This is a genomic window from Undibacterium sp. WLHG33 (assembly GCF_049544815.1).
Lineage (GTDB): Bacteria > Pseudomonadota > Gammaproteobacteria > Burkholderiales > Burkholderiaceae_D > Undibacterium.
Map to the genome: position 1 here is coordinate 3,340,442 of NZ_CP186697.1, position 230,686 is coordinate 3,571,127.

A 230,686-nucleotide genomic window follows, 5' to 3' on the forward strand; every position below is an offset into this window, starting at 1 on the left:
GGTTGCTGGAAATGATGCCTATCATGCTCGATGATATCCGCATGTATCGTCTGGCAAACAATGGCAGCATCAGCGTGCAGCGCGCCGGTGACCATATCCCGTTCTCACAACAGGAAATGCGGCATCACTACCCGGTTTTTAAGATCAATCTTCCCGATACAGCTGTCACGACGATATATCTGCGGGTGCAAAGTACCAGTTCAGTTTTCTTCCGCGCGATATTGTGGACACCGGATAAATTCACTGAAACCTCGGATTTCTTAGCCAGTCTGATGGGGATTTATTACGGCGTCATGCTGGCAATGATTATCTACAATGCCTTACTGATGATCAGCTACCGCGACGTGTCGATGTTGTATTACCTGCTGCTGTCGTTCGGTACCTTAACGATAGGAATGTGCGTGAACGGCCACATCGGTATGTTTATCGCGCCCGATTCACCCTGGGTGGTGGACATCATTCCGGCACTGATGCCGCAAGTGATTATTCTTGTTTCGGCTTTGTTTATCAGCAGCTTTCTGCGGCTCAAAGAGACTATGCCTTTCTTCGCCCGTGTTTTCAGAGCAGTGCAAATCATGGTGCTGGTTTTCATCGCTCTGATTCTCGCCGGATACAACACGCAGATCGCTGAATTTGTGCAGATGATCAATCTGCTGCAGGTCATTTTCTTTTTGCCTATCTGTTTGTTAGCCGGTCTGCGTGGTTATCCGCCTGGTTATATCGTCTGTATCGCGTCACTCTCATGGATCGTCAGCGTATTGCTGATCCCTTTGCGCAATCTCGGCATACTTGAATCAAGCTGGATCACGGATTACGGCTTCCAGATAGGCTCGGCAATGGAAGCCATCTTGCTGGCTTTAGCACAGGCCTACAGAATCAGCCTGATCAAAAAAGAGAGTGCCGATATACAGAGACAGTTGCTGAAAATATCGCAGCAGGCTGAATATGAACTGGAAGCCAAAGTACAGTTGCGGACCGCGGAACTCGACAACGCGATTCAGCGTATGAAACTGCTGGATAAAGAAAAAGACGATATTCTCGGAATTGCGGCGCATGATCTCAAAAATCCCTTAACCAGCATCATCGGTATGAGTGATCTGCTGCGTAAAACGCGTCACCAGATTTCTGAAGAACAGCAGCATCAGTATCTTGAACGCATCAGTAACAGCGGCCAGCGGATGATGCATATCGTCACCAATCTGCTGGATGTGAATGCACTGGAATCCGGACATTTTCACCTGTCGGCAGAAACCGTCAGTGTCAGTCAGTTATCACGCGATATCCTCCAACAATATGAATCGGCACTCAAGGCAAAAAATCTGCATACGGTTGTTGATATTGATGGCAGTGTTTTTGTCACCGCCGATCTGAATGCCTGCATCCGTATTGTTGATAATCTGTTGTCAAACGCGATCAAATTCTCACCGGCAGGAAAAACCATATGGCTGACCATCAGTCAGCACCACGGCATGGGCCGACTCGAAGTACGTGACGAAGGACCGGGTCTGTCCGGCGAGGATCAACAACACCTGTTCACCAAGTTTTCCAAACTGTCACCGACCCCGACAGCAGGAGAACATTCGAGCGGGCTGGGTCTGTCCATCGTCAAAAAACTCAGTGAAGCGCAGGGCGGCACTGTGCGTTGTATCAGTGCTCTGGGTGCCGGCACCAGTTTCATCGTTGAATTGCCGCTGGCGGAGGTCTCGCTGGAACACATGCCGGCGATGACCGGAACCTGAGCAAACAGATACCACACTAATCGTGTGATTGCATCTGCACAGGCAATTCACCTTACAATCATGGCTGCTCGCTATCTTCCAAATTACTTTCGATTGTTATCATCATGTTTACAGGCATAGTACAAGGCATCGCCCGCATCGCAAAAGTCAGCGACAAACCGGGCTTGCGCACATTTCAGATTGAATTTCCCGAAGGCTTTGCAAAACAGCTGGAAATCGGCGCCAGCGTTGCCGTGGACGGCGTTTGTCTGACCGTGACTCAATTGCATGGCGAACGGGCAGCCGATTTCGATGTGATGCAGCAAAGTCTGGCGATCACCACGCTCGGTAGTTATTCTGAAAACAGCCGTGTCAACGTTGAACGTGCTGCCAGAGACGGTGCGGAAATCGGCGGACATCCTTTATCCGGACACGTTGATTTCACAGCACACGTCGCTCAGATTCGCGAACTGGAAAATAACTACGTGATCCGTATCGCGGTTCCACCGGAATGGTTACGCTATATCTTTGCGAAAGGCTATATCGCCATTAACGGTGCCAGCCTGACGATCGCAGAAGTCAACCGCGAAGAATCCTGGTTTGAAGTATGGCTGATTCCGGAAACCCTGCGCATGACAGTGTTTGCAGAAAAAAAAGCAGGTGCGGCACTGAATATAGAAATTGAACGCAGCACACAAGTCATCGTCGATACTGTGCGCAATATATTGAGTGAAACACTGGGTCCGCTGTTACCTGCACTTGAATCTGTCCTGCAACAACAAGGCGTCAGCAGCGCGCATCTGTTGAACAGCATCAAAGCTGAGAAGTGATCACAGGAACTCATTTCATCTTTCACAGCGAAATGGGTTCTGTCGTGTGAGACCGGACAGACAGCGATTGATACTATGTCTTGGCCGTTGCCGGCTTACTCAGCCATTGCACCGCAAGTATGCTGAACAGCACCATCAACAATCCGGCAAACGATAACCCGCGTATCGTTTGCCCGAGTAACACCCAGCCCAGTAGAACTGCAGTCAGCGGACTAAACAAACCTAATGACGATATCGCAACTGCCGGTAATCGTGCCACACCTCTGAACCACAGAACATACGCCAATAAGGCTCCTATCAAGCTCAAATATGCGTATCCACCAATATTCACAGGAGTCAGCAGTGGCAATGGCGGATCAAACAAACAGGCAAGTGGCAGTAATATCAATCCCCCCAGAAGCAATTGCCATCCGGTGAATGCCAGCACTGGTAAAACAATATTCCAGCGCCGCGCCAAGTACGTACCTACCGCCATGCAGGCCGTACCGGTCAGCGCAGCAGTAATACCGAGCGGATCCCAGACGGAACCAGGTCCCAGTAAAAGAGCTGCCATACCTGCGACACCGGTAATCGCAGCGGCAATCACCGATATCCCCGGCTTGTGGTGATCAAATAGCCAGACCAGCACCATCATCAGTAAAGGTTGTAAAGCACCGACCACTGCTGCTAAACCTCCGGGCAACCGGTAGGCTGCAACAAATAACAAGGCCTGAAAAAATCCTATATTCAATGCTGCAAGTATCAGTAATCGTGGCCAGGCTGCGAACTGCGGAAGGCGGCGGGTCATCAGCAATAACAACATTCCGGCGGGTAGAACCCGTATCAGCGCTGCGGTAAATGGCCGATCCGGTGGTAATAACTGCGTTGTGACGATATACGTACTGCCCCAGATAACAGGGGCAAGTGCTGTGAGTAAGATATCTTTCAATGCGACCGTACCGTCAGAACTATTTTTCATTATTTATCTTCAATTCAAGATAAATAATCTTAACACAGAATAAAAATAAATTAGCGATATAATCTTGATATCAAGATAAATGGAGAAATCAGAATGACACAGATTCAGCCCGATGCCGTCGATGTCGTACTGGAACAATGGCGCAATGAAAGGCCCGATCTGGATGTCAGCCCTATGGCTATTATCGGGCGGCTTGGACGTTGTACAGCACTGCTACGACCGCAGTTGGACGCTACATTTGCCGAGTTTAATCTCAGCGCCTGGGAGTTTGATGTGCTGGCGACACTGCGGCGTTCAGGTAAGCCATTCCGCCTGACGCCAACGGCTTTATTTTCCAGCATGATGATTACCTCCGGGACAATGACGCACCGTCTGAAAAGTCTGGAAAACCGCGCACTGATCAAGCGTCTGCCGAACCCGGCAGATGCCCGCAGTATGCTGGTGCAATTATCCGCCAGTGGCCTGAAACTGATTGATCGCGCTGTCGCCGCGCATGTGGAAAATGAAAGACGGATACTGGCACCGCTGAAAGCAAGCAGTCAGGCAGTGCTGAAAGCGCGTCTGACGGAATTGCTTGCAGTGCTTGAGGAACTTAACCAGTAATAACAACACAGCATGAAAATTGGCCACCTGCATCAGGTGGCCAATTTTTTTACAGCGTTTATATTTAGCGGGTCATCTACTCTCGTTGTGACCTCATCACCGGCGTGATACCGGCAACAGTAAGCCACTTATTTGATTGGCAGACAGCTGGTATTTTTAACTTCTTCCATCACTGCATAGGTATGCGTTTCACGTACACCATTTAATTGCAGCAATGATTTACCGAGGAAGTCGCGGTAGGCGTTCATGTCTTTCACACGCGCTTTGACCAGGTAATCAAAACCACCGGCAACCATGTGACATTCCAGTACTTCGGGAATCGCCTGCACGCCACGGCGGAACGCATCAAAAACATCGGGTGTGGTTCTGTCGAGCACAACTTCGATGAACACCAGCAAAGCCACATCCAGAAGATGCGGGTTGAGTTGTGCTGTGTAACCAAGAATGTAGCCGGACTCCTGCAATTTACGCACGCGTTCGAGGCAGGCAGCCGGGGATAGGTTAACCCGCGTCGCCAGTTCTACATTACTGATACGGCCATCGTTTTGTAATTCGGCCAGAATTCTTTTACTGATTTTGTCTAGCATAAGAAGTCAAAAATTGATCAGAGTGATGATTAATAATATTCGGGATAATTTTCTCATAAAAAAGAAAATTTCGATATGAGTTCTATTTTCCAGAATTAATCATTGAGCAGCGTCGATACAATGAAATCATATTTGTTTTAATTATTTCTATATGACTGCGACCTCTGTGACTACTTCTACATCCCCGTTTGCGGCACTGCGTGCCGAGCTGTTAGTGAATATCAGCCCACTCAGAAACGCCATTACCAGCGCTTACCGTCGCAATGAAACCGAGGCTGTGCAGTATCTGCTGTCACAAGTTAATTCTTACCCCTCGTTACAAAATAATGTTGCAGAACTTGCGAAAAAATTAGTCAGCAACGTACGTCAGCAACGCACACGTGCTTCCGGCGTCGATGCGCTGATGCATGAATTTTCTTTGTCTTCCGAAGAAGGTGTCGCTCTGATGTGTCTAGCCGAAGCGCTGCTGCGTATTCCTGACCATCAGACCGCAGATCGCCTGATTGCGGACAAAATCAGTAAAGGCGACTGGGCAAAACATCTGGGCGAGTCACCATCAATGTTCGTCAATGCTGCGACCTGGGGTTTGCTGGTGACAGGAAAACTGGTCGCAACCAATAGCGAACAAGGCCTGGGTGCGGCATTGACGCGGCTGATTGCCAAAGGCGGCGAACCCTTGATCCGTAAAGGTGTGGATCTCGCTATGCGTATGCTCGGCAATCAGTTCGTCACTGGTCAAACCATAGAAGAAGCGCTGAAAAACAGTCAGGAAAATGAAAAGCGCGGTTACCGCTATTCGTATGACATGCTGGGTGAAGCAGCACTGACCGCCAAAGATGCGGCCTTTTATTATCAGTCATACGAAACTGCGATCCACGCGATCGGTAAAGCCTCAAATGGTCGCGGCATTAAAGATGGTCCAGGTATTTCTGTGAAATTATCGGCCTTGCATCCGCGTTACTCACGTGCACAACGCGAGCGCACGATGACGGAATTATTGCCGCTGCTGAAAAATTTATTGATGCTGGCTAAGCACTACAACATCGGTCTGAACATCGACGCCGAAGAAACTGACAGGCTGGAATTATCGCTCGATCTGATAGAAGCACTGGCGTTCGATCCCGACCTGAAAGGCTTTGAAGGCATAGGCTACGTGGTGCAGGGCTATCAGAAACGCTGTCCGTACGTGATTGATTACCTGATTGATCTGGCGCGGCGCAGCGGCAGTAAATTTATGGTGCGTCTGGTAAAAGGCGCGTACTGGGATGCCGAAATCAAACGTGCGCAAGTCGATGGCATGAGTGGTTTTCCGGTCTATACCCGTAAAGTGTATACCGACTTATCGTATCTGACCTGCGCGCAACGCTTGCTGGCAGCGACCGACGTGATTTATCCACAGTTCGCCACGCACAACGCTCTGACGCTGGCGACAATTTATACCTGGGCAAAAGAAGCAGGCGTGACGGATTATGAATTCCAGTGTCTGCACGGCATGGGCGAAACTTTATACGATCAGGTTGTCGGTAAAGATAAGCTGAATAAGCCTTGCCGTATCTATGCACCGGTGGGTTCGCATCAGACTTTGCTTGCTTACCTGGTGCGTCGCCTGCTGGAAAACGGCGCCAACTCGTCGTTTGTGAATCAGATCGTTGATGAAAGCGTGTCTATCGACACGCTGATCGCGGATCCGATTGCGATTGCGCGTGAACTCGGTGGCACGCCGCATGCCGGCATCGCTTTGCCCCGCGAATTGTTCGGTCGTGAACGTCAGAATTCTGCCGGTCTGGATTTTTCGAATGAAAACACACTGCAGGAATTAGCAGTACAGTTCACTACAGCGGCTAGTGAGTTCATCGTTGCGACACCATTATTAGCGAATGACAGCAGCGCCAGCGAACGACGTGATGTACGCAACCCGGCCTGTCTGTCGGATACCGTGGGCGCAGTGATTGAAGCCAACACGCAAGACGTGCAACATGCCTTGCATGCAGCCGAACACTACGCACTGGAATGGCAAACGACTGCCCCATCGATCCGTGCGGCCAGTCTGAAAAAAGCGGCTGATTTACTGGAAGCAAATACTTCTGAATTCATGGCACTGGCCATACGCGAAGCAGGAAAATCGCTGCCGAATGCGATTGCAGAAGTGCGTGAGGCGGTCGATTTTTTACGTTATTACGCAGCGCAGGTGGAGTCACACAGCAATACCAAAGCCCTCGGTCCGGTAGTTTGTATCAGCCCGTGGAATTTCCCGTTGGCGATTTTTATCGGCGAAGTCAGCGCAGCGCTGGCGGCAGGTAACGTGGTGTTGGCGAAGCCAGCTGAGCAAACGCCTTTGATCGCGTATCGGGCAATACAGCTGTTGCACGAAGCAGGCATCCCGCGTGCTGCTTTACAGTTTTTGCCAGGAACCGGCGAAGTCGTCGGTGCGCAGCTGGTGGCAGATGCGCGCGTTAAAGGTGTCATTTTTACCGGCTCGACTGAAGTCGCGCAAATCATTAACCGCACCCTCAGCAAACGTGCGGTTGCAGAGGGTATCGATATACCGCTGATCGCTGAAACCGGCGGGCAAAATGCGATGATCGTTGATAGCAGCGCCTTACCTGAACAAGTCGTCAACGATGTCCTGACCTCTGCCTTTGACAGCGCAGGTCAGCGTTGTTCCGCACTGCGTATTTTGTGTCTGCAGGAAGATATCGCTGACAAAACGATAGAAATGCTGCACGGTGCGATGCAGGAATTGTGTATCGGTCAGACCGATAGGCTGGCAACGGATATCGGCCCGGTCATCGATGCTGAAGCGCAAAACAATTTACAACGGCACATCAACGCAATGCGTGATCTGGGTAAATCGGTATTCAGTCTGACACTGCCGGAAAGCTGCCAGCAAGGCACCTTTATTGCGCCGACTGTCATTGAAATCAGCAATCTGGCTGAACTGAAAAATGAGGTATTCGGCCCGGTACTGCATATTTTGCGCTTCCGCCGCGATCAATTGCCTGAACTGATTGATCAGATCAATGGCACTGGCTTTGGCCTGACGCTGGGCATCCATTCCCGTATCGATGAAACGATCAATTTCATCACCAGCCGTGCACACGTCGGCAATATTTATGTGAACCGTAACATCGTCGGTGCGGTCGTCGGCGTGCAGCCTTTCGGTGGTGAAGGAAAATCCGGCACGGGCCCGAAAGCCGGCGGACCGCTGTATCTGAAACGTCTGCAAAAAACACCGGATACCAGCCTCGGTGGTCACACCGTTTATGAACGGCAAGAGCCTGCGGCACTCAGTACCTTGCTGGTCTGGATCAAGACGCAGCAGATGCAGGAACTGGCGACTACAGGCGAACAATACAGCCATCAGACGCCATATAAGATCACGCAAGTGCTACCCGGCCCGACAGGTGAGCGTAATACCTTATCGTTTGTGCCGCGTGGCCGTATCTATTGCGTCGCCAGCGGGCTGCCTTGCCTGCTGAATCAACTGGCAGCGACACTGGCAACCGGTAACACACCTGTCTTGCCAAAACAGGCGCTGACGCTGTTGCCGGACAGTTTTCCGACAGAACTGCGACAGCAGATCATCAGCGCTGAAGTGCAGGATTGCGGTGCGCAGATTGTACTGGTGGAAAGCGGCTTGCTGAATATCTATAAGCCTGTTTTTGCGGCTCTCGAGGGGGCCATCGCCTCTGTGATTGAAACCTCAGACAACACAGAGATTCCGCTGTGGCGCCTGGTGGCAGAACGCGCTCTGTGCATCAACACAACTGCTGCCGGCGGTAATGCCAGCCTGATGGCAATGGCAAGTTAATCACCGCTTTCGCAGCTATCAACATCCAGCAAAAAGCCCGCAAATGCGGGCTTTTTTTTCTATATTGATCAGATCTCGCACTTCGCAGTCGCTGAGGTCATTTACAACCGTCGCTGCCTGAGCCGTTTTTACGACATTAGCAGCATCATTGTAAACGACAGCGTCCGCGTACCAGAAATTGCTTAAAACCCTGGCTGTGCCAGAAAGCGGATGCCTGCACGTCTTCACTGAGCCAGTTAACCTCAATACTGCCGAGTTTCTGTTCTATTGCATACGATCTCGCGGCAGCAACCAGTTGTGCACCCAGACCGCGCCGCCGCTGTTGCGGGTGTACGTCGAGGTCCTGCAGATACAGACACGGCGTTTGCGCGAATTCCGGTTCAGGCAGATAAATTTTTGCCGTCAGATAAGCAAACAGATTTGTTGTTGCAGTGTCAAAAATTCCCCAGCCTAAACAAGTCTGCGCAGCCAGCTCATCAGCAATGATCTGGGCGTATGCTTGCTGCGACACTTGCGGCAGATAAGCAGCTTCGGTTTTTGCGCTTTCTGCTGCGCCTGTCAGCCAGAGTCCGGCTATCTGTGGCGCATCGGCAGTTTCAAGAGGTCGTAAATACATGATTGATCAGAAAAATCTGCAACTGAAGGCGCTCAGAACTGGCCTGGTGAGAAATAAATACTGGGGGGAGTATATTTTAAAACCCAGCGTTTACGAGGACATAAAGGCTAAAACTACGGATACTCCCCTAAAAAATCTTAAAACCCTGAAAATTTGCTTATATATTTTTCCGACGAAAAATATGTTTCGATGTCAAAAAATCAGAAACAAAAAAAAGAGCCTGTAAGAATTTCTGTGTAAATGCCACGGAACAAGTCAGTGATCGTATTTTTGAATGCGATCACCAAACTCAATCATAAAACGATTTAAGGCCATACGCCAATTGTTGCGTCCGAATGCGGTGGTGCCGTACAAATCGGTGGCGGCGGTGATGGCTTCGGCACAGCGTCTTGGTGTGACCAAGATCGGTATGGTCGGCAATGAGCAGTTCTTGAAGTGATTCACATAAATCAAGCTCTGGACACTTCAATGGCCAATTCTTGATGTATTATAAAAAACGGCAGGGGCATCCCTGCCTTTTTTCATATTTGCCAGAAAGCGTAACTCCGAGTCACGTATATGTACCTTTCTGAGTTTATTTAATTTATTGATTGAGAGATCAACATATGAAGCAACTTCGCTTTTCTCGTATCGCTGTCATGCTGGCAGCAATCGGCTTTGCTGCCGTACCAGAATTAACCAATATCGCTGCAAATACTGCTTACGCTCAGGAAGCAATGCGTCCTGAAATCGGTCGTATCGTACAGGCGGCAGGTGACTTGTTTAAGGCGAAGAAATATAAAGATGCTTTGTCTAAGATTCATGAGGCTGATAGTGTCAGCGGTAAAACCGTGAACGAAAATTTCACGATAGAGCGTATGCGTTTGTCGATTGCATCTGCTGCCGGTGATAACGATACGGTAATCCGCGCTGCCGAAACGATTATTGCCGCCGGAAAATTGCCTTCAAAAGATCAGTTGCAGATGATACAGGTACTGGCGAATGCTTACTATAAGTCGGGTAATTACTCCAAAGCAGCCCAATGGTATAACCGCTATTATGCCGATGGCGGTACAGATCAGTCCTTGCGTCCTTACCTGATCCAGGCGATGAATCAGGGTGGTGACAGTGCCAAGGCGCTGAAAGAGGTGACGGCAGATCTGGCTGCAGATGAAAAAGCCGGACGTACGCCTAGTCTGGCTAATCTGGAGTTTTATGCTGATGCAGCGCGTAAACAAAAAGATATGGCTGGTTACTCCAGTGCGCTCGAAAAAATGGTCGCATACCACGGTAAGAAAGAATACTGGGTCAACTTGCTGAACAACGTGGAGCGTAAGCCAGGTTATTCCGCACGCCTGAAACTCGATTTATTACGTCTGAAACTGGCTCTGGGCCAGATCACCAAAGCAAATGACTTTATGGATTTGTCTTTGATGGCAATTCAGGCGGGTTATCCTGCCGAAGCAACGAAAATTATCGAGGCAGGTTACAAGGCGGGTGCTTTAGGTACAGGTAATGATGCCGAGCGCCATAAGCGCTTGCGCGATATGGCTGCCAAAGCGCTTGATGAATCAAACAAAGGTGCGGCAGCAGCTGAGACCGAAGCAAAACAAAGTAAAGACGGTAATGGTCTTGTTAATGTCGGTTTTGCGAATGTCACTGCCGGTAAATTTGATCAGGGTCTGGCGATGATGGAAGAGGGCATCAAAAAAGGTTCTCTGAAAAATCCGGAAGACGCTAAATTGCATCTGGGTATTGCCCAATTCCAGGCTGGTAAAAAAGCTAATGCAATCAAAACCTGGAAAACCGTGCAAGGCAATGACGGTACTTCAGATCTGGCGCGTTACTGGGTCATTTACGCGAATCAGAAATAACGCATTTTTACAAGTAAAAAAGGGTACTGATCACAGCACCCTTTTTTTATTGACTCAGCTTTACAGGTTCATCATGCGGTAATGAAAACCACAATTAACCATGAGGCTTCCTGCTGCTTTTTGCATTTGCGACTAATGTTTTTCCGCTTGATGCCACAAGCTTATTGCGATGTGCTGGCTTAGAGTGAGAGGCAACTGTGATGTGGCGGGATTTTGCGATAACAGGGACCTGGATCTGCAAATTTTGTCCTGCACTGACATTATCGCGTTTCAGATTATTCCAGTTCTTTAAGTCGGCAACGCTGACCTTGTAGCGTTGAGCGATACTATTCAGATTGTCTTTTTTACCAACGCGATAGTGTAGTTGGCGCGTGGTTATTCCTTTTTCTATCACCAGTTGGGCTTTGTCTGCGATCTCGGGAGAAATATCCTGATCCGGCGCTTTTTCTGATTTTGGAACCAGAATAGTCGAGCCCGCTTTGACCAGCATACTCGCCGGAATCATATTCACTTCACGGATAAATTCAGGTTTATGTCCGAGTCGGTGCGCAAGTGATTCGATTTTTTCAGTTTTGGCGACGGTGTAAGTGGACCAGCTTGACAGTGGACCTTGCCATTTGCTGAGGTTTTCCTTAAACAAAGCAGCATTATCTGTCGGTAATAAAATCTTGGTATCGCTGTTGCCGGTAATGACAGGGCGATTGAATTGCGGGTTCAGCGCAGTGAACTCGTCCATCGACAGTTCTGCCAGCTGAGCAGCCACGCGGACATCGATGTCACGGGTTTTTTCAACGGTGACGAAGTAAGGCTGATTATCGAGCTTGGGCAGTGCAATATTAAATTGCTCAGGATGCGCAATGATGTTTTTGACTGCCTGTAACTTTGGCAGATAATTTCGCGTTTCCAGCGGCATCAGCGGTGACATGCTGTCAAAGTCGATCGGCAATCCCAGTGCCTGCTGTTTTTTTATTGCGCGCTGAACCGAGCCTTCGCCCCAGTTATAGGCAGCAAGTGCAAGCTGCCAGTCTCCGAACATCCCGTACAGGCGTTCAAGATAATTCAAGGCTGCGTCTGTTGAGTCCAGAACACCGCGTCTGTCATCCTTAAACATGTTTTGTTTAAGATTGAAATCTTTCCCGGTGGCAGCCATAAATTGCCACATACCACTGGCTTTAGCGGTTGAAATCGCTTGCGGATTAAAGGCTGACTCGATGAATGGTAGTAACGCCAGTTCAGACGGCATGCCGCGCTTTTCCAACTCTTCAACAACATGGTAGAGATAGCGTGATCCGCGCTGAACCGTGCGCAAAATATAGTCGGTTCGTGTGCTGTACCAGGTCAGCTGATTATCCACCAGCTTGTTGCTCAGATCCGGTATCGCATAACCAGCGCGTATACGCTCCCATAGATCGGCTTCCTGATTCGTGTAAACGAAAGGTGTGATTTCGGCAGGAGAACTAACTACAGAGGGGGAAGTGTTGCGACTAATGCTGGCTTCTGGTGCGTTACTCAGAACAGCGAGTGAAGATGAATCTGCGTGGCTGATATTGGGAAGTGCCCAGAATAGTAAGGCAGAGGCCGTAAAAGCAATCAGAGGGTGGGTTTGGTGTCGTAATCGTTTCATAGGCGGGATGATGTGCTCATCGACCATGGTCGACTTTGATAGAAGAATCGTAAGAGTGTACGCAAGGGCAGGCGGGTGCGTCAAGGGAAATGTCGTCGTGCTGACATTTTAACCGGCCTCATAAAGGAGATGCGTGGAGTTAGCGTCTCAATGGCACTACGTTAGATGTGACTTGAATAAAGATGCGGCTTTTGTAATTGTTTGTGACTGTTTTAGTCCTTCTTTTTTAGCTCTTTCTATGACGTGCGGATAGCTTGAGTGCGGATACAGAATCCTCGATGTCTATTCCGCTATTTATCCTACAATGAATGCCTGTAATTTTCCGACTGGCTCTTTATGATTTTAATTAAAACAGGTTTGTCTTTGATCGTCTTGACGGCGTTGACCTCGATATCAGCGTACGCCACGGCGGATACGATGATTGAAAATGCAAATGGCTATACATTAAACCGTCAGCAAAAGTTGATCCGCTTTGATGCGCTTGTTTTTGATGATAGTGGAAAAATCACCGCGGTCGGGCATAGTAAAAAACTGCTCCGGCAATTTCCTCTGGCGCAGCGTATTAATCTTCACGGCAAAACCTTGTTGCCGGGGCTGATTGACGCACATGGACACGTACTGGCGTTGGGGCACCATCAGGCGCAGTTAAGTTTGCGCGAAACGAGGACGTTGGCTGAGGCGCAGGGGCGCATCAGCGATTATGCACAACGCTTTCCGTCACAGCTATGGATACTTGGCGGTGAATGGAATCAGGTTAACTGGGATTCGGGCCGCTTTCCAACCGCAAGCGATATTGACACCGTTGTCAGCGACCGTCCGGTCTGGCTGAGCCGGGTGGATGGTCATGCAGCGTGGGCAAACAGTCGTGCGATGCAACTGGCCGGTATTGGCCGTGACACGCCTGATCCCGTTGGCGGCAAAATAGAGAGAGATGCGCAGGGCAATCCGACCGGTATATTGATCGACAATGCGATGGATCTGATTCAAGCGGTTATCCCTCCCGCCAGTGATGCCGGTAACCGTCTGGCTTTGGATGCAGCTTTACTCACACTTGCGCAGTCCGGTCTGACCAGCGTGCATGACGCCGGTGTGTCTGCCGAAGCTGATCGTTTGTTCCGTGAATATGCTGCAAATAGCAAGCTCAGTGTTCGTATTTACGGCATGATCAGTGGTACCGATGATTTTTTTGAGCGCATTTCCAGAGAGGGGCCTTTACTCAGCGATGGACAGGATCGCTATGCTTTACGTGCTGTTAAATTGTTTGCGGACGGTGCGCTCGGTAGTCGTGGTGCAGCGCTGGCGGCGCCGTATTCCGATGCACCCGACACTTCGGGCTTATTGTTTCAAACGAAGTCGGCTATGGTTGCGATGATAAAAAAAGCGGCTGACAAAGGCTATCAGGTCAATGTGCATGCGATAGGCGACGCGGCCAATCGCCAGATACTGGATGGTTTTGCGGCTTTACCTGCAGCAGCACGAAAGTTGGCGCGGCACAGGATAGAGCATGCGCAAGTCCTTGCTGTTGAGGATATTCCTCGTTTTAAGTCGCTCAATATTATTCCCTCCATGCAGCCTGTACATGCGACTTCGGATATGACGATGGCGGAACAAAGGGTGGGACATGAGCGCATCAAGGGGGCTTACGCATGGCGACGCTATCTGAAGCAAGGTTCGCGCATTGCCTGTGGTTCAGATTTTCCGGTCGAGTCAGCCAATCCGTTCTGGGGGATACACGCGGCAGTAACGCGCCGCAGTCGCGATGGTGAACCTTTGCATGGCTGGTATGCCGATCAGGCAATGACTCTGACCGAAGCTTTCCGCTGCTTCACGCTGGATGCCGCGTATGCCGCCCATCAGGAAAATATCATCGGCAGTCTGGAGAAGGGAAAATGGGCTGACTTTATCGTTGTTGATCGTGATATGTTCACGATTCCGGCTCAGCAGATCCATCAGATTCAGGTAGTGCAGACCTGGCTTGCGGGGAAAGTGGTTTATCAGAATGAAGCGCCTTCTCTGAAATAAACGCTTCGTCAGGTCTGTTGCTATGTGAATCGTATGTTGAATAAGTGTGCCTGCATTCTGGCGAGGTGATGCAGCAGGAATGCAGGCGTCCTTGATCAGGCACTCATGCAGAATACGTTCAGTTTATTGCCATCGAGGTCACGGAAATATCCGGCGTAAAATCCGCTGTCTCCGCGCGGCCCCGCCGCGCCTTCGTCTTTGCCGCCGAGTTCAATCGCTTTGTTGTACACCGCGTCCACTTTTTCTTTTGAATCGACGATCAGTGCGACCATCACGCCGTTGCCGACCGTTGCTGCTTGTCCGTCGTAAGGTTTGATAATGCTCAGTCTGGCCTGATTCGGGTTATTGCCCCAGGCGATAAATTCCGGTGATTCCATCGCGCGTTTAGCGCCGATGACCGCCAGTAAGTTGTCATAGAATTGTGCTGCACGTTCAAAGTTGTTTGTTCCTAATGTGACGTAGCCGATCATCTTCTTTCCTTTAGTTTTTAGTATCGTGTCAGGCGCTGAGGCGCATATTTTTATTGCATCAGTATTGTGCCAGCAAAAAGACAGCCTTGCCGGCTCAGGCGTTTTCCGATGTCAGGTTGAACTGCAATGCAGCCAGTTTGGCATAGACGCCGCCTTGCGCAACCAGACTGGCATGGGTGCCGGTTTCAACGATGCGACCATGTTCCATCACGATGATTTTATCGGCCCGCTGCACTGTCGCCAGGCGGTGCGCAATAATCAGCGTGGTGCGGTCTTGCATCGCGACTTCCAGTGCACCTTGCACCAGACGTTCTGATTCGGCATCCAGCGCACTGGTGGCTTCATCCAGTAACAGTAATGGCGGATTTTTCAGCAAGGCACGCGCGATCGCAATCCGCTGCCGTTGGCCGCCCGACAGGCGCACGCCGCGTTCACCGAGAAATGACTGATAGCCTTCCGGCAGCTTTTCTATGAATTCGTGGGCTGCCGCCATTTTTGCGGCGGCGATCACTTCAGCATCGCTGGCGTCAGCGCGGCCATAGCGAATGTTGTCCATCGCATTCGCCGAAAAGATGATGGTCTCTTGCGGTACGACGCCAATCGCATTGCGTAAGGTGTGCAGATCGAGGTCGCGGATATTCACCCCATCGAGCTGGATTTCTCCGCTTTGCGGATCATAAAAGCGCAGCAGTAATTGGAATAAAGTCGTTTTTCCTGCGCCGGAAGAACCGACGACAGCAATCGTCTGTCCGGCGGGAATATCCAGCGTGACGCCTGCAATCGAGGCGGTATCCGGGCGCGATGGATAATGAAAGCGGATATCGCGTATCAATAAACTTGCGCCGCCCGTTTGCTTTACTGCACGTGGTGGTAAAGCACGCGGATGTGCCGGATTTTGTATCGGTGACTGCACTTCCATTAATTCCAGCAGGCGTTCAGTCGCACCGGCAGCACGTTGGGCGTCGCCCATGACTTCCGATAATGCGCCCAGCGCACCGGCGACGATGGAGGCATACAGAATGAATTGTCCGAGTTCGCCGCCGCTCATCGTGCCGTCCATGACCGCACGGGCCCCCAGCCACAGCACGAAGACGATGGCGCCGAACACCAGCAAGATCGCCATCATGGTCAGCAGCGAACGTGCGCGTATGCGGCGCATAGCGGTGCCAAATGCGTTTTCGACCGAATCTGCAAAGCGTCGTGCTTCGATGTGTTCATGTGTAAATGCCTGTACCGTCGGCATTGCATTCAGAATTTCACCGGCAATCGCAGACGCATCAGCGATTTTGTCTTGGGAGTCACGCGACAGCTTGCGGACCCTGCGTCCGAACAAAATAATCGGCAACACCACCAGTGCCAGCATCACGATGATGATGGACGAGAGTTTGATGCTGGTGATAAAGAGCATCACCAGACCACCGATAAACAGCAGGACATTGCGCAGCGCCATCGAAATGCTGGTGCCAACCACCGTTTGTATCAGTGTGGTGTCGGTGGTCAGGCGCGACAACACTTCGCCGGTTTGCGTGGTTTCGAAAAACTGCGGACTCTGCGTGACCACATGCGAATACACGGCATTGCGGATGTCGGCGGTGACACGTTCACCCAGCCATGACACCATGTAAAAGCGGGCGGCCGTCGCGATGCCCAGAACGCAGGCAACGCCAAACAGCGCGAGGAAGGTCAGATCCACATGCTCGATGTTACCTTGCTCGTTGTGAGCAAAGCCCAGATCAATCATCTGCCGGAAGGCTGCCGGAATCGCCAGCGTCGCACCGGCGGCAACCAGCAAAGCGATACCGGCAAGAATGAACTGGCGGCGATAGGGGAGCAGGAAAGGGAGCAATCCTTTGAGTGTGCTCAGGCTGCTGCGTTCCTTGGGAATGTCTGTGCTCATAATGGATATCGTTGGTTGGATGGTGATTGGAGTGTATGCGAGATAGCGAAACAGCTACATGAAGACCTTCAGCAGGAAATCAAGCGCGGGCAATGAGCAAGCTGGTATGGAAATGTAACAGGCTGCTGCGGTTTCTGCCGGCGAATATGGGATGAGCTTGTGGCTGGTGAGGTTCGCGCGTTTGTTTTGTCTCGCTGTCAACAATATTGCCGTGGCAGCCGTTGTAGCAGCTCTTCCTGACTTCTCTCTTTTTTATCATGCGCCTTTCTGACTATGGAGTACGTACATTACTGAGTTGCTGCGCCATGACAGTTGTGCTGTTGTTGAGCGCATGTCAGAGCACCATCAATCGCATGAATGACTGTCGCAGTGGTGACTGGCAACTCATAGGTAACAAAGACGGCAAGGATGGTCTGGACAGAAATTTCGAAGAACGCCGTCGTTTTTGCGTCTCGGTGGATGCCGATAAAATCCGCGCCGAATCTGCGGGGTTATATGAAACTGGCTGGGTGACCGGTAACCAGCAATTCTGGTATCAACTCGGACGGGACGATGGGCGCAAAGCTTTTCCGGTAACGCAATATCTGGTGCAAAGCACTTCTGCACGTATCCGCGATCTGCACACGCCCCTGAATCAGCCTTCTTACGAACAGGGATGGCAGCAGGGCATTCATGAATACTGGTTTAATACCGGCATGAACGATGGTAAGGCCGGGCGCAATGCCAGCGAAGAAAAAGTGCATGCGACGAATCCTGGCAGCGCGGGTTTTCGTGCCGATGCTTATCGTCAGGGCTGGAGCGAAGGTAATTACAGCTATTGGGAAAACCTCGGATATCAGGATGCCCACGTCGGCATACCCGATACGACGTTGACAAGCCATGCTGCTGCGGCGAAAAGTCGTGAGCTGCTTGTGCGTGAGGATGCGTATCACAACGGCTGGAACCGTGAGATCGTGGAATACTGGAAGCAATTGGGCTGGAATGATGCCGTCAGCGGGCGCGATATTCAGCTGCGCCGCGACGATGCCAGACGCCGTGGTCTGAAAATCATGGAAGCAGAATATCAGCAGCAGTGGCAGCGCCGGCTGATGCAATACTGGGAAGAGGCGGGAACCGCAGATGGTTACGGTCAGCCTTTCCAGCTTGAACAGCGGATGAACAATACGCGCAACGATCAGGTGTTCGTCATACCGCAGACGCGTGACATCTACACGCAAGCGTGGAACCGCCAGAATGCCGCTTACTGTACGGTCGATAATGCGTTTAACTGGGCGCGCCAGAATCAGCGTATGGCAATTGAAGTCTGCCCTGTGTCTTTGCAGTTCCGTCTGCAACAGGCGCAGATGAGCGGGCGCGATTATGAAGATATCAGCCACCGTTCACGGTCTTTGCATCGCGAGATCGGTGAGCAACAGGATAAATATCGCGATACCGAGCAAAGGCTGAATCGTCTTGAGGCAGAAATACGTCGTAATCAGGATGATAAAAATCGTCCGAATAATCAGGATAACGCGAATGCTGACCGGAAAAATGAACGTGACCGCAACGAGCTGCGCGACCAGTTGCAATCGTTGCGCCGCCGTATCGACGATATACGCAGCCGTGAATTTCGTTATGAACAGCAATTACAGCAAATAAAACGCGATCTGCGGTTGTGAGCGGGCTGACACCGTATTGTGCAACTGCCGGATTGCTATGTAATGGCTACTTCGCGCTAATTTCGGGTGAATTTTCATATACTCCCCCCGATATTTCATATATCTGCCCTGATGTCCTTATAAACAAAGGGCCTCAGAATATACTGGAGGGGAGTATATTTTTGCCCCAAAAAGGCCTTTGCAAGCATTTCCTGCATCACCTGTCTGAGATAAGACGTTTGTCGCATTTCGCTGAAATAATTGGCTTCTGCTGGCGGCAAAGCTATCCAAGCCGAACTAAGCCTTATATAATCGTGCGACTTGATCGGGAGAGCGCCGTGACATTGATCTGATTGATCGCATGCACAGCCGCCGAAGGGGCTACAACCCAAAAACTCTCAGGCAAAAGGACCGGTCAGCGGGGCATGCAGATGCCTCACACTCTGGAGAGCGGTAGCGGCAGATATGTTTATTTTTATAAATATTCGCCGTACTACCCACCGAAGGTGCGCACGGGACTGCAAATGATTTTGCACTCGTAATCTCTCAGGTATCAGGACAGAGGGGTATGCGATTTTTCGCATGCGGCGAGCTATGTTCGTCAGCGTGCGTTTGTTCGTCCCTTCTAATCTGGTAACGAGGCATTCATGACGCAAGCAGCGACATCACTCAAAGTAACACCTCTCAATGCAGCCCATCGTGCGGCTGGCGCAAAAATGGTTGATTTCGGCGGCTGGGATATGCCCGTCAACTATGGTTCCCAAATCGAAGAACATCATGCGGTACGTACTGATTGCGGTATGTTCGATGTGTCGCACATGTGCGTGGTCGATCTGCGCGGCGACAACGTCCGTGCTTTCCTGCGCGGTCTGGTCGCCAACAACGTCGATAAATTACAAGTGCCGGGCAAAGCGCTGTATTCCTGCATGCTGAAACCAGAAGGCACTGTGATCGACGATCTGATTGTTTACTTCTTCAATGAAAACTGGTTCCGCCTCGTCGTCAACGCTGGCACAGCAGAAAAAGATGTCGCCTGGATGAATGCCCGCAACGCTGCAACGAACAGCGGCATCACGATCACTCAGCGTCGCGACGGCGCGAATGCGTTTGCACTGGTCGCAGTACAAGGACCGAATGCGCGCGCCAAAGCATGGGAAGTGCTGCCGGAAACGAAAGCCACCAGCGCCGACATCAAACCATTCAATGCAGTCATCGTTGAAGGCACTGCATACGGTGAAGTGATGGTGGCGCGCACTGGTTATACCGGCGAAGACGGTTTCGAAATTGCAGTGGCGGCAGACCGTGTCAATGATTTGTGGAATGCACTGGCTGCAGTCGGCGTCAAACCTGCCGGTCTGGGCGCGCGCGATACTTTGCGTCTGGAAGCCGGGATGAATCTCTACGGTCAGGATATGGATGAGTCCGTCAATCCGCTTGATGCCGGTCTGGCATGGACGATCGATCTGGTCACTGAACGTGATTTCACCGGTAAGCAAGCCTTGCTGGAACAAGGTCAGAAAGCGCAGTTCCTCGGTCTGATTCTGCGCGAAAAAGGCGGCATCCTGCGTGCACATCAACAAGTTGTGACAGCGCAAGGCAACGGTGAAATCACCAGCGGTACTTTCAGCCCGACGATGCAACAAGCGATTGCGCTGGCGCGTCTGCCTATGGGTGTTGCCATCGGCGACACTGTGCATGTGGTGATCCGCGATAAGCAACTCGCGGCAACGGTGGTGAAATTACCGTTTGTACGCAACGGTAAAATTCTCGCTGTCTGATTTTTATTACGCAGCAAGCGGCTGCCGGCAATCTGGCAGCCGAAAAATGTCGCCGCAAAATTTAAGCATTATTTTTAGCATTTTCCTTTTTGAAGAATTAACACTCCGGAGTCCACCATGAATGTACCAGCAGATTTGAAATACACATCCTCCCACGAATGGGTACGCGTTGAAGCCGATGGCACGCTGACAGTCGGCATCACCGACTTCGCACAAGATGCACTGGGCGATATCGTGTACGTGGAATTGCCAAAAGTTGGCTCAACGCAGACCGCTGGAAAAGAATGTGCGGTGGTTGAATCCGTCAAAGCAGCTGGCGATATTTATTCACCAGTCAGCGGTGAAGTGGTTGGTGTGAATGAAGCATTGGCTGATGCGCCAGAATCAGTGAATACCGATGCGTTCGGTGCATGGCTGTTCAAGCTGAAACCAGCGAATGCAGCGGACGTTGACGCTTTGCTGAGCGCTGAAGCTTACGCTAAGAATATCGGCTGATCCTGACGCAACTATTTTTCCGACCGGCGCAGGCAACGATGTCAGCGCCGGCGGATTTCCCCCAGAACACTTCCTGCCGTTCATCTACCATGACCCGTCCTTCTTTGTCTCAACTGGAAGCCACTGACGCTTTCATTTCCCGCCATATTGCTCCGTCTGACGCTGAACAAGCGAAGATGCTGGCAGTGCTTGGCTATGCTGACCGTACCGCGCTGATTGATGCGATTGTGCCTGCGAACATTCGTCGTCACGATGTCTTGCCGCTGGCTGACTTCACTGAACCGAAAACGGAGCAGGCTGCGCTGGCGCAATTGAAAGCGCTTGCAGGTAAAAATAAAGTGCTCAAGTCTTTCATTGGACAAGGCTATTACAACACGCATACGCCGGGCGTAATTCTGCGGAACATCTTTGAAAATCCAGCCTGGTATACGGCCTATACGCCATATCAGCCTGAAATTTCTCAGGGGCGTTTGGAAGCGATGCTGAATTTCCAGACCATGATCACCGATCTGACTGGCATGGATATCGCCAATGCTTCCATGCTCGATGAAGGCACTGCTGCGGCAGAAGCGATGACGCTGATTCAACGTGTCGGCAAATCCAATTCCAATGTGTTTTATGTAGCCGCCGACGTGTTGCCGCAAACCCTGGAAATTATTCACACACGGGCAAAGCCCTTGGGCATTGAAGTGCGTATTTGCAATGGCACAGATGCGCTGGAAAACGAGTGTTTCGGTGTTCTGCTGCAATACCCTGGTGTGAATGGCGATGTGCGTGATTATCGTGAATACGCCGCCGCGATTCATGCAAAAGGCGGCATGGTGATTGCTGCCGCTGATCTGCTGGCGCTGACCTTGATCACGCCACCGGGCGAGTGGGGTGCTGATGTGGTTGTCGGTAACAGCCAGCGTTTTGGTGTGCCGCTGGGTTTTGGTGGCCCGCACGCAGGTTATATGTCGACACGCGATGCGTTCAAACGCAGCATGCCGGGTCGTCTGGTTGGTGTGACTGTCGATGCGCAAGGTCAGCAAGCGTATCGTCTGGCATTGCAAACCCGCGAACAGCATATCCGCCGCGAAAAAGCGACATCGAATATCTGTACAGCGCAGGTCTTGCTGGCGGTGATGGCGTCGATGTATGCCGTCTATCACGGCCCGGACGGTCTGCGCCGTATCGCCCAGCGCGTACAGCGTTACACGGCAATGCTGGCGGCAGGCGTGCAGCAACTTGGTTTGAGTCTGGCGAACAGCACCTATTTCGATACGCTGACCATCAATGTGAGTGATGCCGCTGCAGTGCATGCAGCAGCAACGGCGGCTGGTATGAATTTGCGTCAGATCAGCAAAAACCAAGTCGGCGTCTCGCTTGACGAAACCGTGGTGCGTGAAGATGTCGTCAGCTTACTGACGGTATTTGCGCAGGGTAAAAATGTGCCTGATTTCGCTGCGCTTGAAGCCGCAGCGACAGAAGCCGTACCATCAACACTGGTACGCAGCAGTGCGTTCCTCACGCATCCTACTTTCAGTCGCTATCATGCAGAGCATGAAATGCTGCGTTATCTGCGTAGTCTGGCTGATAAAGATCTGGCGCTGGATCGCAGCATGATTCCGCTGGGCTCCTGCACGATGAAACTCAACGCGACATCTGAAATGATCCCGGTGACCTGGCCTGAGTTTTCCAATATCCATCCGTTTGCACCGGATGATCAGACCGTCGGTTATCGCGAAATGATTAACCAGCTCGAGGCGATGTTGTGTGCAGCAACGGGTTACGCGGCTGTCTCCTTGCAACCGAATGCTGGTTCGCAAGGGGAGTACGCAGGTTTGCTGGTCATTAAGAAATATCACGAGTCACGTGGCGATCATCACCGCAATATCTGCCTGATTCCTTCGTCGGCACATGGCACAAATCCGGCGTCCGCTGCAATGGCGGGGATGGGAGTCGTGGTCGTGGCCTGTGATGACCGCGGTAATGTCGATCTGGCAGATTTGCAGGCGAAAGCTGAAAAACACAGTGCCAATCTGGCTGCGGTGATGGTGACGTATCCATCCACTCACGGTGTCTTTGAAGAGGGTATCCAGCAATTATGCGAGATCGTTCATCAGCATGGCGGTCAGGTATATGTTGACGGTGCGAACATGAATGCGCTGGTTGGCGTGGCGGCACCGGGTAAATTCGGTGGTGACGTCAGCCATTTGAATCTGCATAAAACATTCTGTATTCCGCATGGTGGTGGTGGACCTGGTGTTGGTCCGGTTGCAGTCGGTGCGCATCTGGCGCAATTCCTTCCGAATCAGACATCGACCGGCTATGTTCGTGGCGAACAGGGTATATCTGCTGTTAGTGCCGCTGCGTTTGGCTCTGCATCGATTTTGCCGATCTCATGGATGTATATCGCCATGATGGGTGCCGAGGGTCTGAAGGCGGCTACGGAAACAGCAATCCTAGCAGCAAATTACATCGCCAAGCGCCTGGCACCGCATTACCCTGTGCTGTATGCAGGTCATGATGGTCTGGTAGCACATGAATGTATTCTTGATCTGCGCCCACTGACTGATGCAACAGGCATTTCGAATGAAGACGTGGCAAAGCGTCTGATCGACTTTGGTTTCCATGCACCGACCATGAGCTTCCCGGTTCCTGGCACGCTGATGATAGAACCGACAGAAAGTGAATCACTGGCGGAACTGGATCGCTTCATCGACGCCATGATCACTATCCGTGAAGAAATCGCCAAAGTGGCCAGTGGCGAGTTTGATGCGAAAGATAATCCGCTGAAACACGCGCCGCATACCATCCAGACCTTGTTGTCTGCGGAATGGAATCATGCGTACAGCCGTGAAGTGGCGGCTTATCCGGTGGCCAGCCTGCGTCATCAGAAATACTGGGCGCCGGTCGGTCGCGCTGATAATGTGTATGGCGACCGTAATCTGTTCTGCTCTTGCGTACCGCTGTCGGATTATCAGTAATCTCTATTGAGTTCGTAAGTAAAAAAAGGCTGGTGTTTGCACCAGCCTTTTTTACATTTATATTCTGCACCACCAAAAGCACATTCCTTGCATCACATCTCCGATAATCTGGCGGTGTATTTTGATCCCGCGCTGTTATGATGGTGTCTGTTCACCCATATTTATCCGACATTTCACATGAATGCTTTGATTCATGCCAGCTTTGGCATCTCTGATTTCTGGACTTTTCTGTTAGGGACGATTTTTATTGTTTTGCTGCCTGGACCCAATTCACTTTATGTGCTGAGCGTTGCAGCGCAGCGTGGCGTGGGCGCAGGTTATCGTGGTGCTTGCGGAATATTTGTCGGTGATCTGGTGCTGATGGTGCTGTCTGCCGGAGGGATGGCGGCGCTGCTGAAAAGTAATGCCGGTTTGTTTTATGCAGTGAAATATGCCGGTGCTGCGTATCTTGGCTGGATAGGTATTCAGATGTTGCTGCATTGCCTGAACATGCTGAAAGCGAGACAAGTGGTGGTTGCTGCGAAGGTGCTGCCGGTTCAGGCCGGCGATCCGTTTGCAAAAGCCTTAATCATAAGTCTGATGAATCCTAAGGCGATTCTGTTTTTTATCTCTTTCTTCATTCAGTTTGTAGACCCTGAATTCCACGCGCCGCTGCTGTCGTATTGCGTGCTGGGACTGATTTGTCAACTGACCAGTTTCACTTATCTGACACTGATTATTTTCGCCGGAGCCAGACTGGCAGAGTCTTTCCGCCAGCGCCGGCGGCTTGCTGCGGTCATGTCGGGCGGTGTCGGCGCAATGTTTATCGGTTTTGGTGTCAAACTGGCGAGTGCTACGTTGTAAATAAAGCACTTCAGCGCTTCGGTTGAGATAAAGCAAACATTGTTATCGTCATCGGTTCACAGCGTGCTGCAAAATGATGACTGTACTTTTTTTTGACTGGCACTGGTGTACCTGATATCACCAGCATTTTTACTTAGTCTGAGAACTTATGTCTGCGGTTGAACCCACGATCGATAATATGGCAAATCCTGCGTTGCGGTATCTGATGGCAACGCGGCCTGCATTTCTGAGTGTTACCCTGGTTGCGGCCTTAATCGGTCTTGCCAGTGCTTGTGCCGATGGCGTACGGTTGCATCCGTTGACGGCAGTGATCACCTTGCTGTTTGCGCTGGTCGCGCATGCCGGTATTAATGTGCTCAATGATTACTATGACGCGCTGAACGGTACCGACGATGTGAACCGCGAACGCATTTTTCCTTTTACGGGAGGCAGTCGCTTCATTCAGAACGGCGTTTTAACACTCCGTGAAACCGCCATCTTCGGCAGCATACTCATGTTGCTGGTGATGGTGGCTGGTGTATGGCTGACCATGATGTCGGATGCCAGCCTGCTATGGATAGGGGCTGCAGGCTTATTCATCGGCTGGGCATACTCTGCTCCGCCGTGTAAACTGAATAGCCGCGGATTGGGTGAATTCGCAGTCTGGTCAGGGTTTGCCCTGATCGCGCTGGGAGCGGATGTTGTCCAGCGCGGCGCTGTTTCAGCTACACCGCTGATTGCGGTAAGCAGTTACGCTTTACTGGTGACCAATCTGCTGTTCATCAATCAGTTTCCCGACCTGAAAGCGGATGGTGTGGCCGGTAAGCGTCACTGGGTCGTACGCCTGGGACACCATCGGGCACGCTGGTTATATGCGATTATCGCTGCGGCTGCATATGGCTGGCTCACAGCGGCGGTATGGAGTGGTGCTTTACCGTGGCTGGCGCTGTCAGCTTTAGCTCCGGCAGTTTTTTCGATTCAGGCAAGTACAACCCTGGTGCGGAGTTCCGGTACTCCATCCTTGCTAACGCCCGCTATACAACAGACGATTGCTGCGGCAGTGTTACACGGCTTACTATTATCCACCGCTATCATTGTTGCTTCCATATTCTGAAGAGCAACAATGACAGGCGGGAGCGCTGACATCATTTTTACTTTTCAGATGAGCGCGGACTGATCTGAAAGTCTTGCTGACGATAGCCCAGTGACTCCGCTTTTGCCCATATACGCTGCAGCGTTTCCTGATTCAGTACCGGTGTGCGGGAGAGTATCCAGCCGTATTTTCTCGATGGCTCGCCAACCAGTACCCATTGATAGTCGCGGTCCAGATCGAGTATCCAGTAGTCGCCATAAAACGGGCGGAAAAAGCTGACGCGTAATTTCGCATTGTTACTGCCTGCAACCGGTTCGGCGACGCCAATCGCTTCCTCCATGCGTTGGTCGGCTTTACGACAACGGTTAATCACCCGAATGCTGTCGCCTTGCGCAACATATTCCGCACTGGTGTCACTGACGCACATGGACTGAAAGCGATTTGGAATCAGAGCAATCTGATACCACTTACCCTCATAGCGTTGCAGATTGACTTCACTGACAACAGGCATGGGGGGATATGACGTACTGGTACATGCCATCAGCTCTATTGCCGATACGCTGATCAGCAGGAACTTCATCAAAGAACTTAAGGTTTTACACATGGAGTTAGTCTTGTGATCTGTGGAAGAAAATACCTTTCACCTGATTTGACTCTGGTTTGTGGCGACAGAATTTTACTATTGTTCCCGGATATGCGTGGCTACCGGTATGCACATGTATGTACAGTGAATGACGTACTCTGATCCTGAGTATTTTTATCTCGGTCTGCACTTTTTATGTGACAGGTAATTGGTCACGCGGCTTGCCGTATGTTGTTTAGAGACTTAACTCTAATTCGCGGGATATGTTTCCGCATCCATAGTGTTTTTATCAGCTTTACTGCTTTCCGCCGTCTTTTGTCCGCGATCAGAAGAGACTTTTTTGTTGCATTGCCAGTTGACATCATAGTCATTGATTTCGATACTGCGCTGCGATCTGGCTGTCTGTGTTCGCGGCTACCGACCGACGTATGCGCGTGCGTCGGATGGCTCGGTTGTTTTCGTTCCTGTTTTTCTGTATTCCATGGTTTTTCGTCCAGGCTGTACTCAACAAGGAGTTGAATGATGAAGTTAATGCGGATAATGATTACCCTGATGCTGTTATCGCTCGCCGCGATTTCCAGCATCGCCAGTGCGACTAATTACACCCTGTGGATTAATGGCCGCGGCGGCGGTGGTGTGGTCGGTGACTACAACAGCTTCACTTACTGGGGACCTTCGTCCACGGCAGCCGGCGTGAATAAAAAAGCGGTGAACTGGGATGGCTACAACAGCATTGCGTCTGAAAACGGCAAGATACGTGATGCGCTTGATTGTTTCTGCACCGGCAATAACTGGTGTTATGTCGCCACGCACAGCGCCGGTGACCTGATGCTGGGTTACACACTGGCCAATTACGGTGGCTCGACACGAACCAAGAAAAATGCGGTCGCCAATTCCTCTGGGCAGTGCGGTAACAGCGACGGTACGACGCAGGTAGGCTGGAATATCAAGTGGGTCAGAACGGCGTCGGGCGCAGGCGGTGGTTCGGAATTGTCTGATGTTGGCTCCTGGGCGTTGTCTGAACCGCTGGTGAAAGATCTGAAAACCACGACTGCCAGGGCCATGTACAACCACAATCAGACCCGTAATATCTGGTTCTATATGTACGCCGGTGCCAAAGGCACAGTGTATTCCGGGATATTGCCAGGTCAGGATGATGAAGCGGTGGCTTATCACAGCACTGGTGGCGTTGCCGGTTCCGCCGGGCAATCCTTATGCAATCCGAGTGACTGGCTCTGTAATGATCTGACGCTGGGGACTGCGGCGAACGAGGGCGGCTCGGTCAAATGGAGCTATCACTCCGTCAGCTTCAGGGATGATGCGGAAGCCTACAATCACTACGCCAACAGTAACTGGCAGGGCATTATTTCTGTCGTGCGTGCGGCGATGGTAAGTAATGCGACGTAAGCCTGCATCTTCACGCTCAAGGCACCAGCAGCAACCGCCATCAGTTGGTGGCGGTCAGGCTTCCGGTGCCGGTGGATTTCTGCGTTACAAGTTCATTGCCATCATCGTCCTGGTGTTGGCCGTGATCGTGGCAGCAGGCTGGAACTGGTTTCCCGAAACACCGGCCGCTCAGGTTGCTGCGACCGCTCCAAAGAGTGAGCGGTTTCTCGCTATGCCAGCGGTGGCCGGTGCGGCGCCAGTAACAGAAACCTTATCCAGAGAGGCGCAGCGCCAGTTGCTGGTGGCGCAGCTGGAGCAGGCGGATCAGACGCTGTGCAATTATGTTGAGTCAACCCGTTACCCGCATCATTCCCGCCCGATGAGTGAGCATCCGGATCAGGTTTATCCGAATCAGCCGGTGGCGGAATCGCATCCTATGCGGAAAAAAGGCGGCGGAACGGACAAAGAAATTCAGATCCAGACGACACAGTCACGTGTTTATCTGGCGGCCGGAGAAAGCGTCATATTCACCATCAGGGCGACTGACCCGTCCGGCAAGCCTCTCATACTCAGTGTCGATAAAGCCATTGCGCGCGGGTTGGTGTATGCGGGCGCGCGTGAAACGTCTCCCGTGCCGGTACCGTTGTCAGATACCGGCCGCGAAGGCGATGCGATCGCCGGCGATGGCGTATATAGCGGCATGCTGGCACCAGCTCAGACCGGCTTTGCCGGTTTCAACGGCACGATACGCACTGAATTAAATTATGTGGTGAATGGGCAGACCGGCGTCGTTTTTTTCGATGTGATTTACTCACCTGAAACACCCGCCATCTGGACCGGTCATATCCGTGAATCGACCGAGGGCGGGTCACTCAGATTTATCCTGAAAGCCAACGTCAACACGCCGGGGCGTTACATCGTCAATGGCCGTGTCGATGATGCGAAAGGGAAACCATTTGCGCTGGTGACTTTTAACGACCTGCTGCCGCAGGGCAGCAATGATATTCCGCTGACGGTGGCAGGCAATCTGCTGCGCGATCAGCAACCGGCCATGCCGCTGACCCTGCGTGATGTCGATGCCTATCTGCTCAAGGAAAATACCGATCCTGACCGTGCGCTGATGCCGCGTCTGCAAGGAAGCGCCTATATCAGCAAAACTTATCCGCTGAAGACTTTTTCGGATGCCGAATGGAACAGCGAGGAACGCAGCCGTTACATCACCGAATTCAGCAAGGATGTGGCGCAGGCCAAATCTGCTTTGTTGAAATTTGATCCGGAGATGGAGCGTCAGGCCTTGCCACAAAGCGAGTGCAGCAGAAATAAAAAAGCGAAAAGCTGAGCCGGATCCGGATATGAACGCCGCCGCGGTGCTTCAACATCAGCGGATAATTGACGCCCCGGTTCAGCTCAGGTTACCTGCTTTATTTTTGCGTTTTCTCATCACGTTAATGGCGAAATGGATGTAATCTGATTAAGCATGATCGTGCTCATCCGACATGAGCAGTATGAGTGTCCCGTGTTAACTTCAGGAGAACTATGATGCGTTTGAAAGATAAAAACATTGTCATCACCGGCGGTGCCAGCGGTATCGGGCTTGCAACTGCAGAACGTTGTCTGCAAGAAGGGGCGAATGTTGTAATTGCTGATTTAGCGACTGCAGCCAACGAAAAGACTGCCCGCGATCTGGATGCGCGCTTTGCCGGAAAGTGTCTTTTTATGGCGGCAGATGTGACCTCGACTGTACAGGCCGACGAGCTGATTGCGCGCACGGTGTCTGCATTGGGCAGCGTCGATGGTGTGTTCAATAACGCTGGCATAGGCGGCATGAGCCCGGCCGATACTTACACCGATGAAGAGTTTCTGCGCGTGATCGATATCAACCTGATGGGGGTGTTCCGGATCGCCCGCGCTGCCTTGCGTCAGATGTATCAGCAGGGGAGTGGCAGCATCGTTAACTGTGCATCGATACTCGGTGTGTTCGGCCAGAGCATGACGGCGGCGTATTCTGCGGCGAAAGGTGGCGTAGTCAATCTGACCCGCACGCTGGCGCTGGAATCGGCGGCAAAAGGTGTGCGGGTCAATGCTGTTGCGCCGGGCTATATCGACACACCTTTGCTGTCGCTGCTGGACGAGAATATGCGCAAAGCTTTAATCAGTCTGCATCCTGTCGGTCGCCTCGGGCGCCCTGAGGAAGTGGCGAATGCGGTCGTGTTTTTGCTGAGTGACGAAGCCAGTTTTGTGACCGGCGCTAATTTGCTGGTCGATGGTGGTTTTACTGCCGGTAAATCCTGATTTTCTATACCGCTGTGATCAAGGCCGCTTAGCGGCCTTTTTTTTATCCACCCAAACGGCTTAAATATACTGGGGGGAGTATTTTATAAGCCCCTTTATTGACGCTGAGATTATCGCGAAATGAATGGATGCTCCCCATTTTTGATGAAAATCAGATCTCGCTGCAAACAGGTTGTGTGGCTGCTAGCGCATCAGCCAGCGCCGTATCGCAAAACTGAGTGCATCCACCAGAGCGACCAGGATCAGCATGGCGATAATGACGGTCGCCGCTGTCGGCATCTGAAACAGTGATAAGTGGTATTTCAGCATTTGCCCGAGTCCGCCTGCACCGACAACACCGAGAATAGCGGCGGCGCGGATATTGTTTTCCCAGCGGTACAAAGTGTACGACAGCATCTGCGGTAAACCTTGTGGCAAGGTCGCATACAGGAAAGCGCTGCTGGCGCTGACACCGTTTGTACGCAGAGTCGTTTCCGCATGTGGTGGCAGGTTTTCCAGTGTTTCAGCAAACAGGCGACCCAGCACACCAGTGGTATGCGCTGCCAGCGCGACGGTGCCTGCAAATGGCCCCAGCCCGGCGGCGATCAGCATGATAGATGCCCATACCAGTTCGGGAATTGCCCGCAGGATATTCAGCAGCAGTCGCATACTGCGCATGGCAACGACGCCGAAACGACCGCTGGCGGGCAAAGCCATCGCTAATCCCAGTAAGGCGGCAATCAGGGTGCCGAGGGCGGACATTGCCAGTGTCTCCAGCGCTGCAAAAAATACTTTTTGCAACAATCCGCTGCCGGTATCCGGTGGCGTGAAACCGCGCAGGAACTCTGCCGAGGTCCGGATCGCGTCTTCGCTGAGCAGCGCGCGCCAGTCGATTTGCAGACTGTAAAAACTGGCGGCCACCATTAGCAATAGCGTCAGCAACACCAGTGCCGTATTGCGACTGATAAGGGCTGGTGCTGGCGGTAATGCAAGCGGATCTGTCTGGTTGATAGGCGACGGTTTCATCATTCCAGACCTTTGCGGAAAAACTGACTGAGTGCATCCGCTGCTGCCACCAGCAAGACGAACACGATCAGCATCGTCGATACTTCGGCGCCTGCCAGCATTTTCATGGACTCGTCCATACGTTGACCTAATCCGCCCGCGCCGACGAAGCCCATCACCACCGAACCACGTATCGCACACTCCCAGCGATACACCGTATATGACACCAGCTCCGACGCTGCATTCGGCAGCGTGCCATAGAAAAATGCGGCCAGCCGTGAGCTGCCATTGTCGAGTAATACCCGGGTAGCCTGCGGTTCGCTGGCTTCGATAATCTCAGCATACACTTTGCCCAGCATACCGCAGTAGGTGAGGGCGATTGCCAGTACGCCTGCGGTAGGGCCAAGCCCGACGATGCGCACGAAAAGTAAAGCCCAGACCAGTTCCGGCACGCTGCGCAATAACACCAGCAGCCAGCGCACACTTTGTCGCAGCACATACGCGACGAAATGCATGCGGCCAGTGCCGAGGCGCGAAATCGATAACTGCTCATTCACCACCAGCGTCATCGGGATCGCGGCGACGATGGCGAGTGTGACGCCAGCGGTTGCCATCGCGATGGTTTGCCAGGTCGCTTCGAGCACGATCAGCAAAAATTCTTTGTCATGCGCCGGCGGGAAAAAATTGGCAAGGAAGCGTCCGGTTGCGCTGAGGCTTTGTGCATCCATCAGTGCCCAGGGCCGGAACTCGGTCAGCTGCAAGGCTGGCCACAGTAAGATCAGCGCCAGTAGTGTCAGCGTGACACGGCTGCGCCATGCTGGATCGCTTGGCATTTCTGCGGTAATCGCCTGCGTGGTGGAAAGTGAATCAGAAACGGTGTGCATGAGCTCAGAACAATTCAGAAACAACGAGCCTGGCCGGTTGCTGTTGCGCTGGAAAAAGCCACATCCGGCGCGTCTGCATTCGTGTTTGCAGACGGCATGTCAGAATCGCTAAGCGATTGCGCGTTTTTGTATAAATCCGCGATCATCTGGTCACTGACATGTTTGCTGTCGAACAGGATTTTGCCGTCACGTAAGCCGATAATCCGGCTGAAATGACTGCGGGCGAGTTCGACCTGATGCAGGCTGCAGATCAGAGTGGCATTGCGGTCACGCGCCTCCTGCTGCAGCGTCCCCAGCGTTTGCTGTGCCAGTGTCGGGTCAAGTGCTGACAGCGGTTCATCGACCACAAACAGCTGCGCGTCTGACAGCAGCAAACGGGCAAGGCCGCAACGCTGACGTTCACCACCGGACAATTTATCGACGCGCGCATACAGCTTGTGTTGCAGATGAAAGCGCGACAGCGCCCCAAACGCTGCGCGCGGATCAACAGGTCTGATCAGGTTACGCAGGGCGGTCAGCAGAGACCAGCGCGGCAGACATCCCGCCAGTACAGAAGTGACGACACGCTGACGCGCAGGCAGGGGCGGTGTTTGCGGGGCCAGAAATAACTGGCGGCGCAGCTGGTGACGCGCCGTGTGCGACAGTTGCCAGACTGACTGTCCCTGAAACATTAATTCACCCTGCGCCGGCTGATAAGCGCAGGCCAGCGTATGCAGCAAGGTGGTTTTGCCAGCGCCGGACGGGCCGATGATGGCAATCTGCTCGCCTTGCATGATCTGCAGATCGATATCCTGCAGCGCAAATGAAGGTTTGCCGCCAGACGTAGCAGCGGTTTGCGGATGCCTGACAGACAAACTCCGCAAGAGCACTTGCGGTTGCGGAGAACTATCCATTACTTCAACAATCCGGCATTGTGTGCCGCAGCTTCAATCGCTTTGTAGTTTTCCGCTTTGGTTGGAATAAAGCGGCTGGCGCGTTGCAGCTCCAGAATTTCTTTATCTTCTGCTTTGTTTGTGTCCAGAGACAGGAAGGCATCCGTGATTTTCTTGCGCAGATCAGCTGGCATATCGGCGCGGACTGTCCAGTTGTAATCGAAGTAGCCGGGTGTTGTGTAAAACACGCGTACCTGTTTGGTATCGACTTTGTTCTGCGCTACCAGTTTGTCCCAGACCGAGATATTTAATGCACCAGCATCAACCTTGCCGCCGGAAACCGCAGCGACAGTCGCATCATGCGCACCCGAAAACGCAATGCGCTTCAGATCGGTATCCGGATTGATTTTTGCCGCCAGCAAATAAGAGCGCGGCATCAGGTGGCCGGACGTCGACGATTCGGAACCGAAAGTGAAGGTCTTTCCTTTCAGGTCTTCCAGCTTGTGTATGTCTTTGTTGGTGGTGATGAAAACGGATTTGAATTTTTCATCCTCTTCACGTTGCACCAGCGGGATCACCTGATCTTTACTGCGTACTTTGGCTTGCACGAAAGTGAAGCCGCCAAACCAGACCATATCCAGTTTTTTATTGATCAGGCCTTCAACTGACGCCGCGTAATCGGTCACTGGAATGAATTCGATTTTCATGCCGGTTTTCTTTTCCAGATATGCGCCCAGAGGTTTGAATTTACGTTGCAATTCGGTTGGTGCTTCATCCGGAATCGCCGACACACGTAATACTTGCTGAACTTGCGACTGCGCCATGCTTAACCCGCTGAAACCGAGCAGACCCAGTAAACCGGCTGCGAGCAAAGCTGTACTGCGACGGCGCGAAGGGCGGGAAATATGTAAGGAATGAGTTGGCAACATGATTCTCTCTGTGTCGGTTGATTCGAGGATGGTAAGGATGACAGCCGTGCTGTCATTGCGCTTGCCGCTGGTTGTTTATTTAGTGCTCGTTTAGCTTTTTGATGACTTGATGATGCTTACTGCCGGACTGAAGAATCTTATGCCGCACTGTTTTTGCTCTGCGCTTGTTTCGTATTGTCAGCCGTTTGGGGTAACTGCGGCAGTTTCAGAAAAATTGCTTTGTTCCGGCCATTGTTTTTAGCGGCATACAGAGCCGCATCGGCTGTCTTCAGTAACAGCGCGGGATCGCTGCCATCTGCATTGCAATAGCAGCTGTAACCGATACTGATACTGACGTGCTCGCTGATCGGCGATTTCTCATGCCGGATCGCCAGATTGGCCACGGCGGCTCTGATTTTTTCGGCAAACTGTATGGCGCCTTCTTTGCTCATATCCGGCATGATGACGATAAATTCTTCACCGCCAAAGCGCGCAATCGCATCACTGGCTCTGACCAACTGGCTTTTGAGTCCGGTTGCGACCTGTACCAAGGCTTTATCACCTGCGACATGACCATAGTGATCGTTGTAATCTTTAAAGAAATCAATATCGATCATGAAGACGGCCAGTGATGTTTGCTGGCGAGCGGCATTGGCCAGGGCGATTTTATAATGTTCATCAAAGAAGCGGCGGTTGTAGATGCCGGTCAGGCTGTCTGTCGTCGCTTCTTTTTTCAGCATTTCAGAATGGGAGCGCAGAATTTTTTCGCGCTTGATGGATGCGCTGGAATCTGAAATCTGTACCATGCACCAGCGTTCCCCGTCGACATTCAGCGGCGTCAGGGTAATCGACTGATGCAGACGTTTTTTCTCTCCAACATCGTCGGCCTGCTCAAATAAGGCGAGCGGAAAACGGTGCAGGGCGTTTGATAACACGACCGGTAAGCCGTAATTCAGCGTATTGCCGAGTGCAGTCAAAAATGCCCGCGCCGGTGCTTCTGCGAACGCAGAGTTGATGTGCTGACCTTGCGCCTCGCCGGCGCTGACGCCGCTGTATTTTTCAACCCAACCATTCCACAGTACGACGTGTTGCTGCGCATTGACAACAATCAGACCTAAATTGATGGTCTTTAAGATTTCCGCTGTTGCGGACGGCGCCAGCGGTAAGGAAGCTGACATCAGATTTCTCCCAGATAACGTTCTATCTGAAAAATCAGACTTTCAAGCGATGTCGAACTCAGCAGAAAAATCAGGTGTCCCTCGGAACGGCGTTTTTCTATGGCAAGATCTATATGCAGTAACAACACGTAAGGCTGCGTCTGATCGTCGGCAACGCGCCGGAAGATTTCTTCGGTGGTGGCAACGGTGTAGTCAGGTAGTGAACAGTCGAGCGGGATGTTGAGCATATCCGCCATCGCCGACAGGCAGGCATTGAGGATGATGTTGCCGAGTTCACACATTGCTTCCTGTTCAAATTCGGCAAGGTCCTCCAGGCTGATTTGTGAGCCCATCATGTCGCGCACGATTTCGAGCGCATGTTCTTCGGTGAATAACAGCAAGGCTTCAGCCTGAAATGAGCCGCGGAAGGTCTGATGCACAGTACCAAAACGGTTGCTGTCAAGCGAGATCGCAGTTAAATCCAGCTCAGAAGATTTGCGTATTTCCACCGAGGGAACGGAAAGCCGAACTTCGTCACCAACGATTTCAGACAGGCTGGCAGCTGCTCTGCCGGCACCGACATTGAAGACTTCGCTTAATGCATCGAGATGAAGTTCGCTTAAAGAGTTCATTATGCGCCCGTGAAGTGATGGATAACGATGGCAATCGATTTTTCTGTGACTGGTTTGGCGACAAAAACAGCGCCGAGTGCATGCGCGCGTGTTTGCATGGTGTCCTGCACATTCGCAGAGAAAATAGCAATGCGCATGTGCGGGTGAGCTTGCAGTATCTGTTCAGCTGCATCGGTCCCCAGCATGCCCGGCATGTTGATGTCCATGGTGCAAAAGTCTGGTGCGTGTTGCTCTACCATCCTGATCGCCTCCTCTCCGGAGGCCGCTTCAATGAATTCCCAGTCAGGTTGAACTGCTTTCACGTGGGCACGGATCACCATGCGCGAGACTTTACTATCATCAACAATCAGTAATTTTTTCATATTTCAACATTGCAATTCGGTAGTGGGACAGTCATCGGGATTCGGGGACTCATTTTACCTTACGGCCTGATGATTTTCACCTTTGACTTTCAGCATGAATGATTTCACGCTTTACTCTGATTTTTTAATTTACGCCATAAGGTGGTTCTGCTGATACCTAAATACGCGGCGACAGCATCGCGCTGATGGCCGAACCGTTGCATGATTTCTTCCAGCGATTCGTCGCTGGCAACGGGAATATCTGGTAACTGGTTTTTCCCCGGGAGAACGATGCTCATTGTTTTAGCTGTTTCGTTCGTCGCGATTCCAGATGCTAGTTCCGGTAAAATTTTGCCGACAAACGCCGGACTCAGCGCCTGTAATGGTTCTGCAGCAAGGAACAGACCGAGCCGCTCCATCATGTTGCGCATCTCCCTGACATTACCTGGCCAGGGATAGGTTTCAAATAAACTGGTGCAACTGCTGATTTCTGCATGCAGATTCGGGTGGGGGCGGGCGCCCATCGCCGCCAGAGCATGTTTCAGGGACCATTCTGCCAGCGGCATAATGTCTGCTTGCCGTTCGCGCAGCGGTGGCAGTTGCAGGCGCAACACCGCAAGCCGGTAAAACAGATCTGAGCGGAATTTCCCTTCTCTGACTCTGGCTTCAAGATCGCAGTGGGTTGCGCTGATGATGCGTACATCGACCGCGACCGGACGCACCCCGCCGACCCTGACAATTTCGCGTTCTTCCAGAACGCGTAGCAGACGGGTTTGCAGGTTCAGCGGCATTTCGCCGATTTCATCCAGAAATAAGGTGCCGCGATTGGCGGCCTCAAATAAGCCTGCATGACCACCGCGCCGCGCGCCGGTGAATGCACCTTCGTCGTAACCGAATAATTCTGATTCCAGCAGCGATTCCGCAATCGCACCGCAATTGACGGCAACAAAAGGCTGCCTTGCGCGCGGGCTTTCGCTATGTATGGCTTGCGCAGCCAGCTCTTTACCGGTGCCGGTTTCGCCCTGCAGCAACACTGTGGCGGGAGAGCGCGCAAATAAGCTGATCGCGCGGCGGGTGCTTTCCATGACGGCCGACTCACCGCGCAGATCGCTTAAGCCGTGTTTGGTACGTAATGCGTCAGCGGCCGGATGATGCCTTCCCCGCTGTGACTCCAGTCGGGTCAGGCGGGCGATTTCGAGTGCGTCGTCAAAAGCCTGACGAATCGACGTGGCGGAGTACATAAAAATACCGGTCAGACCCGCTTCGACCGCCAGATCGGTAATCAGGCCGGCGCCGACGATTGCCTGTATGCCACTGGCCTTGAGTTCGCTGATCTGCGCCCGCGCGTCTTCTTCGGTCACATAGGTACGCTGTTCTATCTTGAAGCCGAAGGTATTTTTGAAATCGACCAGTTCGGGCATGGTTTCCTGATAGGTAATCAGAGCGATTTCGCTCGATACCTTGCGCGCCCGTGCCAAAGCCTGCATGACGTCAAAACCGCTGGCCTTGGCGGTGACGACAGGAATCGGCAGACGATTTTTCAGGTACGCGGCATTGGAGCCGGCGGCGACGACGGCATCGCAACGTTCGGTTTGCAGACGTTCGCGGATATGCTGTACCGCTTCCTCAAAACCCATATTCAGTGGAACGATATCGGCATTCGCGTCGTATTCCACCATGATGTCGCGGAACATGTCGAACAAGCGGGAAATCGACACTGTCCAGATAACGGGTTTGTCCTGCGTTTCACGCAGCGGTAATGGCGGTTGTTTCATATTTGTTTCAATTCTGAAAAACGTGTTTCATTTTTCGTTTAATGAAACATCATTATGAAACATCTTATCTGAAATACGCAATTGATTATTCTTAAATTGTGCTGCTTAAGTCCTTGATTTTTAACATTCCCAGTCTAAGCTGTTGCGATGCTGGTTCGCGCTGGCATGTTGATTGCAATAGACGCTCGCAACTTCATTAACCTGAAAGACATCAACGATATGAGCAACTACTCCGCAGGTGCCGCCTTCCGTAAGGCGATGCAAGAAGAATCCCCGTTACAAGTGGTTGGCGCGATCAACGCGAACCATGCTTTGCTGGCCAAACGCGCTGGTTTCAAGGCTATTTATCTGTCCGGTGGCGGTGTCGCTGCCGGTTCTCTCGGTTTGCCTGATCTGGGTATTTCCAATCTGGATGACGTGCTGACCGATGTGCGCCGTATTACCGATGTGTGCGACCTGCCTTTGCTGGTCGATGTGGATACCGGTTTCGGTTCATCTGCGTTCAACGTGGCACGCACAGTCAAATCGATGATCAAATTCGGCGCTGCGGCGATGCATATCGAAGATCAGGTCGGCGCTAAGCGTTGCGGCCATCGTCCGAACAAAGAAATCGTCACCAAGCAGGAAATGGTTGATCGCATCAAAGCCGCAGTCGATGCGCGTACTGATGAAAATTTTGTGATCATGGCGCGTACCGATGCGCTCGCCGTCGAAGGTCTGGAAGCCGCGATTGATCGCGCGCAGGCTTGCGTGGAAGCGGGTGCCGACATGATTTTCCCGGAAGCGATTACCGAACTGGCGATGTACAAACAATTCGCTAACGCGGTCAAAGTACCTATCCTGGCCAACATTACCGAGTTCGGTGCGACACCGTTGTACACCGTCGAAGAATTAGCCGCAGTCGATGTCGGTCTCGTGTTGTATCCATTGTCCGCATTCCGCGCAATGAACAAAGCGGCTGAGAATGTGTACACCGCGATTCGCCGCGACGGTTCGCAAAAGAACGTGGTCGATACCATGCAAACCCGGATGGAATTGTACGAGCGCATCAATTATCACGATTTCGAGCAAAAACTGGATGCCTTGTTTGCGCAGCAAAAGAACAAATAATTCCTTATTTGCTACCGGATTCCATTCATTTTAAAACCGTATAAAAACACATACTCCCCCTGTTTTTTTAAATAATCGCCTTATTCTCAGCAGATTCATTGGGCGTTAAAAAATACTGGGGGGAGTATCTAATTATCTCAGGAGAGCACCATGACCGAAGCAGTTCCTTTCAAACCAAAGAAATCCGTTGCCTTGTCCGGCGTGACTGCGGGTAATACCGCTTTGTGTACCGTGGGTAAAACCGGTAATGACCTGCATTACCGTGGTTACGATATTCTCGACGTGGCCGATGCCTGCGAATTTGAAGAAATCGCCCATTTGCTGGTACATGGCAAGTTGCCGACCGTCGCCGAATTGCATGCCTACAAAGCAAAATTGAAAGCATTGCGCGGCTTGCCTGCGAATGTGAAAGCGGCGCTCGAATGGTTGCCTGCATCCTCGCATCCTATGGATGTGATGCGTACCGGTGTTTCTGCACTGGGTTGCGTTTTGCCGGAAAAAGATGACCACAACACACCGGGCGCGCGCGATATCGCTGATCGTCTGATGGCGTCGCTGGGTTCCATGCTGCTATACTGGTACCACTACAGCCATAACGGTAAACGCATAGAAACTGAAACTGACGACGAATCGATCGGTGGCCATTTCCTGCATCTGCTGCATGGTCAGAAGCCAAGCAAGCTTTGGGAAAAAGCGATGCATACTTCACTGATTCTGTATGCAGAGCATGAATTCAATGCATCAACATTTACCGGTCGTGTCATCGCCGGTACCGGTTCCGATATGTATTCTGCGATTACCGGTGCGATCGGCGCACTGCGCGGTCCTAAACACGGCGGCGCGAATGAAGTCGCGTTTGAAATTCAGAAACGTTACGACAATCCGGATGAAGCAGAAGCCGACATCAAAAAACGTGTTGAAAATAAAGAAGTTGTGATCGGTTTCGGTCACCCTGTCTATACGATCTCTGATCCACGCAACAAAGTGATCAAAGAAGTTGCGCGCAACCTGTCGAAAGATGCGGGCTCTATGAAGATGTACGACATCGCTGAACGTCTGGAAACAGTGATGTGGGACATCAAAAAAATGTTCCCGAATCTAGACTGGTTCTCTGCTGTGTCGTATCACATGATGGGTGTGCCAACAGCGATGTTCACACCATTGTTTGTGATCGCCCGCACATCCGGCTGGGCGGCACACATCATCGAACAGCGTATCGATAACAAGATCATTCGTCCTAGCGCAAATTATGTCGGTCCTGAGGACTTGAAATTTGTGCCGATCAAGAGCCGCAAATAATCTGTCATTTGTCTGAGTCGCTGACGCTGCTTACTCATGTGTAAGCAGCGTCAGCGCAGAAAAGAGGGCAAAGACGCAGCAAGAGATTGCCACGCGTTTCGCTCCCGGAACATCCATTATTCCTGAATAAGCCATGAACACTGCAAACCGCAAACCACTCCCCGGCACCCAACTGGATTTTTTCGACGCTCGTGCAGCGGTCGATGCAATTCAACCCGGCGCCTATGACAAGCTGCCATACACTTCACGCGTACTGGCTGAAAATCTGGTGCGTCGTTGCGACCCGGCGACGCTGACTGAATCGCTGAAGCAATTCATCGAACGCAAACGCGAACTCGATTTTCCATGGTTTCCGGCGCGTGTAGTCTGTCACGATATTCTGGGACAAACCGCGCTGGTCGATCTGGCCGGTTTGCGTGATGCGATTGCAGATCAGGGCGGTGATCCAGCGCAAGTCAATCCGGTCGTGCCGGTACAACTGATTGTCGATCACTCGCTGGCAGTGGAATGCGGTGGTTTTGATCCTGATGCGTTCGCCAAAAACCGTGCGATTGAAGACCGTCGCAATGAAGACCGCTTTGATTTCATCAACTGGACCAAAAAAGCCTTCAAAAATGTCGATGTGATCCCACCGGGTAACGGCATCATGCATCAGATCAATCTGGAACGGATGTCACCGGTGATTCATGCGAAAGATGGCGTGGCGTTTCCTGATACGCTGGTCGGTACCGACAGCCATACGCCGCATGTTGATGCGCTGGGTGTGATCGCGATTGGTGTTGGTGGTCTGGAAGCAGAAAACGTCATGCTGGGTCGCGCATCGTGGATGCGTCTGCCGGACATCATCGGCGTGGAACTCACAGGTCGTCCGCAACCAGGCATCACTGCGACTGACGTGGTGCTGGCATTGACTGAATTCCTGCGCAAACAAAAAGTGGTCGGCGCTTACCTTGAGTTCTACGGCGCTGGCGCTGCCGCGCTGACGCTCGGTGACCGTGCAACGATTTCGAATATGGCGCCGGAATATGGTGCAACAGCGGCGATGTTCGCAATTGATCAGCAAACCATTGATTATCTGAAACTGACAGGCCGCAGTGATGAACAGGTGAAACTGGTTGAGACTTATGCGAAAGCCGCCGGTCTGTGGGCGGACAGTCTGATCAATGCTGAGTATGAACGTGTATTGACATTCGATTTGTCCAGTGTCGTGCGTAATATGGCTGGTCCTTCGAATCCGCACGCACGTGTTGCGACAACGGATCTGGCTGCCAAAGGCATTGCTGCAAAATGGGAAAATGTTCCAGGACAAATGCCGGATGGCGCCGTGATTATCGCGGCGATTACCAGCTGCACCAACACCAGTAATCCGCGTAATGTGATTGCTGCAGCGCTGCTGGCACGCAATGCGAATAAGCTGGGACTGACACGTAAGCCATGGGTGAAATCTTCTTTAGCGCCAGGCTCGAAAGCTGTCACGCTGTATCTGGAAGAAGCCGGTCTGATGGATGATCTGGAAAAACTGGGCTTCGGCGTCGTAGCCTATGCCTGCACGTCTTGCAACGGTATGTCCGGTGCGCTTGATCCTGTGATCCAGCAAGAAATTATTGATCGTGATTTATACGCGACAGCGGTGTTGTCTGGTAACCGTAATTTTGACGGTCGTATTCACCCGTATGCAAAACAGGCTTTCCTCGCATCGCCACCGTTGGTGGTTGCGTATGCGATTGCCGGTACCATCCGTTTTGATATTGAAAAAGATGTGCTGGCTGTTGTGGATGGCAAAGAAATCCGTTTGAAAGACATCTGGCCTACCGATGAAGAAATTGATGCGATTGTGAAATCCAGCGTCAAACCGGAAATGTTCCGCCAGGTGTACGAGCCTATGTTTGCGATTCAGGCCGACAATGGGGAGAAGGTCAGCCCGTTGTATAACTGGCGTCCGCAAAGTACGTATATCCGCCGTCCACCGTACTGGGAGGGTGCACTCGCTGCGCCACGCACGATGACAGGCATGCGTCCTCTGGCAGTTTTAGGCGACAACATTACGACAGATCATTTGTCACCATCGAACGCGATTATGCTCGACAGCGCCGCTGGTGCTTACCTGGCAAAAATGGGTTTGCCGGAAGAGGACTTCAATTCCTACGCAACCCATCGCGGCGATCATCTGACAGCGCAGCGCGCGACCTTTGCGAACCCGACCTTGAAAAACGAAATGGTGCAGGTCGATGGCAAAGTGAAAGCCGGTTCGCTGGCACGTATCGAGCCGGAAGGCAAAGTGACCCGCATGTGGGAAGCGATTGAAACCTACATGGAACGCAAGCAACCATTAATCATCATCGCTGGTGCGGATTATGGTCAAGGTTCTTCGCGTGACTGGGCTGCCAAAGGTGTGCGTCTGGCGGGCGTGGAAGCGATTGTTGCCGAAGGCTTTGAGCGTATCCACCGCACGAATCTGGTCGGTATGGGTGTCTTGCCGCTGGAATTCAAACCCGGCGTGAACCGTCTGACACTGAATATCGACGGAAGTGAAACCTTTGATGTGGTTGGCGAACGTACACCACGTGCCACACTGACGCTGATTATCCATCGCAAGAATGGTGAACGTGTCGAGGTGCCGGTGACTTGCCGCCTGGATACCGCAGAAGAAGTCTCGATTTATGAGGCCGGTGGCGTGTTGCAGCGTTTTGCTCAAGACTTTTTGGAATCGACGAAGAAAGTGTAAGTGATGAAATAAGTCCCTCTCCCGAAAGCGGGAGAGGGAACCTGAAACCAAGTACAGAAGAGAATGATGGCTCATCCAGCTCAAATTAAAATTCCTGCGACGTATATCCGTGGCGGTACCAGCAAAGGCGTGTTTTTCCGTTTGCAGGATTTGCCGCCGGCGGCGCAAGTGCCCGGTGCGGCGCGTGACGCGATTCTGTTGCGCGTGATCGGCAGCCCAGATCCTTACGGTAAACAAATCGACGGTATGGGTGGTGCAACATCCAGTACCAGTAAGACCGTGATTCTGTCGAAAAGCAGCAAGGCGGATCATGATGTTGACTACCTGTTCGGTCAGGTCTCGATTGATAAAGCTTTCGTTGACTGGAGCGGCAATTGCGGCAATCTGTCGGCAGCGGTCGGTTCCTTCGCGATCAGCGCCGGTCTGGTGGATGCGAGTCGTGTTCCGCAAAACGGCGTTGCCGTAGTACGCATCTGGCAAGCGAATATCAGTAAAACTATCATCGCTCATGTGCCAATCACGAATGGCGAAGTGCAGGAAACCGGTGATTTTGAACTCGACGGCGTAACTTTTCCTGCCGCTGAAGTGCAGCTCGAATTCATGGATCCGGCTGCCGATGAAGAAGGCGCTGGCGGTTCCATGTTCCCGACTGGGAATCTGGTCGATGATCTGGACGTGCCCGGTATCGGTACGTTGAAAGCGACGATGATCAATGCCGGTATACCGACGATATTTGTGAACGCCGAAGCGATAGGTTATACCGGTACCGAATTGCAGGATGCAATTAACAGTGACCCTGCGGCACTCGCTAAGTTCGAGACTATCCGCGCTTACGGAGCGGTACGCATGGGCTTGATCAAGCATATTGATGAAGCGGCTCAACGCCAGCATACGCCGAAGGTGGCGTTTGTTGCAAAACCGCAATCGTATGTTTCTTCCAGTGGCAAGCAAGTCAATGCAACGGAAATCGATTTGTTAGTGCGCGCTTTGTCGATGGGCAAACTACACCACGCGATGATGGGTACGGCAGCAGTGGCGATCGGCACTGCGGCAGCGATTCCCGGCACACTCGTCAATCTGGCGGCAGGTGGTGGTGAGCGTACCGCGGTGCGCTTCGGACATCCTTCCGGCACTTTGCGGGTTGGCGCCGAAGCCAAACAGGAAAATGGCGAATGGACAGTGAAAAAAGCCATCATGAGCCGTAGTGCACGTGTATTGATGGAAGGCTGGGTACGTATTCCCGGCGACACCTTCTGATTTTATCTGTTATCTATGCAAGCTGACCGTATTCACCGCACTTATCGCCGTTTTGTCATGACGAATCTCCTTAGCAACGAGAGCCGTCATAGGTTGTTGCGGTCAGCTTTTTCCTGCGCCAGGTCTGATCAGCCGTGGTTGACGGGGATAATGCAAGGAACAGGCGAGTGTCCGCATTCGTATCGCCATTTATGTTCGGAAATAACGCAAAAATTTATCAGACGCGACCGCTTAAACGGTCGCGTTTTTTCTTGGTCGCTTACATAAAACTTACAGATTCATTCGCATTTCGCTGACCCGGAATGCAGCACAATAAAAAACAGGAGAGAGTATGTCTTACGCAGCGTTTTATCAGCAATCGATACAAAATCCAGAATCATTCTGGGATGATCAGGCCAAATTGATCGACTGGCACAAACCTTACCAGCAGGTACTTGATCACAGCCAGCCGCCATTTGCTAAATGGTTTGTCGGCGGTGAAACGAATCTTTGCTATAACGCGGTTGATCGCTGGGTTGCAACGCAACCGGATAAAGCGGCACTGATTGCGATTTCTACCGAAACCAATACGGAGAAAGTGTATAGCTTCGCTGAGTTGCATCAGGAAGTGCAACGTATGGCGGCGATTATGTTGTCGCTGGGCGTGCAGCGCGGCGACCGTGTTCTGATTTATATGCCGATGATTGCCGAGGCCGCGTTTGCGATGCTGGCCTGTGCCCGTATCGGTGCCGTGCATTCAGTGGTGTTCGGTGGCTTTGCTTCAAAAAGTCTGGCAACCCGTATTGACGATGCCAAGCCGGTACTGGTTGTTTCTGCCGACGCTGGTATGCGCGGTGGCAAGGCCGTTCCATATAAGCCGTTGTTGAATGATGCGATTGAGTTAGCCGAACATAAGCCAGCGCATGTGCTGATTGTGAATCGCGGTCTTGATGCAATGACGCTGGTGGCGGGACGCGATGTCGATTACGCGGCATTGCGTGCACAACATATGCAGACACCGGTGCCGGTAACTTGGCTGGAATCAAATGAGATGTCGTATGTGCTGTATACATCCGGTACGACCGGCAAACCAAAAGGCGTGCAGCGCGATGTCGGTGGTTATGCGGTGGCGCTGGCTGCGTCGATGAAGCATATCTATTGCGGCAATGCCGGTGAAACCTACTTTGCGACATCCGATATCGGCTGGGTAGTCGGACATTCTTACATCGTCTATGGCCCGCTGATCGCCGGTATGGCGACGATTATGTACGAGGGCACACCGATTCGTCCTGATGCGGGTATTTGGTGGAGCATCGTTGAAAAATACAAAGTCACGCGCATGTTTTCTGCACCGACGGCGATTCGTGTGCTGAAAAAACATCCGCCTGAGCTGATGAAGAAATACGATTTATCATCGTTAAAGGCACTCTATCTGGCGGGTGAACCACTGGATGAAACCACGTCAAGCTGGATCGCAACTGAGCTTGGTGTGCCGATCATCGATAATTACTGGCAGACTGAAACCGGCTGGCCGATTCTGTCGGTTGCCCGTGCCATTGAAAATACCCCGACCCGGCTGGGTAGCCCCGGTGTTGCGATGTACGGTTACAACGTTCAGATCATCAATGAAATGACGGGCGCTGAATGTGGCCCGAATGAAAAAGGTGTCGTGGCGATTCGCGGTCCTTTGCCGCCGGGTTGTATGCAAACGGTGTATGGCGACGATCAGCGTTTTGTCAGTACCTATTGGACAAATTTTGCGCATGAACAGCTGTATTCGACGTTTGACTGGGGCATCAAAGACGAGGATGGTTATTACTTCATTCTCGGACGTACCGACGATGTGATTAATGTCGCTGGTCATCGCCTTGGTACGCGTGAAATCGAGGAGAGCATTTCCAGTCATCCGCAGATTTCTGAAGTTGCCGTGGTCGGTGTTGAAGATAAACTCAAAGGGCAGGTGGCTGTCGCCTTTGCGACACTGAAGCATCCGGAAGCCGCAAGCACACCGGAGCAAAAACACGCACTGGAAGCGGAGGTGATGGCTGTTGTAGATAAACAACTTGGTGCGGTTGCCAGACCGTCCCGGGTATATTTCGTCGGTGTGTTGCCGAAAACCCGTTCCGGTAAATTACTGCGTCGTTCTATCCAGGCGATTTGCGAGGGCAGGGATGCGGGTGACCTCACAACGATAGAAGATCCTCATTCACTGGCGCAAATTAAGGATGTCGTCGCTCATCAGGGTTAATCGGATATTCTCTGCATAAAAAAAGAGGTGGATAGTTTTATCCACCTCTTTTTTACTTTGTGTCCTTATCTTTGTGTCAGTATTACACCAATAATGCCGATGTCAGACTGCTGACCTCTTCATCAGATTCTTCCAGTATGCTGTTGAGCGTGCCGTCACCGACCACAAAATCAATTTCGGAGGCGAACTGTCCGGCTTCAGCATAAGAATTGTAGTCAAAAGGAGACTTCGTTCTGGCCAGCTCATTCGCCAGTAAAATGGTGTCGCCCAGCGTTTCAGGCGGCATTGCCCGCAGACCAAACCACAATGCCTCCAGTGCCTCTACCACGGTTGGTGGCAGTTGCAGAGTGTGGATTACCGCGCGACCGATGATGGCTTCGTTGGAATCGCCTTCTTCTTCATCCAGAGGATCTTCGGAAACTGATTTTTCCGTTGTTTCTATGATCGGGTATTCGATTTCGAGTAAAGACGGGAATTCTTCAGCGCGGGATAACAGATAGAAATTACCGACTTCATGCACGATGCCAGCGAACATCGCGGTGTCCGGATCCACTTTCGTTATTTTGCGTGCAATGACGCGTGACAGTGCGGCAACCTGAGCAGAATGTTCCCACAGCGTACTGACCATGCTCTGTATGCGTTTATCTTTGCTGCTTCCTGCCAACTGACGTACTACAATCGATGCGACGATCGCATTCAGGGTGCTGAATCCCAACCGGTTGATCGCTGCTTTCACGTTATTGACGACGTTACCCCTGCTATATGCTGCTGAGTTCGCCGTTGCAACCACACGTGCTGCGAGCAAGGGCTCATTCAGCACCAGTCGGGCAGCGAGATCTGCTGAACATTCGGGGTCTCTGATCGCTTGTTGAATTTTAACGGACGCGGCGATATTTGTCGGGAATACCAGGTCGCCGGTGTTTGCTTGTTCAACAATGTATTTAAGCGCTGTTGATCTGTTCATCGCAGAGGTCATAATGGTTAAACTTCGCTGATGTTTCCGGTTTGCGTTTGCCTGCAACACCACCGGAGAAAGAAAGCCCGGCTTACTACTTCTGTCACCGTTGCTATGGCCAAGCCTCAGATACCATGCATTACATTGTAAATGTTAATTCTGATAAGGAAGTTCTGAGGCAATGAATATCATTGCCTCATTCTGCTCGACTTGACACTGAAGGTCAATCAAGCTTCTGTAAAAATACGTAAATGTTTCTTCGTTTATTTCATTTTTTATTTCACTTGCTTCTGATTATTAATCCACATCAATACCTTTGTTTCAAGTAAGGACAGCGGCAACGTACCATCGCTCAATACAACGTTATGGAAACCCCGCAAATTAAAACGATCGCCCAGTTCAGCCTGGGCTTTCTGGCGTAACTCCATGATTTTGAGTGAGCCTATCTTATATCCTAATGCCTGCCCCGGCCATGCCATGTAGCGCTCTATACACTGGCGCGAGACCGCCTCGCTGTAACCCAGCGTTTGCTGCAGGTATTGAATTCCCTGTTCCCGCGTCCAGCCTTTGGCATGCATGCCGGTATCGACTACCAGTCTGGTTGCACGCAGCATTTCATCGCTGAGGTGGCCGTAATATGCGGCCGGGTCATTGTCAAATAAACCCATTTCCCGTCCCAGGGTTTCTGCGTAGAGCGCCCATCCCTCTGTATAGGCATTATTTCCACCGACCTTGCGGAATTTCGGTACATCGAGTTCTTGTAAGGTCGCGAGATGAAAATGGTGACCCGGTTGTCCCTCGTGCAGGAATAAAGTTTTCATTCCGGTCGTTGCGTAATCTTCAGGCTTATTAATGACTGCCCAGAATACACCCGGGCGAGAGCCGTCAATCGCCGGTGCCGTATAGTGATCAGATGCGGTCGCACGGCTGATTTCAGGTTCGGGGCGAATTTCCAGCGATGCTTTGGGGGTCTTTTCAAAGAACTCCGGCAGTTTTTGTCTGACAACGGTATCAATCGCTCTATAAGCGTCCAGCACTTCTTTTTCTGTTTTGAACGGGCGATAGTTTGTCTGTGCTTCCATCCATTCAGGCAGAGATTCAGGTTTGCCCTGATAACCGAGTTTTGGTCCCAGTATTGCGTATTCCCGCTGGATACGGGCAACCTCCCGCAGACCGGTTGCGTGGATTTGTTCCGGTGTGAGGCGGGTCGTGGTCTGATCTTCGACCCATGCCTGATACCATTCAGCCCCGCCCGGTAACGCGCTCCAGCCTGTACTGTCACGGCTTGCCGGTAAATACTCGTCTTTCAGGAACTGATGAAAGCGGCGCAGCGCTGGCAGTACTTGTGCCTGTATCACGGTCTGATAGTCGTTGCTCAGGCGGACTTTGTCCGCTTCGGTAAATTCAGCCGGAAAATTTGTGACGGGCAGAAAATACGGATGCTCAGCTGCCTGCTCCGTTACCAGTTGTTCATACTGCGGCAGCATAGAAATCACCAGTGCTTTTGGCAGCACGATTTTGCGGCGCATACCTTCACGCATATTGATCTTTGCCTGTTTTAACCAATCGGGTAATTGCCGGAGGCGGTTCAGGTAATTATTGTATTGCGCAACGGACTTTAATAATTGCGCACTTTGTCCGCTGGCAAAATGCGCCAGCGTCAGTGGCACGCTATCCATCTGATTCACGGGCATCAGCCTGTCGTCAAATTTCGACATACGTATGGTTGCATCGATCTCAAATTGCAGACAGTCATAAGTGACCTGATCTTGTGTACTCAGCGTTTTGCGCGGGATCGCTGACAGAGCCTTCGATATCTGTCGCAACCGGGCTATTTGTTTCGCTTTGATTTCCGGATTCAATGTCTGCGGCAGTTTGTCATCGTAGCGGCTGTCGCCGTTATAGGTTGCGGTGATCGGTTCAAATTCGGCCTGGGTTTCATAATAAAGTTCCGCCAGTGCAGCCAGTTTTTTTGCTGCATTCACTGAAGATGCCGGATAAGACCTTGTTGTCGCGGAAGATGGCAGATGCTCCGCAAACGCCAGTGGTATGCCGCTGCCGAGGCAGCAGATGCTGAGAGCAAGCACAGATAAAGAGATGGAACGGGGTAGCAACATGTGACGATATCCTGAAATAGTATTGACCAGCGTGTTTTTTGAGCGGGGTATTCCGGCTGGCAGATCTGGCCGCTATTTTATGTCAGCAGTCGTTGTTGCTCCGAGCAATTTATTACCATTGACGTACTGAGCGATTTCTCTGAAATTTCTTCAGGTAAAATCAGGCTTAACCGAATTAACTCAGGAATGTTGATGAAGCTTGCTACTCTTAAAGATGGATCGCGCGACGGGCAATTAATGGTCGTGGCCAGGGATTTAAAAACGGCCTGTATTGCAGATGGTATTGCTCCGACTTTGCAACGCGCGCTGGATGACTGGAATTTCATTGCTCCACAGCTCGGTGAGTTGTATGACAGATTAAATGCAGGCAGGGCGGTGAATAGTTTTGACTTTGAACCGCAACGTTGTATGGCACCTTTGCCGCGTGCGTTTCAATGGGCTGACGGCTCATCCTACGTGAATCATGTTGAGCTGGTGCGTAAAGCCAGAAATGCCGAGATGCCCGACAGTTTCTGGCATGATCCCCTGATGTATCAGGGCGGCAGCGACGATTTTATCGGACCTTGCGATGACATCGTGGTCCGTTCTGCGGAATGGGGTATCGATTTTGAAAGTGAAATCGCCGTGATTACCGGCGATGTATCTATGGGCGTGAAAGTGCAGCATGCAGGTGAAGCGATACGCTTACTGATGCTGGTGAACGACGTCTCTCTGCGGAATCTGATTCCGGCTGAACTGGCAAAAGGATTCGGTTTTTTACAGTCTAAGCCTGCAACCAGTTTTTCTCCGGTAGCCGTAACGCCCGATGAATTAGGTGAGGCCTGGAAAGACGGGAAGGTGCATTTGCCGCTGAGATCCAGTTGGAATGGCAATCTGGTCGGCCAGCCGAACGCGGGTGTGGATATGGTGTTTTCTTTCCCTCAATTGATTACCCATTTGTGTAAAACACGAAATGTGAGAGCCGGTTCCATCGTTGGTTCGGGAACCGTATCGAATAAAGATGCTGCGAAGGGTTATAGCTGTATCGCGGAAAAGCGTGCACTGGAAATGATCGCAACCGGTGAGCCTGTAACGCCATTCATGCAGTATGGTGACAGCATTAAAATCGAGATGCTGGATAAGAATGGAAAATCAATTTTTGGTGCGATTGAGCAGAGTGTTGTTGAGGCGGACGGAGTCTGATATGCCGCGTGTTTAATGAGTAAGAACTGCCTGGCCAGTATACTTGCCCCATCTGTTTTAATACACTTTCTCGAATAAAAAAGCTGCGATGCCGTATAGCATCGCAGCTTTTCATTATTGCCTGCCCAACTGAAAGAAAATATTTCTTGCACCATTCTGCCCGAATGCGAAGCCGAGGTAGATAGGGCCGATGAAGCTGTTAAATCCGGCGAACAGACTCATGCTTTTGCGTAAAGAAGACGCGGATATTTCTTTGCTGGTATTCCAAGTGTTGCCGGCTTCTAACGAGGTACCGAGAAACAGGCTTTGCCCCGCCATTTCAAAATTCACGGCACGCAACAAATATGTGGCGCTGCCATACAGCATATAGTTGCCGCTGAACTGATCAGGCTGGTAGGCGGAGAGTTTTTGGAACCCGCCGAGTACAGAGCCGATTCCCCGTATTTGTGCATCGTTCTGGAATAAGCCGGCGCCGCTGAGTTTCAGATTCACACTGTGGTTGTCGATGCTCTTGGCCCACGTCGCATTCATGCTGAGTTCCTGATATGTTTTCTTCGGGCTATTCAGTCCGACGAACAGACTGCTGTCGAATTTATAGCCTTCCCTAGGAAAACTGGGGTCGCTGAGCTGGTCGATGACGACGCTGGTTTTGATGCCCACTTGTTGCAGATCGGCGCTGGGAAGGTTGCCATTAGACTGGCTGCCATCCTGATTGTTAATGATGATGCCGCCGAGCTTGGGACGTACGCTGTAACTGTTGAAGTTGACACCGACCCGCGCTTCGCCGAGTACGCTTTGTTCGCCGATACGGAAGGCCAGATCGACACCGGCTTTTTCCGAACGCAGAGTATATTCTGCCAGCCTTACATCGTCTTTAAAGTAATTCAGCGTATTTTCGTTATAGGCGAGATATGGCGAGACATACATCCCTTCTCGTTCAAACAGCGGCTGCCGTAATTCGGTGTGCAGTTTGAGAACATTGCCGAATTCGATGTCGTTTCGCCATTCAAGACCACCTGCAGTCAGCCAGGGGCGGCGATGACCGACTTGCAGCCTGTATCCGCCGGCACCTTCAAAGCCGCTGGAGAGACTCAGGCCAAAACGCAGGAAGTGTGGGCCCCAATTCCGTCCGGTGGCGTTAATGCGTATACCGTATTCATCGCCGCGCTGGACAAGCTCATGATTGATGCTGTCGAATTCTCGCGCATTGTTCAGGATCGCGAGTTTGCGATTAATTTCTTCGGCGTCGTACATTGAGCCGATTTTGATTGACAACTGGCGCCTGATGTCGCTCTCAGGGATCGCACCGTTAGTGACAATATCCACAAATCCTATGCGCAGCGGCGGCAACTGCGGATTCAATCGTAGTTGCTGGGTGGCGGTATGCAGATGTTCCGGCAACTGTAACGCGGCAAGTTTGCTGGCAATCTTCTGCGTTGCTCGCTCTCCGATCGCAGTGGCTTCTTTTGAGCGATCAAAATCCATGAAGCGAATATTACCCAGCTGAGGTTCAATCAGAATATCTTCCGGACGCAGCAGACCTTTTTGCACATTGACATTCTGTTCGGTCAGAATATTCACCATTTGCTGGCTGACATTGAACAGAGTCTGCAGTTGATCTCTGGGCATTAAAGGCGTACCGATATTGACTGCAATGATGATGTCTGCACCCATATCGTGCGCAATATCGACGGGCAGGTTACGTACCAGTCCACCATCAGATAATAGTTTTCCGTCAATTTCTATCGGGGCAAAAACGCCGGGTGCAGCCATGCTGGCACGCACAGCTTTGTGCAATGAGCCTTTGTTAAAGACGACCATTTTTCCGGTTTCGAGGTCAGTTGCGACCGCTCTGAAAGGAATCGGCAGATTATCGAAATTAATATCCGGCGGCAGATGTGCGGTCCAGTTTTGTAACAGCTCCTGAAACTGCGTCGCCTGTACGACTCCTGCTGGTAGCTTCACGCCATTCGCGCTCAGCCCGAGCGTGGCGCCGAGCGGGTATTGCTCGTCCTCTTCGCGCACTGACTGCGGCAGCAGGCGACGATCGACGCGGTCCAGTGCGATGTCATTCAGTTTCAGGCTTGACAGCCTTTTTTCGATTTCTGTCGCAGGCAAGCCTGCTGCATACAGTCCGCCGACCACCGCGCCCATGCTGGTTCCCGCGATACAGTCAATGGGGATATGCATTGCTTCGAGTTGTTTCAATACGCCGATGTGGGCAAAACCGCGGGCACCGCCTCCGGACAATACCAGGCAGATTTTAGGTGCCTTGGTTTGCAGGGATTGCACAGTCGTGCTTTCGGCATGTGCATGTGGTGTGCTTAAAACGAGGCTGAACCAGGAAAGTAAACTGATTAAAAGCAGTTTCCAACTAAATGAAAGTCGATTGAGCATGGAATTCTTGTCTTGGTCTCTATATACTGCAGGAAGTATATCACCTTAGCTTTTTTAAATTTAAAAGCATAAGCTAACTATTTAGTGCTCCCCATGAACTTACATCAATTACGTTTTGTACGAGAAGCTGTCAGGCAGAATTTTAACCTGACTGAGGCAGCGAAAGCTTTGTTTACTTCGCAACCAGGTGTTTCAAAGGCAATTATCGAATTGGAAGAAGAATTGGGGGTTGATATATTCACCCGTCATGGCAAGCGGATACGTGGTTTGACTGAGCCCGGTCGGGCGGTGCTGAAATCGGTAGAATTGATCATGCAAGAGATCGATGGTCTCAAGCGCATAGGCAAGGAATATGCGGCGCAGGACAGCGGCAGCTTTACCATCGCCACGACGCACACGCAGGCTCGTTATGCTTTGCCTAAGGTGGTGCAGGCGTTTATGCAAAAGTATCCAAAGGTTCGCTTATCTCTGCTGCAGGGGAATCCCAAGCAGATCGCCGAAATGGTCATGCGTGATCAGGCAGATCTGGTGATTGCAACGGAGTCTATCGCTGGCTTTGACGGCCTGATTTCTTTGCCTTGCTATCAATGGGAGCATGTGGTGATCGTCCCCCCCGAACATCCTTTGTTAAAACTGAAGAATGTGACACTGGAAGAAATCGCTCATTATCCGCTCGTCACTTACGATTCTGCATTCGCGGGACGCAGCAAAATTGACCACGCATTTCAGTTGCGGGATTTAAAGCCTGATGTGTTACTGGAAGCCATCGATGCTGACGTGATTAAGACTTATGTCGAACTTGGCATGGGCATCGGCATCATTGCCGGTATGGCTTTTGATGCTGAGCGTGACAAGCATTTACGGGCAATTCCTGTCGGCCATTTGTTCGGCATGAATGTATCGCGGGTCGCGATCAAGCAGGGGGCGTATTTGCGCAGCTATATTTACACCTTTATTGAATTACTGAACCCGACGCTGACGCGCAAGATGGTGGATAGTGTTTTGCAAGGTAATAAGGATAATTACGACTTGTGATCACCGTACAATTCTTTGCGATCAGGCGTTGCAAAGAAAATCCGGTGAAGTGGAGCGGGTCTTTGAATAAATTTTATTAGATTAGAAATAAGTATGATTGAAAAAACGATGCAGGACTATTATGCGCAGCGCGCAAACAGTCTCGAGCAGATTTACCAGCTTCCGGAACGTCAGCAGGACTTGCAGGATATGGAGCAACGCATTACGGACTTATTGCAGAGTCACAGAGTCATTGAGCTCGCTTGCGGAACCGGTTACTGGACAGAAAAATACGCTCCCGTTGCTGACTCAGTCTATGCTACTGATGTAAATCAGGTGATGCTCGATATTGCGCAGACTAAGAGCTATCCATCGGATAAAGTCCGTTTCGGTATTGCTGATGTTTTTGATTTGCCAGAAGCAAGTGCTGGTGAATACACGGCCTGTTTCGCTGGTTTTTTATGGTCGCATATTAAGCGCGAGCAGCAAAACGATCTGTTGACGAGAGTCAGACGGGGGGCAGGTAAGGGAAGTTTGCTGGTATTAATGGATAACAATTATGTAGAGGGCAGCAGTACGCCGGTTGCACGCACAGATACAGAGGGAAATACCTATCAACTGCGTGTGCAGGAAGATGGCAGCCGCGTTGAAATAGTCAAAAATTTCCCGACCGATAGCGCGTTGCGTAAAAAAATTGCGCCCGTAGCCAGAGATATCCGTATTTATCGGAACGAACACTATTGGTTGCTCAGTTGCATCCTTAAGTGAAAGGGGGATGATTCTAGTATTCATCCTCCATTGTTTCCCGATTCTTTCCTATGCTACATTGCGGGTCATTTCAATATAAAGGAGCAGACATGGATTTGCAGGCTTGCACAGAAACGATACGTTCTAAAGTTGGTGATAACAGTGGTTTGAACGCGACTTTGAAATTCGACTGCGGCGCTGATGGCGTGGTTTTCGTTGATGCGGTTGCGTCTCCGAATACAGTTTCCAATGAAAATAAAGAAGCATCCTGCACGATCACGATTGCACTGGCTGACTTAGCCGCATTGCTGACCGGACAGTTGAATCCTATGAACGGATTTATGATGGGCAAACTGAAAGTTGCCGGTGATATGGGCGTGGCTATGCGTTTGCAAACCGTCGTCTGACATCGTACAGACAGTTTTTTGTCAGAAAAAGCCGCAGATCATGATTGATGCTGCGGCTTTTTCATATCGTGTTCAGTGAGGTAAATATGGACGAAGTCAGAGACTGGCAGATCAGTGTGCAGCCCTCAGGTTGGCAATGTACTGTTGCCCCCGGCGACAGCTTGCTTGAGGCAGCATTATTGTCCGGCATACGCTTGCCTAACTCCTGCCGCAACGGAACCTGCCGGACCTGCATGTGCAAGCTGTTGCGAGGTTCCGTTTCCTATCGTATCGAGTGGCCGGGACTGAGTGCTGAAGAGAAAACCGAGGGATGGATACTCCCTTGTGTTGCCCTCGCTGAAAACGACGTCACTATCGATGTTCCGGAAGCCATTAAGGTTTGGTAGCAGACAGGAAGCCGGATTTTGCGTTACTGCAGAGTTTGCCACCGGCGTCTTCCTTATTCCAGCAAGGTGTGGCAGCGTCTGGTACCGGAGCCGGGATGCCATCCTGACTGATTTTTGCGAGCCGCGTATCCCATGCTGCGACACCGGATTTGTCGAGTTCCAGTCTCACAATCCAGCCGCGGGTTTGCGGCTCATTGTCTAATTCATCAATAACGAAATTACCCAGGCTGTAAATAATCGGCTTGCCTTTGTATTGTTCAGTTTCCTGAATAACGTGAGGATGTCCGCCGATGACAGCGTCAGCGCCTGCATCTATCATCAGGTGTGCCAGTTGTTGTTGGCGTGCAGTTGAATGTTTGTCGTTTTCCCAACCCCAGTGCATAAACGGGATAACGAGGTCCGCACCGTATTCGGTACGCGCTTTCCGGATGTCCGCTACGACCTGTTCATCTTCACTCCAGGCGACACCGGCTTCGCGTGCGGTCGCTTCAAAGCTGCGTGGCATAAACTCGTTATATCCGAGTAGCGCAATGCTGAGTCCATTTTTCCGGATTAGCAAAGGTGTGTGCGCCTCATGCAGATCACGTCCGCCACCAAAATACTTCACCTGATAATGATTCAGATGACTGAGCATCTCGGTGAACGCCTCGCGTCCAAAATCTCCGGAATGATTATTCGCGATTGAAACTGCGTCAAAATGACGACGCAAGGTAGTAAGAGTTTTCGGTGCTGCCCGGAATGTGAAATTTTTATCTGCTGCATGACCCGTGGTGGCAACGACGCACTCTAGGTTAGCGATGCGAATATCGGTCGTATTGATGATGTCGGAAAAATGAGCCAACGGGTCAGCTCCCGCAGCGATCAGTTTTCCCGGTGTGCCATCCAGAACAATATCACCCGCAAATAAAATGCTGACACGATTTTTCTGCTCATCTGCGTGCGCCTGTTGCAACAGTAAGCTCAGGGTCAGAGATGCCGCGAGGAGTTTTTTTATAGACGAGAGACTGAGCATCATGGTTATTTATCTTCCAGCGTGCATTGATATTGCAATTCGCGTTCGACATCTCCTGCGTACAGGGAATTTTTCGGGGTGAACGGCGTTTCTTGTTTGCGGAGTGGGAGTGGCGGGTAGTAGCTTGCCTGATGAATCGGAATATCAGCAGACCTTGTCTGAAAAAAAGCGTAGAGCTTAATGTAGTTGATGTCGCTGTCGCTGCCTGTCATCACTGCTTTAAATTTGAAGCGTCCTTGGATATCGACTGATTCAACCGCGTAAGGATCGTTGGTGATTCCGGTTTCTACGATTTGCGTACTACCGGCATAGCTGACCTGGCAGCGTAACCAGGGGGCTGAATGGGCATTAACAGACACCACACATAAGGATATTAAAAACGATGCTGTTGTAAATAATCGTCGGTAAAGTTGAAGAAGGCCGTTAGCTTGTATTGTTCTGTATTTCTTCGGTCTCATGTTGACGGCGCTTTTCATTGAAAAATGGAAAAGTATTATTGCAGTGATTGTTCGGCTTGCAAAGAGGACTGTCACTTGCGCTGTTGTTCGTGCCAGCACCGCAGCATATGACCAAGCAGGTGCTGATCAGATTTTAAGTACGAGTGACTATCTGCGCAGACTGACTTTTCGCGTTGGCATCGGTGCGACGATTTACCGGTGTTTTGAGCCCGTAAGTCGCGCGACGTCGTGGAGATCTGATCGTTCAGCAAGAAAAAAGATCAAAAATGAGGATAATTCGCATTATTCACATTTTTATTTTACTTTCTCTTAAAAATTGTGCGTATAATCAGCTAGTCGTTGAGATTCAAAGTGGTAGTGCAGTATCAGTCTGTCATTTCTTACTTGGTTGAAACGATTTACCGGGCAGACGCCCACATTAACTGAAATAGGAAATAGTAATGGCAACAGGTATTGTTAAATGGTTCAATGATTCTAAAGGTTTTGGTTTCATTACTCCAGACGAAGGTGGTGAAGATTTGTTCGCGCACTTCTCCGCAATCGTATCCTCCGGCTTCAAATCTCTGAAAGAAAACCAACGCGTTTCTTTTGAAGTAACGACAGGCCCTAAAGGCAAACAAGCTTCTAACATTCAGCCTCTGTAATTCAGACGTTAAATGGCGTAGTAAGCCTTGTTGTAAAAATCCCCGATTCGTCGGGGATTTTTTTTTACCTTTTTAAAAAAAAGTCAGTCGCTAAACTGTCATAAGAACTTTATACTGCGATTTCAGGTATAAGAATTATGTTGTCTTAAATCAACATGTTTCCTCTCAAATTTTGTATTCTTCTTTGAACCTATCCGGGCATAAAAAGGAAATTTAATAATGATCAACTTAACGATTCGATTGCGGCTCATCGGTACTATGGGAGTGATGGCGATTATGCTGACCATAGGCGGATTGATGGGTATCTATGGTGTTCATAACAGTAACACTGTCATCAATCAGTTGTTTACGAATCAATTGCCGTCGGTACAGGCATTAGCGGAAACAAGGGTTAATTTACTAAGATCGCGTACCGTGATTGATCGTGCTGTTTCTCACCCGGATAGTGCTACAGCTGCAGCCACGATCGCACGTGCCGAAGATTTTTTGAAAAAATCAGATGAGGCATGGAATAAATATCTGAGCTTGCCGCAAGATAGTGAAGAGAAAAAAGTTTCTGATGTTGTGGCCGCAGCGCGGGATGATTTCCTGAAGAAAGCGTATCTGCCTTTATTGGCAGCGCTGAAAGCAGGAAATGTGGAGGAGGCGGATAAGTTCAACGTCACCAGTGTGCCCGCACTTTACACTGTCTATTCTGAAAATGTGGTAAAGTTGGCGGAATGTCAGTTCGCATCATCATCTCAACTGTTAACGAAGAGTGAAAACGAATTCAAAATATTCGTCTGGGTCGATATTATAGGCGTAGCCGCTGGCCTCATTGCAGTATTTATCTCCGCTTATCTGTTGTTGCGTGCGATTTCTCATCCATTACGATTTGCGCTCAAGCAGTTTGATGCTATTGGTCACGGCGATTTATCGCAACAGATCAAACCCGATTCAAACGATGAAATGGGGCAGTTGTTAACTGGTCTGGAAAATATGCGTCAGAGCCTGATTCAGACCGTGACTATCGTACGTCAGGGAAGTAGTTCCATTGCTTTGTCTGCAGATGAAATTGCCACCGGTAATATGGACTTGTCTTCCCGTACTGAGCAGCAGGCAGCGAGTCTGGAAGAGACTGCATCTTCAATGGAAGAACTGACATCGACAGTGCAGCAGAATGCTGACAATGCGCGTCAGGCGAATACGCTTGCAGTTGCTGCATCGCAGGTGGCGGTGCGTGGCGGACAAGTGGTTGGTGACGTTGTGCATACGATGTCGTCGATCAAAGACAGTTCGAAAAAGATCGTCGATATTATCGGCGTCATCGATGGTATTGCCTTCCAGACCAATATTCTGGCGCTGAATGCAGCCGTTGAAGCTGCCCGTGCCGGTGAGCAGGGACGAGGTTTTGCGGTGGTGGCAACCGAAGTGCGTAATCTGGCGCAACGTTCAGCCGGTGCGGCAAAAGAAATTAAAACGCTGATTGCTGATTCGGTTGATAAGGTTGAAGCCGGAACCCGTCTGGTGGATGATGCTGGTAAAACGATGGATGAAATTGTCTCCTCGATCCAGAGCGTTGCCGATATCATGGCGGAAATCACTGCTGCCAGCGCAGAACAAAGCGATGGTATTCAGCAGGTCAATCAGGCTATTACAAAAATGGATGAGGCAACTCAGCAAAACGCGGCGCTGGTTGAGGAAGCAGCCGCTGCTGCCGGCAGTATGCGCGATCAGGCCAATAATTTGAATCAGGCAGTGGGTATTTTTAAATTGCAGGAAAATGTGACTGGCACATCACACAAGCCTGCAGCTCCGGCAGTGCCGCGCGCTGTCGTTAAGCCGGCACCAGCGTCGGTAACGCCCGCAAAAACACCTAAAGTAGCGGCGATACCAGCAGCATCTGCTTCTGACAAAGTCAGCAAGCAAGCGAAAGAAGATGACTGGGAAGAATTTTAAGCAAAATTGATTTTTGAAAAAAAGGGCGCATTGAGCGCCCTTTTTTTCTGATTGTTTTTCGTGCTCAGAATTTTTTCCAGTAGTCGGGCTTGTTGTATGCCTGTCTTAAAAAATCCACGAAAGCTCTGATCCGTAAGGGCAGGTGGCGACGTTGCGCGAATATCGCATAAATATCGTTTCCTGGCGCTGTGTACTCATCAAGCACCGTTATCAACTGACCTGATTCAATCTCGGCACCGACTTCCCACATCGAGCGCCACGCCAGTCCTTTGCCGGAAACGGCCCAGTCATGCAGGACTTCGCCGTCATTGCAAACCATATTACCTTCTACTTTGACCGTCATGTTTTTTCCATTCTGACGGAAGGTCCAGCCGCGCTGACTGCCGTCGGCACTGAATGCAAGGCAGTTGTGACTGCTTAATTCATCAATACTGCGCGGCGCGCCATGTCGTTTGATGTAATCAGGTGAGGCAACGACAACACGTTTGTTGTCTGCGAGTTTGACGCCAATCAGGTTAGAGTCTGTCAGTGAGGCAATGCGGATTGCAACATCCACGCCTTCGCCGATCAGATCGACGACCCTGTCATTCAGACTCAGCGTCAGTTTTAAATCCTGATGCTCGCTCAGAAAAGACGGAATCAGCGGTGCCACATGCTGGCGGCCGAAGCCAGCGGGCGCAGAGACGGTCAGCAGCCCGCTGGCGTGCGCATTGCGTTCTGACACAGATGATTCCGCCGCTTCGAGGTCGGTGAGTATACGTTGGCAATCTTCCAGAAACGAGGCGCCTTCGTTGGTTAACGCGATTTTTCTGGTTGTACGCTGCAATAACTTCACGCCCAGACGCTCCTCTAGTGCATCGAGTCTTCTGCTGATCATGGCCGGAGCAACGCCCTCGGCACGTGCGGCTGCCGAGAGACTGCCACGACTCGCAACTTCTGCAAAAGTTGATATTTGTTTGAATTGATCCATAGGCGCTCGCGGGGTGATAATCGGGACTTAATAAGCATACAAGGATTATTGTGTACCCATCTTTGACTTAAAGTAAAAGATAAAGTGATAAAACTGTATGTTTATGTTGGTTTTTATTGAATATACTCTTCACATCGGGAATGCAATCTGCATTTATTGTCTGTTTGAGGAGTGAAATGTCTATCAGCGCGATCGCCTTTGATGCTTACGGCACTTTGTTTGATGTGTACTCCATCAGCCAGCTGGGGGAAAAATTATTTCCCGGTAAGGGGGAAGCATTGGCCTTATTGTGGCGCAACAAGCAGATTGAATACACGCAATTGCGCACGATGTGCAGCATGTACAAACCATTCTGGGAGGTGACCCAGGACGCCCTGATTTTTGTATGCAAGAAATTACAGCTGGATCTGACGCTGGATGCCCAGAATGCACTAATGGGGCAGTATGCGAGGCTGGATGCATTTCCCGAAAATCTTGAGGTATTACAGCAGTTGCGCGCCAGCGGAATAAAGTTATCTATTTTATCTAACGGAACCACGCACATGCTGCAGTCTGCTGTGGATGCTGCCGGCATGCAAGGGATCTTCAGTCATTTATTGTCTGTTGATTCAGTGAAAAAATACAAAACAGCGCCGGAGGCCTATCAGCTGGGGCCGGATGTTTTCGGATTACCTGCAAAAAATATTTTATTTGTTTCGGGGAATGCCTGGGATGTTTGTTGTGCGACGTGGTTCGGGTACACAACATTCTGGGTTAACCGTCACGATGCGCCACTCGAAGAGCTAGGTGTGACGCCGCATGGCACCGGGCGTTCACTCAGGGATGTAGCTGGTTTTATTGAACAAATGCAGTAATTATTTTTGTTTTATTTTCTAGGAGAGCAGCATGACACAACTGAATTTACCTGCAGGTATGCAGATTACTGGTGAAATCAAGCCAGGTTTTGAACAGATTCTGACACCAGAAGCGCTGGCGCTGGTTGCCAAACTGAGCCGTGCGTTTGAGCCGCGCCGTCAGGAGTTACTCGCCGCACGTGTTGAGCGCGCAAAACGCCTGGATGCTGGCGAGACACCTGACTTTTTGCCAGAAACCAAACACATCCGCGAAGGCGACTGGAAAATCGCACCTATCCCACAGGCACTGGAATGCCGCCGCGTAGAGATCACGGGTCCTGTTGAGCGCAAAATGGTGATTAATGCCCTGAACTCCGGCGCAGATAGTTACATGACCGACTTTGAAGATTCCAATACGCCTAACTGGGATAACCAGATCACTGGCCAGATCAATATGCGCGACGCTGTTCGCCGCACGATCAGCCTGGAACAAAACGGTAAGTCTTACAAGCTCAACGACAAGATCGCAACGCTGGTTGTCCGTCCGCGTGGCTGGCATCTGGATGAAAAACATGTGCTGGTCGATGGTAAGCGTATTTCCGGCGGCATCTTTGATTTTGCGCTGTTCCTGTTCCATAACGCCAAAGAGCAACTGGCACGCGGTGCTGGCCCTTATTTCTACCTGCCAAAAATGGAATCGCATCTGGAAGCGCGTCTGTGGAATGATATTTTTGTCATGGCACAAAATGAAATCGGTATTCCACAAGGCACAATCAAAGCGACTGTCCTGATCGAAACCATCGTTGCTGCATTTGAGATGGATGAAATTCTGTATGAACTGCGTGAGCACAGCTCTGGTCTGAATGCTGGTCGCTGGGATTACATTTTCTCTTGCATCAAAAAATTCAAGAATAACAAAGATTTCTGTCTCGCGGACCGCGCGAAAGTCACGATGACGGCACCATTTATGCGTTCATACGCGTTGCTGTTGCTGAAAACCTGTCACAAGCGTAACGCACCGGCAATCGGCGGTATGGCTGCGCTGATCCCGATCAAAAATGATCCGGAAAAAAATGACATCGCGATGGGCGGTGTTCGTAACGACAAAGCACGCGATGCGACTGATGGTTACGATGGCGGCTGGGTTGCTCATCCTGGTCTGGTGGATCTGGCGATGGCGGAATTCAAAAAAGTGTTGGGCGATGCACCGAATCAGATTTCCAAGCAGCGTCCGGATGTTGAAGTAACGGCGAAAGACTTGCTGAATTTCCAGCCTGAAACACCGATTACTGAAGCAGGTCTGCGTTACAACATCAACGTCGGTATTCATTACCTCGGCGCATGGCTGGCAGGCAATGGTTGCGTACCGATTCATAATCTGATGGAAGATGCGGCAACGGCAGAGATCAGCCGTTCCCAGGTCTGGCAATGGATACGTTCAGCCAAGGGTAATCTGGAAGATGGCCGCAAAGTCACAGCCGACATGGTGCGCGCGATGATTCCTGAAGAATTGGCGAAGGTTAAAGAAGTGGCTGGTAACGGTGCAACGTATGACCGCGCAGCACAGATCTTCGAAGAAATGTCGACTTCTGCAGATTTTGCAGAATTCCTGACACTGCCTTTGTACGAAGAAATTTAATCTGCCTGTAATCGCTGATATGCCGCTGAATATACAGTCGGATATGCGGCAGATAATGCGACGAATCCTTGCCTGATGGCAGCGCATAGCCGCACATTGAGTAAGCGGCCCGGGACCTTTCCGGGCCGTTTTTTTGGGTGTTTCTTGTTGGCGCTCACATGCTGGCATCTTGCTGCGTGCTATCCTTGCGCTCTTTCAGACGATCAAAATTTCCTATGTCACAAGCAAACCCTCTTACCCACGACGACATCATTGCGCAAACCACCGAGTGGTTAGAAAAAGCGGTGATCGGTCTGAATTTATGCCCGTTTGCAAAATCCGTTCATGTTAAAAAACAGATCCGTTACGTCGTCAGTGAAGCGACGACACCGGAAGCTTTAGTCGAGGATCTGCAACGCGAGCTGGAGGTGCTGGCTGAAGCGAATCCGGAAAAAATCGACACCATTCTGTTAATTCACCCGTATGTACTGAAGGATTTTCTCGATTTCAACGATTTCCTTGATGTCGCCGACGGCTTGCTGGAAGAGCTTGATCTGGACGGTATTCTGCAGATTGCGAATTTCCATCCGGATTACCAGTTTGCCGACACCACTATCGATGACATCGAAAACTATACCAACCGTGCGCCATTTCCGACTTTGCATTTATTGCGCGAAGAAAGTATCGATCGTGCCGTGGAGTCGTTCCCGGAAGCGGAAATGATCTATGAAAAAAATATCGAGACCATGCAAAAACTTGGCATAGAAGGCTGGCATCAGCTGTTTTCCGGAAGCAAAGATTAACTGGGAAGGGCGTGCAGCTGTATTGTTTGTGCCGCGCTGCCGCAGTCGTCGCTGCGATATGACTATTTTCTACAATCAGCTGCCTTCCCCGACAGCTGGATACACCGTTGTGGTTCTCTTTCAGCCAGATGGCTTCGCAGCGCTGGCAAGTGCAATTTTCGGTAAAAATATACTCCCCGGAGTATATTTAAAGCCCTATATTTCATGCTGGGGTTAAGGCAATATCGGCGCATACTCCCCTGAAAATGTAAATTTCAGGATGCAAAAGTAAATTTTTTTAAGTCGTTGATGAAAACGCTGTGCATATGCATTATTCGGTTTTTAGTTGATTTTTTTTCTTGAAACGATAGAAAATTTGTCGGAAATAACGTGATTGCCACGTATTCTTCAGCATTCATGTCGCATCGCTCCTTGTTATTTTGCAGAGCAGCATGTACAGTAAGGGATTGATTTACCTCATTTTTTACTCCTTCAGTCTTATATATCTATGGCTTTAATCGTCCACAAATACGGCGGGACTTCGATGGGTTCAACTGAACGCATCAAGAACGTCGCCAAGCGCGTCGCCAAATGGCATGATGCCGGTCACCAGATAGTCGTGGTGCCCTCAGCAATGTCCGGCGAAACTAATCGCATCATCGGTCTCGCGAAAGAGATCATGGCGCAACCTGATCCTCGTGAGCTCGACATGATTGCGTCGACTGGTGAACAAGTGTCAGTCGGTTTGCTCTCCATGGCATTGCAGGCTATCGGCAAACAAGCCGTGTCTTACGCTGGCTGGCAAGTCCCGATCAAGACCGATTCCGCTTACACCAAAGCGCGTATCGAATCGATTGACGATGCCAAAGTCAAAGCCGATCTCGCTGCTGGCAAAATTGTCGTCATTACCGGTTTTCAGGGTGTGGATGAGCAGGGCAATATCACAACGCTGGGACGTGGTGGTTCGGATACGTCAGCTGTAGCGATTGCCGCAGCATTGAAGGCACAGGAATGCCTGATTTACACCGACGTTGACGGCGTTTATACGACGGATCCGCGTGTGGTTTCCGACGCGCGCCGCCTGAATACAGTGACATTTGAAGAAATGCTGGAAATGGCATCGCTTGGTTCTAAAGTTTTGCAGATACGCTCTGTTGAATTTGCCGGTAATTACCGCATGCCTACCCGCGTTTTATCGTCGCTGACAGACCCTTTAATGCCGCTGGAAGAAGAAGCGAATTCCGGCACCCTGATTTCGTTTGAGGAAGATACAAATATGGAACAAGCCACCATCACTGGCATCGCGTTCAGTCGTGATGAAGCAAAAATCACCGTGTTAGGCGTACCTGATAAGCCAGGCATCGCTTATCAGATCCTTGGCCCGGTCGCTGACGCGAATATTGAAGTGGATATGATTATCCAGAATCAGTCCGTTGAAGGTAAAACCGACTTTACTTTCACTGTACCGCGCGGTGAATACGCCAAAGCGATGGCGGTGCTCGAAGGCAGCGTGAAGGCACACATCGGTGCGGCAAGTATTGCCGGCGATACCAAAGTTTCTAAAGTATCTGTGGTCGGCGTCGGTATGCGCAGCCATGTTGGTATCGCATCGCAGATGTTCCGTACTTTGTCAGAAGAAGGTATCAATATTCTGATGATCTCGACATCTGAAATCAAAATCTCAGTGCTGATCGACGAGAAATATATGGAGCTGGCAGTGCGTTCGCTGCATAAGGCTTTCGGTCTGGAAAGTGCCTGATTATTTAGTTAGCGAAAAAACTGTTTTTGTTTATCTGAGTAGTTGACCAAAAGCAGTTCAGCAGCTATGATCTTGGTCTCGATTGCAGCCAAGTTGTATGACTTGGTTGTGAAAGTGTGGAGACGTGGCCGAGTGGCCGAAGGCACTTCCCTGCTAAGGAAGCATCTGGGGTAACCTGGGTCGTGAGTTCGAATCTCACCGTCTCCGCCAGTAATATAACAAAATCAATGACTTATAGCACGTTTTTGATTTTGTCCCACTTAAAAACCCACAATAGATTTTCTGTTGTGGGTTTTTTTCTATCCATGGTTTTGTGTGGTGATCGGTAGTTCGTCCAGTCTTTATTTTTGTGTGTGGTTTCCATTTGAAGCATCCTTAATACTATCTCTCCAAGAGAACTGATGTCACCTCGAAAGCCGAATTCTTTCTGCATACGTTTAACTTCTGGTTATTACGTCGTACACTTCGTTAAAAAATAAGTCCAAGAAAGATGTTTTGTAAATTTGTTATGTGATCAGATGTATTGGTGTTTTAGGCGTGCATTTACCTCAATGAAGATGCTCATTTCTTTGGCTGTCTGCAGGCATCTAATCCTATCGAAAAAATAAATCAACCATTCTTAATAGTTTTAACTATACGTTCTTAGACATCATTTGCTGTCTCCGGACTTGGTAGGACGACCCATCTGCCACTACTGATTATTTCAATCAAATTCCGGCTTGACCACTGGGGATGGAATTATTATGGAATCCACTGCAAAAAAATTCATACGCTTGCGTCGTGTGCTCGAGATCATGCCGGTCTCTCGCTCGACTTGGTACGCAGGTATTAACTCTGGCCGTTTCCCCAAACCTTTCAAGATAGGCCCTCGCGCCGTAGCTTGGCTGCAGAGCGACATTGACAAACTGGTCGAATCCCTGTGCCTTCAATCTGACAGAGGGCACTAATCTTCTGCCGCTTGCAGTGAGAGAAAGTGCCTATGAAAGATGGGAGCAAATTCATCTTCATGCGGCACTCTCTCAGAGACTGTAGCGCGTAGGAACAGGGTCTTCATTCTGGTGAAATGATCGATATAGCACTGGCGTCATCTCGTTATTTGTTTAAGTCAATTTGCTGCTGACCTGCGCCCAGAAAAAACTGTCTGCAAATTGATTTGCTGTCATATAACGTCTTTTTGACATATCAAACACTTATTTTCAGACTATTTTATAGATGAAATCTGGGCTTCTGATCAGGCAGATGCTTTATTCTTGCAAGACATTACTACAACCTATTTTGGAGATACTGAATGGCAATCGAACAAAAAATACGCTCTCTGCATTGCGGGCTACAAGCCGGATTAAATTTCGAAGATATTTTAGGAAAAGACGGCAATATTATGAAAGTTTTGAACTTTTCTCACATTCCATACGAGCTTCAATCTATCGTTGAACGATGGCTTTACGCGATACCTGACGATCTACGCGTCGAACTGATTTATGAAGAAAAATTGACAGAAATTGGATGGAGTGCATTCGTGTCGTGGATGATTTCTACGCTTGATGAAGTGCAGCGCAGCGAGTCTTTTGAGAACGAAACACAAACACAGTTGCTTGAATGGCTCAGTCATCTGTCTTAACCATAAATAATACTAGATGTGACTCGCGACCAAGAGCGCGTAGAACTGGAACTAACATTTGAACAGACGAACTGCTTCCTTTCATTTTAGATTGCTTTTGGCGAAGCGTGATTAGCTGCCTACTTGGTCACCTGCCTGGTAGACTCTTGAGCACCTGGCTTGGCGACTCGGGAGGTGCCTCATGGGTTCCTAAACGCGCCATTTGTCGATCCCTGTTGGGTGCCCGCGTCACTCTCTTAGGTAACCACTTCAGACGTCACTTAGGATTCGCCGCGCTTGCTACCTGTGTCAACAGAGTGGCTCCTTGAACAGCGCCTTGACCAGCGCCTTGACCAGCGCCTGTAATGATGTGAGCAGGGGAGACAACACTGGAACCATGAAGTCAGCACACTGATGCCTTTCTGTGACGACTCGTCAGGCACTTAGTCGTAACGAGACCCCAAACCTCCTATTGACCGACTTTTGTATTTTCCATTGCACAGTGTTTCTCCTACCAGACATGCCTTTGCTGTACTCCGCCTTCTGTTATTCAGATTGCTTGTGTCGTAGTTTGTGACGGGCAGCCATGAAGAGGTTTGTCGTAAAATGAATTCATAATTATTATTTAATTGATAATTATATAATCTCAGCTCGTTTCACTTTATTACCAACTTTTATGAAGTCGGACAGCGACCAGGGGTTACATGACTCTTCTCTAACGTCGGAGAGCCCACCCATCCTGCACAGAAATTTGAATTTTTAAAATTAACTTATTGATAATTTATCCGTCGCTGCTTGATAAAAGTGGAATAAGAGGGGATTCTGGCTCAATGACGTATGAGCATGGTCCTCTCCAGGGCTTCGCTAGTCCAACTCGTGGCGGCGTCGACCTTCTGGTCTGTATCTGCTTGCCACTGTGTAGGCATTCATTTTTCGCATTACTCACTTGTACAGTCTGTCCCCTAGGCAAAAAAATTCAACAGGCCTAACGCACTTCAAGCTGACAAATAACGAGCTTGCCTGAGACTATAAAACATCAACGTTTCGCACAAATGTGAACCAGGTTAATCCGAAACACAAGACGCAATTTGGCTAAAACACTTCAGTGGAACACGTGTTCAATGAAAAAGCTGGATCTCAGCGGCGTGACCTTTTTCATTAATTCGCTGAAGTGTTTTCGTAGGACACTTTGCTGATGAGGGCAAAAAACGAGAGTGTCAGCACCAGTGACTTCATTGGTCAATGGCGATGACACTCAATAACAAATGGTGTTGAGGGTGGCTGTCGCGGATCGAAAATACGAAGCTGATTCGCTCCATGTCGCACAAAGGATATTCGCCTGACAATGCTGCATGTGAAAGCTTCTTCGGGCGGTTGAAAACGGAGATGTTCTATCTTTGGGACTGGCGAACAGCAACAATTGAGTAGTTCATTCAGGTACTCGACTCCTACATTCGCAGGTACAACGAAAAACGGATTAAAATCTCCTTTAGCTCTCGCAGTCCACTAGAATACCGAGATAGTCTCGGATTAACGGCATCAAACAGTCCAAGTTTTGTCCGCATTCCCCAGCACCCCCAAAGACAGGTTTCACGCGTGAAAGTCAAATACAAGACCTTCCAATCACCTCTAAATCGAACTAAATTACAAGAAAAAGACAATTATCCCAAACGAGGGAAGCATGCCCCGAACTGGTCACATTGCCTGACTTTCGGTGATTATAAATTGGGTCTACTCAGCCACGTGCCTAATAGGTCTTAATTGCAAAGAAACAGGCATAGTTTGCAGCAAATAAAACAGTTACAGATATGATCCGCTTCCCGGTCGATCAATTTTCACGGGTGAAAGTTGATCAAGGTAATAAGCGGGCAGTAGAAAACTGCGACTTATAAATTTAAATCTTAGGCTACGTCACGGCAGACATCCTGCTAAGCGGAGCGTGTCATTACAAATTACAAATGCACGCAGATGAATACAGTATGATTGGCTTCGCGGTTGATCTACTTTCACGGGTGAAAGTTGATCAAGGTAATAATCGGGCAGTAGAAAACTGCGACTTACAAATTTAAATCTTTGACTACGTCACGGCAGACATCCTGCTAAGCGGAGCGTGTCATTACAAATTACAAATGCACGCAGATGAATACAGATATGATTGGCATCCCGGTTGATCAACTTTCACGGGTGAAAGTTGATCAAGGTAATAATCGGGCAATAGAAAACTGCGACTTACAAATTTAAATCTTTGACTACGTCACGGCAGACATCCTGCTGGGCGGAGCGTGTCATTACAAATTACAAATGCACGCAGATGAATACAGATATGATTGGCTTCCCTGTTGATCAACTTTCACGGGTGAAAGTTGATCAAGGTAATAATCGGGCAATAGAAAACTGCGACTTACAGATTTAAATCTTAGACTACCTCACCGCATACGTCCTGCTATGCAGACCTTATAATTACAATAATAAAGTATCTTTTACTTTTACTGTATCAATCAATGTTGGGAATCGAACTCCTTTCTAGTACGAAGCGTTGGACTTGAAGCTGGATCGAAAAACCTGACGCATCTCCGTTAGAACCATTTTATAGGCAAGAATAAGACTCACTCACCCAAGGATTAAGGAGGGCGCAGTTTCCTGGTGATCTTCCTGATGAGGTGGCAAAGCTCAGCCGAAATTTTCCTTTGGCTTATAAGTTTGTCTCATGAACTCTGTTTATCTGCGGCTCGATTTTAAGGGAGGGTTATGCCCGGAAACGCGAGACCTTTGTCGAGCAGTAATGACTGCTGCCGGTTATTCCACTCTTTGCACCATTGTTCAAACTTATCTTCCGGCATTGGCTTAGCGATTCCATAACCTTGAATTACACGGCATCCAAGATTGACCAATAAATTTGCCTGGTCGTACGTCTCTACACCCTCAGCAATCACTTCTCTGTTGAACGCACTGGCCAGCCCGAGAATGGCTTTTACAATCAGGAGGTCATTCTGACTTTCGTTCATGCCGGTGATGAAACTTCGATCTATTTTCAGAGTCTCGGCAGGGAGTTCCTTGAGGTACAGAAGTGAGGAATAACCAGTGCCAAAATCGTCAAGAGAGAACCTAGCTCCCATTTCAGAGCATGAATGCATGATGTTTGAGACACTGGAAAGATCGAAAAATTTCTGAGTTTCGATAATTTCTATTTCAAGCAAGCGTTTTTCGATTATAAATTTCTTGCGGGAATTTAAAATATCACGCAAGGTTTCAGGGAAATCTTTTTCCAGAAAATGTCTTGGAGCGATGTTGACGCTGATTGGAAATTCATATCCGACTGCTTGCAGCCTTTCGAGTAAATTAAGAGTTTTTTCGATAACCCAATATCCCACCGTATCAATGATAGGCAAGTCCTCAATTGGTCTGATAAATTCATTAGGATAAAGTGTTCCTCTTTCAGGATGTGCCCACCTTATCAATGCTTCAGCCCCAATGATATCTCCATTCGTGACATCAACTTTTGGCTGGAATTCTAAAAATAATTCATCATTTTCAATTGCCTTTGAGAGCCCGTTGATCAGCGAGTAGGTTTTTTGGACCCTTTGATCACGTTTAGTATCGAAGCACTTGATTTGATCCCTGCCGGCTTGTTTTGCTTCATACATAGCCTGGTCAGCGTGCCTTAATAACAGATCAGGACTTGCATCGTCGTTCGGATAGACGGTGACGCCTCCGCTTACAGAAAGAACGACTTCGACTCCATCCACAATGACGGCTTGCTTACATACCGTTAAAATTCGATGAAGCGCAGTTAAATACTCTTCTGAGCCATGCTCGAACTCGATGAGAAGAACGAATTCATCTCCTCCGATACGAGCTAATGTATCAGTTTCCCTTATTGTGGCGGACATGCGACGTCCGATAGCCTCCAGTACCTCATCACCAATAGAATGACCGAGCTTATCGTTGATCTCTTTGAAGCCATCCAGATCAAGGTACGCTACCGCAAGTTCGGCTTTATGCCGGTCGCACTTCTTGATGCTTTGCTCTAATCGTTCCGCGAGAAGAATCCGGTTCGGGAGATTGGTCAGCAGATCATAGTGCGCCATTCGTTCCAGCAATTCTTGTTGCTCGCGAATCGTTGTGATATCTGCGAACATGGCGATGTAGCGGCCTGGCGAACCATCTTGCTCGTCCACGCGGCTGACGCTGACAAGCGCTGCAAAAGCCTCTCCTGTCTTTCGTCGGCTCCATACTTCACCTTGACAATGTCCCTGAGATTTTAAATCTGCCAGCATCTGAACCGACACATCCGGTCCCTGCCGACTTGATTTAAAAAGTGTAGGGGTCTTACCAATGACATCTTCCAGGCCATAACCAGTTATCTCTGTGAAAGCTTTGTTCACGTGAATGAACTTGCCATCGTTGTCGGCAACAATGATCGCTTCATTTGCGTATTCAAAAACTTTCGCAGAGAGCCGCATCTGGTCTTCCAGTGCACGCCTCAAAGAGACATCTCTGACAATTTTAGAGGCGCCAATTATTTGATTATTTTTATCAACGATTGGAGAGATAGTGACGGATGCAGGAAATACGCTCCCGTCTCTTCTTTTGCGAATTGTCTCGTAGTGCTGTAATTGCTCTCCGAGCATAATGCGGGAGATGATTTTTCCTTCCTCGCCTATAAGATTATCAGGAAATAGTTTCAGAACGGATTGACCAAGAATTTCGCTGGATTTGTATCCGAACATTCTCTCGGCTGCCGGATTCCATCCTGTGATTTTGCCGTCAAGTGATTTCGAGATAATGGCGTCGTTGCTTCCGTTAACCAAGGACTGGAGGAATTCAAAAGATGCCTCCGGCGTAAATCCTGGCAACCTCTCATTTTTTTCTATTTCAAGGTGATCTGAGCAGTTTTTCATTTTTTCGATAAGCGAGCTGGTATCAAATTAATTAGTATTTTTGAGTCTCTTCGGCACCTCCTCACTGGTTGTGCCTTCTGCTTTTATTCAACGAGAAGTGGAGATGGGGAAATGATCGAATTGCTTTTGGCAATATACCGTGAGCTCTTGCTGTCAGATATTTTGAAACTCGACACTGCAACCACCAAATCTTGTGCTTCTGTGTTTAGGCTGGATGTCGCCGCGGCTAAGTGCTCTACCAAAGCGGCATTTTGTTGGGTAGCTTGATCTATCTCTGAGACCGCCTCTCCGACCTGATTCACTCCGAGACTCTGCTCTTGAGTGGATGACGAAATTTCTGCAACGATCGCGCTCACTCGCTTAATCGACTCGACGACGTCGTACATGGTTTTACCCGCCTCGTTGACGAGCCTGGAGCCATCGCTGACTCGCTGGGTGCTGGCAGAGATAAGCGCTTTGATTTCCTTCGCTGCGTCCGCACTTCTTCCGGCAAGGCTCCGCACCTCTCCGGCCACCACCGCAAAACCACGCCCTTGCTCTCCCGCTCTCGCTGCTTCAATAGCGGCATTCAAAGCAAGAATGTTGGTCTGGAATGCGATATCGTCAATAACCGAAATAATCTCGGTGATCTGCTCGCTCGCCGCCTGAATCTCGTTCATGGTCTGCACGACATCACCGACAACTTTTCCGCCTTGGCCGGCGACTAAGGAGGCTGCTTGTGCCAACTCATTGGCGTGATTGGCATTCTCAGCGTTTTGCCGCACCGCAGAACCCAATTCGTCCATAGACGCAGCGGTTTCTTCAAGAGAGCTCGCCTGACTCTCTGTATGGTCAAACAGTTCAAGGTTGTCCTTAGCAATTACAGAGCTTGCTTTGGCAACGGTGTCTGCCCCGTGTATAACTTTCTTTACTAAGGTGGAAAGACTATGTTGCATCATATCTAACGCGGAGAGCAGTTTTCCAAATTCATCCTGACGCTTTAAGCTTATTTCTGATACGAGGTCACCGTTCGCTACCCTAGTGGCAACCGTTACAGCATCTTTCAATCCGTCAGATATGGAGCGTGTTATAAAGAGGCCGGCAGCGACTGCAATGCCGATCGCGAGGAGGCAACCAGCAATTAACAAGTTCCTTCTCTGTTCATAATGTATTTTTGCCTCGGTCATCAAGTTTTGTGATCGTTGACTGGCGTATTGTGCATAATCCTGCTGGGCGAGTGACAGAGCTTCTAAGAGAGGGCGACAGTTCGTAACAATTTTTTCGGATGCTTCCTGCTTTTTGCCTTTCAGAACCAAGTCAGCAATCTCAGTGGCAACAACGGCATATTGCTTTTCTATTTCCCCGATGCGTTGAATTTTTTTCTTGGCTTCAAGAAGGACGTCATCGCGCTGGGCTAAGGTATTCAGCTTTGAGAGATTGTCATTTACTTCTTGAAATGCCCGGTCTAAAGCTTGCTTTTCTTTGGCTATTTCTTCCGGAGACGAAACGAGAACCAGGTTTCGCGCTGCAATGGCCCGCGCATCCGCCGCAGTTCTGACACTGGCAACAGCAAGTGCCCTAGCATTTACGCCTTCGACGTAAGCGACAAACTCGGAGCTTCCTTGGGACAATGAAAATATCGAAAAAATGGAAATAGCAAACACAACTGCACTTGTGATACCGAAACTCAAGAATAACTTCGTTTTAATTGTTATATTGAAGCCATTCCTATGATTCTTATAAGCCGAAATTTGTGATGGTGTTTTCATATTTATGATATGTAAGATCGTTTCGATAGAGTGTCTTGAACCCTAGTAATGCCGGAATTACTTTTCGTTACTATTTGTTACAATTGCGCCGCATTGTATCTTATTTGAATGATGTGCATTCAAGGCACGACGGACTGCGCCAGTGGATCCGCTTAACCTTCAATATCAACTAGGCTCGTGCGTGAAATCTCATTGCTAATAGGAATATTTTATAGTTCTCTTTTGCAGCGATGGCAGCCAATACAGATCGCGCAACGATAATTAACATTGTTCGACGATTTCGATCCCCTGTTTCATGGAAGAGAATATATGTGACGTCAGTCACCCCCACGCGAGTCAAGTCCAGTATTCGTTATGACACCCCTACTGCAAGAATGACTGGCATCTTCGATGAACTACAAAAGAGCCAACTCAACAAAATTCACAATTAAGTGAGTTTCGGCATTTAGCGTAATGTCGAAGTTCAGATAACTCTGAATTTTTATGGATTTCGTTCAGCTACCTCTGAGTTTTTCTAATAGGACAAACACAGGACTAAATTTCGGTAAAACATCTTTGGGTGTCATTTGTGTCGTAATTCAATGCAGCAAGCGCACGACTTAGTTCTAACTTCCGAACTCCTTTTACATGTTAGGTTTCATCAAGAACCATCGCTATTTGTGGATCATTTTGGCGGGATGGTTACAGTGAAGTTCATTCAATTTAAGAAAATCACACATCGCTTCAAGTGTAGTAGTCGCGATCTGATCTGATAGTCACCCAGTTTGAAGTACGGAATTGTCAGATCAAATCGAAACTAATACAGTTGAGTTCATAGGTATCCGAAGGTGCGTAATTTTCGATAGAGTGACCGTTCGCTAATACCGAGTTTCTCCGCTAACTGCGAACGAGTTCCACGATGAGCTTGTAATTGCATCCGGAATGCTTCTTCCTCAATTTGAAGTAATGATCGCCCTTGGCTGCGTTCCAAAAACGGAAGACTATTTGTGCCATCACTTTTTTTTGTACTTGCAAGAGTTCCAGTCCTCAGGATAGAGCCGAGTGCTTGCTCTATGTGTTCTTTCTCAATCACTGTTCCATCGCATAGTAGTGTTGAACGTTCCAGAACATTGCGTAGTTCTCGGACATTGCCTGGAAACGTATGATCTTGAAGTGCGTCCAGGGCTTCTTTCGATATGGTTAAATTTCGCTTAGGGGCAAGCTTGGAGAGAAGCGAGTGTGAGATTAATGGAATGTCATCTAAGCGCTCACGCAAAGAGGGTAGGTGAATCGGAAAAGTGCTCAGTCGGAAATAGAGATCCTCACGAAAACTCTTTTCTTTAACCATTGCCTGTAAATCTCGGTGAGTAGCCGAAATAATACGCACATCTGAACGCCTTAACTGGGTACTGCCAACACGTCGATATGTTCCGTTTTCAAGCAAGCGCAGCAGTTTGACTTGCATGGGCAAAGGTATATCGCCCACTTCATCCAGAAATAACGTGCCGCCACTCGCTGCTTCCACTAAGCCTGCTTTGCTGGAACTTGCTCCTGTAAAGGCGCCTCGTTCATGGCCAAAAAGTTCACTTTCGAACAGAGTATCCGTCAGGCTGGCACACTCCACCACAACCAGCGGCGAGTGCGCGCGCGAACTTGATTCGTGAACTGCGTACGCGACCAACTCTTTTCCTGTACCCGATTCTCCTAATAACAGCACATTTGCCTCCGATGGCCCGACACGGGCAACCAGTTCTAACATTCGCCTAAAAGCAGGCGCACGACCAATCAGTTTTTGTGCCTCTGGTTGCCCCTTGGCCATAGGCAATGGCTCCATCTTCTCAACAAAATAAGCTTGTTCCCCTTTTTCATTGAGCAGCGGTATCAGTTCGATATTGATGTATTCCTCACACTTAGGTGTATGGTGTAAATGCAAAATCCGTTCTCTTTGCCCAGATTTACTTGCCAGCGCTAATGGGCAACTCTCTCCCGACTGGTCACAAGGGGCATTAAAGTGATGTGATACTTCATAGCATGTCCTGCCGATAACGGAGCCTTGTGGACTGAATTGGCGTCGATATGCGGCGTTGGCGGCAAGAATCCGGTATTGGCGATCAAACAGGATGTGGGGCTCGGTCAGCCCTTCAAGATAAGAGCTTAACTCTGGCAATGGGCTGGACATGATATCTCTGTAAGTAAAGGTGATGAGTCACTGCCATTATGACATACGCTGCTATAATGGCAGTAATTGAGTGTCATTGTGGCAGTATTCATTTTGCGACTATTACTTAACATACTGATTTTAATAGTATTTATTCATATTCTTGATATGGCACAGAATCTGCAAAGTAAGGTAACCATGATATCTAGTGAACGACGCCTTCTTTTACATTTAGCGATCGCCATAGCGGTCAAGCTTGTATTGCTGATTGGCTTATGGTTTGTTTTTGTCCGAGATAATCGTGTTGTTGTAGATAGTGAAAAAATAGCCCAAAAATTAAGCGGGACAGCACCTTCACAAGGAGTACCAAAGTGATTTCAGAGCAATTAGTTGATTTATCCCGGTTGCAATTCGCTGCAACCGCTTTATACCATTTTCTATTCGTACCACTCACCATTGGCATGGTGTGGCTACTGCTGATAATGGAGAGCGTCTATGTCATGACGGGAAATATTATCTGGAAAGATATGACTCGATTTTGGGGCAAATTATTTGGGATTAACTTTGCTCTTGGCGTAACAACAGGCATTACCCTGGAATTTCAATTTGGTACCAATTGGGCTTATTACTCTCACTACGTAGGCGATATCTTTGGCGCACCGCTTGCCATCGAAGGCTTAATGGCATTTTTTCTGGAGTCGACCTTTATTGGTTTATTTTTCTTTGGATGGGATCGCTTGAGTAAACCTAAGCATTTGCTGGTGACTGCACTTATGGCAATTGGCACCAATCTCTCTGCTCTTTGGATATTGATTGCAAATGGATGGATGCAAAATCCTGTCGGTGCCGAATTCAACTATCAAACTATGCGAATGGAAATGGTCGATTTTTGGGCGATTGTTTTCAATCCCGATGCTCAGGCAAAATTTGTCCATACGGTCTCAGCTGGATATGTTACCGGAGCTATGTTTGTCCTGTCGATTTCCAGCTGGTATCTATTGAAAGGCCGGGATATTGAATTTGCCAAGCGAAGTTTTCGCGTTGCGGCAGCTTTCGGTTTAGCTTCAGTTCTCAGCGTCATTGTTTTGGGTGATGAGTCCGGCTATACCGTTGGTGAAGCGCAAAAAACGAAGATGGCGGCGATTGAAGCAATGTGGGAAACCAAACCAGCTCCCGCTGGGCTGACGCTGGTCGCCAAGATTAATGAAAAAGAAGCAAAGAATGATTGGGAAATTGAGATCCCGTGGGTAATGGGATTGATAGGCACCCGTTCAATCAGTAAAGAGATTCCGGGTATTCACGAAATTAAGGCCAAGAATCGCGAAAGAATTATTCAAGGTATCGTCGCAGTAAATGCCCTCGATGCGCTACGAAAAAACAGACAGGATGCAGTCGCGCTTCAGGTTTTCGATCAACATAAACTGGATCTGGGCTTTGGGTTGCTGCTAAAAAAATACGTCGTGGATGTGAACCAGGCGACACCGGAAATTATAGAAAAAGCGGTCAACGATACCGTACCTAAAGTGACTCCCATGTTCTGGGGATTCAGAATTATGGTCGGGTTAGGTTTCGCAATGCTTTTATTGTTTTTAATCGCATTCTGGAGCACATTAAAAACGAAAGCTCAACATAACCCTATATTGCTGAAGACGGCCTTATTCATGCTTCCAGCCCCCTGGATTGCATGTGAATTGGGTTGGTTTGTTGCAGAGTATGGTCGGCAACCTTGGACCATCTATGGCGTACTGCCAACGCACATGAGTGTTTCAACACTGAGTGTCAACAGCTTATACGGCTCTCTCGCTGGCTTCATCGGCTTTTACACAGTGCTGCTCATTATTGAAATGTATCTGATGGTGAAGTTTGCCCGGCAAGGCCCCGGCAGTCTTGGTGTTGGTCGCTACGATCACGAAGCACACCACACATCAGCGCACGCTTAAAAGGAGATTATTGTGTTGGATTATCCTACTCTTAAAATTATCTGGTGGTTGTTGGTTGGAGTGCTATTGATCGGTTTCGCGATCATGGATGGGCACGATATGGGCGTTGGTACTCTGTTGCCATTTGTCGGGAAAAATGACATTGAGCGAAGGGTTGTCATCAATACTGTCGGGCCGCACTGGGATGGAAATCAGGTGTGGTTTATTACAGGTGGCGGTGCAATTTTTGCCGCATGGCCATTAGTCTATGCAACCGCTTTCAGTGGTTTTTATTGGGCGATGCTGGTGGTGTTGTGGGCACTATTTTTCAGGCCTGTCGGTTTTGACTACCGCAGTAAAATTCACAACCTAACCTGGCGTAAGACGTGGGATTGGGGACTGTTTGTGGGTGGTGCAGTTCCACCAGTGATTTTTGGTGTTGCGTTCGGCAACTTATTGCAAGGCGTTCCATTTCAATTTAATAATTATTTAATTTCAACGTACACGGGTAGTTTTTGGCAACTACTCAACCCTTTCGCGTTATTAGCCGGGGTAGTGAGTAGCGCGATGATCACGATGCACGGTGGCACTTACCTTGCTCATAGAACAGAAGGCGTCATTCAAACACGAGCAATCAGGGGTGCAAGTATCGCTGCACTGATTTTGGTCATCACTTTCGTTGCAGCAGGATTTTGGTTGCAACATATTGACGGCTTCCATATTACTTCTGCTGTCAATCCTGCATCACTTCCTGATCCGCTTAATAAAACGGTCATTCGTGAAGCTGGAGCGTGGATGTTGAATTATCAACGTCAGCCACTTCTCTGGATACTCCCGGCATTGGGCATTGCTTGTCCTATGGTCGTAGTCGCATTAATGAAAATGCGTTACACCTTATCTGCTTTTGTTGTGTCATCGTTGTCACTGATCGGTGTCATTGGAACTGCTGGTGCCTCAATGTTTCCATTCATTATGCCTTCTTCAACAATGCCTTCGGCAAGTCTGACCATCTGGGATAGTGCCTCCAGCCATTTGTCTCTTGGGATTATGTTTTGGGCGACATTGATTTTTATGCCGTTAATTGTGCTGTACACGTCATGGGCCTATCGCGTCATGCGAGGCAAGGTGACCACGACACAAATTGAAGCAAATGAACATTCTGCGTATTAACAGGGATTAACGAGGTAAGACACTCGTCAGCGATGGTCAGACATTCATCGTGTTTAATGAAACTACGAAGGAAATCATATGTGGTATTTCGCTTGGGTATTAGGAGTTGGTTTTGCGGTATTGCTTGCAATCCTCAACGCAATGTGGGGTGAAAATGAAGAGGCGAGAAGTAATACTGCTGCAGATCGGATAAGTAAATGACTCCCGATTTGCGACCATCTGAACAGTCTTTTAGAACTCATTGGCTGAGTTTGTTCGTCGGACTATTCATCATGCTCACTGGCACGTTTTACCCCCCGTTACTCACAAACCGTAGCGGGGAAGTCGACCACACACTACTCATGCTGTTTTTTTGGTCAATGAGTGCGGGCTTCGTTAATGGGGTGGGGTTTATTCCTCGATTTCCCATTTTCAAAATGCTGTTTTCCGGATGGGCGTGTTTGGGGGCTCTGGCGGCAGGTGTTTTAATAAAATTTTCTAATTGAAAATCATGTATTTTCGCATGCTCTTCAATGAGACGGGGCGCACTACAAGTTACCTGCTTGCGGACATTCCATCCGGGGAGGCAGTCGTTATTGACCCGAGAAGTGCAGATATCCCTGTATTTAATGCGATTCTCAATGAGCACCGCTTGCGATTGAAATGGGTATTACGTACCCATGAACACGATCTTCTGATACCAGGAGAATCCGAGGCGTTAGATGCCTTGAACGCACCGCGCATACAACATCAGATACCTGAATATATGGGTGGGCGGATACTACTAGGAAATGAACATCTGCAGATCATAGCAACGCCGGGGCATACAGAAAATTGTCTGAGCTTTCTTTGGCAGGATCGTTTTTTTTGTGGAGATTTACTTAACGTGGATGCTTGCCCTTATCAGCCACGTCCCGCTTTGCCGGAAGCACTCTGGGATAGCGTGACACGTAAGGTATTCACTTTGCCAGTTGAAACACTTTTGTTCAGTAGTCACGCCTATCAGGCTAGGTCAGTCAGTAATGTTCTTGAGCAAAGACGTTGGCATCCTTGGTTTGCGGATGCAAGTCGTGACGATTTCCTATCTCGCCTGCTGCCTCCCAGTACATCTCTGTAATTCATTGATTCGTTAAACAAAGGCACGCTGGTGTGGCGGACACAAAACTATAACGTCGTTCTTCCATCGATGCGTATATTCCATTGGTTAAAGCGCGCGTTTGAACTCCTTTACCTGAGAAAATATAAATGAATACAGGCACAACCTTAACGCCATATGATTTATTAGGCGGCGAAGTCGCAATAAGAAAACTTGTCAAACGTTTCTACGAACTAATGGATGAGTTACCCGAAGCTTACAAAGTACGCAGCATCCATCCCGAAAGTCTGAAAGGCAGCGAGCAAAGTTTATTTGAATTTCTATCTGGCTGGTTCGGGGGGCCGCCTCTTTATATAGAGAAAAACGGTCACCCCCGCTTACGTATGCGACATGCTGCTTATTCGGTAGGACAAGTTGAACGTGACGAATGGATGTTGTGTATGGCACAAGCGTTAACAGAGCAAGTGGAAGATAAATCATTGCGGGATAGTTTGATCAACACGTTTGCACAAATGGCCGATCATTTGATTAATGCTTAATCTGTAACCCTCCCGTAAAATCAAGCCACGCATAAGCAGAGTTCTTGCGGCAAATTGAGATGCCGAAGGAGAATAGCAATGCGCAAGAGCAGATTGACAGAAATACAGATCATCGGAATATTGAAAGCCGTCGAATGCCTGCTTGCGGGTCTTCTGGTTCATTCCTGCCATCAGATCTGGTTGTGCATTGAGCTTTCCGTGATGGCAATGAGCGTAATTAATTGAATTGTACGTCTCCACAGAAAGAGGCAGCCATATCACTTGCCAGTATGTTTGATAGTCCTTATCCTTTGTCTCCTGGATAATAAATAAGGCAACACCAGCATGTCTCAAACACTCACCCCAAAACTCACTCTGCAACAACTAGAATCCTACTTATGGACCGCGGCCGACATCTTGCGCGGCAATATGGATGCCTCTGAGTACAAAGACTATATCTTCGGCATGATGTTCTTAAAGCGTCTGTCTGATAGCTTTGAAGAAGAACAAGAGCGCGTGATTGCGCATTACATTGGCATTGGCAAAACACAAGCGCAGGCGGAAGCCTTGGCGCAAGATGAAGACGAATACCACGATACTTTCTTCGTGCCAGAGAAAGCGCGTTGGAATGTCTTGAAAGATCTCAAGCACGATATCGGTGCCGAGCTGAATAAAGCCACCGAAGCCATTGAGGAACACAACACAAGTTTAGAAGGCGTGTTGGTGTCGATTGACTTCAACATCAAAAACAAGCTCTCCGACAAAAAGCTCGCCGACTTGCTTTCGCACTTTTCTAAACATCGTCTGCGCAACCAAGATTTTGAATCGAGTGATTTGCTCGGCACCGCTTACGAATACCTGATCAAAATGTTTGCCGACTCTGCCGGTAAAAAAGGTGGTGAGTTCTATACGCCGAGTGAAGTCGTGAAGTTGCTGGTGGCTTTGTTACAGCCCCATGCAGGTATGCGTATCTACGACCCCACCGTGGGTTCGGGCGGTATGTTGGTGCAAACGCGTAACTACCTCGTAGAGCATGGTGAGAACCCCGCCAACTTGTCCTTATTCGGGCAAGAGATGAATCTGAACACCTGGGCGATCTGTAAGATGAATATGTTCTTGCATGGCGTCTTCAATGCCGATATTCGCAAAGGCGACACCATACGCGAACCGCAACACGTGCAGAACGGCGAACTCATGCGCTTTGACCGCGTCATCGCCAATCCCCCATTCAGCCTTGCCGCTTGGGGTAAAGACAGTGCTGATAACGACGGCTATGGCCGTTTCCCTTACGGCACGCCACCGAAAGATTCAGGTGATCTGGCGTTTGTGCAGCACATGATTGCTTCGCTCAATAACGAAGGCATAGCCGGTGTGGTGATGCCGCACGGCGTCTTGTTCCGTGGGTCTAGCGAAAAAGAAATCCGTAAAGGCATACTCAAGGATGATTTGCTCGAAGCTGTAATCGGCTTACCCGCAGCCCTGTTTTACGGCACAGGCATTCCCGCCAGTATTCTCATCATTAACAAAAACAAGCCTGCACAACGCCAAGGCAAAGTGCTGTTCATCAACGCTGAACTCGACTACCAAGAAGGCAAGAACCAAAACAGCCTGCGTGAAGAAGACATCGCCAAAATCGTCGCGACTTTTAACAACTATGCCGATGTTAAACGCTATGCCAAAGTGGTTAGCCTAGAAGAGATCGCCGAAAACGATTACAACCTGAATATCCGCCGCTATGCCGACACTTCACCACCACCAGAAATCTACGATGTGCGCGCCTTACTGCACGGCGGTGTGCCCGTGCGTGAAGTGATGGACGATTACATTCAAGAAGAAATCTTACAAGGCTTTGATGTCAGCGCGGTGTTGGTACAAAGGGATGCAGATTATTTCGATTGGTCCCCAACGATAGAAAGCAAAGAAGCTCTGCGCCAGTTGCTGCCAGCCGACAAGCCAACGGTGATCGCGCAGTTTGAACGATGGTGGGATAAGTATCGTGTGTCTTTGCATGAACTCGATGCGCAAGTGGCACAAGCAGAAGCGGCGATGAAGGCTTACTTGGTGGAGTTGGGGTATGAGTAGAAGTTTGCCAGACGGCTGGTTGCAGGAAAGTCTTGAGTATTTCGCCGAAATTAACCCGCGACTCACTAACCGCAATCTTTTAGAGAATGAAACGGAAGTTTCTTTCTTCAAGATGGAAGATGTATCAAACCAAGCGAAAATCATAAATAGAAACATCAGGCGATACGGTGAAGTGTCCAAAGGTTTCACATGCTTTCAGAACGAAGATGTCTTAGTTGCGAAAATTACGCCATGTTTTGAAAATGGTAAAGGGGCTTATGTCGATCGACTTGTGAATGGCGTAGGTTTTGGTAGCACGGAATTCCATGTCCTACGTGCTAAGAAGAATGCACATCCTCGGTTTATCTATCATTTTACGAATTATCAAACATTCAGAATGCAAGGTGAATCGAATATGACCGGGTCTGCGGGACAGCGCAGAGTGCCAACAGATTTTTTTAGAACATACCACGGTATTTTTCCACCAGCCGAAGAACAACAAAAAATCGCCTCCATCCTCACGGCTGTTGACGAGGTGATAGCGTCCACAACAGCGCAAATCAACAAACTCAAAGACCTGAAAACCGGCATGATGCAGGAGCTATTAACCAAGGGCATCGGTCACACAGAATTCAAAGACAGCCCAGTGGGGCGGATTCCGAAGGCTTGGACGTTCAAGGCTGTTGGTGATATTTGTAAAGTTACGTCAGGTGGAACTCCAGATCGAACGAACTTAGAGTTTTGGAACGGCAATATTCCTTGGATTAAAACGGGTGAAATAAATTACACGACAATATATTCGGCTGAGGAATACATAACCGAACTCGGGCTTAAGAACTCCTCGACAAAATTAATTCCAGCGGGTTCTGTACTTATGGCTATGTATGGGCAAGGAATTACGAGAGGGAAGGTAGCATTGCTGGGGATTGATGCATGCCTGAACCAAGCATGTCTTGCGATGCTCCCGAATAACGAATTAGATAAATATTTTCTGTTTTATTTCTTTTCAAAGGAATACGAAAACCTTCGATTGTTAGTGCAAGAGGGTACGCAAAAAAATCTTAATGCCGGGATCGTAAAGGAAATTTTGCTTCCATTACCACCGATGGATGAGCAAGTGGAAATACGAAAAAGGCTGCAAGCTGTCGATATAAATATTGAGTCGAAACAAAGAAAATTAGAGATCGTGGTAGATCTGAAAAAGGCTCTTATGCAAGACCTGCTAACCGGAAATGTTCGAGTGCCGTAAGTGCAATTGGGCATCACCAGTCGCACAGTGTTTCGTCCGGTTGATGATCGTAACTTGTAATAAAATTCTTTTATTATTCAATGATTTAAATTACTATTTAGTCATAAGTGGTGATCGGGGTTTGTGATGATTGTTGAAGAGAAAATGCTGCGTTCGATAGCGCGTCGTAAAGACGACGTGTTTATCCGTAATGAATTTGCTGCGCTCGGCAGCGAGGCACAGGTAAGTCGTGCCTTGCGTAGTCTCGTGAGCCGTGGCGTTATTGTGAAGTTAGGTGTGGGGGTGTATGCCAAGGCAAAGAAAAGTGTGCTGTCCGGTGCGCCGATTCCTGTGCAGCCGGTGGCAGTATTGGCACCCATTGCTCTGCGCAAATTGGGCGTCAAAACTTTTTCTAGTCAATTAACCCAAGCCTATAACACGGGCAGCAGCACCCAGCTACCCGCCGGCAACGTGATTAACATTGGCAATCGTCGTATCAATCGAAAACTTGGATTTGGAAAACAGACTATTGCCTATGAGAGCAATCACAAACGAGCAAGTTGAACTGATTGACGCGGTACTCGCAGAAAAAGAAGTGGGTGGATTAACGCCTGCTATTCTCGAAAAAGACATCCATGTCACCGATGTGTTGAGGGTGTTAAGCGGCATTGGTCATGGTAATTTTAAATTGGTGTTTTGTGGCGGTACAAGTTTAGCTAAAGCACATGGCATGATTGCCAGAATGTCGGAAGATATTGACATTAAGCTGGTGCTTGCAGATGTACCTGGTTTGACGCGCAGCGCGATCAATAAGCAGCTAAAAGATTTAAAAAAACGACTGATCGCGGCGATGGCCAAGTTTGGTTTTGTGGCGGATGAGGCTGAGTTTAAAACTTTCAATGAGAACCGCTATTTTAGAACGGCATGGTTTTATCAGCGTCGCTACAGTGGCGATGTCAGTTTGCGTCCACATTTGATTCTGGAGTTCACGTTACGTCAGCCTTGCTTTCCTTTGCAAATTGATGAGATTGGTTACCTGGTTAATCAATTGGCTGAATTGGATGGGGAGACTATTTCCTTCCCTTGTATCTCCGTCGAAGAAACCCTGGCAGAAAAAATACTTTCGTTTTTACGTCGGTTTGCATTGCACCGTAGCGGCAACATGCTTGAACCCTGGGATGCTGCTTTAGTGCGGCATATTTACGATGTGTATTGCGTCATGCAAAAAGATCCTGCCGCTCTTGAACGAGCAACGACGCATTTCAAAGAGTTACTTAATTTTGATGTACAAGAATTCACTAAGCATGCTGCATTCATAGAAGACCCTGCAGCGTGTTTAACGCAGACATTGCACCAAGTCGAAACGGATAAGCAAACTCAAATTGAATATGAAACGAGATTGCTGCCGCTGATCTATGGCGAAATCAGGCCAAGTTTTGAAGAGGCATTTGTGGTTTTCAAACGTTGCGCACTTCACTTAATTGAAATTTTATAATCGCACAAAAGCGTATTCGAATTGTACGATGCTTCCAAACTAAGTGCGCCGCTTCTAAAAACTGAATATGACCAACGACGAATACGACAAAGTAGAACTCCCCGCGCTCAATCAACTGCAGGCTTTAGGTTGGAACTACCAACATGGCTTGCAACTCGCGCCGCAGAATTTCGCTGAAAACGGCGAACGTGAGTATTTCCGTGAGGTCGTCCTAGAAAAACGGTTACAAGCCGCATTGCGACGTATCAATCCATGGATCAGCGAAGAAAACCTGCGCAAGGTGATGCGCGAGATGACGCACCCGTCATTTCCTACCTTGATGGAAGCCAACCTCAACCTGTGGAAAATGCTGGTGCATTACCAATCGGTAGAGCAAGACCTTGGGCATGGTCGTCGTGGGCAGACGGTGAAGATCATAGATTTCGAAAATATCGAGAACAATGAGTTTTTGTGCGTGAATCAGTTCAAAATTGAAGGGCCGAATCAGTCGATTATTCCGGACATTATTTTGTTCGTGAATGGTTTGCCCTTGGCGGTGATCGAAGCAAAGTCACCTTATGTGACCGATCCGATGGCGAAAGGCATCGACCAGTTGCGCCGCTATGCCAATCGACGCGCTCCGCATGAAAACGAAGGTGCAGAGAAGCTGTTTTGGTATAACCAGATGATGGTGAGCATGCACCGTGATCAGGCGCGAGTGGGGACGATTAGTTCTAAGTACGAGCATTATTTGGAATGGAAGGATGCTTATCCGCTGGATGAGGTTGGAGTGGCAAAGTTAGTTGCTGCGCAAGGTGAGGGATGCGTAACGACGCTGGATTCCCACCTTCGCGGGAATGACGGCGGTGCTAATGGCTTGCTAGGTGTTAATGATTCTTCCGTTCCTTATGACGCGATTCTTAATACGCCAGTCGTCGCCAACTCTCAAGAAATCCTCTTGGCTGGTTTGTTTGACCGCGCTAATTTCTTGGACATTATCCGTAGCTTCACTTTGTTTGAAACCATTGATGGCCGCATGGTGAAGAAGATTGCGCGTTATCAGCAGTTCCGTGCGGTGCATAAGACGATTGCACGTTTAAAGAATGGCGCAAACAAGCGCGACAAAGGTGGCGTGATTTGGCATACGCAGGGTTCGGGCAAATCCCTGACCATGGTGATGCTGGCGATGAAGATGCGCCGTGACCCGCAATTGCGTGATTACAAGCTGGTGTTTATCACCGACCGCACCCAGCTTGATCAACAGCTCACCGCGCAATTTGAACGAGCGCAGGGTGAAACGGTGTATCACGCTAATTCGGTTGCGCATCTGAAGGAACTATTGGCACGTGATAGCTCCGACTTAGTCACAGCGATGGTGCAGAAATTTCAAGAGAATGAATACGCTAACTTCCCTGTGTTGAACACTTCGGAAAAGATTATTGTCTTAGCCGATGAAGCGCACCGCACGCAATATGGTTCTCTGGGTGTGGCGATCAATGCCGGCTTACCCAATGCGCCGAAGATTGCCTTTACGGGTACGCCACTCATTACCTCTGAAAAAACTACCCATGCCTTCGGTAGTTACATCGATACCTACACGATAGAGCAAGCGGTAGCCGATGGCGCGACGTGCCAGATTTTGTACGAAGGGCGAGAAGCGAAAACCAAAGTCACAGGTGATTCACTCGACAAACTGTTTGATGAATACTTCGCCGACCGCAGCGCCGAAGATAAAGCCGCGATCAAGAAAAAATTTGGCACTGAACAAGCCGTTCTGGAGGCACCACAGCGCATTCGCTGGATATGTATCGATATTCTCAAGCACTATCGCGAGAAAATTCAGCCAGATGGCTTTAAAGCGATGATCGTCACCTCTTCACGCAGAGCGGCGGTCATCTATAAGCAGACGCTGGATGAGCTAGAAGGACCAGAATCTGCTGTGATTATTTCAGGCAGCCATAACGACGAGGCCTTCTACACGCCGTACACCGACCCTGTGCAGCAGAAACTGCAGATTGATAACTTCAAGAAACCGATTAGTGAGAGCCCGCTTTCGATCATCGTGGTCAAAGACATGCTGTTGACGGGTTTTGATGCACCCATCTGCCAAGTGATGTACCTTGACCGCAAGTTGCGTGAACACACCTTGCTGCAAGCAATTGCGCGGGTGAACCGCACCGCCAATGGTAAAGACAAAGGCTATATCGTTGACTACTTCGGTTTGAGCGATTATTTGACTGAAGCCTTGGAGATGTTTTCGAAAGAAGACGTGGCAGGCGCTTTGCAAGACCTGCGCGAAGAAATTCCCAAGCTCAAGGCTGCGCATACGCGCGTGGTTCGTCACTTCAAGGGTAAAGAGTTGAGTGATATCGACGCGTGTGTATTGGTGCTAAAGAACGAAGAAGTACGCCAGCAGTTTGAAATTGATTTCAAGAAGTTTGCGAAGCAGCTCAACATCGTGATGCCAGACGTCGGTGCGAATCCCTTCTTGCACGACATGACGTTGTTGGGCAAGATTAACCAAGGCGCACGTAATCTGTACCGTGACCCACAACTTGACTTGACGGGCGTAGGCGCCAAGGTGCGTAGCCTGATCGAGGAACATATCCGCGCCACAGGCGTTGATCCCAAGATCCCTCCGATTGACCTGCTAGCGGTTGATTACAAGAAGAAACTGCAAGAACACAAGTCTGACGAATCCAAAGCGTCGGAGATAGAAAGCGCGATTAAGCATTACATCGACATTAATCTGGAGCAGGACGAAGAATACTTTAAATCTTTAAGCGCAAGACTTGATGAAATTTTGCGGAAGAAGTCTGAGCATTGGGACGAGCTAGTGCAACTGCTTTTGGACTTCCGCGACAACATTGAAAGCAATCGCCAGCAAGCCGCGACTGATTTGGGGTTGGATGAAACCGAGTTTGCCTTTCGCAATATCTTGGTGGCAGAGGTCGCTCGAATCCAAGGCGATGAAGCCTTGAGCGAAGCCAAGCACGATGAAATCATTGCGATCACCAAAGAGCTGGTGAAGATGTTAGATGAAGCAACGAACATCGTTGACTTTTTTAACAAGCAAGATGAAATCAAACGCGTACAGCGAGAAATTAAACGCACCTTAGTTGCCTCTAACTTTGATGATCCGGCAATCATTAACCAAGTCAAAGACCGCTTCATGGACTTGGCAAAAGTGAAGTTCCGCTAATGGCAAGTAGCGAATACATCTCAGGCAATGGCTACGTGGCAGAAGTCATTCGCACAGCCAGAATCAAATCTGCACGCCTGCAAGTAGAAGATGGCGTGGTATCTATCGCTGTGCCAAAAGCATTGGAAGCCGAGCGCATAGAGCAACTGCTCAAAGATAAGCATCGCTGGATTAAAGAAAAACTCTACTTGCACCAACAACAGCAACCCGCACCCAAGCGCGAAATGCTGAGTGGTGAAGCTTTCCCGTATTTAGGTCGAAATTACCGGCTCAAGATCACGACTGGCAAATTACAACCAGTCAAGCTGCTGCAGGGCAGGCTACAGGTTGTCGTTCCCAAGGCCATGCGCCACGACCATATCATCCGCGACATGCTAACGCACTGGTATCGCTTACAAGCAGAGACGCGCTTCAAAGAGAAGGTCAAACGCTATGCCAGCATTGTGGGTGTCGAGCCGACGGATGTCAGCGTAAAAACCTTCAAATCACGCTGGGGCAGCTGCAATATCAAAGGCGAGATCCAATTTCACTGGAAAGTCATCATGGCGCCGCACCGTATCATTGATTATGTAGTGGTGCATGAGCTATGTCACCTCAAACACCACGATCATTCTCCCGCGTTTTGGAAATCGGTTGAGAAGATAGTGCCGGACTATTTGGAATGCAAGGCTTGGTTGAAGGAGTTTGGGGTTGGGTTTGAGATATAACTGATCCGAACTCGGGTGGCTAATTGCATATTCAGGGCGCCTGCAGGTGCCTTTAATTCAGCGGCAATTTGTTAGTGTGTGCTGCAATTGCCGATTTTGATAGTCTGGATCGATAAATTCCGGGTAACTTGCCACGTTGTCGAATGTCACTTCAATATCAACGCGTAAATGAGGGCGAGACTGCAGCGACTCAACTCATTCATCGCCCTCCCTGGCTGCCCGCCGTTTTGATAGGTGTATTGTTCAAACATGTATTGCGTTCCTATGCGCATGTGAGGAGAAGAATCGGCAACCAGGAGAGATGACGAGAATGTCTCGTGATCTGGATCAGGTGCCTGAGCGTATGTAGTAAAGTCACCATTCAAACTAGCAAAAAAAAGCTCAACACATGCGGAATGGGCTTGACAGTCTATTATTCTATTATTCTATGCCTCTCCGGTGCTCCAAAAATCTCTCTTTAAATAAGGTCAGTTTTTTACTTTAAAGGCGTTAAATTTAATGTGTATGTCAAGTTTATTGCATTTGTAAGTCAAGCTAAATGAATTTGCATGTCAAGTAAAATCAATTTTAATGTCAAAACTTTTCGGAGTTCTTCGATCAGTCCTTGCTTGAATTTTATTTAATCATGTTGCCCGAAAGCACTATACTTTACATTACCATTCATTCGTAACGTTTGCACATGTCAGATTCTAGCTATTCATCTAAGCTTTCTAAATTAGATCATCTAAAAAATATTAAGGGATTGTAAACCTCCCCCAATCAGTGCCAGGTATTACTAGAGTTTTGAGGTTGATGAAATAATCGGTATTCAACAGGTGTCATCCCGTTGAGCGAATCATGTGGACATTGCTCGTTATCGGGCGCTGGCAACCCGGTTTGATAAATTGAAGCGAAATTATGAAAGTGTCGTCGCCATGGCCTGTGCTTTTTTATGGCTGCCTATGTGAAACGTCAACAGACCCTAGTCAAGGGATCAAAATTCGTCAAAAATTCCAGTTTTTCCCTAGTTTCGGCATTCTCTGTACGCGTACGCAAGCTGACTATGCAATAAGCAATGTCATTCACCATTTCTTCGAGAAGTCGCACTTCCGCCGTATCAAAAGCATCAGCCTCACAGGCATAGATATTTAAAGCACCGAGAATTTTTGCGTCACAAATGAGCGGCAATGACACGCTGGATTGATAGCCCCGCTCTAATGCAGCCTGACGCCAAGGAGCCATGCTGGCATTGGTCAGGATATTCTGAATGATGTGCGGTGTGCCGGTCCGGATGGCGGTACCGGTCGGGCCCTGTCCTTGCGGATTGTTGCCCCACGAAATATTAATCGTTTCAAGATAGCCGCTTTCATAGCCAGCTTGCGCAATCGGGCGTACTGTTTTTGCTTCATCCTGTTCGGCATAGCCGACCCAGGCCATCAGATAACCGCCGTTATCGACGCACAGACGGCAAATTTCAGATAGCAGATGATGCTCGTTCTCACTGCGTGACAGAGCGATATTACAGTCGCTGATGAGCCTGAGTGCGCGATTCAGTTTCTTTTGTTCTGCTTCGCTTTGCCGTAATTCGCTGGTCATATTTCTTGCGATTGCCAGCGCTCGGGAGCGTCCGGTGACCAGCAACCAGACCACCAGCGCGAGCAACACGCTGGCGATGCTGCCGGTAACGGCAATAATATTTGCCCGGTCACTTTTCAGTCTGGCATCGAATGCCGGCAATGAAGTGATGACGATGTTCCAGTGGTGTCCGAATAAAGCCAGTGGTTTGACGGTACGGAAAACTGCATCGTAGTTTTCCGTCATTTTTTTTGAGTCGTACATCAACTGGGGCGTTTCGGTTGAGAGGCCGTCATAAACACTCAGATGAAAAGGAGCGCTGCTTTCATCGAAACGATGACCGAGTATTCCTGTCATCAGGTCATTCATACGGAATGGTGCATAGACCCAGCCTTCGATATTCTGATGTCGCTCAGTGATGTTGTCATGCTGGCTATGCAGACGGTAAATCGGCATATACATAAGAAAACCAGCCTGCACATCCTGCTCGGTTTCCTGAACCAGTTTTACCTTACCGGAAATGATGGTCTTATCTTCTTCGATAGCTTTATTCAGTGCTGCGCGGCGAATGGCTTCAGAATACATATCGTAACCAATCGCACGCTGGTTCCGCCAGTTAGGTGGCTGCAGAAAGGTGATCGGAGCATAGATTTCACGTTCGCCTGCCGGACGGATATCGTATTCAATTGCGCCATTCGCCCGCATTTGGCTGATGAAGGCGCTTTTTTCTTTGGATGTAATAAAACGGGCAAAACCCACACCCTGAATCCCCGGAAATTTATCTTCAAATTTCAGTGTTTCAATATAGCGGTTGAATTCATCCTGACTGACGTTATGGGTGACGGTGAACAGGCCGGCGACACCTTCCAGGACTTGTTCATAGCTTTGCAGGCGCCGGATAATATTATCAACAGTCTCGTTCGATCTGTACTCGAACTCATCGTGCAGTGCCTGGCGATTGGCTTCGCGCGGCGTATCCTGAAGTGCATAGGTCAGTGCGAGACCGAGAATGAGAATGACCCATGGAATAAACTGGAAGCCGTAGTGGAGGTTTTCTTTTTTTAACATGGAAAATACAACGGTTAGTCGTTCCAGACACGATTACTAACTGAGTTCACTGAGAAATCTCAGCAGATTTGATTGATTTTGCATACCAATTAATCTAATGCAAACCATAGCTGACAGACTTTGGTATGGTCAACCGTTTTCCGGCGACATCGTCTTTTTTTGGTATTCCATGCGTGGACAGATCATGTCCGGATTTTTATCTTGCGCAATTCTTGCGCAATAAATAGAAACAGTTGCGATTAAGCGCGCTATTTCGACATTATTTAATTTCCCGAAATGATAAACTGCCAGACTATCGACATAGCGGCATATTCCCGCCTTCTGATCCAGATCAACGTTCAACGTTGCCTGTCATCGTAAAAAATATAAAACAATCAAACAATCGTTGTCACCAATTCTGAATACTTATGCCCTCGTCAAGCAGCACCTTTGTCAATACACCGGATAACGGAATTTTGTATGGTCAGTCTCAGCCCGATCTGATTCGCGAAGAAATCCTTGCAGACCTGCTGGAAGCGACAGCCTCCCGTTACCCGGATAAAACGGCGCTGATTTTTGAAAAACGCGCACTGACGTACAGTGAGTTAAACGCAGCTGCAGATCGCGTCGCATCATTTTTGATTTCAGCCGGGGTCGGCCCCGGGCAAATCGTCGGCTTATGGTTACCGCATGGTATTGATCTGCTGGTCATGCAGGCAGGCATTGCGAAAACCGGAGCAGCTTGGCTTCCTTTTGATGCGGATACGCCGGTCGAGCGTATCGCAGTTTGCCTGGCAGATGCCAGTGCGGCCGGCATCCTGTCCTGCGCCGGGTTTGAAAGTCAGCTGCATCAATTGCCTCTCCCGATCTGGATCGCGGAAATTGCGGCGGCACATCAGCCTGAAATATTGTTGCGACGTCGCGGTAGTCACTCCACAGATCCTGCCTATGTTATTTACACATCAGGCTCGACCGGAAAGCCGAAAGGCATACTTGTTAGTCAGACAAGTATCTGCCATTTTTTACGCAGTGAAAATCAGGTATTGCAGATTGCGCCGTCCGACTGGGTCTATCAGGGATTTTCAGTGGCCTTCGATATGTCATTCGAAGAAATCTGGATTAGTTATCTGGTGGGGGCAACCTTATGGATAGCACCTAAAGCGATTACGGCCGACCCTGATCTGCTGCCTGTCGCGCTCGCAGAAAATCACATTACCGTTTTACATGCCGTCCCTACCCTGCTCGCTTTATTTTCGCAAGATGTTGCCAGCCTGCGTCTGATTAATCTTGGCGGCGAAATGTGCCCGGAAGCGCTGGTTAATCGCTGGAGCAAACCGGGACGGCAGATGTTCAATACCTATGGCCCGACGGAGGCAACGGTATCGGCCAGTCTTGCATCGTTGCAGCCTCAGCAAGCGGTGACGATAGGCAAACCTCTGCCAAATTATTCGCTGATGGTGATTGCAACCGATATTGAACATGGTCTGCGCTTGTTGCCGTGGGGAGAGACGGGGGAACTTTGCATTTCCGGCCCTGGCGTCGCAACTGGTTATCTGGGACGCCCCGATTTAACAGCAGAAAAATTTCTGCCGAATCCGTGGGCAACACAAGCAAACGAAGCACGTTTATACAGAACCGGTGATCTGGCCTGCATACAGCCGGATGGCAGCGTTGTTTGTCTTGGGCGTGCCGATGATCAGGTGAAAATTCGCGGTTTCCGGGTTGAGTTAGGGGAAATTGAAACTGTCCTCGCACAGCAAACCGGTGTTGGTACTGTCGCCGTGGTCTTGCGTCAGGATCAGGGTATAGACCAGATCGTTGCGTTCATCGTCCGCGAAGACATTCATGCAGAAAATACGGTTGCATCGATGGCGACGCAATCCGACGCTGAATTCGGCGCAGGCTTGCGGGGCGTACTTAGCGCGCTTCTGCCACCATATATGGTGCCGTCGCGCTTCGAATTCATGACGGAAGTTCCGCGCCTGACCTCAGGAAAAATCGATCGCAACGAGTTAAAACGATGTGTCTTACAAGCCGTAGCCGCATCCGGCGAATCGGACGTTGCGGAGTCCGCAACTGAGGAAGTGTTGTTCAGTGCGCTGGCAAGCTTATTCCCCGGACAGACAATACGGCGCGACGCCGATTTTTTCAATGATCTTGGCGGCCATTCGCTGATGGCGGCAAAACTGGTGTCTGTATTACGAAAACATCCCCGTTTTGCGTATTTCAAGATTGCCGACATCTATCAGCGTCGCAGTGTGCAAGGTATTTCTGAGGTATTGGAGGCCGCCGGTTTGCTGCAGGATGCGGCCCTCGCAGATGCTCAGGAAACCTGGAACCCGGCACCAGTCTGGAAACGCTGGATCTGTGGCGCGGCGCAGGCTGCTACGGTGCCGTGGCTGGTGGCCATGCGTATGGTGCAATGGCTGACGCCGTTTTTTGCTTACCATTTCTTTACTGGTGACCCCGGTGACTCGATTACGCGCGCAGTGTTGTTGTCGGTTGGCGTGTTTTTATTATTGACGGTTGCAGAATTCGCGATTGCGATTATCGGCAAATGGCTGATTGCCGGACGATTGAAACCCGGTCGTTATCCGTTGTGGGGCGTGACGTATTTCCGCTGGTGGCTGGCAGATCGGCTGGTTGATGCCGCGCCAGTCTATATGCTGAGTGGTTCTGCATTGTATTCGTGGTGGCTACGTGCACTCGGCGCGAAGATAGGCCGCGATGTGATGATAGGTTCGATCACCTTGCGTGCGCCGGATCTGCTGTCCATCGGGGATGGTGCCAGCATAGGCAATGCAACGAATCTGGAAAATGTGCGGGTTCAGCATGGTGAACTTCTGATCGGCAGCATCAACATCGCCAAAGATGCTTATGTCGGTTCGTATTGCGTACTCGAAGGAAATGTCACGCTGGAAGAAGGCGCGCATCTGGAAGGGCAATCCGCATTGGCGGAAGGTCAGATTATTCCACGCGATCGTATCTGGAAAGGATCCCCGGCAAAAGATGTTGGCGCGTTTGATGCCAATGCTTATCCCGCAAGACCGGCTTACAGTAAGCTGCGCGCGATCGGCGAAAACACCTTTTTCATCGTGGGCTCGCTGTTTATCAGCGCGCTGTTTTTTATGCCGGTCTTCCCCAGTTTTGTGACGATAGACTGGTTCGATAATGCGGATAATTTCCCGTGGCTGCAAACCAATTCGGTTCCTTTGCAACTGGCGAAATATTTCATACTCGCGTTTCCGGCGACAGCTGTTCTGATCGTCTGCACTGCCCTGCTTTCTGCTGGTATACGCTGGAGCATTCTGCCCAAACTGAAACCGGGTAGTTACGCGGTACATGGCAACATCTATTGCGGAAAATGGCTGGTTAATCAGATTCAGGAATCGAGTCTGAATGTGCTGCATGGCGTGTATGCAACGGTATATGCACCGTTCTGGTACCGGATGCTGGGTGCCAAAGTCGGCAAAGGCGCTGAAATTTCAACGGCATTGGGCGTGGTGCCGGACATGCTGACACTGGGCGATGAAACCTTCATTGCCGACGCTGTGTTACTTGGTGATGAGCAGATAGATCGTGGCTGGATGACCATGCATCCAACGGTCGTTTCGCGCCGTAGTTTTGTCGGCAACGGCGCCTACATCCCGGATGGAACAGTACTGCCCGAGAATGTGCTGATAGGCGTGCACACCTGCGCGCCAGACAATGCGCAAATGAAAAATGGCGATACCTGGCTGGGGTCGCCGCCGATCAATTTGCCGGCACGCGAAGAGGTCAAAGGTTTCCCTGAAAGTTTAACGTTCAAGCCTTCAGTGATGCGACGCATAGGACGCACGCTGGTTGAAACTTTCCGGATTATTGCGCCACACGCGATGGTGATTGCCGTTGGTTACACCGTCGTTCTTGACCTGATGCCGCTCGCGGGGGAAGACCGTTGGGCTGAGGTGTTGTATTACCTGGTAGCCTCAGGCTTGCTGTATGGAGTCGGCAGTTTTGTCTTTGTACTGGTGTTGAAATGGCTGCTGATTTTCCGTTATAAGAAAGCCAGCGTCCCCATGTGGACGCCATTTGTCTGGTTATCGGAAGGCATTACGAATTTATACGAAGGGATTGCTGTACCGAATTTCATGCGCTATCTGCGTGGTACGCCCTGGTTACCGCTGGCATTCAATCTGCTTGGCTGCAAAATTGGTCGCGGTGTGTATATGGACACAACCGATATTACTGAGTTTGATTGTGTCAGCATTGGCGACCACAGCGAAATCAATGCCCTCTCCTGCCCGCAAACCCATTTATTTGAAGATCGCGTCATGAAAATTGATCATGTCAGCATCGGTGAACGTGTTTACATGGGGCCGCGCAGTGCCGTGTTGTACAGCGCAGTTGTCGGTAATGATGCAAGCCTGGGGGCGCTGACGCTGGTGATGAAAGGGGAGTTTATTCCTGCGAATTCGCATTGGCGCGGTTGCCCGGCCGCGATGACGGCAAATAACTAGCAATATGCCGGACCTGCGCGCTGTAAGCCTGCCAGATTTCCCTGTCTATGACTGGGAAACACAGCGCTGGTCTGCTCTCGATTATTTCAGGCAACAGTCCAATGTGGTGATCGGACTGTCTTTTCCACCAAATCTTCAGCGCGAAACCGCCAGACAACAACTGCATCTCGCCATCACTGAATTACTGATGCAGGCGTTTTCCAGTGCAGCGGAACAGATACGGCTGATCCGTGTCGCAGGTAGCAAACTGCAATGCGTCGTTGCCGCACAAGAAGTTTTTATTTCCGTCAGCCATGAATCTGGCTTATCGTTAGCCGCGATCAGTCAGAAACAGCAGCCGGGTATCGACCTGATGGCAGTAAAGGCTATGGATGACTGGCAGGATATTGCCGGTATCTATTTCAGTCCTCAGCAAATCGCAGCACTACAACAGGTGCAAGATGGTGAACGCGCAACGCTGTTTGCGCATTACTGGACAATGATGGAAGCGCGTTTTAAATGTGCTGGCATTGCCATGACAGAGTACGATGACCACGTTCAGCAACAGATGGCATCGGTTTTAAAAGATGCTCAAATCTATGCGCTGGCATTGCCTGCTGGCTATATCGGCACGCTGATATTGCGACCCTGATCATTTCCCCAGCCTTACCTGCAAGGCTACTGTTCAGGCTGTTGCGCTTGCTGATACTGCTGCACTACGGTATGCACAAGCAATAACAAAAATAGCAAAATCAGGCGTGCATATTGCGAAGCATAAGACGCGAATCCTCAGTGCTTACCAGTTTGCCTTGGACAAAATAATCAGCCATTTCTTGCAGAACAAAATTTCCAGATGTCCTGGCTGTACACCTGTGGAGCAATCCAGTACGGGATTGACGTAATAAGCACGCTGTCTGTAATCGCGGCAGACAAATATCTCGCGACGACCTAAGCGCAGTAAAAAAGAAGTTGGCGACAATTGCAGACTGAAACGCGTATCAAAAGACTGATTGAGGTATGCCATAAATGAATCTCCGGGTTGGTTATAAAGGCAGTTCATACTTTTTTCTGACCCTTGAAGCGCAGAGCATTTCCGGTCACTACAAAAAATAATGAACTACCTTGTTACAAAAAAGATCGCGAAGGACATCATCGACTGCATCGTTCAGTGAGGCTTTCATTCATCACTGACTCATCGTTTGTCCATGGAAAGCACTTTAACATAAAATACTGTATATGCAATCAGTATATTTAAAAGTGTCGCAAACTTTCCACTGCCGAGAAATCTGTATATCCCCGCAAAGCATTATCTGGCTTCACTTTTCAGCGATATTGCAGCTACGTCTGAAAAACTATTGCAGTTCAGATAGTCTGATTTATACTGTACGCATAATCAGTATAAATTTATTTTGGCATGAATAAGAATACGCAAATCCCTGTTTTGAATGGCCTACAAGACCTGCACCCCGCACTCTGGCGCGCATCGCAACTCGCGCACGGCGTGGCAAAAACAGTGGCAAGCGGCTACATAGCTCTGAACCGGGAGTTGCCGGATAGCGGCTGGCCATTAGGTCAGTTGACAGAGATACTGACCGAACAAGCAGGCACAGCAGAGTTACGACTGTTATTACCGGCAATAAAAAAAATGGGCGCGCGCCCGCTTGCTTTGCTGGCACCCCCCTACACACCGCAAGTCACGGCTTTATTGAGTCAGCAATTGTGCTCATCGCAATTACTGTGGGTAGCGTGCGATAAACATGCAGACAGTTTGTGGGCTGCGGAGCAAATATTACGGCATGGCAGTTGCGGTACCTTGCTATTCTGGCAGCCGCAGATACGCACCGAGGCATTGCGACGACTGCATCTGGCAGCACAAGCCTCTGAGACTTTGTTTTGTCTGATACGACCTTTACGTGCGGCAGCCTCTGCATCGCCTGCACCTCTGCGTGTCAGCGTGCGGCCGACAGCATTTGGTTTGCAAGTGCATTTACTTAAACGACGCGGGGCATTGCGCGAGGCACCTTTGCCTTTGTATTTACCTGATCACCCGTATCTCAATCCGCATCTCAATCCCTATATCAGCCCGCGTGCACCGGAAATCTCACCTTCTATACCTGTCGAGACCACATCTGTCCGGCACAAAGTTTCCGCTGTTTTTCACAATCATCTGCAAGCTAAGCATGCAACTGAGTGATGCAAAAAAGGCTGAAGTATGACGGCACCCTTCCTTCCGCGACATGAGCGAAAAATCAGTGTAGATGCAGATGCAAATACAGAAATGTCGTCAGTCAGATCGCACAAACTCGCAACAGCCAGTAAGTCAGCTGGACCACCGCAGCTCTGGATTGCGGTGCATTTCCCTTTGCTGGAGCTGGATGTGTTTTTACCGTACTGGCAGCGGCGCAGAGAAGATCACGGCAGCGTCGTCTTACAGCAAAACCGCGTGACAGCGATGTCTGAAACCGCGCAACAGGCTGGCGTACGCGCAGGCATGCGGCGTGGCGGCGTTCTCATGTTGCTACCAACGGCAAAGTTGTTTCAGCGGGATTTAGTCAGACAAAAAAATGCCTTAGAGGCTGCCGCCATCGCCTTATTGCGATATACGCCGCAGGTAGCCATCGCAGAAGAAGCCACCATCGTGCTCGATATCGGTGCCAGTTTGCGTCTGTTCGGTAGCTTGCGGGCATTGCGTCAGCATGTACGGCAAACCATGGAAATACTGGGTTTGCATACCACCATTGCCTGCGCCCCGTTTGCCAAAGCCGCCTGCATACTGGCGCGTGATGCGGCCCGCCAGCACAAATCCGGCGCGCAGTGTTTACATCCGCAGCGCTTGCCCACCCGGCTGAATGGGCTGCCAGTCAGTCTGCTGATACATGCCCGTCCCTGTCTGGAATTATTGCAAGGGCTGGCATGTCACACACTTTTTCATCTGCAACAACTGCCGCGCGCTGGTGTGCAACGTCGTTTTGGTAAAGCCTTGCTGGATGAGCTGGATCAGGTCTATGGCAGGCAGAGCACTTTATTCACCTGGGTCGTGGCAGCGCCGCGATTCCATGCCAGCCTGGAATTGCCCGACAGGCTGGAGCGCAGCGATATGATACTGACGTATTGCCATAGCCTGCTCAGGCAATTAAGCGGCTGGCTCAGTGTGCATCGTCTCGCTGTGAAGCAAATCCGCCTGCAGTTGCAGCATGAGCGCGGTCGTCAGGCGGTCGCGCCAAGCATACTGAACATCGTTATGGCTGAAGCTTGCTGGCAAGACGCGCATTTGCTGCCACTGCTCAAAGAAAAGTTAGCGCAACTCAGCCTGCCATCTGCGGTGATAGCGCTGGTGCTGGAGGCGCCAGAGACGGTTGCGCTTGATGTGCAAAGCGAATCTTTGTTTCCAGAGCCGGGAGGAAAGCCGGAAGACCATCAGCGTTTGCTGGCCTTGCTGGTGGCCCGGCTGGGCGAGGATCATGTCTTGCAAGCCGCGCCACTGGCCGATCACCGGCCTGAAATTGCGAATCAATGGATATCGGTCATGCAAAAACGCCCGGCAGGTGCAGAGATGCCTGCCGCTGCTTTGCTCCACAGACCCGCATGGTTATTGCCGCAGCCATTGCCGCTGACGTTGCGGCAACATCGCCCGTATTACCGCTCAATTCTGACGATAGTTTCACCCGCAGAACGTATAGAAGCGGGCTGGTGGACTACGCAAACCCAGGCCCGCGATTATTTTGTTGCCACCAGCGCAGATCATGTCCGTTACTGGATTTACCGCGAACGTTCCAGCGATCCTGAAAGCACGGCACCGCGCTGGTTTTTGCATGGGGTGTTTGGCTGATGCCCAACGATGAGCATGAACACAATGCTGCTGCGTCTGCTGGCCATCAATTGCCCGGATACGCAGAATTATTCTGCCTCTCAAATTTCAGTTTTCTGGAAGGCGCCTCGCATGCCGAAGAGTTAGTCAAACGCGCGGTGAATCTCGGCTATCAGGGAATCGCGATTACCGATGAATGCTCTCTCGCGGGCATCGTACGCGCGCATGAGGAAGCCAAAAAACATGCGTTGCCGCTGATAGTCGGCGCTTATTTCAGGCTGACTGAAACAGGAAATAGTATGCCGGGGCCGACGCTGATTATTCTGGCCTGCAACCGCGAAGGCTATGGCAATCTGTCTGAGCTTATCACACTGGCCCGCAGCCGCTGCATCAAAGGCAGCTATTTGCTCAATACTACCGACTTCAGTCATCCGCCAGCCGGTTACGAACATCTTGCTGGTATGCCGGATTGCTTACTGATACTGGTACCCGAATATCCTTTGCGCCCACCCGTTCTGGCACAGCAGGCGGCCTGGTGCGCGCAGGTCTTTCCACAACGCAGCTGGATGGGGCTGAATCTGCTGCTGCAATTAGCTGACGCTTATCAATTGCAGCATGTCAGCCATATCGCCGCTGAATATGCGTTACCGGTCGTCGCCATCGGCCATGTCACCATGCATGTGCGTTCGCGCAAGCCTTTGCAGGACACGATGACAGCTATACGTCTAGGCAAAGCCATTGCCGATTGCGGTTATGCACTGGCCCCCAATGCAGAACAGCATCTGCGCTCGCGATTGCGGCTGGCCAGTATTTATCCACCATCGACGCTGGCTGAAACGCTGCGCATTGCCAGCTTATGCCATTTCTCACTGGATGAATTGCGCTATGAATATCCGGATGAACTGGTGCCCGAAGGCATGACGCCCGCGCTCTATCTGCGGCAGGAAGTTATGGCAGGTGCGCATCTGCGTTATCCCAAAGGCATACCGGATCACGTCGCGGCAACGATAGAACATGAGCTGCATCTGATTAACGATCTGGCTTATGAGCCTTATTTTCTGACGGTGCACGATATCGTCAAATTTGCCCGCAGCCAGGACATTCTTTGCCAAGGGCGTGGTTCCGCCGCTAATTCCGTCGTTTGCTATTGCCTGCACATCACAGAGGTGAATCCCGAGGTGAACACACTGCTGTTTGAACGCTTCATTTCCAAAGAACGTGGCGAACCGCCAGACATCGATGTCGATTTTGAACATCAGCGGCGTGAAGAGGTAATGCAATATATCTACAACAAATATGGCCGCAATCGTGCTGCGCTGGCGGCTGCCGTACATACCTATCGCCCGCGCGGTGCGCTGCGCGAAGTCGGCAAGGCGCTAGGCGTTGATCTGGCAATTATTGATGCTGTCGCAAAATCTCACCGCTGGTTCGACAGCAAGCAGGATTTACTGCAGCGCTTTGAAGAATGTGGTCTCGATACGCAATCCATGCTGGCACAGCAATGGGCAACACTGGCAACACGTTTATTAGGATTTCCGCGCCATCTGTCGCAACACAGCGGCGGCTTCGTGATTGCACGCGGCAAGTTATCGCGCCTGGTGCCGATAGAAAACGCCGCCATGAAAGACCGCCGCGTGATTCAGTGGGATAAAGACGATCTTGAATCGCTGGGTTTGCTGAAAGTCGATGTGCTGGCGCTCGGCATGTTATCGGCATTAAAGCTGGCACTCGATATGATGGCGATGTTTCCCGGCAAACCAGCCACGATGCAGGACATTCCGCGCGAAGACGTCGCCACCTATGACATGATCTGCAAAGCCGATACCGTCGGCGTGTTCCAGATTGAATCGCGGGCGCAGATGAGCATGCTGCCGCGCTTACGCCCGCGCGAATTTTACGATCTGGTGGTGCAGGTTGCCATTGTGCGCCCCGGGCCGATACAAGGCGGCATGGTGCATCCATATCTGCGGCGGCGTCAGGCGCTGGAAGCGGTAGAAACCTATCATGATCCGGCGATGCAAAAAGCGCTGGGGCGCACGCTCGGCGTGCCTATTTTTCAGGAACAAGTGATGCAGATCGCCATGCTCGCCGCCGACTTTACGCCTGGCGAAGCCGATGGCTTGCGACGCGCGATGGCCGCCTGGAAACGCAAAGGCGGGCTGGAGTCTTACCACGACCGCATCGTCAATGCGATGGTCGGCAACGGTTACAGCGAAACCTTTGCCGAAGGCATATTCGAACAGATGAAAGGTTTTGGCGAATATGGTTTTCCTGAAAGCCATTCCGCCAGCTTCGCCATTCTGGCCTATGTCAGCAGCTGGATCAAACGACATGAGCCGGCGATTTTTTTATGCTCGCTGCTGAATTCGCAGCCAATGGGGTTTTATTCACCATCGCAGTTATTGCAAGACGCACGCCGCCATGATGTGCAGGTGCGCGCCGTCGATGTCATGCACAGCAACTGGGATAGCTCGCTCGAGCCGGACATGCATTTCAACCGCTACACCCAGACGCCACAACCTGTGGTGCGTCTGGGGCTGTCCTTGCTGAATGGCATGTCGGCAGCGGCAGCGCTGCGCATACAACAAGCGCGTCAGCAACAGGCGTTTACCGATGTCACCGATCTGGCGCGACGTGCAGATCTGAACCGTCATGATCTGCAGGTGCTGGCGGCAGGCAACGCCCTCACCTCGCTCGCTGGTCACCGGCGTCAGGCCTTGTGGCAGGCAGTCGGCTCCTTGCCGGATAAAGATTTACTGCGCCCGACCACGTTACAGGAATCTGCGCCAGAGTTGCGTGCGCCTTCGGAAGCACAAGAAATTTTCAGCGATTACCACAGCATGGGGCTGACTTTGCAACGGCATCCTGTTGCTTTGCTGCGCACGCAATTGCTGGCGAAACGGTTTCTGCCAGCCGAGACGCTCAACACCTTTCAGCAAGATCAGTTTGCCCGCGCCTGCGGCATCGTCACCGTCAGGCAACGCCCGGGAACTGCCAATGGCGTTTTGTTTTTGACGATAGAAGATGAAACCGGCCCGGTGAATGTGATTATCTGGCCATCGCTGCTGGAGCAGCAAAGGCGCGAGGTGCTGGGCGCGCGCTTATTGGGTGTGTATGGAATATGGCAGCGCCAGAATGAAGTCTGCCATCTGGTCGCCAAGCGGCTGGTGGATATGTCGCATCTGCTGGGCGAGCTTGCCGTCAGCAGCCGTGATTTTTGTTGATCTGGCATGTCCAGACCGGAATCTCTCAATCATCATGCGCCTTCGCAGCACATTTTGCCCGGCAAGCCTCATGCTGATTCAGTCTCGCTCTGGTCAGCTTGAAACACAGTTTATTTAAGACAGCCTTAATACTGTATCGACTGCAAATGCGTTTTGATAATCGTCGCGCTTTGCTTTAATGCCGCATGTTCTTCCGCATTCAGTGTCGGCAATATCGTCATTTCTATGCCGTTGCGCCCGATAATGTGCGGCAGCGACAAGGCCACATCCGGCACACCTTCGACTTCCGTCATCACCGAACTCGCCGTAAACACACTGCGCTCGTCAAACAAGATGCAACGGCTGAGTGCCGCAATTGCCGCACCGATGCCGTAATAGGTAGAGCCTTTGCCCGCGATGATTTTATAAGCGGCACGCCGCACATCCTGATCCACCTGCTGCATGATTTCTGCAGTCAGCGGCTGGCCGCTGGCGAGCGCAAATTGCTCGAGTGGCACGCCCGCCACACTCGCACCCGACCAGTTCAGCACCTCAGAATCACCATGTTCACCCAGCACATACGCATGCACAGAACTCGGCGCGACGTTATAGCGCTGGCCCAGCAGTGTGCGGAAACGCCCGGTATCGAGCATGGTGCCGGTGCCGAGCACACGGGACGCTGGCATCCCTTCCCGCACCGCAAGTTTGGTAGCGATCTGCGTCATGATATCGAGCGGATTGGTCGCAATCAGAATAATCGCATCTCGCGCCGCCCGCACTATGGGCGGAATAATGCCCGCGAAAATCTCTGCGTTTCGCTGCAACAGCGCAAGCCGCGTTTCGCCGGGCTGCTGATTCACCCCCGCCGCCACAATCACCAGCGCGCAGCCAGCCAGATCGGCAAACGTGCCGCCATGCACATTCACCGGATACGAAAACGGCGTCGCATGCAAAATATCCATCACATGCGCCTCTGCCAGCGCAGGGAAATGATCAACCAGCACCAGTTCGCTGCCTATGCCCTGCAACACCAGTGAATAAGCCGCCGTGCTGCCAACGTTGCCGGTACCGACAATGCCAATTTTCATAAATACTTTCGGGAAGAAATGCGTTGAGCCATGAGTGTATGAGGATGAGCTGAAGACGGTCTGACGTGCTTCAGCTTGAAGATGCCTCGCTACCGAACCAACTCTGCAATTTTTGTTTTGCCTGCGCCTTCACGTCTGCCGTGATATACAGCGACACCATCGCCACCGCAGCCGCCAGCGCACCAAGATCATCGCTGAAACCCGCCAGCGGAATCGCATCGGGAATCGCATCCAGCGGTGAAATGAAATAGGCCAGCGCACCATACATCACCGTCTTCGCCCACGCCGGTGTTTCCGGACGCTGCGCCGCATAGTACAGATACAGCGCCTTTTCTATCACCTCACGCCCCGCCTTCAGCGCAAAGCCTTTGAGCTTTTCCCAGAAACTGCTGTCCGAATAAGCGGTATTTTCCGGCGTCGTCATCGCGCATCCTTTCTCAAAAAAACATCCCAACACCCCTGATTTTACGCCACAGAACGACAAATAATACTGGGGGGAGTATATTTAATCGCCCAATGAATACGCTGAGAATAAGGCGAAAATGGCACATACTCCCCTGTTTTTATAAAAATGATCGTTTTTCAGCAGTAATTACAGTACAGTACAGTAGCATCCCATTCAAAGGTACTTTTAGCAATTAAGCAGAGTAGATCATGAGTAATCTTTTAGAAAAAATTCAGTCTGGAAAATATTCAAAGCAGGAGCTGGAAAATATAATCATCAACGCCACAGCCAAGGGACGAATAGAACTGCTTGATGCCGCAAAAATTGAGCTTTCCAAACAAGATAAATCTACAAAGCCAAAAATAATTAAAAAAATTGATGGTTATTTCATAACAGACGTTGCTTGCAATAGCAATGGCGACCTCATAACTCCGAAATTAATTGATATTGCTCGTGAACTGGTGGGGCACCCGTCCATTGAAGACATAGCTATATTAAAAACAGAAGTTCGATTTTATTTTAAAGGAAGGCACATGCTTTCCGGCATAGAAAGTTCAGATAAGTTTCGGGTTGGGATTTTAGATGAAACAAAAATTACAGATTCAACGATTACCCGCTGGGGCGAAATTGGAACCGTTGTAAAAGGACAGTATTTTGATGGCACATATGTCGATGTGCATTTTTATCCTCTCACGCAACTAACAAAAGCAATTGACATGGTAACTTTCAATTGATTCAAATTTAATTGAAATTAAAAGCATTTTATTTAAAAAATGAAGCCGGGTTAGATATTGTTTCACAGCTTAATTACAAAGATTTAATGCCTCTGTATCGCTATCCATCACTTTATCGCGTTAGACATTTATGACAATTGCAACTCAATCATCTTGGAAAATTCTACCAGCGCCCCAGTCAGGCATTCCTCTAGATTTAGAAGCAAACTTCACTGCTGAAGATTTTTTGAAAATAAAGGAAGGCTATATTCCCGAAGAGATGGAAGATAAGTGGTTTATATATTTCGCCAATGGCTGGCTTAATTTTCATCGCAGCTGGACTGGGTTTCTTATATATAAATTGCAAATATTGCCAAAAAAAATAGGATTTTCTGTTACTGATTCATGGGTAAATCGTGACTATGAACAATACCAGAACACCGACATCAACAAAGACAGAGAACTTGTGATGGATATAATAAATCACTTACTTCTTGTCCGAGATGAAAAATCCATAACAGAAATTAGTATGAATGCAGCCGAAAAAAAACCTAGGGTAGATGGACAGATAACAGGTTTGTCAGGAGAATTTTTTGTTGCAGCAGAACTGCTAAAAAGAAACCTTCAAACATCACTAACTTTTGGAAATGCGAAAGCGATCGATATTTTTGCCTACAACTCTTCGACAGATAAAACATTTAATGTTCAAGTGAAGTCACTAAGAAAGAAAAATTGGTTCTTAATATCACCAAACAAAATAAATATTAACCATGTTTATATTTTTGTAATATTAAATTCACCAGGAACGCCACCACAATATTACATTGTGCCTGGAAAAGTATTTCACGAAACTCCTGAAATGTTTCACCCTGGACTCAATGACCCGAAAATGCCGGGAGTAAGCCCAAAGCAGCTTGAGGCCTTTGAGAATTCATGGGAAATATTTTTCAATTAAAAAGGGAGCAAGCGTAGCATGCACAACATCGCAAGGTACGCCATGCGCACCACTTCTGCGACAGCATCCTACGCTGCTCATTGATTGCAACCCTACCCCGCTTTTTGCTCCGTATCTTCCGGTAAGGTCAGCCGCCCCGTGTGGTAGTCATATTCATAGACTTCGCCGTAACGCCCCCATTCGATGGCGACTTCCAGCACGCGTTTGGCTTCGTCGGCTTTGAGGAATTCTTCCAGCAATTCCAGCAGTGGCTGCTCGGGTAGACTGGCGCTGACTTCGGCTTCGAGGTTGCGGCGGATGTGGGCGGCCAGCGGCACGTGGGTCAGCAGTTGCTGGCCGAAGAGTTCCTGTTTGTGATTCTTTTCAGCCTCGTAATATTTTTGCCCCATCGGGGTCAGGATGATGTCGCCTTTGTCGAGCACAGCAAAGCCCAGCAAGCTCAGTGCTTCGTAAGTCGGGAACAATTCTTCGTCGGATAATTCGGATTCTTCCGCCAGTTGCGGCAAATCGGCGCGGCCATTGAAAGGCACGTCGGCCAGCATATCGAGCACGCCTTCGATGCGACTGACATTGGTGTCCGGCAAGCGATAGCCAAGATGGCGGGCACTGGATGTGTCCGCAGTGGCTTCGTGCGCATGACGCATGGTCATCAGGCCATAGACTTCATCAATCAGGGCGCGCACTTCGACGGCGTCCACATCACGCGGGCGCGGCAGATCGATCTTGACTTCGCAGCGGATAGTGCCGGGATCGCTGGAGAGGACGATAATGCGGTCGGCCATCATCACGGCTTCTTCGATGTTATGCGAGACGATGAGTATGCCTTTGGTCGAGATTTTTTTATCCTGCCAGAGTTTCAGCATGTCATTGCGCAAGGTTTCGCCAGTCAGCACATCGAGCGCAGAAAAGGCTTCGTCCATCAGCAGAATGTCGGGGTTCGTCACCAGTGCGCGGGCGATACCGACGCGTTGTTTCATGCCGCCGGAAAGTTCGCGTGGCAGCGCACCGCCGAAACCGGCCAGACCGATCAGCTCTAACACCGCATCGGCACGGCGTTCGCGCTCGGCCGCAGGCACGCCCTGCGCTTCTAAGCCGAGTTCAACGTTTTGCTGCACGGTCAGCCAAGGGAATAAGGCGAACGACTGAAACACCATCGCGATACCGGCAACCGGGCCGTAAATGTCTTTGTCACGATAGGCGACTTTGCCTTTGTCGGCGGGAATCAGACCCGCCATGATGCGCAGCAATGTTGATTTGCCTGAGCCGGATTTACCGAGCAAGGCGACGATTTCACCGTCTTTGAGTTGAAAATCAACTTTATCCAGAATCAGGCGTGATTTGCCATCGGTGGCTTTGAAAGATTTGGCGACTTGATTCAGGTCGATCAGTAAAGATTGAGTCATGTGTATTCTCCTGACAGCGGCGCTGGTTTATTGCCGCTGCGTTTCATGGTCGTTATGCGTAGGTGCAGGATGAGCAGTATGTGCAGATAGTGATGCACGCTAAGCAGATCAGCGTATATGGTCTTCGGCCAGCAAATACAATTTGCGCCAGAAAAACCGGTTCAGCAGCATCACAAAAATACACATCACGCCGATACCGAGGGCGATACGATGAAAGTCCCCTGCTTCGGTCATTTGTTTGATGTAACTGCCCAGCCCATCGGCAATCAGCGTGGTTTTACCCCAGGTGACATATTCCGCAACGATACTGGCATTCCACGAGCCGCCGCTGGCGGTGATCGCACCGGTGATGTAACTCGGGAAAATCGCAGGCAGATAAACGCGCTTCCATTTCAGCCAGCCTTTGAGGCCCAGATTATCTGCCGCCAGACGCAATTCATTCGGTATCGTCGCCGCACCGGCAACAACGTTAAACAAAATGTACCACTGGGTACCGAAGACCATCAAAGGGCTAAGCCAGATATTCGGCGTCAGATGCAGCGTTACCATCGCCAGCACCACCAGCGGAAACATCAGATTGACCGGGAACGCCGCCAGAAACTGCGCCACCGCCTGCACTTTTTGCGAATACTGCGGGCGCAAACCTATCCAGACCGCAATCGGCACCCACACCAGCGATGCCAGCGCAATCAACAACATAACGCGAATCAGCGTGATTATGCCCAACCCGGCGACGTGCACCACTTCGCTCCAGCCGACGTCACTGTGTATGAACGTCACCAGCCGGTAAATCGCCAGCATGGTGACGACAATCAGCACGCCATCAAAAACACGAGACCACAGCGGGCTGATCGTTTTCTTTGCAGCGCGGGTTGAGGTGCCGTCGTAACTGACGCTGAACCACGACAGCGCATGGCTCATCAAAGACCAGAATTGCTCGGTCCAGGTACGCACCCAGCGGCTGTTGCGCATCCAGTCCAGCAGCCAGGATTGTTGCGCGGTATCACCTTGCGATTCTTCAAAACGAAACTTGTCTGCCCACGCCAGCAAAGGGCGGAAAAACAATTGGTCGTACAGCAGTATGCCGCTCAGCATGGCTGCGATGGCCCAGGCAATTGCGTGGCCGTCTTTTGCTTCGATGGCGACTGCGATATAAGAGCCGATACCGGGTAATTTAATATCCTGCCCGGCGACAGAAATCGCTTCGGCTGCCACCAGAAAAAACCAGCCGCCTGACATCGACATCATCATATTCCACAGCAAGCCTGGCATCGCAAACGGCAACTCCAGCCGCCAGAAACGCTGCCAGCTCGACAACCGGAAAATGTGCGCAGCTTCTTGTAATTCTGCCGGTACATTACGCATAGACTGATACAGGCTGAACGCCATATTCCATGCCTGCGAAGTAAAGATCGCAAAAATCGCCGCACATTCAACCCCTAGTAAATTACCGGGGAACAGCGCAATAAACGGCGCAATGGCGATCGCCTGAAAACCCAGAATCGGTACCGACTGCAGAATATCGAGCGCGGGAATCATGGCTTTTTCAGCGGTGATGTATTTGACCGCAATCGCGGCAAAAATCAGGCTGAATAACAGCGAGAAAGCGAGTGCCGTAAACATGCGCAGTATCGTGCGCAGCAGGTAATACGGCAGGTATAAAGGATCAAGTGATACCTGCAAGGCTTCACCGACCGAGAACGGCCGGCTCATCTGCATTGCTGCAAACGCAAATATGCTTAACAGGGCAAGAATCAGCGGCAATAAAGCCCAATCCCAGCGATTCGGACCGCTGCTATTCAATGCGTCTTCGCGTGAACGGAGTCGGAATAATTCAAACATGCGTACCTCCGGAGATCAGGACATACGCAAGAAAAGAGGATGCCAACCAAGACTGACAAAATAAGGTGATGCGCAACAAACTACCTCCCCTGTTGCTGACTTTCAGGCCAGCACCATAGATGGATACATTCTACTCCGCAGCGGTGGTGAGCGAAACAACGCAACCACAACGAGAGTCAGAAAAAAAACGAATTGGGTAAGTAGAAGTGCAGCGAAATACTGAATAAAACCGCTGAAAGAACCACTACCCGCCAGATGGCAAGGTAGCAGCAGAGCATCTGTGCTTACATTGCCAGTTTAAAGTCGATTGGGGATCGACAACTATCACTGTCCACAGAATTAACTCCAGAATTGAGAAGTCCGAACTTTAACACAGGGCTTCGTTAATAAACAATATGCTGCAACGCAAACAGAACAATACGAAACAAAAATCAGCGACGTACTTTTACTTTTTCTGAGCAGCGAGGGATTGTTGTAAAAGCGCCGTCAGATCGCCATGCTGGTTTTCTTTCGCAAAATCGAGGGCGGTCATACCAAGATCATTTTTAAGCGTGAGATCAGCCCCCTCACCTATCAACAGCCTGACTGCATCGAGCTTACCGAAACGGGTTGCCATCATCAGTGGCGTCGTTTTATTCGGTGATTCCGTATCGATGTAGGCGTGATGTTCGAGTAATACGGCAATGGTTTCCACGCTGCCATTCGCCGCGGCATAATGCAGCGCAGTCCAGCCCGGCTGGTTGACCTCGGCGCCACGGGCAATGATTTTTCTGACGGCATCAGTATTCCCCAGAAAGCTGGCAACCATCAGCGCTGTATCACCATTTTTTGCGCGGGCATTGATGTTCAGATCCGGCGCTTGCAACAGCACATCGACGACGCGCATGGAGTTATTTCGCAGTGCGGTCATGAGCATCGATTCGCCGCGGTATTCTTCTACTGAATTGGTATCCATGCCGCGTCTTAAAAAATCCTGCACAGCAGGCGCATCATTAAATTTCACAGCAAAAACAAAATCCGCATACGCGTCAGCTTCAGCTGCGAGCGGCATCAGACAAGCAAGAGCAAGCAGTAAAGCGGCTGGCGTTAAGCGCATGACGAACCTCAATGAGCGAACTGAAACAGCTGGAAGAAATTTTTCGTGGTGGTTTCCTGTACTTCTGTGACGGAAACGCCTTTGATATCAGCCAGAAATTCACCTACATGCCGCACAAAACCTGGCTCGTTCATTTTGCCGCGATGTGGCACAGGCGCCAGATAAGGCGAATCGGTTTCTATGAGTATGCGCTCCAGTGGCAAGGCTTTGGCGACCGCTTGTAAATCCTTGGCACTTTTAAAAGTCAGAATACCGGAGAAAGAAATATAAAATCCCATTTCTATCGCCGCCAATGCGACTTCCAGCGATTCGGTGAAGCAATGCATCACGCCGGCGACGCCACCATCTGCAGTTCCTGCACCCTCTTCGCGCAGAATACGAATCGTGTCTTCTGCGGCGGCTCTGGTATGAATAATCAAAGGCTTGCGGCTCAGTCGCGACGCGCGGATGTGCTGACGAAAGCGTTCGCGCTGCCATTCGAGGTCACCTTTCAGACGGAAATAATCCAGCCCGGTTTCTCCGATGGCGATGATGCGTGGGTGTTGCGCCAGTTCGACCAACTGCTCTGCGCTCGGCTCCGGCGTATCTTCATAATCAGGATGCACGCCAACCGATGCGTAAATATGCGGATATTGCTCCGCTAAGGCCAGCACTTGCGGGAAATCGGGCAAATCCACAGACACACAGAGCGCATGGGTGACGCCGTTATCCGCCATTTTTTGCATGATTTCCGGCATACGCTCAGCGAGTTCAGGAAAATTGATATGGCAATGAGAATCGACGTACATAATTAACAGTTTAAGGTAAATGCCTGATCAGGCGATATCGACGACAGATATGCAGCTTTCAGCTACGTGCGATCACATCTAACACTGCTTGCGCCGAGATATTGGCGGTATCGCGCAATAAGCTGTGATGCATCGCGGTGAATCTGTCTTTCAGATTCTTTTGCATGTTGTCGTCATTGAGTTGCTGCCAGATCGCATCTGCCATCGCTTCCGGCGTGGCGGCAGATTGCAGAAACTCAGGAACCACAAATTCTTTTTCCAGTATATTCGGCAAACCAACCCAGGGCTGATAGCCCATGTGTTTCAGTATCTGCCAAGATGCTTCCATCATTTTATAGGCGATCACCATCGGCTTCTTGAACAGCGCAACTTCCAAAGACGCTGTGCCTGAGGCAACCAGTACCGCATCCGCAGCTGCAATTGCCGTATGCGAGCGACCGTCAATCAACAGAACCGGTACACCTTCCAGGCGCGCAGCGACCACCAGCTTGATGTAGTAACTACGCTGTTTATTACCCGCCATCGGCACTACGATCTGCAGATTCGGATCGCGTTGTATCAGTATTTTTGCCGCACCGATAAATGCTTCGGTGTTGTATTTAATTTCGGAAACACGGCTACCCGGCAGAATGGCGACGACCTTAAATCGCGGATCCAGACCAAGCTCTTCACGTGCAGCCGCAGTGTCGATTTCCATAGGAATGACCTGTGCCAGCGGGTGCCCGACATAAGTCACAGGAATACCGGCCTCGCGGTAAATCTGTTCTTCAAACGGGAAAATCACCAGCATGTGAGATACCGCTTCGGCAATTTTCTTAATGCGGCCACCACGCCATGCCCAGATCGACGGGCCGATGTAATGAACAGTCGGAATACCTGCTTGCTTTAACTGGATTTCCAGATCCAGATTAAAGTCGGGCGCATCCACACCGATGAACACATCCGGCTTTTCCGCCAGTAACTGTTGCTTCAGATTTTTACGGATACCGCTGATTTCACGGTAGTGCATCAGCACTTCAAACAAACCGCGTACCGCCAGCTTATCCATAGGCCAGTCGTTGACAAAACCCTGCTCTGCCATGCGCGGCCCACCGATTCCATGCATCAGTGAATCAGGCAAGCGCGGGCGTAAGCCAGATAATAAGCGGGCAGCAAGCATGTCGCCGGAGGTTTCCCCCGCGACCATAGAGATGATAGGACGTGATGATACTGAGAGTGACACGAGTGTTCCTTAACGCACGATGCCGCGTGTTGACGCATCGAGGAAATCTCGCATCAGTTTTACCTGTGCTGCTGCATCAGCAGCAAGAGCTGATATCTGTTCATCCAGCGCTGCTTTCGCCTCTTCCAGCGTCAGACCGGATTTATAAATCAGCTTGTATGACTGACGGATCGCATTGAGCTGATCGCGGCTGAAACCGCGTCGCTTCAGTCCTTCGAGATTGACGCCATGCGCCTGTGCCGGATTGCCGGATATTAAAACAAACGGCGGTACATCCTGCGTCAGACTGGTATTCATACCAACGAATGCGTGCGGCCCGATTTTGCAGAACTGATGAACAGCAGAGAATCCGCTCATGATGACCCAGTCACCAACTTCAACGTGACCTGCGAGCGCAGCGTTGTTCGAGAAAATGGTGTGATTACCGACTGTGCAATCGTGCGCGATATGCACGTAGGCCAGGAACCAGTTATCACTGCCCACACTGGTAATTCCCCTGTCCTGCACTGTTCCGCAATTGAATGTGCAGAATTCACGAATCAGATTACGGTCACCGATCTCAAGATAAGTGACTTCGCCTCCATATTTCTTGTCTTGCGGTGGGCCACCGATAGAGGAAAACGAGTGAAAGTGATTATCTTTGCCTATCGTCGTATGTCCATCAATCACAACGTGTGCAGCGATTTTTGTACCCGCACCTATACTGACATGCGGACCGATAATCGCGTACGGACCAACCTCAACCGTGCTGTCAAGGTTTGCCTTGGGATCAATCAGCGCCGTTGGATGGATAGACATTATTTCTCCGTTGCATCATCAGTCGTACGCATCGTGCACATCAGTTCGCCTTCGAGTGCGAGCTGACCATCAACCGTACCTTTGGCCTTATATTTCCAGATGCCGCGTGCTACTTTGAGGATTTCAACTTCCATCTTCAACTGATCACCTGGTTCAACAGGACGTTTAAAACGGGCGCCGTCAATACCAAGAAAATACACAATGGTTTTTTCATCCGGCTTCTGACCCATCGTCAGAAATGACAGTATCGCCGCCGTTTGCGCAAGGGCTTCTATCATCAGAACGCCAGGCATGACTGGCTTATTCGGGAAGTGACCGTTGAAAAATTCCTCATTCGCCGTCACATTTTTGATCGCAGTAATGCTCTTGCCCAGTTCCCAATCCAATACGCGATCGACCAATAACATTGGATAGCGATGCGGCAGATATTCTTTGATTTCGTTAATGTTCAGTGTGTTCATGATGATTTTTCAGTCAATGTTTTAATTGTTTTTTCAAGCTGGCGAATTTTTTCGCGCATACCGGAAAGATTGCGGACAATCGCCGCTGTTTTTTCCCAGTCTGCATTCTTTGCCAATGGGTAGAAACCAGTATATTGACCTGGCTCCAGTATTGAGCGTGATACCATGCTGCCGGAAGAAATATGGACGTTATCGACAATCGTTAAATGTCCCAGCACCATGGCTGCACCTCCAAAGGTGCAATGTTTGCCAATTTTTGCACTGCCGGCAACGCCGACGCAACCAGCCATTGCAGTATGTTCGCCGATATGGCAGTTGTGGCCGATTTGAATCTGATTATCGAGTTTGACGCCATTTTCTATGATGGTGTCAGCCAGTGCGCCACGATCAATACTGGTGTTGGCACCGATTTCGACGTCATCACCAATCAATACCCGACCGGTTTGTGGAATTTTGATCCAGGCACCACGCTCATTCGCAAAACCAAAACCATCTGCACCGATCACCGCACCGGAATGGATAATTGCGCGCTGACCTATCACGCAATAATCATAAATACTGACATTGGCATGAATTAAGGAACCATCACCGATCGTGACGCCACGACCTACACTGGTACCGGCTTCAATCACAACAGCGTCACCAATAATTGCCTCAGCTTCTATGCTGACATGCGGACCGATACTGGCGGTAGCTGAAATAACTGCATGTGGACTGACCCAGGCAGTAGGGTGAACCCCGACCGTAGGATGAACGGCAGTTAAAGAGGCAAAATACTGCGCAGTACGGGCAAAATAAACATACGGGTTCGCGGTGATAATACACGCACCCTTGTATTCTGCCGCAATCTGCGCATGATCTGCTTCAGTCACGATCAATGCTGCTGCCTGCGTAGCTGCAGCTTGCTGTCTTAATTTGGAATTAGAGAGAAACGTGATGTGGGTATGATTGGCATCACTCAGAGGGGCGATGCCAACCACAACGATATCAGGAGAACCAATTAATTGACCACCGAAGCGATCGACCAATTCCCCCAGCCGAGTGCTCGTAGTGGTCATAACTTATTTAGCGAGCGCTTTGAGAACCTTATCGGTTATGTCAACGCGGGGATTATAAAAAACAGCGTCTTGCAAAACGATGTCGTATTTTTCGGTTTCAGCAATTTGCTTAACGACTTTGTAGGCACGATCAACTAAAGAGGCAATTTCTTCATTCTTACGCTGATTCAGATCTTCGTTGAAAATACGTTGCTTACGTTTGAAGTCCTGATCCAGGTCGGTCAGCTCACGTTGACGTTTGATTCTTTCGGACTCTGATAACACTGCAGAGTCTTTATCCAGTCTGTCCGCCATTGCTTTAATTTTCGTCGCCAGATCCTGCAGATCCTTGCCGCGCTTGGAAAACTCTTGCTCTATCTTAGCTTCTGCGGCTTTAGCCGGTGCAGATTCACGTATCACTCGCTGCGAATCAAAAATAGCGACTCTGGAATCCTGTGCATGAGCTTGAGCAACGCCGACGACACAAGCCGCACAAATCATCAAGCGTTGGAACAATTTGGACGGGGTAATATGTTGACTCAAAATAATCTCCGTAACACGAACTTATGGCAAATCTAAATTAGAAACCTGTACCCATCTGGAACTGGAAGGCTTGTTTCTTATCATCCGGTTTCGCATTCAAAGCACGACCGAAACTCAGTTTCAAAGGCCCTACCGGAGAGATCCAGCTTATACCTATACCAGCGCCGAAGCGCAAATCACTCGTACGCATTTTTTGACCTTCGTCAAATACCTGACCGCCATCGAGGAATGTAAACCAGCGCAGGGATTTATCTGCACCAGGGAACGGAATCTGTAATTCTACATTACCCAGCACACGGCTGGCACCACCAGTCGAATTGCCATTGTAATCTTTAGTTCCTAAAGATGAAGGCTCATAGCCACGCACAGAACCAATACCACCGGCATAGAAGTTTTTAAAGACAGGGTATGGGTTACCGCCCAGACCGTGACCATAGTCAAATTCGCCATTCAATGCGAGCGTCACCGAGCGATAAATTGGTTTGAAATACTGGGCGTTATAAATAGCGCGGTAATATTTAAAATTACCGACAGCCGCAATCTCAAGGTTCGCACGCTGATAACGACCGATAGTCGGTGTCAGTACACTGTCACGGCTATCGCGTTGCCACGCAATCGTCAGCGGAAATGAGTTCGTCGTCGCAGTGCCTACACCGTAGTCCGGCGCTGTCTGGTCTTTAGTACCGTTACTGTAGCTGGCAACATATTTTTTGTACGGGAGCGGACTCGTCGCATCTGTTTCAACGTTCGTCCGCTCAAAGCCCATACCGAAAAAGACGGTATCAACTTCAGAGAACGGCACACCGAAGCGCAAATTGCCGCCCGTCGTCTGAATTTTGTAGTAATAAGTACTGCCAATCAGCGGATTTGTTGTTCTCAAATAGGCGTCCACGCTGCGGCTGATACCATCATCGGTAAAGTATGGATCCAGATGGGAGACAGCGACGGTACGATATTGGCGGCTGGTGTTGATTTCCAGACCTATCGTGTCACCACTACCAAAAACGTTAGCCTGCTGAATGGCACCTGATAAGGTCAGTTTTTCTGCACTGGAGTAGCCTGCACCGAATGTCAGATTACCGGTTGGTTTTTCAGTCACAGATAAATTGACGTCCACCTGATCGGCACTGGTCGCCACCTCAGGCGTTTCCAGTTTCACGTCGCCGAAATAACCGAGGCGTTCAACGCGGTCACGCGACGCTTTAATTTTTTCGCCATCGTACCAGGAGCTTTCAAACTGGCGGAATTCGCGACGGATAACTTCGTCACGTGTCCGGGTATTACCAGCGAGGTTAATACGGCGGACATAGACACGTTTACCACCATCAACAAAAACGGTGAAGGCAACTTCTTTCTTTTCCTTATCCAGAATTGGATTCGCAGTCACGTTTGCAAACGCATAACCAAAGTTACCCATACGCTCAGAAATACGTTTGGTACTTTCCGTCAGGCGAGCAGCGCTGTAAATATCCCCTTTTTTCAGCAACATCAGCGAAGCAAGTTCCTCCTCACGGCCGAACATATCGCCTTCGAGCTTGATGTTGGAAATCGTGTATTTATCACCTTCAGTAAGATTGATCGTGATGTAGATATCTTTTTTATCCGGAGTAATCGAGATCTGCGTAGAGAGTATCTGCATCTCCAGATAACCGCGGTTCTGATAGAAGGAACGCAGGGTTTCTATATCGCCGGATAATTTCTGTTTGGAATATTGGTCTGCTTTGGTGTACCAGGAGAACCATGTCGGCGTATTCAAAGCCATCAGATCTCTTAATTCGCTGTCTGAAAAAGCTTTATTGCCAATGATTTTAATTTGCGCAATCCTGGCAACTTCACCCTCTTCCACTGCAAACGTGATTTTGACGCGATTACGCTCTATCGGCGTAATCGTGGTCGTGATCTGCATACCGTATAAGCCTTTTGACAAATACTGACGCTTCAGTTCCTGTTCAGCACGGTCAACCGTTGCTTTATCGAAAATCCGTGTTTCTCCGATACCGATATCTTTCAGTGCTTTTACCAGCGCATCTTTTTCGAATTCTTTTGTGCCGGTAAATTCAACGCCAGCAATAGTCGGACGTTCATCAAGCAACACCACCAATACGCCGTCTTGCTCTTCAATCTGAATATCTTTAAAAAAACCTGTCGCATACAAAGATTTGATTGCAGTCGTACTTTTTGCGTCATCAAACACTTCACCGACTTTGACTGGCAGATAGCTGAATACCGTACCTGCTTCTGTTCTTTGCAAACCTTCAACGCGAATATCTTTTACTGTGAACGGTTGTATCGCAAATGCGCTGCCGGAACATACAGCGAGCGCGGCCAGAGCCATAGAATGAAGACGAAATTTTGGCAAAGTGAAATGCTCGATATGTAATTTCATTGGGTATAAAGTTCTTTCAATACTCTCAATATGGCGATCAGAATTGAGTTTTTTATCATCAAGCTGACTATTATGACATTAGTCGGGCTATATCATTAAAAAATGCGACTGCCATGATTGCCATCAGCAAAGCGACTCCGGCACGTTGCGCAATTTCAGTAATGCGTTCAGACACTGGCTTACCCGTCAAAACTTCCAGCGAATAATACAACAAATGGCCGCCATCCAACACAGGAATAGGCAGCAAATTCATGACGCCGAGGCTGATACTGATCAACGCCATAAAGCTGAGAAAACTGACTAGCCCGACCCTGGAAGTCTGGCCGGCATAATCGGCAATCGTCAGCGGCCCCGTAATATTTTTCAGTGAAACCTCACCGACCACCATTTTCCACAACATTTTGATACTGACGATACTGGTATCCCAGGTTTTTTGCACGCTCTTTCCTAAGGATGCAATCAGTCCGGTCTGCACAACCATCATCTCCGGCGCGAGCATCATCTGGATTTTTAAACGCCCGATTTTTGTTCCGTTAACTTCCTCTGCAACTGGCGTCGTGATCACTTCAAACTCATGGCCGTTACGCTGAACACGCAACGTCAGGCTCTGTCCTGCGGAGGCATTCACTTTCTCTGTGAACGCCAGACCATCAAGCACAGGTTCATGGTTGACACTCAGGACCTGATCACCTTTTTTAAGCCCGGCGAGACTTGCAGGACCACCCGGCAGAATATCTCCCAATATTGCCGGCGGACGAGCCAGGGAAAATCCGAGTTGTGACATAAAGTCACCCTCCAGATCCTTACTTTCGAGCGACTTCAGCGGCAACTCAATGACACGCTGTATTGGCTGATCCAATCGATCACTGGCGACCCGCACAACAGAAATTTCCGCGTTATTTTTTTCCAGTGCGCGTTGCATCAGTTCCCAGTGCACTTCACTCCAGCTTTGTATCGCTTTGCCATTAATAGCGGAGATCAGGTCGCCGTGACGTAAGCCAGCTTGATAAGCTACTGATGTGGAGGAAGGAACGCGGATTTTGGCGACCGGCTCAGGTATTCCATAGACATATAAGGCTGCATAAAGAGCGATGGCCAGCAAAAAATTCGCTACCGGGCCCGCAGCAACAATCACGATACGTTTCCAAACCGACTGACGGCAAAATTCCCTGGGCAAGTCTTCCGCAGGAATGTCCGATACGTCCTGCTCGCGGGAGTCCAGCATCTTCACATAACCGCCCAAAGGAAGCAGTGATATCGCCCACTCGGTCTGATCTTTGCCCAGCTTGCGTGAGAAAATCACGCGCCCCATGCCCACAGAAAAACGCAATACTTTTACACCGCACAAACGCGCGGCGATGTAGTGCCCGAGCTCATGTATCGTCACAAGAGTGCCAAGTGTGACGACGAATGCGAGAATAGTCTGAATCAATTTCATTGAGTTACAAGCACATTAGCAACAGCGCGGGCTTGTGCATCAACAGCAAGAATGCCCTCAAGGTCATGGACAGGAGTGACAGCAATTTTATCCATACACTCCGCAATAAGCTGATCTATCATACGAAAACCGATTTTTCTGTCTAAAAATGCCTGGACGGCAATTTCATTGCTTGCATTCAGTATTGTTGGTGCCGAGCCGCCCGTTTTGAGCGCCTGATACGCGAGTGATAAGCAAGGAAAACGGTCGAAATCCGGAGCTTCAAAATTGAGCATCGCGACTTTCACCAGATCTAATGGCGCAACGCCAGACGCGATGCGCTCGGGAAATGCCAGTCCATAGGCAATCGGCGTACGCATATCAGGATTTCCCATTTGCGCCAGCACCGAACCATCATTATAGGAAACCATAGAGTGAATAACACTCTGCGGATGAATCACGACTTCTATCGTTTCTGCCGGCGCAGAAAACAGCCAGTGGGCTTCGATGACTTCCAGTCCTTTATTCATCATGGTGGCTGAATCGATGGAGATTTTTCGCCCCATCACCCAGTTCGGATGCGCAATCGCCTGTTCCGGTGTGACATCTGCCAGCGTGGCAATATCACGATGCAGAAATGGACCGCCGGATGCCGTCAGCAGAATTTTACTGACGCCATGCTGTTCTGCCTGACCATCATAATGGCGCGGTAAACACTGAAATATCGCATTATGTTCACTATCAATCGGCAACAAAGCTGCTCCGCTTTTTTTGATCGCGTCCATAAACAGATTACCGGACATGACTAGTGCTTCTTTATTTGCCAGCAAAACTTTCTTGCCTGCACGTGCAGCCGCCAACGACGCCGGTAAGCCGGCAGCACCGACGATGGCAGCCATCACACTATCGCACTCGGGAGCGGAAGCGACTTCACACAAAGCTTCAGGACCGTATTGGATTTGTATGTGACCTAAATTTTTTTCGATCAGCAATTGTCGCAATACATCTGCGGCTTGAGCCGAACCGACAACAACCACTTGCGGTTGAAATTGAACACATTGGGCCGCGAGTTTCTCCACCTGTGTATGCGCCGTCAGGGCATATACCTGATAACGATCCGGATGCCGCGCAACCACATCCAGAGTAGAGACACCGATAGATCCGGTCGATCCTAAAATACAAATACGCTGTAAGTTCATACTATTAACGCCATAAATCCAGAAGTACCGCCAGAGGCAACACGGGGATCAGCGCATCAATTCTGTCAAGCACACCGCCATGGCCAGGTAAAAGATTGCTGCTGTCCTTCATGCCTACACGCCGCTTCAGCATCGATTCAAACAAATCCCCGACGATACTTGCAGCACACAGTAAACACATTACGCCGGCAAAAACCAACCAGCCTTTACGCAGAAAAATCTGCACCGCGAATGTCTCGTGCAGTGCAGGAACATAGACCGATCCAGCTGCCAGTAGCAGCACCGCTACACCGCCGCCGATAGCCCCTTCCCACGATTTCCCGGGCGAGACGGACGGTGCCAGCTTATGCTTACCAAATGCTTTCCCTGAAAAATAAGCACCAATGTCCGCAACCCAGACTATCGCCATCACCGAGAGCAGATACAAAGGCGACATTTTAAATAGCACGGCAATCGCGATGAAACATCCGAAAATGACGATGCCATATAAGGTACTCAGTATACCGTTGGAGAAGCCAAACTCCGGCGGCAGCCCCTTTGCCAGCAGCGGCACCAGACGCAACAACCAGAAGGCGACGCACAAAGCAAACAGTAACGGCGTAGAAAAACTTTCAAGATGAAACAACAGATACGCAAAGAAGGCCGACCATCCTGCAGCCATGACTAAAGGGAGCGGTTTTTTAAATAAACGCTGACATTCCCAGATCGCAGCAGCAAAAAAAGCAACGACGATTGCTGAAAAAGCGAGGAAATTTCCTGAATATAAAACCGGCAACAGAATGGCCAGCAAAATCAACGCGGTAATGACGCGGGTTTTTAACATCAATGACTCTCTGTCTGATTAGGTTGTACTGCACTGACTGACAAAAGACTGTGCAATAAATCACGTATTAGATCTGCGGAAGGAGTATAAACGGTTTCGCCGCACCTACCCGCAATGGCGCTTGCTATATCTCACTCAGAAAACTGAGTATGCCAACAATCGCATCCTCAGATACGCATAAAAAAAAACTACCGCTGACTCCTATCTTCATAAAGACAGGAGTCAGAAGTAGTTCTGCTTACCTTTTGTTCAAAATCTGAGCCAAAAAAAATAGAAAATAAGAGAATAAATTGACCGATTAAACCGTCAGTACTTCTTTTTCTTTTTCAGCCAGCAACTTATCCACTTCAGCGACAAATTTATCCGTCAGCTTTTGAATATCGTCTTGTGCGCGACGCTCATCATCTTCTGAGCACTCTTTTTCCTTGAGCATTTTTTTCAATGATTCATTGGCATCACGGCGGATATTACGAATCGCAATTTTCGCACCTTCACCTTCGGCTTTCACCAGTTTAACCATCTCTTTACGACGTTCTTCTGTCAAAGGCGGTGTTGGTACGCGAATCATGTCACCCTGACTTGAAGGATTCAGGCCGAGATCAGAATCACGAATCGCTTTCTCTATCGTGCTCAGCATTTTCTTTTCCCAGGGCTGCACACCGATTGTGCGCGCATCAATCAGTGTCACGTTCGCAACCTGCGTGATATTCGTCGGAGCACCATAGTAATCAACCATCACATGGTCCAGAATGCCTGTATGTGCACGGCCGGTACGGACTTTCGCCAAATCCGCCTTCAAAGTCTCGATCGACTTCTGCATTCTTTGCTCACTATTTTTTTTAACTTCTGCTACGCTCATACTGCCCTCCTGTGCATCAATTCTCAGTCTTTAAAAATAAAAGACTCTTATCAAAGTAAAACCAGTCAATCAAAAACGCTGCATTATACGTGGACAAGTGTGCCTTCGTCTTCACCCATAATGACATTCTTCAAAGCGCCCGGTTTAACGATGGAGAATACTTTGATCGGTAATTTTTGATCGCGGCAAAGTGCAAATGCCGTTGCATCCATCACTTGCAAATGGCGTGAGATTGCCTCATCAAATGAGATTGTGGAAAAACGTGTTGCAGTCGGATCTTTTTTCGGGTCTGCGGTATAGACACCATCAACCTTCGTCGCCTTTAAGACGATTTCTGCGCCGATTTCGGATCCGCGTAAGGCGGCAGCAGTATCGGTGGTAAAGAATGGATTACCAGTACCTGCTGCGAACACAATTACCTTACCTTCTTCCAGATATTGCAATGCTTTAGGGCGGACATAAGGCTCAACCACCTGATCAATCGCAATTGCTGACATGACGCGGGAGGTTACGCCTGCCTGGCGCATTGCATCTGCTAACGCCAAGGCATTCATCACGGTTGCGAGCATCCCCATGTAATCGGCGGTGGCACGATCCATGCCCTGCGCGCCTGGTGCCACACCACGGAATATATTGCCGCCACCAATGACAATAGCAAGCTCGACGCCTAAGCGGGATATTTCAGCGACATCCGCCACCATACGTTCAATTGTGACACGGTTAATGCCAAATGAATCATCGCCCATAAGGGCTTCGCCAGAGAGCTTCAAGAGCACGCGCTTGTAGGCAGGTTTAGTCATGATAGGACTCCTTCTGGAAAGTTGAGAAATTGAATTTGCATAAGCGATTATTTGGTTTGCTCACGGTTGATGTGACATCCAAGCCAAATAATGCTCGAGTTATTTTTCTGAGCTTAAAAAAACGGGCCTTTCGGCCCGTTTTTTTATTACGCCTGATTACGCTTGTTTTGCCGCAGCCACCTGAGCTGCCACTTCTGCCGCGAAATCATCGACTTTTTTCTCGATGCCTTCACCAACAACAAACATCGTGAACGCTTTTACATTCGCGCCAACTGATTTGAGCATTTGCTCCACAGTTTGTTTGTCGTTTTTAACGAAAGGCTGATTAAACAGAGAAACTTCTTTCAGGAACTTCTGTACAGAACCTTCTACCATTTTCTCAACGATATCCGCTGGCTTGCCGGATTCCGCTGCTTTCTGAGATGCAACTGAACGTTCTTTTTCGATCAATTCCGCAGGTACTTGTTCTGTCGACAAAGCAACTGGTTTCATCGCAGCGATATGCATTGCGACGTCTTTACCAACTTGCTCGTCTGCGCCTTCGAATTCAACAACAACACCGATACGTGTGCCGTGCAGGTAAGAAGTCAGTTTAGCTGGAGTGTCAAAACGTGCAAAACGACGGATGGACATGTTTTCACCGATTTTACCAACCAGTGCTGCCCGGACTTCTTCTACTGTCTTACCATCGAGTGGTAACGCGCCTAAAGCAGCCACGTCAGCTGGGTTGTGCTCAGCGATCAACTTAGCGCAAGCGTTCGCCAGTGCGATAAAGTCGTCATTTTTTGTCACGAAGTCTGTTTCGCAGTTGACTTCGATCAAGGCGCCGACATTACCGGAAATATAGGATGCTACCACGCCTTCTGCAGTCACACGGGAAGACGCTTTGGATGCTTTACTACCCAGTTTTACACGCAGAATCTCTTCTGCACGATCCATATCGCCATCAGCCTCTGTCAAAGCTTTTTTGCATTCCATCATTGGTGCATCTGTCTTTGCACGCAAAGCACCAACCATCGCTGCTGTAATCGCTGCCATGTATTTCTCCTAAATCATTAGTGCTAATCAGCACTGATCATCAAATTTTGTTTAAAAAAAGGGGCGAACGACTGTTGCCCCATTTTTCGCGTTCCAGGCATACATCAACCCGGAGCTCTCTATCCGAACAAAAATTACGCTTGTTCTACTTCCACAAACTCGTCAGAACCTGGTTTTACTGCTTCCAGAACTTCATTTACCGCGTTTGCACGGCCTTCCAAGATTGCATCAGCGACACCGCGTGCATACAAAGCAATTGCCTTGGAGGAGTCATCATTACCAGGAATGATGTAAGCAACACCTTCAGGAGAGTGGTTAGTATCGACCACACCGATAACAGGGATGCCCAGTTTAGCTGCTTCAGTGATCGCGCCTTTGTGGTAACCAACGTCAACCACGAAAATTGCATCAGGAATGCCAGCCATATCCTTGATACCGCCAATCGATTTTTGCAGTTTAACCATTTCACGCTCAAACATCAGCGCTTCTTTTTTAGACAGCTTCTCAACAGAACCATCTTCAATCGCTGCTTCCATTTCTTTCAGGCGCTTGATCGATGTTTTGACTGTTTTGAAGTTAGTCAGCATACCGCCCAACCAACGTTGATCAACGTAAGGCATACCTGCACGTTGCGCTTCTGCAGCGATGATTTCGCGAGACTGGCGTTTTGTACCAACCAGCAGAATTGTGCCGCGGTTTGCAGCCAATTGACGGATATGCTTCATCGCTTCCTGGTACAAAGCCAGTGTTTTTTCCAGATTAACGATATGAATCTTGTTGCGGTGACCGAAAATGTACGGTGCCATTTTTGGATTCCAAAAACGGGTTTGGTGACCAAAGTGCACGCCAGCTTCCAGCATTTCACGCATTGTTACGGACATAATAAACTCCAGGGTTAGGTCTTGAATCCAGCCAGTGATCTCGCCGCCGGAGCAGAAAGACACCCTTTTCGACCGGATTCGATTGATAAGAATATGAATTAACCTATAAGAAATTTGCATTCATTTACAAGCTAACCATCTATTCTACTATGAAATTGCGATTCTTCTCAAGTATGAAGTTGACTTCACTGCGACAGACAGGCTTTTCACGTCTATAATTGGCGACTACTCTGCTGATAGCACTTTTTTTATCGCACTTTCCCACGCAGCGACGCGTGACAGTCCCATCGGCGATCGCTGCCCTACTACAAACAATATGGAATCCATTTCAATTAAAACCGCGGAAGATATCGCCGGTATGCGCATTGCTGGCAGACTCGCGTCTGAAGTTCTTGACTACATCACGCCGTTTGTTCAGGTTGGAGTCACAACCGGCGAGCTTGACCGTCTTTGCCATGAGTATATGGTGAATGTGCAGGGCACGATTCCGGCTCCGCTGAACTACTGCCCCCCTGGTTACACCCCTTACCCGAAAGCCATCTGCACTTCGGTCAATGACGTGATCTGTCACGGTATTCCCGGTGATAAGGTGCTGAAAAACGGCGACTCCGTTAACCTGGATATCACGGTAATAAAAGACGGTTATCACGGAGATACCAGCCGCATGTTTTTACTCGGTGAACCATCCATTTTAAGCAAGCGCCTGAGTCAGATTACCTACGAATGCATGTGGCTGGGCATCTCAAAAATCAAGCCAGGCGCTTATCTGGGTGATATCGGACATGTGATTCAGCAACATGCTGAGAATGCTGGTTACAGTGTGGTCCGCGAGTTTTGCGGACATGGTATCGGCAAAGTTTTCCACGAAGCGCCTCAGGTGATGCATTACGGTAAGCCCGGCACCATGGAAAGACTGGAGGCAGGCATGATTTTCACGGTAGAACCCATGATTAATGCCGGTCGGCGCGAGATTCGCGCTATGGGCGACGGCTGGACCATACGCACCAAAGACCGCAGCTTATCTGCACAATGGGAACACACGGTACTCGTCACGGAAACCGGTTACGAAATTCTGACCCTGTCAGCTGGCTATCCACCTATCCCTGACTACATTCAACTCGTATAAACTTACAAAGCGAACCGGAACAATGCTTTCACCAGCACTTGCATTCAAAGAAGAGATCAGAGCAGCGCAAGCGTCAGCAATCCAGACGTTTAATGACAATCACAAAGCTGAACTGCTGCTGAAAGGATTATGCCGCAGCGTGGATCATGTGCTGGAAAAGATCTGGAAGCATTTCGGGGTTCCCAAAGAATGTTCGCTGGTCGCAGTCGGCGGCTATGGCCGCGGTGAACTTTTCCCCCATTCCGATGTTGATGTTCTGATCCTGCTCGACAAAGCACCGACACCGGAAACTCAAAGCAAACTTGAGTGTCTGGTGCAGCTGTTCTGGGATATTGGCCTTGATATTGGACACAGCATACGTACTATTGATGAATGCCTACAGGAATCTGCTGCAGATATTACCGTACAGACCAGCCTGCTTGAGGCGCGTCTGGTTTGTGGCAGCCGCAGCCTGTTCCGGAATCTGCAGCAGCGCTATGCAGAAGCGATGAATCCGCAGAAATTCTTTCAGGAGAAATTGCTGGAACTCCGGCAGCGGCATGTCAAATACGAAGATACGCCCTACAGTCTGGAGCCGAATTGTAAGGAAAGTCCGGGCGGTCTGCGCGACCTGCAGGTCATACTCTGGGTCGCCCGGGCAGCCAATCTTGGCAACTCCTGGCGCGAACTCGCTAACCGCGGTCTGATCACGAATACCGAGGCACATCAGCTCAAGCGCAATGAGCGCGCCTTCAAAGACATACGTGCTCGCCTGCACATCATTTCCGGACGGCGCGAAGACCGGCTCATCTTTGATATACAGACACCGATTGCAGAATCTTTCGGATTCAAAACGACAGACTCGCGACGTGCCAGCGAGTATCTGATGCAGCGCTATTACTGGGCTGCCAAAGCGGTTACTCAGCTGAATCTGATACTGCTGCAAAATATAGAGGCCGTTCTGTTTCCACAGCCATCGGTACCACGCCCGATTAATGAACGCTTTAATGAGGTCAATGGCTTCATCGATATCGCCTCCGATGACACGTTTCAGAGCAACCCTTCTGCCCTGCTGGAAATTTTCCTCGTCATGGCGCGTCATAGCGAGCTGAAAGGCATGACAGCAAGGACAACGCGGGCACTGTGGCATGCACGCTTACTGATTGATGCTGAATTCAGACACAATATTTTCAACCGCTCACTGTTTTTACAGATATTGCAAGCACCACAGGGTATCACCCATGCATTACGGCGCATGAATCAGATGAGCATACTCGGCCGTTATCTGCCTAATTTCCGGCGGATTATCGGGCAGATGCAACACGATCTGTTTCATGCCTACACCGTCGATCAGCATATTCTGATGGTCGTGCGCAATCTGCGCCGCTACACGATGCCTGAGCACGCCCATGAATATCCATTCTGTAGTCAGCTGATTGCCAATTTCGATGAACCCTGGGTGCTGTATATTGCGGCGCTGTTCCATGACATTGCCAAAGGTCGCGGCGGTGACCATTCCGTACTTGGAATGGCCGATGCGAAAAAGTTTTGCTATGATCACGGGCTCAATCGCGCGAATACGGAACTGGTGATTTTCTTGGTGCAGAACCATCTGACCATGTCACAGGTCGCGCAAAAACAGGATTTATCCGATCCGGACGTGGTACTGAATTTCGCCAATTTAGTCAAAGACGAACGTCATCTGACCGCCTTGTATTTGCTGACAGTATCCGATATCCGAGGCACCAGCCCGAAAGTATGGAATGCCTGGAAAGGCAAGCTGCTGGAAGATCTGTATCGCATGACTTTGCGCGTGCTTGGTGGCGAAGCACCGTCGAAAGACAGCGTATTAAAAAATCGCCAGAACGATGCACTGAAAGCGCTGCGCCTGGTCGGCATTCCGCCCGATGCGCATGAAAAGCTCTGGCAACAACTCGATGTCGGTTACTTTCTGCGTCACGATGCGTCTGACATTGCCTGGCAGACCCGGGTGTTATACGACAGAATTGACAGCAGCACGCCCGTCGTGAAATGCCGTTTATCGACGATAGGCGAAGGCCTTCAGATCACCGTCTATGTCAAAGATCAGCCGGATTTATTCGCACGGATTTGCAATTATTTCGACAGTAAAAATTTCGATATTCTCGACGCCAAAATCCACACCTGTAAAAATGGTTACGCCCTCGATACCTTTATGGTCAGCGAACCCAGCTTTGCACACCAGTACCGCGACATCATTAACCTGATCGAACACGAACTGAGCGAATCACTGGCACAGCAAACGCCATTATCGCCGCCGAATCGCGGCCGGCTGTCGCGCATGTCGCGTAATTTCCCTATTGTGCCAACGGTGGATTTACGGCCGGATGAAAAAGGCCAGTATTATTTATTGTCGATTTCTGCGAATGATAAAAACGGTCTACTGTATTCGATTGCAGAGGTACTGACGAAATATAAAATCAATCTGCACACCGCAAAAATCATGACTTTGGGTGAGCGGGTTGAAGACGTGTTTATCGTTGATGGCGCAGCATTGCAAGGTGCACGCACCCAGATTCAGTTTGAAACTGACCTGCTGGAAGCGTTAAGGGTGTAAACTCGCCTCCTTTTTTCCGGACTTGTATTATCCGGATTCACAGCCTGATATTTCACCATGACAGAATTAGTAAGACTCTCAAAACGCATGTCCGAACTCGGACTGTGCTCCCGCCGTGAAGCGGATGAATGGATCGCCCGCGGCTGGGTGCGCGTTGATGGTAAAGTTATCTCTGAACTCGGCAGCAAAGTATTACCCCATCAAAAAGTCACGGTTGAACGGCAAGCTGCGGCAGAACAATCCAAGCGCGTCACTGTGCTGATTAACAAACCGGTTGGTTATGTCAGCGGTCAGGCTGAAGATGGTTATACACCGGCGATTGCACTGATTAAGCCGGAAAACCGCTGGTCAGAATGTAAGGTCAATACGGCATTTCATCCTACCCAGTTACGCAGCCTGGTACCTGCCGGCCGCCTCGATATTGATTCCGTTGGCTTATTGGTGCTGACGCAGGATGGCAGGATTGCTAAACAACTGATTGGTGAAAATACAGTCGTCGAAAAAGAATATCTGGTACGGGTGGCTTATACAAAGCCGGGCAGATTACCTGACGCAGATTTGCGTCGTCTGAATCATGGTCTGACACTCGACGGTAAGAAATTGCTGCCTGCCAAAGTCAGTTGGCAAAATGAAGATCAGTTGCATTTCATTTTGCGTGAAGGGAAAAAACGCCAGATTCGCCGCATGTGCGATATGGTGGGCTTGCGCGTTCTTGGATTAAAACGGGTGCGGATCGGTAAAGTCAGACTGGGTAATTTACCTGAAGGACAATGGCGCTATCTGCGTGAAGACGAACAATTTTGATCGCTAAAAAGCACGATCTGATATCGCTGAATAAGATACTCCCCCCTGTTTTTGTCTTTTTACACCTCATGTCCTTAAATAATAAGGGCTGTAAATAATACTCCGGGGGAGTATATTTGAGCCCTGCCAAGCCTGATGCAGGATTAATCGTCGTCTGCCGGGTCCAGTTCTGGAAATAAGACTTCGGTAAAACCGAATTGCGTCATATCGCGGATCCGCATCGGATACAAAATGCCGTTCAGATGATCGCATTCATGCTGCACGACACGCGCATGAAAACCATCGACGTCACGACGGATAGGATGACCAAACTGATCGACACCTTCATATCGCAAAGACGACCAGCGCGGTACCAGCCCGCGCATTCCGGGTACCGATAAACACCCTTCCCAGGCCTCGTCGGTTTCGTCACTGAGTGGTGTCAGCACGGGATTGAGCAATACTGTTTCCGGTACAACGGGTGCATCGGGATAGCGCGGATTCGATTTAAAGCCAAAAATAACCAATTGCAGATTCACGCCGATTTGTGGTGCCGCCAGACCTGCGCCATTCGCTGCAACCATGGTCTCAAACATCTCACTGATCAACTTGTGCAGTTCGGGCGTATCAAATTGTGTGACTGGCTCTGCGACGCGCAACAAACGCGGATCGCCCATTTTCAAAATCGGATGGATCATGTTTTTTCCTTACTTCAGATTGATAGCTATCGCGACAGCCAAGATACATCAGTTTAAAAAAGACACAAAAAAAAGACCAGGTCGTAATGACCTGGTCACGCTGCAATTATGTGGCTGATTACTTGATCGATTTTAAGAATTCGCTAAATTCTGCGCTGGTTTCTTTGTGTTTCAAACCAAGTGCCACACTGGCTTTCAGATAACCGAGTTTAGAGCCGCAGTCATAACGGGTCGCTGCCGGACGGAATGCATAAACAGGAAAATCTTTGAGCATCGCTGCGATGCCATCAGTCAGTTGAATTTCACCGCCAGATCCCTTACCCAGATTTTCGAGGTAAGAGAAAATACGACCGGACAGAATATAACGTCCGACCACTGCCAGCGTGGAAGGTGCGACATCCGGCATCGGTTTTTCAACAATTCCCTGCATGCGTTCCAGTCTGTCTTTGTACGGAGTACCGCTGACGATACCGTACTGACGGGTGAACTCACGCGGCACATCCTGTACAGCAATGATACTGCCGCCCTCAGCCTCGTATTGTTTCGTCATCTGCGCCATGACCGATGGCTGGCCCTCATCAGCATCCATCAGATCGTCGGCCAGCAAAACGGCAAAAGGATCATCGCCGATCACCGGACGGGCGCACAGCACCGCGTGACCAAGTCCAAGTGCTGCAGGTTGACGGATATAAATACAATTGACGCTTTTCGGAATCACATTGCGTACGAGATCAAGCAGAGCCTCTTTGCCAGCGGCCTCCAGCTCGCTTTCGAGCTCGTAGGCTTTATCAAAATGGTCTTCAATCGCACGTTTGTTCCGTCCGGTGATAAACACCATTTCTGTAATCCCTGCTTCCACTGCTTCTTCGACCGCATACTGAATCAACGGCTTATCAACGATAGGCAGCATTTCCTTTGGTTGCGCCTTGGTCGCCGGCAAAAAACGGCTGCCCAAACCGGCAACAGGGAAAACGGCTTTTTTAATTTTTCTCATTTCAGCTCCTGGAACATAATTGAAGTAAATCTGCTTCTGTCAAAACTGCGATGCCTAATTCTCTTGCCTTTACTAATTTACTGCCGGCGTCCTCGCCAGCCACAACATAGCTGGTCTTTTTTGAAACGGATCCCGCTACCTTGCCGCCTGCCGCTTCAATCATGGCGCTCGCCTGATCGCGCGTTAAGGTCGGCAGCGTTCCGGTGAGAACAAATGTTTTTCCCTCAAAGATGCCTTCATCCTCTGCTGTCTGCGGCAACTGCTGTAGTAATTCCTGCGCGATTTTTTCCAGTTCCCGCAAACGCTGCCGGTTTGCAGGAACTGCCAGCCATTGCATCAGTGCCGCATGCACGTCAGCTGGCAAACCCAGATCGGTAAAGCCGCCCTCGCCCAATTCGACCAGACTCGCCATCGACATACCGCGATCCTGTAATTGCTTACAGCGGGTCGCCGTCAGCTTGGGAATATCCAGCGCTGTCAGCAGCACTGAAAATTCAAGGCGATCTCGCAACTTCGCGCTGGGCGCATGCTCATCTTTGGGGACAACATCTGCCTTGAGAAGCGCATCCAGCGCCTGCTGATTTTTGGGTTCGGCAAAAAAATCAGCAATCGCTTCAGCAACCGTCGCGCCAATATCCGGCAACGCCCGGAAGATGGCAGCAGGTGCATGGCGTATCAATGCAAGCTGGCCAAGCCAGTCGGCCAGGGTTTTCGCTGTCGATTCTCCGACATGCCGGATACCGAGAGCAAATAACAGACGATCCAACGCTGGCTGTTTGCTGGCGGTAATCGCTGTTAGCAGGTTTTCCGCCCATTTAGTCGCGATTTTCCCCTGCTGCACCGTTTCAGGCGTGATGCCATCGCGCTCGTCCGCCCGCTGCTTCATTTCCAGCAGGTTATCCAGCGTCAGCTTGTACAAATCGGCAATGCCATGCACGTAGCCAAGTTCAACCAGGTTCTCGATGTAACGTTCACCCAGACCTTCAATATCCATCATCCTGCGACCTGCAAAGTGGCGTATGGCCTCTTTTCTTTGCGCAGAACAAAATAAACCTCCTGAGCAACGCGCGATCGCTTCCCCTTCTTCTCTGACTACGTGAGAACCGCAGACAGGGCAGACTTTTGTCATATCAAAAGCAGCAGGTGCAGGTTCCGGGCGCCGCTCCAGCACCACGGCAACCACTTCAGGAATCACGTCTCCGGCACGGCGCACAATCACGGTATCACCACTGCGGACATCCTTACGCCTGACCTCATCTTCATTGTGCAACGTCGCGTTGGTGATGGTGACACCACCAACGAATACCGGCGCCAGTCTTGCTACTGGCGTCAGGGCACCGGTGCGGCCGACCTGAATATCAATTCCCTGCACCACGGTCATTGCCTCTTCGGCGGGAAATTTGTGTGCAAGCGCGAAGCGCGGTGCGCGTGATACAAAACCCAGTTCTGCCTGCTGCGCGAAGTCGTTCACTTTATAAACGACGCCATCAATCTCATAGGCCAGCGCGGGACGCTTCTGTTGTATCGTGCGATAAAAATCGAGCAAACCAGCCGCGCCACTGACCAGCGCATTTTCTTCACAGACCGGAATACCCAGTTCGCGGTACCACGCCAGCAGCGCGCGATGCGACGCCGGCAACGCAGCCCCCTCCAATGCACCGATGCCATAGGCAAAAAAGCGTAAATGGCGTTGTGCCGTGATTTTGGAATCGAGCTGACGCAAACTACCAGCCGCCGCATTACGGGGATTAGCGAATTCTTTGGCGCCGGCATCACGCTGGCGCTGATTCAGTTTTTCAAAGTCGCGCTTGAACATCAGCACTTCGCCACGCACATCCAGCAACGCTGGCGGGTGTGGCGTATTCAGGCGTAGCGGTATGCTGCGTATGGTGCGGATATTTTCCGTCACATCTTCGCCGGTAAAGCCATCACCGCGTGTTGCCGCCTGTGTCAACATGCCATTGACATAACGCAGGTTGATGGCGAGGCCATCGAACTTCAGATCAATCGCATACTCAATCGCTGCATTGACTGCCAGTCCTTCGCGCACCCGCTTATCAAACGCATGCACGTCTTCATCTTCAAACCCATTGTTCAAAGACAGCATAGGAACTGCATGCTGCACTTGTCCGAATTCCGGCAAGGCCTGGCCACCGACGCGAGAGGTCGGCGAATCGGCACTTTTCAGGTCGGGGAAATCTGTTTCGATTTTTTGCAATTCAGCGAATAACTTGTCGTATTCGCTGTCAGGAATAAGCGGCTGGTCCTGCACATAATAGGCATGACTGTGACGCTCAATTTCACGGCGCAAGTAGGCAGCGCGTTCAGCCGCCACTGACACCGGGTCAGCTGGCTGACCGAATAAATCGTTTTGCATGAAACAAGACTGCCGGATTAGCTGAATAAACGCTGAGCACGGACAGAGCCAGCCGGAATCTGTGCTTCTGCCATCGCGGCATAAAATTCGCTGACCTGGCCGGCGATTTCATCTAACGCTGCTTTGGAAATAGGCTGATTACCATCGTCAACAACCGTACCGCCAAGGCGCGTCGCCAGAGAACGGGCGCAGGCTGCCATCGCACCGAAACCGTCGCGCGAAGGTGCGACACAAGGCACATCTAGCAACAAGGTCAGGCGGGATGTCATGGTTTCGCTGACGCTGACATTGGTCGATAACGTGAATAGACTGCCACCGTCGCCGTCCGGCATCATCAGACGACCATCCGGGCGCTGATCGAATCCCATTTTTTCCAATGCGGCGATCAGTGTATTGAGCGCCCACGCCGCACCATTCGCGACGACGTTCACGCTCAATTGCGCATCATGTTCAGCGACAAACTGATGCAGCTCACGTGCATGTGAAATCACCGTGTTCATGTCAGGAATATCAGGATGGGCATTCAGATTATCTGCAATCGCACGCAATTTCATGACGAACTCAGAATATTCAAGTTCATTCAGTGCGCCGCTGCGACTGACCATCTGTATGCCTGCGAACAAGCTGGTATAGGCACCGCCAATCGCAATCACATCACGTTCACCACCAGGGGTCTGACCGATGAAATGGACCGGCTTCTTACCGACATATTTCAGATCAGCAATCTCTGCAAGGATTCTTTCGCCGCGAACGGGCGTATCAAATTCCAACGGAATTACACAATCAATCAGCTCATCAACAGGTAAGTCTTTTTCTGCCGGAACGACCGTTGCTGTTTCTTGTGCTTCTGCGCCGGATTCAGTCTCAGTGCTGTCTGGCAGCACCGGCTCGGCAGGGCTTGATACGGACGTATTTTCATCGACCAGAACAGGCTCATGTCTTTGCGTCACATCTGACGCCAGATCAGGATTGAGCAAAACATCATCCTGTCCGTCATCAAAAGCATTTTCGACCGTTTTCTTGGCTTTGTACTCCTGCCATTTATTAAAAGCGAACACACCAACGACTAAAGTACCGCTGATAGCTAATAAACTTAATTGTAGATCTGTCATGCTGCTTGAGCCTCAGTAGCAAAATTGACGGCAGATTCCATATCCACCGCCACAATTCGGGAAACCCCCTGTTCCTGCATGGTGACACCGATCAGTTGCTGTGCCATTTCCATTGCAATCTTATTGTGGGAGATAAATAAAAACTGGGTATTTGACGACATGCGTTTCACCATATTACAGAAACGCTCGGTATTTGAGTCATCCAAAGGCGCATCCACTTCATCAAGCAAACAGAATGGCGCTGGATTGAGCTGAAACATAGAAAATACCAGCGCGGTCGCTGTCAAGGCTTTTTCACCGCCGGACAGCAGATGTATCGTCGCATTCTTTTTGCCCGGAGGCTGCGCCATCACCTGTACGCCTGAATCCAGAATTTCATCGCCGGTCATGATCAATTTGGCCTGTCCGCCACCGAACAACACCGGGAACAATTCGGCAAAGTGATGATTGACTTTGTCGAAAGTATCCTGCAGCAGTTCGCGCGTTTCCATATCAATCTTCTGGATGGCATCTTGCAAGGTGGTGATTGCTTCGGTCAGATCGGCGTGCTGAGCGTCAAGGAAAGTTTTGCGCTCCTTCGCCTGCGCCAGTTCGTCCAGCGCCGCCATATTCACCGCACCCAGCGCAGCAATCGCATTGTTCAGACGCGTCACTTCACCCTGCAGATAGGACGGTTTCAAATCCGGATGCAGTTTCTCTGACAATGCGACCTCGTCAACCTCAAAATTACGCAGTTGCTCTTCGTATTGTTCTTGTGAGAGGCGCGCTGCCTGCTCTTTCAGTTGCAACTCAACGATGCGGTCGCGCTGCGGCTGCAAACCTCGTTCAGTCTGCGCTTTATTATCTTCATATTGCCGCAATTGCTGCGTCAGCTGATCCAGTTCATGTCGCGCATCGGCCAGCGCACGTTCCTGATCACTGCGACGATCCAGCAAATCCTGCAAGCCCGCCTGTGCGGTCTGGTCATCCATCGACTCCAGCTCCAGCTGGCCTTGCTGCATGCTGGCGAATAATTGTGCAGACTGCTCCAGCGCGGTCGCAATATTACGGCGCAGCTCTTCCATTTTGCTGCGATGAGACTTTTCAGCGAAAGTGGCTTCCTGTGCCGCCAGCTCCAGATCACGCAACTGCTGACGCGCCTGATTCAGTTGCTGTTCTTTTTCCAGATACGCCGTTTGTTCTTGTTCATGCGACTCCTGCAATTCAGCCAGTTCCATATCGAGCATTTCGAACTTTTGCTCGGATTCAGCTCTGGCCTGTTGCTGCTCGCTCTCTTGCGCGGCAATTTCAGCCAGATCCGTGCTGATCTGCGTACTCCGCTGATTAAAGCGCTCCTGCACTTCCGCCAGTTTCATGTATTCAATCTGCAGACTATGCGTCGTTTGTGTCAGCGTTCCGACGCGCTGGCGCAGTTCCTGCAACTGCTGTGTCGCCTGGCTATACATGGTCTCAGCACGTACCGAGCGCGCTTTAGCCTCATCTGCCAGCAGTTGTTTTGCACGGCATTGCTTACTGATATTCTCGATTTCCTGCTGACGGCCAAGCACACCATCCTGCTCGGAATCCGTCGCGTAAAAACGCACGCTGGAACGGGAAATAACGTGCCCCTGCCGTGTAATGAAGACTGCGCCCGGCGGCAACTTCACACGATCGATAAAAGCGGCGGCAACGTCTTCTGCAACATAAACCTGATGCAGCCAATCGTGCATCAGACTGCGCACACCCGCATCGTTAAGCTGTAACAGGCTGATGAAAGGCTTTAATCCGGGGAGAGCGACAGGCTGATCGGCCAGAATTTGCGGGCTATATACGGCAAGCTTTGCCGGCGGTGCATCATTAAAAAACGCTTTTGCCCAATCAAGATTGGACATCTCCAGCGAGGAGGTACGCTCACGCAAGACAGATTCCAGCGCCGTTTCCCAGCCTGCTTCAATATGTAGTTTCTGCCAGAGTTTAGGTAAGCTCCCGAGCTCGTGCTTTTCCAGCCATGGCTGCACTTTCCCTTGCGTCTGGACTTTTTCCTGTAATTGTTTCAGTGCCAGCAGACGGGCTTCGAGCTGAGCTAATTCAGCGGCATCCTGATTCACCTGTTGCTGCGCCTGTTTGCGCTCTTCTTCGAGCACAGGCAAACGTTCCTGTGTTTCTTCGAGTTGCAGACTCAACTCTTCCAGCATTTGTTTTTTTTCTTCCAGCTGGAAAGACAAATTATCCAGATGACTGGAATCCGGCATCGCCAGGCCCTGTTTTTCTTGAAGCAACCGCTCTTTACGCGATGCCAGCGTATTCAGAATATTGGAGGCATTACGCTGATGCGCGGATTCCAGTTCAATCTGCTGCTGCATCTGCATAATCCGGGCGCGGGATTCGGTCGTTTTCAGTTGCGACTCGCGCCACAACTGCTCCATGGCCGGTAAGGTGTCTTGCTGGGACTGCACAACTTCTGCGGCTTGCTCGGCACGCATCGCCAGTTCTTCAACCTGAATTTCAGCTTCGGAAAGCTCATCTTGCAACTGATGACTCTGACGTTGCCACTGGTCGCGCTGGGCTGTCAGCGAATGAAGCTGAGACTGCAGACGGCTACGTGATTCGATCACAAACTTGATTTGCGCTTCCAGGCTGCCGATTTCCGCGTTCGTCTGATACAGATGTCCCTGTGCCTGATGCATGTGGTCGCCGACTGCATAATGAGCCTGACGCATTTGCTCAAGTTCAAGTTCTACATGACGCAGCTTAGCAGTCTGCTCCTCGAGGTCGAGCTGTGTTTTTTCTATTTCAGCAAAATATTTTTTCTGTTCATTAGCAGCTTCGTTTTTACGCAGCAACCATAATAATTTCTGTTTTTCTTCCTGATCCGATTGCAACTCATGGAATTTATTAGCGACGACCGCCTGCGCTTCGAGTTTTTCCAGATTGTTGTTCAGCTCGCGCAGAATATCTTCGACGCGCACCAGATTTTCATGGGTGTCGTGAATACGGTTTTCAGTTTCACGGCGTCGCTCTTTATAACGTGAGACACCGGCAGCCTCTTCGAGGAAAATGCGTAATTCTTCCGGGCGCGCTTCGATAATCCGCGAAATCATACCCTGACCGATGATCGCATAAGCACGCGGCCCTAGACCAGTGCCGAGGAAAATATCCTGAATGTCACGACGGCGTACCGGCTGGCCGTTGATGTAATAAGTGGAAGTGCCGTCGCGGGTCAGCGTGCGCTTAACAGCAATCTCGCCGTACTGACTCCATTGCCCCGCCGCTTTGCCCAGACTATTATCAAACACCAGTTCGACTGAGGCCCGGCCGGCAGGTTTTCTGTGCGTGGAACCGTTAAAAATGACGTCCTGCATGGATTCGCCACGCAACTCTGAAGCTTTTGATTCACCCAGCACCCAGCGCACCGCGTCAATGATGTTGGACTTGCCGCAGCCATTCGGCCCGACGACGCCGACCAACTGACCTGGCACCTGAAAATGAGTGGGTTCAACGAAAGATTTGAACCCCGACAATTTAATAGAAGTTAATCGCACTTAATGAAATATTATTATCGTTTGCAGACAAACCCGTTACTGCGTTCACATTCCCTTCAAAGCAACATCTCATTACCTTGCAGGTACCTGGCTATCAGGCCAGCATCATACCATTTGATCAGTAGAATTTTCATGCATGAAGTTTAAGAAAACGCTAACTTTAGCGTTATTTTGTGAGAATTTTTACAAATTGACCCGGCGAAATATACACAATGCCCGTCTCTGAAGAATCTGGCAAAGGCTATAATACGAAATTCTGTCAACTCGCCACCGGTTAGACGTATGTCGGTCATGAGATTGCATATTAAGCCGGGTGGCGGCAGACGCTGCATCATCCAAGACATCAGCCTGAGACACTCCCGTATTGATCACTAATCGAAAAATGCACTTTCATCCCCACCTCGCCAAGTTGCAACCGTATCCTTTTGAGAAACTCAAACGCCTGTTTACTGACATCAGCCCTAATACGGCTTATACGCCGATCAGCCTTGGCATCGGTGAGCCAAAACATCCTACGCCTGAATTCATCAAACAGGCTCTGATCGCTAATATGGCGGGACTGGCGAGCTATCCGGCGACGGCTGGTTCGGATGCATTGCGTAAGTCGGTTTCGGAATGGGCAGCGCGGCGCTACGCGATTCCTGCGCTCAATCCGGCGACACAGATTTTGCCCGTGAACGGCTCACGGGAAGCCTTGTTTTCGCTGACGCAGACGATCATCAATACGGAAGAATGTCAGGATGGTTTGCCACTGGTGTTGTGTCCGAATCCTTTCTACCAGATTTATGAGGGCGCAGCGTATTTATCCGGCGCAGAACCGTATTTCGCGAATGCGGATCCGCAACGCAATTTTGCCCCGGATTACAAAAGCATTTCCGAAGACATCTGGAAGCGCGTGCAGTTATTGTTTATCTGTTCCCCGGGCAATCCTACCGGTGCCGTGCTGAATCTGGATGACTGGAAAGAATTATTTGAGCTGTCAGACCGCTATGGTTTTGTGATTGCGGCCGACGAATGTTATTCCGAGATTTATTTTAAGGAAGAAGCACCTTTAGGTAGCTTGCAGGCGGCCCAGCTACTGGGACGCCCAGACTATCAACGACTGATCACTTTATCGAGTTTATCGAAACGCTCCAACGTTCCGGGTATGCGTTCCGGTTTTGTTGCCGGCGATGCGGAAATCATTAAAAAATTCCTGCTGTATCGCACCTATCACGGCAGTGCAATGAGCCCAATGATACAAGCCGCATCGATAGAAGCGTGGAATGATGAAACCCATGTTGAAGAAAACCGCGCCAAGTACGTCAAAAAATTTGCCCAGATCACACCACTGTTGCAAGAAGTACTGGATGTGCAGTTACCCGATGCCGCCTTTTATTTGTGGGCCAAAGTTGATCACCTGAATGGGATCAGCGACACCGAATTCGCACGGCGCTTATACCAACAATATAATGTGACGGTACTGCCGGGCAGTTATCTCGCCCGCGAAGCGCATGGCATTAATCCGGGACAAAACCGCATACGGATGGCGCTGGTTGCTGAAGTTGACGAATGTCTGGAAGCAGCGCAACGCATCGTCGCATTTTGCAAAAACCTGCGCGACGAATAATACTGAACACAGCAGATACATAAATTCAGACATATTTTTTAAAATTTTCACCTTAATTCATTTATTTAAAAGAAAATCACCATGACACAACAATTACAGCAAATCATCGACCAGGCGTGGGAAAACCGCGTTGACTTTTCACCAAAATCTGCGCCCGCAGAAGTCCGCGATGCTGTTGCGCACGTACTGAGCGAACTGGATGCCGGCAGTCTGCGCGTTGCGCAAAAAATCGATGGTCAATGGCATGTCAATCAATGGGTCAAAAAAGCGGTATTACTGTCGTTCCGTCTGGAAGATAACATCTGTATGCCTTCCGGCGATCACATGCAGTTCTTCGACAAGGTACCGACCAAGTTTGCGAATTACACAGCCGAAGATTTCGCTAAAGGCGGCTTCCGCGTCGTCCCCCCAGCAGTTGCCCGTCGCGGTAGCTTCATTGCTAAAAACGTAGTGCTGATGCCATCGTATGTGAATATTGGTGCGTATGTCGATGAAGGCGCAATGGTCGATACCTGGGCAACCGTCGGTTCCTGCGCACAGATCGGTAAAAACGTGCATTTATCCGGTGGTGTCGGCATTGGTGGCGTACTGGAGCCTATGCAGGCCAACCCTACTATTATCGAAGACAATTGCTTCATCGGCGCCCGCTCTGAAATCGTCGAAGGCGTGATCGTCGAAGAAAATTCCGTGATCTCCATGGGTGTGTATATCGGCCAGTCAACCAAGATTTATGACCGCGCCACTGGCGAAGTCAGTTATGGTCGCATCCCTTCCGGTTCTGTTGTTGTTTCCGGCAGCCTGCCGTCGGCGGATGGTAAATACAGTTTGTATTGCGCAGTGATCGTCAAACGCGTTGATGCACAGACCCGCTCCAAAACCAGCATCAATGAATTATTGCGCGGTGCTTAATTCGTTGACGGACTGACTAATAAACAGGTTTGAGTCTTATTATTCATTGAATGAAGAAATTAGCCGGATCACGATGTGGTCCGGCTAATTTACTCTCAGAAAAGGAATCATCATGGCGGCAATGGAGCGTTTATTTCAATTGATGAAAGAAAAACATGCGTCAGACATGTTTTTTGCCATCAATTCTCCCGTGCATCTGAAGATTAACGGCAACCTGCTGCCGATTAATCAGCAAAAAATGGATCAGGCAAGTATTCTGTCTTTGTTGGCAGAAGTGGTATCGGCGGAACACCTCGCCACACTCGAACGTGAAAATGAGCTCAATATCGGTATCGGTGCACCAGGTATCGGTCGTTTCCGTCTTTCCGCGTTTCGCCAACGTGGTTCTTTTTCAGCTGTATTCCGTTTTGTGCCGGGAAATATTCCGGCGCTGAACACATTGAATTTGCCGCCTGTATTACCCGAACTGATCATGGAAAAACGCGGCCTGATCCTGGTTGTCGGTGCGACTGGCTCAGGTAAATCGACAACCATTGCCTCAATGCTGGATTACCGCAATGAAGTCAAAACAGGCCACATCCTGACCATCGAAGATCCGATTGAATACCTGTTTCACAGTAAAAAATCGATCGTCAATCAGCGCGAAGTCGGCACCGATTCCGACAGCCTTGAAACGGCATTAAGAAATTCCTTACGTCAGGCACCGGATTGTATTTTGATTGGTGAGATTCGCGATCTGAATACCATGATGTCGGCGATTGCCTATGCGCAGTCCGGTCATCTTGTATTGGCGACCTTGCATGCGAACAATAGTTATCAGGCACTGAACCGCATCATCAGTTTCTTCCCTATGGAAAACCGCTCGGCCTTATTGCTTGATCTGGCATCCTCTATCCGGGCGATTATTTCTCAACGCCTGATTCGCTCGACTGATGGCGGCCGCTGTCCCGCAATCGAAATCATGCTGAATACCCGTTATATTTCCGAGCTGATCGAAAAAGGCGATATTTTCCAAATCAAAGAAGCGATAGAAAAGAGCTTGTCGCCGGGTTCCCAAACGTTTGAGCTGGCATTGATGAAACTGATTAAACAAGGTCTGATCACCAAAGAAGAAGGATTGGCAAATGCAGACTCCGCCAATAACTTGTTGTGGCTGCTGAATAACGAAGCTTCAGGCACGCCTCAGCCACAACCCGAGCCAGAGCCAGAAGAAAGAGAAGAAGCATCTTTCACTGAATTTACCCTGAACGCATAAAGCCAATACACGCAACATGACACAAAGCCGCACATATTCAGTCACAGTTTTTGGCATTCCGAATTGCGACACCGTGAAAAAATCGCGTGTCTGGCTGCAAGAGCACGCGATTGATTTTGTTTTCCATGACTTTAAAAAACAAGGTCTGGATCAACACACGATAGAACAGTGGTTGCAGCATCTGAGTCTGGACATACTGATTAATCGCAAAGGCACCACCTGGCGTGCACTGAATGATGAACAAAAAGCCGCCGCCAGCGATCAGGAGCGGGCGATTGCTCTGATGTTGAACCAGCCATCGCTGATCAAGCGCCCGGTACTGCAAATCAGTCAGGGACAGCAGATACAACATATATCGGTTGGTTTTTCCGCCGCACAGTTTGAAGGTATTTTTAAAAAATAATGATGAGTAAAACCCTCGCCCTTACAGAACAACTGATCGCTCTCGATTCAGTGACACCTGAAGATAAAGGTTGTCAGCGCACGCTGATTTCCCTGCTGGAACCGCTCGGCTTCCATTGCGAAACGATACAATCCGGTGACGTCACCAACCTCTGGGCACGCCGTGGTACTACGCAGCCATTGGTCGTCTTCGCTGGCCATACCGACGTCGTGCCGACCGGCCCGATAGCGCAATGGCAATCGGCACCGTTCACGCCCACCCATCGCGATGGAAAATTGTATGGGCGCGGCGCAGCCGATATGAAAACCTCGATTGCCGCTTTTGTGGTCGCAACAGAAGAGTTCATCGCTGCGCACCCTGATCATCAGGGCTCAATTGGTTTTCTGATCACCAGCGATGAAGAAGGCCCGGCCACGGATGGCACGGTTGTCGTCTGCGAGCAGCTCAAAGCACGTGGTGAACAGCTCGATTACTGCATCGTCGGCGAACCAACCTCGGTCGATGTACTGGGCGATACCATTAAAAATGGCCGCCGTGGCACGATGTCGGGAAAACTGACCATCAAAGGGGTGCAAGGTCACATCGCTTATCCGCAACTGGCGAAAAACCCGATACATCTGTTCGCGCCGGCGATGGCAGAACTGGTGGCAGAAGTCTGGGATGAAGGCAATGAATATTACCTGCCAACTTCGTGGCAAATGTCGAACATCCACTCTGGCACTGGAGCATCGAATGTAATTCCGGGTGACGCTGTCATCGATTTCAATTTCCGTTTCTGCACTGCCAGCACCGCAGAAAGCCTGCAACAAAGGGTGCACGCGATTCTCGACAAACATGGTCTCAACTACGATCTGAAATGGACTATCGGCGGCCATCCCTTCCTGACACCGAAAGGCAGTCTGAGCGATGCACTGGCGGATGCGATTCGTGCCGAAATGGGCGTAGAAACTGAATTATCGACGACCGGCGGCACTTCCGATGGTCGTTTCATTGCCAAAATTTGCCCGCAAGTGGTAGAGTTCGGGCCGCCGAATGCCAGCATTCATAAAATCGATGAGCACGTAGAATTACGCTACATCGACCCGTTGAAAAATATTTACCGCCGTACTTTAGAAAATCTGCTGAATAAGCCTCAGTAAAACCGGCAGAAAATCGCACCATAAACGCCGCAAACCGCCAGAATCCGCCCTTCTCAAGACGGCATTCCGGCGACGCGGCGACAAGAAAGAATCCTATGACGACACCCGCCACAACTTTTAAAACCCTGCGCGATTTATTGCGTTATGCAGTCAGCCGCTTCACCAAAGAACAACTGTTTTTTGGTCACGGTAGTGCCAATGCGCTGGACGAAGCCGCCTATCTGTTGCTGCATACGCTGCACTTGCCACTGGATAAAATTGAACCGTTTTTAGATGCTAATTTACTGACCTCTGAAATCGATGCGGCTCTGCGTGTGATTGAGCGTCGTGCGACTGACCGCGTGCCCGCCTCCTATCTGACCAATGAAGCATGGCTCGGCACCTATAATTTCTACATCGATGAGCGTGTGATTGTGCCGCGTTCTTTCATCGCTGAATTAATCCCGGATCACTTTTCGCCATGGGTCAGCGATCCCGACAATATCAGCAACATACTTGAACTCTGCACCGGTTCAGGTTGCCTGTCGATTATGCTGGCAGACATGTTCCAGAATGCGCATGTCGATGCAGTGGATATTTCTGCCGATGCGCTGGCCGTCGCTGAACGCAATGTCAGCAAATATGAATTGCAGGACCGCATCTCGCTGATAGAGTCCGATCTGTATACCAATGTGCCGGATAAAAAATATGATCTGATCATCACGAATCCACCGTATGTGAATTCCGGCTCTATGCGTCAGTTGCCGAAAGAATACCTGCATGAGCCGCAAATCGCACTGGCTGGTGGCGATGACGGCATGGATCTGGTGCGCAAAATTGTCGCCGGCGCCGCGCAACGCCTGACGAAAAATGGTTTGCTGATGGTGGAAATCGGCAATGAACGTGCGTTTGCCGAAGCTGCTTTTGCCGGTATGAATATGACCTGGTTATCGACCAGTGCTGGCGACGACATGGTGTTTCTGGTCGAAGCGCGCGATCTGGCGTCATTTGCCGCCTGATACTGATACAGACGGCAGCAATCGTAATGACATCGCACCAATACCGCATCTGAGTCATAACGAGGGTGAAAAGCGGATAAAGTATTTTTTACCTGCTTTTCGCCTTAAATATACTCCCCCGGAGTATATTTAAAAGCCCTTTATTTACGCTGACAATCACAGCAAAAAGCAACATACTCCCCTTATTTTAAGTTTATATGATACGTTTGCAGCAAGTCGTTCTCGCCCGTGGCACCAAGCCTTTATTCGATAGCGTCGATGTCACGCTTAATCCCGGCGACAAAATCGGCCTGATCGGTTCCAATGGCGCAGGCAAATCCAGTTTGTTTGCGATGTTGCGCGGCGAGCTGCATCCGGATCAGGGCAGCATAGAATTTCCCGCCAAATGGCAACTCGCCCACGTCGCGCAGGAAACCCCGCCACTCGAACGCAGTGCAATTGATTACGCCATCGATGGCGATGTCACACTGCGCAAACTTGAAGCCGAATTAGCCGCACTCGAAGCACAGCCAGAGAGCCACGATAATGGCATTGCCATCGGCAATTTATATGGCGCGCTGGCAGATGCGGATGCCTACACCGTGCGCTCACGTGCCGAGCAATTACTGATCGGCCTCGGTTTCAAACCTGAGCAACTCGAAGAATCCGTCGCCAGTTTTTCCGGTGGCTGGCGTATGCGTCTCAATCTGGCGCAGGCACTGATGTGCAAATCCGATTTACTGCTGCTCGATGAACCGACCAACCACCTGGATCTCGATGCCATCATCTGGCTTGAAGACTGGCTGAAGCGCTATCCAGGCACGCTGATCATCATTTCACATGATCGCGATTTTCTGGATGGTGTCGTCAATGTGATCGTGCACATCGATGATCGCAAACTGAAACGCTATTCCGGTAACTATTCGGCGTTCGAACGTCAGCGTGCGGCGCAAATGATACTGGCTGCCAGCGCGATAGAAAAACAAAACCGCAAGCGCGCTCATCTGGAATCGTTCATCAGCCGTTTTGCCGCCAAAGCCTCCAAGGCCAAACAGGCGCAAAGCCGGATTAAAGCGCTGGCAAAAATGGAAGAGATTGCGCCTTTACGTGCGGCTGCCGAATTTTCATTTGAATTCCGCGAACCACTCAGCGCGCCGAATCCTATGCTGGTGATGGAAGATGTCGATTGCGGTTATCGCATCGAATCCGCCACAGATCATAGTTTCACAGAAAAGTGCATCGTCAGCGGCGTGAAATTTTCTCTGCAAATCGGTCAGCGCATCGGACTGCTCGGGGTGAATGGTGCTGGTAAATCGACGCTGATCAAAACCATCGTTGGTGATATTCCACCATTGCGCGGTACGATGCAAACAGGCAAAGGTTTATCGATCGGCTATTTCGCCCAGCACCAGGTTGAAATGCTGCGCCACGACGAATCGCCGTTATGGCATCTGGCGCATATTGCACCGGACGTGCGCGAACAGGAATTGCGTAATTTCCTCGGTGGTTTCAACTTCCCCGGCACCATGGTCACCAGCCCGATCAAACCATTTTCCGGCGGAGAAAAAGCCCGCCTGGCACTGGCCATGATCGTCTGGCAACGCCCTAACCTGCTGCTGCTCGATGAACCGACCAACCATCTGGATCTGGAAACCCGCGAAGCGCTGACCGAAGCGCTGGCGCAGTTTGAAGGTACGCTGGTCGTGGTGTCACATGACCGGCATTTGCTGCGCGCAACGACTGACGAATTCATCATCGTCGCCGATGGCAAACTGCAGCCATTCGATGGCGATCTGGACGACTATAAAGACTGGCTGTTTAAAAACAAACTGGAAAACGCTGCAACATCAGCGGCATTACCGCAAAAAGAAAAGAAAGATACCAGTCTGCCACTCACCAAATCGATACCGGTTGCGAAGGTCGATGATAAGGAACAGCGCCGCCGTGATGCTGAGGAACGTCAGCGCCTGGCCAGTCTGCGTAAGCCTATCGAAGCCAGGATCAAACGCCTGGAAGACGAAATGAGCAAGCTCAACAGTAAAAAGAAAGACATCGATGCGCAGCTCGAAGACAGCGATATTTACAGCGATGCGAACAAGGAAAAGCTGAAAACCTTGCTGCTGGATCAGGCGTATCTGGTGAAAGAATTATCCCAGATCGAAGCGGACTGGCTGGAGCAGCAAGAGTTACTCGAAGCCGCCGTTTAAGTTTGTTGAAAGTGAATTTCTCTGTGACTTTAAAACATGATTGAAGTCATAAATAAAAAGGGACGTACAGCACGTCCCTTTTTATATGCTGCGACCAGACCTGCATAGCCCATCAAACCCACTCGCGCGGATCAACGCAGTAATAGCTTTTCAATTGCGCAAACAAAGCAGGATGATGCGCAGCCAGTGCCGCACTTTTCTTAAAAAAGGCTTCAGTGGTAACGGCAAAAAACTCTGCCGGGTTCGTCGCACCGTAAGGATCAATCACCTCGGGATACGGTTGCAAGTGTTGATCATGAACGTAGTGATGCGCCGATAACGCTTGTTGTAAGCGATTGAACTCGGCTGTCATTACTTGCGACCAGGCCTGATATGCCGCTGCCGTGGGCAATGCCGGTGCACCATTCGTACTGCCGGTTTCGCTATCGAGCTGATGCGCAAATTCGTGCAACACTACGTCTTGCCCGCGCGCTTCCGTCTCGGCATTATGCGCAGCCTGATCCCAGGCCAGAATCACGCGACCATCACTCCATGATTCGCCGCTAAGCCCCTGATTCGTATGCGTGACGACCCCGCCTGCATGCATCTCTTTGCGCGGTGCGACAAATGCCGACGGATACACCAGCACATGCGTTAATTGCGGATATACGTCCGATGCACGATTCAACAAAAGCAAACAGGCTTTACCGGCAATCGTCACTCTGATCTCATCGGTAATATCGAGACCATCGCAGCCGACAAAGGTCTTCTGATATAAAAACTGACGAATCCGGCGCTTCAACTGCATCTGCAAATCCGTTGGCATGTGTTTGTACGCAGGCAAATTTTTACGCAGAATTTTTGAATAATTCAAGGGAAACGCCCGCGACAATACATAGCGCAGCCGGGCACGCGGCACAATGAAAACGCCCAGAATCACTGCCACCGTAATGAATAACAACCACCCCATCTCCACGCTCCATTTCATTCATTGTCATCTCTGGCGACCAATACGAGTCAGACCACACTCACAGAACGTGATTGCATGCGAATTGCCTGTCACAACAAATGGGCATGCTCAAGTGGAAGTCAAGTGTCGGGTTTATTTCCCGGAATGGTAAGTATACGGCTTTGATGGAGTGCAGAAAGCTCGATCTGATATCAGCGCATCACCAATACTGCGACGCCAAGTAGTCGCAATCGACATCAGTTTTTACAATAGACAAAAAAAGCTACGATGAAAATCGCAGCTTTTTTTATTTCATCCGCATGCTTTTCGCAGTTATGCAGACGATCCGTCAAACAGTATTATTTGACTTCAGTGACAAATTTCGCAATCGGACGACGGACTTTTTTCAGATTGACTAACCAGTCTTTGTCTTCTTCGCGATAGCCCAATGGCAGGATCACGACGCTGCGCAGGCCTTTAGCACGCAGACCGAGAATCTCATCCAGCGCGGCTGGATCAAAACCTTCCATCGGTGTGCAATCAACTTGTTCTTCGGCGGCTGCAACCAGTGCAGTACCCAGGCCAATATAAGCCTGACGTGCAGCATGCTGGAAGTTCGTTTCTGCATCACGCGCAGGGTAAGTGGACAGCAGCATGTTGCGATAGTTTTCCCATCCTTCGTTTTTGAATCCGCGCTCATCATTGGTCAGATCAAACATCATGTTGATGCGCTCGACTGTGTAGTTATCCCATGCGGCAAACACCAGCAAGTGTGAGCCTTCTGTGATTTGTGCCTGATTCCAGCCTATGGCTTTGATTTTTTCGCGGATTTCAGCATTCGTCACCACCAGCACTTCGTAAGGCTGCAAACCACTGGAAGTTGCGGTCAGGCGGATCGCTTCAAGAATACGGTCCACTTTTTCTTGTGGTACCGCTTTGGCTGGGTTCATTTTTTTGGTCGCATAGCGCCATTTCAGTTTTTGAATTAAATCGGACATTACTGGCTTTCGATAAGAGATTAATCTTGATCAGATCTGATTTTTCATCGCACGTAGTAACCCGTTGCAACGGAACATTCGTTCTGATTAGGACTACTATATCAGGTTGCGCCATTTGTTTCACAAGAGGGCTTTTTTCGCCCCATTGCAAAAATCTGAACGAGAGCATCGTTAGCGATAGCGCCGATATTTTTTATAGAAAACACATTTTTTGGGGAGTATATGGCTTTTTACCCCATAACCTCCTTGATAAATAAGATGCTACAAAAATACTCCCCTGGAGTATTTTTAAACGTTATAAGCTACTTCTGACGCTTTTTCATTGCTCAGCACAAATAATTTTCGGCGGCATACCGACCACAAAAAAGCTGCTGCCAGCAGTTTCATTGATCTTTCGGCATAATGGCTACTGATGATTTACAGTTCGGGCTACCGTTGTCTTGGCCTTGAATTCCTTTTTACACATCCACTTGTTTTCTTTTTTTGCCTGGGATCTAAAAAATGAGCATCCTCTTTTCTCCGTTCAAACTCGGCAACCTCACTCTTAAAAACCGCATCATCATTGCGCCTATGTGCCAGTATTCCGCTGTTGATGGCATGGTGAGTGACTGGCATCTGATGCATCTTGGCAGCCTTGCCACTTCCGGCGCAGGCATGCTGATTATCGAAGCAACCGCAGTTGAACCTGCGGGACGCATTTCGCCCTACGATGTCGGTCTGTGGTCAGATGCAACAGAAGCCGCGCTAGGCAAAGTTTTACAGTCTGTACGTCAATATTCGGCGATGCCTATCGCTGTACAACTGGCGCATGCCGGCAGAAAAGCATCCAGCCAACGTCCTTGGGATGGCGGCCAGTTAATTGTCGAAGCGGATGGTGGCTGGCAAACCGTTTCAGCGTCGGCGATTCCGCACAACACCAAAGAAGCAGCACCGCTGGCGCTGGATGCGGCTGGATTAGAACGCGTCAAACAGGCATTTGTTGATGCGGCCAAACGGGCACACCGCCTGGGCATTGATGCGATCGAATTACATGCCGCGCACGGTTATCTGATGCATCAGTTTTTATCGCCGTTATCGAATCAACGTACAGACCAATATGGCGGCAGTCTCGAAAACCGTTTGCGTTTCCCATTAGAGATTTTTGATGCGGTCAAAGCAGCGCTGCCGGATGACTACACACTGGGCATACGGATTTCGGCCAGCGACTGGGTTGACGGCGGCTGGGATGTCGCGCAAAGCAGCGTCTTTGCCAAAGAATTAGAGCAACGTGGCTGCGCATTCATACATGTATCCAGTGGCGGTCTCTCGCCTTTACAACAGATTCCGCTGGAACCCGGTTATCAGGTGCATTTTGCAGAGGCGATCAAAAAAGTGACTTCGATGCCGGTGATCGCGGTCGGCCTGATTACGGAAGCTGAACACGCGGAAGATATTCTGAAACAAGGACAAGCTGACATGATCGGTATTGCCCGTGGCATCCTGTACGACCCGCACTGGCCGTGGCACGCAGCGGCAAAGCTGGGGGCAAGCGTCGATGTGCCACCGCAATACTGGCGTTCACAACCACGAGAATACAAAAATCTGTTTGGAGAAACCCGCATGGGTGGCCGCTGAAACGACTCTGTCATAAAAAAAGGACTGTCCATGCTGAGGACAGTCCTTTTTAATTCAGGATGCAAACGCGGCGCTTGTCATTGAGCAGTACCGCCGCACTGAATCACTACTGCTGATAGCTGATCTTATACCGGACGACGCGGCGCATCGACTGCCGCTGTTTTTTGTGATTTCACGACTTGCATCGCTGTCGCGATTAATCCACTCATATCACCCAGATTCGCTGGCACGATAATCGAATTATTCGTCTTCGCCAGATTACCGAATGCGCCGACATATTGTTCTGCCACTTTCAGATTTACAGCATCGGCACCACCGGGCTCCTGTATCGCTGCAGCCGTTTTACGGATCGCTTCGGCACTCGCTTCTGCAATCGCCAGAATCGCCGCCGCCTGACCTTGAGCACGGTTAATCGATGCCTGCATCTCACCTTCCGATTTCGCGATCGACGCTTCACGCTCACCCGTTGCGATATTGATCTGCTCTTGCTTGCGGCCTTCAGATGCTGCAATCAGTGCGCGCTTTTCACGTTCAGCCGTAATTTGTGCCTGCATCGCATGCAGAATTTCTTTCGGCGGCGTCAGATCTTTGATTTCATAACGTAAGACTTTCACGCCCCAGTTAGCCGCAGACTCATCAATGGCGCTGACGATCGTGGTATTGATGTGATCACGCTCTTCAAAGGTTTTATCGAGCTCCATCTTACCGATCACCGAGCGCAAGGTGGTTTGCGCTAACTGAGTAATAGCGGCGATGTAATTCGATGAGCCATACGAAGCACGCATCGCATCGGTAATCTGAAAATACAGAATACCATCGACCGAGCCTGTAAGAATTTCTGTGTGAACCGGGGTCATGAAATAATACCGAAAGGGATTTGCCATGACCGATACGATGACCACGAAAAAACCTCGCAAAAAGAAAGAACCATACAACGACTCTGCGCCAATGATAGTGCTGCAACCAGTGTGAAAGTAGGTTATCGTCAGGCTTGTATTCTGCGAACCCCCCGTTACCCAGCGTAACGGGGGGTTTTGCTTTTAGTGAGAGTACTGGTTTTTTAAAGACGTTTTCGAAGAAATTAAGCGAAAAAACTCATTGAAAGACTAGACAAAAATCAGAAGCTAAACTATAATATTGCTTCTGTTGACGTTGCTGACACAGCGTTAGACGTTTATCTGACTAAGCAAGAATATGGGTGCTTAGCTCAGTTGGTAGAGCGGCGCCCTTACAAGGCGTAGGTCGGGAGTTCGAGCCTCTCAGCACCCACCACAGATAAACATAGCAGTACAGGTTAAGTAGTTTCGGAGTGGTAGTTCAGTTGGTTAGAATACCGGCCTGTCACGCCGGGGGTCGCGGGTTCGAGCCCCGTCCGCTCCGCCAGTAATCAAAAAAACGAGTTGCGTAAGCAGCTCGTTTTTTTATTTTTCATTACTGAATCGTGATGATCGGTATGAAGTTCTGAAAAATGATACTCGCCATCTGATCACGCATAAAAAAAGACGAGCAGTACACCCGTCTTTGCATTTATTCAGTCAACCCGCTTATGCCGCTTTAGGACTATCAAGTTCTCCGTCCAGCGCAAAAACGATGTCGTCCAGCATTTTTGATAATTCGGCCGTCATCAGCATAAAGTCGGCATCGAAGCGCTCTTCTTCGTTTGTTCCTTTGTCTTTATCTTCGTCGAGAAGATCCAGCGGCTTAATTCGTTTGATCGTTAATGTATCGGTCAGCACAAAGCTGATGCGATCATCCCAGGTTAATGCCAGCTTGGTGCACTGCTTACCAGCCGCGATATGTTTCTGCACGTCGTCAGGATCAAGTGTATGACGCACATAACGCACAGTTGCCTTATCTTCAGTTGATGACTTCAACTCTGTATCCTGGTCTATGGTAAAGCCGTTAGGAGCTTCATTTCCAGCTAGCCATCCGGTCATTGCTGCCTGAGGTGAGGATTTAACCCGTAAACCCTCGAGCGGCAACTTGTCGCAGCACTTCAACAACAATTTGACGACTTCATCAGCTCGTGACGGACTCGATGCATCAATGACCACCCAACGATTGACCGGATCAATCCAGACAAACGTGTTTCGTCTGACGCCAAATGCGCGTGGCAGCAGTTCGTCTGTAACGCGTTCTTTCAAGTCTTTCATCGCTTTACGCCCGGGAGCAAAGCCTTGCTGTTCTTCTATTTCTGCGGCACGTGCTTTCGTAACCTGATTGATGACACTGGAGGGAAGCAGTTTTTTTTCTGTCGCCAGCGTTATCAGAAACTGACGATTGACACTGTGAACCAGCATATCGTTGTTGCGAGGTGAGGCCCAGCCCTGGCTTTGCATTTCATTCGAGGCACATTGCGCGAAAGAGATTCTGGATAATTGCGCATTTAATTCCTCTGCGCTGATGTCCCAGGGAGAGGCAAGACGAAAAACCTGTAAGTTCTTAAACCACATAGCAAATCCAAACGAAGAAAACTGACATTCTACACGCCGCCCCAACGCAACTCACGCCGTAAAACGCCGTCTTCACGACATCCGGCATCCATTGATCGTATGGAGTTGGAAAACGCTCTGATTGCGCGCCATACTTGAATTGCGAATATATCCATCCACCACTTATCGAGGGGCAATCATGTTGCAACAAATACTGATCAATACACCAGTCTGGGTATGGGCATTACTGGCATTTCTTGTTTATCGTGGTGTGGTGATGAGCCGGGACCGTCAGGTCACATTACGCTCACTGTTTATCTTGCCTGTGCTGATGACTGCTCTGTCCCTGCAAGGCCTGATACAGCATTTCGGCATCCGTTTTGAGTCGGTCGGATTCTGGTTTATCTCCACCGTTTGCGTCAGTCTTTTAAATGCGGCATTCTTGAATAAAACGGGTTTCCGTGTTGTGTCGGAACGCTACATTCATATGCAGGGAAGCTGGATGCCCCTCGTTCTTATGATGCTGATTTTCTCCTGTAAATATGCCGAAAACATCGCGGTAGCAGTGCAGCCGGCACTGCGCGATAGCACTGTGTTTATCGGCGTCTGCAGCATCAGTTTCGGCATCATGAATGGACTATTTTTCGGTAAGCTTTTAGGTATATTAAGTTTGCTGACAAAACATAAACAAGCAGCTTCGATAAAAACCGCGTCTATGCTTACACTTGCAGACGGACATGGCGCGGGGGAGACAGTATAATGGCCGCTGTCCTTATTCAGATTTGTTGCGCGAAACGCAATAAACCCCATGTGCCATGTTAGCTGAACAAAAACAAGAAATTCTCAATTCCTTAAAAAATGCGGTTGCCCCGATTTTGGAAGGCAGCGATCTGCAGCCGACGATATTGCTAGAACGCCCGCGAGATCCTTCGCATGGCGATATCGCTTGTAATATCGCCATGCAGATTGCCAAACCTTTGCGTAAAAATCCGCGAGAAATCGCTCAGGCAGTTGTTGCGAACCTGGAGGCCCAAAATAATCCGTTGATCAGTTCGGTAGAGATCGCGGGACCGGGTTTTATTAATATCCGGATCGCAACAGCAGCTAAACAATCGGTCGTAAAAACGGTGCTGCAACAAGGGACGGCTTACGGTAAGAGCCAGCGCGGAAACGGACAAAAAGTTGTCGTTGAATTCGTGTCAGCAAATCCGACCGGTCCTCTGCATGTCGGCCATGGTCGTCAGGGCGCACTGGGCGACGCACTGGCAGCGTTGCTGGATGTACAGGGTTATGCTGTCACTCGCGAGTTTTACTATAACGATGCCGGCGTACAAATCGGTAATCTTGCCTTATCTGTGCAGGCGCGCGCCAAGGGGCATGTGCCGGGTGATGCAGAGTGGCCGGAATCAGCCTACAACGGAGATTACATCGCTGACATCGCCCGCGATTTTCTTGACAAGAAAACCGTGTCTGCCAGCAATGGTCAGCCAGTCACCGCGACAGGTAATGTTGACGATATAAATTCCATTCGTGAATTCAGCGTGACTTATCTGCGTCGCGAACAAGATACCGATCTGCTCGCATTCGGTGTCAAGTTTGATAATTATTACCTTGAAACTTCTTTATACACCGACGGTAAAGTCGAAGCTGCTGTCAGTGCGCTCAAAGCTGCCGGTAAAACATACGAACAAGACGGCGCATTATGGTTGCGCACCACTGAGTATGGTGACGACAAAGACCGCGTAATGAAGAAGACCGACGGTACTTACACTTATTTTGTACCAGACGTCGCTTATCACGTGACCAAGTGGGAACGTGGTTATCGCCAGGCCATCAATGTCCAGGGCAGCGACCATCACGGTACGATAGCCCGCGTTCGTGCTGGTTTACAGGCATTGAATATCGGTATTCCAAAAGGCTATCCTGACTACGTGCTGCACAAGATGGTGACGGTCATGAAAGACGGCGCAGAAGTCAAAATTTCCAAGCGAGCCGGTTCTTATGTCACAGTCCGTGACCTGATCGAATGGTCTGGTAACGGTGATGTGGTCAAAGGGCGCGATGCAGTGCGCTTCTTCCTGATCTCGCGTAAAGCGGATACCGAATTTGTGTTCGATGTCGATGTCGCCCTGGCGCAGTCGGATGAAAATCCAGTGTATTACGTTCAGTATGCGCATGCACGTATCTGTTCTGTATTGGCACAATATTCGACTGAGGAAGCAGCATTTGCACCGTTGCTCAATGTCGATCTGTCGCCGCTGACAGCGCCGCGTGAAGCGAGCCTGCTGGCCAAACTGGCCGAATACCCGGAAGCGCTGGAAAAAGCGCTGGATGAACTTGGCCCGCATCAGGTTGCTTTCTATTTACGCGATCTGGCTGGTGAGTTGCATAGTTATTACAATGCGGAACGTGTGCTGGTAGATGATGAGCCGACCAAGATGGCCCGTCTGGCACTGATGCTGGCAACGCGTCAGGTGATCCGCAATGGTCTGGCCCTGATCGGTGTCTCTGCACCGAATAAAATGTAATGCGCATTGGCTGTCTGTCATTCTGCTTGTGCCTCGCGCATGTTTATCAGTAGCATGACAGATCACCTGGGCCATACCGGTAAAGTATTCAAAGAGGACAATTTTTTCGTCGGAGACGCATGAAATCACATCACTCAACGCTGCAACGTCAGCAAGGTAATACCTTCACAGGCATCATTATTGGTCTCGTCATCGGACTGGCCATCGCGGTGGCAGTCGCATTGCTGATCACGAAATCATCCACGCCTTTTACCAATAAAGGTGGAAAATCCGACAAGCCGGATCAGCCTGTGACACAACTGCAGGATCCGAACCGTCCTATGTACGGCAAGCCTGATGCGGTTAAAGAAGCGGCAAAGGAACAGGCAAAAGATGCCGCGGTGGCCAAACCGGCCGATGCTGCACCGGTGCAGGCCGCTGTCCGCCCACCGGAAGTAAAAGCGGAAACAAAGCCAGCTCAGGAAAAGCCAGCGGCTGACAAAGCCAGCGAAAAAGCAGCAGATGCGGCGGCAGATGATAAATACATCTATTTCCTGCAGGCTGGCGCGTTCAAAGAGCAGGCCGATGCGGACAGTGCCCGCGCCAAGCTGGCTCTGATCGGTTTTGAAGCAAAAGTGACTGAAAAGAATTCAGATACCGGCACCATGTACCGGGTTCGTGTCGGCCCGATCAGTAATGCCGAAACAATGAACCGAATGAAAGCCAAATTGTCTGAGAATGGCGTTGATGTGGCAATTGTCAGAACTGCGAAGTAATCAGATTCAGTAATACAGCTTAATAAAGGAAAAGATATGCGTAGATTTACTCAAGCGATGTATGCAGTATTTTTGCTGGGCTTAGGCCTGGTTTCAGCAGGTGCGGGAGCTTCTCCTGCCATGCCGCAATCCGGCGTTGAATACCGCGTGCTCGGTCGTCCGCAGCCAACAGAAGCCGGTAAAAAAATTGAAGTCATCGAATTTTTTGGCTATTTTTGCCCGCACTGCAACGCGCTTGAGCCTTTGATCGCCGAATGGGTCAAAAAGCAGGGCGACAATATCGTGTTCAAACGTGTCCACGTGAACTTCCATAATCTGGTTCAGCAACAGAAACTGTATCTGACACTGGAAGCGATGGGAAAAGCCGACGAATATCAGATGAAAGCATTCAATGCATTGCACATCGAGCGTAACCGTTTGCAGTCTGATACTGACGTCATGAACTTTGTCGCCAAGTCTGGTCTGGATAAACAGAAGTTTGCTGATGTCTACAATTCCTTTGCGATTCAAAGCAAGCTGAACCGTACTAATCAGTTGCTGGAATCGTATCAGGTTGATAGTGTTCCTATGGTTGCTGTGGATGGCCGCTTCATGACGTCGCCGGTAGAATCAGTGCGCACAATGGGGCGCGTGTCTGAAGAAACCCAGAACCGTTCATTGTTGCAGGTACTCGATTTCCTGGTCAGTAAAGCGCAAAAAGAAAAAACGGTTGCAGCACCCGCACCTGCTGCTGACAGCGGTAAGAAAAAATAAGCCGAAGTAAGATGCAATAAGTCCGCTTTTTGGCGGACTTTTTTTTTAATTAAATAATATGAAAAATGTTTTCATTACCGGGGCATCTTCCGGCATAGGCGCTGCGCTCGCGCGTGAATATGCGGCGCAAGGCGCAACGCTGGGCTTGCTGGCTCGACGCCGCGACAAGCTTGAGCAATTGCGGCGCAGCCTGCCAAATTCTGAACGGCACCATATTTACGCGCTCGACGTGACCGATCATGCCGCACTGGCTGCCGCCGCTGCCGATTTCATACAAAACACTGGTACCGTGCATGTGGTGATTGCAAATGCCGGTATTTCTGTCGGTACCTTGACCGAATACGCTGGCGATCTGGCAATTTTTGAACGCGTTGTACAAACTAATCTGACCGCCACCGTGGCGACATTTGCGCCTTTTATCCAGACCATGAAATGCGATGCGCAACAGGATGCGTGCCGCCTGGTCGGGATTGCCAGCGTTGCCGGTATCCGTGGTTTGCCCGGTGCCGAAGCCTACAGCGCATCGAAAGCCGCTGTCATCAGCTATTGCGAATCGCTGCGGGTGGAATTGAAAAAAAGCGGCATCCGTGTCGTGACGATTGCACCGGGCTACATCGACACGCCGATGACGCAGATCAACACCTATCGCATGCCTTTCCTGATGCCGGTGCAAAAATTTGCGGCGAAAGCAGTACAGACGATTGATGCCGGTTGCTCGTATCGTGTTATTCCGTGGCAGATGGGCATAGTCGCCAAGTGTTTGAGGTTGTTACCGAACGCCTTGTACGATGCTGTATTTTCACGCGCCCCGCACAAGGCGCGCGCAGACGATCAGCATTAGTTCATACCCGATACCTACGATGACGATAGTCAAAAAATGACGAACGATATCTCCCTTACCGATGCTATCGGGCAGCAACATCAGCCCGTGGCGGCAGCGCAAGCCAGAATCGTCAGTCTGGTACCATCGATCACGGAGCTGATCTGCGATCTCGGTCTGGCATCTTCACTGGTCGGGCGTACCGGGTTTTGTATACATCCTGCCGACGTGGTAAAAGCGATTCCCAAAATCGGCGGTACTAAGGACGTAAATATAGAAAAAATCCGCCGGCTTGCACCGACGCATCTGATTGTGAATATCGATGAAAATGAAAAACCGACGGTGGACTTGCTGGCGGAATTTATTCCGCATGTGATCGTCACCCATCCGAATACTCCGCGTGACAACCTCGCGTTATATCGCTTACTAGGCGGGATTTTTCAGGCTGATGCCGCCGCTGAACAACTCTGCATTGCGTTTGAAAATGCGTATGCGGATCTGGGATTGCCCGTCATTACACAACGTGTTTTGTACTGTATCTGGAAAGACCCGTGGATGAGCATCTCGGGCGATACGTATATCGCAAATATGCTGAGGCTGGCGGGTTGTCAGGTCTGGGAGCCGGAAAATAACAGCCTGCGTTATCCTGCCTTCAGCTGGGACGACACGATGGCGCGTCAGTTTGACAGCGTCTTATTATCGACCGAACCTTACCGTTTCACGGAAACCCATGTCGATGCGCTGGAGCGCCAGTTGGGTAAGCCCGTACAGCTGGTTGATGGCGAAATGCTGTCGTGGTATGGCAGCAGGGCAATCAAGGGTTTGATATATTTGAAGACATTGAAATTCTGAATCTGAAAATATTTTTACAAAAAAAACTAATTTCACATAAATGTCACACTGATGACACAAACCAGTCACACTGAGATTGACAGGTTTTTCTTCAGGGGCTGATACTGAAATGCATAGAAATCTGTCTGAAAGTAAGAGCATGCCTGCACCTCGCTAGGGCATGGCCCGCAGCTCCCGCACATGTGACCGGCTGGCAGATTTCTCACCACATTGAATATCCCCCAATTAACAATGCAATTCTAAGGAATCTTGTCATGACCAAAATGCGTAAGGCCATTTTGCTCGCCCTCTATGGAGCCAGCTCTGCTGCCGCAGTTTCTCCGCTTTGCGCTTCTGCGCAGAGCAGTACAGAAAAAGCCTCGGAAGCACCGATACAAACGATGACGATCGTCGGTTCCCGCCGGGTCAATTCCTCTGCAACTGAAACCCCGTTACCGGTGGATTTTATTTCGATTTCCAAGTCGGCAGAACAAGGCGGCCAGTTTGATCTGGCCCAGACACTGGCGAATATCTCGCCCTCATTCAACTCCACGCGTCAGACCGGAGCTGACGGCGCTGATCTGGTAGACTCTGCCGCATTGCGTGGTCTGGGCTCCGATCAGACGCTGGTGCTGGTGAATGGTAAACGTCGCCATACCGTATCGCTGGTGAATCTGTTCGGTGCGCGTAACCGCGGCAATACCGGTACCGACCTGAATGCGATTCCGGTCATGGCGATCAGCAATGTCCAGGTCTTGCGTGACGGCGCAGCGGCACAGTACGGTTCCGATGCGATTGCCGGTGTGATGGATATCAGCCTGAAAAAATCACTTGGTTGCGAAGCCAGTTTCGGTTACAGCCAGTATTCTGTCGGCGATGGTAAAAACTATCTGCCCTCAGCCTATTGCGGTATCCGGATAGGTGAAAACGGCGTGCTCGGAGTGACCGCAGAATACACCGATCGCGGTCGTTCAAACCGCGCTGATCCGGGCAATCCGCGCACCATCGGTGACACCAAGGTCACAGGGCCCACCGTTTATCTGAACGGTGAAGTGCCGAATGGCGGCGGTGATAAATTCTATTTCACTCTGGGGACGCAGCAACGTAAGGCGTCTTCTGCGGCGTGGGCACGCGGTGGTGTGGGCTCCGACGATATTCCTTCACGCAATTCTGCGGCGATGTATCCGAATGGCTTTGTGCCTTACATCAACGGCGATATCAACGATATCTACGGCATCGCCGGTTATCGTTTCAGCATTGGTGAATGGCGTGCGGATTTGTCGCAGACTTATGGTTTCAACGAACTCAAGTACAACATCAGCAATACTCTGAATGCCTCCATCGCGAATAAAGATTTGCTGAGCGGCGGCAAGGGTATCAGCCCGAGCAGTTTTGATGCTGGTGGTTTCTCATTTTCACAAGCGACGACGAATCTGGATTTCAGCCGTTTCTTTGACGGTTTCATGAATGGCGTGAACGTCGCGTTTGGTGGCGAATACCGTCGTGAAAATTACAAAATTTTCGCTGGTGAACCAGGCTCTTACAACGATGTCGATGGAGTTGGCTTCGGAGGTAATGCCGGTAGTCAGGGCTTCCCGGGCTTCCAGCCAGGTGACCGCACCGACCGCAACCGCAACAGCCTCGCTGCTTATGTCGATATCGAAACCGACGTGACGAATCGCCTCAAAGTACAAACCGCGGTGCGTGGTGAACGTTACAGCGATTTCGGTTCCACGCTCACCGGTAAGCTTGCCGGTAGCTACAAAGCGACCGACGATGTGAATCTGCGCGGCTCCCTGAGCACAGGTTTCCGTGCGCCATCACTGCAGCAAGTGTATTTTTCCTCGACGTTCACCGACTTCATTTCCGGCGTACCGATGGACGTGGTACTGGCACCGAATGGCGGTACCGTTGCCAATGCCGCAGGTATCCCGAAACTGCATGAAGAAAAATCGAAAAACTACACGCTGGGTCTGACCTACAAACCGAGCAATGTGTTCTCTATGACGGCTGATTTGTACCGCATCGATATTTCTGATCGCATCGTTTTGTCGGGTCGTTTTGACGCAAATAATTATCCTGCACTGGGGGCGACGCTGTCCTCGCTCGGCGTCGGTCAGGCACAGTTTTTTGTGAACTCCATCAATACCAAAACACAAGGTATCGATCTGACTGCATCGCATAAAACCAGTCTGGGTTCCGGCAAACTGTCGACCTATCTGGGTCTGAATTACAGCAAAACCGAAGTCACGAAAGTGAATGCACCGGCATCGCTGAAAGGCTATGAAGACGTATTGCTGTCCGAGCGTGAACGCCTGTTCATCGAGCAAGGCGGCCCGCGCGTGAAAGGCACGCTGGCATTCAACTACGAGCAAGGTCCTTGGGCCAGCGAATTCAAAGTCATCCACTATGGTTCGCAAACACTGGGCACTTTCTCCGGTACCGCAGCAGGTGTGCCGAATGCGTATTACGAACCAAAAACTTCTGCCGATCTGGCAGTGACGTATGCATTCAATGACACCACCAAACTGACGGTGGGCGGCACGAATATTTTCAACGTCAAACCGACCCGTCAGGATCCGAACGAAACGGATAACGGCTTCTACTACGACAGCGTGCAGTTCGGTCTGGGCGGTGCGGCGTATTTCGTCAAACTGTGGAAAAAATTCTGATCAGGACGATGATCTGTCCGCTGGTATTTCCGGCGTAAAAAAAGGAGGCGCTGGCCTCCTTTTTTATTTGATCATCAATGCAGAACATGCGCTGATATTATTGCCGGTTGGTCAGTGATACGCCCGCAATCACCAGCAAACCGCCGAAAATCATCGACAACAAAATTGGCTCGCCAAGTAATAGCGCACCGAGGCTGATACCGAATACCGGCACCAGATTATTGAAGACCGCGGTTCGCGCCGGGCCGATGGCTTTCACGCCTTCGTAATACCAGACAAAACCGATCACCGTACCGAATGCACCCAGATATACGATGGCGGCCAGTACCGGCCAGGTCAGGCGGCTGGTATCGAATTGCGGCCATTCCGTGACCGCGCCGCAGACCAATAGCGACAAGCCCCACAGCGATGCATACGTGGTTGCTGCGATCGGCGACAAGCCGCGCAGCGCATGTTTGCCGATGATGGTGTAGGCGGCCCAGCCGCAGACCGCGCACAGCATGAATAATTCGCCCTTACCGACTGATTGCGAGATATCACGGATCGCGCTGCCCAGATCGCCGCGCGTGATCACCACCGCTGCGCCGGCAAACGCAATCGCGATGCCCAGCCAGCGCCGCGCGCCGAGACGTTCACCAAACAGTGCCGCCAGTGCCAGCGCCGTGACAATCGGATTCAGCGCGACAAACAAGGCCGTGCGCCCGGCGGGCATCAGTGCCAGTGCTGAAAAAAAGCAGATGTTATATAAAAAGATGCCCGTCGCACCGAGCGCAAATGTCGCCTGCATTTGCTGCCGCGTCAGTTTCGGTAAGCCGCCTTCGAGCTTCCACGCCAGCAACCACAGCAGGCCGCTGGCCACCGCAAAACGCAGCGCCGCCGCTGTCATGTGCGGAATTTCACTCGCCACAATACGACCCGCAATAAAAGTGCCGCCCCAGAACAAGGCGACCGCAACCAGTTTCAGATACGTGGTGACAGGAACGGGAGTGTGGGCAGATTTCACGATAGCGCGCTTCAACAGAAAGCGTGAAGGGTACACGAAAACGCCGGTTCGCCACACCGGTGCGACGCTGAGTTGTGCTATATCGCGTAAATCCCGGCACGAAAGGAGCTGAAAATTCCCAGAAAAATGCCATAAAAAGCGAAAAAATGGGGAGTATCAGCCATTTTTGCCTTCATCTCCTTATAAACAAAGGGCGTTAAAAAATACTGGGGGGAGTATATTTTCGACTTTGGGAGGCCGGAATCACCGTTGCCGACGACCTGCAAGCGGATTGCCAATCGATCTGCATACGGTTATTGTGCGGTGATCAGTACACAGATCCGGAGCCCATCCATGCACCCCGACAAAGTTGACCGAAACCGTCTGCGCCAGCTGACGGATTTACCGAATATCGGCAAGGCCGGTGCGGCGGATCTGCGCTTGCTGGGCATCAGCGCGCCTGCGGATTTGGTGGGGCAGTGTCCGTGGCAAATGTATGAAAAGCTGTGCGAGCTGACCGGTGTGCGGCACGATCCCTGCGTGATTGATGTGTTCATGTCCATCACCGCATTCATGAATGGCGAACCGGCGAAATCGTGGTGGGGATTTACCGACGCCCGCAAGCTGGCGCAGGCTGCGAAAGTCGCTTCCTGATCAAAAATGGGGGGAGTATTTGCCTTTTTTAATGGAATCTCTGCGTCAATAAAGGGCTTTGAAAAATACTCTCCCCAGTATATTTAAGGGCAGTCATGCAGCATGGCGACCTTGTTGTGTTGTTTATCATGCTCTCCGCGATCGTATTCCCGATTTTTGATCAGCCATTTAATTGTCTTGTTACAAACCCCTTGTATAATTTTTTGCAATAAATTCGAGCGACTGCGCAACTTATCGGCGCGTTCCGTTACCGGATGAAACGACAAAAAGGAATAGGGATGACGACTTGTGCGAGCTGTGGTGCTGATAACCGTGATGGTGCCAAATTTTGTAAATCCTGCGGCACTGCGTTGTTACCGCCAGCGCCGCCGACACCTGAGTGTCATCAATGCCATGTGCCACTGACCCCGGGGGCGCGATTCTGCAAAAAATGCGGTGCCAGCACTGGCGCTGATGCTGCAGTTACCACTGCCACGGTAGCGGATGTTGTGACGGCAAACGCCAGCGATGCATCGGTCAGTGTGACAGAAAGAGCAGCAGAACAAGCAGCAGATCTGCCGACAGCACAGGTGCCTGTCACCAGCGAAGCCGTGACAAATCCGCCTGAGCAAAGCGTGAGCGCTGCTGCTGATGCTGCTGTTCCTCCCGCAAACCCGGATGTCCCTGTTAGTGCAGCGACGCCAGCAGCAAGTACCGCGAGCATCACAGAGACCCAAGCTAGCGTGAATCCAGCGGTGCAGCCATCGCAGCCAATAGGCTCTGACGCGTTGCCTTCCTACAATGCCCTGCCGGTCAGCAAGACGGCGACGCCGGTGAAAGCGATCGTACTGGTTGCGGTGGTCGTGGCAATTGCCGTGTGCGCTGGTGCTTATGTCTGGTATGCAAAATCCCGTTCGCAGACCGGGCCCGTCGTGACCAGTGCTGAACCCGTCGCCGCCTCATTGCCGAGCAGCCCGCCGGCGGATGTTGCACCGGCTCCAGCTTCCGCCGTTGCAATGCCGGAAGTGACGACCGCGCCGACGACACCGGCAGCCACGCAAGCACCTGCACCCGTGACCGCCAAAAAGAAACGCCGGAATGACGATGATGAATTTGACGAAGACGACGATTTTTACGATGAACCGGTCAACGCTAAACGCCAACAGGGGGCACAGGCGCAGCCAGGCGGCGAAATGATGCATGGTAAGGCGACGGCTTTGTTAAACCGTGCCGATAGTTTTATCGCCAGCGGTGATTACGATAATGCACTGGCGACCGCCCAGACGGCACTGGCGCTGGACCCCGGCAATACCGCGGCTCTCGCAAAAATCAGGAAAATCAAACAACTGCGTTCACGCTATTAAACCAGTTCCGCACATGGGCATACGCATGATTTCGTATGCCTATGTTCCGGCGTGGCATTGATAGCCCGTGCCGCACATCTTCCATCACCCATCATTGTTAACCCCGTCCAGAGTGACGACATCCATCGGAGACTACATGAGCAGCAATCCAACGACTTCCGGCAGCCCATTTGTGTTGCTGCGTGCCGCAGAGGCCGCAACGAACTGGCGCGCGCTTGCCATGACTGGCATGGCAGCACTGGCTTTTTTCCTGTCTATGGCGATGACCGCCTGGCTGACACGCCACAGCTTTTTGCTGGGTGGCCTGTTTTCCATCGTGTCGCTGATCGTCGGTATCACCGGCTATTCTGCCGTCGGCATTCTGCTGATGCGCCAGTCCCAGGGCCGTGAGCTCAGTTTTCCTGACGCGATCATACAAGGCATCTTTACGGTCCATCGTATGCTGGGCGTGGCACTGGTGTTGCTGGTGATATTTTTGCTGATGGTGCTGGCAGCGTTTGCGGTACTGTTTTTGTGTAAATTGCCCGGACTCGGCCCCTTGCTGTATGCGGTCATGTTGCCATTTCTGACGGTCGTCATCGGTGTCACTTTCGCTGGCATATTTTATGTGGCGATGCCACTGGCGGCACCGGCAATCTGGGCCGGTAACTCGGTAATGGAAACGATTGCCCGTTTGTTTGTGATTGTCCGTCAGCGTTTGCTGATGACGATCACTTATATCGTCGTGTTGTCTTTCCTGGTGCTGTTTTTATCCGGTGTGGTGTCCTTCATTCTGTTTTCCGGCTATGTCACAACGATGGGAATTTCTCAGGCCGTCGGCGTCAATCCTGTGGGGAATATGATGGGGATGATGTCAGGCATCATGGGCAACCATATGGGAAATCCGATGGGAAATTATATGGGTTACGGCGGTGGTTTTGAGGCGCTGGAGAGCGGCATGGCTTACACCGGCGCCTTTGGTTTTGCAACCGGGCTGCTGTTCAGTGTCGGCATGGTGATTCCGTTTCTGACGATGATTAACGGTACCTGCCTGATTTATCTGCAAGTGACGGATGGTCTGAATTTCACCGAAGCGGAAGCACAATTGCAGGCGCAGATGCAGGAAGCAAAACGTCGGGCCAACGAAGCGAAAGAACGTGCTGGTGCAAAATTGCAGGAAGCGAAAGATGCCGCGGCGGCGGCCAAAAGTAGTCAGCCAACGGCAAAAGCCGGGCCTGAGATTGCCTCTGCATCGACGCCAGCCGCGCCGCCTGCGCCTGTTGCACTGGTCGCCAGAACCTGTTCCGCCTGCAAAGCGCCATTGGCGGCAGATGATGTTTTCTGTGGTGAATGCGGCACAAAAAATCCACTCTGATACCTGTCTCTGTGAGGTAGTTGACGCAGTGCCCAGACTGCGGCGACTGCTCTCGCAGATCTGCAACGGTGTTATCCGGGTCTGGCGACAGTGAGTGATTTTACGCAGGAAAATGTCGCCCTCAGTTATATTGTGTGTGCGGTTGATGCTGAAGACAGTGGTTTTTGATTGAGTGACGATAGCCGATTTTCAGGAGCATTCGATGGGCATGACGTGTTTTTATCTGACGCTGACACAGGAAAAACTGGATGATCTGAAACAGCATCCCGGGAAAGTCCGCCATCTGATTTTTGCCAAAAACGGCAGTAATGATGATGCGGAATTATTTGACCTCGAACAAGCCTGGCATGGCATACAGTATTTACTGAACGGCGCGACATTTGGTGGTGATGAACCTTTGGGGTGGGCCGTGTTCGGTGATCAGGAAGTCAGCGACGATCTGGGCAAAGGCCCCGCCCGTTGCCTGACTGCACGTCAGGTTGCGATGGTCAGTGCCGCATTACAGGAACTGCCCGCATCCGCGCTGGCACAGCGCTTCGATGCGGCGAAGATGGAAAAAGCACAGGTGTATCCGGAAGGCATGTGGATCACCGACGGCACGCAGGCACTACATTATTTACTGGAACAGTATGCTCATCTGCAACATTTTTATGCAAATGCTGCGGCAGATGGCAAGGCGGTCATCTGTTTTATCAGTTAGATCGTTAGTGTTCTGTTATTTCCATTTTCGTCGTTTTAGTCAAGGAGCTGTGTCATGCTTACTGCAACAGGGTTCAGCAAAACTTTCCGTAGGTTGTCGGGTCTGGCTGTATTGACCGTATCTGCCTTATCGGCGGTGCAGGCATTTGCAGCGGAACGCATTTCGCTGACGCGTCAGGATGGTCAGAGCGTTCCTGCTCTGGTCTATCAGAATGCGGGAGCATGTCAGGGGGTGGCGATTATTTCCCATGGTGCCGGTGGTTCGGAAAAAGGCTATGTCTATCTGGCTGAATTCATGGCGAAAGAAGGTTTTCTGAGCGTTGTGCCGGGTCATCTGGAAAGTGGCCGGCAATCTTTGCGTGAAGCCAAGCGCGGCGGCAGTTTGCAGGACGGTCTGACAGAATTAGTCACCGATGCACCCGCCTATTCGGCGCGGCTGATGGATATACAAGCCGTGCGCCAATGGGCTGCGGCACGTTGTACTGGCAGACGCGCGGTTTTACTCGGTCATTCCATGGGGGCGGCAGTGGCCATGATGGAAGCCGGTGCCGACAATAAAATGGGCGTGACGGGTACTGCCAGTTTCGATGCGTATATTGCCTTGTCGCCACAAGGTGAAGGATTGATTTTTCCCGCCCATGCCTGGTACAAAATCAGTAAGCCGGTGTTATTGATGACAGGAACCAGAGATGATGATCTGGCGCATGCTTCCTGGCGTACCCGTACCGAACCGTTTGCCGACATGGCACCGGGTTGCAAATGGCTGGGTGTCGTGAATGGCGCGTCGCATATGAATTTCGGCGGTAACGGTTTGTTGCATCGTACCGAAGGACTGACGACGCAAACGATCCACGCGTTTTTACAGGGCGTGCAAAGCGGCAATTGTGCGGCTCCGCCACCGTTGGCGGGCATGGAACTCAGAACAAAATAACCGCCTGCCACCAGTTCGTGTGAACGGCGGCAGGCAGATCAGCTTGCTTGTCCAATGACAATGGCTATGTTCTGACAACAAAACGGATGATGCCGTCAGCGCCCGTTTGTCGCTGCAAGACGCCGTCAAACCATAATTTGTGCAGATGCGCGAGCGCTTCGCCGATGGCAAATGTCAGCTGGTGGGCATCGAGCGGGCGGCGGAACATCAGTGGCACGATGTCACACGCTGATTGCGGTGTCGTACAAGCCGCAACGACTTCGGCCAGACGTTCAGCGTGATGTTCTTCTAATTGCCTGATGCGCGTATGCAGCCCTTTGAACGGCTTGCCATGCGAAGGCAGGATCAGCACATCTTCAGGTAGCGGCAGGTATTTTTTGAGGGAATCAAGATATTGCTGCACCGGATTGGCTTCCGGTTCTATCGCAAATACGGACACATTCGTGGAAATGCGTGGCAACAGCATATCGCCCGAAATCAGGATATTCAGGTCGGCACAATACAATGAGGCGTGTTCTGGTGAGTGACCAAAACCGGTGATGATTTGCCAGCGCCGGTGATGAATCGTCAGGTCGATACCTTCCTGCAAACGGCGATACGAAGTCGGCACCGTCGGTACCATGCGGCTGTAATGGCTCTTTCTTTCCTGTATCTGCTCCTGCATCGCCGGGTCCAGCCCATGTTTGCGGAAATGCGGAAACATCGCTGTGCCGTCCGCACCCGGTAAGCCAGCCGACATCATGCGGGCAAATGCGTACTCCCCTGCTGTCATCCACAGCGGAACATTCCACAAGGTGCACAACCAGTCTGCCAGGCCGATGTGATCAGGATGGCAATGCGTAGCAATCACCCGCACCACAGGCAGGCCGCGCAGATGATTATCCAGATCACCGAACAATACTTCCCAGGCGTCACGCGTGGCGTCGCTGGCGATGCCGCAATCGACCACCGTCCAGCCATGCACCCGCCCCTGTACGGTCTCGACTTCATCTTCGAGCAGCCACAGATTAATGTGGTTCAGTGCAAACGGCAGACCCATCCGTATCCATAAAACGCCGGGCGCTATTTCCATCGTCTTGCCGGATTCCGGCAGGGTTTCGCCAAACGGATAATCGAGTTGTTGTTCCAGGTGATTCATTGTTGTCTCTTCTGTTTTTGGTACGGACGTTGCAGCCGGAATAGCCTACAATGCGTTTTTATTCAATTGACGTTAACGTCAATTCGATTCCAGCGATTGTAATCAGAAAAACGATTTTGTGTACTAAAACTATGGCTACCTACACCATTACTGACTTAGCCCGCGAATTTGACATCACGCCACGCGCGATTCGTTTTTATGAAGATCAGGGTTTGTTAAGTCCGACCCGCGAAGGTCCCAGCGGCCGCAACCGCGTCTATACCGCGCGCGAACGCACACAACTGAAGCTGACCCTGCGTGGTAAGCGTCTGGGCCTGAGCCTGTCGGATATCAAGAGCCTGGTCGATATGTACCGCTCACCAAAAGATACCGAAGCGCAGTTACAGAGCTTTCTGGTGGTGCTGGCACGGCACCGCGCTTCACTTGAGCAGCAGCGCGAGGATATTGAAGTCATGCTGGCGGAAATCAGCGCACATGAAGATAAAAGCCGGCGTTTGCTGGCTTTACACACGAAAGCGGCTCAGACAGAGTAAAAATACCAGTCTGCACAAAACGCAATGAATTGACGTTTACGTTAACGTCAATTAGTCGTATTATTTCCCGTGCTCAGATTTTGTATTCGTAAGGGACTTTATGCATCAGGACACCACATCTGCTGTACCCGCCGCACTCGATCCCACGCTGGCGCTGACCCTACTGCAAAGCTTCAACGGGCAAGGTGCGTTGATGGCGTGGAATGCGAAACTGACAGGAATGACGCCCGGCACCTGTGAAATCAGCTTGCCGTACAGCGATGCCGTCAGTCAGCAACATGGCTATTTTCATGGCGGCGTGATTGGTACATTGGCGGATGCTGCCGGTGGTTATGCAGCAAATACATTGTTGATGCCAGTAAGTGAGTGCTTAACTGCAGAGTACAAAATCAATATCGTTGCACCCGGCATAGGCGATGCCCTGATCGCCCGTGGCAAGGTCTTGAAATCAGGAAAAACTCTGGTTGTTTCAAGCGCCGAGGTGTTTGTTGTGAATCAGGGGCAGGAAAAATTGTGTGCGATCATGCAACAGACGCTGTTTGTGATCGCAAAAAATAAATGACGGTCAGGCATGACAGTCAAAGCAGTTGCAGTAAAAAATAACAGAAGAGATGCAAAACCGGTTTCGCAATGTTGTCGCTGCGTATCCTGTTGAACACCACTCTGATCAATAAAAACGAATCTGTTCCAATACTACAGTGAGGATGACATGCTCCATTTACCCGGTTTAACTTTCGATCATGGCGAAGATATCGCCGCTCTGCGCGAAGCTGTGCAACAGTTCGCTGCAGCTGAAATCGCGCCGCGTGCAGCGGAAATCGACCGCAACGACCAGTTCCCTATGGATCTGTGGCGTAAGATGGGGGAGCTGGGCATACTCGGTATTACTGTCAGCGAAGAATACGGTGGTGCGAATATGGGCTATCTGGCCCACATCATCGCGATGGAAGAAATCTCACGCGCCTCTGCTTCCGTTGGCCTGTCGTACGGTGCCCACTCGAATCTGTGCGTGAACCAGATCAAACGCAACGGTACAGAAGAGCAAAAACAAAAATACCTGCCAAAACTGATCTCCGGCGAACACATCGGTGCGCTCGCGATGTCCGAGCCGAATGCCGGTTCCGATGTCGTCAGCATGAAACTGCGCGCAGACTTTAAAGGCGACCGCTGGGTGCTGAACGGCACCAAGATGTGGATCACCAATGGCCCTGACGCTGACGTACTGGTGGTGTACGCCAAAAATGATCTGGAAGCTGGCCCACGTGGTATGACCGCTTTCCTGATCGAAAAGAATTTCAAAGGTTTCAGCATTGCGCAAAAACTCGACAAGCTCGGCATGCGCGGTTCCCATACCGGTGAACTGGTATTTGAAGATTGCGAAGTACCTGCAGAAAACGTGCTTGGTGGCCTCGGCAAAGGCGTGAATGTCCTGATGTCCGGCCTCGATTTTGAGCGCACGGTTTTGTCCGGCGGCCCGCTCGGTATCATGCAGGCGTGTATGGATGTTGTCGTGCCTTACGTGCATGACCGCAAACAATTCGGTCAGCCTATCGGTGAATTCCAGCTGATGCAAGGCAAACTGGCGGATATGTATTCGACCATGATGGCTTGCAAGGCCTATGTGTATGCGGTGGGTCAGGCTTGCGACCGCGCCACCAATCCGGAACAGGTTCGCGCTTTGCGTAAAGACGCGGCGGGTGCCATTCTGTACTCGGCAGAAAAAGCGACCTGGATGGCAGGTGAAGCGATCCAGACGCTGGGCGGCAATGGCTATATCAATGAGTATCCGGTCGGTCGTCTGTGGCGCGACGCCAAGTTGTACGAAATCGGCGCCGGCACCAGCGAAATCCGCCGTATGCTGATAGGCCGCGAGCTGTTTGCGGAAACGAAGTAAACTGGTTTGACGTACCGCTGCGCAGTTCCTTAAGACCGTAAGTAATTAATCCCCGGACTGAAACGACTGCACATACGTTGCCACGATTTCCGCTATGACCCGATCAGATCTCATCACACCGGTGCCCGCACATCGCCAGTTTTTTGCCCGTCTGCATCAGTCAGTCTGGCGGAAGATGGCTGATGTGCAGCCCGCTGGCTGGTGCAGATATTGTCTTATTGGTGTGCGTTCAGGCATCGTTATGCTGCTTGCAAGGTATCAGAATTTGTCTGTATCCACAGAATTTACGCATCCCTTGATCATCGTATGTGATGGTATTACCGTTGATATGGTAAAACTAGAGGCTTGGAAAACCCGGTTTAACCTGTCCTGAGCCATCGCCATGCCAAACACACATTTTCCGAAATTATTGTCGTCTCAGATCGCGTTTGATATTGCACGCACGATACTGGATGGTTTTGACAAGCATTACCATTTATTCCGCATCAGTAGTCAGAGGGCGAAGCGGTTTTTTGAAACCGGTGATTGGAAGGCTGCACAGATTGCGGCACGTGAGCGTATCCAGTTTTACGATACGCGTGTGCGCGAATGCGTACGCACGCTGGAAGATGACTATGACGAAAATGATCTGACCGATGAGGTCTGGCGCGAAGTCAAACTGCATTACATGGGTTTGCTGATTGATCATCTGCGTCCGGAACTGGCCGAGACTTTTTTCAATACCGTTTGCACAAAATTACTTAACAGAAATTATTTTCATAATGATTTCATTTTCGTGCGTCCGGCAACCTCAACCGAATACATAGAGCGTGATGACACACCACCGACTTATCGCGTGTATTACCCGGCAACCGATGGTCTGAATTACACGATCAAACGTATAGTCACCAATTTCCAGCTTGAAACACCATTTGAAGATCTCGATCGCGATGTAGCAGCCGTCGAGGCGCGCCTGCGTGAGCATTTCGGGCGTGAAAAACTGGAACCGAATCATCAGATTCAGGTACTGGCGAATTTGTTTTACCGGAATAAATCTGCCTACATCATCGGTAAAGGCATTAACGGCAATCGCGAATATCCGTTTGTGATTCCGTTGATGCATAAACGCAAGAACGAGCTGGTACTTGATACGATCTTGTTTGATGTGATGCAGATTACGGTACTGTTTTCATTCACCCGTGCGTATTTCATGGTCGATATGGAAGTACCATCGGCTTATGTGCAGTTCATCCGCAGCATTTTGCCGAAGAAGCCGCGCAGCGAAATCTACACCATGATAGGCCTGCAAAAGCACGGTAAAAACCTGTTTTACCGTGATTTTTTGCATCATCTGAAATATTCATCGGACTGCATAGACGCAGCACCCGGTATCCGCGGTCTGGTTATGCTGGTATTTGCGTTGCCTTCATTCCCGTATGTGTTCAAGCTGATCAAAGACAGTTTCCCACCGCCGAAAGAAACCACCCGGGCGCTGATTAAAGAAAAATATCTGCTGGTAAAAAACCATGACCGTGTAGGTCGCATGGCGGACACGCTCGAATATTCCGACGTTGCGTTTCCACGTTCACGGTTTTCTGAAGAGTTGCTTGAGGAAATTCGTCAGAACGCACCATCCATGCTCGAAGTCAATGATGAAGAAGTCGTCATCAAGCATCTGTATATAGAACGCCGCATGACACCGCTCAATATCTGGCTGACGGAAGCCGAACAGCGGGGTGATATGCAGGCGATGGAGCAGGGGGTACTGGAATATGGCAACGCGATTAAAGATCTGGTGTCGGCCAATATTTTCCCCGGCGACATGCTGTATAAAAACTTCGGTGTGACACGTCATGGCCGTGTCGTTTTTTATGACTACGATGAAATCGAATACATCACCGACTGCAACTTTCGCAAGATACCGTTGCCGCGCAATGAAGAAGATGAGATGTCAGCTGAGCCCTGGTATCCGATTGCAAAGAATGACGTCTTTCCTGAGCAATTCGGCACCTTCCTGCTTGGAAATCAGAAAGTGAAAGAATTTTTTATGAAACACCATGCTGATCTGCTGACCGCCGAATACTGGCAGGGACGCAAGCAGCGTATTGTCGAGGGTAAGGTTGATGATGTCTTCCCTTATCCGCAGGAAGTCAGATTTATCAATAAAGAATTAGCGCAGCAAAAATAATTTTTTTATCGTCTTAAAAGTATTTGCAATCTTAATCGTGCTTGCAGATGTTTTCAGAGAAAAGCAGACAAGCAGAAATTTTGTATCACCTTACATTCAATGGAGAAAAACATGACAGACCCTATCGTAATCGTTGGCGCAGCCCGTACCCCTATGGGGGCATTTCAGAGTGATTTCGCATCCCTGACCGCCAGTCAGCTCGGTGCAGTGGCAATCAAAGCTGCAGTTGAACGTGCTGGTGTCAAGCCGGAGCTGGTGGAAGAAGTTCTGTTCGGTAACTGCCTGATGGCCGGTCAGGGTCAGGCACCTGCACGTCAGGCTTTGCTGGCGGCAGGTTTGCCTATGTCCACAGGCGCGGTCACTTTGTCCAAAATGTGCGGCTCTGCGATGAAGGCAACCATGATGGCGTTTGACTCTATCAGCGCAGGCAGCAATGAAGTGATGGTCACCGGCGGTATGGAATCGATGACTAACGCACCTTACATCATTCCAAAGGCACGCGGCGGCTATCGTATCGGCCACGGCATGATTTACGATCACATGATGCTCGACGGTCTCGAAGACGCCTATGACAAAGGCCGCTCCATGGGTACTTTTGCCGAAGATTGCTCCGCCAAATACCAGTTCAGCCGAGAAGATCAGGATGCATTTGCGATTGCTTCCGTCAAACGTGCGCAAGCAGCGACAGCAGATGGCTCGTTTGCGTGGGAAATCGCACCGGTTACCGTTTCCGGTCGTGGTGGTGACGTTGTGATCGATAAAGACGAAGGCCCGCTGAAAGCCAAACTCGACAAAATCCCAGCTCTGAAGCCAGCCTTCAAAAAAGACGGCACAATCACTGCTGCATCTTCTTCCTCCATCAACGATGGCGCTGCAGCGCTGGTGCTGATGCGTGAGTCCAAAGCCAAAGAACTCGGTCTGACACCGATCGCTAAAATCGTTGCCCACGCATCGCATGCGCAGGAACCAGGCTGGTTCACGACAGCGCCGATTGGTGCGATTCAAAAGCTGTACAAAAAAACCGGCTGGACGACTGACACAGTGGATCTGTTTGAAATCAACGAAGCGTTCGCTGCCGTACCGATGGCAGCAATGAAAGATCTTGACATCTCCCACGACAAAGTCAACGTTCACGGTGGCGCCTGTGCACTCGGCCATCCTATCGGCGCATCCGGTGCCCGTATCATCATCACGCTGATCGGTGCGTTGAAAAAACAAGGTAAGAAGCGCGGTGTGGCATCCCTGTGTATCGGAGGTGGTGAAGGCACAGCAATGGCCATCGAACTTTTTTAACACTGATTAAGCTACTGCGCGGCGCACTCTTGAGCCTGCGATGCTCGTCGTACTCAAGTACGACTGCGCTTCTTAACTCAATATTGCGTCGCTCGCTACGCTTACTCAGCGTTAAAACTATAGGTACAAAATTTTATTTTCATCAGGAAGCCCTTGCAGGCGACACCGCTGTGGGGCATCTTGAAATGCAATCTGACATACGCAGAACTGACAACAAGGAAGCAAGATGCCCACAGCATTGATTATCGGCGCGTCACGCGGTATCGGTCACGAACTGGCCTTGCAATATAAAGCGGCGGGCTGGCGTGTGATTGCCACGGCGCGTAAGGCAGTTGATCTGAGCACATTACAAGCGCAGGGTTGTGAAGCTATCCCTTTGGATGTCACGAACATCAACGATTGCGGTGGTCTTGGCTGGCGACTCGATGATGAAAAAATCGATGTCGCTATTCTGAATGCCGGCGTGTATGGCCCGCGCACCACAGGATTGCAGACGCCGCATGATACGCAGTTTGATGAAGTGATGCATACCAATGTGCTGGCAGCGATGCGGATTCTTCCTATCGTGCTGCCGCTGGTCGAGAACGCCGGTGGCCGTCTTGCTGTCATCTCGTCGATGATGGGGTCTATCAGTGAGCGTAACGGTAATCATGGCTGGTTATATCGTGCCAGCAAAGCCGCGTTGAATTCTGTACTGAAGGATGTGTCTTTACAGACGCGACAGGCAATCTGCGTGGCCTTGCATCCGGGCTGGGTTAAAACAGAAATGGGCGGCGTCGGTGCTGAACTTCCGGTGACAGACAGTGCGCAAGGTATACGCAAAACGCTGGCAGGTCTGCAGCCGGACGACAACGGCAGGTTTTTTAATTACAACGGTGCCAGCCTGAACTGGTAAGCAGAAAAAAAGACAGAACAACATCAGAACGAGACCAGGTATGTTACTTACAGCAGAACACGAAATGATCCGCGATGCGATACGCGCATTTGCACAGGAAAAACTGGTGCCGAATGCGGCACGCTGGGATAAAGAACACCATTTTCCCGCCGCCGAATTAAAAGAGCTGGCACAGATGGGTGCGTACGGCGTTGCGGTACCGGAGGAGTTTGGCGGTGCCGGCATGGATTACCTGTCGCTGGCGCTGGTGCTGGAAGAAATCGCTGCCGGCGATGGCGGCACATCGACAGTCGTGTCCGTGAATAACTGCCCGGTGTGCAGTATTGCGATGATGTATGCGAATGATGCACAGAAGCAGCAGTGGCTGCGGCCACTCGCACAAGGCGAGATGCTGGGTGCGTTCTGCCTGACCGAGCCACATGCGGGCAGCGATGCGTCTGATCTGAAAACCACTGCACGTCGTGAAGGTAACGATTATGTACTGAACGGTGTCAAACAATTCATTACCAGCGGCAAACATGCAGACGTCGCGATTGTGATGGCGGTGACGGATAAAGCCGCGGGCAAAAAAGGGATCAGCGCATTCTGGGTACCGACCAAAACGCCGGGTTACATCGTAGCCGGGCTAGAACATAAAATGGGTCAGCATTCTTCTGATACCGCGCAAATTCTGTTTGAGAACTGCCGTATCCCGGCTGAAAACCTGATTGGCGAAGAAGGCATGGGGTACAAGATCGCGCTGTCGGGATTGGAAGGTGGTCGTATCGGTATTGCCTCACAATCGGTCGGTATGGCGCGCGCCGCATTTGAAGCGGCGCTGGCGTATGCGAAAGACCGCAACAGCTTCGGTAAATCAATTTACGAACATCAGGCAGTGCAATTCAAACTGGCTGACATGGCAACCCAGATCGAAGCTGCACGTCAGCTGATCTGGCATGCAGCGAGCATGAAAGATGCAGATAAGCCTTGTCTGAAAGAAGCAGCGATGGCGAAATTGTTTGCGTCTGAAATGGCAGAAAAAGTTTGCTCCGATGCGATACAAATACACGGTGGCTACGGCTACGTCAGTGATTTTCCGGTAGAACGGATTTATCGCGATGTACGCGTGTGCCAGATTTACGAAGGCACCTCAGAAATACAAAAAATCCTGATCAGCCGCGCGCTGGCCTGAGCGTATACCTTGTCAACAGCATCCTGCATTTATAAAAGGACACCGTGATGAAAGCACCTGTCGAATTCTGGTTTGATTTTGTTTCGCCGTATGCATATATCGCTGCGCAATCCATAGAACAACTGGCGGCCAGGCACGGTCGCGAAGTGAGCTGGAAACCGATGTTGCTGGGGGCTGTATTCAAAGTGACCGGATCGAGTCCGCTGACCATGCGGCCACCGCAAATGGCGGATTATTTCAAGCATGATTTTTTACGCTCCGCGCGTTATGCAGGCGTGCCGTTTGTTTTGCCTGAACCGTTTCCTATCGCAACCCAGAATACCGCAAGGGTTTGCCTGTGGCTGCAGGACACTGCGCCGAAGCGTGTCGGTGAATTCGTGCGTCAGGTCACACGTGCATATTTCTCCGGACCGGCAGCATTGAACGACACTGACTGGCTGGCGGCGCAGATAAGCGCGATGGGGCTGGCTGGTGCCGCTGCAGCGGCTGCCTGCGAAGATACTCATTACAAGCAGGCGCTGAAAGAGCAATGCGAACAGGCGATAGAAAAAGGCATCTTTGGCGCACCGTGGATCATCGTCGATAGCGAATCTTTCTGGGGCAATGATCGCCTGCCGCAAGTCGAACACTGGCTGGCGCAAGGTGGTTTTTAATCAGCATCATCCAGATAAAAAATCGGACTCATCAAAACATAACCGGTCAGCAAACGCAGAATTTTTCTGCGTCACGAGGAGAACAGCATGTTGAAAAAGGGCTATCAGCAGTTAGTGGACGAAGCATACGCACAGATCAGGACTTACAGCGTCGCAGAAGCACTGACGAAGCTGGATAAAGGTGACGTGCAATTTATCGATGTGCGCGACATTCGTGAGCTTGAGCGTGAAGGCGTGATTGCGGGAGCATTCCACGCACCGCGCGGCATGATCGAATTCTGGGTTGATCCGGACTCACCTTACTTCCGCCCTGTATTCGGTGAGAATAAAGAATTTATTTTATTTTGCGCTGCAGGCTGGCGTAGTGCCCTGACCACCAAGACGTTGATGGATATGGGCTTGGAAAATGTTGCTCATATCGAAGGTGGTTTTACTGCCTGGAAAGCCGCAGGCGCACCGACTGTTGCTAAGGAAATCAAGAAAGTGGTATGAGTCGTCAAGAGCAAAAAAATGCGAACCTGTGTCCCTGCGGTTCAGCAAAAAAGTATGAACTATGCTGTGGTGTTTATATCAGCGGTGCAGAAGTCGCACCAACAGCAGAAGCGCTGATGCGTTCGCGTTACAGCGCTTATACGCGCAATGATGAAGCCTATCTGCGCGCGACTTGGGATGAGCGCACTTGTCCGTCAGAGCGCATCACACATGATGATCCGACTAACTGGCTGGGGCTGGAAGTCAGGAAACATCAGCAGGACGGCGATCAGGCCATCGTGGAGTTTGTCGCTCGCTACAAAATTGCAGGTAAGGCGCACCGCCTGCACGAAGTCAGCCGTTTTTTGAAATATGACGGCAAATGGTTGTATGTCGACGGCAGCTTTCCTCAAAAATAAATCAATACCGGAATCCAAATAATGACAATCCTAGAATCCAAACTGAACCCACGTTCTGATGATTACAAAGCCAATGCCGCTGCAATGCAGGTGGTGGTGGATGATCTGAAAGCTAAAATAGAAAAAATAGCGTTGGGTGGCGGAGACGAAGCGCGCAGCAAACATCTGGCGCGCGGTAAATTGTTGCCGCGTGATCGTGTGCAAATGCTGCTGGATGCAGGCACGCCGTTTCTGGAATTTTCCCAGCTTGCGGCCTATGACATGTACAAGGAAAAAAATGGCAATGATGCGGCACCGTCGGCAGGCGTGATTACCGGTATCGGTCGTGTCGCCGGTCAGGAATGCGTGATCGTTTGTAACGATGCGACCGTTAAAGGCGGTACCTATTATCCGATGACCGTCAAAAAACATCTGCGCGCACAGGAGATTGCTGAGCAAAATAATCTGCCCTGCATTTATCTGGTCGATAGCGGTGGTGCGAATCTGCCGAATCAGGATGATGTGTTCCCGGATCGCGATCACTTCGGTCGCATTTTCTACAATCAGGCAACGATGTCGGCCAAAGGCATTCCGCAAATCGCGGTGGTGATGGGGTCCTGTACTGCTGGCGGCGCGTATGTACCGGCGATGAGTGATGAATCCATTATCGTTAAAAATCAGGGCACGATTTTCCTCGGCGGCCCGCCATTGGTAAAAGCCGCAACGGGTGAAGTCGTCAGCGCCGAAGACCTCGGCGGTGGCGATGTGCATACGCGTTTATCCGGCGTGGTCGATCATCTGGCGCAGAACGATACGCATGCGTTGTCGCTGGCGCGCACCATTGTCTCGAATCTGAACCGTCAGAAGCCACAGACCGTGGTGCTGAAAGCAGTCGAAGAACCGAAGTATCCGGCCAGTGAATTGTATGGCGTGATTCCGGTCGATACGCGCAAGCCTTTCGATGTGCGCGAAGTGATTGCGCGGATCGTCGATGGCAGCCATTTCGACGAATTTAAAGCGCGCTATGGCACGACCTTAGTCTGCGGCTTTGCACATATTCACGGCATGCCGGTCGGCATCATTGCAAACAATGGCATTTTGTTTTCTGAGTCTGCATTGAAAGGCACGCACTTCATCGAACTGTGCTGCCAGCGCAAAATTCCGCTGGTGTTTTTGCAGAACATTACTGGCTTTATGGTCGGGCGCAAATATGAAAACGAAGGCATTGCACGTAACGGCGCGAAGATGGTGACGGCCGTAGCGACAGCGAATGTACCGAAGTTTACTGTCATTATCGGCGGTAGTTTTGGTGCCGGTAATTACGGTATGTGCGGCCGCGCTTTCTCGCCGCGCTTCATGTGGATGTGGCCTAACGCACGTATCAGCGTGATGGGCGGCGAACAGGCCGCCAGTGTGTTGGCGACCGTGAAACGCGATGGCATCGAAAGCAAAGGCGGCAGCTGGAGTGCCGACGAAGAAGCCGCATTCAAGCAACCGATCAAAGAGCAATACGAACATCAGGGGCATCCGTATTACGCCTCCGCCCGTTTATGGGATGACGGTGTGATCGACCCTGCCGATACCCGCATGGTGTTGGGGTTGGGCTTGAGTGCCGCGCTGAATGCGCCGATTCCGGATCTGAAGTTTGGGTTATTCAGGATGTAATGATCATGAGACGCGGTGATTTTATTTGCGGATTTGCATTAATGCTGTTGTGGGTGTCTGCGTTCACACCCGCGCATGCACAGGCACAGAATGCCGATACGTTGGCTGCTGCACCAGCTGCCGCAACGGCAAAGCTGGCAAAAGATTTAAATGAATCGGTCAGCGCAATTGATGTTACGGTGAAGGATCTGTATGGCCGTTCCATTACAGGCAAAGTCGTCATCACGCAATTTAAGCCCGATGGCGATGGACCTTTTCCAATTCTGATTTTAAATCATGGGCGCAGTGCGACGAACCGTGCCGAACCGCCGCGTTTTCGCTATACCCAGCAAGTCCGTTATTTTGTTCGGCGGGGATTCGCGGTATTTGAACCGACCCGTATCGGTTATGGCGAAATGGGCACTGATCCTGATCCCGAAGACAGTGGCGCATGTAACCGGAAGAATTACGCACCGATGGCAGAAGCGGCCAGTACCGAAATTCTGGCGGTAATCGACCATGCGCGTCAGCAAAAATTTGTTGATCCCAGCCGTCTGGTGATCGTCGGTCAGTCGGTCGGTGGTTACAGCACAGTCGCAACGACGGCGAAGAATCCGCCTGGCTTAGTTGCCGCGATTAATTTTGCCGGTGGTTCCGGTGGTGATCCTGTCGGTCATCCGGGTGAGCCTTGCGAAGGACATAAACTCGAAAAAATGTATGCGACTTTCGGACAGACCAGCAAAGCACCTATGCTCTGGATTTACACCGAAAACGATCAGTATTTTTCACCGCGTTACAGCCAGGCATGGCATGCCGCATTTGTAAAAGCCGGTGGCAAGGCCGAGTTCAGATTAATGTCGCCGTTCGCGAAAGATGGCCACAGCCTCTTTTCGTCGGGGATAAAAATCTGGGAGCCGCTGGTCAGCGAATTTTTAGATGCCAATGGCTTCCGTCAATAATCAAAAAATAATTGCAGAATATAAGAGACATGCACAATGACAGTTAATAATGATTCCCTGCAAACGCTGACCGTTCACGTAGATCAGCGAGTTGCCACCGTGACCCTGAATCGTCCCGATGTGCGCAATGCGTTCAATGAAACTACGATAGCGGAAATCACGCAGGTGTTTCAGGCACTCGATGCGGACGCGGCTGTGCGTGCGATTGTGCTGGCAGCGAATGGCCCGGCGTTTTGTGCCGGTGCTGATCTGAACTGGATGAAGAAGATGGCGGATTACACGCATGCCGAAAATCTTGCCGATGCTGCTCAGCTGGCAGCGATGCTGGCGGCGATTTACCGTTGCAGCAAGCCGGTGGTCGCTAAAGTGCAGGGCGATTGCTATGCCGGTGGCATGGGGCTGGTGGCCGCATGTGATATTGCGGTCAGTGTGGATAGCGCAAATTACTGCCTCAGTGAAGTGAAGCTCGGCCTGATTCCGGCGACGATTTCGCCGTATGTGATCAAGGCCATGGGCGAGAGCGCGGCGCGGCGTTATTTCATCACAGCCGAACGTTTCAGTGCGACAGAGGCGCATCGTACCGGCTTCGTGCATGAAGTGGTGAGCGCTGACATGCTCGATAGCAAAGTGGCAGAGATCGTCAAGGCGCTGGTATCGAACAGCCCGCATGCCGTGCGTCAGGCCAAGCGCCTGGTACAGGACGTCGCCAGCCGTGAGCTGACGCCGGAACTGATCGCGGCGACGGTGGAAGGCATTGCGCAGATACGCGCGTCTGATGAAGGGCGCGAGGGCGTGCGTTCTTTCCTGGAAAAACGCAAACCGGAGTGGTTAGTATGAAAAAGCGCACCTTATTGACGGGGGCCGTCGCAGTGACGGCGCTGGCAGCAGCAGGTCTGGCGACGTACCGCAAATCGACCGTAGAAATCACATCGGTAGAGCGTATGCTGACCCTGTTAGACAGCCTGAAGTCACGGCAGTTAGCCGCCAAAAGCGGCTGGTCGCCGTACAAGGTGTTTGTGCATCTGGCGCAGAGCATACAGTATTCGATGAGCGGCTATCCTGAATTGAAATCAGAAGTATTTCAGCACACGGCGGGCAGCGCGGCTTTTTACGCATTCTCAGTTGCCGGTGCGATGCGCCACAATCTGACCGAGCCTATTCCCGGCGCCCCGGCTATTGCTGACGAGGGCAATGTGAATGAGGCGATTGATCTGGTGATCACTGCCTTGCAGCAGTTTCAGGCATATCGTGGTCAGCTGCAACCGCACTTCGCGTATGGCTTGCTGAGTAAGACGGAATTTGCGCATGCCCATGTGATGCATATTGAAAACCATCTGCTCGAAATGCAGACTTGATAATGCGCCTTGGGCATCGCATTGCGGCAATCCTTGTAGCCGAGACTTTCTTCGTTGAATGTGTGGTTATCCTGCAGGAATAACATGGTTTTTTTAAAAACTTTCAATACAGATGCTCAGTATTTATGCGGCTTGCGAAATTAAATTAGCTGGAAATGCCCGTAAAATGTGCGGGTTTTAAAAGTAGTCTGGAGCAAGTTTGAATTTCAATACACAAAATGAATGGGTCGCACGCAGCCTGCAACATGTCTGGCATCCGTGTACCCAGATGCAGCACCATGAAACGGTGCCCCTGATTCCGGTCAGTCACGGGCGCGGTGCATGGCTGTACGATATGGATGGCAAGCGTTATCTCGATGCCATCAGCTCATGGTGGGTGAATCTGTTTGGTCACGCCAATCCACGCATTAATGCCGCACTCAAGGATCAGCTTGATCAGTTAGAACATGCAATGCTGGCCGGTTTTACGCATACGCCGGTCATAGAATTATCAGAAAAATTAGCCGCGTTAACCAGCCATCAACTTGGTCATTGCTTTTACGCTTCCGATGGTGCATCGGCGGTCGAAATTGCGCTGAAGATGAGTTTCCATTCGTGGCGTAACCGCGGCCAAACTGATAAGCAGGAGTTTATCTGCATCCAAGGCAGCTATCACGGTGAAACCGTCGGTGCGCTGGCAGTCACGGATGTCAGCCTGTTCCGCGAAGCCTATGGCCCCATGCTGCAACGGGCACATGTGGTCGCTTCGCCGGATGCACGTCTGGCGCAGGCAGGCGAAACGGCGACCGATGTCGCTTTGCGTGCTGCAGCTGATCTGGAACGTGTGTTGCAGCAGCGCGAAGGCAAGATCGCCGCAGTGATTATCGAGCCGCTGGTGCAATGCGCGACTGGCATGGCGATGCATGATCCTGTGTATCTGCGGCGTCTGCGCGAATTGTGTGATCAGTATCAGGTGCATCTGATCGCTGATGAAATTGCGGTCGGTTGTGGCCGCAGCGGCACTTTCTTCGCCTGTGAATCGGCGCAGATCTGGCCTGATTTTTTATGTCTGTCGAAAGGCATCAGCGGCGGCTATCTGCCCCTGAGTCTGGTGATGACGACCGATGCGGTCTATCAGTCATTTTACGATGCCGATGTACGGCGTGGCTTTTTGCACTCGCATTCGTACACCGGCAATCCGCTGGCCTGCCGTGCGGCACTGGCGACGCTGGCGATTTTTGAAGAGGACGATGTGCTGGCGCAGAATCGCCGTAAAGCACAGATGTTTGCCGATGCATTTGCACCATTGCGCGATGATCCGCGTGTGCGGCACGTCCGCCAGCAAGGGATGATTTTTGCGTTTGATGCGATTGTCGATGATGCTGAAAAAGCCGCGACATTTTCGCGCCGTTTTTTCAGCGCCGCCTTGCAGCAGGAATTATTGATGCGCCCGATAGGGCGCAGTGTCTATCTGATGCCACCGTATATTCTGAGCGATGATGAAATCGCTTTGCTGGCACAGAAGACCATGAAAGTATTTGAAGAGGTTATGGCATGAGCGGTATGAGTGGTAATCAAAGTAATCAAGCGAATGACAAGAGCGGCAATCTGCGGATTGCTGCTGCCAGAATGCCGCTGTTGCAAACCTTGCGTGATGATCTCGATGCGCTGGAAGCACAGCATCTGATCCGTCGTCGCCGCACCGTAGAAACGCCATGCGCGCCGAATGTGCGTGCCGATGGTAAAGACTACGTCGCCTTTTGCAGCAACGATTATCTGGGGCTGGCTGCGCATCCACTGGTAATGCAGGCTTTGCAAAAAGGTGTCAGTCTGTATGGCGCAGGCAGCGGTGCATCGCATCTGATCAGCGGTCACAGTCGCGCGCATGCGAATCTGGAACAGAAGCTCGCAGAATTCATGACACCGAATATCGATCAGGCGCGTGCTTTGTATTTCTGCACCGGTTACATGGCGAATCAGGCCGTGATCACTGCGCTGGCAGGCAAAGATGCTGCCGTGTTTTCAGAAGAACTGAACCACGCTTCGCTGATTGACGGTGTGCGTTTGTCGCGTGCCGCAACCCAGGTGTTCGCGCACCGCGATTACGCCGCGCTGGAAGCCATGCTGAAAAATTGCACAAGCAAAAAACGTATCGTCGTCACCGACAGCGTTTTCAGTATGGATGGCAATATCGCCGATATTCCTGCCTTGCTGGCTTTATGCGAACAATATGATGCGTGGCTGATTGTCGATGATGCGCATGGCTTCGGTGTGTTGGGTGAACATGGTCGCGGTGTGCTGGAACATTTCAATCTGCGCTCACCGAATCTGGTCTATATGGGGACGCTGGGTAAAGCTGCCGGTGTCGGTGGAGCGTTTGTCGCCGCGCATGAAACCGTGATCGAATGGCTGATACAAAAAGCCCGTGCCTATATTTTCACCACTGCTGCGGCGCCTGCGCTGGCGCATGCACTGCTGACCAGCATCGATATTATTGCCGGTGAAGAAGGGCAGCAAAGACGCGCACATCTGAACAAGCTCATACACATGTTCCGCCACGGTCAGGACTTAAAAGTCTGGCACGGCATGCCGTCTGACACCGCGATTCAACCGGTGGTTATCGGCAAAAATGATGCGATGCTGGCCGTTGCCGGCAATCTGCTGGATCAGGGTTACTGGGTAGGGGCGATACGTCCACCAACGGTACCGCTCGATACAGCGCGTCTGCGCGTGACCTTGTCTGCCGCCCATACGGAAGTGCAGGTACTGCAATTAGTGCAGGCGATTAACCGTCTGGATCAGATACATTATGTGGCGCAGTGTTTTGCGGAGGTGGCCTGATGTCCGCGTTGCGTCCGCATGATTATTTTGTGACCGGTACTGACACCGAAATTGGCAAGACCCTGGTCAGCAGCGCGTTGCTGCTGGCTTTGTCACGACGCGGCACGCGTAGTTTGGGGATGAAACCTATCGCGGCTGGTGCAGTATTACAAGATGGCGTCTGGCATAACGAGGATGTTGATAGCTTGGTGCAGGCGTCCGACGTGAAAGCACCGCAACACATCGTTTGTCCGTATCTGATGCAGACACCGGCAGCGCCGCACATCGTGGCGCAACGCGAACAGATCGATATTTCGCTGCCGCAGATTGTGGATGCATATCAACAGGCGATGCAGCTCGCTGATGCCGTGATCGTTGAAGGCGTTGGTGGTTTCTGCGTACCGCTGGATGAGCGCCATGACACCGCAGACATGGCGCAGGTATTGAATCTGCCAGTGATTATGGTGGTTGGTATACGCCTCGGTTGTATCAATCATGCGCTGCTGACGGCGCAAGCAATCGCCGCCCGTGGTTTTCGACTGGCGGGCTGGGTTGCAAATATTGTCGATACGCAGATGTTGTATCCCGACGAAAATATCGCCGCCCTGCGTGATCGTTTATCCGCACCGCTGCTGGGAAGTATTCCGCGTCTGAACCTTGAGGATACGCAGAAGGCACATGCTGCCGCTGCATATCTTGATCTGAATTTTTTGAAGTAAAGGAAGTTTTATGCAAGCCAATGACACTCAGCAACACGCCGTACAGTTTCAAGCGCCCGTCAAAAAAATCGAAGCCGAAACCTGGCCGGTTGATGAGGTGCTGGCGCTGTTTGATTTGCCATTCAACGATCTGATGTTCAAAGCACAGACCGCGCATCGCGCCAATTTCCCGGATGGTGATGTCGAGCTGGCGACGCTGCTGTCGATCAAGACCGGCGGCTGCGAAGAAGATTGTGGCTATTGTCCGCAAGCCGCGCGTTACGATACCGGCGTGGAAGCGAAAAAAATGCTGGATGTACGCGAAGTGCTGGATGCTGCCAAAGCGGCGCGTGAAAACGGCGCGACCCGTTTCTGCATGGGCGCAGCATGGCGCTCACCAAAAGACCGCGACATGGAAAAAGTCGAAACCATGGTGCGTGAAGTCAAAGCCATGGGTCTGGAAACCTGCGCCACGCTCGGCATGCTGAAAGAAGAACAGGCACAACGTCTGGCGGCTGCCGGTCTTGATTACTACAACCACAATCTGGATACCGCACCGGAGTTTTACAGCAATGTGATTTCCACCCGCGAATATCAGGATAGGCTTGATACGCTGGGTCATGTGCGCACCGCTGGCCTGAAAGTCTGCTGCGGCGGTATCGTCGGTATGGGCGAATCTCGGCGTCAGCGTGCGGGCTTAATCGCGCAACTGGCGAATCTGAATCCGTATCCGGAATCAGTACCGGTCAATCATCTCGTGCAGGTCGAAGGTACGCCTTTGCACGGGCTGGATCCGCTGGATCCGCTCGAGTTCATCCGCACGATTGCGGTTGCCCGTATCACCATGCCGAAAGCGCGTGTCCGTTTGTCCGCAGGTCGCCGTCAGATGGGCGAAGCGGTGCAGGCGATGTGTTTCCTGGCTGGCGCGAATTCGATTTTTTACGGCGATAAATTGCTGACGACAGAAAATCCGGAAGCCGCGGATGATCGCGTCTTGCTGGATAAATTAGGTTTGAAAACCCGTGGCAAAGTCGAAGCAAAAGCGGGTAGCTGCAGTTAAATCATTTAAAAAATACAGCCGATACACGCCGTACGCCATGCTCCCGCCTGTCTGACAGGCTTGTATCTGCTACTCCAAAAAATAAGGACAACGAGACATGTTCACCAAAATCCTGATCGCCAATCGTGGCGAAATCGCCTGCCGTGTCGCTGCTACTGCACGCCGCATGGGTATCAAAACCGTCGCCGTTTATTCGGAAGCGGACGCCAATGCCAAGCATGTGGCGGTTTGCGACGAAGCCGTGCTGATCGGTCCGGCTACCGCCAAAGAAAGCTATCTGTGTGCTGACAAAATTATTGCAGTGGCTTTAGCGACGGGTGCACAGGCGATCCATCCGGGTTATGGTTTCTTGTCTGAAAACAGTGAATTTGCCGAAGCCTGCGCTAAAAACGGCATTGCTTTTATCGGCCCGCCAGCCTCTGCGATCGAAGCAATGGGCAGCAAATCGGCAGCAAAATCGCTAATGGAAAAAGCCAATGTGCCGCTGGTGCCCGGCTATCACGGCGACAATCAGGATGCCGATTTTTTGCAGAACGAAGCTGATCGCATCGGTTATCCGGTCTTGCTGAAAGCCAGTGCCGGTGGTGGTGGCAAAGGCATGCGCGTGATTGAACACAGCAAGGATTTCAAAGAAGCGCTGGCGTCCTGCAAACGCGAAGCGATCAATTCTTTTGGCGACGATAAAGTACTGGCAGAAAAATATCTGCAACGTCCGCGTCATATCGAGATTCAGGTGTTTGCCGATACGCATGGCAATTGCGTATATCTGTTTGAACGCGATTGCTCGGTACAGCGTCGTCATCAGAAAGTATTGGAAGAAGCGCCGGCACCCGGCATGACGCCGGAACGCCGCGCCGCAATGGGCGAAGCCGCTGTCGCCGCAGCCAAAGCGGTGGGTTATGTCGGCGCGGGCACGGTCGAGTTCATTGCTAACCAGGATGGTTCTTTCTATTTCATGGAAATGAATACGCGCTTGCAGGTAGAACATCCGGTCACAGAAATGATCACCGGCACCGATCTGGTGGAATGGCAATTGCGTGTCGCAGCAGGCGAAGCCTTGCCATTGCAACAGGAACAATTGCAGATACACGGCCATGCGATAGAAGCGCGCGTGTATGCGGAAAATCCTGAAAAAGGTTTCCTGCCATCGATAGGCACTTTGCGTCATGCGCGCACTCCGGCAGCCGTGAATTTTGAACTCGGCGGCAGCGCAGAGCCAGCAGGTTTCCGCATCGACAGCGGCGTGCGCGAAGGCGATACGATTTCGCCGTTTTATGATCCTATGATCGCCAAAATGATCGTCTGGGGCAAAGACCGTACCGAAGCACTGGCACGGATGGCGCAGGCCTTGTCGCAATACCAGATCGTCGGTTTGTCATCGAATATCGCCTTCCTGTCGCGCCTGATCGCCAGCGACGCCTTTGCCAATGCCGATCTTGATACTGGCCTGATTGCGCGTAACGAAGCACAACTTTTTCCTCCAGCGCGGCCAGCATCTGAGGATGTGATTGCACTGGCGGTGGTGTCTCTGTTGCTGTCTGAAAAATCCGGCGGCAGTGACCCGTGGCAGAGCAGCCACGGCTGGCGCATGAACAGCCTGATGCAGCGCAGCTTGCAGTTCGCTGAAGAACATCACCAGCACAGTGTGCAGCTCACGTATCTGGCTGATGGCTGGACATTACGCACCGACAGTGGCGCGGTTGATGTCCGGCTCGCGTCTGTCAGTGGTAGCGGCAGCAGCGATCTGGTACTGAAAATCGCAGACCGCACCGTCAGCGGCACCGTCGTGCGCGATGGCGAACACTTCCACGTGTTCAGCCAGGGCGTGCATACCGATCTGCATTACAGCGATGCACTTGCCCATGCCGGTGAAACCGAAGCCGAAGGCGGCCGCCTGACCGCACCGATGCCGGGCAAGATCGTCGCCGTGTTAGTTGCGAAAGCTCAGGAAGTCAAAAAAGGCGATGCGCTGCTGATTATGGAAGCCATGAAAATGGAACACACGATTTCCGCTCCGCACGATGGCGTGATCGACGACGTGTTGTATGCGATCGGCGATCAGGTCAGCGAAGGCGCACAATTGCTGGCGTTTGCGCAGTAAGAACGACGATAGAATTTGCAGTCAGAACCCTTCGCCCGCGCGCGGGAGAAGGGCAAGGATGAGGGTGCTGAATTAGCCGTGGAATGATCAACGGCATTGCCCTCACCCCAACCCCTCTCCTACCAGTGGGCGAGGGGAGAGTATTTGCTGTAGGCGCAGAATGACTAGCGTTGATGCAGTAAGGCAGTAAGCGCGAAGATAGAATAAGCAGTCAGAACCCTTCGCCCGCGCGCGGGAGAAGGGCAGGGATGAGGGCGCTGAATTAGCCGTGGAATGATCAACGGCATTGCCCTCACCCCCAGCCCCTCTCCCGCGAGCGGGTGAGGGGAGTAAAAAGCAGCCCTCTTTCGAAATCGGGCGAGGGAAGCACACTGCAAAACAAAGCAAACTTTACCGACAGATAGTGCCGTTGAGAGTGAACAATATGCCTGACCTCTTTCCTCGTCATCCCAGCGTTGTGCCGGAAGATTTAAAGCGCTATGCCAGGGCAATGCGAACGTCGATGCCGGATGCTGAGGCCTTGTTGTGGAGTTTGTTACGCAACCGCCGGCTGGCGAATGCCAAGTTCCGGCGGCAACATGTGATTGCGCCTTACATCGTTGATTTTTATTGTGCAGAACACAGGCTGGTGATCGAACTCGATGGCGGGCAGCATAGCGAACAGCAAAACTACGATCAGCGGCGCGATGCATTTTTAGAACAGAAAAATATCACGGTGCTCCGTTTCTGGAATCATCAGATGCTCAATGAAACAGAAGCCGTGCTGGAAGAAATTTACCGTATTTGTGTCAACCGCGATCACGCCTGCAATGCGCGTATCGCCTAAGGAATAAGCATGACTCTACTCTCTGTCAATATCAACAAAATCGCCTTACTGCGCAATTCGCGCGGTCGCAATTATCCTGATGTCGATGCGTTTGCTGCGCGTTTTCTCGATCTTGGCGCAGCGGGCATCACTTTGCATCCGCGTCAGGATCAACGCCATGCGCGTTATTCTGATGTCGAAAGTCTGGGGCAGTTGTGCCAGCAGCGCGGTGCAGAATTGAACGTCGAAGGTTACCCGGCAGCGGAATTCATGGAAGTCGTCTATCGCTATCGCCCCGCGCAATGCACGCTGGTGCCGGATGCGCCGGATCAGCTGACTTCCGATCACGGCTGGGACATGCGCAAAGATGCCACCTTGTTACAGCCAGTGCTGGCGGGCTTAAAAGCCGCTGGCATACGCAGCAGCTTGTTTGTCGATGCCGGTATCAGCGATGCCGATCTGGCGCTGGCAAAACAAATGGGTGCCGACCGCGTCGAGTTATATACCGAGCCGTATGCCGAAACCTATGGCACACCAAAAAACGATGCGGTGCTGCAGACCTTTGCCGACACTGCTTTGCGTGCACAACGCGCCGGTCTGGGTGTGAATGCCGGGCATGATCTGAACCTGCAAAACCTCGGCAAATTTTTGCAGATCAAAGACATACTCGAAGTCTCTATCGGTCATGCCGTGATCGTTGAAAGCCTGGAACAAGGCATGGACAATGTCACACGCCAGTATCTCGACATCATCCGCACCGCAGCGCAGGCATAAGCACACGCATAAGCCATCCACAGACTATGCAGGCAAGGGAAAACAGATGAACACATCACTACCGCAACAAGTCAAAATCGTTGAAGTCGGGCCGCGTGACGGCCTGCAAAACGAAAAAGAAAGCATCCCCGCCGACATTAAAATCGAACTCGTCAATCGCCTCACCGCTGCCGGTTTTGTGAACATCGAAGCCGCCTCTTTTGTCTCGCCCAAATGGGTGCCGCAGATGGCCACGTCTGCCGAAGTCATGGCAGGCATCAGCCGCAAACCCGGCGTGATTTATTCGGTGCTGACGCCGAATATGAAAGGCTTTGAAGCCGCGCTCGCTGCCGGTGCTGATGAAGTCGTGATTTTCAGCTCCGCTTCCGAAGCCTTTGCGCAAAAAAATATCAATTGCTCGATAGAAGAATCGATAGAACGTTTCCGCGATGTCGCGCTGGCGGCCAAGCAAAATAACATCCGTTTGCGCGGCTCCATCAGTTGCGCTTTCGGTTGCCCGTATCAGGGCGAAGTCGCACCTGCCAGCGTCACCGATGTCGTCCGCCGCCTGCGCGATCTGGGCTGCGATGAAATCGACATCGCCGACACCATCGGCGTCGGCACTGCGCGCCAGGTGCAACACGTGATGCAACTCGTCGCACAAGAATTTCCGCTGCACAGTTTATCCGGCCATTTTCATGACACCTACGGCCAGGCGCTGGCGAATATTTACGCCAGTCTGGAAGTCGGCATCAGTATCTTCCATTCCAGCGTCGCTGGCCTCGGCGGCTGCCCTTACGCCAAAGGCGCCACCGGCAACGTCGCCACCGAAGACGTGCTGTTCCTGATGCAGGGATTAGGCATCCAAACAGGCATTGACCTGAATGCCGTGGTCGACGCCGGACAATTCATCTCCACCCACCTCGGCCGCAAAGCCGTCAGCCGCGCAGGCAATGCGATTGCGGCAAAACGGGCGGGGTGAAGCAGTGAGGGGGCTGATGAGGAGTGAGGAAATCAGCGGTGTTCAAACCGCTGGAAAGTGGTGGCGGATAGCGTAATCGTTTGCTGCGTTTTCTCCGATGCTGGCGCTGGTTTATGCACCAACCGTCATACGCCGCTTTGCTAAGGAGTCGTCTAACACGAACACCAGCGAACGGCTTGAGTGTCTGATCCATGAGAGGCTCAACGCCCAAGGTAAGCGACGTCCGCTTGACCGCCTAGTTAGGCAGTGACGGGTTATCCGAGTGCCTCAAGGCGTTGCTGTAGACGTGTTTGCAATTGTGTAAGACCTTCGCCATTGTTGAGGTACTGGACATAACGAAGATGCCGAAGATCAAATGGAATGTCTTCCGCGCTCTGAGTGATAAGTATTACTTCACGTCCGAGCGTGTGAGCAATACCAGCCTCATAAAAAACGTTGGGATTTCGGCCCGTGCAGTCACAGATGACAATCCGAGATTTATCGATCAGAGAAACAACATCTTGAATGACGGCTGGGTTTTCCCAGATGTCGTCAGCCCTACGGCACCGCAGGCCACAAGCAGCAGCCACTCTCTGTAACGCTTCATACACCGGAGTGAAGTTGGGGTGGAATGGCATCATGGCCGATATGAGCGTGGGCTCGATGGACTCGGGGTCTTGCAATTGAAAGACGGTCGGCCGACTCCTGCGGGGCTGGAGGTTCCGAAGAAGCGAGCGGAATAGGTCGGCTGATTTCACTGACCAATGCGTCCGGCTGAACTGGAAATCCGTAATTTCCAGCTCAGCCGCAAAGGTTTGAAAATGGCGATTGGTGAGAGGTGGAATTCCTGGATCGTAGATGTATTCAAGAACGAGTTCGCGATTAACTAAGTGTCCAGCAACCAGACGCCCGACTCGCGCCACTTGATCTCCACGCCCACTGGTCTCTTCGACAAATACGGTCGGCAGTTGCATAAGTGCCGCCAAATCTAAGACGCCATTTGGTTGGAATCGAGTCTGTAGATCAGCGTCTGTGTACTCGAACACGCGGCTGCTAGGGAATCTGTCTTGGTCGTCGGCCCACGCATTGCCTTTAACTATGAGGCTGAACATTGCTACTCCTGCTTATTCGGTGTTTGTGTTTGTCGCCTGCGAGCGGATTTCTTGCGGCCTAACGCTTAAGTTAAGCCGCGCCGCGAAGCGGCATCGGCTTGAATGAATTGTTAGAACGGACCATAAGCCGCCTTGATTAGATCGACTATTGCATTGGCCTCTTGCTGAGACAGGGTGATCTTGCTGTCTCGATGAGAGAGAACCACCTTGCCTTCATACTGAAAGAAGCCTGCATTCGGGTCAGTGTTGATTGACTTGGCGTAGTCGATAGCGACTTGTCGCGGAATGCCAATAGTCCATCCGGATATCACATAGAGACCGTGCTCGTTAGCGGAAGCAAGCACGTTGTCTATGTTGCGAGGGAATTCGATTTCATGTGCCACAGGACACCTCTTGTTGTGAGTTCTAACGTGAAAGTGAGGGGCAGCCGGAGCGGGAAGCGCGGAGGGCACCAACAAGCGCAGCTTGTTGGTTGTCCCGCTCGACTGCAGAGTTAGGCATTGTTACCAGGTGCTTTGCGTACGTTTAGTAGCAAGGCATTTTTAACTTTTATCCATTTGTTCTGTTCAAACTGAACGTCCGCAAATCCAAATGATATAGGCCCTTTTGTACCTTTTTTAAACTTTTCCTCCTTCTTTTTAGTGTAGATATCTCTAACCTCTTTTGAGGTTAAAACATGATAACTTGGGGTGCTGGCGCCAATCTCTGCAATTTGCGCTCGACTAGGGTCTGTTGACGTTTGAACGTAAGCCTTTGAAAAAGAAAGGCAAACTCGTATTGTTAAGGTTTTCACACCGATCCAACACGAGTTTGCCATGCCCCGATTACTGCTCACAATTGGCGTATGGCCTTAAATCGTTTTATGATTGAGTTTGGTGATCGCATTCAAAAATACGATCACTGACTTGTTCCGTGGCATTTACACAGAAATTCTTACAGGCTCCAGGGATGGTATTGATCGGAGTATGTTTATGTTCTGATTCTTTTGTCTACCGCATTTCTCAGATTCTAACTTGAACCTTTCCTTGTGAATCTCTGGTTAAGTCTTCCGTGATTGACGCTGCGTCATCTCAATCATATCGGGTCGTCACAGACCCGATATACGCATTTCTGCAATTACTGCAATTTACGACGATACAATATAAATAATTCATCTTTGTCGGCAGCCCTGTGTCCTTTCCAGACAGATTCCCATTGTTCCGGATCAAGATGGGCGGGCATGACGGCTGAGGCAGATTGTTTTCGGCTATTCTGAATCATCAGATAACCACAGTCGTGATCTGAAAATCCGGCAAATTGAATTTTTCCGAAATAAGCAAAAGCGCTTCTCTGCGAGGGGCCTATATACCCATCAATACAGTATGATTTGTTTGGTAGTTGCTGGGCAAGATCTTCTGCAACACTGGCATAAGTTATCCTGTGATTTATCCAGGGCAGCCATAATGTCAGCAGTAATAGCCAGCATAAAATAAGCCCGCCGCTTGACAGCACAACCGCTCGCCAGAGAACCGATGGTTGCCGCGAAATACGCCAGTAAACAAGCAAAAACCACGCAAGCGTTGCAATCGATGCAAGTGCAAATACGAATGGATTGAAGCTGGCTTCAAAGCCGGGTGCGAGTCTCAGAATTTTCTCGCCCAACTTTTCAGGAAAGCCGGTTTGTTCTGCTATCCAGCCCAGCCAGATGAAGCCGGCAGTACCGGTGAGCACTGTCACGGCAAACCAGTCTACGGCGTTGATGGCACTGCGTTTCATTGTAGGCAGGCCGAATGCAGCGAGAATCGCTATCGGTGGCAGCAGAGGTAATAATAAGCTTTCTTCTGAGTTTTGACTCATCAAGGCCAGAACGATAAATCCAATCAGGAATGCTGAGGGTAGCGCTATATGTAACGCCCTTTCTTGTCTGCGCCATGCATAAATAGCCCATGCAGCAAAAGGCCAGGCCGGCCACGCAAACCAGATGCTGTATTTGAAAAAGTAACTGATACTGTCGAGGCTGGGCCAATTAATCTGGCGGTAATTCCACAACATCCAGGCGGGGATTGGGCTGCTGTCGTAGGGATGGTTGATTTTTATTGCGAGCAGCCAAATTGCCACCGGAATTAAGGCAACAGGTAACCCCAAAAAAATAAACTTGATATGCTGAGCTTGTTGACGATAGACACACAATGCGATCAATACCAGAAATAGGGTCGCAGGCAGTACCCATCCTTTTGTCAGGACAAGCAGACCGAGGCCTAGTCCCAGTTGTGCACTGAGAGAAATTTTCGGCTTATCGAGCAGGCGGACGCAAACATACAGAGTGAATGCCACCAGTGAAATTTGCAATGTTTCAGCACCGGTTTCATGGCTGCGTACCAGCAAACCAAGACATCCCAGGTAGATCAGTAAAGCACCGTCTGCAAGTGTCCGCCCGAAATCTTTAGGGTCGGGTTGACCGCCAAAAGCGAGTTTGAGTGGTTGGGCTTCTGCTCGGCGCCCAAGCAGATAGGTTGCATACCAGACCGAAACTGATCCTAGTAAAAAGAAAAAACCGGTTGATAGCCGCGCTGCCATCGGGTCGCCAAGAATACCGCCGAACAATTTGATGCAGATGGCGCCCAGCCAGAACGCTAACGGTCCTTTTTCTGCCATGGGTAACCCAACAATGTGTGGCCACAACCAGTCGGAAAGCGTGCCCTGTGCCATTGTCCACATGATGCCGAAACTTGTCGCATCATCGCCTTTCCAGGGGTCTCGTCCAATCAGGCCTGGCAGGATATAGAGCAAACAGAGTGCCAGGATTCCCCAGCGGGGAAGGGCAATTGTGGCAGAGGCAGGAAGACGAACTGGCTTCATAGCTTTAAGTGTGGGTGGAAAGCGTGCTTATTGTAAGGAAAGAAGAAGTAAAAAAGGCAGCCTGAGCTGCCTTTTTTATTTAAATCATTGCACGAATTAGTTAGCAACAGAAGTCTTGGAACCAACGCTGCCGAACTTTTTACGGAATTTGTCAACGCGACCAGCTGTATCAACGATTTTATGCTTACCAGTGTAGAACGGATGGGATTCTGCGGAAACCTCAATTTTCACCAGTGGGTATTCTTTGCCTTCAAATTCAGCAGTATCTTTAGTGCTGATAGTTGAACGTGTGATGAATTTGAAATCGTTAGAAACGTCGTGGAACAACACTTCACGATAGTTTGGGTGGATGCCTTCTTTCATGCTTGCCTCAATATAAAGTTTGGTAGCCAATAAGCACTTCGTCGGTCGGCTTGCTTCTTGACCCGATTGCGTATCACTTGCCAGAGTTAAAGTAATCATGGATCTTGCGCGTGCAAAATACCAAGCCCGCGATTATACAATAGGATTGGTAATTGATGCCACACGGCTTGTTTCACAATGTTTGCCCGATGACACATTCAGATACTGTTTGCAGATTTCTGCATTGTATTGATCCGGATGATCAGGCTGTTTTAGTTTCGATGTACGGAGACAGCAGTTAAAATTCAGCATTATTGAATGACATGAGAAAAAATATGGCGGCAAGCTATGCAGGGATGAACGCAATGTTGCACACGATTGAAGTGGCTGGCGTCGTGGCTTTTGCCTGTTCCGGATTTATAGAGGCCAGGCGTAAGCGTATGGATCCTGTCGGCGTATTCACAGTAGCCTTCATTACCGCATTTGGAGGTGGAACCCTGCGTGATTTATTACTTGATCGCCGGCCGTTATTTTGGGTCGAAAATCAGGAATATCCTATATTGATTTTCCTGCTGGCTTTGATCGCGACACCTTTATTCCGTCATTTGCGCCATGCTGTGACTGAAAGTGTGATTGAGTGGGCCGATGCTCTGGGGCTGGGATTATTCAGTGTAACAGGTACCTCGCTGGCACTGGAATTGAATATGCCGGCTTTTGTCTGCGCCATGATGGGAGTGATCACCGGTATCTTTGGTGGCGTGCTGCGGGACGTACTCTGTAACGAGATTCCCATGGTATTCCGGCGTGGTCAGTTGTATGCCACCTGTGCTTTCACAGGCTGCTGGGTTTATCTGGGGATGACATACTTTCAGTTCAACGATGCCGCCGCTTTGTTTGCCGGCATCATCAGCACTTTCACGCTGAGGATGTTAGCAGTGAAGTTTGACCTGAAGTTGCCAGCCTGAGCAAGCTGGTAGCGGATGTGTCTTGAGTTGTCCTGCGCTCAGGTTGTCGCACGATTTTTTTTGAGTGGCGGGCGTGTCAGCAGGCCGCTTAAAAACATATCCACCATATCTTCTGCATGTGTATTGATACAATAGGCATCGGTGTCTTCCAGCCATTCACTGATGAGTCCGACCAGAAAGCTGTGATTCGCATGCATCGCAATCCATGTATCGGTTTCTGCTGGTAACTGGCCGGAAGCCACAGCGTTGTTGATAATGATCTGTACTTTATTCAGGCATTCGGTGCGCTTTTCTTTTTCAGTTTCGAAGTAAGGAAGTTCAGCATTACGCTCACTGCGATGAAAAATAATCTCGAATACCTTACGCTGACGGGGGTCGCTGGAAACGAGTTTCAGAAAATGTACGTTCAGCTGTCGCAACGCTGCAATCGGATCTTTCTGGGGCGCATCACTGATTTCGTTTAATAAAGCTTCCATCGGCAGGAAAGCGCGGTCGCACATGGCCTGGAACAGCGCGTTTTTATCTTTGAAGTGCCAATAAATCGCGCCACGCGTCATTCCTGCTGCACATGCAACATCATTCAGCGTTGTGTTGGTGACGCCTTTGGTGGAGAAGACATCTTCCGCAGCATCTAACAGTGCCGTATAGGTTTCCTGAGCTTCTTCTTTCGTCTTTCTTGCCATGATTTTCCTTACTGCTTACCAAGTGCATGTCTTTGAGTTACGAAGGCAACCCGAAGCGCTGATATCACTTTGCTGATACGTTTTTCTCTCTCGCGTTTGGTCGGCATCTTAAGAGGGGTAAACAAATATCGCAATACCAGAATGACTCTATTTAAACGAAGTTTGCGGTAGTACACTTCTTTTACTAAAACTCCATAGTTTGTTACAGCAGGATGAACGCTGTCTGGATGATAATAAGAGTACCTAAGTTCGCACCACAGTTAAGCAAGAGTCATCGTGAATGCCAATGATTTAACTATTCGTAATCAAAATGTCATCGTTATCTGAATATCCCTTGTTAATCTGATAGTCATTTCATAAATTTATTTACAAACATTCGTGTATGTATATAATACCACACCGTCCTTTCATCAATAAGAAAGAATTTCTATGTACTCTTCAGGTATCTCTTCGTCCCGGTCCACAACCCTGTCATCCCAGATATCGCAATTATTTTCTCGCCGTGCCGCCAGCGCGCTGGTGATCACTTTGTCTTTAATGGTGCTGACTGCCTGTGGTAAACAAGGCGGACAAAATGCAGGCCCAGGTAATATGCCTCCGCCAGAGGTTAATGTTGTCACGCTGGAAAGCCGTGATCTGTCGGTTGATTTTGAATATGTTGGCCAGACTGCGGGCTCGAAAGAAACAGAGATCCGGGCGCGTGTTCCGGGTATTCTGGAAAATCGTTTATATGAAGAAGGCTCCCGTGTAAAAGCGGGTACCGTCTTATTTCAGATCGATCCGGCTAATTATCAGACGCAACTCGCTTCTGCTGAAGCTGCCGCCGGCGTTGCAGAAGCAAAGTTGAATCAGGCAAAACGTGAATATGCGCGTCTGGCTCCTCTCGCTGCTGAAAAAGCGATCAGTCAGAAAGAATTTGATGATGCCAAGTCGACGCTGGAAACGGCGGAAGCCAGTTATAAACAAGCGCGGGCACAGGCAAATGAAGCAAAGCTGAATTTGAGTTATACCAAAGTAGTGGCGCCGATAGATGGTGTGACCGGTATGGCGGCGAAATCGAATGGTAGTCTCATTACCAGTGCCGACAGTTTGTTAACGACCATAGTGCAGACAGATACTTTGTATGTGAACTTCAGTATCCCTGAGTCGGATTACCTGAAAATCTCCAAAGAAGTATCGAATGGCAAGGTCGCTGTACCAGGAAAAGCCGGTAAGAATGGCAGCATAGGTTTTGACGTGAAATTGAAACTGGCCGACGGTAGTACGTACCCGACGACCGGCAAAATGAATTTTGTCAGTGAACGCATTAATGCTGCCAGCGGTGGCTTTGACGCGCGTGCGCAAGTGGCCAATTCTGACGGTACTCTGCGTCCGGGACAGTTTGTCCGTGTCATGTTATCGGGTGCGAAGCGCTTAGGCGCGCTGGCGGTACCGCAACGTGCGATTATTGATGGTCCTATGGGCAAGATGGTTTTCGTTGTGACTCCGGATAACAAACTGGCACCACGTCCGGTTGAACTTGAAGGCTGGTCGCATGGTGAATGGATCGTAACCAAAGGACTCAAAGCCGGCGAACGCGTGATGGTTGATGGCGTGATCAAGGCACATGATCCTGGTATGACAGTGAAGCCGGTAGTCGTTTCCGCGCAGGCGGCAAATGCTGCATCAGCACCGGCGGCCGCTCCGGTGCCTGCAAAAGAAGCGGTTTCCGCATCCGCAGCTTCCGCAACCGGCACCAGGTAACAGTACCGATAAGCTAGTGAGTTGCAGCGCTGATTATTAATGGCACTCCTTTCTTTATGAACATCCCGCTTCTATGAGAAACGGGCGACAAGGAATCATTCATGTTCTCTAAATTTTTTATTAACCGGCCGATTTTCGCGACTGTCGTCTCGCTGATTATCGTGCTGGCAGGTCTGGCCGCGTTACGCGTCCTGCCAATTTCGCGCTACCCGGAAATTTCTCCGCCGGTAGTCAATGTGACGGCGATCTATCCCGGCGCTTCAGCCGAAGTGATTGAGCGCACCGTCGCAGCACCGATTGAAGAGCAGATCAATGGTGTTGAACACATGTTGTATATGGATTCTGTTTCATCTGCCGACGGTCGCGTATCAATTAACGTGACATTTGAAGTGGGGACGAATCTCGATATTGCTGCAGTGAACGTGAATAACCGCGTACGGCAGGCTGATGCTAAGTTGCCACAGGAAGTCCGTCGCCAGGGTGTGACAGTCTCTAAGAGTTCGTCGAATTTCCTGGTGGTTGCCGCTTTGTATTCACCTGATAATCGCTACGATGCATTGTATTTGTCGAATTACGCGACCCAGAATGTACTGGATGCGATCAAGCGGATTCCGGGAACGACAAACGTACAGATTTTTGGTGCGAAAGATTATGCGATGCGGATCTGGATGCGCCCTGATCGTATGGCGCAACTGGGTGTTACCGTAGCCGATATATCAAATGCGGTGAACGAGCAGAATGCGCAGTATGCGGCAGGTAAGATCGGTGCGACACCGAATAATACCGAAGAGCTGACCATGACAGTGACTGCCAAAGGGCGCTTGCTGGAGCCCGAACAGTTTGCCAATATTATCGTGAAGACGGATAAAAACGGTGGAACTATCCGCATTAAAGATGTGGCACGGGTGGAACTGGGATCGAAAGATTACAACCTGTATGGCCGTATTAACGGACATCCGTCCGCCAATATCGGCGTATTTTTACAGACCGGCGCAAATGCGCTGGAAACACGTAAGGCTGTTGAGAAAACCTTGCAAGAGCTGAAGGCAAAATTCCCGGAAGGAATGAGCTACGCAACGCCTTACGATACGACACCTTTCGTGACTGAGTCGATTGCCGAAGTGTTGAAAACGCTGGCAGAAGCGATGGTACTGGTGTTTATTGTGGTTTATCTGTTCTTGCAAAGCTGGCGGGCAACCATCATTCCTACGCTGGCGGTTCCTGTCTCTCTGATTGGTACGATGGCAGGTTTGCATCTGCTGGGGTACAGCATTAATACACTGACCTTATTCGGTATGGTGCTGGCGATCGGTATCGTGGTGGATGATGCGATCGTGGTATTGGAAAACGTTGAGCGCTTGATTAACGAAGAAGGAATGACCCCGAAAGATGCGGCGATTGAAGCAATGCATGAGGTAACGGGACCGGTGATTGCGATTGTACTGGTGCTGGTTGCTGCGTTTGGTCCGATTGCTTTCCTTGGTGGTCTTGCAGGTGAATTATATCGTCAGTTCTCGGTCACGATTTCTATCGCGGTGGTGTTATCCGGTATCGTTGCGTTGACTCTGACACCGGCTTTGTGTGCACTTTTCCTCAAGCCAGGAACAGAAAATCATCATCCGTTTTTTCTCTGGTTTAACGCGGCTTTCCTGCGTTTTACAAAACACTACACCAACGGCGTCAGCTTTTTCCTCAAGAGGGCTCTATTGGGCGTTTGTCTGGTAACGGGTATGGTGGCGTTGACAGGAGTACTGTGGAAGACCGTGCCCGGTGGGCTGGTGCCTGATGAGGATCAGGGCTATTTCCTGGGCGCGACCATTTTGCCTGATGGTGCTTCTCTTGACCGCACTGATGCTGTTGTCAAACAGGTTGAATCGGTGATGAAAACTAATCCGGAGATCGACACAACCTTTGCGTTGGTGGGGCTGGACTTCCTCGGTGGCGGTGGTTTGAAATCTTCCTCTGCGACGATGTTCTTCCCTTTAAAACCATGGGAAGAACGCAGTAAATCAGCGCAACAGCTGGTTGGTGAAAGCTATATGAAAACTGGTCGCATTAAAGAAGGCTTACCTTTGTTTTTTGCTCCGCCAGCGATTCAGGGCTTAGGTCAGACCGGTGGCTTTGAGTTTTATCTGCAGAATGCGGGTGAGGGGGGAGTTAAACGTCTCGCACAGATTTTGCCTTTGCTGATTGCAGAAGCGAATAAGCAGCCAGAGCTGGCCGGGGTAAAAACATTGTGGCAAGCCAATTCACCGCAATTGTATGTCGACGTGGATAATGAAAAAGCCAAATCGATGGGAGTCGCGTTAGCAGATATCTACAATACGCTGGCAGCTACGATGGGTAGTTACTACGTTAACGACTTCAATAAAAACGGTCGTATCTACACCGTGCAGTTGCAGGCTGAAGGCCAGTTCCGCGCGAAACCGGATGATATCGGTGCGATGTATGTACGCTCTGCCAATGGTCAGATGGTACCTATCCGGGCGTTCACTACGATCAAGTTCATCACAGGGCCTGACTCTGTGGAACGTTTCAATGCCTTGCCCGCGATTAAACTCATGGGAGATGCTAAACCAGGCTTCAGTTCCGGTCAGGCGATTGCAGCGATGGAGCGCGCAGCGAAAAATGTGTTGCCAGCCGATATCGTGTATGACTGGGGCGGTGCGTCATTCCAGGAAAAACGCAGCAGCAATGCCGCGGGTCTGGCATTGGGTGCGGGTGTTCTGATGATTTTCCTGATTTTGGCAGCACAGTATGAAAAATGGTCGTTACCATTTTCTGTACTGCTGGCGATGCCTTTCGGTATCTTTGGTGCGCTGCTGGCGGTATATCTGCGTCACTTCAACAACGACGTGTACTTCCAGATCGGTTTGGTCACCTTGCTCGGCTTGTCAGCAAAAAATGCGATTCTGATTGTGGAGTTCGCGGTGATGAAAGTGCATGAAGGTTATGCGCCGGTTGCCGCGGCAGTGGAGGCGGCGCGTCTGCGTTTCCGCCCGATTCTGATGACTTCGCTGGCATTTATTCTGGGGGTGGTACCACTCGCCTTCTCGCATGGTGCGGGTGCTGCGGCACGTCAATCCCTGGGAACCGGCGTTCTGGGTGGCATGCTCGCAGCGACTTTCCTCGCGATCTTTTTTGTGCCTTTGTTCTTTAAGCTGATTAACGATAAACGCTTTAAAACATACCCTGAAGACTTCCATCATCCGGATCACATCCCTCTGGGGCAGCTGATTAAAGAACAAAAAGCAGAAGGGAAGGAATAATTATGTTGAAAACACAATTTGCCCTGAGCACGATCGTTGCCAGTCTGGTGTTGGCAGGATGTGCATCGGTAGGACCAGATTATCAACGTCCTCAGCTTGATGTTCCTGCTAAGCTGGCAGTATCTGGAGCGACGACGAAAACGGATTTTGTTGAATGGTGGAGCACATTCCGTGACCCTGTCCTGCTTGAACTGATACAGGAAGCGGAAAAAAATAATCAGGATTTGCTGCTGGCAGCAGGGCGCATAGAAGAAGCACGTGCCCTTGCTGTCGGTGCAAAATCCAACCGTTATCCCAGTGTGGATGCGACACTGAGTGGCTCTAAAGTCCGTACCAGTGAGAATGCAGGTAAGTTGGCCAGCGGTGCAAATCCTGTCAGTAAGGATTTTCAGCTTGGGCTGACGGCTTCGTATGAAGTCGATTTCTGGGGGAAGTTGTCGCGCGCGGATGAAGCGGCGAAAGCCCGCTTATTTGCACAGGAATACAACCGCACGACGGTACAAACCAGTTTGTTCAGCAATCTTGCACAGAGTTATTTCGCGCTGCGTGCCGCTGATGCACAACTGGCGTTAGCTCAGTCAACCTATCAGACACGCGCAGAAAATCTGCGTCTGCAACAGAAGCGATTTGCATCTGGTGCGACTGGAGAGCTTGATCTTCATCAGGCGGAATCTGAAGCTGCTGCAGCAGAAGTCAGCGTATCGCAAGCGAAGCTGGCTGTTTCTAATCTTGAGTCAGCCATTGCCGTGTTGCTGGGCCGCAGTCCGGCTGCCGTCGCCCAGCCAGTGATTGCACGCGGTAAGGATATTCAGGCGTTATACCAACATCTAAGTCTGCCTGCAGATTTACCCTCCGATGTATTGAATCGTCGCCCTGATATTCTGGCGGCGGAACAAACGCTGATTGCTGCGAATGCTGATATCGGTCAGGCGAAGGCAGCGTATTTTCCCAGTCTGAAGTTGACGACAGGCATAGGCTACGAGTCGCGTGTGTTCAAAGATCTGGTTGATCCTACCTCTTTGTTATGGAATCTCGGCGCCAATCTGGTTCAGCCGGTATTCCGTGCCGGAGCAATTGGTGCCGTGGTATCTGGCGCTGAAGCTCGCAAAACGCAGGCGACTGCGCAGTATGTGCAAGCGGTGCAAGGGGCTTTCCGCGACGTGCATGATGCGTTGAGCAGTGCTGAATCAAATGAGCAGATTTATCGGGCGAACCAAAAGCGCGTTAAGGCATTGACAGACAGTCAGCGACTGGCGGAGTTACGCTATAAAAATGGTTACAGTAGCTACCTCGAAGTGTTGAATGCGCAACGTGATTTGGCTGCGGTTGAAACTGCGTTGATCGATACTCAGCGTGCCCATCTCAGCGCAGTGGTCAGCTTGTATAAAGCGGTTGGTGGTGGTTGGGAAGTGAAAGCTATCTCACAGTAAATTGTTCGCTTAAAGAAGAAGGCTTCCTGATGTAATTCAGGAAGCCTTTTTTATTTTGGAGATGTGCGTCAGAAGCGTAACTGCAAGGCGTTAAAAAAGCTGACAATTTTCATTGACAGCTTTTTTTAGCACATCCATCAACTATGGACGTACTTAACCACCACGACGCATCATTTCAAAAAACTCCGCATTATTTTTGGTGGCTTTCATTTTATCGAGAATGAATTCCATCGCTTCGATTTCATCCATCGAATACAGCAACTTACGCAGAATCCAGATTTTCTGGAGCTGATCTGGTTTGATCAGTAATTCTTCGCGACGTGTGCCAGATTTATTCAGGTTAATTGCCGGATAAACGCGTTTTTCCGCCAGGCGACGTTCCAGATGTACTTCCATGTTACCCGTGCCTTTGAATTCCTCGTAGATCACGTCGTCCATACGGCTGCCAGTCTCAATCAGCGCCGTGGCGATAATCGTTAACGAGCCGCCTTCTTCGACATTACGTGCTGCACCGAAGAAGCGTTTTGGGCGCTGCAATGCATTAGCATCGACACCGCCTGTCAGCACCTTGCCGGATGCCGGAATAACGGTATTGTAGGCACGCGCCAGACGGGTGATCGAGTCGAGCAGAATGACCACGTCTTTTTTCATTTCGACTAAACGCTTGGCTTTTTCCAGTACCATTTCAGCAACCTGAACGTGGCGTGTTGCAGGTTCGTCGAAAGTGGAGGCGACGACTTCACCACGCACGGAACGCTGCATCTCGGTCACTTCTTCAGGGCGTTCATCGATCAGTAAAACGATTAATGTTACATCCGGATGATTGGTTGTGATGGCATGCGCGATATGCTGCAGCATCACGGATTTACCCGATTTCGGAGAGGCGACCAGCAAGCCGCGCTGACCACGTCCGATAGGGGAAATCATGTCGATAATCCGGCCTGTCGTATTCTCTTCGCCGCGCATTTCGCGTTCCAGCGTCAGCACTTTGTTCGGGTGCAGAGGTGTCAGATTTTCAAACAGAATACGGTGTTTGGATGCTTCCGGTGATTCGCCGTTAACCTTGTCTACTTTCACCAGTGCGAAATAGCGCTCGCCATCCTTAGGAGTACGTACTTCCCCCTCAATCGAGTCACCGGTATGCAAATTGAAACGGCGGATTTGCGAAGGAGAAATGTAGATGTCATCTGTCGATGCCATGTAGCTGGCGTCGGGAGAGCGCAGGAAGCCAAAACCATCAGGTAATACTTCAAGTGCGCCATCGCCAAAAATTTGTTCGCCTGCTTTTGCACGTTTTTTCAAAATCGCAAACATCAATTCTTGTTTGCGCATACGCGCAGCGTTGTCAATATCAAGCCCGATCGCCATTTCCAGTAATGCGGATACGTGTAGGGCTTTTAATTCAGATAGATGCATGGTGAGTGTCCCAGGACGGGAATATGAGGTGGGGGAGTGAACAGAGGAACTGCGGAATAAACAGAATCGTTATTTGTCTCTTGAGGTCAGCGACCTGTTAAGCATTCTTTATGTATGTGTACGGTGTGCTCGTTACGCATGATGCGCCGGAATTCAATTTCACAGGATTGTACACCATCAGAAAAAGCATCCAGCGCAACAGGCAGAGCAAATTGTCAGATATTGCTATCGATAAAAGAAATCAGCTGACCTTTTGCAAGTGCGCCGACTTTTTGTGCCGCAACTGAACCATTTTTAAACAGTATCAGTGTCGGGATGCCGCGGATACCAAATTGAGCAGGAACTGCTTGGTTAGCATCAACATCCATTTTTGCGACAATAATTTTACCATCGTATTCTTTGGCAACTTCTTCCAGAATCGGCGCGATCATTTTGCATGGACCACACCATTCAGCCCAGAAATCGACCAGCACGGGTTTGTCAGATTTTAATACATCAGCTTCAAAAGAAGCATCGCTTACGTATTTGATGTTTTCGCTCATGGAATCCTCATCGAGAGGGAAAAAATTAAGGGGTAACAGCGCCACAGAATATCGGTCGGGCAGTTGGGAACTCGCCGTATTCAGAGGTTGGATCTGGCGGCGATTTGCTTAATTTCAATAGCGGGAATTTACTCACACCTTGAATATGCCAATGAAGAACCAAGCGTGGTCAGCTATGCGACAAATAATAACCTATTTTCAAAAAAAGTGTGACGCTCAGCGCCAATTTGTATAATTCAGCGCCTAAAATGCCTGGCCGCATACTGATTTCTTTGACGATACGTAGAGTGACACCCGTTTTAGAAGATGTATCCCGATACGGAATAATCCACCCATACACGCAATTTATTGCTTTGACCGCAGATCAAGATGTCAGTGCCGGGGGTTTGCTCGTATAATAAGAAATCAGGTTTGTTGCGCCCCAAAATACATAGACATATGATGATTTCCGATTTCGAATTGCTTGCTGAAAAAGTGGCTAAGCTCGCAGAGCTCGCTCATGCCTTGCGTGTGGAAAATGCTGCTTTACGTAATGAAGTAACCGCGTTGACAACGCAAAATCAGGATGCGAAGGAACGTATGCAACAAGCGCACGAACGGATTACTGCTTTACTGATGCAATTACCTGCCGAAGTCCTTAAAGACGAAGAGGTGTCAGTATGAGTGATAAAAAAGTGATCCAGGTCGATGTCACCATCATGGGACAAGCTTATAAATTATCATGCAAAGAAGGTGAAGACCGCGCATTGCGGGAAGCGGCTGCTTATCTCGACGCAAAGATGTGCGCGATTCGCGATTCTTCCCGCGTCAAAGGAACCGACAGGATCGCAGTGATGGCAGCTCTCGGTATGACGACCGAGTTGCTGGCGACCAAATCTCCGGAAGGTCCTTTATCTGGCTTATCTTTGTCAGAGGTGAAGCAAAAAATGGCGCAGATGCACGAGATAATGGACCATGCACTGACTCCGCAAGAAAACCTATTTTGAATTTCAGGATTATTGTTTAATTTAATCAAAATTATTCAAAATAGTTCTCGCTTCAGTCACATTTGGGAGTAAACTTCAGTTCCCTGCCGTGTTCGCCAATGCCATATATTCCTTGAACCATTTATGTGCATAGGCTGTGGGATATTGTTCGATAGGTGTGAGCGTCGCTAGTTCGATGAACCCGAAATTGAACTAACTGCGGCCAACTTGAACCGCTAGGTTCAGGATGCCGGCATAGCGGCATCGGTGGGGACTCATTCTGAAACGACTGTCATTTCTGACAGTCGTTTTTTATTTGGCGCGTCTGAATGTGCGACAATTTACTTTTCTCTTTCACTCAAACGACGATGAATTATTGGCTAATGAAGTCAGAACCTGATGAGATCAGTATCGATGATGTGCTGAAAATGAAGAGCGTGCCGTGGTTTGGTGTTAGGAATTATCAGGCGCGGAATTTTATGCGTGACGCTATGCGGATTGGTGACGGCGTACTGTTCTATCATTCAAGTTGCGCTCAGCCCGGTATTGCCGGAATCGCTGAGGTCAGCAGTACCGCTTACCCTGACCATACTCAGTTCGACGAAGAGAGTAAGTATTACGATCCGAAAGCAAGCAGAGAAAATCCCCGTTGGATGATGGTCGATATAAAAGCCTTGAGGAAAACGCGTTTATTAAGCCTGACAGAGTTGAGATCAGTACCTGAGTTAGAGAGTATGCTGGTGCTGCAAAAAGGTAGCCGTTTATCGATCACGCCAGTGACTCCGCATGAATGGGAAACCATATTAGCCATTCTGGATAAATAAACTGATGACCGACAACCTGACGACAACCTCCGCAGTGGCGTTTCCGTGTGCCAGATTCATCAAGGAAATTGGCCGCGGCAAAGATGGTGCACGCAGCATGTCATCCGAAGATGCTGCGACCTTATACACTGCGATGCTGGACGGTCGTGTCAGCGACCTTGAGCTGGGAGCGATTTTGCTGGCGATGCGGATTAAGGGCGAGTCGATCGATGAGATCGCCGGCTTTTTACGTGCAGCCCGTCCGTTTATGCTGGAGCTGGAGGCGCCTGCCAGCAACAGCTTCGTTCCGGTGCTGATACCGAGTTACAACGGCGCACGCAAAAAACCGAATCTGACACCGTTACTGGCAATCTTGTTGGCCCGTCGTGGCATACCTGTGCTGGTGCATGGCGTTAGTCATGACCCTGGTCGCGTGACGACTGCCGAAATTTTTTCTGCTCTGCATTTTCCAGTTTGCAGTAATGCCGCCGACATCAGCCGTGAAATAGCTTTATCGCGACCAGCATTTATTTCCATAGAATTGCTATCTCCGGCCCTTGCACGTTTACTGGCTTTGAGAAAAATACTCGGTGTCCGTAATTCCACTCATACTTTGGTGAAGCTACTGCAACCATTCACAACACCGGCTTTGCGTCTGACTTCGTACACCCATCCGGAATATCAGCAAATGTTGCAGCATTACTTTAGTCAGCGCGCGCCACATCATGCGGGCGACGCGTTTTTAATGCGCGGTACCGAAGGAGAGACGGTAGCCAGTACCGGTCGTGCGCAGCAGATAGACTGGATACACGAAGGTGAGACGACGACCTTGGCTCATACTCAGTCTGTGATTGTCGGCGAGATTGAGAACATTCCGGAACAATTGGATACCACGACTACCGCAATATGGATACAGCGTGTGCTCAATGATGAGATTCCTGTTCCGGTGAATATTGCAGCACAGGTCGAGCATTGTGTGTTGGTCTCTCGCCTGATCCACCAGCGCTTGCCTGGATAACTGTCGACAACATGATTGCCGCAGACGGCAGAATAGTCTGTCGGTGATACGGATAAAAAAAACGCCGGACGATGAATCCGGCGTTTTTTATGTACGACGGTGTATCAGAAGTTTGCTTTGAACTGCACGCCATAGCTGCGTGGTTCGTTCACGATACCTGTCAGATTGTTGAAGTCGATGGCGGCGATGACCTGTTGCTTATTGGTGATGTTACGGCCATATGCAGCGAGCTCATATTTGCCATCGGCCCAGACGTAACCTACGCGCAGACCACCTTCCAACATCGACTTTGCTTTGTACTCTTTTGCTTCGTACAGGAACATGTTGTAGCTGTCTTTGTAAGCCCAGTCTGTATTAGCGTACAAAGTACCGGCACCGATTTGTGTCGAATATTTCAACGAGAAATTACCTACCCATTTAGGTGCGCGTGGCAACGGGTTGCCGCCGATTAAAACGGTTCCTGCGACAGGGCCTTTCGGATTAGTTACTGTGCAACCGTTACCGCATGGGGCAACGAACAGTTTGTCATCCTTGATCTCAGTATCGTTATAACTCACGCCAACTGTCGTTTTCCAGTTGCGGTTCAAGTTTGCTTGTAAGTCCAGCTCAAAACCCTGACCAACGGCTTTATCTGCGTTAACCAGTTTGTTCTGATTCACACTGCCGCTACCTGCGGTGAGCTGCAAATCCTTCGCGGTGTAATGAAATACTGTGGCACTTACGCGAGCTGTGTTATCCAGAATATCTTTTTTGATACCCGCTTCAAACGACAGCGTTTTTTCTGACTGAGCAACGGAAATCGAGTCGCCGAAAAGAACCCTGCCTTGAACACTAGGGGCGCGATAGCCGGTTGCTGCACGCGCAAACAGGGATGTTTCTTTATCCAGGGTGTAATTGGCACCCAGATCCCAGCTGACGTTCGTGGAGGAAGGATGCGCTTGCAAGAAGTCGGTATTTTTCCCGCCAAATGGTGTCTGCGTTCTCTGTGCGTCAAAATCTTTTTTATCGCTGGTGTAGCGTACACCGCCACGCAGCTTCAGTTTGTCGTTAACTGCGTAATTCAGTGTGCCGAATGCAGCCCATGATTTAGCATTCTGATGCTGCACGGCATAGCCATTTTGTGGATTGCCTGCGCTCATGGAATCAAAGTTAAAGCTGTCGACCTGCAGGTCTTCACTGAAGTAATACAGACCTGTGATCCATTGCAGCGGATCTTTGGTATTGGACTCAACGCGCACTTCCTGGGTGACCTGCTTCAGATTCGGCAGGCCATCGGCAGTTTCTGATGCGAACGGAATAAATCCCGGGCCGGAAGTCGCTCCGGCGCTGTAACCGCCGTCAACGTCAGCACGGCTATAAAATTTTGCTTTATCGTACGCCGTGATGGAGTGAACGCTCATTCCCGGTAAATCCCAGCGCAGACGCAGGCTGGCACCGGAAGAGGTCAGTGTTTGCGTATTCAGACCATCGGTAGGGTAGGTGCCGTAATCGAAGCCAGGTACAAGATTATTCGTGCCTTTCTGGATGATATTGGCGCGGAACAAGGTCGCGTTACCAGACATATCGCGACCATGGAAATTCATCAGAGCGCTGAAGTCAGATGTTTTGTAAGAGAACTGCAGGCGCGCAGCATTGTCGCGATAACCTTCCAGATTTTTTTCACCGGTAGAACGTGGATTGGTCACGCGGTCATCGCGGCTTTGCGCCTGACCGGAAAAACGCATCGCCCATTCTTTGCTCAGTGGCACATTAATGGCACCTTCCAGATTGACGGCATTGTAATTGCCGTAACCGAGGCTGCCGTATCCTTCAAAGCGGTTGGTTGGTTTTGCCGAGTCAAATTTCAGCACGCCAGCCGGTGAGTTGCGTCCGAACAGCGTGCCTTGCGGGCCGCGCAACATCTCGACCTGATCGACATCAAAGACCGGGAAGCCTTTGAGAATAGGGCTTTCCTGCACAACATCATCAAAAATCAGTCCGACAGGTTGCGATGCATTCAGATCGAAATCAGTATTGCCCAGACCACGGATATAAAAACGTGGGAAAGACCGGCCAAAATCGGATTCAATATTCAGACTGGGAACGCGCGCTGCAAGGAAACGGATATCCTGACCGCTGGCATTGTAAGTATCAAGCGCCTCGCCTTTAATCGCGGAAATCGCCATCGGGACTTCCTTGATGTTTTCGGCGCGGCGGTTTGCGGTGACGATGACTGTTTCCAGTTTGGTTGTATCGTCTTTTTTAGCTTCCTGTGCCCATGCTGTCTGCATGGGAAATGCAGACGCGATTGCCAGTGCAATCAGGCTGCGGACTTGTACTTGTCGAGCAGATTTCGAAGTAAAGGTTGGCATGAAGAGAGTCCCCGTAGTGGTTGATCGGTGATCAGATTGAGTGCATAAGTGAGCCAGAAGTGTGCTTGGCGATGATGATGTTGTTTGTCTTATCGTCGCTGCGCAAACGTTTGCTTGAGGCTGTGATCAGTTATCTCTTTTGATGTAAATCAAGTCAAGTATTAAGTCTTTTATGACAAAAATAAGCTGAGATATACGCAAAATCTTGTGGTGAATTTCAAACAGTTTGTCCGACGAAACAGAAATATGATTCCAACAGGAAAGAGATGTTGTGCATCGCGACGTTGCTGGTGCAGATCAGCCGCCTGCACCCAAAAGCAGCACACAGTTTATTGAAGCAGCGCAAAGTTCCATGTTGTTGATATGTGCCTTATCCTGAGCAGCATGACATCGGTACCGGTGTGCAGCAAATTTGTTTAGTCGGTCATGGACAACGATTCCGTTACAATCACGCCTGAATTTTTTGAGGCTGCCATGAATAAACAAGTTGATGTTGCTGTAATCGGTGCCGGCGCGGCTGGCATGATGTGCGCTGCAGTCGCAGGGCAGCGCGGCAAACGTGTCGTATTAATTGACCATGCCAGCCGGCTCGCAGAGAAAATTCGTATCTCCGGTGGCGGGCGCTGTAATTTTACGAACCTGCATGCAGGTCCCGCCAATTATTTATCAGAAAATCCGCATTTCTGTAAAAGCGCTCTGTCGCGTTACACGCCGCAGGATTTTTTATCTCTGATGAAGCGCCACAACATCGCCTGGCATGAAAAGCACAAGGGACAGCTGTTTTGCGATGACAGTGCCGAAGACATCATCCGCATGCTGAAAGCAGAATGTGATCTGGGTAAGGTGCAGTGGCGCATGTCTTGTGCTGTCAGCGATGTGCAAAAAACGGATGCAGGTTTTGTTGTGCAGACCGCGCAAGGCGGCATCATGGTGGATCAGGTGGTCGTTGCTACGGGCGGGCTGTCGATACCCAAAATCGGCGCCACTGATTTTTCACACAAAATTGCCCGTCAGTTTGGCTTGAAAATCATAGAGACTAGACCGGCTTTGGTGCCATTGACGTTCGATGCCACTGCATGGGAGCCGTTTGTGCCGCTGTCTGGGATTTCTCTTGAAGTCGATATTGAAACCGGCACCAAGAAGAATAGAGCGCTGTTCCGGGAAGATTTACTGTTCACGCATCGTGGTTTGTCAGGCCCGGCTGTCTTGCAGATATCGAGTTATTGGCAGCCAGGTACGCCGATCCGGATTAATCTGTTACCCGAAGTCGATCTGGCAGAAGACCTGGTCGCGGCGAAAACGACGACAAAAAAGAACCTCGCCAATTATTTATCGCAATATTTACCGGGACGACTGATTGATGGCTTGCTCACCGCTCATGCATTCGACGGCAATCTGAAAATCGCGGATATGCAGGATAAGCGTCTGCGTTTGCTGGCTGAAAAAATCAATCGTTGGGAGCTGACTCCTGACGGTTCTGAAGGTTATCGCAAGGCCGAAGTCACTCGTGGCGGTGTTGATACGCGGGAGCTGTCGCAGCAGAGCATGATGGCAAACAAAGTGCCGGGGCTGTACTTTATCGGCGAGGCGGTCGATGTCACTGGCTGGCTGGGCGGCTATAACTTTCAATGGGCGTGGGCGTCGGGCAATGCAGCCGGAACGGCTGTCTGATCGTTGTCATCCTCATCATGATGCAGACGAAACGAAGGGCGTCCGCGTGGTCCGGGAGCCTCAAAAATACTGGGGGGAGTATATTTAAAACCCTAGTTATGACGCTGACATTTGGTCGTTTTTGTCGGATACTCCCCCACTTTTCTTAAAATATCCGGTTTGGGGAGTTGACTTCCTGTTGTTTTTTGCTAGGGGTGAGTAAGTTTTTTGCGTAAGATTTAATCATCGTCCTTCCCATACTCGCAAAATCCTGCTAATATCTCGTTCTTCTATAAATCTTTCATTGGTTTGAACTTACATGACCACAATTCGCCTTAAAGAAAACGAGCCGTTCGAAGTCGCCATGCGCCGCTTCAAGCGCACTATCGAAAAGACCGGTCTGTTGACCGAATTGCGCGCTCGCGAGTTCTACGAGAAGCCAACTGCAGAGCGTAAGCGTAAGCTGGCAGCAGCAGTCAAGCGTCACTACAAACGTATTCGTAGTCAGCAATTGCCTAAGAAAATGTATTAATTCCGATCGTGTGTCTGACTTGGTCAGATACCCTCGGTATTGCATTGCTCAGGTATTGCATGCCCGCTCCGGTCAGCCGCAGCGGGCTTTATTATTTTGATCTGATTCAGTTATTCAGGGGTAAGTCATGAGCTTAAAAGAGCAAATCACCGATGATATGAAAGCCGCGATGCGCGCCAAGGAAGCTGGCAAGCTGGGAACTATCCGTTTGCTGACAGCAGCAATGAAGCAAAAAGAAGTCGACGAGCGTGTTGAGCTGGACGATGGCATGATCCTCGCCATTATTGAGAAGATGATCAAGCAGCGCAAAGACTCGATTCAGCAATTTGAGGCCGGTGGTCGTCAGGATTTGGCTGATATCGAAAAAGCGGAATTGGCAGTGTTGTCAACCTATATGCCAGCAGCTTTATCGGATGAGGAAGTTCAGGCTGCAGTCGCCGCTGCAGTTGCCGAGACTGGTGCAGCAGGTCCGCAGGATATGCGTAAAGTGATTGATGTGCTGAAAGCAAAGCTTGCCGGCCGTGCGGATATGGGAAAAGTATCTGGCTTGGTAAAAGCAGCTTTGAGTCGTTAATTTTGTATTGTATTTGTCAATTGCGGCGGTTCAGAAGCCCCTAAGCAGACTTGATTCCACAGAGTTTTATTCAGGATTTACTTGCCCGCGTTGATATTGTTGACGTGGTGGGTAAATACGTCCAGCTGAAAAAAGGTGGCGCAAACTACATGGGTTTGTGCCCCTTTCATAATGAGAAATCTCCGAGTTTTACGGTCAGTCCGACCAAACAGTTTTACCACTGCTTTGGCTGCGGCGCGCATGGCACTTCCATCGGTTTTTTGATGGAGTATTCAGGCCTGAGTTTTGTTGATGCGATCCGTGATTTAGCGCAAAGCAATGGCATGGTCGTTCCCGAAGAAGATCACATGCTGCCGGCACAAAGGGCGGAGGTGCAGGCGAAAAGTCTGGCATTGTCAGAAGTGATGTCGAAGGCCAGTGAATTTTACAAGCAGCAGTTACGCTCTGCGCCAACTGCGATTGCGTATCTTAAAAAACGTGGGCTGACCGGTGAGATTGCTGCTCGTTTCGCCCTGGGTTTTGCACCTGATGCATGGGATGGTCTGCGTTCTGTTTTTGCTGACTATCAGGCACCGGAGCTGGTTGAGGCCGGGTTGGTCATCGATAAAAGCGACGAAGAAGGCGGCGGGCGCAAGCGCTACGACCGTTTCCGTGATCGTGTGATGTTTCCTATACGGAATACAAAAGGACAGGTCATAGGATTTGGCGGTCGTATTATGGAGCAAGGTGAGCCTAAATACCTGAACTCCCCTGAGACGCCGCTGTTTCAGAAGGGCTACGAGCTCTACGGTTTATTTGAAGCGCGTCAGGCCATTCGTGATGCCGGTTATGTCCTGGTGACCGAAGGTTATATGGATGTCGTTGCGCTGGCGCAAATGGGTTTTCCGCAGGCGGTTGCGACACTGGGAACCGCTTGTACGCCAACGCATGTGCAAAAATTATTGCGCCAGACAGATCACGTTGTATTCAGCTTCGATGGCGATAGTGCAGGGCGGCGTGCCGCGCGGCGTGCACTGGACGCGTGCTTGCCGCATGCGAATGACGATAAATTTATTAAGTTTCTGTTTTTGCCGGCTGAGCATGATCCTGACAGCTTTATTCGCGAATTTGGTGCAGATGCGTTCGAGCAGCAAGTGCATGATGCGATGCCGCTGTCCCAGTTTTTTATGCGGGAAATGATTGCTGACAATGATCTTAATTCCGCGGAAGGTCGTGCGAAAACACTGTTTGATGCGAAGCCATTGTTGCAGGCCATGCAGCCTTCCGGATTACGTTTGCAAATTGTCAGAAGTCTGGCGCAAGTAACACAGACAACGCCGGCTGAGATTGAGGCTTTATTTGAGCTTGCGCAACCGGTTGCTCGTCAGAAGCTGGCTCCGCCGCGAGCGAAGCGCAGCGCTCCAGTTGGGCTGGAGCGTCAGATTATGCGGATACTTGTTGCCTATCCGGGGTTGGCGCAGATGCTGGATGATGTTGCTCTTGCAGAGGCAGCATTATTGGCCCCGGATGGTGCGGAAATGCTGATGCAGCTGGTCGGCATCGCCAAAGAAATGGGCGAGAATGCGCAATTTGCGGCTCTTGCCGAGCGATTGCGCGCTGTCAGTTCGGATTTTGACGGCTTGATTGCTGAAGTGGCGGGGCAGACTGATGCAGATGCGGAGTTGGTCAGGCTGGAATTGCTCGGCGCGATCCGGCAGATCCGCTCCCAGGCACTCAGGTATGAGGCGGAAAGGCTTGTGTCATCCGGCTTAAGTACCGAGGTTGAAAAGGCGCGCTGGCGTGAAATTATGCATTTGCAGGAAGAGTTGCGGAAAGAGGCTGCCACTGAAGCGGGTAACAGGTAGTGAAGTATTACTACTCTTTCAGGCAATTGTTTTGCAATTTTTTCATCAGAATTTGATTCTGGTATGTCTGTGACAATGAATGGTTTGCCTATTTTTTTATCAATTTAGTTGTCGTTACTCAGGCTTTGGACTAGAGAAAGCGACGTTCGCGTGGTATAATTTAAGGCTTACGATTCAAGGTCTTAGGTTGTTTCATTTTGCGTAAAATCGTTTTATTTTCGCAAAATGTGTTGTTTAGGTGAGCATAACGCTCCTCCGAGTAACCCAAAACACTGGCGCTGAGACTCGGGAAGTCTGAAGCAAAAATGGTTTGCACCGTGGGCGGATCATTTGACCCGGCATACGGCTGTGTCTTTTTGCGAAATTGTCAGCAGGCGACTTCCTCAGTTCCGGATGGTTTGATTCAATGGCTAGCGCAATGAAGAAACCCTCGAAAACCCTGATGCCTACAACGGTTAAAAAAACTACGGCAAAGGCATCTAAAAATGCAAGCGTCAGCACCGCAGTAAAAACGGTGAGTAAGACAAGCGTAGCTAAAGCAAAAAATACCAGCCCGAAAGCACCGCCTAAAGCCGCGAGCAAACCTGTCGCCGTCAAGGCCGCAAAAGCAGCCGCACCAGTAAAGGCAGCCGCAAAAGCGAAGGCGGTAACAGCTGTTGCTGCAACCGTTAAAAAAACAGGGGTAAAAGATATCAAAGCAGCCAAAGTAACTAAAGCAGCAGCGTCTGTGACAAAAGTGTCCGCTGCCAAAAAGCCTGCTGTGAAAACCGATATCAAGAAATCAGCCAGCGTCCCACCTAAAAAAGCGGCTGTGAAGCAGGTTGCAGTCAAGGCAGCCCCCAAAACCAAAAAAAATGCTGAAAAGCAGGCAGAGGCTGCAGTTCAGCAGACTGAAGTTAAGCAAAAGCGAGTGACAACGGAATCGTCCCGAGCAAAATCAGTATCATCCGCAACACCGAAAGCGCCCGTGACAACTAACAAAACCGATTCAAAGATAGTGACCAAACCGACCAAGAAATCAGCGAAAGCTGCCGCTCCTGAAGTGCAGGAAATTAAGACCGGATCTGCACCTACCGTTAGTCAGACCACAGACGCTGCCGTGCTCGCTGCTATTGATACGTCTGGATATGTTTTGCCCGGAGTGAAAGTTCCCGGACGCCGTGGCCGTAAGCCTAAAGAATATCAGCCGGAAAATGAGGAAATTGCAGCATTGAATGCGGTTGAACGCGCAGAAATGAAGGCAATTGACAAGGCAAAGGCAAAAGATCGCAAAGCAAAAGAAAAGGCTTTGTTGAAAGATGCATTTTCATCCGATCCTGAGGCGACAGAGGAAGAACTCGAACGCCGCCGGCAGAAGCTGAAGACACTGATTAAGCTCGGTAAGGATCGTGGTTACCTGACGTTTGCCGAAATCAATGATCACCTGCCGGAAAACGTTGTTGATCCTGAGGCGATCGAAGGCATCATCAGTACCTTTAACGACATGGGTGTTGCTGTCTATGAACGCGCGCCTGATGCCGAGACATTGTTGTTATCTGATAACGTCGTGACTGTCACTACGGATGATGATGAGGTTGAGGCGGCAGCGGAGGCTGCCTTGTCAACCGTGGATTCTGATTTCGGGCGCACCACCGATCCTGTGCGTATGTACATGCGCGAAATGGGTTCGGTTGAACTGCTGACGCGCGAGGGTGAGATCGTTATCGCGAAGAAGATTGAAGAAGGTCTGAAGGACATGATTCAGGCGATTTCGGCTTGTCCGACCACAATCGCAGAAATTTTGGCGGCGGCGGACAGAATCGCTGCAGACGAAATAAAAATTGATGAAATCGTCGACGGTCTCGTTGATCCGAATGCAACCGAAGATACTCCTCCTGCACCTGCAGTGGTCGCCGCTGCTGCGGAAGACTCTGATGAGGATGAGGACGAGGAAGAAGAGGAAGAAGAGGAGGATGAGGAAGGCGGTGCTGCCGCTGCTGCCGCGATTTCTTCAGAACAACTGGAACAAATGAAGCGTGAGGCACTCGCCAAGTTTGAGGTCATTGCTTCGAATTTTGAAAAAATGCGCAAGTCTTATGAGAAAGAAGGTTATAACTCTAAGACTTACGTCAAAGCTCAGGAAGCAATTTCAAATGAGTTGCTTGGCATTCGTTTCACTGCCAAAGTAGTTGAGAAGCTTTGCGATACTCTGCGTGGTCAGGTTGATGAAGTCCGTCATATTGAAAAGCAAATTCTGGATGTGGCAGTGAATCGTTGCGGTATGCCCCGTTCGCATTTCATTAAAGTTTTCCCTGGAAACGAAACCAATCTGAGCTGGGTTGAGGACGAAGTTAAAGCCGGGCATTCATACAGTGCGATTCTCGGGCGTAACGTTCCTGCAGTTCAGCAATTACAGCAGAAACTGATTGATTTACAGGCGCGAGTCGTATTGCCCTTACCAGATCTGCGTGGCATTAATAAAAAAATGTCAGCTGGCGAGATGAAAGCGCGTAAAGCCAAGCGGGAAATGACGGAAGCAAACTTGCGTCTGGTGATTTCTATAGCGAAGAAATACACTAACCGAGGCTTACAATTCCTGGATCTGATTCAGGAAGGAAATATCGGCCTGATGAAAGCTGTCGATAAGTTTGAATATCGCCGCGGTTATAAGTTTTCGACGTATGCGACATGGTGGATACGTCAGGCGATTACCCGTTCGATTGCTGATCAGGCGCGTACGATTCGGATTCCTGTGCATATGATAGAGACGATTAATAAAATGAATCGTATCTCGCGTCAGATTTTGCAAGAGACAGGCGCAGAGCCGGATCCGGCAACTCTGGCGATCAAGATGGAAATGCCGGAAGATAAAATTCGCAAGATCATGAAGATCGCGAAAGAGCCGATTTCGATGGAAACACCGATCGGTGACGACGATGATTCTCATCTGGGTGATTTTATTGAAGACAATCACACGCTGGCTCCGGCAGATGCGGCGTTGCATGCTTCCATGCGCAATGTTGTTAAGGATGTGCTGGACTCTTTGACGCCGCGTGAGGCGAAAGTATTACGCATGCGTTTTGGCGTTGAAATGTCAACTGACCATACTTTGGAAGAAGTTGGTAAGCAGTTTGACGTAACACGTGAACGGATTCGTCAGATAGAAGCAAAAGCATTGCGTAAATTGCGTCATCCATCACGTTCGGATAAGCTGAAGAGCTTCCTTGAAGGTAATTAATGTTATATAATTGGCGCTGATTTTTTTCAGCGCCCGTTAATATATTGAGCTGAGTTTTCAGCGCAATGTTTTGCAGGCAGCAGCATCGGGCTTTTCCTGCAAATCCTGAAGTGAATTCCAAACTTGGATTAACCTCAGATTACAGCAGGCAGAGCTTGCAGAAAGAATTGGGCCTCTAGCTCATGTTGGTTAGAGCAGCGGACTCATAATCCGTTGGTACCGTGTTCGACTCACGGGAGGCCCACCATTTACCATGACTGATATTAAGTCCATCCCCAATTCCCCTTCCGACCAGACTGAACACAAAGTGAAGTTTGAAGATTTCGGCTTATCTCCTGATATTCTGCGTGCTTTGACTGAGCAGGGTTACGTCCACCCTACGCCAATACAAGCGGAAGCAATTCCTGTTGTATTGCAAGGCAGGGATGTGATGGGCGCCGCACAAACGGGCACCGGTAAAACAGCAGGATTTTCCTTGCCGATTATTCAGCGTTTACTCGCGCATGCGAATACCAGCGCTTCGCCGGCGCGTCACCCGGTGCGCGCTTTGATTCTGACTCCAACGCGGGAACTCGCGGATCAGGTCGCAGAAAACGTCAAGGCATACTCTCGTTTCACACCTTTACGTTCTACAGTCGTCTTTGGTGGTATGGATATGGCGCCACAAGTTGCCGCGTTACGTTCAGGTGTGGAGATTGTGATTGCAACACCGGGGCGTTTGCTTGATCACGTTCAGCAAAAGACCATTAACTTGTCGCAGACGCAGATTCTGGTAATGGATGAGGCGGATCGTATGCTGGATATGGGATTCTTGCCTGATCTGCAACGCATCATCAATCTGCTGCCTAAGCAGCGTCAGAACCTGATGTTTTCGGCGACTTTTTCTCCTGAAATCAAAAAGCTCGCGGCCAGCTTTTTAAATGATCCGCAAACGATAGAAGTTGCCCGCAGTAATGCAACATCCGATAACGTTACGCAGATTCTTTACAAGGTTACCGAAGATGAGAAACGTGATGCAGTTTCCTTCATTATCCGCGAGCGTGGATTGAAACAAGTGATTGTTTTCAGCAACACGAAAATCGGAGCATCACGTCTTGCTGTGCATTTAGTCAAGCAGGGTGTGAAAGCGTCCGCGATTCATGGTGATAAGTCACAGAATGAACGTATGGTCGCCCTGGAGGATTTTAAGCGTGGTGAAGTTGAAGTCCTGGTGGCGACGGACGTCGCTGCGCGTGGCCTGGACATATCCGAAATGCCTTGCGTGATCAACTACGATCTGCCTTATAACGCAGAAGATTACGTTCATCGCATTGGTCGTACAGGTCGGGCCGGTGCGAAAGGTGACGCAATTTCTTTGTACACCGATCAGGATGAACGTCTGCTGATCGACATCGAAAAGCTGATCAAACAGAAAATTGTAAGGTTAACTCTCGCTGGTTTTGTTCCCTCTGCTCACCAGGCGGAACGCCGTCCGATGCGCGATAGGCCTGAGCGGGGCGAGCGAAATGAAAAGTCTGTACGTGGTGGTTATCAGCCACCGAGAGAGAAGGTAGTAGATCCCTGGTTCCTGAAACCGTACGAGCCAGCAATATCGTCATCTCCGAAAGTAGGTAGCTCGGCTAAAACTACTGAAAATCCAGCCGCAAAACCGCAAAAGCGGGCTGCATTACTGGGTGGTATCCCGAAAGTCTGACGACTGTTTGATGGCGACTGAGTTCATGTCTGTATGAGCTCAGTCTGTCTTTTTAGTGCAGATAAAATCAGTCTCAGATTTTTGGCGTTCGTTCTCGCGAATGGAAATGCCAGACAAGGTTTGCAGCGCATAAATCTTCCAGTGCTGTTCCGACGGACTTGAATACGGTTATTTCCTCGTCTGATTGGCGGCCTGTATGTTTTCCTGAGCACAGATCGGCAAGTTCGGCAACTATCGCTTCTTTTTTTAAGCTCCCATTTTGTAGCGTCTGCAAAATATCACCAGCCTCTGAGAGTGCGCCCGCGAACGTATCTACGAAGACGACAGTCTTCGCCATCAGTTCATCATCAACTTCGCGCATATCCGGTTTGAAACCTCCGACCAGGTCAAGATGTGTACCTGCTTGTATCCATTCACCTTTGACAATGGCCTCTCTGCTCGTTGTTGCGCATGTGATGATGTCTGCCGACTTGCAGGATTTTGCGAGGTCGCTGCTGACTTCAATGTTGATGTGCTCAGGCAAATCCGGAAAGGATAATAAGGTCTGAAGGCAGTGTTCTGACTTTTCTGCCGACCGCCCCCAGATGCTGATTTTATTGATTGGTCTGGTATGGCAATGAGCGAGTGCCATATGTGGTGCGAGACTGCCGTTGCCAATCAGAAGCAAATGGCTACTGTCCTTTCTGGATAAAAAACCGGAGGCAAGTGCTGATGCTGCAGCAGTTCGTTTTTGCGTGATCTCTTCGCCGTCCATGAGTGTCAGAGGCGTGCCTGTGATGGAGTCAAACAAAATGAAAATTGCATGCACTGTCGGCATGTCTTTATTTTGTGGTGCAACCGTGACTAATTTCACGCCGGTATGGCCTGATGGATTCCATGCCGGCATCAGAAGTAAACTCGAATTGACCTGATCCGACAGTTGATGAGCATGTCGTCTGGGTGTAACGATCTCTTGTTGAAAGGCTTCCCGTAAGGCCCTTAACAACTCTGGGTATTGCAACGCCAGGCGCACTTTTTCTTTGCTGATAAACGGAATCATCAAGATCTTCTTGTAAGAATCGGATAGGTATCATATCCAGTCAGCAAAGAAGATGAGATGAAAAATTTGCATTCACCCTGTCTTCATTTGCGCAAATATGTCTCGCCTTATTCTGCGTCAAAAATCTTCTCTATTGGCATTCTGAATAATTTTGCAATAGCAAAAGCGAGCGGCAAACTGGGGTCGTATTTGCCGGTTTCTATGGCGTTGATGGTTTGCCTGGAAACCTCAAGCAGATCGGCGAGTTGCGCCTGGCTCCATTCCCGTTGAGCACGCAATTCTCTGAGAGAATTTTTCATGCCGATTTCTCTTTCCAGCAACGTACAGCGTCGGTCATACCCCAGCCCGCCATCAGTAATCCCCACACAACAAACATGCTTAATTTCGGAAATCCGGCGGCTTCCATAAAGCCGTAAGAGAGTGCAAAGACGGCGGTCATCGCTGCGGATATGCCGACATTTTCCAGCTGGCGACGTTTGATATATTCATCCATACGCTGGAAATGCCGGATGATTGCCCAGATCATCATGATGGCTGGAAAGACTGGCATTAGGATAATCAGCGTGCGGAACGGCGCAGGTACCATCCTGTCGGCGAGGAAATTGCTGAGGAATATGACGATAAAATAAAGCAGAAGAGCTCCCAGCAACTCTTTGAAATATATTTGATTCGCTTGTTTCTCACGCATTATGTTCTCCATGTAAAGTTTACTTAACACGCATGGTCAGAAAAATGGCCTTGCAAATCCAGGCTTTGTTACCTTATTTTTGACGAATATTGGCTTGATCCATCAGCAAGTAAAGTATGCTTTACATATTAGCGTCGATATAAATAATGTCAAGTAAGCTTTACATTGAAAACTGAAAAAATACCTGCGCCTATCTGTTGAGAAAAAAGAATGGTGCAGGTAACTTGTTTGTGGTTCTATCTTTGATAGTCAGGAAAAATTTCCCGACAATAGCGGATGGAATTACAGTATGTTCAGAGCAACGTCAATGTTGTCGCGAGTCGCGTTCGAATATGGGCAGACTTCGTGCGCTTTGTTGACCAGTTCTTCTGCAAGCTGACGATCCAGTCCCGGTAAAGAGATATTCAGTGCGACCTGAATGCCGAAACCACCCTTACCATTTGGGCCGATACCGACGTCCGCTTTGATTGAAAGATCTGCAGGCAATGCAGTCTTACGCGCTGCTGCGACAAATTTTAGTGCGCCAATGAAACACGCAGAATAACCGGCGGCGAACAATTGTTCCGGATTGGTGCCTGCACCGCCGGCTCCGCCTAATTCTTTCGGAGTGGTGAGTTTAACGTCGAGCTGATTGTCACTGGAGACAGAGCGGCCATCACGACCACCAGTAGAAGTAGCGCTTGCTGTGTAAAGAATTTGCATATGATTTCCTATTTGAATTGAGTGCGTCAATATTATTTCCATCACGACCAGATCAGTCGATGGAAGAATGTTATCGCACAATTCAATTGTGTGCAATTGAATTGACATTGTTTTTTTCTATGCATCCGATTAAAGAATTTTATTTTTCTGTGAGGTTCGCTCTTAATTCTGAGAGCTGGCTGCGTAGCTGCTTAAGCGTTTTTGGATCTTGCCCGCTGGCGCATAGAATCTTTAGCGGAATTCTTTTGGCGGCTTTTTTCAGGTCTTTACCGCTATCCGTCAGGATAATCCTGACCTGACGTTCATCCGATTCATCGCGGTGCCGCTCCACCAAACCTGCTGTTTCCAGACGTTTTAACAACGGCGTCAGCGTACCTGAATCAAGAAATAAGGCCGCTCCTATATCCTTGACGAAGATATTATCCTGTCCCCAAAGCACCAGCATAACCAGATACTGCGGATAGGTCAGACCGAGTTCGTCCAGCAGAGGTTTGTAACTTTTGGTGAGCGCCAGAGATGCAGAATACAGTGCAAAGCAAAATTGGTTATCAAGTGCCAGTAAGTCCTGTTCTTTGTTTGCAGAGTCGTGCATTTCAACACTCAAATAATGAAAATTAATAAGAAAAAATTGTGTGTGACATGATAATCAAATTCGGTGCCACTTGTCTTTGATCTTCGTTTCTATCCGTCTGAGTCCGCAAGGTATAATGCCGGGGTTATTTAAAAACCGTATCTGCGCAGAGGGAAGTTGTGACTTTTATAAAAAAATTAAATGCCGCCTGGGCTGAAAATCAATCTCTGCTGTGTGTCGGACTTGATCCAGACGTCAGCCGTTTCCCGGCTGAGTTAGCCGGAAAGCCCGATGCTATTTTTACCTTTTGCAAAGCGATGATCGATGCCACTGCCGACCTCGCTTGTTCATTCAAACCGCAGATTGCTTATTTTGCTGCATTACGCGCAGAAGATCAGCTGGAAGCGCTTTGCCGTTATATCAAAACGACTTATCCTGCTGTCCCCGTCATACTGGACGCGAAGCGGGGAGATATCGGCGCGACAGCCGAACAATACGCACGCGAAGCGTTTGAACGTTATGGTGCCGATGCTGTGACAGTTAATCCTTACATGGGATTCGACTCTGTTGCTCCGTATATGGAGTGGAAAGATAAGGGGACAATTGTTTTATGCCGTACATCGAACGCTGGCGGATCTGATTTGCAGTTCCTTGATGTCGGTGGCGTACCTCTGTATCAGCATGTTGCCAAACTGGTGGTAGAAAAGTGGAACACCAATGGACAATGCGGTTTGGTCGTTGGCGCGACCTTTCCTGATGAGCTGGCGCAGGTCCGTAATATTGTCGGTGAGATGCCATTGCTGGTACCTGGCATTGGTGCACAAGGCGGCGATATTGCTGCAACTGTCGCGGCCGGAAAAACAGTGAACGGAACGGGGATGATGATTAATTCATCGCGTGCAATTTTGTACGCAAAGGGTTCCGGTGATGAAACATATACAGATGCAGCCCGCCGTATTGCGATGGAAACACGTGATGCGATCAATCAGTACCGGTTTTCGTTGAGTAATGATTCTCAATGAGTTGTATATAAACTTTGCGGCTTGTAATTCAGACATAAGAGAAATTATTCTCAACGAAAGAGATGAACCGAAGTTAGTAAAATAACGCGCTGGGCGGACCTCATGATTTTCAGATTTGCACGTACGACTGAATGTCCGTTCACGTATTCCTCACTTATCAGCATATAAAAACCTTAGCCTACACAGCGCAGTCCCTTAGCCGAGCAGAGATGTCATACAAAACGAACTTTGCCACCTCACTGTCTAACTGAAACGTATAGCAACGTTAATTCGAAGATAACCCGTAGTCTCCCAACTATTCGGAAGAATTGCATTGTAGTGGTCTAATGTACCCGGACACTGATTTAGGCGAGAATACTCGTCATGGAGAGGTGTTTGATGAACAAGCAAAGACGTACATTTTCCCCTGAGTTCAAACTGCAGGCGGTCTGGTGCGGAGATATCACCTATGTCTGGGCGCAGGGGCGATGGTATTACCTGGCTGTGGTGTTGGACTTGTTTGCGCGCCGCGCAGTGGGCTGGGCATTCTCGCTGCGACCCGACGCTGACCTTGTTGTGCAAGCACTGGAAATGGCTTACGAGCAACGGGGACGACCTCAGGGATTACTGTTTCATTCGGATCAGGGTAGCCAGTACGCCAGCCGAAAATTCCGCCAGCGCTTGTGGCGCTATCGGATACGACAGAGTATGAGTCGTCGGGGAAATTGTTGGGATAACTCCCCGATGGAAAGGCTGTTCCGCAGCTTTAAAACGGAATGGCTGCCGTCAACCGGTTACATGACGGCACAAGAAGCACAACGGGACATCAGCCACTACCTGATGCACCGGTATAACTGGATACGGCCACATCAGTTCAATCAAGGACTGGCACCGGCCGTCACTGAAGAAAAACTTAACGTAGTGTCCGGGATGGGTTGACCACTACAGTTTAAGCGTGGTGATGTGGAACAATCAGTACTGTCCGCCTTAAAAATTTCTGGACTCGATCCTGAAATGCTGGAGTTAGAAGTAACAGAAAAAATGCTATCTGATAATAATATCGGTGCGCTGGACTGCCTAAAACGTTTACGACATGTAGGAGTGAAGATATCTATTGACGATTTTGGAACAGGGTATTCGAGCTTAGCATACTTAAAAAAATTCAACATTGATAAGCTTAAAATCGATCAGTCTTTTGTTAAAGACATGATTGATGATGCAAATGATGTCGCCATTGTTCGCGGCATTATTCAAATGGCACATTGTTTGAATTTGGTTGCTTTGGCTGAGGGTGTTGAGTCCCACGAGTTACTTGCAAAACTCAGATCCTTCGGTTGCGACGAGGCTCAAGGATATGATTTCTCTCGACCAATGATATCTGAGGACTTTGAAATTTTTTATTCTCAATTCAATCATTTAGTCAGCGGTTGAAATTTCACTAACTTTCTTTTATGTTGTCATTTGAGCAGAGAGTGCGATTCGGTTGAGTATCTTACATAATCGCTTATCCTTACCATTGAAATTGATAGTTAGAGAGTAGGGATCAAAGGCGGATTAATTCAATCGTGTTTTAAGACGCTCGTAGCCGGTACGGCTGACTGGAATCTTGATACCACTGCGTAACACGGCCACCTGCGTGTCTTTACTCTGGCGTTCTATCCCTGTTAGTGCTTTGATATGTAACAGATAAGAACGATGGACTCTGACAAAATTGGCTGAAGAAAGTTGTTCTTCAATATCTGACAGGCTCTGTGTTTTCATGAGCGTTCTGCCTTGCGTATGAATCAGAATGTAGTCATCCTGCGCTTCAATAAAATCGATGTCTTCTGATTGAAGTACATGCACCTTTCCTCTGTCGCGTATCGTCACACGCTGCGACTGCTGCATGTTCGATGCAATCAGTTGCTGAATACCAGAAGACTGAGTAACTTCTGATCGATCTTCCCGTATCAGTTTTGTTGCTTTATTCAGAGCCTCATCAAAACGCTGTTGTGAAAATGGTTTTAAAAGATAATCTATTGCGTGTAAGTCGAATGCCTTTACCGCATATTGGTCATACGCAGTCGTAAAGATAACGCCAGATTTTCTGCCCGTAACATCTAATACTTCCAGACCGGTTAATTCCGGCATCTGTATGTCTAAAAATATCAGATCAGGTTGATGTGTCAGTATCGCATCGACGGTTTCAGTCCCGGTCTCACATTCACTGATCACGATAGTACTCGGATGACGACGCAGATACTCGCGGATCAGGCGGCGGCCAAGTTCCTCGTCATCTGCAATCAGGACTCTGAGGGAGTGATTCATATCGTATCGGCTCGTTGGTTGCATTCTGTTGGTAGCGATATTTCTACAAAGAAGAGTTCATCGGTGCGTGACCAGTGTACGCGGGAACGGTCGCCATAAAGCGTATGAAAGCGTTCCCGTAAATTTGTTAATCCCAGCCCGATACCATTATCCGTCGCGACTTTGTCTGAAACCGGATTTTGTACACGAATGTGTAACCAGTCATTCCGGCGGCTAATACTGGCGCTGATGACGCCGCCCTCAGATAATTGTCGGATGCCATGTTTGATTGCATTTTCAAATAATGGTTGCAAACTCATAGGTGGTATCAAAGCGAGCTCAGTGTCGCGGTCTGCAGTAATGCCGACCTCTAGCTTCTGGCCGTAGCGAATTTTTTCTACCGCCAGAAAATGACTGCACAGATCCAGTTCTTCTCTGACCGTGATCATCTTATGTTCAGATAAAGTCAGTGTCTTCCTGAAAAAATCTGCTAGAGAAATTGCCATGTTTCTGGCTGCTGCCGGATCAATACTTGTCAGTGCGCTGATGGAATTGAGACTATTGAACAAAAAATGCGGCTCAATTTGCGTACGCAATACCTGCAATTCTGCTTCGCGTGCGTGCAACAAGGAATGAGCTTCCCGTCGTTTAGCATCACGCAGATTTTCAAAGGTGATCAGCACATCATATGCAAGCAGTGAGATCAGATAGACAGCGAGTCCGGTAATAAAAATAATGATGGCAAGCTGGTTCGAGATTGTCAAAGCCTTACCTTGTTCGGTAACCGACATCAGCAGCATATTCCATGCTTCAGAGATCGCCAGCAACAACAAACCCGATACGATGGAGCTGCTGCCGAAAATCAGAAAGACGAGAAAGAAGGTCCGCTTTGTCAGTGGGAAGGTGCGACAAATGTAGTACGGGGAAGTCACTATAAAACCGAACACCAATACAACTGGCAAAGTAAATGTCAGCGAGTAACCCCAGCCAGCGTAACCCGCACTGAACAGGAGCCTCGAAAGCAAAACTCCTGTCATCAGCCATGCTGCAAGATACCAGACAAATCGGCGGAAGTCGGACAGAATAGGGTGCATTTTTTGTCACCGGGTATAGTGGTTCAGTTCTTTATTTCTACCGCACCCATAATCGCATAGCCCTGAATATACAATTTTTTTTCACGCATCAAAGGTGGCGCAGTTTTGTCTTCAAATCCACCTAACACCGGAATACCCTGAGATATGACAGTCCAGTCATTGGGTATTTTCAGTTCTATTCCTCCCCACATTGCAAAAACGTTTAATGTTGCCTCTGTCTGAATACTGGCGTTTCGCAGATCGAGTTCTATCCCTCCCATGACCGCGGTTAATTCACCGCCGCGAAAATCCTGCGTGGAATTTTGTAATTTTGCACCGCTCATAATGGCCGAAACATTACTTTCTGAATGCACATTTTGAATGCCATCCGCTGCGTTTAAATACGATGTTTGTGTGTTGACTTTATCTTTGAAAATGATCATCAGACCGGCGATAATAATCAAGACCGGCCACCAGTCACGTAATCTGAAATAGACGATACCCATATGTTGCAGTGTCAGCAAAGTACCGACTGCAATAAAAGCCCCTCCAATCAAGCGACCGGATGTTTGTTGGCTACGGGAGATTTTCAGCAGGCCAATGAGTATGAAGACGGTTGGCCAGAATTGGAAAAACTGACGCGTATTGAAAATATCTAAATTGTCGATCAGCGCCAGTGCGCCAAATATCAGTAACAGCACACCGAAAAAAATCTGTGCTTGCGGTTGACGTTTGCTCATAATGCTGCCTCCGGATATGTGATGAAATGGTGGAAATTATTTACGTGCAGACAGTAATCCAGCAATGATGCTTCTGGCACCAAAGGCGATCAGAATGACAGGCCAGCTGGTACGGAAGGTCCAGCCCCACAGATGTTCAACAGACGCATAGAGCCAGAAGGCGAGAATGATATTGAAGCATCCCTTGGCAATATTGTCAGGTTGACGCGAGCTGATGATTTCAATCAATCCGGAACAAGCGATCACAGCTGGAATCAGGTACCAATAATCTGTCGCATCCGCAATATTGACTTTATCGATCAGAAACAGCGCGCCAACGCTGATCAGTAATAAACCGATGAAGTAGTTTTTTCTGTTTCTGGTCAGAGGTTCTTCATGATTCTGATTCATAGCAGCTCCTTCAAAAAACATAGTTAAGGTGACAGAAGAACGATAATGCAGACGCATCAGCTTGTCGTGTATTGATCGGTGAATTCCGGCTGGTTGTCGGTAAATGACGAACTGAGACTATTGTTCTGGCAGGGGAGGGACCAAGATTACACTAATGCAGGCAGGCGGATATTGCACTGTTTTCAGTAAGCTTCAGTGGAAAGTATTGCAAAGATACAATATGAAGAGAGCACAAGGCTATTGCTACAGGTAAATAGATTGGTGGTGGCGACCCGAGTGATAATACTGATGCTTCGCGAAGGTTAATGGGGCGTTGTCGATGGGTAAGGATTAGCTGAGCAACTGATTGAAATCGTCGGCCTTTCTGACAACACGCTTCGATTCTGTTCCGAACACATTGTGCGTCTCTTCAACAACGTACTCGTTAGAACCTCTGGTGCAATACAGCAAGCCACGAAAATTTGTACCCAGATAAGCGAATGGTGTGATCTTTGTTTTTACCGGAATATCACTACCTAGTAATGCGCGCAGTTTCCGTTCGATATCGTATATATTTTTTTCATTCAGGGATACTTTGCCGCCTTTGGGATTGGGGAAGCTTGTCTCGAAGGAAGGATTTTGTCCCATCGGGTTTCTGAAGGTGATTTTAATTCCTAATTTTAAAAATTTAGAAATAGCAAAAAAATCATTTTCATCAAACATAAAAACTCTCCCTGAACTTGCGTTCTACCCTTATTTTTTCTCAAGTGACGCGTCAAGCTTGCCAGAAACCATCTGCTTTTACAATCTGGATGCGGTAAAACTGAATAACAGTCTGACATACCGCAGATGTTGTGACTACGGTAAATGAAAAGCCAGAAAACAGAGCACACGCCGTGTCGTAAGGAAGCCTCAGAGGAAAACAGATGCTTTCCATTCAGCATAGGTCTGCGGGACGTTCGGGTCAGCTACCAGAACACTGCGTAAATGATCTGTGATGACGGCAAATTTATTGTTTGCCGTCGCGCCATTAAATTCAATCGTATGCCAGTTTTTGATCAGTTCAGGTAAGGCCAGAGCGGTGTGTTGTGCTGTTACGACCTCAGCATTCTGCAACAACCGGGTTTCAGAGACTTCGTGTTTGCAGGCAAAGACAATGAGGTTATAGCTGTCGTAGGATTTAACCCAGTTCACCTGTTGTAAAAATTTATCTTGCAGATGAATTAGCATCGGCGCAATCGCGCTGGGCTTGCCCCATACATTGGCAACCAAGACGCCGCTTTTATTCAGATTACGATAGCAGTCGGCATAAAATTTCTCTGTATTCAGAGCCGGAACCAGCCCTTCTTCATTGTAGGCATCCAGAAAAATCACGTCTGCCTGTTGGTTTTGCAGAGGCAACCATTCAGCGGCATCCGCATGAATCACCGTCAGACGCTCGTCGTCGGGCGGTATAAAAAATTGTTCCCGCATGGCGATCACGTCGGCGTTGATGTCGATTGCCGTAATGCGGCAGTCTGGCAGGTGGTGGTAGCAATACCTGACCAGCGAACCGCCGCCAAGACCAATCAGAATAATATGTTGTGCCGCAGGATTGAACAGCAGAAATCCCATCATGATTCTTGAGTAAGCGCAGAGCAAGCGATCAGGCTCATCCAGCTTCATTGCACTTTGCATGCATGCCGGGGTCAGATACATCATGCGCAGACCATCATCGTCGAGAATAAAAGGCTTACCGTGATGCTGATCTGAAAGTGCTTGCAAACGTTGGCGATGGATAGCTTCATCCGCTGGCAGCTTATTCAGAAAAAGGCGGGACAAGCTCTGACGTGGCTTAGACATGACTATCCTGAAATTCTCTGCGTTAGTTTTGCGTCGTTGCGGCCGACAAGGCTGCATTCAACTGTGCGATTTTTTCTATCAATGCCGCATTTTCCGCTTCGAGAGCCGTAATTCGCTGTTGCAAAATGACAGATTCGTTGATCTGATCCATCGCATTATTTGTAGTCTCAGACTGATTTGCTACTTCGGGTGATTCAGGGATTTTGTTTGCTTTTGTAGGTGCTTTTTGTTCACGTATTTTTTCGCGAACTTGTTTAGCCGCTTGTTGTAATTCTTTACGTCCACCAGCAACTGCGGCAGCCTGCTCATTGCTTGGCAATGTCGCTACGGCAGCCGCAGCGCTGATGGAGATAGTGCCGTCGCGCACAGCCTGAACCAGTTCCGGCGCAGCTGCACGCTGAATTTTTTCTATCTGTAAAACAGCGTTGCTGCTGATACCTGCGATCCGCGCAATTTCCTGACGACTTTGGGTAGGTTTTACTACGGGAATAGCGACTTCTGTTTCTTCATTACCAGATGCAGCATTTTCATCTTGCGCTTTGATGCGCATAGAAATAATTTCTTTTTTCCGCAGCGCTAACATGCCGCGCTGAAAATCAGAAACGC

General features: G+C 50.1%; 192 protein-coding genes, 4 tRNA genes, 1 other RNA gene, 4 pseudogenes and 2 riboswitches (2 of these 203 cut by a window edge). Of the genes and pseudogenes, 123 read left to right on the forward strand and 78 right to left on the reverse strand.

What is annotated here, in order from left to right; all coding sequences use genetic code 11:
• Both ACOTSW_RS15110 and ACOTSW_RS15115 read left to right on the forward strand, forming a co-directional pair.
• A protein-coding gene (locus tag ACOTSW_RS15110) for a sensor histidine kinase (protein WP_423679903.1) crosses the window boundary here: on the forward strand, positions 1 to 1,739 show its 3' portion. Its footprint begins 307 nt before the window's first position; the window shows 1,739 of its 2,046 coding nt (coding positions 308–2,046); its start codon lies off the left edge, out of view; its stop codon occupies positions 1,737 to 1,739.
• A 104-nt stretch (positions 1,740 to 1,843) separates the two neighbouring features.
• Positions 1,844 to 2,548, forward strand: a complete 705-nt coding sequence (locus ACOTSW_RS15115; RefSeq protein ID WP_423679904.1) for a riboflavin synthase subunit alpha — start codon at positions 1,844 to 1,846, stop codon at positions 2,546 to 2,548.
• 73 nt (positions 2,549 to 2,621) lie between these two features.
• Here ACOTSW_RS15115 and ACOTSW_RS15120 read toward each other — a convergent pair whose 3' ends face one another.
• Positions 2,622 to 3,506, reverse strand: a complete 885-nt coding sequence (locus ACOTSW_RS15120; RefSeq protein ID WP_423679905.1) for an EamA family transporter — start codon at positions 3,504 to 3,506, stop codon at positions 2,622 to 2,624.
• A 93-nt stretch (positions 3,507 to 3,599) separates the two neighbouring features.
• Here ACOTSW_RS15120 and ACOTSW_RS15125 point away from each other — a divergent pair, with 93 nt between their 5' ends.
• The gene (locus tag ACOTSW_RS15125; protein WP_423679906.1) at positions 3,600 to 4,109 is read left to right on the forward strand and encodes a MarR family winged helix-turn-helix transcriptional regulator; all 510 of its coding nucleotides are present in this window, start codon (positions 3,600 to 3,602) and stop codon (positions 4,107 to 4,109) included.
• A gap of 128 nt (positions 4,110 to 4,237) precedes the next feature.
• Here ACOTSW_RS15125 and ACOTSW_RS15130 read toward each other — a convergent pair whose 3' ends face one another.
• Positions 4,238 to 4,696, reverse strand: coding sequence for an Lrp/AsnC ligand binding domain-containing protein (locus ACOTSW_RS15130; RefSeq protein WP_110254407.1), 459 nt, complete (start codon positions 4,694 to 4,696; stop codon positions 4,238 to 4,240).
• 151 nt (positions 4,697 to 4,847) lie between these two features.
• Here ACOTSW_RS15130 and putA point away from each other — a divergent pair, with 151 nt between their 5' ends.
• On the forward strand, positions 4,848 to 8,507 hold the full coding sequence (gene putA / locus ACOTSW_RS15135; protein WP_423679908.1) for a trifunctional transcriptional regulator/proline dehydrogenase/L-glutamate gamma-semialdehyde dehydrogenase: 3,660 nt from the start codon (positions 4,848 to 4,850) through the stop codon (positions 8,505 to 8,507).
• Positions 8,508 to 8,652: 145 nt separating this feature from the next.
• Here the strand turns inward: putA and ACOTSW_RS15140 are convergent, their stop codons facing one another.
• Positions 8,653 to 9,123, reverse strand: a complete 471-nt coding sequence (locus tag ACOTSW_RS15140; RefSeq protein WP_423679909.1) for a GNAT family N-acetyltransferase — start codon at positions 9,121 to 9,123, stop codon at positions 8,653 to 8,655.
• Between the two features lie 325 nt (positions 9,124 to 9,448).
• On the opposite strand from ACOTSW_RS15140, the pseudogene ACOTSW_RS15145 reads away from it, so the two are divergent.
• Positions 9,449 to 9,562 (forward strand): annotated as a pseudogene (locus ACOTSW_RS15145) (biopolymer transporter ExbD); the annotation flags it as partial.
• A 166-nt stretch (positions 9,563 to 9,728) separates the two neighbouring features.
• The gene (locus tag ACOTSW_RS15150; protein WP_423679910.1) at positions 9,729 to 10,976 is read left to right on the forward strand and encodes a hypothetical protein; all 1,248 of its coding nucleotides are present in this window, start codon (positions 9,729 to 9,731) and stop codon (positions 10,974 to 10,976) included.
• Between the two features lie 94 nt (positions 10,977 to 11,070).
• Here the strand turns inward: ACOTSW_RS15150 and ACOTSW_RS15155 are convergent, their stop codons facing one another.
• Entirely contained in the window at positions 11,071 to 12,600 is a 1,530-nt protein-coding gene (locus ACOTSW_RS15155) for a transglycosylase SLT domain-containing protein (protein ID WP_423679911.1), read from the reverse strand.
• A 417-nt stretch (positions 12,601 to 13,017) separates the two neighbouring features.
• Between ACOTSW_RS15155 and ACOTSW_RS15160 the strand changes: the two genes are divergently transcribed.
• The gene (locus ACOTSW_RS15160) at positions 13,018 to 14,622 is read left to right on the forward strand and encodes an amidohydrolase (protein ID WP_423679912.1); all 1,605 of its coding nucleotides are present in this window, start codon (positions 13,018 to 13,020) and stop codon (positions 14,620 to 14,622) included.
• Between the two features lie 95 nt (positions 14,623 to 14,717).
• Here ACOTSW_RS15160 and ACOTSW_RS15165 read toward each other — a convergent pair whose 3' ends face one another.
• On the reverse strand, positions 14,718 to 15,092 hold the full coding sequence (locus ACOTSW_RS15165) for a VOC family protein (protein ID WP_423679913.1): 375 nt from the start codon (positions 15,090 to 15,092) through the stop codon (positions 14,718 to 14,720).
• A 94-nt stretch (positions 15,093 to 15,186) separates the two neighbouring features.
• Entirely contained in the window at positions 15,187 to 16,989 is a 1,803-nt protein-coding gene (locus ACOTSW_RS15170) for an ABC transporter transmembrane domain-containing protein (RefSeq protein WP_423679914.1), read from the reverse strand.
• A 305-nt stretch (positions 16,990 to 17,294) separates the two neighbouring features.
• On the opposite strand from ACOTSW_RS15170, the gene ACOTSW_RS15175 reads away from it, so the two are divergent.
• The 6 genes from ACOTSW_RS15175 to ACOTSW_RS15200 all read left to right on the forward strand — a co-directional run bounded on the left by ACOTSW_RS15175 (position 17,295) and on the right by ACOTSW_RS15200 (position 25,804).
• Entirely contained in the window at positions 17,295 to 18,647 is a 1,353-nt protein-coding gene (locus tag ACOTSW_RS15175) for a DUF2799 domain-containing protein (RefSeq protein WP_423679916.1), read from the forward strand.
• 295 nt (positions 18,648 to 18,942) lie between these two features.
• A riboswitch (glycine riboswitch) is annotated at positions 18,943 to 19,050 on the forward strand.
• 9 nt (positions 19,051 to 19,059) lie between these two features.
• Positions 19,060 to 19,198: riboswitch (glycine riboswitch) on the forward strand.
• A 75-nt stretch (positions 19,199 to 19,273) separates the two neighbouring features.
• Positions 19,274 to 20,404: a glycine cleavage system aminomethyltransferase GcvT gene (gene gcvT, locus ACOTSW_RS15180; RefSeq protein ID WP_423679917.1), complete on the forward strand. Its 1,131-nt coding sequence runs from the start codon at positions 19,274 to 19,276 to the stop codon at positions 20,402 to 20,404.
• A gap of 117 nt (positions 20,405 to 20,521) precedes the next feature.
• Positions 20,522 to 20,899, forward strand: a complete 378-nt coding sequence (gene gcvH / locus ACOTSW_RS15185) for a glycine cleavage system protein GcvH (RefSeq protein ID WP_186883752.1) — start codon at positions 20,522 to 20,524, stop codon at positions 20,897 to 20,899.
• A gap of 89 nt (positions 20,900 to 20,988) precedes the next feature.
• Complete coding sequence (gene gcvP, locus ACOTSW_RS15190) at positions 20,989 to 23,868, forward strand: aminomethyl-transferring glycine dehydrogenase (protein ID WP_423679919.1); 2,880 nt, start codon at positions 20,989 to 20,991, stop codon at positions 23,866 to 23,868.
• A gap of 177 nt (positions 23,869 to 24,045) precedes the next feature.
• Positions 24,046 to 24,711, forward strand: a complete 666-nt coding sequence (gene leuE / locus ACOTSW_RS15195) for a leucine efflux protein LeuE (RefSeq protein ID WP_423679920.1) — start codon at positions 24,046 to 24,048, stop codon at positions 24,709 to 24,711.
• Positions 24,712 to 24,859: 148 nt separating this feature from the next.
• Positions 24,860 to 25,804 carry a prenyltransferase gene (locus tag ACOTSW_RS15200; RefSeq protein ID WP_423679922.1) on the forward strand — a complete coding sequence of 315 codons (945 nt, stop codon included), beginning with the start codon at positions 24,860 to 24,862 and terminating at the stop codon, positions 25,802 to 25,804.
• Between the two features lie 37 nt (positions 25,805 to 25,841).
• On the opposite strand, the gene ACOTSW_RS15205 is transcribed toward ACOTSW_RS15200, so the two are convergent.
• Positions 25,842 to 26,363 (reverse strand): lipocalin family protein, encoded by a 522-nt coding sequence (locus tag ACOTSW_RS15205; RefSeq protein ID WP_423679923.1) that lies wholly within the window; start codon positions 26,361 to 26,363, stop codon positions 25,842 to 25,844.
• 522 nt (positions 26,364 to 26,885) lie between these two features.
• Between ACOTSW_RS15205 and ACOTSW_RS15210 the strand changes: the two genes are divergently transcribed.
• The 3 genes from ACOTSW_RS15210 (at position 26,886) to ACOTSW_RS15220 (ending at position 30,044) form a co-directional block, all read left to right on the forward strand.
• Positions 26,886 to 27,773 carry a hypothetical protein gene (locus ACOTSW_RS15210; protein WP_423679924.1) on the forward strand — a complete coding sequence of 296 codons (888 nt, stop codon included), beginning with the start codon at positions 26,886 to 26,888 and terminating at the stop codon, positions 27,771 to 27,773.
• Positions 27,763 to 29,091 (forward strand): choice-of-anchor X domain-containing protein, encoded by a 1,329-nt coding sequence (locus tag ACOTSW_RS15215; RefSeq protein ID WP_423679925.1) that lies wholly within the window; start codon positions 27,763 to 27,765, stop codon positions 29,089 to 29,091. Before ACOTSW_RS15210 ends, ACOTSW_RS15215 begins: the two co-directional genes overlap by 11 nt.
• A 200-nt stretch (positions 29,092 to 29,291) precedes the next feature.
• Positions 29,292 to 30,044, forward strand: a complete 753-nt coding sequence (locus tag ACOTSW_RS15220; RefSeq protein WP_423679927.1) for an SDR family NAD(P)-dependent oxidoreductase — start codon at positions 29,292 to 29,294, stop codon at positions 30,042 to 30,044.
• 183 nt (positions 30,045 to 30,227) lie between these two features.
• Here ACOTSW_RS15220 and phnE read toward each other — a convergent pair whose 3' ends face one another.
• The 8 genes from phnE to prpR form a co-directional block, all read right to left on the reverse strand.
• Entirely contained in the window at positions 30,228 to 31,049 is an 822-nt protein-coding gene (gene phnE, locus ACOTSW_RS15225) for a phosphonate ABC transporter, permease protein PhnE (protein ID WP_423679928.1), read from the reverse strand.
• Entirely contained in the window at positions 31,049 to 31,912 is an 864-nt protein-coding gene (locus tag ACOTSW_RS15230) for a PhnE/PtxC family ABC transporter permease (RefSeq protein WP_423679930.1), read from the reverse strand. Before ACOTSW_RS15230 ends, phnE begins: the two co-directional genes overlap by 1 nt.
• Before the next feature lie 14 nt (positions 31,913 to 31,926).
• Positions 31,927 to 32,805, reverse strand: a complete 879-nt coding sequence (locus tag ACOTSW_RS15235) for a phosphonate ABC transporter ATP-binding protein (protein ID WP_423679932.1) — start codon at positions 32,803 to 32,805, stop codon at positions 31,927 to 31,929.
• On the reverse strand, positions 32,805 to 33,713 hold the full coding sequence (locus ACOTSW_RS15240; protein ID WP_423679934.1) for a putative selenate ABC transporter substrate-binding protein: 909 nt from the start codon (positions 33,711 to 33,713) through the stop codon (positions 32,805 to 32,807). Before ACOTSW_RS15240 ends, ACOTSW_RS15235 begins: the two co-directional genes overlap by 1 nt.
• Before the next feature lie 137 nt (positions 33,714 to 33,850).
• On the reverse strand, positions 33,851 to 34,870 hold the full coding sequence (locus ACOTSW_RS15245; RefSeq protein ID WP_423679935.1) for a diguanylate cyclase: 1,020 nt from the start codon (positions 34,868 to 34,870) through the stop codon (positions 33,851 to 33,853).
• A complete protein-coding gene (locus ACOTSW_RS15250) occupies positions 34,870 to 35,481 on the reverse strand; it encodes a chemotaxis protein CheC (RefSeq protein ID WP_423679936.1) in 612 nt (203 codons plus the stop codon). Before ACOTSW_RS15250 ends, ACOTSW_RS15245 begins: the two co-directional genes overlap by 1 nt.
• Positions 35,481 to 35,843, reverse strand: a complete 363-nt coding sequence (locus ACOTSW_RS15255; protein WP_423679937.1) for a response regulator transcription factor — start codon at positions 35,841 to 35,843, stop codon at positions 35,481 to 35,483. Before ACOTSW_RS15255 ends, ACOTSW_RS15250 begins: the two co-directional genes overlap by 1 nt.
• A 104-nt stretch (positions 35,844 to 35,947) precedes the next feature.
• A complete protein-coding gene (gene prpR, locus ACOTSW_RS15260) occupies positions 35,948 to 37,597 on the reverse strand; it encodes a propionate catabolism operon regulatory protein PrpR (RefSeq protein ID WP_423679938.1) in 1,650 nt (549 codons plus the stop codon).
• Positions 37,598 to 37,816: 219 nt separating this feature from the next.
• On the opposite strand from prpR, the gene prpB reads away from it, so the two are divergent.
• The 5 genes from prpB to ACOTSW_RS15285 all read left to right on the forward strand — a co-directional run bounded on the left by prpB (position 37,817) and on the right by ACOTSW_RS15285 (position 46,215).
• The gene (gene prpB / locus ACOTSW_RS15265; RefSeq protein ID WP_186883795.1) at positions 37,817 to 38,707 is read left to right on the forward strand and encodes a methylisocitrate lyase; all 891 of its coding nucleotides are present in this window, start codon (positions 37,817 to 37,819) and stop codon (positions 38,705 to 38,707) included.
• A 150-nt stretch (positions 38,708 to 38,857) separates the two neighbouring features.
• Positions 38,858 to 40,006: a bifunctional 2-methylcitrate synthase/citrate synthase gene (gene prpC, locus ACOTSW_RS15270; protein WP_212678618.1), complete on the forward strand. Its 1,149-nt coding sequence runs from the start codon at positions 38,858 to 38,860 to the stop codon at positions 40,004 to 40,006.
• A gap of 133 nt (positions 40,007 to 40,139) precedes the next feature.
• Positions 40,140 to 42,731 (forward strand): Fe/S-dependent 2-methylisocitrate dehydratase AcnD, encoded by a 2,592-nt coding sequence (gene acnD, locus ACOTSW_RS15275; RefSeq protein WP_423679939.1) that lies wholly within the window; start codon positions 40,140 to 40,142, stop codon positions 42,729 to 42,731.
• Positions 42,732 to 42,797: 66 nt separating this feature from the next.
• A complete protein-coding gene (prpF, locus tag ACOTSW_RS15280; RefSeq protein WP_423679940.1) occupies positions 42,798 to 43,988 on the forward strand; it encodes a 2-methylaconitate cis-trans isomerase PrpF in 1,191 nt (396 codons plus the stop codon).
• 331 nt (positions 43,989 to 44,319) lie between these two features.
• Positions 44,320 to 46,215 carry a propionate--CoA ligase gene (locus tag ACOTSW_RS15285; RefSeq protein WP_423679941.1) on the forward strand — a complete coding sequence of 632 codons (1,896 nt, stop codon included), beginning with the start codon at positions 44,320 to 44,322 and terminating at the stop codon, positions 46,213 to 46,215.
• An 82-nt stretch (positions 46,216 to 46,297) separates the two neighbouring features.
• Here ACOTSW_RS15285 and ACOTSW_RS15290 read toward each other — a convergent pair whose 3' ends face one another.
• Positions 46,298 to 47,179, reverse strand: a complete 882-nt coding sequence (locus tag ACOTSW_RS15290) for an HDOD domain-containing protein (RefSeq protein WP_423679942.1) — start codon at positions 47,177 to 47,179, stop codon at positions 46,298 to 46,300.
• A gap of 266 nt (positions 47,180 to 47,445) precedes the next feature.
• Positions 47,446 to 49,287 carry a DUF885 domain-containing protein gene (locus ACOTSW_RS15295; protein WP_423679943.1) on the reverse strand — a complete coding sequence of 614 codons (1,842 nt, stop codon included), beginning with the start codon at positions 49,285 to 49,287 and terminating at the stop codon, positions 47,446 to 47,448.
• Between the two features lie 192 nt (positions 49,288 to 49,479).
• Between ACOTSW_RS15295 and ACOTSW_RS15300 the strand changes: the two genes are divergently transcribed.
• Positions 49,480 to 50,469 (forward strand): fumarylacetoacetate hydrolase family protein, encoded by a 990-nt coding sequence (locus ACOTSW_RS15300; protein ID WP_423679944.1) that lies wholly within the window; start codon positions 49,480 to 49,482, stop codon positions 50,467 to 50,469.
• A 114-nt stretch (positions 50,470 to 50,583) separates the two neighbouring features.
• Here the strand turns inward: ACOTSW_RS15300 and ACOTSW_RS15305 are convergent, their stop codons facing one another.
• Positions 50,584 to 52,761 carry a patatin-like phospholipase family protein gene (locus tag ACOTSW_RS15305; protein WP_423679945.1) on the reverse strand — a complete coding sequence of 726 codons (2,178 nt, stop codon included), beginning with the start codon at positions 52,759 to 52,761 and terminating at the stop codon, positions 50,584 to 50,586.
• Between the two features lie 198 nt (positions 52,762 to 52,959).
• Between ACOTSW_RS15305 and ACOTSW_RS15310 the strand changes: the two genes are divergently transcribed.
• The 4 genes from ACOTSW_RS15310 (at position 52,960) to ACOTSW_RS15325 (ending at position 55,420) form a co-directional block, all read left to right on the forward strand.
• Entirely contained in the window at positions 52,960 to 53,901 is a 942-nt protein-coding gene (locus ACOTSW_RS15310; RefSeq protein WP_423679946.1) for a CysB family HTH-type transcriptional regulator, read from the forward strand.
• A 93-nt stretch (positions 53,902 to 53,994) separates the two neighbouring features.
• A complete protein-coding gene (locus tag ACOTSW_RS15315; RefSeq protein WP_423679947.1) occupies positions 53,995 to 54,648 on the forward strand; it encodes a class I SAM-dependent methyltransferase in 654 nt (217 codons plus the stop codon).
• 89 nt (positions 54,649 to 54,737) lie between these two features.
• Positions 54,738 to 55,034 carry an SCP2 sterol-binding domain-containing protein gene (locus ACOTSW_RS15320; RefSeq protein ID WP_186883713.1) on the forward strand — a complete coding sequence of 99 codons (297 nt, stop codon included), beginning with the start codon at positions 54,738 to 54,740 and terminating at the stop codon, positions 55,032 to 55,034.
• An 86-nt stretch (positions 55,035 to 55,120) separates the two neighbouring features.
• A complete protein-coding gene (locus tag ACOTSW_RS15325) occupies positions 55,121 to 55,420 on the forward strand; it encodes a 2Fe-2S iron-sulfur cluster-binding protein (RefSeq protein WP_423679948.1) in 300 nt (99 codons plus the stop codon).
• On the opposite strand, the gene ACOTSW_RS15330 is transcribed toward ACOTSW_RS15325, so the two are convergent.
• Positions 55,407 to 56,435: a CapA family protein gene (locus ACOTSW_RS15330; protein WP_423679949.1), complete on the reverse strand. Its 1,029-nt coding sequence runs from the start codon at positions 56,433 to 56,435 to the stop codon at positions 55,407 to 55,409. The two genes, ACOTSW_RS15325 and ACOTSW_RS15330, sit on opposite strands and share 14 nt — an antisense overlap.
• Before the next feature lie 2 nt (positions 56,436 to 56,437).
• Positions 56,438 to 56,908 (reverse strand): hypothetical protein, encoded by a 471-nt coding sequence (locus ACOTSW_RS15335; protein ID WP_423679950.1) that lies wholly within the window; start codon positions 56,906 to 56,908, stop codon positions 56,438 to 56,440.
• Between the two features lie 422 nt (positions 56,909 to 57,330).
• On the opposite strand from ACOTSW_RS15335, the gene ACOTSW_RS15340 reads away from it, so the two are divergent.
• Complete coding sequence (locus ACOTSW_RS15340; RefSeq protein ID WP_162021796.1) at positions 57,331 to 57,534, forward strand: cold-shock protein; 204 nt, start codon at positions 57,331 to 57,333, stop codon at positions 57,532 to 57,534.
• 219 nt (positions 57,535 to 57,753) lie between these two features.
• A complete protein-coding gene (locus ACOTSW_RS15345) occupies positions 57,754 to 59,472 on the forward strand; it encodes a methyl-accepting chemotaxis protein (RefSeq protein ID WP_423679951.1) in 1,719 nt (572 codons plus the stop codon).
• Positions 59,473 to 59,536: 64 nt separating this feature from the next.
• Here ACOTSW_RS15345 and ACOTSW_RS15350 read toward each other — a convergent pair whose 3' ends face one another.
• Positions 59,537 to 60,442 carry a LysR family transcriptional regulator gene (locus ACOTSW_RS15350; protein ID WP_423679952.1) on the reverse strand — a complete coding sequence of 302 codons (906 nt, stop codon included), beginning with the start codon at positions 60,440 to 60,442 and terminating at the stop codon, positions 59,537 to 59,539.
• Between the two features lie 176 nt (positions 60,443 to 60,618).
• Between ACOTSW_RS15350 and ACOTSW_RS15355 the strand changes: the two genes are divergently transcribed.
• The 8 genes and pseudogenes from ACOTSW_RS15355 to ACOTSW_RS15390 form a co-directional block, all read left to right on the forward strand.
• On the forward strand, positions 60,619 to 61,296 hold the full coding sequence (locus ACOTSW_RS15355; RefSeq protein ID WP_423679953.1) for a haloacid dehalogenase type II: 678 nt from the start codon (positions 60,619 to 60,621) through the stop codon (positions 61,294 to 61,296).
• Between the two features lie 31 nt (positions 61,297 to 61,327).
• Entirely contained in the window at positions 61,328 to 62,914 is a 1,587-nt protein-coding gene (gene aceB, locus ACOTSW_RS15360; RefSeq protein ID WP_423679954.1) for a malate synthase A, read from the forward strand.
• A gap of 215 nt (positions 62,915 to 63,129) precedes the next feature.
• Positions 63,130 to 63,696 carry a DUF1415 domain-containing protein gene (locus ACOTSW_RS15365; protein ID WP_423679955.1) on the forward strand — a complete coding sequence of 189 codons (567 nt, stop codon included), beginning with the start codon at positions 63,130 to 63,132 and terminating at the stop codon, positions 63,694 to 63,696.
• A gap of 487 nt (positions 63,697 to 64,183) precedes the next feature.
• The gene (locus ACOTSW_RS15370; RefSeq protein WP_423679957.1) at positions 64,184 to 65,434 is read left to right on the forward strand and encodes an aspartate kinase; all 1,251 of its coding nucleotides are present in this window, start codon (positions 64,184 to 64,186) and stop codon (positions 65,432 to 65,434) included.
• Between the two features lie 118 nt (positions 65,435 to 65,552).
• Positions 65,553 to 65,644 (forward strand) — tRNA-Ser (locus ACOTSW_RS15375).
• 533 nt (positions 65,645 to 66,177) lie between these two features.
• Positions 66,178 to 66,381: a helix-turn-helix transcriptional regulator gene (locus tag ACOTSW_RS15380; protein ID WP_423679958.1), complete on the forward strand. Its 204-nt coding sequence runs from the start codon at positions 66,178 to 66,180 to the stop codon at positions 66,379 to 66,381.
• A gap of 341 nt (positions 66,382 to 66,722) precedes the next feature.
• Positions 66,723 to 67,052 carry a hypothetical protein gene (locus ACOTSW_RS15385; protein ID WP_423679959.1) on the forward strand — a complete coding sequence of 110 codons (330 nt, stop codon included), beginning with the start codon at positions 66,723 to 66,725 and terminating at the stop codon, positions 67,050 to 67,052.
• Between the two features lie 1,254 nt (positions 67,053 to 68,306).
• A pseudogene (locus ACOTSW_RS15390) lies at positions 68,307 to 68,567 on the forward strand (IS3 family transposase); the annotation flags it as partial.
• Positions 68,568 to 69,766: 1,199 nt separating this feature from the next.
• On the opposite strand, the gene ACOTSW_RS15395 reads toward ACOTSW_RS15390, so the two are convergent.
• The 3 genes from ACOTSW_RS15395 to ACOTSW_RS15405 form a co-directional block, all read right to left on the reverse strand.
• Positions 69,767 to 71,932, reverse strand: a complete 2,166-nt coding sequence (locus ACOTSW_RS15395; protein WP_423679960.1) for an EAL domain-containing protein — start codon at positions 71,930 to 71,932, stop codon at positions 69,767 to 69,769.
• Positions 71,933 to 72,015: 83 nt separating this feature from the next.
• Entirely contained in the window at positions 72,016 to 73,680 is a 1,665-nt protein-coding gene (locus ACOTSW_RS15400) for a methyl-accepting chemotaxis protein (RefSeq protein WP_423679961.1), read from the reverse strand.
• Between the two features lie 811 nt (positions 73,681 to 74,491).
• Positions 74,492 to 75,838 carry a sigma-54 interaction domain-containing protein gene (locus ACOTSW_RS15405; RefSeq protein ID WP_423679962.1) on the reverse strand — a complete coding sequence of 449 codons (1,347 nt, stop codon included), beginning with the start codon at positions 75,836 to 75,838 and terminating at the stop codon, positions 74,492 to 74,494.
• A 78-nt stretch (positions 75,839 to 75,916) separates the two neighbouring features.
• Between ACOTSW_RS15405 and cydP the strand changes: the two genes are divergently transcribed.
• The 14 genes and pseudogenes from cydP to ACOTSW_RS15475 all read left to right on the forward strand — a co-directional run.
• The gene (gene cydP / locus ACOTSW_RS15410; protein ID WP_423679963.1) at positions 75,917 to 76,192 is read left to right on the forward strand and encodes a cytochrome oxidase putative small subunit CydP; all 276 of its coding nucleotides are present in this window, start codon (positions 75,917 to 75,919) and stop codon (positions 76,190 to 76,192) included.
• Positions 76,189 to 77,757, forward strand: coding sequence for a cytochrome ubiquinol oxidase subunit I (locus ACOTSW_RS15415; protein ID WP_423679964.1), 1,569 nt, complete (start codon positions 76,189 to 76,191; stop codon positions 77,755 to 77,757). Before cydP ends, ACOTSW_RS15415 begins: the two co-directional genes overlap by 4 nt.
• Before the next feature lie 12 nt (positions 77,758 to 77,769).
• Positions 77,770 to 78,906, forward strand: coding sequence for a cytochrome d ubiquinol oxidase subunit II (gene cydB / locus ACOTSW_RS15420; RefSeq protein WP_423679965.1), 1,137 nt, complete (start codon positions 77,770 to 77,772; stop codon positions 78,904 to 78,906).
• A 78-nt stretch (positions 78,907 to 78,984) separates the two neighbouring features.
• Entirely contained in the window at positions 78,985 to 79,107 is a 123-nt protein-coding gene (cydX, locus tag ACOTSW_RS15425) for a cytochrome bd-I oxidase subunit CydX (protein ID WP_423679966.1), read from the forward strand.
• Positions 79,104 to 79,391, forward strand: a complete 288-nt coding sequence (locus ACOTSW_RS15430; RefSeq protein ID WP_423679967.1) for a cyd operon YbgE family protein — start codon at positions 79,104 to 79,106, stop codon at positions 79,389 to 79,391. Before cydX ends, ACOTSW_RS15430 begins: the two co-directional genes overlap by 4 nt.
• A 5-nt stretch (positions 79,392 to 79,396) precedes the next feature.
• Positions 79,397 to 80,002, forward strand: coding sequence for a hypothetical protein (locus tag ACOTSW_RS15435; protein ID WP_423679968.1), 606 nt, complete (start codon positions 79,397 to 79,399; stop codon positions 80,000 to 80,002).
• 128 nt (positions 80,003 to 80,130) lie between these two features.
• A complete protein-coding gene (locus ACOTSW_RS15440) occupies positions 80,131 to 80,520 on the forward strand; it encodes a group II truncated hemoglobin (protein ID WP_423679969.1) in 390 nt (129 codons plus the stop codon).
• Between the two features lie 324 nt (positions 80,521 to 80,844).
• Positions 80,845 to 82,581 (forward strand): type I restriction-modification system subunit M, encoded by a 1,737-nt coding sequence (locus ACOTSW_RS15445; RefSeq protein WP_423679970.1) that lies wholly within the window; start codon positions 80,845 to 80,847, stop codon positions 82,579 to 82,581.
• Complete coding sequence (locus ACOTSW_RS15450) at positions 82,574 to 83,809, forward strand: restriction endonuclease subunit S (protein ID WP_423679971.1); 1,236 nt, start codon at positions 82,574 to 82,576, stop codon at positions 83,807 to 83,809. The genes ACOTSW_RS15445 and ACOTSW_RS15450 overlap by 8 nt, the downstream gene beginning before the upstream one ends.
• Before the next feature lie 126 nt (positions 83,810 to 83,935).
• Complete coding sequence (locus tag ACOTSW_RS15455; protein ID WP_423679972.1) at positions 83,936 to 84,352, forward strand: DUF6088 family protein; 417 nt, start codon at positions 83,936 to 83,938, stop codon at positions 84,350 to 84,352.
• A complete protein-coding gene (locus ACOTSW_RS15460; RefSeq protein ID WP_423679973.1) occupies positions 84,324 to 85,283 on the forward strand; it encodes a nucleotidyl transferase AbiEii/AbiGii toxin family protein in 960 nt (319 codons plus the stop codon). The genes ACOTSW_RS15455 and ACOTSW_RS15460 overlap by 29 nt, the downstream gene beginning before the upstream one ends.
• 67 nt (positions 85,284 to 85,350) lie before the next feature.
• Complete coding sequence (locus tag ACOTSW_RS15465) at positions 85,351 to 88,464, forward strand: type I restriction endonuclease subunit R (RefSeq protein ID WP_423679974.1); 3,114 nt, start codon at positions 85,351 to 85,353, stop codon at positions 88,462 to 88,464.
• On the forward strand, positions 88,464 to 89,171 hold the full coding sequence (locus tag ACOTSW_RS15470; protein WP_423679975.1) for a M48 family metallopeptidase: 708 nt from the start codon (positions 88,464 to 88,466) through the stop codon (positions 89,169 to 89,171). The genes ACOTSW_RS15465 and ACOTSW_RS15470 overlap by 1 nt, the downstream gene beginning before the upstream one ends.
• Before the next feature lie 845 nt (positions 89,172 to 90,016).
• Positions 90,017 to 90,118, forward strand: a pseudogene (locus ACOTSW_RS15475) (IS5/IS1182 family transposase); the annotation flags it as partial.
• 4 nt (positions 90,119 to 90,122) lie between these two features.
• Here ACOTSW_RS15475 and ACOTSW_RS15480 read toward each other — a convergent pair.
• Entirely contained in the window at positions 90,123 to 91,793 is a 1,671-nt protein-coding gene (locus ACOTSW_RS15480; protein ID WP_423679976.1) for a CHASE domain-containing protein, read from the reverse strand.
• Positions 91,794 to 92,200: 407 nt separating this feature from the next.
• Here ACOTSW_RS15480 and ACOTSW_RS15485 point away from each other — a divergent pair, with 407 nt between their 5' ends.
• Positions 92,201 to 96,271 carry a Pls/PosA family non-ribosomal peptide synthetase gene (locus ACOTSW_RS15485; protein ID WP_423679977.1) on the forward strand — a complete coding sequence of 1,357 codons (4,071 nt, stop codon included), beginning with the start codon at positions 92,201 to 92,203 and terminating at the stop codon, positions 96,269 to 96,271.
• A gap of 4 nt (positions 96,272 to 96,275) precedes the next feature.
• A complete protein-coding gene (locus tag ACOTSW_RS15490; protein WP_423679978.1) occupies positions 96,276 to 96,902 on the forward strand; it encodes a 4'-phosphopantetheinyl transferase family protein in 627 nt (208 codons plus the stop codon).
• 144 nt (positions 96,903 to 97,046) lie between these two features.
• Here the strand turns inward: ACOTSW_RS15490 and ACOTSW_RS15495 are convergent, their stop codons facing one another.
• Positions 97,047 to 97,274 carry a hypothetical protein gene (locus tag ACOTSW_RS15495; protein WP_423679980.1) on the reverse strand — a complete coding sequence of 76 codons (228 nt, stop codon included), beginning with the start codon at positions 97,272 to 97,274 and terminating at the stop codon, positions 97,047 to 97,049.
• A 417-nt stretch (positions 97,275 to 97,691) separates the two neighbouring features.
• Between ACOTSW_RS15495 and imuA the strand changes: the two genes are divergently transcribed.
• The 3 genes from imuA (at position 97,692) to ACOTSW_RS15510 (ending at position 103,282) form a co-directional block, all read left to right on the forward strand.
• Positions 97,692 to 98,444, forward strand: coding sequence for a translesion DNA synthesis-associated protein ImuA (gene imuA, locus ACOTSW_RS15500; RefSeq protein ID WP_423679981.1), 753 nt, complete (start codon positions 97,692 to 97,694; stop codon positions 98,442 to 98,444).
• Between the two features lie 84 nt (positions 98,445 to 98,528).
• Entirely contained in the window at positions 98,529 to 100,079 is a 1,551-nt protein-coding gene (locus tag ACOTSW_RS15505) for a Y-family DNA polymerase (RefSeq protein ID WP_423679983.1), read from the forward strand.
• Positions 100,079 to 103,282 (forward strand): error-prone DNA polymerase, encoded by a 3,204-nt coding sequence (locus tag ACOTSW_RS15510; RefSeq protein ID WP_423679985.1) that lies wholly within the window; start codon positions 100,079 to 100,081, stop codon positions 103,280 to 103,282. The genes ACOTSW_RS15505 and ACOTSW_RS15510 overlap by 1 nt, the downstream gene beginning before the upstream one ends.
• Before the next feature lie 125 nt (positions 103,283 to 103,407).
• On the opposite strand, the gene ACOTSW_RS15515 is transcribed toward ACOTSW_RS15510, so the two are convergent.
• Both ACOTSW_RS15515 and ACOTSW_RS15520 read right to left on the reverse strand, forming a co-directional pair.
• Positions 103,408 to 104,349: an L-lactate dehydrogenase gene (locus ACOTSW_RS15515; protein ID WP_423679986.1), complete on the reverse strand. Its 942-nt coding sequence runs from the start codon at positions 104,347 to 104,349 to the stop codon at positions 103,408 to 103,410.
• A 70-nt stretch (positions 104,350 to 104,419) separates the two neighbouring features.
• Complete coding sequence (locus ACOTSW_RS15520) at positions 104,420 to 104,773, reverse strand: YkvA family protein (protein ID WP_423679987.1); 354 nt, start codon at positions 104,771 to 104,773, stop codon at positions 104,420 to 104,422.
• Positions 104,774 to 105,003: 230 nt separating this feature from the next.
• On the opposite strand from ACOTSW_RS15520, the gene ACOTSW_RS15525 reads away from it, so the two are divergent.
• Positions 105,004 to 105,528 (forward strand): hypothetical protein, encoded by a 525-nt coding sequence (locus ACOTSW_RS15525; protein WP_186885334.1) that lies wholly within the window; start codon positions 105,004 to 105,006, stop codon positions 105,526 to 105,528.
• Between the two features lie 130 nt (positions 105,529 to 105,658).
• Positions 105,659 to 106,462 carry a hypothetical protein gene (locus tag ACOTSW_RS15530; RefSeq protein WP_186885335.1) on the forward strand — a complete coding sequence of 268 codons (804 nt, stop codon included), beginning with the start codon at positions 105,659 to 105,661 and terminating at the stop codon, positions 106,460 to 106,462.
• A 92-nt stretch (positions 106,463 to 106,554) separates the two neighbouring features.
• Here the strand turns inward: ACOTSW_RS15530 and ACOTSW_RS15535 are convergent, their stop codons facing one another.
• The 17 genes from ACOTSW_RS15535 to rpsB all read right to left on the reverse strand — a co-directional run bounded on the left by ACOTSW_RS15535 (position 106,555) and on the right by rpsB (position 125,055).
• A complete protein-coding gene (locus tag ACOTSW_RS15535; RefSeq protein WP_423679989.1) occupies positions 106,555 to 107,865 on the reverse strand; it encodes a nitrate/sulfonate/bicarbonate ABC transporter ATP-binding protein in 1,311 nt (436 codons plus the stop codon).
• A gap of 108 nt (positions 107,866 to 107,973) precedes the next feature.
• Positions 107,974 to 109,707, reverse strand: coding sequence for an ABC transporter permease (locus tag ACOTSW_RS15540; RefSeq protein WP_423679991.1), 1,734 nt, complete (start codon positions 109,705 to 109,707; stop codon positions 107,974 to 107,976).
• Positions 109,708 to 110,152: 445 nt separating this feature from the next.
• The gene (locus ACOTSW_RS15545; protein ID WP_423679992.1) at positions 110,153 to 110,803 is read right to left on the reverse strand and encodes an ankyrin repeat domain-containing protein; all 651 of its coding nucleotides are present in this window, start codon (positions 110,801 to 110,803) and stop codon (positions 110,153 to 110,155) included.
• A gap of 8 nt (positions 110,804 to 110,811) precedes the next feature.
• Positions 110,812 to 111,591 carry a TatD family hydrolase gene (locus ACOTSW_RS15550; RefSeq protein ID WP_423679993.1) on the reverse strand — a complete coding sequence of 260 codons (780 nt, stop codon included), beginning with the start codon at positions 111,589 to 111,591 and terminating at the stop codon, positions 110,812 to 110,814.
• Between the two features lie 58 nt (positions 111,592 to 111,649).
• On the reverse strand, positions 111,650 to 112,777 hold the full coding sequence (gene lpxB, locus ACOTSW_RS15555; RefSeq protein ID WP_423682338.1) for a lipid-A-disaccharide synthase: 1,128 nt from the start codon (positions 112,775 to 112,777) through the stop codon (positions 111,650 to 111,652).
• Positions 112,778 to 112,822: 45 nt separating this feature from the next.
• Entirely contained in the window at positions 112,823 to 113,614 is a 792-nt protein-coding gene (gene lpxA, locus ACOTSW_RS15560; RefSeq protein WP_423682340.1) for an acyl-ACP--UDP-N-acetylglucosamine O-acyltransferase, read from the reverse strand.
• Entirely contained in the window at positions 113,611 to 114,072 is a 462-nt protein-coding gene (fabZ, locus tag ACOTSW_RS15565; RefSeq protein WP_186885340.1) for a 3-hydroxyacyl-ACP dehydratase FabZ, read from the reverse strand. The genes lpxA and fabZ overlap by 4 nt, the downstream gene beginning before the upstream one ends.
• Positions 114,069 to 115,130, reverse strand: coding sequence for a UDP-3-O-(3-hydroxymyristoyl)glucosamine N-acyltransferase (gene lpxD / locus ACOTSW_RS15570; RefSeq protein WP_423679994.1), 1,062 nt, complete (start codon positions 115,128 to 115,130; stop codon positions 114,069 to 114,071). Before lpxD ends, fabZ begins: the two co-directional genes overlap by 4 nt.
• Before the next feature lie 3 nt (positions 115,131 to 115,133).
• On the reverse strand, positions 115,134 to 115,610 hold the full coding sequence (locus tag ACOTSW_RS15575) for an OmpH family outer membrane protein (protein ID WP_423682342.1): 477 nt from the start codon (positions 115,608 to 115,610) through the stop codon (positions 115,134 to 115,136).
• Positions 115,611 to 115,689: 79 nt separating this feature from the next.
• The gene (gene bamA / locus ACOTSW_RS15580) at positions 115,690 to 118,038 is read right to left on the reverse strand and encodes an outer membrane protein assembly factor BamA (RefSeq protein ID WP_423679995.1); all 2,349 of its coding nucleotides are present in this window, start codon (positions 118,036 to 118,038) and stop codon (positions 115,690 to 115,692) included.
• Positions 118,039 to 118,108: 70 nt separating this feature from the next.
• The gene (gene rseP, locus ACOTSW_RS15585; protein WP_423679996.1) at positions 118,109 to 119,476 is read right to left on the reverse strand and encodes an RIP metalloprotease RseP; all 1,368 of its coding nucleotides are present in this window, start codon (positions 119,474 to 119,476) and stop codon (positions 118,109 to 118,111) included.
• Positions 119,473 to 120,654, reverse strand: coding sequence for a 1-deoxy-D-xylulose-5-phosphate reductoisomerase (gene ispC / locus ACOTSW_RS15590; protein ID WP_423679997.1), 1,182 nt, complete (start codon positions 120,652 to 120,654; stop codon positions 119,473 to 119,475). The genes rseP and ispC overlap by 4 nt, the downstream gene beginning before the upstream one ends.
• Positions 120,655 to 120,658: 4 nt before the next feature.
• A complete protein-coding gene (locus ACOTSW_RS15595; RefSeq protein ID WP_423679998.1) occupies positions 120,659 to 121,477 on the reverse strand; it encodes a phosphatidate cytidylyltransferase in 819 nt (272 codons plus the stop codon).
• A 298-nt stretch (positions 121,478 to 121,775) separates the two neighbouring features.
• On the reverse strand, positions 121,776 to 122,336 hold the full coding sequence (frr, locus tag ACOTSW_RS15600) for a ribosome recycling factor (protein WP_423679999.1): 561 nt from the start codon (positions 122,334 to 122,336) through the stop codon (positions 121,776 to 121,778).
• A gap of 83 nt (positions 122,337 to 122,419) precedes the next feature.
• Complete coding sequence (gene pyrH / locus ACOTSW_RS15605; protein WP_423680000.1) at positions 122,420 to 123,136, reverse strand: UMP kinase; 717 nt, start codon at positions 123,134 to 123,136, stop codon at positions 122,420 to 122,422.
• A gap of 156 nt (positions 123,137 to 123,292) precedes the next feature.
• Entirely contained in the window at positions 123,293 to 124,174 is an 882-nt protein-coding gene (tsf, locus tag ACOTSW_RS15610) for a translation elongation factor Ts (protein ID WP_423680001.1), read from the reverse strand.
• Between the two features lie 134 nt (positions 124,175 to 124,308).
• A complete protein-coding gene (gene rpsB / locus ACOTSW_RS15615) occupies positions 124,309 to 125,055 on the reverse strand; it encodes a 30S ribosomal protein S2 (RefSeq protein ID WP_423680002.1) in 747 nt (248 codons plus the stop codon).
• A gap of 316 nt (positions 125,056 to 125,371) precedes the next feature.
• Here rpsB and map point away from each other — a divergent pair, with 316 nt between their 5' ends.
• The 3 genes from map to ACOTSW_RS15630 are packed head-to-tail and all read left to right on the forward strand — an operon-like array spanning position 125,372 to position 129,560.
• The gene (gene map / locus ACOTSW_RS15620; RefSeq protein ID WP_423680003.1) at positions 125,372 to 126,181 is read left to right on the forward strand and encodes a type I methionyl aminopeptidase; all 810 of its coding nucleotides are present in this window, start codon (positions 125,372 to 125,374) and stop codon (positions 126,179 to 126,181) included.
• 22 nt (positions 126,182 to 126,203) lie between these two features.
• Complete coding sequence (locus ACOTSW_RS15625) at positions 126,204 to 128,756, forward strand: [protein-PII] uridylyltransferase (RefSeq protein ID WP_423680005.1); 2,553 nt, start codon at positions 126,204 to 126,206, stop codon at positions 128,754 to 128,756.
• Positions 128,757 to 128,813: 57 nt separating this feature from the next.
• Positions 128,814 to 129,560: a pseudouridine synthase gene (locus tag ACOTSW_RS15630; protein ID WP_423680006.1), complete on the forward strand. Its 747-nt coding sequence runs from the start codon at positions 128,814 to 128,816 to the stop codon at positions 129,558 to 129,560.
• Positions 129,561 to 129,703: 143 nt separating this feature from the next.
• On the opposite strand, the gene def is transcribed toward ACOTSW_RS15630, so the two are convergent.
• The 5 genes from def to smc form a co-directional block, all read right to left on the reverse strand.
• Positions 129,704 to 130,237, reverse strand: coding sequence for a peptide deformylase (gene def, locus ACOTSW_RS15635; protein WP_423680007.1), 534 nt, complete (start codon positions 130,235 to 130,237; stop codon positions 129,704 to 129,706).
• Between the two features lie 118 nt (positions 130,238 to 130,355).
• Positions 130,356 to 131,231 carry a UTP--glucose-1-phosphate uridylyltransferase GalU gene (galU, locus tag ACOTSW_RS15640; RefSeq protein ID WP_423680008.1) on the reverse strand — a complete coding sequence of 292 codons (876 nt, stop codon included), beginning with the start codon at positions 131,229 to 131,231 and terminating at the stop codon, positions 130,356 to 130,358.
• Position 131,232: 1 nt separating this feature from the next.
• Positions 131,233 to 133,608 carry an NAD-dependent DNA ligase LigA gene (gene ligA / locus ACOTSW_RS15645; RefSeq protein WP_423680009.1) on the reverse strand — a complete coding sequence of 792 codons (2,376 nt, stop codon included), beginning with the start codon at positions 133,606 to 133,608 and terminating at the stop codon, positions 131,233 to 131,235.
• Positions 133,609 to 133,625: 17 nt separating this feature from the next.
• Positions 133,626 to 134,720 carry a cell division protein ZipA C-terminal FtsZ-binding domain-containing protein gene (locus tag ACOTSW_RS15650; protein WP_423680010.1) on the reverse strand — a complete coding sequence of 365 codons (1,095 nt, stop codon included), beginning with the start codon at positions 134,718 to 134,720 and terminating at the stop codon, positions 133,626 to 133,628.
• On the reverse strand, positions 134,717 to 138,241 hold the full coding sequence (gene smc / locus ACOTSW_RS15655) for a chromosome segregation protein SMC (protein WP_423680011.1): 3,525 nt from the start codon (positions 138,239 to 138,241) through the stop codon (positions 134,717 to 134,719). Before smc ends, ACOTSW_RS15650 begins: the two co-directional genes overlap by 4 nt.
• Positions 138,242 to 138,623: 382 nt before the next feature.
• Here smc and dapC point away from each other — a divergent pair, with 382 nt between their 5' ends.
• From dapC to ACOTSW_RS15690, 7 genes are all read left to right on the forward strand, one after another.
• Positions 138,624 to 139,850 carry a succinyldiaminopimelate transaminase gene (gene dapC, locus ACOTSW_RS15660; protein WP_423680012.1) on the forward strand — a complete coding sequence of 409 codons (1,227 nt, stop codon included), beginning with the start codon at positions 138,624 to 138,626 and terminating at the stop codon, positions 139,848 to 139,850.
• 81 nt (positions 139,851 to 139,931) lie between these two features.
• Positions 139,932 to 140,759: a 2,3,4,5-tetrahydropyridine-2,6-dicarboxylate N-succinyltransferase gene (dapD, locus tag ACOTSW_RS15665; RefSeq protein WP_423680013.1), complete on the forward strand. Its 828-nt coding sequence runs from the start codon at positions 139,932 to 139,934 to the stop codon at positions 140,757 to 140,759.
• Positions 140,760 to 140,871: 112 nt separating this feature from the next.
• On the forward strand, positions 140,872 to 142,014 hold the full coding sequence (locus tag ACOTSW_RS15670; RefSeq protein WP_423680014.1) for a PilT/PilU family type 4a pilus ATPase: 1,143 nt from the start codon (positions 140,872 to 140,874) through the stop codon (positions 142,012 to 142,014).
• 16 nt (positions 142,015 to 142,030) lie between these two features.
• The gene (locus ACOTSW_RS15675) at positions 142,031 to 142,417 is read left to right on the forward strand and encodes an arsenate reductase (protein ID WP_423680015.1); all 387 of its coding nucleotides are present in this window, start codon (positions 142,031 to 142,033) and stop codon (positions 142,415 to 142,417) included.
• A 2-nt stretch (positions 142,418 to 142,419) separates the two neighbouring features.
• Complete coding sequence (gene dapE, locus ACOTSW_RS15680) at positions 142,420 to 143,556, forward strand: succinyl-diaminopimelate desuccinylase (RefSeq protein WP_423680016.1); 1,137 nt, start codon at positions 142,420 to 142,422, stop codon at positions 143,554 to 143,556.
• A 95-nt stretch (positions 143,557 to 143,651) separates the two neighbouring features.
• Positions 143,652 to 144,554 (forward strand): 50S ribosomal protein L3 N(5)-glutamine methyltransferase, encoded by a 903-nt coding sequence (gene prmB / locus ACOTSW_RS15685; protein WP_423680017.1) that lies wholly within the window; start codon positions 143,652 to 143,654, stop codon positions 144,552 to 144,554.
• 197 nt (positions 144,555 to 144,751) lie between these two features.
• On the forward strand, positions 144,752 to 146,740 hold the full coding sequence (locus tag ACOTSW_RS15690; RefSeq protein ID WP_423680018.1) for an ATP-binding cassette domain-containing protein: 1,989 nt from the start codon (positions 144,752 to 144,754) through the stop codon (positions 146,738 to 146,740).
• A 112-nt stretch (positions 146,741 to 146,852) separates the two neighbouring features.
• Here the strand turns inward: ACOTSW_RS15690 and ACOTSW_RS15695 are convergent, their stop codons facing one another.
• Both ACOTSW_RS15695 and ACOTSW_RS15700 read right to left on the reverse strand, forming a co-directional pair.
• A complete protein-coding gene (locus ACOTSW_RS15695) occupies positions 146,853 to 147,707 on the reverse strand; it encodes a zinc-dependent peptidase (protein WP_423680019.1) in 855 nt (284 codons plus the stop codon).
• Between the two features lie 320 nt (positions 147,708 to 148,027).
• Complete coding sequence (locus ACOTSW_RS15700) at positions 148,028 to 148,666, reverse strand: NAD(P)H-dependent oxidoreductase (protein ID WP_423680020.1); 639 nt, start codon at positions 148,664 to 148,666, stop codon at positions 148,028 to 148,030.
• A gap of 501 nt (positions 148,667 to 149,167) precedes the next feature.
• On the opposite strand from ACOTSW_RS15700, the gene ACOTSW_RS15705 reads away from it, so the two are divergent.
• Positions 149,168 to 150,280 (forward strand): NADH:flavin oxidoreductase/NADH oxidase, encoded by a 1,113-nt coding sequence (locus ACOTSW_RS15705; protein WP_423680021.1) that lies wholly within the window; start codon positions 149,168 to 149,170, stop codon positions 150,278 to 150,280.
• Positions 150,281 to 150,405: 125 nt separating this feature from the next.
• On the opposite strand, the gene ACOTSW_RS15710 is transcribed toward ACOTSW_RS15705, so the two are convergent.
• Positions 150,406 to 151,137: an SPFH domain-containing protein gene (locus ACOTSW_RS15710; protein ID WP_423680023.1), complete on the reverse strand. Its 732-nt coding sequence runs from the start codon at positions 151,135 to 151,137 to the stop codon at positions 150,406 to 150,408.
• 339 nt (positions 151,138 to 151,476) lie between these two features.
• On the opposite strand from ACOTSW_RS15710, the gene ACOTSW_RS15715 reads away from it, so the two are divergent.
• Positions 151,477 to 151,552, forward strand: a tRNA-Val gene (locus tag ACOTSW_RS15715).
• Between the two features lie 34 nt (positions 151,553 to 151,586).
• Positions 151,587 to 151,663 (forward strand) — tRNA-Asp (locus ACOTSW_RS15720).
• A 161-nt stretch (positions 151,664 to 151,824) separates the two neighbouring features.
• On the opposite strand, the gene ACOTSW_RS15725 is transcribed toward ACOTSW_RS15720, so the two are convergent.
• Positions 151,825 to 152,733 (reverse strand): recombination-associated protein RdgC, encoded by a 909-nt coding sequence (locus tag ACOTSW_RS15725; protein ID WP_423680024.1) that lies wholly within the window; start codon positions 152,731 to 152,733, stop codon positions 151,825 to 151,827.
• A gap of 178 nt (positions 152,734 to 152,911) precedes the next feature.
• On the opposite strand from ACOTSW_RS15725, the gene ACOTSW_RS15730 reads away from it, so the two are divergent.
• The 7 genes from ACOTSW_RS15730 (at position 152,912) to ACOTSW_RS15760 (ending at position 161,071) form a co-directional block, all read left to right on the forward strand.
• Positions 152,912 to 153,472 carry a DUF6622 family protein gene (locus tag ACOTSW_RS15730; RefSeq protein ID WP_423680025.1) on the forward strand — a complete coding sequence of 187 codons (561 nt, stop codon included), beginning with the start codon at positions 152,912 to 152,914 and terminating at the stop codon, positions 153,470 to 153,472.
• A 55-nt stretch (positions 153,473 to 153,527) separates the two neighbouring features.
• Positions 153,528 to 155,240: an arginine--tRNA ligase gene (gene argS / locus ACOTSW_RS15735; RefSeq protein WP_423680026.1), complete on the forward strand. Its 1,713-nt coding sequence runs from the start codon at positions 153,528 to 153,530 to the stop codon at positions 155,238 to 155,240.
• Between the two features lie 119 nt (positions 155,241 to 155,359).
• Positions 155,360 to 155,995, forward strand: coding sequence for an SPOR domain-containing protein (locus ACOTSW_RS15740; protein ID WP_423680027.1), 636 nt, complete (start codon positions 155,360 to 155,362; stop codon positions 155,993 to 155,995).
• Positions 155,996 to 156,031: 36 nt separating this feature from the next.
• Positions 156,032 to 156,748 carry a thiol:disulfide interchange protein DsbA/DsbL gene (locus ACOTSW_RS15745; RefSeq protein WP_423680028.1) on the forward strand — a complete coding sequence of 239 codons (717 nt, stop codon included), beginning with the start codon at positions 156,032 to 156,034 and terminating at the stop codon, positions 156,746 to 156,748.
• A 58-nt stretch (positions 156,749 to 156,806) separates the two neighbouring features.
• Positions 156,807 to 157,589, forward strand: a complete 783-nt coding sequence (locus tag ACOTSW_RS15750) for an SDR family oxidoreductase (protein WP_423680029.1) — start codon at positions 156,807 to 156,809, stop codon at positions 157,587 to 157,589.
• A 36-nt stretch (positions 157,590 to 157,625) separates the two neighbouring features.
• The gene (locus ACOTSW_RS15755) at positions 157,626 to 158,420 is read left to right on the forward strand and encodes a helical backbone metal receptor (protein ID WP_423680030.1); all 795 of its coding nucleotides are present in this window, start codon (positions 157,626 to 157,628) and stop codon (positions 158,418 to 158,420) included.
• A gap of 254 nt (positions 158,421 to 158,674) precedes the next feature.
• A complete protein-coding gene (locus ACOTSW_RS15760) occupies positions 158,675 to 161,071 on the forward strand; it encodes a TonB-dependent receptor plug domain-containing protein (protein ID WP_423680032.1) in 2,397 nt (798 codons plus the stop codon).
• 97 nt (positions 161,072 to 161,168) lie between these two features.
• On the opposite strand, the gene ACOTSW_RS15765 is transcribed toward ACOTSW_RS15760, so the two are convergent.
• Positions 161,169 to 162,035, reverse strand: coding sequence for a DMT family transporter (locus ACOTSW_RS15765; protein WP_423682344.1), 867 nt, complete (start codon positions 162,033 to 162,035; stop codon positions 161,169 to 161,171).
• Positions 162,036 to 162,407: 372 nt separating this feature from the next.
• Between ACOTSW_RS15765 and ACOTSW_RS15770 the strand changes: the two genes are divergently transcribed.
• From ACOTSW_RS15770 to ACOTSW_RS15790, 5 genes are all read left to right on the forward strand, one after another.
• Positions 162,408 to 162,707: a helix-hairpin-helix domain-containing protein gene (locus ACOTSW_RS15770; protein ID WP_423680034.1), complete on the forward strand. Its 300-nt coding sequence runs from the start codon at positions 162,408 to 162,410 to the stop codon at positions 162,705 to 162,707.
• Between the two features lie 278 nt (positions 162,708 to 162,985).
• On the forward strand, positions 162,986 to 164,050 hold the full coding sequence (locus ACOTSW_RS15775) for a zinc ribbon domain-containing protein (protein ID WP_423680035.1): 1,065 nt from the start codon (positions 162,986 to 162,988) through the stop codon (positions 164,048 to 164,050).
• Between the two features lie 136 nt (positions 164,051 to 164,186).
• On the forward strand, positions 164,187 to 165,404 hold the full coding sequence (locus ACOTSW_RS15780; RefSeq protein WP_423680036.1) for a hypothetical protein: 1,218 nt from the start codon (positions 164,187 to 164,189) through the stop codon (positions 165,402 to 165,404).
• A 202-nt stretch (positions 165,405 to 165,606) separates the two neighbouring features.
• Positions 165,607 to 166,104: a YfbM family protein gene (locus ACOTSW_RS15785; RefSeq protein WP_423680037.1), complete on the forward strand. Its 498-nt coding sequence runs from the start codon at positions 165,607 to 165,609 to the stop codon at positions 166,102 to 166,104.
• Positions 166,105 to 166,158: 54 nt separating this feature from the next.
• Positions 166,159 to 167,034 (forward strand): alpha/beta hydrolase family protein, encoded by an 876-nt coding sequence (locus ACOTSW_RS15790; RefSeq protein WP_423680038.1) that lies wholly within the window; start codon positions 166,159 to 166,161, stop codon positions 167,032 to 167,034.
• Positions 167,035 to 167,098: 64 nt separating this feature from the next.
• On the opposite strand, the gene ACOTSW_RS15795 is transcribed toward ACOTSW_RS15790, so the two are convergent.
• Positions 167,099 to 168,172, reverse strand: a complete 1,074-nt coding sequence (locus tag ACOTSW_RS15795) for an MBL fold metallo-hydrolase (RefSeq protein ID WP_423680039.1) — start codon at positions 168,170 to 168,172, stop codon at positions 167,099 to 167,101.
• A gap of 131 nt (positions 168,173 to 168,303) precedes the next feature.
• Between ACOTSW_RS15795 and ACOTSW_RS15800 the strand changes: the two genes are divergently transcribed.
• From ACOTSW_RS15800 to ACOTSW_RS15905, 22 genes are all read left to right on the forward strand, one after another.
• Positions 168,304 to 168,705, forward strand: coding sequence for a MerR family transcriptional regulator (locus ACOTSW_RS15800; protein WP_423682345.1), 402 nt, complete (start codon positions 168,304 to 168,306; stop codon positions 168,703 to 168,705).
• 100 nt (positions 168,706 to 168,805) lie between these two features.
• Positions 168,806 to 169,267: a PaaI family thioesterase gene (locus ACOTSW_RS15805; RefSeq protein WP_423680040.1), complete on the forward strand. Its 462-nt coding sequence runs from the start codon at positions 168,806 to 168,808 to the stop codon at positions 169,265 to 169,267.
• A gap of 147 nt (positions 169,268 to 169,414) precedes the next feature.
• On the forward strand, positions 169,415 to 170,599 hold the full coding sequence (locus tag ACOTSW_RS15810; RefSeq protein WP_423680041.1) for an isovaleryl-CoA dehydrogenase: 1,185 nt from the start codon (positions 169,415 to 169,417) through the stop codon (positions 170,597 to 170,599).
• Between the two features lie 382 nt (positions 170,600 to 170,981).
• Positions 170,982 to 172,766: a bifunctional isocitrate dehydrogenase kinase/phosphatase gene (gene aceK / locus ACOTSW_RS15815; protein ID WP_423680042.1), complete on the forward strand. Its 1,785-nt coding sequence runs from the start codon at positions 170,982 to 170,984 to the stop codon at positions 172,764 to 172,766.
• Between the two features lie 111 nt (positions 172,767 to 172,877).
• Positions 172,878 to 174,059 (forward strand): acetyl-CoA C-acetyltransferase, encoded by a 1,182-nt coding sequence (locus tag ACOTSW_RS15820; RefSeq protein ID WP_423680043.1) that lies wholly within the window; start codon positions 172,878 to 172,880, stop codon positions 174,057 to 174,059.
• 226 nt (positions 174,060 to 174,285) lie between these two features.
• Complete coding sequence (locus tag ACOTSW_RS15825; protein WP_423680044.1) at positions 174,286 to 174,954, forward strand: SDR family oxidoreductase; 669 nt, start codon at positions 174,286 to 174,288, stop codon at positions 174,952 to 174,954.
• A gap of 40 nt (positions 174,955 to 174,994) precedes the next feature.
• On the forward strand, positions 174,995 to 176,125 hold the full coding sequence (locus ACOTSW_RS15830; RefSeq protein WP_423680045.1) for an acyl-CoA dehydrogenase family protein: 1,131 nt from the start codon (positions 174,995 to 174,997) through the stop codon (positions 176,123 to 176,125).
• Between the two features lie 47 nt (positions 176,126 to 176,172).
• Entirely contained in the window at positions 176,173 to 176,778 is a 606-nt protein-coding gene (locus ACOTSW_RS15835) for a 2-hydroxychromene-2-carboxylate isomerase (protein ID WP_186897551.1), read from the forward strand.
• Positions 176,779 to 176,865: 87 nt separating this feature from the next.
• Positions 176,866 to 177,270, forward strand: coding sequence for a rhodanese-like domain-containing protein (locus tag ACOTSW_RS15840; protein WP_186863423.1), 405 nt, complete (start codon positions 176,866 to 176,868; stop codon positions 177,268 to 177,270).
• Entirely contained in the window at positions 177,267 to 177,668 is a 402-nt protein-coding gene (locus ACOTSW_RS15845; RefSeq protein WP_423680046.1) for a YchJ family protein, read from the forward strand. The genes ACOTSW_RS15840 and ACOTSW_RS15845 overlap by 4 nt, the downstream gene beginning before the upstream one ends.
• 21 nt (positions 177,669 to 177,689) lie before the next feature.
• Positions 177,690 to 179,312, forward strand: a complete 1,623-nt coding sequence (locus ACOTSW_RS15850; RefSeq protein ID WP_423680047.1) for a carboxyl transferase domain-containing protein — start codon at positions 177,690 to 177,692, stop codon at positions 179,310 to 179,312.
• Positions 179,313 to 179,317: 5 nt separating this feature from the next.
• Entirely contained in the window at positions 179,318 to 180,250 is a 933-nt protein-coding gene (locus ACOTSW_RS15855) for a dienelactone hydrolase family protein (RefSeq protein WP_423680048.1), read from the forward strand.
• A 36-nt stretch (positions 180,251 to 180,286) separates the two neighbouring features.
• Positions 180,287 to 181,087, forward strand: a complete 801-nt coding sequence (locus ACOTSW_RS15860; RefSeq protein WP_423680049.1) for an enoyl-CoA hydratase/isomerase family protein — start codon at positions 180,287 to 180,289, stop codon at positions 181,085 to 181,087.
• On the forward strand, positions 181,084 to 181,605 hold the full coding sequence (locus tag ACOTSW_RS15865) for a DUF1569 domain-containing protein (protein WP_423680050.1): 522 nt from the start codon (positions 181,084 to 181,086) through the stop codon (positions 181,603 to 181,605). The genes ACOTSW_RS15860 and ACOTSW_RS15865 overlap by 4 nt, the downstream gene beginning before the upstream one ends.
• A 199-nt stretch (positions 181,606 to 181,804) precedes the next feature.
• Positions 181,805 to 183,142, forward strand: a complete 1,338-nt coding sequence (gene bioA / locus ACOTSW_RS15870) for an adenosylmethionine--8-amino-7-oxononanoate transaminase (RefSeq protein ID WP_423680051.1) — start codon at positions 181,805 to 181,807, stop codon at positions 183,140 to 183,142.
• Positions 183,143 to 183,213: 71 nt separating this feature from the next.
• Positions 183,214 to 184,425 (forward strand): 8-amino-7-oxononanoate synthase, encoded by a 1,212-nt coding sequence (bioF, locus tag ACOTSW_RS15875; protein WP_423682347.1) that lies wholly within the window; start codon positions 183,214 to 183,216, stop codon positions 184,423 to 184,425.
• A complete protein-coding gene (bioD, locus tag ACOTSW_RS15880; RefSeq protein ID WP_423680052.1) occupies positions 184,425 to 185,123 on the forward strand; it encodes a dethiobiotin synthase in 699 nt (232 codons plus the stop codon). Before bioF ends, bioD begins: the two co-directional genes overlap by 1 nt.
• Before the next feature lie 10 nt (positions 185,124 to 185,133).
• The gene (gene bioB / locus ACOTSW_RS15885; RefSeq protein ID WP_423680053.1) at positions 185,134 to 186,162 is read left to right on the forward strand and encodes a biotin synthase BioB; all 1,029 of its coding nucleotides are present in this window, start codon (positions 185,134 to 185,136) and stop codon (positions 186,160 to 186,162) included.
• 97 nt (positions 186,163 to 186,259) lie between these two features.
• Positions 186,260 to 188,263, forward strand: a complete 2,004-nt coding sequence (locus ACOTSW_RS15890) for an acetyl/propionyl/methylcrotonyl-CoA carboxylase subunit alpha (protein WP_423680055.1) — start codon at positions 186,260 to 186,262, stop codon at positions 188,261 to 188,263.
• Between the two features lie 424 nt (positions 188,264 to 188,687).
• Positions 188,688 to 189,089, forward strand: coding sequence for an endonuclease domain-containing protein (locus tag ACOTSW_RS15895; protein ID WP_423680056.1), 402 nt, complete (start codon positions 188,688 to 188,690; stop codon positions 189,087 to 189,089).
• Positions 189,090 to 189,098: 9 nt separating this feature from the next.
• Positions 189,099 to 189,842 carry a pyridoxine 5'-phosphate synthase gene (locus ACOTSW_RS15900; protein WP_423680057.1) on the forward strand — a complete coding sequence of 248 codons (744 nt, stop codon included), beginning with the start codon at positions 189,099 to 189,101 and terminating at the stop codon, positions 189,840 to 189,842.
• A 46-nt stretch (positions 189,843 to 189,888) separates the two neighbouring features.
• Entirely contained in the window at positions 189,889 to 190,803 is a 915-nt protein-coding gene (locus ACOTSW_RS15905; RefSeq protein ID WP_423680058.1) for a hydroxymethylglutaryl-CoA lyase, read from the forward strand.
• Positions 190,804 to 191,057: 254 nt separating this feature from the next.
• Here the strand turns inward: ACOTSW_RS15905 and ACOTSW_RS15910 are convergent, their stop codons facing one another.
• The 5 genes from ACOTSW_RS15910 to ACOTSW_RS15930 all read right to left on the reverse strand — a co-directional run bounded on the left by ACOTSW_RS15910 (position 191,058) and on the right by ACOTSW_RS15930 (position 195,095).
• Positions 191,058 to 191,894 (reverse strand): hypothetical protein, encoded by an 837-nt coding sequence (locus ACOTSW_RS15910; RefSeq protein ID WP_423680059.1) that lies wholly within the window; start codon positions 191,892 to 191,894, stop codon positions 191,058 to 191,060.
• A gap of 110 nt (positions 191,895 to 192,004) precedes the next feature.
• Positions 192,005 to 192,277, reverse strand: coding sequence for a hypothetical protein (locus tag ACOTSW_RS15915; protein ID WP_423680060.1), 273 nt, complete (start codon positions 192,275 to 192,277; stop codon positions 192,005 to 192,007).
• Positions 192,278 to 192,387: 110 nt separating this feature from the next.
• A complete protein-coding gene (locus tag ACOTSW_RS15920) occupies positions 192,388 to 192,687 on the reverse strand; it encodes a hypothetical protein (protein ID WP_423680061.1) in 300 nt (99 codons plus the stop codon).
• A 323-nt stretch (positions 192,688 to 193,010) separates the two neighbouring features.
• Entirely contained in the window at positions 193,011 to 194,732 is a 1,722-nt protein-coding gene (locus tag ACOTSW_RS15925) for an ArnT family glycosyltransferase (RefSeq protein ID WP_423680062.1), read from the reverse strand.
• A gap of 96 nt (positions 194,733 to 194,828) precedes the next feature.
• Positions 194,829 to 195,095, reverse strand: coding sequence for a type B 50S ribosomal protein L31 (locus ACOTSW_RS15930; protein WP_423680063.1), 267 nt, complete (start codon positions 195,093 to 195,095; stop codon positions 194,829 to 194,831).
• Positions 195,096 to 195,409: 314 nt separating this feature from the next.
• On the opposite strand from ACOTSW_RS15930, the gene ACOTSW_RS15935 reads away from it, so the two are divergent.
• Complete coding sequence (locus ACOTSW_RS15935; RefSeq protein ID WP_423680064.1) at positions 195,410 to 196,039, forward strand: trimeric intracellular cation channel family protein; 630 nt, start codon at positions 195,410 to 195,412, stop codon at positions 196,037 to 196,039.
• Between the two features lie 38 nt (positions 196,040 to 196,077).
• On the opposite strand, the gene ACOTSW_RS15940 is transcribed toward ACOTSW_RS15935, so the two are convergent.
• Positions 196,078 to 196,722, reverse strand: a complete 645-nt coding sequence (locus ACOTSW_RS15940; protein WP_423680065.1) for a TetR family transcriptional regulator — start codon at positions 196,720 to 196,722, stop codon at positions 196,078 to 196,080.
• A gap of 429 nt (positions 196,723 to 197,151) precedes the next feature.
• On the opposite strand from ACOTSW_RS15940, the gene ACOTSW_RS15945 reads away from it, so the two are divergent.
• From ACOTSW_RS15945 to ACOTSW_RS15955, 3 genes are all read left to right on the forward strand, one after another.
• On the forward strand, positions 197,152 to 198,465 hold the full coding sequence (locus ACOTSW_RS15945) for an efflux RND transporter periplasmic adaptor subunit (protein WP_423680066.1): 1,314 nt from the start codon (positions 197,152 to 197,154) through the stop codon (positions 198,463 to 198,465).
• Positions 198,466 to 198,566: 101 nt separating this feature from the next.
• Positions 198,567 to 201,734, forward strand: coding sequence for an efflux RND transporter permease subunit (locus ACOTSW_RS15950; protein WP_423680067.1), 3,168 nt, complete (start codon positions 198,567 to 198,569; stop codon positions 201,732 to 201,734).
• 2 nt (positions 201,735 to 201,736) lie between these two features.
• Complete coding sequence (locus ACOTSW_RS15955) at positions 201,737 to 203,164, forward strand: efflux transporter outer membrane subunit (RefSeq protein ID WP_423680068.1); 1,428 nt, start codon at positions 201,737 to 201,739, stop codon at positions 203,162 to 203,164.
• Positions 203,165 to 203,317: 153 nt separating this feature from the next.
• Here ACOTSW_RS15955 and rho read toward each other — a convergent pair whose 3' ends face one another.
• Both rho and trxA read right to left on the reverse strand, forming a co-directional pair.
• The gene (rho, locus tag ACOTSW_RS15960; protein ID WP_212679292.1) at positions 203,318 to 204,580 is read right to left on the reverse strand and encodes a transcription termination factor Rho; all 1,263 of its coding nucleotides are present in this window, start codon (positions 204,578 to 204,580) and stop codon (positions 203,318 to 203,320) included.
• Between the two features lie 215 nt (positions 204,581 to 204,795).
• On the reverse strand, positions 204,796 to 205,122 hold the full coding sequence (gene trxA / locus ACOTSW_RS15965; protein WP_423680069.1) for a thioredoxin TrxA: 327 nt from the start codon (positions 205,120 to 205,122) through the stop codon (positions 204,796 to 204,798).
• Positions 205,123 to 205,563: 441 nt separating this feature from the next.
• On the opposite strand from trxA, the gene ACOTSW_RS15970 reads away from it, so the two are divergent.
• From ACOTSW_RS15970 to ybiB, 5 genes are all read left to right on the forward strand, one after another.
• Positions 205,564 to 205,785 carry a DUF904 domain-containing protein gene (locus ACOTSW_RS15970; protein ID WP_423680070.1) on the forward strand — a complete coding sequence of 74 codons (222 nt, stop codon included), beginning with the start codon at positions 205,564 to 205,566 and terminating at the stop codon, positions 205,783 to 205,785.
• An 11-nt stretch (positions 205,786 to 205,796) separates the two neighbouring features.
• Positions 205,797 to 206,108, forward strand: a complete 312-nt coding sequence (locus ACOTSW_RS15975; RefSeq protein WP_423682348.1) for a cell division protein ZapA — start codon at positions 205,797 to 205,799, stop codon at positions 206,106 to 206,108.
• Positions 206,109 to 206,185: 77 nt separating this feature from the next.
• A non-coding RNA gene (gene ssrS, locus ACOTSW_RS15980) (6S RNA) lies at positions 206,186 to 206,365 on the forward strand.
• Between the two features lie 90 nt (positions 206,366 to 206,455).
• Positions 206,456 to 206,911, forward strand: coding sequence for an EVE domain-containing protein (locus tag ACOTSW_RS15985; protein ID WP_423680071.1), 456 nt, complete (start codon positions 206,456 to 206,458; stop codon positions 206,909 to 206,911).
• 4 nt (positions 206,912 to 206,915) lie between these two features.
• Positions 206,916 to 207,908 (forward strand): DNA-binding protein YbiB, encoded by a 993-nt coding sequence (gene ybiB, locus ACOTSW_RS15990; RefSeq protein WP_423680072.1) that lies wholly within the window; start codon positions 206,916 to 206,918, stop codon positions 207,906 to 207,908.
• 104 nt (positions 207,909 to 208,012) lie between these two features.
• Here ybiB and ACOTSW_RS15995 read toward each other — a convergent pair whose 3' ends face one another.
• Complete coding sequence (locus tag ACOTSW_RS15995) at positions 208,013 to 210,259, reverse strand: TonB-dependent receptor (protein ID WP_423680073.1); 2,247 nt, start codon at positions 210,257 to 210,259, stop codon at positions 208,013 to 208,015.
• Between the two features lie 474 nt (positions 210,260 to 210,733).
• On the opposite strand from ACOTSW_RS15995, the gene ACOTSW_RS16000 reads away from it, so the two are divergent.
• The 4 genes from ACOTSW_RS16000 (at position 210,734) to dnaG (ending at position 214,859) form a co-directional block, all read left to right on the forward strand.
• The gene (locus ACOTSW_RS16000; protein WP_423680074.1) at positions 210,734 to 211,930 is read left to right on the forward strand and encodes an NAD(P)/FAD-dependent oxidoreductase; all 1,197 of its coding nucleotides are present in this window, start codon (positions 210,734 to 210,736) and stop codon (positions 211,928 to 211,930) included.
• A gap of 298 nt (positions 211,931 to 212,228) precedes the next feature.
• Positions 212,229 to 212,441 (forward strand): 30S ribosomal protein S21, encoded by a 213-nt coding sequence (gene rpsU, locus ACOTSW_RS16005; protein ID WP_005877634.1) that lies wholly within the window; start codon positions 212,229 to 212,231, stop codon positions 212,439 to 212,441.
• A gap of 127 nt (positions 212,442 to 212,568) precedes the next feature.
• Complete coding sequence (locus ACOTSW_RS16010) at positions 212,569 to 213,015, forward strand: GatB/YqeY domain-containing protein (protein ID WP_212679297.1); 447 nt, start codon at positions 212,569 to 212,571, stop codon at positions 213,013 to 213,015.
• Between the two features lie 50 nt (positions 213,016 to 213,065).
• Entirely contained in the window at positions 213,066 to 214,859 is a 1,794-nt protein-coding gene (dnaG, locus tag ACOTSW_RS16015) for a DNA primase (RefSeq protein ID WP_423680076.1), read from the forward strand.
• A gap of 234 nt (positions 214,860 to 215,093) precedes the next feature.
• Here dnaG and ACOTSW_RS16020 read toward each other — a convergent pair whose 3' ends face one another.
• Positions 215,094 to 215,690 (reverse strand): hypothetical protein, encoded by a 597-nt coding sequence (locus tag ACOTSW_RS16020; protein ID WP_423680077.1) that lies wholly within the window; start codon positions 215,688 to 215,690, stop codon positions 215,094 to 215,096.
• Between the two features lie 136 nt (positions 215,691 to 215,826).
• Here ACOTSW_RS16020 and rpoD point away from each other — a divergent pair, with 136 nt between their 5' ends.
• The 3 genes from rpoD to ACOTSW_RS16035 all read left to right on the forward strand — a co-directional run bounded on the left by rpoD (position 215,827) and on the right by ACOTSW_RS16035 (position 219,769).
• Positions 215,827 to 218,076: an RNA polymerase sigma factor RpoD gene (gene rpoD, locus ACOTSW_RS16025; protein WP_423680078.1), complete on the forward strand. Its 2,250-nt coding sequence runs from the start codon at positions 215,827 to 215,829 to the stop codon at positions 218,074 to 218,076.
• A gap of 169 nt (positions 218,077 to 218,245) precedes the next feature.
• Positions 218,246 to 218,323 (forward strand) — tRNA-Ile (locus ACOTSW_RS16030).
• Positions 218,324 to 218,329: 6 nt separating this feature from the next.
• Complete coding sequence (locus ACOTSW_RS16035) at positions 218,330 to 219,769, forward strand: DEAD/DEAH box helicase (RefSeq protein WP_423680079.1); 1,440 nt, start codon at positions 218,330 to 218,332, stop codon at positions 219,767 to 219,769.
• Positions 219,770 to 219,842: 73 nt separating this feature from the next.
• On the opposite strand, the gene ACOTSW_RS16040 is transcribed toward ACOTSW_RS16035, so the two are convergent.
• The 5 genes from ACOTSW_RS16040 to ACOTSW_RS16060 form a co-directional block, all read right to left on the reverse strand.
• Positions 219,843 to 220,808, reverse strand: a complete 966-nt coding sequence (locus ACOTSW_RS16040) for an ornithine cyclodeaminase family protein (protein WP_423680080.1) — start codon at positions 220,806 to 220,808, stop codon at positions 219,843 to 219,845.
• 107 nt (positions 220,809 to 220,915) lie between these two features.
• The gene (locus tag ACOTSW_RS16045) at positions 220,916 to 221,107 is read right to left on the reverse strand and encodes a helix-turn-helix transcriptional regulator (protein ID WP_423680081.1); all 192 of its coding nucleotides are present in this window, start codon (positions 221,105 to 221,107) and stop codon (positions 220,916 to 220,918) included.
• Complete coding sequence (locus ACOTSW_RS16050) at positions 221,104 to 221,496, reverse strand: hypothetical protein (protein WP_423680082.1); 393 nt, start codon at positions 221,494 to 221,496, stop codon at positions 221,104 to 221,106. The genes ACOTSW_RS16045 and ACOTSW_RS16050 overlap by 4 nt, the downstream gene beginning before the upstream one ends.
• Positions 221,497 to 221,778: 282 nt before the next feature.
• Positions 221,779 to 222,198 carry an organic hydroperoxide resistance protein gene (locus ACOTSW_RS16055; RefSeq protein WP_423680083.1) on the reverse strand — a complete coding sequence of 140 codons (420 nt, stop codon included), beginning with the start codon at positions 222,196 to 222,198 and terminating at the stop codon, positions 221,779 to 221,781.
• Between the two features lie 139 nt (positions 222,199 to 222,337).
• Positions 222,338 to 222,790: a MarR family winged helix-turn-helix transcriptional regulator gene (locus ACOTSW_RS16060; RefSeq protein ID WP_423680084.1), complete on the reverse strand. Its 453-nt coding sequence runs from the start codon at positions 222,788 to 222,790 to the stop codon at positions 222,338 to 222,340.
• Positions 222,791 to 222,948: 158 nt separating this feature from the next.
• Here ACOTSW_RS16060 and pyrF point away from each other — a divergent pair, with 158 nt between their 5' ends.
• The 3 genes and pseudogenes from pyrF to ACOTSW_RS16075 form a co-directional block, all read left to right on the forward strand.
• Positions 222,949 to 223,791, forward strand: coding sequence for an orotidine-5'-phosphate decarboxylase (gene pyrF / locus ACOTSW_RS16065; protein ID WP_423680086.1), 843 nt, complete (start codon positions 222,949 to 222,951; stop codon positions 223,789 to 223,791).
• Between the two features lie 363 nt (positions 223,792 to 224,154).
• Positions 224,155 to 224,709, forward strand: coding sequence for an IS3 family transposase (locus tag ACOTSW_RS16070; protein WP_423680087.1), 555 nt, complete (start codon positions 224,155 to 224,157; stop codon positions 224,707 to 224,709).
• 18 nt (positions 224,710 to 224,727) lie between these two features.
• Positions 224,728 to 225,201, forward strand: a pseudogene (locus tag ACOTSW_RS16075) (EAL domain-containing protein); the annotation flags it as partial.
• 123 nt (positions 225,202 to 225,324) lie between these two features.
• On the opposite strand, the gene ACOTSW_RS16080 reads toward ACOTSW_RS16075, so the two are convergent.
• From ACOTSW_RS16080 to ACOTSW_RS16110, 7 genes are all read right to left on the reverse strand, one after another.
• Positions 225,325 to 226,077 (reverse strand): LytR/AlgR family response regulator transcription factor, encoded by a 753-nt coding sequence (locus ACOTSW_RS16080; RefSeq protein ID WP_423680089.1) that lies wholly within the window; start codon positions 226,075 to 226,077, stop codon positions 225,325 to 225,327.
• Positions 226,074 to 227,150 carry a sensor histidine kinase gene (locus tag ACOTSW_RS16085; RefSeq protein ID WP_423680090.1) on the reverse strand — a complete coding sequence of 359 codons (1,077 nt, stop codon included), beginning with the start codon at positions 227,148 to 227,150 and terminating at the stop codon, positions 226,074 to 226,076. Before ACOTSW_RS16085 ends, ACOTSW_RS16080 begins: the two co-directional genes overlap by 4 nt.
• 23 nt (positions 227,151 to 227,173) lie before the next feature.
• Positions 227,174 to 227,869 (reverse strand): LiaI-LiaF-like domain-containing protein, encoded by a 696-nt coding sequence (locus ACOTSW_RS16090; RefSeq protein WP_423680091.1) that lies wholly within the window; start codon positions 227,867 to 227,869, stop codon positions 227,174 to 227,176.
• Between the two features lie 36 nt (positions 227,870 to 227,905).
• Positions 227,906 to 228,259: a LiaF transmembrane domain-containing protein gene (locus ACOTSW_RS16095; RefSeq protein WP_423680092.1), complete on the reverse strand. Its 354-nt coding sequence runs from the start codon at positions 228,257 to 228,259 to the stop codon at positions 227,906 to 227,908.
• Between the two features lie 330 nt (positions 228,260 to 228,589).
• The gene (locus ACOTSW_RS16100; RefSeq protein ID WP_423680093.1) at positions 228,590 to 228,961 is read right to left on the reverse strand and encodes a hypothetical protein; all 372 of its coding nucleotides are present in this window, start codon (positions 228,959 to 228,961) and stop codon (positions 228,590 to 228,592) included.
• A gap of 189 nt (positions 228,962 to 229,150) precedes the next feature.
• Positions 229,151 to 230,080, reverse strand: a complete 930-nt coding sequence (locus ACOTSW_RS16105) for a methyltransferase domain-containing protein (RefSeq protein WP_423680094.1) — start codon at positions 230,078 to 230,080, stop codon at positions 229,151 to 229,153.
• A 22-nt stretch (positions 230,081 to 230,102) separates the two neighbouring features.
• Positions 230,103 to 230,686 carry the 3' portion of a hypothetical protein gene (locus ACOTSW_RS16110; protein ID WP_423680095.1) on the reverse strand. 262 nt of this gene lie beyond the right edge of the window, so 584 of the gene's 846 nt are visible here — the last part of the coding sequence; its start codon lies off the right edge, out of view; the stop codon is at positions 230,103 to 230,105.

What these genes read in the sequence shown, in the direction of transcription:
- ACOTSW_RS15795 (WP_423680039.1), bottom strand. Translation starts at nt 168,172, where the DNA reads ATGAATCACCTGGAACAACAACTCGATTATCCGTTTGGCGAAACCCTG.
- ybiB (WP_423680072.1), top strand. Translation starts at nt 206,916, where the DNA reads ATGACCGACAACCTGACGACAACCTCCGCAGTGGCGTTTCCGTGTGCC.
- ACOTSW_RS15760 (WP_423680032.1), top strand. Translation starts at nt 158,675, where the DNA reads ATGACCAAAATGCGTAAGGCCATTTTGCTCGCCCTCTATGGAGCCAGC.
- ACOTSW_RS15290 (WP_423679942.1), bottom strand. Translation starts at nt 47,179, where the DNA reads ATGAACAGATCAACAGCGCTTAAATACATTGTTGAACAAGCAAACACC.
- ACOTSW_RS15805 (WP_423680040.1), top strand. Translation starts at nt 168,806, where the DNA reads ATGCATCAGGACACCACATCTGCTGTACCCGCCGCACTCGATCCCACG.
- tsf (WP_423680001.1), bottom strand. Translation starts at nt 124,174, where the DNA reads ATGGCAGCGATTACAGCAGCGATGGTTGGTGCTTTGCGTGCAAAGACA.
- ACOTSW_RS15970 (WP_423680070.1), top strand. Translation starts at nt 205,564, where the DNA reads ATGATTTCCGATTTCGAATTGCTTGCTGAAAAAGTGGCTAAGCTCGCA.
- ACOTSW_RS15395 (WP_423679960.1), bottom strand. Translation starts at nt 71,932, where the DNA reads ATGAAAAACTGCTCAGATCACCTTGAAATAGAAAAAAATGAGAGGTTG.
- ACOTSW_RS15820 (WP_423680043.1), top strand. Translation starts at nt 172,878, where the DNA reads ATGACAGACCCTATCGTAATCGTTGGCGCAGCCCGTACCCCTATGGGG.
- ACOTSW_RS15890 (WP_423680055.1), top strand. Translation starts at nt 186,260, where the DNA reads ATGTTCACCAAAATCCTGATCGCCAATCGTGGCGAAATCGCCTGCCGT.
- prmB (WP_423680017.1), top strand. Translation starts at nt 143,652, where the DNA reads ATGACGACACCCGCCACAACTTTTAAAACCCTGCGCGATTTATTGCGT.
- ACOTSW_RS15215 (WP_423679925.1), top strand. Translation starts at nt 27,763, where the DNA reads ATGCGACGTAAGCCTGCATCTTCACGCTCAAGGCACCAGCAGCAACCG.
- ACOTSW_RS15755 (WP_423680030.1), top strand. Translation starts at nt 157,626, where the DNA reads ATGACGAACGATATCTCCCTTACCGATGCTATCGGGCAGCAACATCAG.
- ACOTSW_RS15940 (WP_423680065.1), bottom strand. Translation starts at nt 196,722, where the DNA reads ATGGCAAGAAAGACGAAAGAAGAAGCTCAGGAAACCTATACGGCACTG.
- cydX (WP_423679966.1), top strand. Translation starts at nt 78,985, where the DNA reads ATGTGGTATTTCGCTTGGGTATTAGGAGTTGGTTTTGCGGTATTGCTT.
- ACOTSW_RS15950 (WP_423680067.1), top strand. Translation starts at nt 198,567, where the DNA reads ATGTTCTCTAAATTTTTTATTAACCGGCCGATTTTCGCGACTGTCGTC.
- fabZ (WP_186885340.1), bottom strand. Translation starts at nt 114,072, where the DNA reads ATGAACACACTGAACATTAACGAAATCAAAGAATATCTGCCGCATCGC.
- ACOTSW_RS15350 (WP_423679952.1), bottom strand. Translation starts at nt 60,442, where the DNA reads ATGGATCAATTCAAACAAATATCAACTTTTGCAGAAGTTGCGAGTCGT.
- ACOTSW_RS15220 (WP_423679927.1), top strand. Translation starts at nt 29,292, where the DNA reads ATGCGTTTGAAAGATAAAAACATTGTCATCACCGGCGGTGCCAGCGGT.
- dapC (WP_423680012.1), top strand. Translation starts at nt 138,624, where the DNA reads ATGCACTTTCATCCCCACCTCGCCAAGTTGCAACCGTATCCTTTTGAG.
- acnD (WP_423679939.1), top strand. Translation starts at nt 40,140, where the DNA reads ATGAACACTGCAAACCGCAAACCACTCCCCGGCACCCAACTGGATTTT.
- ACOTSW_RS15340 (WP_162021796.1), top strand. Translation starts at nt 57,331, where the DNA reads ATGGCAACAGGTATTGTTAAATGGTTCAATGATTCTAAAGGTTTTGGT.
- ACOTSW_RS15770 (WP_423680034.1), top strand. Translation starts at nt 162,408, where the DNA reads ATGCACCCCGACAAAGTTGACCGAAACCGTCTGCGCCAGCTGACGGAT.
- frr (WP_423679999.1), bottom strand. Translation starts at nt 122,336, where the DNA reads ATGAGCGTAGCAGAAGTTAAAAAAAATAGTGAGCAAAGAATGCAGAAG.
- ACOTSW_RS15840 (WP_186863423.1), top strand. Translation starts at nt 176,866, where the DNA reads ATGTTGAAAAAGGGCTATCAGCAGTTAGTGGACGAAGCATACGCACAG.
- ACOTSW_RS15895 (WP_423680056.1), top strand. Translation starts at nt 188,688, where the DNA reads ATGCCTGACCTCTTTCCTCGTCATCCCAGCGTTGTGCCGGAAGATTTA.
- ACOTSW_RS15310 (WP_423679946.1), top strand. Translation starts at nt 52,960, where the DNA reads ATGAACTTACATCAATTACGTTTTGTACGAGAAGCTGTCAGGCAGAAT.
- ACOTSW_RS15955 (WP_423680068.1), top strand. Translation starts at nt 201,737, where the DNA reads ATGTTGAAAACACAATTTGCCCTGAGCACGATCGTTGCCAGTCTGGTG.
- ACOTSW_RS15165 (WP_423679913.1), bottom strand. Translation starts at nt 15,092, where the DNA reads ATGATCGGCTACGTCACATTAGGAACAAACAACTTTGAACGTGCAGCA.
- rpsU (WP_005877634.1), top strand. Translation starts at nt 212,229, where the DNA reads ATGACCACAATTCGCCTTAAAGAAAACGAGCCGTTCGAAGTCGCCATG.
- argS (WP_423680026.1), top strand. Translation starts at nt 153,528, where the DNA reads ATGTTAGCTGAACAAAAACAAGAAATTCTCAATTCCTTAAAAAATGCG.
- ACOTSW_RS15540 (WP_423679991.1), bottom strand. Translation starts at nt 109,707, where the DNA reads ATGTTTGAATTATTCCGACTCCGTTCACGCGAAGACGCATTGAATAGC.
- ACOTSW_RS15800 (WP_423682345.1), top strand. Translation starts at nt 168,304, where the DNA reads ATGGCTACCTACACCATTACTGACTTAGCCCGCGAATTTGACATCACG.
- ACOTSW_RS15780 (WP_423680036.1), top strand. Translation starts at nt 164,187, where the DNA reads ATGAGCAGCAATCCAACGACTTCCGGCAGCCCATTTGTGTTGCTGCGT.
- ACOTSW_RS15440 (WP_423679969.1), top strand. Translation starts at nt 80,131, where the DNA reads ATGAATACAGGCACAACCTTAACGCCATATGATTTATTAGGCGGCGAA.
- rpsB (WP_423680002.1), bottom strand. Translation starts at nt 125,055, where the DNA reads ATGTCCGTAACAATGCGTGAAATGCTGGAAGCTGGCGTGCACTTTGGT.
- gcvT (WP_423679917.1), top strand. Translation starts at nt 19,274, where the DNA reads ATGACGCAAGCAGCGACATCACTCAAAGTAACACCTCTCAATGCAGCC.
- ACOTSW_RS15140 (WP_423679909.1), bottom strand. Translation starts at nt 9,123, where the DNA reads ATGTATTTACGACCTCTTGAAACTGCCGATGCGCCACAGATAGCCGGA.
- prpR (WP_423679938.1), bottom strand. Translation starts at nt 37,597, where the DNA reads ATGAAACAACCGCCATTACCGCTGCGTGAAACGCAGGACAAACCCGTT.
- ACOTSW_RS15460 (WP_423679973.1), top strand. Translation starts at nt 84,324, where the DNA reads ATGAGAGCAATCACAAACGAGCAAGTTGAACTGATTGACGCGGTACTC.
- ACOTSW_RS16045 (WP_423680081.1), bottom strand. Translation starts at nt 221,107, where the DNA reads ATGAAAAATTCTCTCAGAGAATTGCGTGCTCAACGGGAATGGAGCCAG.
- ACOTSW_RS15400 (WP_423679961.1), bottom strand. Translation starts at nt 73,680, where the DNA reads ATGAAAACACCATCACAAATTTCGGCTTATAAGAATCATAGGAATGGC.
- prpC (WP_212678618.1), top strand. Translation starts at nt 38,858, where the DNA reads ATGACCGAAGCAGTTCCTTTCAAACCAAAGAAATCCGTTGCCTTGTCC.
- ACOTSW_RS15405 (WP_423679962.1), bottom strand. Translation starts at nt 75,838, where the DNA reads ATGTCCAGCCCATTGCCAGAGTTAAGCTCTTATCTTGAAGGGCTGACC.
- bioD (WP_423680052.1), top strand. Translation starts at nt 184,425, where the DNA reads ATGTCCGCGTTGCGTCCGCATGATTATTTTGTGACCGGTACTGACACC.
- dapD (WP_423680013.1), top strand. Translation starts at nt 139,932, where the DNA reads ATGACACAACAATTACAGCAAATCATCGACCAGGCGTGGGAAAACCGC.
- ACOTSW_RS15245 (WP_423679935.1), bottom strand. Translation starts at nt 34,870, where the DNA reads ATGTCAGCTTCCTTACCGCTGGCGCCGTCCGCAACAGCGGAAATCTTA.
- prpF (WP_423679940.1), top strand. Translation starts at nt 42,798, where the DNA reads ATGGCTCATCCAGCTCAAATTAAAATTCCTGCGACGTATATCCGTGGC.
- ACOTSW_RS15700 (WP_423680020.1), bottom strand. Translation starts at nt 148,666, where the DNA reads ATGTCCGATTTAATTCAAAAACTGAAATGGCGCTATGCGACCAAAAAA.
- ACOTSW_RS15695 (WP_423680019.1), bottom strand. Translation starts at nt 147,707, where the DNA reads ATGAAATGGAGCGTGGAGATGGGGTGGTTGTTATTCATTACGGTGGCA.
- ACOTSW_RS15470 (WP_423679975.1), top strand. Translation starts at nt 88,464, where the DNA reads ATGGCAAGTAGCGAATACATCTCAGGCAATGGCTACGTGGCAGAAGTC.
- dapE (WP_423680016.1), top strand. Translation starts at nt 142,420, where the DNA reads ATGAGTAAAACCCTCGCCCTTACAGAACAACTGATCGCTCTCGATTCA.
- ACOTSW_RS15505 (WP_423679983.1), top strand. Translation starts at nt 98,529, where the DNA reads ATGTCGTCAGTCAGATCGCACAAACTCGCAACAGCCAGTAAGTCAGCT.
- ACOTSW_RS15830 (WP_423680045.1), top strand. Translation starts at nt 174,995, where the DNA reads ATGTTACTTACAGCAGAACACGAAATGATCCGCGATGCGATACGCGCA.
- phnE (WP_423679928.1), bottom strand. Translation starts at nt 31,049, where the DNA reads ATGAAACCGTCGCCTATCAACCAGACAGATCCGCTTGCATTACCGCCA.
- ACOTSW_RS16010 (WP_212679297.1), top strand. Translation starts at nt 212,569, where the DNA reads ATGAGCTTAAAAGAGCAAATCACCGATGATATGAAAGCCGCGATGCGC.
- ACOTSW_RS15335 (WP_423679950.1), bottom strand. Translation starts at nt 56,908, where the DNA reads ATGAAAAGCGCCGTCAACATGAGACCGAAGAAATACAGAACAATACAA.
- ACOTSW_RS15230 (WP_423679930.1), bottom strand. Translation starts at nt 31,912, where the DNA reads ATGCACACCGTTTCTGATTCACTTTCCACCACGCAGGCGATTACCGCA.
- ACOTSW_RS15370 (WP_423679957.1), top strand. Translation starts at nt 64,184, where the DNA reads ATGGCTTTAATCGTCCACAAATACGGCGGGACTTCGATGGGTTCAACT.
- ACOTSW_RS15905 (WP_423680058.1), top strand. Translation starts at nt 189,889, where the DNA reads ATGAACACATCACTACCGCAACAAGTCAAAATCGTTGAAGTCGGGCCG.
- def (WP_423680007.1), bottom strand. Translation starts at nt 130,237, where the DNA reads ATGATCCATCCGATTTTGAAAATGGGCGATCCGCGTTTGTTGCGCGTC.
- ACOTSW_RS16070 (WP_423680087.1), top strand. Translation starts at nt 224,155, where the DNA reads ATGGAGAGGTGTTTGATGAACAAGCAAAGACGTACATTTTCCCCTGAG.
- ACOTSW_RS15160 (WP_423679912.1), top strand. Translation starts at nt 13,018, where the DNA reads ATGATTGAAAATGCAAATGGCTATACATTAAACCGTCAGCAAAAGTTG.
- ACOTSW_RS16085 (WP_423680090.1), bottom strand. Translation starts at nt 227,150, where the DNA reads ATGCACCCTATTCTGTCCGACTTCCGCCGATTTGTCTGGTATCTTGCA.
- ACOTSW_RS15300 (WP_423679944.1), top strand. Translation starts at nt 49,480, where the DNA reads ATGAAGCTTGCTACTCTTAAAGATGGATCGCGCGACGGGCAATTAATG.
- ACOTSW_RS15850 (WP_423680047.1), top strand. Translation starts at nt 177,690, where the DNA reads ATGACAATCCTAGAATCCAAACTGAACCCACGTTCTGATGATTACAAA.
- ACOTSW_RS15995 (WP_423680073.1), bottom strand. Translation starts at nt 210,259, where the DNA reads ATGCCAACCTTTACTTCGAAATCTGCTCGACAAGTACAAGTCCGCAGC.
- ACOTSW_RS15325 (WP_423679948.1), top strand. Translation starts at nt 55,121, where the DNA reads ATGGACGAAGTCAGAGACTGGCAGATCAGTGTGCAGCCCTCAGGTTGG.
- ACOTSW_RS15930 (WP_423680063.1), bottom strand. Translation starts at nt 195,095, where the DNA reads ATGAAAGAAGGCATCCACCCAAACTATCGTGAAGTGTTGTTCCACGAC.
- ACOTSW_RS15150 (WP_423679910.1), top strand. Translation starts at nt 9,729, where the DNA reads ATGAAGCAACTTCGCTTTTCTCGTATCGCTGTCATGCTGGCAGCAATC.
- ACOTSW_RS15495 (WP_423679980.1), bottom strand. Translation starts at nt 97,274, where the DNA reads ATGGCATACCTCAATCAGTCTTTTGATACGCGTTTCAGTCTGCAATTG.
- ACOTSW_RS16100 (WP_423680093.1), bottom strand. Translation starts at nt 228,961, where the DNA reads ATGTTTGATGAAAATGATTTTTTTGCTATTTCTAAATTTTTAAAATTA.
- gcvH (WP_186883752.1), top strand. Translation starts at nt 20,522, where the DNA reads ATGAATGTACCAGCAGATTTGAAATACACATCCTCCCACGAATGGGTA.
- ACOTSW_RS15435 (WP_423679968.1), top strand. Translation starts at nt 79,397, where the DNA reads ATGTATTTTCGCATGCTCTTCAATGAGACGGGGCGCACTACAAGTTAC.
- ACOTSW_RS15935 (WP_423680064.1), top strand. Translation starts at nt 195,410, where the DNA reads ATGGCGGCAAGCTATGCAGGGATGAACGCAATGTTGCACACGATTGAA.
- leuE (WP_423679920.1), top strand. Translation starts at nt 24,046, where the DNA reads ATGAATGCTTTGATTCATGCCAGCTTTGGCATCTCTGATTTCTGGACT.
- putA (WP_423679908.1), top strand. Translation starts at nt 4,848, where the DNA reads ATGACTGCGACCTCTGTGACTACTTCTACATCCCCGTTTGCGGCACTG.
- ACOTSW_RS15725 (WP_423680024.1), bottom strand. Translation starts at nt 152,733, where the DNA reads ATGTGGTTTAAGAACTTACAGGTTTTTCGTCTTGCCTCTCCCTGGGAC.
- ACOTSW_RS16105 (WP_423680094.1), bottom strand. Translation starts at nt 230,080, where the DNA reads ATGTCTAAGCCACGTCAGAGCTTGTCCCGCCTTTTTCTGAATAAGCTG.
- ispC (WP_423679997.1), bottom strand. Translation starts at nt 120,654, where the DNA reads ATGAACTTACAGCGTATTTGTATTTTAGGATCGACCGGATCTATCGGT.
- ACOTSW_RS15550 (WP_423679993.1), bottom strand. Translation starts at nt 111,591, where the DNA reads ATGTACGTCGATTCTCATTGCCATATCAATTTTCCTGAACTCGCTGAG.
- ACOTSW_RS15535 (WP_423679989.1), bottom strand. Translation starts at nt 107,865, where the DNA reads ATGACTCAATCTTTACTGATCGACCTGAATCAAGTCGCCAAATCTTTC.
- ACOTSW_RS15235 (WP_423679932.1), bottom strand. Translation starts at nt 32,805, where the DNA reads ATGGATAGTTCTCCGCAACCGCAAGTGCTCTTGCGGAGTTTGTCTGTC.
- ACOTSW_RS15690 (WP_423680018.1), top strand. Translation starts at nt 144,752, where the DNA reads ATGATACGTTTGCAGCAAGTCGTTCTCGCCCGTGGCACCAAGCCTTTA.
- ACOTSW_RS15155 (WP_423679911.1), bottom strand. Translation starts at nt 12,600, where the DNA reads ATGAAACGATTACGACACCAAACCCACCCTCTGATTGCTTTTACGGCC.
- ACOTSW_RS15490 (WP_423679978.1), top strand. Translation starts at nt 96,276, where the DNA reads ATGCCGGACCTGCGCGCTGTAAGCCTGCCAGATTTCCCTGTCTATGAC.
- ACOTSW_RS16095 (WP_423680092.1), bottom strand. Translation starts at nt 228,259, where the DNA reads ATGAATCAGAATCATGAAGAACCTCTGACCAGAAACAGAAAAAACTAC.
- trxA (WP_423680069.1), bottom strand. Translation starts at nt 205,122, where the DNA reads ATGAGCGAAAACATCAAATACGTAAGCGATGCTTCTTTTGAAGCTGAT.
- ACOTSW_RS16055 (WP_423680083.1), bottom strand. Translation starts at nt 222,198, where the DNA reads ATGCAAATTCTTTACACAGCAAGCGCTACTTCTACTGGTGGTCGTGAT.
- ACOTSW_RS15240 (WP_423679934.1), bottom strand. Translation starts at nt 33,713, where the DNA reads ATGTTGCCAACTCATTCCTTACATATTTCCCGCCCTTCGCGCCGTCGC.
- ACOTSW_RS15115 (WP_423679904.1), top strand. Translation starts at nt 1,844, where the DNA reads ATGTTTACAGGCATAGTACAAGGCATCGCCCGCATCGCAAAAGTCAGC.
- lpxB (WP_423682338.1), bottom strand. Translation starts at nt 112,777, where the DNA reads ATGGTCGCGGGGGAAACCTCCGGCGACATGCTTGCTGCCCGCTTATTA.
- ACOTSW_RS15575 (WP_423682342.1), bottom strand. Translation starts at nt 115,610, where the DNA reads ATGATTTGTGCGGCTTGTGTCGTCGGCGTTGCTCAAGCTCATGCACAG.
- ACOTSW_RS15595 (WP_423679998.1), bottom strand. Translation starts at nt 121,477, where the DNA reads ATGTTAAAAACCCGCGTCATTACCGCGTTGATTTTGCTGGCCATTCTG.
- ligA (WP_423680009.1), bottom strand. Translation starts at nt 133,608, where the DNA reads ATGCAAAACGATTTATTCGGTCAGCCAGCTGACCCGGTGTCAGTGGCG.
- map (WP_423680003.1), top strand. Translation starts at nt 125,372, where the DNA reads ATGGAATCCATTTCAATTAAAACCGCGGAAGATATCGCCGGTATGCGC.
- ACOTSW_RS15675 (WP_423680015.1), top strand. Translation starts at nt 142,031, where the DNA reads ATGACACAAAGCCGCACATATTCAGTCACAGTTTTTGGCATTCCGAAT.
- ACOTSW_RS15845 (WP_423680046.1), top strand. Translation starts at nt 177,267, where the DNA reads ATGAGTCGTCAAGAGCAAAAAAATGCGAACCTGTGTCCCTGCGGTTCA.
- ACOTSW_RS15365 (WP_423679955.1), top strand. Translation starts at nt 63,130, where the DNA reads ATGTCACAAGCAAACCCTCTTACCCACGACGACATCATTGCGCAAACC.
- ACOTSW_RS15200 (WP_423679922.1), top strand. Translation starts at nt 24,860, where the DNA reads ATGTCTGCGGTTGAACCCACGATCGATAATATGGCAAATCCTGCGTTG.
- ACOTSW_RS15380 (WP_423679958.1), top strand. Translation starts at nt 66,178, where the DNA reads ATGGAATCCACTGCAAAAAAATTCATACGCTTGCGTCGTGTGCTCGAG.
- ACOTSW_RS15705 (WP_423680021.1), top strand. Translation starts at nt 149,168, where the DNA reads ATGAGCATCCTCTTTTCTCCGTTCAAACTCGGCAACCTCACTCTTAAA.
- pyrH (WP_423680000.1), bottom strand. Translation starts at nt 123,136, where the DNA reads ATGACTAAACCTGCCTACAAGCGCGTGCTCTTGAAGCTCTCTGGCGAA.
- ACOTSW_RS15320 (WP_186883713.1), top strand. Translation starts at nt 54,738, where the DNA reads ATGGATTTGCAGGCTTGCACAGAAACGATACGTTCTAAAGTTGGTGAT.
- ACOTSW_RS15210 (WP_423679924.1), top strand. Translation starts at nt 26,886, where the DNA reads ATGATGAAGTTAATGCGGATAATGATTACCCTGATGCTGTTATCGCTC.
- ACOTSW_RS15985 (WP_423680071.1), top strand. Translation starts at nt 206,456, where the DNA reads ATGAATTATTGGCTAATGAAGTCAGAACCTGATGAGATCAGTATCGAT.
- ACOTSW_RS15385 (WP_423679959.1), top strand. Translation starts at nt 66,723, where the DNA reads ATGGCAATCGAACAAAAAATACGCTCTCTGCATTGCGGGCTACAAGCC.
- ACOTSW_RS15520 (WP_423679987.1), bottom strand. Translation starts at nt 104,773, where the DNA reads ATGACGACGCCGGAAAATACCGCTTATTCGGACAGCAGTTTCTGGGAA.
- ACOTSW_RS15790 (WP_423680038.1), top strand. Translation starts at nt 166,159, where the DNA reads ATGCTTACTGCAACAGGGTTCAGCAAAACTTTCCGTAGGTTGTCGGGT.
- ACOTSW_RS15910 (WP_423680059.1), bottom strand. Translation starts at nt 191,894, where the DNA reads ATGTTCAGCCTCATAGTTAAAGGCAATGCGTGGGCCGACGACCAAGAC.
- ACOTSW_RS15250 (WP_423679936.1), bottom strand. Translation starts at nt 35,481, where the DNA reads ATGAACTCTTTAAGCGAACTTCATCTCGATGCATTAAGCGAAGTCTTC.
- ACOTSW_RS15925 (WP_423680062.1), bottom strand. Translation starts at nt 194,732, where the DNA reads ATGAAGCCAGTTCGTCTTCCTGCCTCTGCCACAATTGCCCTTCCCCGC.
- ACOTSW_RS15355 (WP_423679953.1), top strand. Translation starts at nt 60,619, where the DNA reads ATGTCTATCAGCGCGATCGCCTTTGATGCTTACGGCACTTTGTTTGAT.
- gcvP (WP_423679919.1), top strand. Translation starts at nt 20,989, where the DNA reads ATGACCCGTCCTTCTTTGTCTCAACTGGAAGCCACTGACGCTTTCATT.
- ACOTSW_RS15740 (WP_423680027.1), top strand. Translation starts at nt 155,360, where the DNA reads ATGAAATCACATCACTCAACGCTGCAACGTCAGCAAGGTAATACCTTC.
- ACOTSW_RS15785 (WP_423680037.1), top strand. Translation starts at nt 165,607, where the DNA reads ATGGGCATGACGTGTTTTTATCTGACGCTGACACAGGAAAAACTGGAT.
- ACOTSW_RS15285 (WP_423679941.1), top strand. Translation starts at nt 44,320, where the DNA reads ATGTCTTACGCAGCGTTTTATCAGCAATCGATACAAAATCCAGAATCA.
- ACOTSW_RS15545 (WP_423679992.1), bottom strand. Translation starts at nt 110,803, where the DNA reads ATGCGCTTAACGCCAGCCGCTTTACTGCTTGCTCTTGCTTGTCTGATG.
- ACOTSW_RS15945 (WP_423680066.1), top strand. Translation starts at nt 197,152, where the DNA reads ATGTACTCTTCAGGTATCTCTTCGTCCCGGTCCACAACCCTGTCATCC.
- ACOTSW_RS15825 (WP_423680044.1), top strand. Translation starts at nt 174,286, where the DNA reads ATGCCCACAGCATTGATTATCGGCGCGTCACGCGGTATCGGTCACGAA.
- ACOTSW_RS15745 (WP_423680028.1), top strand. Translation starts at nt 156,032, where the DNA reads ATGCGTAGATTTACTCAAGCGATGTATGCAGTATTTTTGCTGGGCTTA.
- galU (WP_423680008.1), bottom strand. Translation starts at nt 131,231, where the DNA reads ATGAGAAAAATTAAAAAAGCCGTTTTCCCTGTTGCCGGTTTGGGCAGC.
- ACOTSW_RS15650 (WP_423680010.1), bottom strand. Translation starts at nt 134,720, where the DNA reads ATGACAGATCTACAATTAAGTTTATTAGCTATCAGCGGTACTTTAGTC.
- ACOTSW_RS16060 (WP_423680084.1), bottom strand. Translation starts at nt 222,790, where the DNA reads ATGCACGACTCTGCAAACAAAGAACAGGACTTACTGGCACTTGATAAC.
- ACOTSW_RS15125 (WP_423679906.1), top strand. Translation starts at nt 3,600, where the DNA reads ATGACACAGATTCAGCCCGATGCCGTCGATGTCGTACTGGAACAATGG.
- ACOTSW_RS15530 (WP_186885335.1), top strand. Translation starts at nt 105,659, where the DNA reads ATGACAATTGCAACTCAATCATCTTGGAAAATTCTACCAGCGCCCCAG.
- ACOTSW_RS15835 (WP_186897551.1), top strand. Translation starts at nt 176,173, where the DNA reads ATGAAAGCACCTGTCGAATTCTGGTTTGATTTTGTTTCGCCGTATGCA.
- aceB (WP_423679954.1), top strand. Translation starts at nt 61,328, where the DNA reads ATGACACAACTGAATTTACCTGCAGGTATGCAGATTACTGGTGAAATC.
- ACOTSW_RS15810 (WP_423680041.1), top strand. Translation starts at nt 169,415, where the DNA reads ATGCTCCATTTACCCGGTTTAACTTTCGATCATGGCGAAGATATCGCC.
- ACOTSW_RS15295 (WP_423679943.1), bottom strand. Translation starts at nt 49,287, where the DNA reads ATGTTGCTACCCCGTTCCATCTCTTTATCTGTGCTTGCTCTCAGCATC.
- ACOTSW_RS16050 (WP_423680082.1), bottom strand. Translation starts at nt 221,496, where the DNA reads ATGCGTGAGAAACAAGCGAATCAAATATATTTCAAAGAGTTGCTGGGA.
- ACOTSW_RS15465 (WP_423679974.1), top strand. Translation starts at nt 85,351, where the DNA reads ATGACCAACGACGAATACGACAAAGTAGAACTCCCCGCGCTCAATCAA.
- ACOTSW_RS15730 (WP_423680025.1), top strand. Translation starts at nt 152,912, where the DNA reads ATGTTGCAACAAATACTGATCAATACACCAGTCTGGGTATGGGCATTA.
- ACOTSW_RS15750 (WP_423680029.1), top strand. Translation starts at nt 156,807, where the DNA reads ATGAAAAATGTTTTCATTACCGGGGCATCTTCCGGCATAGGCGCTGCG.
- bamA (WP_423679995.1), bottom strand. Translation starts at nt 118,038, where the DNA reads ATGAAATTACATATCGAGCATTTCACTTTGCCAAAATTTCGTCTTCAT.
- ACOTSW_RS15175 (WP_423679916.1), top strand. Translation starts at nt 17,295, where the DNA reads ATGACAGTTGTGCTGTTGTTGAGCGCATGTCAGAGCACCATCAATCGC.
- ACOTSW_RS16040 (WP_423680080.1), bottom strand. Translation starts at nt 220,808, where the DNA reads ATGATTCCGTTTATCAGCAAAGAAAAAGTGCGCCTGGCGTTGCAATAC.
- ACOTSW_RS15315 (WP_423679947.1), top strand. Translation starts at nt 53,995, where the DNA reads ATGATTGAAAAAACGATGCAGGACTATTATGCGCAGCGCGCAAACAGT.
- ACOTSW_RS15205 (WP_423679923.1), bottom strand. Translation starts at nt 26,363, where the DNA reads ATGAAGTTCCTGCTGATCAGCGTATCGGCAATAGAGCTGATGGCATGT.
- ACOTSW_RS15445 (WP_423679970.1), top strand. Translation starts at nt 80,845, where the DNA reads ATGTCTCAAACACTCACCCCAAAACTCACTCTGCAACAACTAGAATCC.
- ACOTSW_RS15485 (WP_423679977.1), top strand. Translation starts at nt 92,201, where the DNA reads ATGCCCTCGTCAAGCAGCACCTTTGTCAATACACCGGATAACGGAATT.
- rho (WP_212679292.1), bottom strand. Translation starts at nt 204,580, where the DNA reads ATGCATCTATCTGAATTAAAAGCCCTACACGTATCCGCATTACTGGAA.
- ACOTSW_RS15130 (WP_110254407.1), bottom strand. Translation starts at nt 4,696, where the DNA reads ATGCTAGACAAAATCAGTAAAAGAATTCTGGCCGAATTACAAAACGAT.
- ACOTSW_RS16035 (WP_423680079.1), top strand. Translation starts at nt 218,330, where the DNA reads ATGACTGATATTAAGTCCATCCCCAATTCCCCTTCCGACCAGACTGAA.
- ACOTSW_RS16080 (WP_423680089.1), bottom strand. Translation starts at nt 226,077, where the DNA reads ATGAATCACTCCCTCAGAGTCCTGATTGCAGATGACGAGGAACTTGGC.
- ACOTSW_RS15855 (WP_423680048.1), top strand. Translation starts at nt 179,318, where the DNA reads ATGAGACGCGGTGATTTTATTTGCGGATTTGCATTAATGCTGTTGTGG.
- bioB (WP_423680053.1), top strand. Translation starts at nt 185,134, where the DNA reads ATGCAAGCCAATGACACTCAGCAACACGCCGTACAGTTTCAAGCGCCC.
- ACOTSW_RS15330 (WP_423679949.1), bottom strand. Translation starts at nt 56,435, where the DNA reads ATGATGCTCAGTCTCTCGTCTATAAAAAAACTCCTCGCGGCATCTCTG.
- ACOTSW_RS15255 (WP_423679937.1), bottom strand. Translation starts at nt 35,843, where the DNA reads ATGAAAAAATTACTGATTGTTGATGATAGTAAAGTCTCGCGCATGGTG.
- ACOTSW_RS16000 (WP_423680074.1), top strand. Translation starts at nt 210,734, where the DNA reads ATGAATAAACAAGTTGATGTTGCTGTAATCGGTGCCGGCGCGGCTGGC.
- ACOTSW_RS15480 (WP_423679976.1), bottom strand. Translation starts at nt 91,793, where the DNA reads ATGTTAAAAAAAGAAAACCTCCACTACGGCTTCCAGTTTATTCCATGG.
- ACOTSW_RS15625 (WP_423680005.1), top strand. Translation starts at nt 126,204, where the DNA reads ATGCTTTCACCAGCACTTGCATTCAAAGAAGAGATCAGAGCAGCGCAA.
- ACOTSW_RS15865 (WP_423680050.1), top strand. Translation starts at nt 181,084, where the DNA reads ATGAAAAAGCGCACCTTATTGACGGGGGCCGTCGCAGTGACGGCGCTG.
- ACOTSW_RS15515 (WP_423679986.1), bottom strand. Translation starts at nt 104,349, where the DNA reads ATGAAAATTGGCATTGTCGGTACCGGCAACGTTGGCAGCACGGCGGCT.
- ACOTSW_RS15630 (WP_423680006.1), top strand. Translation starts at nt 128,814, where the DNA reads ATGACAGAATTAGTAAGACTCTCAAAACGCATGTCCGAACTCGGACTG.
- ACOTSW_RS15525 (WP_186885334.1), top strand. Translation starts at nt 105,004, where the DNA reads ATGAGTAATCTTTTAGAAAAAATTCAGTCTGGAAAATATTCAAAGCAG.
- lpxD (WP_423679994.1), bottom strand. Translation starts at nt 115,130, where the DNA reads ATGACCACTACGAGCACTCGGCTGGGGGAATTGGTCGATCGCTTCGGT.
- bioF (WP_423682347.1), top strand. Translation starts at nt 183,214, where the DNA reads ATGCCGCTGTTGCAAACCTTGCGTGATGATCTCGATGCGCTGGAAGCA.
- ACOTSW_RS15120 (WP_423679905.1), bottom strand. Translation starts at nt 3,506, where the DNA reads ATGAAAAATAGTTCTGACGGTACGGTCGCATTGAAAGATATCTTACTC.
- aceK (WP_423680042.1), top strand. Translation starts at nt 170,982, where the DNA reads ATGCCAAACACACATTTTCCGAAATTATTGTCGTCTCAGATCGCGTTT.
- ACOTSW_RS15510 (WP_423679985.1), top strand. Translation starts at nt 100,079, where the DNA reads ATGCCCAACGATGAGCATGAACACAATGCTGCTGCGTCTGCTGGCCAT.
- ACOTSW_RS15775 (WP_423680035.1), top strand. Translation starts at nt 162,986, where the DNA reads ATGACGACTTGTGCGAGCTGTGGTGCTGATAACCGTGATGGTGCCAAA.
- ACOTSW_RS16090 (WP_423680091.1), bottom strand. Translation starts at nt 227,869, where the DNA reads ATGAGCAAACGTCAACCGCAAGCACAGATTTTTTTCGGTGTGCTGTTA.
- ACOTSW_RS15670 (WP_423680014.1), top strand. Translation starts at nt 140,872, where the DNA reads ATGGCGGCAATGGAGCGTTTATTTCAATTGATGAAAGAAAAACATGCG.
- ACOTSW_RS15450 (WP_423679971.1), top strand. Translation starts at nt 82,574, where the DNA reads ATGAGTAGAAGTTTGCCAGACGGCTGGTTGCAGGAAAGTCTTGAGTAT.
- ACOTSW_RS15455 (WP_423679972.1), top strand. Translation starts at nt 83,936, where the DNA reads ATGATTGTTGAAGAGAAAATGCTGCGTTCGATAGCGCGTCGTAAAGAC.
- ACOTSW_RS15900 (WP_423680057.1), top strand. Translation starts at nt 189,099, where the DNA reads ATGACTCTACTCTCTGTCAATATCAACAAAATCGCCTTACTGCGCAAT.
- ACOTSW_RS15430 (WP_423679967.1), top strand. Translation starts at nt 79,104, where the DNA reads ATGACTCCCGATTTGCGACCATCTGAACAGTCTTTTAGAACTCATTGG.
- prpB (WP_186883795.1), top strand. Translation starts at nt 37,817, where the DNA reads ATGAGCAACTACTCCGCAGGTGCCGCCTTCCGTAAGGCGATGCAAGAA.
- ACOTSW_RS15860 (WP_423680049.1), top strand. Translation starts at nt 180,287, where the DNA reads ATGACAGTTAATAATGATTCCCTGCAAACGCTGACCGTTCACGTAGAT.
- ACOTSW_RS15345 (WP_423679951.1), top strand. Translation starts at nt 57,754, where the DNA reads ATGATCAACTTAACGATTCGATTGCGGCTCATCGGTACTATGGGAGTG.
- ACOTSW_RS15170 (WP_423679914.1), bottom strand. Translation starts at nt 16,989, where the DNA reads ATGAGCACAGACATTCCCAAGGAACGCAGCAGCCTGAGCACACTCAAA.
- rseP (WP_423679996.1), bottom strand. Translation starts at nt 119,476, where the DNA reads ATGAAATTGATTCAGACTATTCTCGCATTCGTCGTCACACTTGGCACT.
- ACOTSW_RS15710 (WP_423680023.1), bottom strand. Translation starts at nt 151,137, where the DNA reads ATGACCCCGGTTCACACAGAAATTCTTACAGGCTCGGTCGATGGTATT.